Consider the following 225,462-nt stretch of genomic DNA (forward strand, 5'->3'; position numbering starts at 1 on the left):
GGCCGATCGGGCCATGCAGTCGGTGGTGAAATTCCTCAAGGCACAGGGAGCGTGACATGGACAATATTCTGATCAGCGGTGCCGCGTCCGGCATCGGCGCCGCCACCGCGCGGCTGTTTCATCAACGTGGCTGGAAGGTCGGCCTGCTCGATGTCAATGCCGAGGCGCTGGCGCGACTGTCCGCCGAGCTGGGCAACGCCTGGTTCGTGGCACTGGACGTGACCGACCGGGCGGCGGTCAACGAGGCGCTGGCGGATTTCTGTGGCAAGCACCAGGGCCAGCTGCGTCTGCTGTTCAACTGCGCCGGCGTGCTGCGCTTCGGCAAGTTCGAGGAGATCAGCCTGGACGAGCATATGCGTATCCTCAACATCAATGTGCTGGGTCTGCTGCAGCTGACGTACCTGGCCTTCGGTTACCTCAAGGCCACTGCCAATGCCCAGGTGATCAACATGGGCTCGGCTTCCGGGCTGTACGGCACGCCGGACATGGCCAGCTACTCGGCCTCCAAGTTCGCCGTGCGCGGATTGACCGAGGCTCTGGATCTGGAGTGGGAGCGCCACGGCATCCGTGTCGGTGACCTGATGCCACCCTTCGTGCGCACCCCCATGGTCAGCAGTCAGACCTTCGAGCCGCCGGCGCTGCGTCGTCTTGGCGTCAACCTGGCCGCCGAGGACATCGCCGAGGCGGTCTGGCAGCAGTCCCAGGGTGCGGCTGTGCACCGGCCGATCAGCCTGCAGTTCAGCCTGCTTTACTGGCTTGGGCAGATCACTCCGGCACCGCTGACACGCTGGATGATGGCGCTGATCAACCGTCCCTGAGCCGTTTGTCGCAGTCCGTTACGATTCCTGCAGCGCTGCCGGGCTGGCAGCGCTAAGCTCAAAGTGACGCTTTCGCTGGCTGTTCTTGGCTGGCGGCGTCGATCCTCCGTGATGATTTCGGCACAGCTCGTGCCGGTTTGGCGCTGCACGCAATTTTCGCCCGTTCATCTATCGCAAGCGAGGAGGTCGTTCCATGAGCTCAGCCTCACACGAAGATGTCAGCAGCTCTGTATTGCGCCGCATGAAGGAAGGGGGCTTTGACTTCGCCCGGTTTCATCCGATCGAGTTCTACGCCATTTTTTCGGATGAAGAGCTGGCCCGCCAGGCGGCCCGGCAGTTTCGCGGGGAGTCGCTCAATGCCCAGATCATTCGCCGCGGCGAAGGAGACTGGCACCTGCAAGTCAGCAAGGTGATGTATGCCACCCATGCCGGAATCGATGATTTCGAGCATGACCTGGAAGCCGTTGTGGTGCCCCTTGGCGGGGTGCTGGATGGCTGGGGGGTAACCCAGGAGATCAGCGCCCCTCGTTAGCAGGCCGTTGAAAAACGACCTGCGTTGCCATCGTGATGTTAAAAACAGCTGCGGTGCTGTGCCTCTGGCACAGCACCGCAGTGCTCGACCCCTGGGGCACTTTCGCGCAGACTCTGCAGCGGAGGTACCCATGTCCGATATCCTGATTTTCACCCACGTCGATTACTGCCCGCCGGCCCACCTCGGCACCTTTCTGAGTGCCCGTGGCGAAGCCTGGCGCGAGGTTCGCTGCGATCTGGGTCAAATGGCGGAGGTCGATCTTGACCAGCCCAAGGCCGTGGCCGTCATGGGCGGCGGCATGAGCGTCAACGACCCGCTGCCCTGGCTCGACGAAGAAATTGCCGCGCTGCGCTACCTCATCAACCGCGACATTCCGCTGATCGGCCACTGCCTGGGCGGCCAGCTGCTGGCCCGCGCGCTGGGTGCCGAGGTCCGTCGTCTGCCCTATACCGAGGCGGGCTGGCAGCCGATGCGCAAGCTCACCGACAGCCCGTGGCTGGAGCATGTTGGGGACGAGTTCCCCATCTACCAGTGGCACAGCGACAGCTTCGCCATTCCCGAGGGCGCCACACGTCTGCTGTCCAGCCCCTGGTGCGACAACCAGGCTTTCAGCTGGGGGCACAAGGTGCTTGGCCTGCAGGGGCACCCGGAAATGACGGAAGCGTTGATCCATCACTGGCTCGAAACCGCCGGCCACTTGCTCGACGATGGCCAGGACAGCCAGGAGGAGCGGGCGGTGAGCATCAGCGAACTGCCGCGCAAGATCGCCGCGCTCAATCAGGTCGCGGAGGGTTTCTACCGGCACTGGCTGGCGCTGGCCAACGGCTGACACACACCGCAGCAATTTCACGGTTTTCGCCGGCTTCGACGCTGACCTAGGATGCCGGTATGGATCAAGGATCACCGAGGAGTTTCGATGAATACCCAGGCATTGCTCGACCAGTTGTTCAAATCCGGCCAGGACCTGCTCAAGCAGAAGTCATCAGGGCAGGGCGGTAGTCTCACCGACAGTCTGGGCGGCCTGCTCAAGGGCGCGGGCGGCTCGGGCGCCAGCCTCGGCGGTTTTCTCAGTGGTGCCGGCGGCGGAGCCCTGGCCGCGCTGCTGGTGAGCAACAAGAGCGCGCGCAAACTGGGCAGCAAGGCCATCACCTATGGCGGCCTGGCCGCGCTCGGGGTGATCGCCTACAAGGCCTACAGCAACTGGCAGAGCAACCAGGCCTCGGGCACCGCTCCGGCTGCCGAACCGCAGACCCTCGATCGCCTACCGGCGCCCCAGGTGGAACTGCACAGCCAGGCGATCCTGCGCGCCATGGTGGCCGCGGCCAAGGCCGATGGTCATGTCGATGAGCGCGAGCGCCAGTTGCTCGGCGAGCAGTTGAACAAGCTTCCGGCCGATCAGGCTGAGCTGCAGCAGTGGCTGCACAACGAGATCAACCAGCCGCTGGACCCGGCCGCCGTGGCGCGAGCCGCCAGCACGCCGGAAATGGCGGCGGAGATGTATATCGCCAGTGTCCTGATGGTCGACGAGGAGCACTTCCTGGAACGTGCCTACCTGGATGAGCTGTCGCGTCAGCTCAAGCTCGATCCGGGCCTCAAGGTCGAGCTGGAAACCCAGGTTCGCCGAGAACTGGGCCTGGCCTGATAGTGGCCACAATGAAAAAGACCGGCCTAGGCCGGTCTTTTTGTTTTCCGCCGGGCTTACCAGCCCAGCTGCTTGTTGAAGCCCAGGGCATCGTAGTAGTCGCCCTGGTAGGCGATCTTGCCGTCCTTGATGCGCACGAAGGACACGCCCTCGAACTTCACCGGCTTGCCAGTGGCCGGGGTTTCGGCGCTCCAGGCGCCGGTGTTGGTGCCGCTGAACACCCACTGGAAGGCGATGCCGTCGGCGCTGACGATGGGCGCGCCGGTCATTTCCCACTTGAGGTCGGGAATGGCGGTGACGAATACCTTGATCACGTTGTCGCGGGCGGCGGCGCGGCCTTTCTGCGCGGTGCCGACGGTGACGTCGTAATACTCGGCATCCTCGGCCAGAAACTCACCGGCCTTGGTGGCGTCGTGGGCATTCCACGCGGCCATGTAGCCGTCGATGATCGCCTTGGCGTCGTCGGCGGCCTGAACCAGGCTGGCGGCGGCACAGAGCACGACAAAGCTGAAACTGCGAAGCATGGTTTTCATTGTTGTGAAGCTCCTGCGGTGGGGGATGAAGTAACGAGTCAGCCTGGGCGTGACGAGCGACGGTTGGGCTGGGCGGCCAGGGCCGAGAAAGCGGAATGTACTGAAGTACATCAGCATTTCGAGGTCCCGGCCAACAACGCCCGGCCGAGCGCAGTAGCCCAGATCAGTGCTTGATCATGACGTGGCGAATGGTGGTGTAGTCCTCCAGCCCATACATGGACATGTCCTTGCCATAGCCCGACAGCTTCATGCCGCCGTGGGGCATTTCGCTGACCAGCATGAAGTGGGTGTTGACCCAGGTGCAGCCGTACTGCAGGCGGGCGGACATCCGATGCGCGCGACCGACGTCGGCGGTCCACACAGAGCTGGCCAGGCCGTAGTCCGAGTCATTGGCGTACGCCAGAGCCTGGGCTTCGTCGTCAAAAGCGGTGACCGACACCACCGGGCCGAATACCTCACGCTGGACGATCTCGTCGTCCTGGTGGGCGCCGGCCAGCACGGTGGGTTCGATGAAGAAGCCCGGCCCTTCGACGGCTTTGCCACCGGTGATGACCTGAATGTGTGGTACGGCCTTGGCGCGCTCGATGAAGCCCAGCACGCGGTCGCGGTGGGCGGCGGTGATCAGCGGGCCGAGTTCGGTGCTTTCGTCGTCCTGCAGGCCGGTCTTGATGGTGCTGACCGCCTCGCCCAGTTTGCGCACGAACTCGTCGTAGATGCCTTTTTGCGCATAGATGCGGCAGGCGGCGGTGCAGTCCTGGCCCGCGTTGTAGAAGCCGAAGGCGCGGATGCCTTCGACAGCGGCGTCGATGTCTGCGTCGTCGAACAGAATGACCGGTGCCTTGCCGCCCAGCTCCATGTGGGTGCGCTTCATGGTGGCCGCGCCGCTGGAAACGATGTTGACGCCGGTGGGGATCGAGCCGGTCAGCGACACCATGCGCACTTTCGGGTGGCTGATCAGCGGCTGGCCAACGCTCGGGCCGCGGCCAAATACGACGTTGATCACACCGGCCGGGAAAATCGGGGCGATCAGTTCGGCCAGCTTCAGTGCGGTCAGCGGGGTCTGCTCAGACGGCTTGAGGACCACGGTGTTGCCGGCCGCCAGCGCCGGGCCAAGCTTCCAGGCGGCCATCATCAGCGGGTAGTTCCACGGCGCGATGGAGGCAACCACGCCCACGGGGTCGCGGCGGATCATCGAGGTGTGCCCCGGCAGGTACTCGCCGGCGGCGGAACCCGGCATGCAGCGCACGGCGCCGGCGAAGAAGCGGAACACGTCGGCCACGGCCGGAAGCTCGTCGCCAAGGGCGGCGGCATAGGGCTTGCCGCAGTTCTGCGATTCCAGGCGCGCGAGGGGTTCGGCGTTGGCGTCGATGATGTCGGCCACCTGCAGCAGCAGCGCCGAACGCTGCGCGGGCGAGGTCTGCGACCAGTCGGCGAAGGCGGCATCGGCGGCGCGCACGGCGGCATCGACCTGCTCGGTGGTGGCTTCGGCAATCTCCACCAGCGTGCTGCCCAGCGAGGGGTTGAGCACTGCTTGCTTGGCGCCTTGGCCCGCTACCAGCTGGCCGTTGATCAACAGTTGGGTTTGCATCGCATAAGCCTCGCTTTGTATTGGGTTCGCCCCTCTCCACTGGGAGAGGGCCGGGGGTGAGGATTTACTTGCCGCTGCCGGCCACGCCTTCGCTGTCCTTGGTCAGGTAGTAGGCGCCGAGGATTGGCAGCATGGTCACCAGCATCACCAGCATGGCCACCACGTTGGTGACCGGTACGTCGCGCGGACGAGCCAGTTGATTGAGCAGCCAGATCGGCAGGGTCTTCTCGTGGCCGGCGGTGAAGGTGGTGACGATGATCTCGTCGAACGACAGGGCAAATGCCAGCATGCCGCCGGCCAGCAAGGCCGAGGACAGGTTGGGCAGGATGATGTAGCGGAAGGTCTGCCAGCCGTCGGCGCCCAGGTCCATCGAGGCCTCGATCAGGCTGTGACTGGTGCGGCGGAAGCGGGCGATGACGTTGTTGTAGACGATCACCACGCAGAAGGTGGCATGACCGATGATGATGGTCAGCAGGCCTGGTTCGATACCCAGCGTCTTGAACGCCGAGAGTAGGGCGATACCGGTGATGATGCCGGGCAGGGCAATCGGCAGGATCAGCATCATCGAGATGCTCTCTTTGCCGAAGAAATGGCGGCGGTACAGCGCCGCAGCCGCCAGGGTACCCAGCAGCATGGCGATCAGGGTGGCGATGGCGGCCACTTCCAGCGACAGCTTGATCGCTTCCAGGACGTCGGCACGGGCGAAGGTGACGCCGAACCACTTCAGGGTGAAGCCCTGTGGCGGAAAGCTGAAGCCCGAGCTTTCGGTGTTGAAGGCGTAGAGGAAAATGATGGCAATCGGGAAGTGCAGGAACACCAACCCGCCCCAGGCGGCGAGTTTGAGGCCCCAGGACGCTTTTTCAGAGTGCATCGAAGGCCCCCAGACGTTTGACAATGGACAGGTAGACGGCGATCAGCACGATCGGCACCAGAGTGAAGGCGGCGGCCATAGGCATGTTGCCGATCGCACCCTGCTGGGCGTAGACCATGCTGCCGATGAAGTAACCGGGCGGACCGATCAGTTGCGGCACGATGAAGTCGCCCAGGGTCAGGCTAAAGGTGAAGATCGAACCGGCGGCAATGCCCGGGATCGACAGCGGCAGAATCACCTGCCAGAAGGTCTGCGCCGGGTGGGCGCCGAGGTCGGCCGAGGCCTGCAGCAGTGACGGCGGCAGGCGCTCCAGCGAGGCCTGGATCGGCAGGATCATGAACGGCAGCCAGATGTAGATGAACAACAGGAAGCGGCCCAGGTGCGAGGTGGACAGGGTGTTGCCACCTACGCCGGGAACACCCAGGAGGAACTCCAGCAGCGGCTGCAGGTGCAGTACCTGGACGAACCACATGGCCACGCCACCCTTGGCCAGCAGCAGGGTCCAGGCATAGGCCTTGACGATGTAGCTGGCCCACATCGGCATCATCACCGCGATGTAGAAGAATGCCTTGGTCTTGCCCGTGGTATAGCGCGCCATGTAGTAGGCGATGGGAAAGGCCAGGATGCCACTGGCGATGGACACGGCCACCGCCATGCCCACGGTGCGCAGGATGATGTCGAAGTTGGCCGGTTGGAACAGTGCGGCAAAGTTGGCCAGGGTCAGCTCCGGCGACACCGTCATGGTGAAGTCGTCGAAGGTGTAGAAACCCTGCCACAACAGGGTCAGCAGAGACCCCAGGTAGATGGCGCCGAACCACAGCAGCGGCGGCACCAGCAGCAGCGACAGGTACAGGTTGGGCTTGCGGTAGAGCAGGGTGGCGGCGCGGCGCAGCCAGCCCTCGGCGGGCAGGCGGCTGGCAGCGGTGAGGCTATGGCTCATTTCAGACCTCCCGACGCAGGCTGACCATGGCCGCACGGGCCCAGCGCGCCGTGACCTGCTGGCCGGGCTGCACGGGCGCATCACCCAGCTGCCACTGATTGTTGGCCTGGCTCACGCAGAAGTTCTGGCCGTTGGCCAGGCGGATCTCGTAACGGGTCGAGGCGCCCTGGTACTGGATGTCGTGCAGCAGGCCGCTGATTTCCACTTCATCGCTGCCCAGCGGTTCGCTGCCCGCCAGACGGGTGTGCTCAGGACGGATTGAGAACGGGTTGTCGCTGCCACTCAGCTGCAAGGCCAGACCGTCGCGCAGCACGTTGCTGGTGCCGACGAACTCGGCGACGAAGGGCGTGGCCGGCTGCATGTACAGGTTGCGCGGGGTATCGACCTGCTCGATGCGGCCCTTGTTGAACACGGCGACGCGGTCGGACATCGACAGCGCTTCGCTCTGGTCGTGGGTCACGAAAATGAAGGTGATGCCCAGCTGGCGCTGCAGCTTTTTCAGCTCGCTCTGCATCTGCTCGCGCAGTTTGAGGTCCAGCGCGCCGAGCGGCTCATCGAGCAGCAGCACACGCGGACGGTTGACCAGTGCCCGGGCCAGGGCCACGCGCTGACGCTGGCCGCCGGACATGGCCGCCGGCTTGCGCCCACCGAAGCCGGCCAGGGCAACCATGGCCAGGGCTTCCTCGGCACGGGCCAGGCGCTCGCTCTTGCCGACGCCCTTGACCTTGAGGCCATAGGCGACGTTGTCCAGCACGTTCATGTGCGGGAACAGCGCGTAGTCCTGGAACACCGTGTTGACGTCGCGCTGGTAGGGCGCCAGGCCCACGGCCTCGACGCCATGAATGCGGATGGAGCCGGCATTGGGCTGTTCGAAGCCGGCGATCAGGCGCAGGCAGGTGGTTTTGCCCGAACCGGAGGGGCCGAGCATGGAGAAGAATTCGCCATCCTGGATATCGATCGAAACCCGGTCGACGGCTTTGACCTCGCCAAATACGCGGGAAACATCAGTGAATTGCACGGCAACAGTCATAAAAACTCCAGGAGGATAAAAGCCATCCGCTGCGCCCGGGGCGACAAGGTTTGCCGACACGAGCCGCGCCGGGCGCAGGGGATGTATTCAGGTAAAACGATCAATCGGAATCGCTATCGACAAACACTCAGAACTTGAGCTTCGATTGGCCAGCGAAGCGAGGCGGCCTCAGCCGTGGGCAGCCAGCGCACAGGAACCGCAGCGTACTGAAGTACGTGAGGATTCCGAGCACTGCCTGCCTGCGGATCAGGCCGGCGCAGCCGCTCGCCGACGAAGATCAGCGGCCGCCCATGATGGCGATGTAATCTTGAGTCCAGCGGCTATAGGGCACGTACTTGCCACCCTCGGCCTGCGGGGTCTTCCAGAAGGCCACCTGCTCGAAGTTGTCGAAACCGTTGGTCTTGCAGCCTTCGTCGGTGAGCAGGGCATTGCCCTTGCACGCCGCCGGCACGGCCGGGTTGGAGCCGAACCAGGCCGCCAGGTCACCCTGCAGCTTGGGCTCAAGCGACCAGTTCATCCAGGCATAGGCGCAGTTGGGGTGCTTGGCCTCGGCGTGCAGCATGGTGGTGTCGGCCCAGCCTGTAGCGCCTTCGCTCGGCACGGTGGAGCCAATCGGCTGCTTTTCGGCCTGCAGGGCATTGACCTGATATTTCCAGGCGCTGGAAGCGACCACGCCTTCGTTTTTGAAGTCGTTCATCTGCACGGTCACGTCGTGCCAGTAGCGGTGGGCCAGCTTGTTCTGCGCGCGCAGCAGCTCAAGGGCGGCGGCGTACTGTTCTTCATTGAGCAGGTAGGGATCGGTGATGCCCAGGGCCGGCTGGGTGGCCTTGAGGTACAGCGCGGCGTCGGCGATGTAGATCGGGCCGTCATAGGCCTGCACGCGGCCCTTGTTGCTCTTGCCGTCGGCCAGGGTCTGCTCCTCGAACACCACTTTCCAGCTGGTCGGGGCTTCCTTGAACACGTTGGTGTTGTACATCAGGACGTTCGGGCCCCACTGGTAGGGAGTGCCGAAGTGCTGCTTGTTGACCACATGCCAGGGGGCGTTCTGCAGACGCGGATCGACATTCTTCCAGTTCGGAATCAGGTCGATATTGATCGGCTGGACGCGCTTGCCGTAGATCAGGCGCAGGGAGGCGTCGCCGGAAGCGGTGACCAGGTCGTAACCACCCTTGGCCATCAGGCTGACCATCTCGTCGGAGGTGGCGGCGGTCTTGACGTTGACCTTGCAGCTGGTCTGCTTCTCGAACTCGGTGACCCAGTCGTAGTTCTTGTCGGTCTCGCCGCGCTCGATGTAGCCCGGCCAGGCGATGATATCCAACTGGCCTTCGTTCTGGCCGAGGGCCTTGAGTGGTTCGGCGGCCTGCGCAGCGGTACTGGCGAGGATGGCGGTGGTCAGTGCGCTAAGCAGCGCGGTGGTGCGCTTGGACATCGGTATTCCCTCTTCTTGGCATCGTTGTGGTCAGGGCAGTACATGTCTTGCTGGCAGTTCAGACTAGTTGAGCCTGGCGCCACCAGCGGTGGCTCGGGTGTTGTTGTTATGGGTTTAGCTCAGCTCCGTGCCATGGCGGGCCATGATGTGGCGCACCACGCTGTAGTCCTGCAGGGAGTCGCTGGACAGGTCCTTGCCGTAACCGGAGCGCTTGAGGCCGCCGTGGGGCATTTCGCTGACCAGGGTGAAATGGGTATTGATCCAGGTGCAGCCGTACTGCAGGCGATTGGCGATCTGCATGGCCTTGTCCAGGTTCTGCGTCCACACGGAGCTGGCCAGTCCGTATTCGCTGTCGTTGGCCCAGTCCACCGCCTGACTCAGGTCGTCGAAACGGGTCACCGAGACCACCGGGCCGAACACTTCGCGCTGGACGATCTCGTCGTTCTGCCGGCAGCCGGCCAGCAGGGTCGGCTGGTAATAAAAGCCAGGGCCGGAATGCACGGCGGCGCCGGTCACCCGTTCGATATGCGGCTGGCCCAGGGCGCGCTCGACAAAGCTGGCCACGCGGTCGCGCTGGCGGGCGCTGATCAGCGGGCCGATCTCGTTGTCGCTGTCCTTCTTGCGGGCAAAACGCAGGCTGGCAACGGCGTCACCCAGCTCGGCCACCAGGCGGTCGTGGATACCGGCCTGGGCGTAGATACGGCAGGCGGCGGTGCAGTCCTGGCCAGCGTTGTAGTAGCCGTAGCTGCGCACGCCCTGGATCACGGCGGCAAGGTCGGCGTCGTTGCAGACGATCAGCGGCGCCTTGCCTCCCAGCTCCAGGTGGGTGCGTTTGAGGGTGCGCGCCGCCGCCTGCAGGATCTTCTGCCCGGTGACGATGTCGCCGGTCAGCGACACCATGCGTACCTGCGGATGGCTGACCAGCGGGCTGCCAACCGTCTCGCCGGCGCCACAGATGATGTTCAGCACGCCGCGCGGCAGCAGCTCGGCGAGCGCCGGGGCCAGGGCCAGGATGCTCAGCGGGGTGTGTTCGGAAGGCTTGAATACCAGGGTGTTGCCGGCGGCGATGGCCGGAGCGATCTTCCACGCCGCCATCATCAGCGGGTAGTTCCACGGCGCGATGGAGGCCACCACGCCCAGCGGGTCGCGACGCACCAGACTGGTATGGCCCGGCAGGTACTCGCCGGACAGCTGGCCCTGCTGGCAGCGCACGGCGCCGGCGAAGAAGCGGAACACGTCGACGGCAGCGGGAATATCGTCATTGCGCGCCAGGTGTTGCGGCTTGCCGCAGTTCAGCGCTTCCAGCATGGCCAGCTCGGCGCTGCGTTGCTCGATGGCATCGGCAATCTGCAGCAGGATCAGCGAGCGTTGTGCCGGGGTGGTACGCGACCAGCCGGCAAAAGCGCTGCGTGCCGCGGCGATGGCCTGCTCCAGCTGCTCCAGCGACGCCTCGGCGATTTCACACAGGGTTTCCCCGGTGGCCGGGTTGAGGATGGTTTCACGCGCGCCCTGGCCGGCGACCAGTTGGCCGTCGATCAGCAATGCCGAATGGAGCATGGGGGCGGTGGCGTTCGTCATCTTCTTGGTTCTTTTATTGACGTTGGTGTCCTGGGACATGCTCTGGCTCCTGGCCAGCGCGCCGTTTCAGATGGCTCTGAGATCAGACGATCCTGAGACTAGAGTCCGAGATGGCGCGCGACAATTTCTAATTTATGAAAGCAGCGTTCGGTTAAATCGATACCTTGCGCGAATGCGGCTGTTCGCGGGCGATCGACAGGAACGGATCGACCAGCGCCGGCCGAGCGGCGCCACGGCGCCAGGCCAGACCGACATCCAGGGTGGCGCTGAGGTCGGCCAGTGGGCGGGCCTCGATGATGTCGCCTTCCAGCGACCAGGGCCGGTAGGTCATGTCCGGCTGGATCGACAGGCCAAGGCCGGCCGCCACCAGGCTACGCACGGCTTCCACTGAAGCCGTGCGCAGGCTTACCTGTGGGATGAGGCCGGCGCGCGACCAGATGCGCTGGGTGTGCAGGCCCATTTCGTCGGCGTTCAGCTGAATCAGCGGCTGGCTGGCCACATCGGCCAGGCTGATGCTGTCGCGCTCCAGCAGCGGATGCTGCGGCGGCAGCCAGAGCCGGTGCGGCGAGTGGGTCAGCACCTCGGTCTGCAGGGCGTGGCGGTCTTCCAGGTTGGACAGGATCAGTACGCCGACGTCGATCTCGCCGGAAACCAGCAAGTGCTCGATATAGCTGCGCTCATCCTCGACCACGCGGGTCTGCACGTTGGGATAGGCGCGCTGGAAGCGGGTGATCAGGTCGGCCAGGTAGTAACCAGCTACCAGGCTGGTCACGCCGATGGTGAGGTGCCCGGCCACCTGATCGGTGCTCTGCTGCAGGCTGCGCTTGGCGTTGTCGACGGTGGCGAGGATCAGGTGGGCCTGGCGCAGGAACTGATGGCCCTGGTGGGTCAGGCTCATGCCTTTGGCGTGGCGGTTGAACAGGGCGACGCCGATCTCTTCTTCCAGTTGCTGGATCGCCTGGGTCAGCGTGGACTGGGAGATGTACACCGCCTGGGCGGCGGCCGAGATCGAGCCGGTTTCCGCCACCGCAATGAAGTGACGGATCTGACGCAGGGTCATCATGACTGATGTCCTTAGCTAAGGCGTCCATGCCATTCCAATGAAGAAGGCTGAGCATAGCCTTCAATTTTTCAGAATGACATGCAGATGGCGCGCCAAAACCTGTGGTCAGTGTGTGGCAGTTCTCGCTTCTTCAGCCGGCAGCTCTTTTTCCAACAGCCTGCTATCGCGACCAGTCGACCTGATAGTCCGCCAGGTAGGCATCCACGGCCGCGCCCACCGTGGGCTGGATGCGCCGTTCCTCCTCGGGGGTGATCAGGCCGAAGCGGCGCAGCTTGTCCTTCACCGGGCCCTTGACCTCGGCGAAGTGGAAGTCGATACCGGCGTTGCTCAGGATCTGACCCAGCTCTGCCAGCATGTCGGCAGAGGTAATGTCGATGCTGGTGACAGGCTCCGCAGCGACCACCAGCCGGCGCACTGGCGTGGGTGACTCGGCCAGGGCGCGCAGTACGCGCTGCTGAAACCATTCGGCATTGGCGAAGAACAGCGGCGCGTCCCAGCGCAGCAGCACCAGGCCGGGAATGCGGCGGGCATTGGGGTGGCGCTCGATATCGTGGAAACCGCGAATGCCGTCGACCCGGCCGAGTACGGCGGAGTAGGGGCGCCAGCCATCCCAGAGAAATTCGATGACCGCCAGCACCACGGCGATGCAGATGCCAGGAATGGCGCCGAACACCGTCACGCCGGCAAAACAGGTCATCGACAGCCAGAACTCCCATTGCTGCACCTTGTAGATGCGCTTGAGGTCGGCAAATTCGAACAGGCCGATGGCGGCGGCGATCACCACGGCGGCCAGGGCGCTGTTGGGCAAAAACTCCATCAGGTTGGGCGCGACCAGCAGCAGGATGGCCACGGCCAAGGCGCCGACCACGCCGGTGATCTGGGTTTGCGAGCCGGCCGCTTCGGCCACCGGAGTGCGCGACGAGCTGCTGCTGATCGGGAAGCCCTGGAACAGGCCGCCAATCAGGTTGGCCGCGCCCAGGCCGATCATCTCCTGGTTGGGGTCGACATAGCTGCGCGTGCGCGCGGCATAGGTACGCGACAGTACGCTGGTATCGGCAAACGCCACCAGCGCTGCCGCCACGCCACCGAGCGCCACGGCGGCCAGGTCGACGCCGCTGAGCCAGGGCAGGGCAAAGCTGGGCAGGCCCTGGGGCAATTGGCCGAGGACCTTGACGCCCTGGCTGTCGAGGTCAAACAGGCCAACGGCGACGGTAGCCAGCACCACCGCGATCAGAATGCTCGGCAACTGCTGGAAGCGCTTGAGCGCGAGGATCAGTGCCAGGGTGCCGCCACCCACGGCAAAGCTGTAGCCATTGCCTTCACCGGCCCAGAGCGCCTGCGCCAGCAGCCAGACTTCGCGACCGGGTCCATCGCCATCCACCGAGACGCCGAACAGCTTGGGCGTCTGACTGATCAGCACGGTCAGGGCGATGCCGTTCATATAGCCATAGCGTATCGGCTTGGACAGCAGTTCGGTGATGAAGCCCAGGCGCAGCAACCCGGCGACGATGCAGGTCAGGCCGGCCACCACCGCCATCATGCTGGCCAGAATCACCGCGCGCATGGCGTCACCGCCGGACAGCGGCAGCACCACGGCGAGAATCAGCGCCGCCAGCGCCGAATCGGGGCCCAGCACGAGGATGCGGCTGGGTCCGAACAGGGCATAGGCCAGCAGCGGCACGATGGTCGCGTACAGGCCATAGATCCCCGGTACGCCGGAGGCCTCGGCATAGGCAATGCCCACCGGTACCAGCATGGTGGTCAGCACCAGCCCGGCGGCGATGTCCTTGGGCAGCCAGGCCAGTTGGTAGTTCTTCAGCATCAGCAGACCCGGCAGCCAGCGCAGCCAGCCACTGGGCGCACTGACGATGGGCAGCGCGGCATTTTGCGGCTTGGGGGATTCGCTGGTCATGGCTGTGTGCTCTGCAATCAGGGAGCCGGGATGGCGGGAATGAAGAAGAAGGCCATGCCGAATACCAGGTACACGGCCAGCAGTTGCACGCCCTTGAGCCAGTCCGAGCGGCCATCGCCAGCGATCTGGCCGGTGATCAGCACCGCCAGCAGCATGGTCAGGGTCAGGCCGGAGGTGAAGGCCAGGTTCATCGCTTCGGGGCCGATGATCAGGCTGCTCAACACCAGCACCGGCGCCACGAACAGCGCCACCTGCAGGCTTGAACCGATAGAAATCGACAGCGCCAGGTCCATGCGGTTCTTCAGCGCCGCGGTAATGGCTGAGGCGTGCTCGGCGGCATTGCCGAGAATGGCCACCACGAACACGCCGATGAACAGGTTGGAGAGGCCGAAGGCCTTGGCGCTGGGCTCGATGGCGCCGACCAGGATTTCACTGACCCAGGCGATCAGGGCGGTGGCCACGGCCAGAATCGCGATGGCCTTACCCATCGGCCAGAGGTCAACGGCTTCGCTATCCTCCTGACGGTTGCCAGCGAATAGGGCCTTGTGGGTCACCAGCGAGTAATACAGGAACAGGCCATAGACCAGCAGCAGCACCACGGAAATCGCATTGCTCAGGTACTGCACCTTCCCCAGCAGTACGGGCGCCTCTTCGGCGCGCATCATGTACACCGCCGGCAGCACCAGGGCGATGGCGGCCAGGGTCAACAGGCTTGCTTCGGCCCGCGCGCCTTCGGAATTGAAGTGCTGTTCCTTGAAACGCAGGCCGCCGCAGAGCATGGAGGCGCCCAGTACCAGCAGGATGTTGCCGATGATCGAGCCGGCCAGCGACGCCTTGACCACGTCATGCAGGCCGGCGCGCAGAGCGGCGATGGCGATGATCAGTTCGGTGGCGTTGCCGAAGGTGGCATTGAGCAGGCCGCCGACGCCTTCTCCGCTGCGTTCGGCCAGTTGCTCGGTGGCTTTGCCCAGCCAGCCCGCCAGCGGAATGATGGCGATGGCGGCAGCGATGAAGATCGCCAGATGCTGCTGGGGCGCCAGGTACTCCAGAGCCAGGGTGACGGGTACGCAGAGCAGCAACCAGTTGAGCATGCCGTGGGACTCCCTTCGGGCAGTGAGATCGGGACGAGCGGACACAATTGGTTAAACACTCGCGCAGCGACAGTTTAATCAAGCCGGACAGGCGCGAGCCAGACAATCCGCGGTGGCGCTGCCTCGCTTTGGTGCCGCGGCCGGAAAAATCCCCTCATGGCATGCCTTGTTTTGGTGCCTGTTTTTTGTGGGTATTTTCAAGCTGCTGATTTAAAACAGAAATTTAACTGGCACGGGCCTTGCGATGTCTTCTTTGCCTGCAGCGAGAAGGAGTACGGCATGGCCCGGATTCTCTATGACGAGATGTACGACGCGAGTGGCGCTGTCCGCCCGCACTACCGCGAATTCGCCCGCTGGTTGGCGAATACCCCGCCCGAGCAACTGGCCCAGCGCCGCCGTGAGGCCGACCTGCTGTTCCACCGGGCCGGCATCACCTTCACCGTGTACGGGGATGACCAGGGCACCGAGCGTCTGATTCCCTTCGACACCATCCCGCGCAGCATTCCGGCCAGTGAGTGGCGCGTGGTCGAGCGCGGCTGCATTCAGCGGGTCAAGGCGCTGAACATGTTTCTCGCCGACCTCTACCACGGTCAGCGCATCATCAAGGCCGGCATCATTCCGGCCGAGCAGGTGCTGGCCAACGAGGGCTACCAGATGGCGATGCAGGGCCTGGACCTGCACCGCAACCTCTACGCGCACATTGCCGGGGTCGATCTGGTGCGCGACGGTGATGGCAGCTACTACGTGCTGGAAGACAACCTGCGCACGCCCAGCGGCGTCAGCTACATGCTCGAAGACCGCAAGATGATGATGCGCCTGTTCCCCGAGCTGTTCGCCGCCCAGCGCATCGCGCCGATCGACCACTACCCGAGTCTGCTGCTGTCGACCCTGAAAAGCTCCAGCCCGGTGGATGACCCTAGCGTCGTGGTGCTGACGCCAGGGCACTTCAACAGCGCCTACTTCGAACATGCCTTCCTCGCCCGCGAGATGGGCGTGGAGCTGGTGGAGGGCGCCGACCTGTTCGTCCGCGACGAGAAGGTGTTCATGCGCACCACCGCCGGCCCGCAGCAGGTGGATGTGATCTACCGCCGCCTGGACGACGCCTTCCTCGATCCGCTGGCCTTCAACCCCGACTCCATGCTCGGCGTGCCCGGCCTGCTGTCGGCCTACCGCGCCGGCAACGTGGTGCTGGCCAATGCCATCGGCACCGGCGTCGCGGACGACAAGTCGGTGTACCCCTTCGTGCCGGACATGATCCGCTTCTACCTCGACGAAGAGCCGATCCTGAAGAACGTGCCGACCTGGCAATGCCGCAAGGCCGATGAGCTGTCCCACGTGCTGGCTCACCTGCCGGAGCTGGTGGTCAAGGAAACCCAGGGCTCCGGTGGCTACGGCATGCTGGTCGGCCCGGCGGCGAGCAAGGCCGAGATCGAGACCTTCCGAGATCGCCTCAAGGCCAATCCTGCCGCCTACATCGCCCAGCCGACCTTGAGCCTGTCCACCTGTCCGACCTTCGTCGAGCAGGGCATCGCCCCGCGCCATATCGACCTGCGCCCGTTCGTCCTCTCCGGCAAGGAAACCCGCCTGGTCCCCGGCGGACTGACCCGCGTGGCGCTGCGCGAGGGCTCCCTGGTGGTCAACTCGTCGCAGGGCGGCGGGACCAAGGACACCTGGGTGGTTGAAGATTGAGAAGGATTGCCTGCCATGCTGAGTAGAACTGCCGCCGAACTGTACTGGATGTCGCGCTACCTGGAGCGCGCGGAAAACCTCGCGCGCATGCTGGATGTCAGCTATTCGCTGTCGCTCATGCCGCAGGACGGCCAGGGCACCGGCCTTGATGAACTGACCATGCCGCTGCTGATCACCGGCAACATGGACGATTACCTGGCGCGCCATGGCGAACTGGATGCCGAGCGCCTGCTGCACTTCTTCGCCTTCGACGGCGACAACCCCGGCAGCATCTTCAGCTGCCTGCGCGCCGCGCGCAGCAACGCCCACGTGGTGCGCGGGCGGATCACCGCCGACATGTGGGAAAACATCAACGCCACCTGGCTGGAAATGCGCGACATCGCCCAACAGGGCCTGCAGAGCTACGGCATCAGCGCCTTCTGCGAATGGGTCAAGCAGCGCTCGCACCTGTTCCGCGGTGCCGCCTTCGGCACCAGTCTGCGCAACGATGCCTTCCGCTTCATCCGCCTGGGCACCTACATCGAGCGGGCCGACAACACCCTGCGCCTGCTCGACTCGCGCTACGAGCTCCTGGGCGATGCCGCCGAGAGCATTGGCGATGGTTCGGCGCGCGGCTACTACCAGTGGAACGCCTTGCTCCGTGCTCTCTCGGTGTTTGAGGCCTTTACCGAGATCTACCGTGGCTCGCCGGACAAGCGTCAGGTGGCCGAACTGCTGATCCTGCGCGAGGACGTGCCGCGCTCGCTGCGCGCCTGCCTCGGCGAAATCAACCAGATCCTCGCCAGCCTGCCGGGCGTCAACGGCCGTCCAGCCCAGCGCATGGTCGCCAGCCTGGAGGCTCGGCTGCGCTACACCGGCATCGAGGAAATCCTCGACGAGGGCCTGCATGTCTGGTTGTCCGACTTCATCCTGCTGGTTCGCCGGCTGGCCAATGCCATTCAAAGTTCCTATCTGGAGGCCGCATGAAACTCACCATCAGCCACGACACCACCTACCGCTACGACGATCAGGTGCGCGCGAGCATCCAGTACCTGCGCCTGACCCCGCAGGAAAGCGAGCGCCAGCACGTGCTCGACTGGCACCTGGATCTGCCGTGCCCGGCCCGCGCCCAGCGCGACCCCTACGGCAACATCCTGCATGTGCTGAATGTGGACGAACCGCACGACTCGCTGCTGATCAGCGCCCACGGCAGTGTGGAAATCGACGAAAGCCGCGAGGCCGAGCACGATCAGCAGTCGCCGCTGCCGTTCCTGCGCTTCACCCGCCTGACCCAGGCCGACGAGGCCCTGCGCCAGTTTGCCCTGCATCACTGTGGCGCCCGTCGTGACCGCAACGCCCTGATCGAACTGATGTTCGGCCTGGGCGAGGCCATGCCGTTCACCCCCGGCATCACCACCGTCGATACCACCGCCGCGGAAGCCTTCGCCAAGCGCGGTGGCGTCTGCCAGGACCACAGCCACGCATTCCTGGCCTGCGCCCGCAGCCTGCAGGTGCCGGCGCGTTATGTGTCCGGCTATCTGTTCAGCGAAGACGCCGGCCATCTGGCCAGCCACGCCTGGGTGGAAGCCTGGCTGGACGGCGCCTGGTACAGCTTCGATGTCACCAACGGCCTATCGCGGCCGGAGCGTCACCTCAAGCTCGCCGTGGGCCTGGATTATCTGGATGCCTGTCCGGTGCGCGGCATGCGTCGCGGTGGCGGCGGGGAGCAGATGCACGCCCGCGTGCTGGTCAATCAGCCGGTAATGACCCTGCAGGCCCAGCAGCAATAAGCAGCAGTAACGGGCGGTCCGGCGGGCCGCTCTGCGAGGTGTTATGACCTATTGCGTTGCCATGAACCTGGCCGATGGCCTGGTGTTCGTCTCCGACTCGCGCACCAACGCCGGGGTCGATCACATTGCCACCTTCCGCAAGCTGCACGTCTTTGGCGTGCCGGGTGAGCGTCTGATCGTGCTGCAGAGTGCCGGTAACCTGGCCACCTCGCAGTCCGTGATCAGCCTGCTGCGCCACCGGCTGGGCGGCGAGGGCGCGCATCTGCACAACGTCCCCACGCTGTTCGACGCGGCCAGTCTGGTGGGCGCGACCCTGCGCGAAGTGCTGGAGCGCGACAGCGGCCCGAGCCTGGGGCAGGGCGTCGACCTGGGCTGTTCCTTCCTGCTCGGCGGGCAGATTCGCGGTGCGGCGCCCGGCCTGTTCAACCTCTACCCGCAGGGCAACTTCATCGAGGCCACCCGCGACACGCCGTACTTCCAGATCGGCGAGAGCAAGTACGGCAAGCCGATCCTCGACCGCGCGCTGCAACACGCCACGCCGCTGGAGCAGGCGCTGCGCTGTGCGCTGATTTCCTTCGACTCGACCATCCGCAGCAACCTCTCGGTGGGCATGCCGCTGGATGTGCTGGTGTACCGCGCCGACTCGCTGCTGATCCCAGAGGGTTACCGGGTCAGCGAGGGCGATGCCTATTTCGAGAGCATTCGCGCCTTCTGGGGCGCCGGGCTGCGCCAGTTGCTGGGCGAGTTGCCGGAACTGCCGGACCAATACTGGCTATAGCGGTGTTCAGCGGCAGGCGGCCTGCAATCGGGTAAGATGCGCGCCGCAGCGCAGGGCTGCACCAGCAGAGGGCCAGTGGGTGAGCAAGCAGCAAGCAGACGTGATCATCATCGGCGCGGGTGCCGCGGGGCTGATGTGTGCCTTCACCGCCGCCCAGCGTGGCCGCCGCGTACTGGTGCTTGATCACGCCAACAAGCCCGGCAAGAAAATCCTCATGTCCGGCGGCGGCCGTTGCAACTTCACCAACATGTACTGCGAGCCGGCCAACTTCCTCTCGGCCAACCCGCATTTCTGCAAGTCGGCGCTGGCCCGCTACACCCAGTGGGATTTCATCGAGCTGGTCGCCAAGCACAGCGTGCCCTATCACGAGAAGAAGCTCGGCCAGCTGTTCTGCGACAACAAGTCCAGTGACATCCTCGGCCTGCTGCTGGATGAGTGCGACCAGGCCGGCGCCCGTTTGCAGTTGGATACCTCGGTCAGCGAGATCGCCGCGCTTGAGGGCGGCGGCTACCGCCTGGAGAGCAGTGCCGGCACCTATACCTGCCAATCGCTGGTGATCGCCACCGGCGGCCTGTCGATTCCCACCCTGGGCGCCAGTGGCTTTGGCTATCAGGTCGCCCGCCAGTTCGGCCATCAGGTGCTGCCGACCCGTGCCGCGCTGGTGCCGTTCACCATTACCGAACCGCAGCTCAAGGCGCTGTGCACCGAACTCTCCGGCACCTCGGTGGAGGATTGCCTGGTCAGCTGCAACGGCCAGAGCTTCAAGGAAAACATCCTGTTTACCCACCGCGGGCTGAGCGGGCCGGCCATTCTGCAGATTTCCTCCTACTGGCAGCCGGGCGACGAAGTCAGCATCAACCTGCTACCGCATCTGGACCTGGCTGAATGGCTGCCGGCGCAGCAGGCCGAACGCCCCAACAGCGAGCTGAAAACCGTGCTGGGCGAGCTGTTTACCAAGAAGATGGCTGGCCTTCTGGCCGAGCAGTGGTTCGTCTCCAAGCCGCTCAAGCAATACACCCCGGCGGAGCTGCAGGCCGTGGCCGAGCGCCTTTCCGACTGGCGTTTCGTGCCGGCCGGTACCGAGGGCTATCGCACCGCCGAAGTTACCCTGGGCGGGGTGGACACCCGCGAGGTGTCGTCCAAGACCATGGAGTCGCAGAAGGCGCCGGGGCTGTATTTCATTGGCGAGGTGCTGGATGTGAGCGGGCAGCTCGGCGGCTTCAACTTCCAGTGGGCCTGGGCTTCGGCATTCGCCGCCGCCCAGTACGTCTGAGAACCTGTTTACGATCTCCTGGCTGTCGGCCATACAGCGTTAAAAACGATCTCGGCAGGCCGCTTGCGGCCAACGCACTTTAGTGCGGCCCCGGAGGGGCGAGCGAAGCGAGTCATGCTCATTTACCACTCGTAAACTGCGCTTCCTCGACCGTTTTTGCCTTGTCTGGCTCTAATCCAGAAAATCGTAAGCAGGCTCTAAGAATCTGACTGCTGGGGCTAGCGGCTCGGGCTGGGCAGAATGCCCTTTGCCATCAGCGCGGCATGCACGATGGACTGGCGCCGCGGCAGGTCGTCTGCGCTGCGGGTGTCGATGTTCAGGGCAAACAGCCAGGTGTCGCGCTCGCTCTTCACATAACCCATGTACCAGCCCGTGCCCGGCGTGGCCCGCGCGCTCCAACCGGTTTTCGCAAACAGCCGGTACTGCGGCGTCTGCTCGGCCAGCATGATGCTCTCCAGCGCCGCATAGCTTTGCGTGCGGTAGGGCAGTTCGCGCAGTGCCACCCGCTTGAGAAAGGCCACCTGCTGTTCGGCACTGACGGTGAGCGAGCCGTCCAGCCAGAACTGATCGACCACAAAAGGCTCGCGCAACTGGCCGAAACGCGCCTCGCGGATATATGCGGGATACACCGCTGCGCCAACGCGCCGGGCCAGTTGCTGATAGCACCACACGCAGCTCAGGCGAAAGGCGCTGGCCAGCGTCTGGTCGCGGTTCCAGTCGGGCATCTCATAGTGCGTGCCATCCCAGCGAAACACCGCCTCGGGGCCGCTGACTACACCCTGTTGCAGGCCGATCAGGCTGTTCAGCACCTTGAAGGTGGAGGCGGCGGTAAACGGCTGGGCCGCCCGCGTGGCGTTGTGCACATAACGCTGACCACTTTCGGCCGCTTCGATCAGCAGGGTTCCGCTGGCGCCTGCCTCGCGGAACAGGCGGGCCAGCTCGGCGTCTTCGGCGTGGCACAGGGTGATCTGGCTCAGCAGAAGCAGGCCGCAGAACCAGCGGAACAGGGGACGGGGCATGGGCGATCAGCTCGTGAGAAGGGCGAAGGCCCAGTAGAGCGCAATCAGCATCTGCACGGCAAAGGCCGTGAAGCGCAGATTCACCGCCATAACGGACAAGGAAGTCAGATGAATCAGCGACTGCACTACGCGCGTGGCCAGCAGCACGAGCGCCAGCGGATCGGTCATTGCGGTTTGCCCGCTGAGCGCGGCAATCACCAGCAGACCACCGAACACCGGCAGGCCTTCCAGGCAATTGGCGTGGGCCCGCGCCAGGCGCTGCATGAAGGGTGAGAGGTTGCCGTTATCCGGCTGAAAGCCATTGGAGGGCACCGCCTTGAGCAGCACCAGCCGGCTGCGCAGGCTTTCCATCAGCACCAGTAACAGCAGCGTCCAGGTCACAAAACCAGTCAGGGCAAGAAGAGAGTTGTTCATGGCCGACTCCAGCAACGGGTGGGTGATGCAGTCGGTATAGCAGTTGGCGGCCGAGGCCTGCCGCAGTCGCTATTCAGGCTGTGGTGGCTCGACCTGTTGCTTGTCCGGCGACTCGGACGGGCTGATGGCCGCATGCAGCCCGGTAAAGGGTAACAGCAGCGTATCCAGCGCCAGGCTGGGCACAAAGTCGATCAGGCAAAGGGGCGTCAGCAGTTGCTGATAGGCACAGCTATAACCCGCGTTGTACCCGCTCTGCTCGCAGGAATCCTGGCCGATCACCTTGGCATTGAAGCGGGTGCCGGCGTACATCAGGTTGTCACCGGGAGAGGCGCCGTCGGAGGTCATTAGCACCGACGAGCAACCGCCGAGCACAGAGGCCATCAGCAGCAATAAGGTCCGCAGCGTCATGCCAACACTCCCTGCTATTTAGAGACTGAGCAGCAAGGCCAGCGAAGGCCCGGCCACCAGCAGCACCAGCACATCCAGCACCGTCACGGTGATGCCGACCCACAGTTGCTGTTCCGGGTCGCGCAACCACCAAATCAGCACCATGGAGCCCAGCGCCGTCAGCACAGCCAGCCCGAGGAAGAAGCTACCGGTATAGGCAAAGGACATCACACTGTCCGAGCAGGCTTTGCCACAGCCGCTGCCGCTCACCCCGGCGCCAACCATCGCCAGTCCCAGCAGCCCGACAAAGAAGCCAACCGCACAGGTGACCATGGCGACAAGCATCCATAAGCGGCCATCGCGTCTCAGTTTTTGGGTTTGGGTCATCGTTATCACGTCCATGTTGATGTAGCCGCGTTCACTTGTTGTTGCCGCCCTGTTTGCCGAAGGCCGGCTTCAGGGAATGGGAAAGATCATCTTCGATGATTTGCAGCACCTGATCGGAGACGTCGTACTGCCTCACCGTCACCTTGTACTTCCCGCTGAACCAGTGACTCAGATGAAGCGCATAAGTGCCCTTGTTGCCCCGGCCCAGATGCTGCTCGATCCGCTTGCGCACGCCGGTGGTGGACGACCCCACATACAACACCGTCGAAGGTGCATTCAGCCTGGCGCAGGCCCGTTCTTTTCTCGCCTTGTAGCGAGAAAAGGCCTGGAAGGTTTCCTCGGGGTTACCTCCCACTTCTTCGATGATGTAGATGGCCTTCTGTATGCCATCAAGCGCGGAGAGATCATCCACTTCGATAACTTTTGAGGGGATGGCTGCCTTGGCGATATGGCAGTTCTGGATCAGGGTGTCGATATAGAGCATTTATGTTGCTTCTAATGTTTGGTTAAGGGGCGAACAAAAGCGTAGCTTTTGGGCGTCCCGAGTGAGCGAAGCGAACGACTTGAACCAGTTGTTAGCGGAACGCACCTTTTAGATTTGAAATTTCCCGTAAGAGCTTGCTGGAAAAAGCAGCGGGAACCCAGAAAAAGCCAAGAATAAAAGTTCTTTTGTATATGCAGACGTCAGTAAATGGCTGAGAAGGGTAAGACTTGTCTTTTATTTTCAGAAGATTGGCTCCCCATATAGAGCGATTGCCATGCTTTGATTTTTTTCCGCTAACTAAGCACTCAACCATGTTTTCAAATTCGTCCGTTGAAAGCTTAAAATCTATCCAGTGCATTTGATATGCAACTACAAAATTGTAAGAGACAGTAATGCGGACGTGTATTTTATTTAGCGGAGTTGATGAGAGCGTAATTTCTACTCCCGCATCCTGCAAGGTGGTGCGCATAGGGTTCTCTGCTAACGATTAAGCTAACGGGCGGACAAAAGCGTAGCTTTTGGCTGTCCAGTGAACGAAGTGAGCGGCAGTTGAGCGCATTGTTAGCTCTCACCTGCAAGGGCATCGCCAACAGAAGTGCCGCACTCAGGGCAATATTTTGCCGACAAGTTGACCAAATGTCCGTTCTGGCAGCGTCGTGCAGGGTCTTGCTTCTGAACTTGAATGTATGAATATAGGATGGCAAAAGCTGCGTAATAGAAAATTAGCCAGTGCCCTGAAAAGCCTCTAACAGTAGAGGCTGAGGTAGGGGTGTGGTTTGAGTTGGTGATAGCAAAAATAGCAAAGTTCAGGAAGACATACCCGAACAGGGCATACGCCATGTACTGCATTGGTTTGGGGCAGCCTCTGAGGGCGGCCTTCCACATCTGTTTCTGAGGAAAAACTTTAGCCAGAGACTGGGCGCACAAGACGGCTGGGATCCATACAACAAAAATGCCAAAGTGAAGAAACCACGGCTCTTTAGGAAATACTGAAAACCCGAATATTGATGATGCGTGCGCGACGAAACTAATAAGAAAGCCAAGGCCTGCGAGCAGCATGAATACGGCAGCAATCTTTGATTTCACTACGATTCCTTCTAGTGAGAGCTAACGTTTGGTTAAGGGGCCGGCTTTAGCCGGTCCCGAGTGAGCGAAGCGAGCGGCTTGAACCAGTTGTTAGCTTTCTCACTGGAAGTCACCGCGAGCTTTTAAAACACCACTTTGCTTTAGACGAAACAGTTCATCAACATAATTCCCGTATACAGCAATAGCTTTTTTGCCTTCAACTCTGTAGTAAGGTGCAGGAAATGCCTTTGCTATACGGTCTTTTGCGATATCAGATATGTCGTGAAAAATCGGTTCGTTAAACTCAATTTTTACAGGCTTAATCGGCATATTTTTATTGTAGCTGTGCTCATAGTCATATGATGCGTAGGTGCCAGCCCACTTGCCACTCTTGTCTTTGTATAGAGGTGAGAACTGATATTTTGAGTGGAAATATTGGCCGTTGTGCATTTCTACGTACAAGAGGACATGTTCATATAAAGAAAATTGTGGGGTGCCGTAGTGATCGTAAGCAGTAAATTCGATGCGATTTCCTTTGTAAGTCCCCCTGTACGGTTCCAATATTTCGTATGTTGCCAAGAATTGGCTGTCTAGGGATATTTCGCCATCCTTTGGAGGCACAGTCTCTAGGTTGATCTTTTTACCAATAAAGACGAAGTGCTTACTATTTTCTTGCTCAGAAAAGGCTGGAAATGAAAGTAATAAAATTATTAGTGTTAATGCTGCTCTCACGGTATTTCCTTGGAAGCTAACGATTAAGCTAACGGGCAGGCAAAAGCGCAGCTTTTGACTGTCCAGCGAACGAAGTGAGCGACAGTTGAGCGCATTGTTAGCTGCCCTTGCAGGATATGCTTTTTATTCTGTGTGCAAAGAAACCACTTGAGACGTCAAGTATGCACTTTTTCGTTTTATCAGGACAGATATATTGCCCCTGAACTTCCCAGGACTGCCCGTTTTCAAGGGTGAATATTGAAATTATTCTTCGGTGGCCTTTATATGATTTTATACACTTTGCAGATATGCTGTAGGGCTTATGAATGGCGCCTGCCAGCAGGCCGGCATTGATGAAATACACTTTGCTTACTGCCCAGCCTATTACAAGTAAGCCTGGCATGAATAGGATTAGGCTTGCCGTGATGGTTTTAGTGTGCTGCTTGCTCTCTGCGCTTGTTGGCTTTTCTTTAAAATGAATTAGCCACATATAAATTGCTGTAACCGTGAGGCAGCATACCAAGAGAATTGGGGTTTCAGCTGAGCTTTCCGGGATAATAGCCAATTGGTTTGATAGGAGAAGTATTAGGCAGGCATATAGGATTGCGATGTAAATAATCGTTTTTTCATCGTAAATCCTTTGGGCTGCTAACGTTTGGTTAAGGGGCCGGCTTTAGCCGGTCCCGAGTGAGCGAAGCGAGCGGCTTGAACCATTTGTTAGGCACTTTGCTCGCAGTATTTTTTGAGGCCGGCCAGCCTTGCTATAACTGCTTTCTTGAAATAAAGGGTAGCTACGTATTCGGAGATTACGGGGATTGCCCACTTCTTTGTTTTGATGGAGTAGCGAAATTTTGCTTTTGTAGAGGTTGCGTTAATAGGTTTGAAAACCCAGCTACCGCCAAAACTTTTAATAAAAGCTGGACCTTTGGTCATGATTATTGCAGCTGTTGTAGGTGGGGCTAACTGAACAAACTCAACTTCCATACTTAGGCCTGACTTAGCTACTACAAGCGTTTTAACTCCAATGCCGACCTCGGTTGCTCCACCCAAAAGCTCTATTTTTTCAGGGAAAGGGTCCCATTGATACCTAACAGAATAATCTTGCGATGCTTCGTAGACAGCTGCTTGTGGAGCATTGATGGTCAGTTCGTACTCGATTATGGCCATGGCAGTGCCTAACGATTAAGCTAACGGGCGTCCAAAAGCGCAGCTTTTGGACGTCCAGCGAACGAAGTGAGCGATAGTTGAGCGCATTGTTAGAAGTCAAATCTCAAATCCAAGGGCTTCTTCAATGCCTTCTTTGTTTGAGTTAAGACGGATGCTGTATAGGTAAAGATCACCTTGAAAATTTACATATGTGCAGTCTACGGCCATAAATGTTTGCGCAGAGTCCTCAATTATACTAACTCGCTTAAAGAATAAATCTCCGCCATCAATGGATTTTATTTTGTGGAGTTTGTAAAGCGTTCCGTCGCCCATCCGCTCGTCAAGGATTCTGCTGATTGAAGCAGCCTGAGGTTTTGATTCTTTTATATCGACCGGCAGATGTTTTATTATTAGATTTTCTACGCAGGTCGAACGTTTTTTGGCGGCAGCAGTCAGGCATTCGGTAAATTTTTTCTCAAACTCATCGATGCTGTAAAGTGGTTCGGCCGAGTATGTATTCATGGCTGCGATGCTAAAAAACGCTGCGATAATTGCTTTGTGGAGTCTCATGAGTTCTCTCATTGTCTTCTAACGTTTGGTTAAGGGGCGGGCTTTAGCCCGTCCCAGCGAACGAAGTGAGCGATTTGAACTAGTTGTTAGCAGTTACCAATATAAATCTCGCCTGGGCTAAAACAACCGACAATGCACCCTAGGAAAGGATCATTTCCATTTTCATTTATTGCCCAGTGCCAATCTACTATTTCGGTATTTGTAGGAAATACTAAATCAACCCCGTTCTCAAATTTAAGGATTAGCGCCGAGTCTTTGGATAGCGTTACATCAACTATGTTTTTCCTGAGTGTACTGCAAAGAATAATGGTCTTAGCTATATCTTCTTTGTCTATAGCCTCTGTGGTCGGCTGATAAGTGCCTGCAAACTGTTGGTTTAATGAACCTTCGTCGGGTGACTCGATGTTATTGGTAATCAACCAGAAACCATCAAAATATAAGTCAAACGCATCTCCCACGCTAAAGCGCGAATAGAAATTACCGACCAGCTTCTCCTTTAGTATTTGAATTGCACTCATTTTCTTCTGTGACTGCTAACGTTTGGTTAAGGGGCCGGCTTTAGCCGGTCCCGAGTGAGCGAAGCGAGCGGCTTGAACCATTTGTTAGGCGATGCCAGTTGCTTACGCTCTAGATCATTCTATTTCTCTGCATCTCTGTAATTATTGCGTCTACGATCTTCTTAGCGCGTGGCTGCGGATCTTCGTCTGGCACCCAAGCATTCATGTGGAGGCCCTCAGACATCGTTGACCAAATAATTTTACCTGTTTTGGCATCAACAAGCTCCCAGCGAATTTCATAGCTAATTACCGCTTGGTTTATTGTCATTTTGCTTGGGAATATGATCAACCTGTTTTCGGTGTCGTATAATTTTTCTATACTTTCATTTTTGGCTATTGCTTGCTGCGCTGGAATGACTGTGTCGGCATTTGTGTTTATGTAATATTTTCCAACTTCTGTTTCTTTGAAGCTTGATATTTTTGTGGAAACCCCTAGGTTATTAAGATTGCTAGAGAGTTGCTTGGAAAACTCCAGTAATAGGTTGGGGCCAAAAAAGCTCTCCCGGACATCTAAAAAAGAATACACGTAAAGCTCTGTGCCTTTAAGGCTAACGCCTTCAGCATCGCTAGGCTTCACGGCAAAGTGGCTTGTTGAACAGGCTGAAATAACTAAAGACATGATTAAAATTACAAGTGTTTTAGCTGGATGCATCGCGTTACGACCTTGGGGATTTTCTAGTTGATCGCGCCTAACTACTATTATGCGACATTGCTGTCGCATAACATTCCTGAAAATGTCGCATAACACGCTAAGGCCTTCGCTAACCCATTGTTTTCCCAAGCTTGCGGAATAACAAAAGGGACAGCGACTCGAGCAAACGCGACAGCTTTTTTTTGGCTTTTACCGGAAGGGAGGCAGAGGGCGAAACACAACATTCCCTGTCGGCGGATGATTCCCTTCGTTGGCGTATGGCCATGGCGCGACCATAGCGCGACGGTCCGGCTTGGGTAAAGCCGGGCGGGGTTCAGAGTTGTGCTTTGCGTGTGGCCATATGGCGCAGGTAGGCGAGCAGTTGCTGCAGCTCGGCGTCGGCCAGGGCCTGCAGGCTGAAGCCGGGCATGCGCGCCTGTGGCCAGCGGCGCAGGGATTGCGGGTCGCGGATATAGCGCGGCAGGTAGTCGGTGTTGAAGTATTCGGTGGGGTTGTGGGGGATATTCAGGTCCGGGCCGAAGGCCGAGTCGCCGGCGCCGTTTAGGCGGTGACAGGCTAGGCAGTGCTTCTGGAACTGGGCAAAGCCAACCTGAACCTCGGTACCGGCATTCGCTGCCGGCAGCAGCGCCGGAAAACGTTCAGCCAGGCTCTGCACCTGACGCAGGCTGACCATCTGAAACGGCCATTGCTCTGGGCCGATCTGGCCCGCCTGCGGGTCGGTCCACACCAGGTAGAACGGCCCGGCGCTGGGTTTGTTGCTGCTGAGCTTAGGCCAGGGCTTGGCCGGGTCTTCGATGGCGACCCAGGCGCGGGCGCCTTCACGGTTGAGCAGCGGGGCGGCCGGCAGTTCGGCGGCAAAGCCGTCGCTCGCCACGGCCTGCAGCTGGTCGCCGGCGTTGACGCCGGTCAGCAGGCTGGCCACCGGCACGGCCTGGTAGGTCATGTCGCGCTTGTAGGCGATATCGGCCGTTATCTGAATGGCTTGTGCCTGCTTCAGCAGTTGCTCGGTGCTGTAGCGGGTCTGCTGGCCGTTGATCTCCAGCAGCAGTTCGGCCGCAGACAAGGGCAGGGCGGTGAGCAGCAACAGGCTGCTCAGCAGTTTTGCGTGCATGCGGCCTCCGGGCTTTTGGCCTGTTGGGCAGCCTTGAGGCTGTCGATGCTACCGGCGTTGATCACCTGCTGGTAGCCCAGTGCCTGCAGGGCATCCTGCGCCAGCCCGGAGCGACGGCCGCTGCGGCAATACAGGACGATGGGCGCGGATTTTTCCGGCGCCACGCGGCTGATCTGCTCGGCGATCTGCTCGTGGCTGATGTTGTGGGCGCCGGGCAGGGCGCCGCTGGCGAACTCGTCGGCGCTGCGCACATCGATCAGCAGGGTGCCGGGCTTGGCCAGTTGGGTGAGGGCGGCGGCCTGGTCGATCTCGCCAGCCTGTACCGTGCTGGCAAGCAGTGGCAGGAGCAGAGCGGCGAAGCGGGATTTCAGCGGCATGACGGCCTCCGGACGGCGGGTTTTGTGCGGGACAGGGCTGTATCATGCCGTTTTTTTTGCGGGAGCTCAGCGCAATGTTGGCGCAATTGTTTGCCGTGATGGCGCCCGTGTTGCTGGCCGCCGGCATTGGCTTTGCCTGGGCCCGCTCCGGGCATGATTACCCGACCGAGTTTGTCACCCGGCTGGTGCTGAACATCGGTACGCCCTGTCTGGTGCTGACCACGCTGAGTCGCGCCGAGCACGACCCGGCGGCGTTCAGCCAGATGGCGCTGGCGGTGCTGCTGGTAACCCTCGGCATGGGCTTGCTCGGTCTGCTGTTCAGTCGGCTGTCCGGGCTGGACTGGCGCGCGCTGGTGCCGGCGTTTCTTTTTCCCAATGTCGGCAACATGGGCCTGCCGGTGTCGCTGTATGCCTTTGGCGAGCAGGGCCTGGCCTTTGCTGTGGCGATCTTTCTGGTGCTGTCGGTGGGGCATTTCAGCGTGGGGCTGTTTCTCTCCGGTGCCGAACGTTCGGCGCGCCGGTTGTGGGCCAACCCGATCATGCTCAGCCTGTTGCTGGCGGTGCCGATGCTGATGTTTCAGTGGCAGCTGCCGTTGTGGCTGGCCAACAGCCTCAATCTGCTCGCCGGCCTGACCATTCCGCTGATGCTGCTGACCCTGGGCGTGGCGCTGGCGAGCATCCGTCCGCAGCATCTCGGCCGGGGCTTTGTGCTGGGCGGGTTGCGTCTGCTGGCGGGCACGACACTGGGTTGGCTGATCGGCAGCTGGCTGGAACTGCCGCCGCTGGCCCATGGCGTGCTGGTAGTGCAGTCGGCGATGCCGGTGGCGGTGTTCAACTACCTGTTTGCGCTCAAGGCCAACCGGGCGCCGCAGGAGGTGGCCAGTCTGGTGTTCTGTTCCACGCTGCTGGCCTTTGTCTGGCTGCCGGTATTGCTGTGGTGGTGGCTGCCCGCGCTGCAGTGATCGGCCACGCCGTCCTGCGGCTGCGGGCGGGTTCGGGTTAACTGACCAGACCGGCCAGGTTGGGAAGGATCAGGATCAGCGTCGTGGCAAACACGATGTAGCTGGCCTGCCGGGCTTTGTGTGGTTTAACCATGGCTCAATGCCTTTTGTTCTTGTTCGCGTGCTATGGCCTTGCGACTGCCAGCAACCTTGTGGCGTCACAGCAGCGGGGAAGAAAAAGCCGCCGGGGGTGGGAAGGCCCGCAGCGGCTGACTAGGCTGCTTACTACAGTTTCGAGTCTAAGCACGCTCCGGACGGGCTTTAGAACCCTTCGCAGCAAAGGCCAGCGGCCTTCTGCCATCTCCTCCTAACACCCTGCATGCGCCGCTCTAGATCGCGGATTGACCATTCGTCTGAGCCGAGCGGTCAATTGCCCTGAGCATTTCGGTCATTGAGTGGGCTTGCCGTGCGCGTAAGGTATGCCCACGTCTCCGCGGAGCTATGCGCTCTTGGAACCGTGCTCCTAGAACAACGTCAAGACGAGAGAACGCCATGACCGAAGCTTATATTTTCGATGCCGTGCGCACGCCACGCGGCAAGGGCAAGAAGGACGGCGCGCTGCACAGCGTCAAGCCGGTCGATCTGGTGGCCGGCCTGCTCAAGGCCCTGGAGAAGCGCAACGCGCTGGATACCAGCCAGGTCGACGATATCGTCCTGGGCTGCGTGACCCCGGTGGGCGACCAGGGCGCCGACATCGCCAAGACCGCCGCGCTGGTGGCCGACTGGGACGAGACCGTGTCCGGCGTGCAGCTCAACCGTTTCTGCGCCTCGGGCCTGGAGGCGGTGAACCTCGGCGCCATGAAGGTGCGTTCGGGCTTTGAAGACCTGGTGGTGGTCGGCGGCGTGGAATCCATGTCGCGCATTCCCATGGGCTCCGATGGCGGCGCCTGGGCCATGGACCCGGCGACCAACATGCACACCAACTTCGTGCCCCAGGGCGTGGGCGCGGACCTGATCGCCACCCTCGAAGGCTTCTCCCGCACCGACGTCGACAGCTTTGCCTTGCGCTCGCAGCAGAAAGCCGCCCGCGCCAGCGCCGATGGTTCCTTCCAGAAATCCCTGGTGCCGGTGACCGATCAGAACGGCATCGTCATCCTCGATCACGATGAATTCATTCGTGGCGACTCCACCCTCGAAGGCCTGGGCAAGCTCAAGGCTAGCTTCGAGATGATGGGCCAGATGGGCTTCGATGCCTCCGCGCTGCGTAAATACAGCCACGTCGAGCGCATCAACCATGTGCACACGCCGGGCAACAGCTCCGGCATCGTCGATGGCGCGGCGCTGATGCTGATCGGCTCCGAAGCCAAGGGCAAGGAGCTGGGCCTGAAAGCCCGGGCGCGCATCGTCGCCACCGCTGTGACCAGCACCGACCCGACCATCATGCTCACCGGCCCCGCGCCGGCCACCCGCAAGGCCCTGGCCAAGGCCGGGCTGTCGGCGGAAGACATCGACCTGTTCGAGGTCAACGAGGCGTTTGCCTCCGTCGTCATGAAGTTCATGAAGGACATGGGCGTGAGTGAGGACAAGGTCAACGTCAACGGCGGCTCCATCGCCATGGGCCACCCGCTGGGCGCCACCGGTTGCGCCATCCTCGGCACCCTGCTCGACGAGCTGGAGAAGCGCAATCTGCGCTATGGCCTGGCCACGCTGTGTGTCGGCGGCGGTATGGGCATTGCCACCATTATTGAGCGCGTGTGAGCCGGGAGAAGATCAATGACTGACGCCATCCGTTACGAAAAGGGCCAGGACAATATCGTCGTCCTGACCATGGACATGCCCGGCCAGAGCGCCAACACCATGAACGCGGTGTACCGCGAGGCCATGGGCAAGATCGTCGAGCGCCTGGAAGCCGAGAAGGATTCCATCGCCGGGGTCATCCTCACCTCCGCCAAGAAGACCTTCTTCGCCGGCGGCGACCTGAACGAGCTGATCAAGGTCACCAAGGCCGATGCCAAGCCGTTCTACGAGATGATCCTCAACATCAAGGGCCAGCTGCGCCGCCTGGAGACCCAGGGCAAGCCGGTGGTGGCCGCAATCAATGGCGCGGCCCTCGGCGGCGGCTGGGAAATCGCCCTGGCCTGCCATCACCGTATCGCCCTGAACGACGCCAGCATCCAGATCGGCCTGCCGGAAGTAACCCTCGGCCTGCTGCCGGGCGGTGGCGGCGTGGTGCGCATGGTGCGCATCCTCGGCCTGGAGAAGGCCCTGCCGTACCTGGCCGAAGGCAAGAAGGTACGCCCGGACGCCGCGCTCAAGGCTGGCCTGATTCACGATCTGGCCGAGAACACCGACGAGATGCTGGCCAAGGCCCGTGCCTGGATCGCGGCCAACCCGGCCGCCGTGCAGCCGTGGGACGTGAAGGGCTACAAGATCCCCGGTGGCACTCCGAGCACCCCGGCCGTGGCGCAGATGCTGGCCATCGCCCCGAGCGTGCTGCGTGACAAGACCAAGGGCTGCTTCCCGGCGCCGGAGAAGATCATGTGCGCCGCCGTGGAAGGCGCGCAGGTGGACTTCGACACCGCGCAGCTGATCGAAGCGCGCTACTTCACCGAGCTGACCACCGGCCAGGTCGCCAAGAACATGATTGGCACCTTCTGGTTCCAGTTGAACGACATCAACGCCGGCAGTTCGCGCCCGCAGGGTTATCCCAAGTACCAGACCAAGAAGGTCGGCGTGCTCGGCGCCGGCATGATGGGTGCCGGTATCGCCTATGTGTCGGCCGCGGCCGGCATCGAGGTGGTGCTCAAGGACGTGTCCGTGGAAGCGGCGGAGAAGGGCAAGAGCTACTCGGCCAAGCTGCTGGACAAGAAGGTGTCCCGTGGCCACATGACGGCTGAGAAGCGCGACGCCTTCCTGGCCCGCATCAAGGCCACCGACAGTGAAGCCGACTTCGAGGGTTGCGACCTGATCATCGAGGCGGTGTTCGAGGACCGCAACCTCAAGGCCAAGGTCACCGCCGCCGCCGAGAGCGCTGCGCGGGCAGATGCCGTGATCGCCTCCAACACCTCGACCCTGCCGATCACCGGTCTGGCGACCGCGGTGGCCAAGCCGGAGAAGTTTATCGGTCTGCACTTCTTCAGCCCGGTCGACAAGATGCCGCTGGTGGAAATCATCAAGGGCGAGAAGACCAGCGACGAGACCCTGGCGCGCGGCTTTGACTACGTGCTGCAGATCAAGAAAACCCCGATCGTGGTCAACGACAGCCGTGGCTTCTTCACCTCCCGCGTGTTCGGCACCTTCACCAACGAAGGCATCGCCATGCTGGGCGAGGGCGTCAGTGCCGCGATGATCGAGAACGAAGCGCGCAAGGCCGGCATGCCGGTGGGCCCGCTGGCGATCAGCGACGAAGTGTCGATGAGCCTGATGGATCACATCCGCAAGCAGACCGTGGCTGACCTCGCCGCCGAAGGCAAGGCCATTCCCGAGCACCCGGCCTTCGCCGTGATCGACCTGATGCTGCAGGAGTACAAGCGTCCGGGCAAAGCGGCCGGCGGCGGTTTCTACGACTACCCGGCGGGTGGCAAGAAGCACCTGTGGCCGGAACTCAAGGCGCGCTTCGAGAAGGCCGATGCGCAGATCTCTCAGGAAGATGTGCGCGACCGCATCCTGTTCATTCAGGCCATCGAGACCGTGCGCTGCGTGGAAGAGAACGTGCTGCTGTCGACCGCCGATGCCAACATCGGCTCGATCTTCGGCATTGGCTTCGCCGCCTGGACCGGCGGTGCGCTGCAGTACATCAACCAGTACGGGGTGAAGGACTTCGTCGCCCGCGCTCAGTACCTGGCCGAGCAGTACGGTGAGCGCTTCCTACCGCCGGCCCTGTTGCTGGAGAAGGCGGCCAAGGGCGAGCAGTTCTAAGCCCTGAGCCAAGAAAAAACCGGCCCTGGTGGCCGGTTTTTTTATGCCTGCTCTGGATCAGAACAAATCGATGCTGCCGCTGCTGCTGGGCACGCTCTGCAGCTGACCCTCATCGAGCAACTGAGCATAATCGGCGAGGCGGTTGCGACCGTTCTGCTTGGCCCAGTACAGCGCCTGATCGGCCTGACCGAGCACGGCCGAGGCGCTGCCCTGATGACCTATGCGGGTGTAGCCGATGCTGATGGTCAGGCTCTTGAGCTGCGGGAAGTCGTGCTCACTGAGCTGATGGCGGAAACGCTCCAGCACCAGATGCACCTCATGGGCATCGAGATCATTGAGGAGGATGACGAACTCCTCGCCGCCATAACGGAACAACTGATCCTCACGGCGGAAGCAGTCGATCATCAGACGGCTGACCAGCAGCAAAACCTCGTCGCCGAACAGGTGGCCGTAGTTGTCGTTGATCTGTTTGAAGTGATCGATATCGAGGATCGCCAGCCAGCTCGGGTGACGCTGACGGCTGCGACGTTCCTGATTCAGTGCCGTGTCCTCTGCGAGGGCGAGGGCATGCAGGATGCGTTCTTCCAACTGATGGCGGTTGAGCAGGCCAGTGAGACGGTCGCGGTTTTTCTCACTGAGCAGTCTGGAGAAGTTCTCGACGATGGTGATCAGGCTGCGCAGCGCGCGCTGGCCATCTTCGTGCAGCTGTTCGCCGCTGAGCAACAACAGCTGAGTCGGAGTGTCCTGGGTGGCCAGACGCCAGGCCTGGTTGTCGCCCTCGCGGGCATGTCCCTCCAGCAGGGCTTCGCGGGCCACCAGCAGGCGCTGCGGGTCGATAAGCAGTTCCAGGCGCTCACTACTGCACAGGCGGCCGGCATACCAATGGCTGCTGATCCACAGGCGGCCATCGTGTTCGACCAGCAGCAGGGCTTCCTCCACCTCGCTGAAGTTTTGCCCGAGAGTTTGCAACAGGGCCAGTTCAACGGTTTCTACCGAACGCTGACGACTGATGGATTCAATGGCTTCCAGCAACTGCATGGGAGGCTCCGCTACCCGGTAAACTTGACCGGATCGTTAAATTCATGCGGCCATTGTGCCAGCATTGGCCAGACTGAGTACGGTGCAGAAACTGACGCGAATCAAGCAGTTCGCAGTTGCTCGTGTACCTCCGTACCAGTTAGCGTTCACAGTTAACGACTGTTCACTCCAGGGAGGTCCGGTGAAAGCCATTTTCAGCACGCTCTGCGGCCTGTTGCTGTGTACCGCCGGCCTGGTCTCGGCGGAGGAGCCGCTGCATGTGTATGTCGGCGCCGGGCAAATGCCCTTCGCCAATGATCAGCCCGGCGAACGCGGAGTATTCGGCGATCTGATGAACGAGCTGTGCCGGCGCATGCAGCGCGAGTGCCAGTACAAAAGCGTGCCCTGGCGGCGGGTGCAGTATGTGGTGGCCGCCGATCCGCAGGGCATAGTGCTCAACCTGGGGCGCAACGCCGAGCGTGAAGACCAGTTTTTCTGGCTGCTGGAAGTGCTGCCCACGCCCAATGTGCTGGCCAGCCCGCAGCGGCCGTTCGCCAGTCTGCAGGACGCCCTGCAGTACGGGCCGGTGGCGGTGATGGCGGCGACGCCGCGTGCCGCCGAACTCAATGAGCTGCGTCAGCCAGACCAGCAGGTGATCGAGGTCAACCAGCCGCAGCAGGCGGTGGACCTGCTCAAGGCCGGCCGCGTGGTGGCCTGGTACGAGATCGAGCAGCGCATCCGATACCTGTGGCCGGCGGACTTGCCGGCGCTGCGCTTTGGCGAGCCGATCAGTGCCAGCCGCAGCTACATCGCCGCCAGCCCTCTGCTGCTCGATGCGGGCGCGCTGGCGCGCGACATGAACCGGCACTTTCAGGCCATGCAGGCCGATGGCAGCTGGCCGGCAATTCTCAACCATTACCGCCTGGCGCACCTTGCGCCAGCGCCGACGAGCCTGTCGCACCAACTATGAATGCCTGTCAGGAACCGGCCGACGATGCCGCGCAGAGTGCCGTGACGCAGGCGGTGGTATTGCGCTACCACCTGGCGTGGAAACAGCGCGATCTGGACGCCATCCTGGCCTGCTACCACCCGCAGATCGAATACTGTGATTTCTCCCTGGGCCGGGTACTGCGCCTGGCCGAGCTGCGCGAGTATGTGCAGAGCTGCATGCCGCGTGAGGCCGACGAGGCCCTCGAACACAGCGATCGCATTCGCGTCGACGGCCACACCGCGTTCATCCAGTACCGTATCTGCCTGCGCGGCAGCGAGGGTCTGGTCTCCTTCCGCGCCAGCGAAGCGATCACTGTGCGTGACGGCCTGGTCTGGCGTATCAATGAGTACACCAATCTGCAGCAGGAGGATCGGGACGCGGGGGGGACTGGTGAGCGGCGCCCCGCGCTCAGCCGCCTGGGCCTGTCGCCGCGTCAGTTGAGCCTGATGGCCGCGGACCTGCACAGTTACTTTCGCCAGCAGAAAGCCTATCTCGATCCGCAGCTCGACCTGACGCAGGTGGCCGCTGCCACCGGCTACAGCCGCAACCAGATTTCCCACCTGCTCAACCAGGTGCTGGGCCAGAGCTTCTACCGCTACGTCAACCAGGCGCGCCTGCAGCATCTGCTTGATCAACTGGATGCCGGTGCTGAGGCTGGGCGCATCGACGAGCTGGCCTTCGCCGCCGGTTTCAACTCGCTTTCGGCCTTCTACAAATGCTTCCGTGAGCGCACAGGCATGACGCCCAGGGCTTACCTGCGGAATTTTTCCACGCGGGCCCGCACGTAAGACAGCGCTGTCTGCCCGCGATTAGGCTGCCTCCATTGTTGAGTTCAAGACGATGGAGTTACCCGCATGAGCGACTGGCGCAGCATCAGCCTGTGGCTGGACCAGCTGGAAGAACCGCTGACGCCGCGTGCGCCGCTGACCGCCGAGGTTGACGCGGATGTGGCGATCATCGGCGCCGGCTACACCGGCCTTTGGACCGCCTACTACCTGAAGACCCAGGCCCCGCAACTGCGCATCGTCGTGGTCGAGGCCGAGATTGCCGGCTTTGGCGCCTCGGGGCGCAATGGCGGCTGGCTGATGGGCAACCTGCTCAACGACGAGCGCATGCTTCACCGACTGCCGGCTGGGCAACGGGCCGCCAGCAGTGCGCTGCTGCACGACATTCCCGATGAAGTCGGGCGTGTGCTCGAGCGTCAAGGCATTGCCTGCGATTACCGCAAGGGCGGCGTGTTGTACTGCGCGGCGCGCTATCCCGAACAACGCCTGCGCCTGCAGGCACAACTCGTGGCGCTGCGCGAGCTGGGCCAGAGCGAGGCTGACTACCGCTGGCTGGAGGCCGACGAGCTGGCCCGGCAGTTGCGCGTGCAGGATGCCGAGGGTGCGCTCTTTAGCCCGCACTGCGCCACCATCCAGCCGGCCAGGCTGGTGCGCGGCCTGGCCGCCTGTGTCGAGCGTCTGGGCGTCACCCTCTACGAACAGAGTCGGGTGCTGGACTGGCAGCCCGGCCAGCTGCGCACCGCAGGCGGTAGCGTGCGCTGCGACTGGCTGGTGCCGGCGGTGGAGGGCTATGCCGCGCGGATGCCGGCGCTCAGCCCGCACCAGTTGCCGGTGCAGAGCCTGTTGATCGCCACCGAGCCCCTGACCCCCGGCATCTGGAACGAGATCGGCCTGGCCCGAGGCCAGGCCTTCAGCGAAGCCAGTCGCCAGGTGACCTATGGCCAGCGCACCTCCGACGACCGTCTGGTGTTCGGTGCCCGTGGTGGCTATCGCTTTGGCGGCCGGCTGCGCGAGAACTTCCAGCTGAACAGCGATGAAGTGGCGCTGCGCCGGCGCCTGATGCTCGATCTGTTTCCGATCCTCAAGGCGGCCGAGATCACCCACACCTGGGGCGGCAACCTCGGCATGGCGCGGCGCTTTCAGCCACACATGCTGTGCGACCGCCAGCAGCGCATTGCCCTGTCCGGCGGTTACGGCGGCGAGGGCGTCGGCGCCAGCAACCTAGGCGGGCGCACCCTGGCCGATCTGATCCTCGGCCGCGACACCCTGCTGACCCGCCAGCCCTGGGTGCTGCCGCAAGCGGCTATCGACCAGTTGCCGCGCTGGGAACCAGAGCCCCTGCGCTGGCTGGGCTACAACGCGATCATCAACAGCTTCGTCCACGAAGACCGGGTCCTGGCTCAACGCCACAGTGCGACCTGGCGACGACGCCTGGCCATGGGCATGGCCGGTTTCATGGAAGGATTGATGCGCTGATGGCGCGTCGCTGTGTGGATTCGGCTCTTATCAGCCAGACAAAAAAACATCAGGAGAAAACCGTGAACATCAGCCATTTCAAAGACACCGCTGGGTGCGTGCTGGGTGAGGCGACAGCGGTGGCCGTGCCGCTGGGCGAGCCGGTTGCGGCGACCCGCTGCAGCAGCGAAGCGCGAACCGACGGTGTGGAAACCGGCATCTGGGAATGCAGCCCGGGCCGCTGGCGGCGGCAGATCGTCCAGCAGGAGTTTTGTCACTTCATCAGCGGGCACTGCACCTTCACCCCGGATGGCGGCGAGCCGATCGAGATCCGTGCCGGCGACGCGATCCTTTTTCCGCAAGGCACCACCGGTGTCTGGGATATTCACGAGACGGTTCGCAAGAGCTTTGTGCTGATCGGGTAGGTGAGGTTTCGCTGACTGCGACAGTGCGTCGGGACGGCGCCGTGGATCGGCACCCGCGTACCAATAGGTGCCCCTTCGCCGGGAGGGGGGATTAACGCAGCGCGGTTGCTAGTTTTGCGCCAGCCAAGGTTGTTTGCTGCAAAGGTATTACCGCCGGGACGGAGTCCCGCCCGCGCTCCTTGTGGAGCAGGGCACAGGTGCGGATCAGGTGATGGACAGCGTTGGCCAATTCACGGGTTCGCAAACCGCGCGAGCCTGCCCGCGCCAACACCCTCACCGGAGCACAACAACAATGAGCGCACTACTGAAAACCCTGAAGCACTCCATGGTCGCGCTGGCCATCGGCTGTGGCACCACGCTGGGCCTGACGGCCTCAGGCGCGGCGCTGGCCGATGCCCGGCCGGTCGTTTTCGTCGGCAACAACTGGGACGGCACGGTCAACGTCTTCGACTCCAGCACCTACGAGAAGGTCGGGCTGATCAATGCCGTGCCGGACAAGCGCGCACGCATGACGGAAATCCTCCTCAACCCGATCAAGCTGACCGCCTTCCAGGCGGTGCGCAACCTGATCGGCGAGGGCAACGACCAGCTGGTCGACGACATGTACAGCAGCAACGACGGGCGCCTGCTGATCGCCTCGCGGCCGAGCTTCGCCGATGTGGTGGCCATCGATATCGCCACTGGCAAGGTGGTCTGGCGCTTTGTGGTCGATGGCTACCGCTCCGACCATATGGCCCTGTCGCCGGATGGCACCAAGGTGGCGGTGTCCGCCTCCACCGGCAACGTGGTGCACGTGCTGGACGTCAACACTGGCAAGCAGGTCGGCAAGTTCAAGTCCGGCAACTCGCCGCATGAGAACGTCTATTCCAAGGACGGCTCGAAGATCTATCACGCCAGCATCGGCTATGTGTTCACCCCGCTGGACCCGCAGTTCTTCGACTGGACCAAGGGCGAGCGCGTCGTCCAGGTGGTCGACACCAGCAACTATCAGGTCATCAAGAAATTCAACATGGCCGACAAGCTCAAGGCCGCCGGTCTCAAGGGCTTGAGCCCAGCGGTGCGGCCGATGGCGCATACCCCGGACGAGCAGTTCTTCTACTTTCAGCTGTCGTTCCTGCACGGCTTCGTCGAGTACGACATGGTCAACGACAAGGTGACCCGTCTGGCCAAGCTGCCCAACCTGGTGCCCGACCTGCCGCTGGAGCAGTACGTCAACGACTCGGCCCACCACGGTATCGCCATGAACAGCGCCGGCACCAAACTCTGCGTCGCCGGCACCATGGATGACTATGTGGCGGTGGTGGATCGCGCGACCTTTGGTTACCAGCTGCTGCAAGGCCTGGGGCAGAAGCCCTACTGGGTGACCTCGAACAAGGCGGGCGACCGCTGCTTCGTCTCCTGGAGCGGCAGCGACCAGATGTCGGTGATCGACTACGCCAGCGGCAGCGAAGTGGCCCGCGTGGATGTCGGCCGCCATCCCCAGCGCATCCGCGAGGGGTATGCCCCCGGTAACTGGATGAACTGATGCCAAGTCAGGCCTTCCCTTCATGTCGGGAAGGCCTATTGGCCCGCTGGGAGTGTGAGCATGGATAACCGATTACTACACAACTCAACTATGGCGCTGCTGTGCCTTATGGGGCTGGCGAGTTGGGTGCAAGCCGCTGAGGCGCAACACACAGGCTTGGCCTACAGCGCCGTGCAGCACATCGAGACAGTGCCAGGACCGTTCCTTAACCGGATCTACATTGCCGGTGACAGGGAGCGCCAGGATGCGAGCCTGGGCGGCGAGACGGTGACCACCATCATCCGTCGCGACAAAGGGGTGGCCTGGCTGCTGATTCCCAAGCACAAACAGTATGAGGAAATGGAGGCAGGTACCGCGTCGGTGGCGTCGCTTCCTGGGATGCTGGACCCGCGCCAGGGGCGCGAACAGGGCCAAGAGCGCCTGGACGGCCAGATGGTGAGCAAAATCGCCATTCCCATGGATGCAGGTCAGCAGGTGGCTTATGCCTGGGTGTCGCCCCAGGGGCTGGTGCTCAAGGCCGAGATTCCGTCGGACGAGCAGAGTGGTCGACCAGCAGCAATCATTCGTCTGCAGGACATTCAGTTCGGCAAGCAGGACGCCAGGCTGTTCGAGCTGCCCGAGGGATATCGCAAGAAAGGCGAGTGATGGGTGATGAAGTCTGCTCGGCAACAATGGAAAACGCCGCGATCCTTAGAAGATTCGCGGCGTTTTTTATGTGCTGAGTGTCAGCGGCGGTCGATGCGGTACAGGGTGGTGGAGCCACTGACCTCGTTGCCGACCACCAGCAACGGCACGCCACGAATCGGGCTGTGCGCGGCGCTGATGACCATCACGCCCTCCGGGCCCAGATCGCCGGCTTCGGCGGCCGGAGGCTGGGCACTGGCATTGCGGTTGCTGACCAGGTCGACGAAGCGTGGTGCCTTGGGGTTGCTCAGGTCGTAGACCATCACGCCGCTGATGCGCTCCAGGCCGATAAAGGCATAGGGCTTGCCCCACAGTTCGCTGACGGTGACGCCCTCTGGCTCCGGGCCCTTGTCATCGCTGCGGCCGTCCGGGCTGTTGTCCTTGTGGTTGCTGTTGAACAGCGTCGGCAGGCGTTCGGCCGTGATGCGCTCGAAGTCCGCACCGCTGTCGTACTGCTGCTGCCCCTTGCTGTTCCACACCGAGAACGAGCGGGCGCCGAAGGCATAAATGGCGTCATAGGTGCCGGTCTGCGGGTTCAGGCCGCTGGCGCGGCTGACGGTCAGGCGGCCGAGGTTGGCGTTCTGTTTGAGCGTGGCTGCGTCGGGGAAGACCGCCGGATCGAGCAGGTAGCTTGAGCTGCCAACACGGACTTCCTCGCTGTAGCCGCCATAGGCCCGAGCATCGCCCTCGTTGGCGGTGACCAGGTAGGTCTGCTCTCGATGGCTGAAGCTGCTGATTGCATCGGGTTGGTACAGACCGCGTACCGGCCAGTTGCGGATCTTTACGGCACCGTCCTTGTCGCTGGCATCGAGCTCGTTACCGGCCAGGTTGTGATCCTTGTAGCCCAGGCCGCGCACGGCCTTGACCTTGGCGCGGCGTAGGTCGATCTCGGCGATGGCGTTGTTTTCCTGCAGGGTCACCCAGGCCCGTTGCCCATCCTTGCTGACGGTGATGTATTCCGGCTCGAAGTCCTGGGCGACGCTGGCATTGGGACCGAACACGCGGATCGACGGATCGAGTTGCTCACGAGTCAGCTGACGGAAGTCGGCCGTGCGGACATTGGCCTGGCTCAGACGGCTGAGGCGAGCTGGCAGGTCGATGATGCTCACCGAACCCTCCGGGTCGGTCAGGTAGTCATCGCTCGGCTCGCCTTCGTTGGCGACCAGCAGACGGCGGCCATCAGGGGTGAATGTCAGCATGTCGGGCAGGGCGCCGACATCCACCGCGCCTTGTACCTGACCGTCGGCGTTGAGTAGCACGACCTTGCCGGGTTCGGTCTTCACCGTATTCTGCACGGCGGCCGCCACCAGCCCGCGGTGTACCGCCACGCTGTTGACCGAGCTGCCGTAGGCCGACAGGTCGATATTGAACAGCAGGGCGGGCTGGGCGGGGTGGCGGATATCCAGAACATCGATCTTGCCGCTGGCGGCATTGACCACGAACAGGCGCTGGCTGCGTGCATCGTGGGCGACGATTTCAGCCGCGCCCTGCTCGAACAGGCCGCTCTGGTAGGTGCCGAGGGCGGTGATCTTGAGGTTGGTGACCCTGGAGTCGTGCGACGAGTTGCTGGCAAGCACCGGGGTGGTCAGCGCGGTGGTGATGGCCAGTGCCGCGGCGAGACGGGAAAGACGCATGGGACAGTCCTGCTGAGGGTAGGGACTGGCAGATTGTGCGAGTGGCATGGCGGTGGCATGACCGATAGAAGAAGCTTTGCTGACACTTCTGTGGCTCAGACCGGCTCAGGCGTCTTGCAGTGCGCGGCTGATCTCGGCGAACAGCGGCCTCTGTTCTGGCTCGCTGTCCAGACAACGCTGCCGCAGCGGCTCAAGGGCCTCGGCCAAGCTGGCATCGCTGCGTTGCAGCAGCTCTTCCAGCAGGCAGCCAAAGGCGCGTACTTCCAGGCGTTGCAGGGCCAAGCCCTCGTCGCTTTCTGGGGCGAAGAACGAGGCGGCACCGAAGTCGCTGAGCAGGCAGTCGCCGCTCGCATCGGCCAGCAGGTTATGGGCGTACAGGTCACCGTGCAGGATGCCGCTGCGGTGCAGCTGGGCAACGGCGGCCGCCACGCCGCGGGCGATACGCAGCGCTTCGTCGGGGCTGAAACGGCGCTCCGGCGCATACACGTCGCGGGTGCAGCTGGCCAGTGACGGCGGGCCGGCCAGTACCTGATAACGCGGATCGATCAGCTCCAGCAGCAGGCCGTCGGGCTGACCGGCTTCCTGCTGCAGCGGGCCGACCACCCGTGCCAGATTGGCATGGGGCTCGGCCGCCAGGCAGGCAGCCATCTCGCTGTGCGGCAGGCCGTCACTGGTGACTGCGCCCTTGAACAACTTGACCGCCATCGCGCGTGGAGCTTGCCCCGGCACCTGCCATGTGGCCCGGTGAATCAGGCCGCTGGCGCCCTGGCCGAGCAGTTCGCCTAGGGCCAGTTGCGAGCGTGGCACCGGAGGATGCGGGTGGCGCGCCAGGCTCAGCTTTTCCTCATGGTCACTGCAGAGGTTGCCGGCAAAGGCCAGCCAGGTGAGGCGCGGCAGGTGCAGCAGCCAGGCCGGCAGGTGTTCCAGACGGTTGGCGGCGATACGCAGCAGTTCGAGGTTGTGCAGCTGCGCCAGGCTGTCCGGCAGTTCACGCAGCTGGTTGCCGGCCAGCATCAGCTTCTGCAGGCGCTGGCAGTGGCCCAGCTCCTCCGGCAGGTGGGTCAGGCGATTGTCGGTAAGGATCAGCCAGCGCAGTTGCGGCGGCAGCGCGGCGGCCGGCAGATGCTCGATGGCGTTGCTCTTGAACCCCACCATCTCCAACTGCGGGCACTGGCCAAGCACAGCAGGCACCTGGGTAAAGGCATTCTCCGAGCAGAACAGGATTTGCAGCCTGTGCAGGCGCGGCAGGTCATCGGGCAGGCAGCTCAGGCGGTTGCCGGAGAGGTTGAGCACCTCCAGCGAATCGGCCAGGTCGAAGATTTCTCGCGGGAACTCCAGCAGATCGGCGGACAGGTCCAGGCGGGTAATGCCGGCCAGTTCGCCGCGGCGAAGTTGCTCAAGACTGTGCATGTCAGTGCTTTTCCAGCAGTTGCAGGCGCATAAGCCGCGGCAGGTGGTCGGACCCGAGGTTCGGCCCCAGGCTTTGCTCGACAACGCGCCAGGGGCCATTGACCACAACCTGATCAATGGCAATACCCAGCCAGCCACGGCCGAGAGCAGGCCAGCTGGGACTCAGATCGCTGGCCCGTTGCCATCCCAGAGCCTGAACACCGCGCAGCGCCTGGGACCAGGGGCTGGCATTGAAGTCGCCGGCGACCAGCCCCGGCAAACCATGCGCGGCATTTTTCTGCAGCAGCACCTGCAGCCCCAGATTGCGCTTGTGGTGCCAGTAGGGGGAGAGCGGAGGCATGGGATGCACCACGGTCAGGGCGATCGATTGCTCCCCCGCCTTGACCCGCGACTCCAGGGCAGGAATGCCGTCGCCATCGACCTTGACGCTTGCACCTTCCAGTGGAAGGCGTGACAGCAGCGCCAGGCCGAAGGGCGAGTTCTCCGGTGCCTGCAGCCGGTAGGGATAGTCCTGCCAGCGCCCCAGCTGCTTGGCCAGCTCCGGAGTTACCTCCTGCAGCAATACGAGGTCGACGGGCTGCCGGTCGAGCAGGGCTCTGAGTGCACTGGCGTCCCGGCTCTGAGCCAGATTGGCGGTCAGCAGGTTCAGCTCCAGACGCGGTGTACCCGTTTCATTTTGCAGCGCCGGTGTGACTGTCAGCCAGGGCAGGGCGGTTAGCGGCGTGAGCAGCAGCCAGCGCGCGTTGCGCCGTGCCAGCAAGGCTACTCCTGCCAGTAGCAGAGTCAGGTGCAGCCACTGCCAATGGCTGGCCAGATCCAGCAGCCAGGCCGCATGGGCCGAGTAAGTCGCTGCCAGTTCGGTCAGCCAGGGCGATAGCAGACCGAGTGAGGCGCACAGTACGAACAGACGGATCATGGCTGCAGCTGACGGATTTTGATGCGTTCGGCCCTGGTCAGAGGGGCTGCCCCGACGGCGCGCGCACGCAGTTGCCCGCAGCCGCCGTCTATGTCCTGGCCGGCGCTGTTGCGTACCTTGGTCAGCACGCCGCGGCTGTGCAGGTAACGCACCATCTGCACGATGCGCTCGCCATCGGGGCGCTCATAGTTATCGCCTTCGAGGCTGTTGTAGGGGATCAGGTTGAGCACCGCGTACTTGCCCTTGAACAGACGCAGGATGGCGTCCATTTCTTCCTGGCTGTCGTTGATGCCCTTGAGCAGGGTCCACTGGTACTGGATCGGGTAGCCGATGTGGCGGGCATAGGCTTCGCCCAGCTCCATCAGCTCCTCGGGGCTGATCTTCGGTGCGCGTGGCAGCAGCTGCTCGCGCAGGTCGGCGCGGCTGGTGTGCAGCGACAGGGCCAGCGCCGGCTTGACCCGCTGCTGCGGCAGGCGCTCGAACACACGCGGATCGCCGACGGTGGAGAACACCAGATTGCGATGACCAATGCCGCCGTCGGTGCCGAGCAGATCGATGGCCGCCAGCACGTTGTCGAGGTTGTGCGCCGGCTCGCCCATGCCCATGAACACCACTTTCTTTACCGGCCGAAAACGCCGGGCCAGGGCCACCTGGGCGACGATCTCGGCGCTTGAGACCTGGCGCAGCAGGCCACTCTTGCCGGTCATGCAGAACAGGCAGCCGACGGCGCAGCCCACTTGACTCGACACGCACAGGCCGCCACGCGGCAGCAGAACGCTCTCGACCATCTGACCATCGTTCAGGCCAACCAGCAGGCGCGCGGAACCATCGGCCGCCGGGTGTTCCGAGCGCAGGCTGGCCAGTTGTTCCAGCTCGGCGCTGAGCGCCGGCAGGCCGTTACGCACGCTGAGCGGCAGAAAGTTCTCGCTGCTTTGCCGGCGTGTACCGCAGTCGAGCGGCTTGCCCTGCAGCCAGGCACGCACCACCCGGCCGCTGTGGGCAGGCAGGGCGCCGAGGTCGGCGAGGCGTTGATGAATATCGGAGATCTGCATGGGGCGCGCATGCTACCACTGTGCGCCAGAGCGGCGAAGCGCCGCGGGCCGGACGGAGCAGGAGACCCCGCCCGGCAGGAGGGCGTTATTCGGTTTCCACGCTCACAGCAAAGGCCGAGGTCAGGCGGATCACCAACTGGCGGTTGAGGTATTCGGTCTTCAGCACCACATCCGGGCGGACCTTGACCAGCTTGCGACTGCCATCGGCGAATACCAGGGTGGCGGTGTGCTGGGTGGTGTCGATGGCCACGACCCGCGCCGTGACCTCCACGGTATCGGCCATCAGCATGCCCGGCTTGCTGCCCGCCTGTGCAGTGGCCAGCAGAGCGGCGCCACCATCGGGCGAGGCCATGGCTTCCGGTTCTTGCAGGTAGACCACGCGCTCGACGGTGACGGTAGCCTTGACCTTGTCGCCGACCTTGAGCTGCGGGAAGTTGATCATTTCCGGTACGGCCTGGAGGGTACGGCGGTGGCCCTGGGCATCCTGCAGGGTGAAGGTACGTTTGGCATGGTCGATGGCACTGACCACGGCGCTGATCTGTTCGACCTCGGTGGTCACGCCACCGGGGACACCTTCCTGGATCACCTGGCTGCTGCTGACATCGCTGCTCAGCGGCTGGTCGGCCTCCGGGCTGGCGCAGGCACTGAGCAGGGCAGAGCTGAGCATGAGCAGGGCAAAGGGCTTGAGCATGGACATTGGCTTACTCCTTGTTGTGTTGTGCCTGGGTCTGGCGAATCTCGTAGACCGCCTCTTCACCGCGCTGCGGAATGACCCTGATCAGGTAGCGTGGCGCCGGCTGACCGAGCACCATCTCATCCAGTTTGTACTGCACATCGACCTTCAGGTACTTGATCTCACCCGGGTTGACGGTGAATGGGTAGGTAATGTCGCGTGGCTCCCACTTGGCAATCTGGCTGAGCCCGGTGATACGCAGGCTGTGCCGGCCGGGCGCCAGCTCGACCCAGCGGTGCTTGTTGTACTTGAGGGTGCCGATGCTCTGGCCGTCGATCTGCAGGTCCGGATAATCAAAGCGCAGTGGCTTCATCAGGCCGGGCGTAGTGGCCTCGGGGCGGTACAGGTAAACCACCGCGCGTTGACTGGTGGAGGGCTGCACCGCCTCGAAATAACCGGGCGAGCTACAGCCGGTGGCGGAGAGCAACAGGGGCAGGGCGAGCAGGCACAAACGACGGCGCATGACGATGATCCTTGTCTGGCGTAGAAACGTTGTCGGGTTATCGCACAGCCGGGCATGGCTGGCCAGTGTGCTAAGGTCGCGCCGGCACAACGGCACAGGAGCTTCCCATGAAATTCATCCATCAACGCGAACAACTCAATGAAGGCGATCTGGTCGTCATCGAAAGCTCACAGCCGTGCAACATCCGCCTGATGTCCGACAGCAGCTTTCGCAGCTTCAAGAATGGCGGTCGTCACACCTATCACGGTGGGGCGTTCGACCGTTTCCCGGCCAAGATCAAGGTGCCCAGCAGCGGTTACTGGAGCATCACCCTGGATACCGTAACCCGCCGCGCCATCAGCGTGACGCGCAAGCCAAGCATGCAATACAGCATCAGGATAGTGCGCCGCAGCGGCGCTCAGTAAGGCAGGCTGTGCGCGGTATTGACCGCGCACAGTGAGCGGCCCCGCAGTGGGGCCGCGACGGGTCAGAAGCGCCAGGTCGCCTGGGCGGCGAGAGCGTGACCGTTGTTGTTGTAGTCGGCGTTGTAGGTGCCTTTGCCGAACTCCTGCTTGTGGATGCTGACCTGCTCTTCCTGCAGGTAGACATAGGCCAGGTCGAGGGTCAGGTTCGGCTGGCTGGCCGGGGTGTAGCCGGCGCCCAGCGCCCATACGTAGCGATCGCCGCTGGGGATGCGCGGTGAGCGGTTGGTGTTGTTGCTGGGCGTCGGGTCGAACGCCACGCCGCTGCGCAGTACCCACTCCTTGTCCAGCTGGTAGGACAGGCCGGCGGCGAAGCTGCGGGTGTTGTGCCAGTTCTGCTCTTCGGTTACTTCGTGGAACAGGCCCGAGGCATTTTCCGGCGACTCGATCACCACTTCCTTGAAGCGGCTCCAGCGGGTCCAGATGTAGCCGGCATAACCGGTCCAGCGTGAGTCGAACTGGTGCGTGACCGACAGCTCGAAGTTTTCCGGGGTGGTCAGGTCCAACGAGGCATCGTACTTGCCAGCGGCAACGCTACCGAACGGGCCGAGGCCGATGCGGCTGTTGGTGGCATCGCCTTCCAGGGTGTATTCCACCTTGGAGCGGTAGGTCAGGCCGATGCGCGTGGCGTCGGTAGCCTGGAACATCAGGCCGACGGTGTAGGCCCAGCCCCAGTCATCACCCTCAACCTTGAACTCGCCTTCGCTGCCGGGAAGCGCGAACGGATCAACCGCGCTGCTCAGCTTGCCTTCGATATGGTTGGCACTGACACCGGCACCCAGCGACCACTGCTCATTGATGCGGTAGCTCAGTGTCGGCTGGATGGCCACTGCAGCCACTTCGCTGTCCTTGGCAAAGCGCCGGCCCTGGTAGTTGTTCTCGTAGTTGGTGGCCAGGCCGTAGGGCACGAACACGCCCAGGCCGAAGCTCCAGTGCTCATCCAGTGGCTTGACGTAGTAACCGAACGGGATCGCGGTCAGCGGCACCATGTCGCCGTCATTGGAGCCACGGTAGTTGCTGTTGACGTCGTCGATGTCGGTGCCGGCACTGATCAGCGCCATACCACCGGACACCTGCTCATCCAGGTAGCTCATGCCGGCCGGGTTGCCATACACAGTGGAGGCATCCAGCGCGCTGGACGAGCGACCGGCAAAGGCGGTGCCCATGGCACTGGCGCTTTGCTCGTTGATGGCAAAGCCGGCGGCCAGCAGCTGGTTGCTGGCAAGCAGGGCCGAGAGGGAAAGAGCGAGGCGGGATGGGGACAGATACTGCATGAATTGAACATCCGTTCACTGACGAAGGGCGCGAATGCTAAGGATTCATAGCTGTCTGTCCAGTCAAATAGGGCCTGGGTTACAAAATGACTACAATCGAGCAAAGGCTCTAGAACGGACGTCCCAGCGATTATTGTCGGACAATGTGCGAGATTTTCAGTCAGTGCTGGTGAGAGTGACTTTGAAAAAAACGCCACCTAGCCAGAGGGCGCGTGCGAGGTTACGAGGGGGGGGCCGAATTTTTTGTGTATGGTGGAAAGCAGCACTGTCGGAACGGGCGAGTCCTGTAGCGGAACAAGGCCGATAACAATCATGATCTTCGTGATCGATTGAGCGCTTGGCCCCCGCTGCGCGAACTACAGAATGGCCAGGGCCTTGCGCCCATCAAAGGCCGGATATACGCATGCAACCGCACCGACGGCAGGGCAGATCAAAAGCTTTGCCCACTACTTGTGGGGAGAGTCCATATACGCATTGTTAGCCGCCAACACGAATTAGTGAAACTGGCCATACCAAGGAGAGACCAACTCGGGGAGATATGGCCAATCTTGGCGGTTATTTAGAGCATTTCTTGATTGCTCAGCTGCTGACTGTGAGAGAAATAGGCCGCCAAGGTCATTTGCACTATTTATGGCGTAAAGACGGACATCACCTTTTGTGATCTGCTTGTTTATGATGTGAAAAAGTGCATATGTGGCTCTGCCCCACGACTCTCCCTCACTACCTTCAAGTGCTGGTCCGTAGATTTTGTATATTTCACCTCCGGCTTTAACTGCGTAGCTCCCAGTTTCAGAAGAAAATTGTTCTTCAATTTTTATGGGGGCTTCGACGTATTGCTTCAGCTGAGGGAGGAGCTGCTCATATGCTTCGTTGATTCCTTGCTCAGCTAATGCTTCAGCATCCAAGAGAATCAACGAGTCATAATTCAATGATGTTGCTGCTTGAGCTTGCTGGTTGCTAAGCAAGCCAAGAGTCAGCAGCAGCTTGTAGATGAGTGAGCGCATGACTTTCCTTGGTGGCTAACGATTAAGCTAACGGGCGGCCAAAAGCGCAGCTTTTGGACGTCCAGCGAACGAAGTGAGCGATAGTTGAGCGCATTGTTAGCTGCGCAAGCTCAACGTTTGCCCTCGTACTTGTAATACTCATGGCCTTTGCAGAGTGCACGCTCTAAGGTGCTGTCTGTTTTTAAGATTGAAACTCCGTAGCTTGTATTTATATAGATTTCCCCTGAGCTTGTCATCCAAGACTCTTTTGGAGCGCCGTCAAGACCAAATAGAATTCTATAGTCAACTGATGCTCCGTTTCTTGTGACTAGGTAGATGCGCCCGTCGTTGGAAAGCATATGCGACAGGCCAGCAATTACAATGGCGCCGTTATCTGTTTTATATATGTCGTGGATATTGTCGTTAAGCAGAATTTCAGGATTTCCGCTTGCGTCGACGAAAACCAACTCCCCACCCCATTCCCCCCTGTCGCTACCAGTAAGCCAGCCATTCCAGACCTTCACTGCCACCTGCGGCGATTGCTCAATTGAGGTGGTTTCCTGACCATTTTTGCCGTAACTATAAATGGTGGCGGTGTGGCTTAAACTTTGAAGCTCATCTTTGTTGCTTTTGTATTTTAATTTTTCTTGGGAGATAGGCTCTTCTACATGGCTGCAGTCTATCGAGGCAAATGGTGCTGCCTGGATGTGGGCTGAAAGAAGAAGACCCAGGACGAGAGTTATTGGCTTTATGGCAGGGCGCATATTTTCTCTTGGCGGCTAACGGACAGGTTAAGGGGGCGGACGCAAGCGTAGCTTGCGGACGTCCGGAGTGAGCGAAGCGAACGACCTTGAACCGTTTGTTAGACAGCGTACTACTCATAATAAGGGCCTACATAAAAGGCGAGCCAACCAAGCATGAAAGGCGTCATCGATATTGTTGCCATGAAGATGTAGATTGATATGCCTTTCAAGCCACGGGTGCGGTAAAGATATGCAGGTAAAACAATGGGCCACGCAAAGAACATAAAAGCGCCAAATTCGAACGGACGGTGAAAGTTCTTTTGCTTTGCGTCCTCAAGACACCATAGTGCCAGGAGGAAAGTGAAGGCCCAAGACATGAGTACTTCGTACTGAGGTTCTGGGTCGTACCCGTTGTAACCCATGACTGCGTAGTGCAGGGCTGAAATAGCTAAGGCTAGAGCCATCCATGTTTGTATACGCATAACGTCCTAAAGCTGTCTAACGGTTAAGCTAACAGGCGAGCAAAAGCGCAGCTTTTGCGAGTCCAGTGAGCGAAGCGAACGGTGTTGAGCGTATTGTTAGAAGCCATATACGCAATTGCCTAGTAAGTCGCCAAAGGCGTTTGTTAGTGTGCCAATGGCAGTGATAATGATGCCTAAAGCAACGTTGTTACCAATTTTCCGCTCTTCTGCTGTTGTGATTATTGGCGTTCCGTCGGTGTGGAGGTCAGCGAAGCGCCCAGCGCTGGATTGTGATTTATAAATTCCGTTTGAAAATAGCGGCGACATAGTAAAGAGCAGGCCGACCACTATAACCACCGCGCCAAAACGATTGATCCATGACCAGTTTTCATGAACTACTGAAAAAGTAATTCCTGCACCAATGGCGGCTAAAGAAATAAGGATTAAAAACGCCTTGGATGCAAGGGGTTTTACTATTGGATCGAGTACATGATTGTCTGGATGTCGGTTTCGGGTGAACACGGAGCATTCCTTTGGCTTCTAACGTTTGGTTAAGGGGCGGGCTTTAGCCCGTCCCAGCGAACGAAGTGAGCGATTTGAACCAGTTGTTAGCAGTTACCAATATAAATCTCGCCTGGGCTAAAACAACCGACAATGCACCCTAGGAAAGGATCATTTCCATTTTCATTTATTGCCCAGTGCCAATCTACTATTTCGGTATTTGTAGGAAATACTAAATCAACCCCGTTCTCAAATTTAAGGATTAGCGCCGAGTCTTTGGATAGCGTTACATCAACTATGTTTTTCCTGAGTGTACTGCAAAGAATAATGGTCTTAGCTATATCTTCTTTGTCTATAGCCTCTGTGGCCGGCTGATAAGTGCCTGCAAACTGTTGGTTTAATGAACCTTCGTCGGGTGACTCGATGTTATTGGTAATCAACCAGAAACCATCAAAATATAAGTCAAACGCATCTCCCACGCTAAAGCGCGAATAGAAATTACCGACCAGCTTCTCCTTTAGTATTTGAATTGCACTCATTTTCTTCTGTGACTGCTAACGTTTGGTTAAGGGGCCGGCTTTAGCCGGTCCCAGTGAGCGAAGCGAACGGTTTGAACCACTTGTTAGGCTTTTGAAATCTTATAAGAACATACACTTATAAGCAAAGATGGAATTTAAAGAATTTGCATAAGAATAGTAATTTCCGGGGTGTTAGTTAGGCTTGAGGTGTACGTCTGAACCAGTGGTGACTACTCGGCAGGACAAGCAATATAGCGGCGACCACAAGCAGTACGGTTTGAAGTGTCTCGACTGTTTCAGTGAGTCCACTCGGGGTATTTGCAAGACCCCACGGTAAGTCGAATAGACAGATGAGGCCAAATACAATGATTATCCAGCGTACCCAATTTCGAGCCTTGCGGACCGAGGATATTACACCCCAGCCAATGCCGAGATAGAGCAGAGAGGCGATGAAGGGAAATAACGGGTTACTCCAGTCGGGAATCAAATACAAACGGATGACACTGAGAGCAAGGCTTGTAGCAACAAGTATCCCGGCGACTCGGGGGGCAAGCGTTAACTGGGTGGCGGCATTGAGTTGTGTATTTTGGGGAGCAATGTCAGTAAGCCCTGCAACGGGCGGCTCGTACGGATTTCTTTGTTGCATAGTGAGCATTTCCCAAAAGAGCCTAACGATTAAGCTAACGGGCGAGCAAAAGCGTAGCTTTTGCGAGTCCAGCGAACGGAGTGAGCGACAGTTGAGCGCATTGTTAGGCGCTAGCTGCCAAGAAGAACGTCAGCAACAAACGCTGCGCCGCTTACACGTGATTTGTAGAACTCGGTGTATCCGCATTTATTGCAGCTAACGTAATTGAAACTCTCAGTGGCTAAGTCAAATGCTGCTGACAAGCTACCACCTGCCGCCCGGAATGCACCTGTATTTGATAGGTGATAGTCACATTTGGAACACCTGAATTTTGATTTGTTGCGCACGGCGTCAGAGTTCATGTACTTCTCTTTGTAGCTGTCAATTTCTCGCCCAGAGCATGAGGCTGGGCAGCCGCAGGTTGTGCAAGATTCATTTCCTGCTGCCACGGTGTTTTCACATGCCTGACATTCCCAGTTGTAATTCATTGTTCCCTCAAAGATTGGAGCAGTAGTGCCTAACGGACAGGTTAAGGGGCGGACGCAAGCGTAGCTTGCGGACGTCCGGAGTGAGCGAAGCGAACGACCTTGAACCGTTTGTTAGGCGTTTTGCACTGGCTCAATGTAGCTCCTCAGCTTTTGCTCGGATTCTTGTGAGGTAAAAATACTTTTTGGCAAAATTTGGAACAAGCAGTCTGAATGATAAAGGAGTACGACATCTTTGTTTTCGCGCCACCGTACAAAGTGTGACCACGGAGTGAGGCAAGATGAGGTATCAGATGTAACTAGCAGACCGTCGGGACTCCAGTCGTAGGAAAATGGTTCATGTAAAAATTTCTGTTGCTTGTAAATTTTCTTTGCTTTGAATTTGAGTATGTACAGTCGTTGTATCCAGTGGCCGATAAAGCAACCTACCGCGCCACCGAAAAGCCCGCCAGCTACCGTGATGTTCCCTAGCTTCCAGGATGTAATGCTTGCTATGGCGGTAACTATAAAAAGAGCTGCAAATTTTAGGCGTTGCTTGTTGGTTAGGTTCTGCCCTAGCTTGACTGCAGAGAGATATTCTTCTGGCGTTATTTTGGTTGGATTCATGGTGTGCCTAACGATTAAGCTAACGGGCGGCCAAAAGCGCAGCTTTTGGACGTCCAGCGAACGAAGTGAGCGACAGTTGAGCGCATTGTTATACGCGGCGATTGGCGTAAGTTATTTTTACTGTATATGTGTATTCTTTTGTTAGGCGCTCTGGAAGGATTTTTTCACAGGTAATGCTAAAGCTCTCTGTGGTGCCAGGCGATATAAGCCATATCTCGTCGCGGCACTTATCTGCCAGGATTCCAGATTTGAATACGGATACCTCTATACTGACTTTTTCCCATGTGTCTTTAGTGTTGTTCTTTACTTTTCCGCCAACAATGTAGTCCCGCATTTCACGAATGTCGGCGTGCTCTGTGATTTCTAGATCTGGCCCGCCGTCATACTGGAAATATTTTTCAGAAAATACGGTGCGTTTGAAATATTTTGTTGCCCACTCTGTTCCCGCAACTGCGCTATAGAGACCGAGGCCAAAAACAACCCCATAGGCGAATTTCTCAAGAATCCATTTTGATGCCTGCTTTGTGTTCATGGCTTTCCTACGTATAACGTTTGGTTAAGGGGCGGCCAAAAGCGTAGCTTTTGGACGTCCGAAGTGAGCGAAGCGAACGGCTTGAACCAGTTGTTAGGCGCTTATATTGGAATTCTAATTGTTTCATTGGCGCCATATTATTTTAGTAGCTGAGAAAATTCAGCGCATTTATGTTGCGTCACCGAATAGTCATAGGCTCTTAAGTTGTTCGTAGTAACTCGATTGGGGTTCGCTCCATATTTTAAAAGCATTTCTGTGATTTCAAGAATCAGTGTGCCGCGCGTGGATTTTTCTACCTGATACTCGTGTAGTAAGTAAAGAATGTAGTCATCTAGATCGTTCTCTGGATTTGGGTTGGCGCCAGCAGCTAGTAACTTTTGGATTGACGGCAAATCTTTTGTGAGAATGTAGTGACTTAGATAGAAGTCTAGATCTGCTTTTACTTCGTCGTAGAACTCAATGTTCTCAAGCTTTTCGAGTAGGTCTTCTCTGGTGAGTGTGGCCATCTACGAGTGCCTAACGATTAAGCTAACGGGCGAGCAAAAGCGCAGCTTTTGCGAGTCCAGCGAACGAAGTGAGCGACAGTTGAGCGCATTGTTATGTGAGCTCTTTACACTGACGCTCTATTTCGTGAACCAAGACTGATGCCATTTCTTCTTGGTTTTTGTCCTGAGTTGATTTTAGGATTTTCTTGGCAATAGTAAGCGCTTGCCTTAACGATATTTCACTCTCTATGGTGGCAGATTTTTTGTATTTGGCGAGCCTGGGTGTGCCATAGCCAATAGGTGCTAATGAGCCGTCCTGATCTTTGCCCCACTTTACGGGCAGAGTTAGTAAGTGCTCATTACCCCAGATGGTTCTGTAAAGAGCAGTAACGCTACCGCCGTCTCTGCAGATGTCCAGCTCTGGAGTGCCTTTTATGAGTATTAGCATCTAAGAGTCACATAACGTTGTGCTAACAGGCGAGCAAAAGCATAGCTTTTGCGAGTCCAGTGAGCGAAGCGAACGGTGTTGAGCACGTTGTTAGAGTGCGCGTTTTTCACCGATCGTTGCGCCCAGTAAAAATACACCAATTGGCAGAGTGAGCAAGAGCAGCCAACCGATAACTCCAAACTTTGGATTCGTTGTTCCTTTTGTGATCATGCCAGATAACATTGCCAAATCAAGAATTATACCCAAGGCTAAGCCAAGAGCGGTGATTCTACGTAACCATGCCGATTGCTGAAACTTTTGTGGGGCTAGTATTAATCGTACCCAAGCTGCAGCAATTGCTAGTAATGACCCAAAGCCAAATATGCCAAGGCCCATTGTTTCAATGTTGAATTCGGCTAAGTACGTAAAATACATTGCTGCCGTTATAGATAATGATGCGAATGGTATTGTGGTGAATACACCCAGTGTGATGAGTGTCCAGCGTATTTTTTTGCTGTTAAGAGCGAATGCCCATGATTCGAACATGAAAGTGCACTCTAACGATTAAGCTAACGGGCAGGCAAAAGCGTAGCTTTTGACTGTTCAGCGAACGAAGTGAGCGATAGTTGAGCGCATAGTTAGATGCCGTAATCACGTTCAACTTTGGAGATTCTTACCTTGAAAGTTGAGTACCATTTTTCGTGGCCTGCTTTTTGGGCCTTTTGGTGCTCAACATTAAGTTTCCAGTTTTTTATTGAGTCTAGGTCTGCCCAGTACGAAACAGTGATGCCTAGATCTTCTCTTGCAGACTCTACTCCTAAGTAGCCTGGTTGCTGGCTTGCTAGCAGAAGCATATTAGATGCTGTTTCAGAATATCCATTGTCGCCATCAGTGCGAAGCGAGGTGAAAATTACTGCGTAATACGGTGGTTTTGGGGTTTTTGCTATGGTCGACACGATTCTTCCTTGAAGGTATCTAACGTTTGGTTAAGGGGCCGGCTTTAGCCGGTCCCGAGTGAGCGAAGCGAACGGCTTGAACCACTAGTTAGGCAGCTTCGGTTTGTTGTAGAACTCATTTACAACCAAATCTACTTTTTCTTTTGTCCATTCGCTATTGTCAAGTAAATACTTTTCTTGATTGCTGTTCAGCGTTGCTGCTATGCCTTCGCTAGAGGAGCCGTGATCATAAATTTTAATAATCCATGCTATTTGTCGGTCGGCTTCTGGGTCTTTAACATATTTGCATTTTGGGGTTTCTTCACTTTTTACAGTGATTTTTCCTGTGCTTTTGAATATGTACGCAGTAACAAAATAGATTGGTGTGCAAAGAATTGGAAGTAAAGCAAAATTCCAAATATTCTCATCGCTTGTGCCAAGGCATACGTTCAGTGCCTTCTCGCAGGTCTCATGTATGAATGCTGCAGTCAGCATGACAGCTATACAGACTCCAATTGATGCAAAGCAGTTTAGAAAAGCAAACAATAAGCCTTTTGTGCTCTTTGAGCTCGCACCAAAGATAGCGGCTGTTGCGACTCCTAAAATAATTGCAAGAAGGATGATTTCGTTTGTTAATTGGTACATGCAATGCCTAACGATTAAGCTAACGGGCAGACAAAAGCGTAGCTTTTGGCTGTCCAGCGAACGAAGTGAGCGACAGTTGAGCGCATTGTTATGCGCTTGCCACGCCATATTGCTTTTCTATTCTGGCTATTTCTCTCTTGAGATAGCTTATTTGTGCTTTAGCCCAAGCAGTCGGGTCTTTCTGTTGCACCTTGTTCATTTCTGCGCCTAGGTAATCGCAGATGTCATCTTTTTTCGAGAAACGAGCAAGCGTGAATGGAGGGTTTCCCTCAGTGAGTGCATGCAGATCTGCGCCAGATTCAACAAGCAGTTTTACCATTGAGAGATCGCACATCGAGGCAGCTTCGTGCAAAGGTGTATGACCGAGGTCACCGCGGGCATTGATTTCAATACCAAGGTCAATTAGCTCTTTAGCCAGAGATAGTTCGTTTCTTATAACGGCGATATGTAGGGCATTCTCGCCCTCATGATTGCACCAGTTTATATCCGTAAAATCTGCTTCCTCGAATGACGGCAAGTCAGATTTCAGGCCGTTGAGGAACTTTTGCAAATTTTGGCTGCGTTCCATGCGATTTTCCTGCAGTGCATAACGTTTGGTTAAGGGGCGGGCTTTAGCCCGTCCCGAGTGAGCGAAGCGAACGGCTTGAACCAATTGTTAGGTCACAGGGTTGAGTCGTAAGTCTGCCTGTGGCTAATCCAAAATTAGTTTTCTAAGTTTTGGCCAAGATTGAATTCTAAGTACAGCATCAGAGGTATCATCCAAGGCGCAACACCGACCCAGCCAATATAGGGAAATGCGGAAAGGAGAAATGCGGCAATTCGCAAGACGTTCCGTTGCCTGCCTGTTTTCGAGTTATACCAAGCGGCCAATTTTTTCAAGTACTTCATATTTACTCCTGCTTTCGAATTGAGCCTAACGTTTGGTTAAGGGGCGGCCAAAAGCGTAGCTTTTGGACGTCCGAAGTGAGCGAAGCGAACGGCTTGAACCAGTTGTTAGGCGCTTATATTGGAATTCTAATTGTTTCATTGGCGCCATATTATTTTAGTAGCTGAGAAAATTCAGCGCATTTATGTTGCGTCACCGAATAGTCATAGGCTCTTAAGTTGTTCGTAGTAACTCGATTGGGGTTCGCTCCATATTTTAAAAGCATTTCTGTGATTTCAAGAATCAGTGTGCCGCGCGTGGATTTTTCTACCTGATACTCGTGTAGTAAGTAAAGAATGTAGTCATCTAGATCGTTCTCTGGATTTGGGTTGGCGCCAGCAGCTAGTAACTTTTGGATTGACGGCAAATCTTTTGTGAGAATGTAGTGACTTAGATAGAAGTCTAGATCTGCTTTTACTTCGTCGTAGAACTCAATGTTCTCAAGCTTTTCGAGTAGGTCTTCTCTGGTGAGTGTGGCCATCTACGAGTGCCTAACGATTAAGCTAACGGGCGAGCAAAAGCGTAGCTTTTGCGAGTCCAGCGAACGAAGTGAGCGGCAGTTGAGCGCATTGTTATGTTTCAGTCTTGCAGGCATTTTCAACCTCAGTGTTGAAGTTTACTGCGCTTGCGATGTGCTGCCGAACATCTGCACCCATTATTGGGTCAGGATCAAGCCACGATAGCTTTGCTAGCTTGATGAGCTGTTCAGCGTTAGGTGTTCGGCGTAACCACCAATGGAACGCCCCACATCTTTCATGCTCTGAGCCGGCTTCGTTGCCTGGTTTATAGCCGCTGAGCTGGATTTTAAATAGCTCATCAGGATACATGCCAAAGGTTTCCCATTCGGTAGGGAAGTTGAGTATGTGTAGTAACTCGCTTTTGGTCATCGGCTGATACATAACTATAATTATGCGACACGTCTGTATCTGCCCACTATTGCCATAGATAGGCATAAGTGGGCAGATGTAGGCATCGCGTTTACGTATGTGGCCATCATGTATGGATGATCCGTTCTTGCAATCCGAGTTTGACTGCATTTTCGTATCGGATCAGCCAGAGCTGGCGTTCGTGATTCCATTTGCCACCGGCTTTCTTCACCAGACGTTGCAGTTCGGTTTCATGGCGCAAGATGCGCAGCAGAACTGGGCGCTGATTTTGATGAAGGCGATAAGCGACGTCGTTGAACCCTTTGAGTGGGGCGGCGCGTCGTTCGATGATGAGTTCGACGGTGGTGTAGCTGAGCTGCTTTTCAGCATCCAGTCGGTAGCGTACGGCGACGAGATTGTCGCCATAGAGTTCGACGTAGCGCTTGGTGCCGTTCTTGCCGGGGCGCAGGGTCTTCACAACGTCCATATTGTGCTCCGCAGGGGAGAGGGGTGTTGCAGTCTGCCTCAGCCCTGGCCTCGGCTCAATACGCCGTGAAACGATCAGGCCCGCACGTGGCGGGCCTGATGGGTGACGCAGGATGGGGCAGGCAGAGCCATTACCCAGTGCCGGGAAGATAGGTAGCGCGACGCGTGCCCATCGTGCGGTTTCCCGGCAGGTCTGTCAGTTGTCGTAGCCGAGGTTGGGCGCCAGCCAGCGTTCAGTGACGCTGAGGTCCTGACCCTTGCGCTTGCTGTAGCTCTCGACCTGATCCTTGTCGACCTTGCCCACGGCAAAGTACTGGGCCTCGGGGTGGGCGAAGTACCAGCCGGACACGGCCGCAGCCGGGAACATGGCGTAGTGCTCGGTGAGGAACACGCCGCTCTGGCCGGCCTTGTTGTAGTCGGCTTCGGGGTCGAGCAGTTTGAACAGGGTGGCTTTCTCGGTGTGGTCCGGGCAGGCCGGGTAGCCGGGAGCCGGGCGGATGCCGTTGTACTGCTCCTTGATCAGCTCCTCGTTGGAGAGCTGTTCATCCTTGGCATAACCCCAGTGTTGCTTGCGTACCTGCTCGTGGAGCCACTCGGCGCAGGCTTCGGCGAGGCGGTCTGCCAGGGCCTTGACCATGATGCTGTTGTAGTCGTCACCCTTGGCCTCGTAGGCCTTGGCCACTTCCTCGGCACCGATACCGGCGGTGGTGATAAAGCCACCCACGTAATCGGTAATCCCGCTTTCCTTGGGCGCGACGAAGTCGGCCAGGGCCAGGTTGGGTTTGCCGTCCGGCTTGATGGTCTGCTGGCGCAGGTGATGCAGCTGGGCGATGACCTTGCCGTGGTCGTCGCGCACTTCGATGTCGTCGTGGTTGATCTGGTTGGCCGGCCAGAAGCCGAACACGGCACGGGCCTTGATCAGCTTCTCGTCGATCAGCTTGTTCAGCATCGCCTGGGCATCATGGAACAGTGCGGTAGCCGCTTCGCCCACCACCTCGTCGGTGAGGATGCGCGGGTACTTGCCGGCCAGGTCCCAGGAGATGAAGAAAGGCGTCCAGTCGATGTATTCGGCCAGCACCTTGAGGTCGATGTCGTCCAGCACCTGCACGCCGGTGAAGCTCGGCTTGGGCGCGATGTAGCCGGTCCAGTCGAACGCCGGCTTGTTGGCCAGTGCGTCGGCATAGGGCAGGCGCTCGGTGCGTGAAGCGCGCGCCGCGGTGCGTTCACGAACTTCTACATATTCGGCCCGGGTCTTCTCGACGAAGCCGGCTTTCAGCTCCTTGGACAGCAGCTGAGTGGCCACACCGACCGCGCGGGAAGCGTCGGTGACGTAGACCACCGCGTCGTTCTGGTACTTGGGCTCGATCTTCACCGCCGTGTGGGCTTTGGAGGTGGTGGCGCCGCCGATCATCAGTGGCAGATTGAAGCCCTGACGCTGCATTTCGCGGGCGACATGGACCATCTCGTCCAGCGACGGGGTGATCAGGCCGGACAGGCCGATGATGTCGCACTTCTCGGCGATGGCAGTCTGCAGGATCTTCTCCGCCGGCACCATCACGCCCAGGTCGACGATGTCGTAGCCGTTACAGCCGAGCACCACGCCGACGATGTTCTTGCCGATGTCGTGCACGTCGCCCTTCACGGTGGCCATGAGGATCTTGCCCTTGGCTTCCGGCTTGTCGCCTTTCTCGGCTTCGATGAAGGGGATCAGGTGAGCCACGGCCTGCTTCATCACCCGGGCGGATTTCACCACCTGGGGCAGGAACATCTTGCCGGCGCCGAACAGGTCGCCGACCACGTTCATCCCGCTCATCAGCGGGCCTTCGATCACCTCAATCGGACGCGCGCACTGCTGACGGCATTCTTCGGTGTCTTCCACGATAAAGGCGGTGATGCCTTTGACCAGTGCGTGTTCCAGACGCTTGTCGACGGGCAGGGCGCGCCAGGCTTCGTCTTCAACTTCCTTGACACTGCCGTCGCCACGGTAGTTGTCGGCAATGGCCAGCAGAGCTTCGGTGCCGTTGGGGGTGCGGTTGAGCACCACGTCCTCGACCTTCTCACGCAGCTCGGCCGGGATCTCGTCGTAGATCTCCAACTGGCCGGCGTTGACGATGCCCATGGTCAGGCCGTTCTGGATCGCGTGGTAGAGGAATACCGAGTGGATCGCTTCGCGCACCGGGTTGTTGCCACGGAAGGAGAACGACACGTTGGATACGCCGCCGCTCGACAGAGCGTAGGGCAGGTGGTCGCGGATATAGGCGCAGGCTTCGATGAAGTCCACGGCGTAGTTGTTGTGCTCTTCGATGCCGGTGGCCACGGCAAAGATGTTCGGGTCGAAGATGATGTCTTCCGGCGGGAAGCCGACTTCATTGACCAGGATGTCGTAGCTGCGCTGGCAGATTTCACGCTTGCGTGCGGCGGTGTCGGCCTGGCCGACTTCGTCGAAAGCCATCACCACCACGGCGGCGCCGTAGCGCTTGCACAGCTTGGCGTGGTGCTTGAACGCTTCGACGCCTTCCTTCATGGAGATGGAGTTGACGATGCCCTTGCCCTGGATGCATTTGAGGCCGGCTTCGATCACTTCCCACTTGGAGGAGTCGATCATGATCGGCACGCGCGAGATATCTGGCTCGCCAGCGATCAGGTTGAGGAACTTGACCATGGCTGCCTGGGAATCGAGCATCCCTTCGTCCATGTTGATGTCGATCACCTGGGCACCGGCCTCAACCTGCTGCAGGGCGACTTCCAGGGCCTCGGTATAGTTCTCCTCACGAATCAGCCGGGCGAACTTGGCCGAACCGGTGATGTTGGTGCGCTCGCCGACGTTCACGAACAGCGAGTTGCGGTCGATGGTGAAGGGCTCAAGGCCCGACAGGCGGCAGGCCTTGGGAATGTCCGGAATCACACGCGGCTTGTACTTGGCCACGGCCTCGGCAATCGCCTTGATATGCGGCGGGGTGGTGCCACAGCAGCCACCGATGATGTTCAAAAAACCCGAGGCGGCGAATTCTTCGACCACCACGGCCATCTCGGCCGGCGTCTCGTCGTATTCGCCGAAGGCGTTGGGCAGGCCGGCGTTGGGGTGGGCCGACACATGGGTCTCGGCCTTGGCGGCGAGTTCGGCCAGGTACGGACGCAGGTCCTTGGCGCCGAGGGCGCAGTTCAGACCCACGGAGATCGGCTTGGCATGGCGCACCGAGTTCCAGAAGGCTTCGGTAGTCTGCCCGGACAGGGTACGGCCGGAGGCGTCGGTAATGGTGCCGGAGATCATGATCGGCAGTTCGACGCCATCGTCCTCGAACACCTGCTGCACGGCGAAGATCGCGGCCTTGGCGTTGAGGGTGTCGAAGATGGTCTCGATCAGGATCAGATCGGCGCCGCCTTCGATCAGGCCGCGGGTGGCCTCGACGTAGTTTTCCACCAGCTCGTCGAAGGTGACGTTGCGGTAGCCGGGGTCGTTGACGTCCGGGGAGATCGAGCAGGTACGGCTGGTCGGGCCTAAGACGCCTGCGACGAAACGCGGCTTGTCCGGTGTCTCCAGGGTCTTGGCATCGGCCACTTCGCGGGCCAGGCGCGCGCCTTCAACGTTCAACTCATAGACAAGGCTTTCCATGCCGTAGTCGGCCTGGGACACCTGGGTGGCGTTGAAGGTGTTGGTTTCCAGGATGTCGGCGCCGGCATCCAGGTAGGCCTTCTCGATGGCCTGGATCACGTCCGGGCGGCTGAGCAGCAGCAGGTCGTTGTTGCCCTTCACATCGCTCGGCCAGTCGGCGAAGCGCGCGCCGCGGTAGTCGGCTTCCTCCAGCTTGTAGCTCTGGATCATGGTGCCCATGCCGCCGTCGAGGATCAGGATGCGTTCCTTGAGGGCTTGTTGAAGCAGTTGTTGGCGTGCGGCACGATCGGACATGGTGACTACCCGGCTGGTGGAACGAAAAAGGTGCGTGATGATAGCAAAGATGCCTGAATTTCTGGCATGTGCCGGATCACCATGAATTTCATTCATGTTGCTGGGGCGGCAGGATGACGCGTTAGAATCGCCGCTGGTCTTGGCCCGGATGCCGTTATGAATCGCCTGCTGCTTGCGTTTTTCTCGCTGTTTTCACTGCCAGTCCTGGCCACTGAGGTGCCGTCCTTCAGCCGCGATGTGCAGCCGATCTTCAATGCCAAGTGCGTGGCCTGCCATGCCTGCTACGACGCGCCCTGTCAGCTCAATCTGGGGAGTGGAGAGGGTGTCCAGCGCGGTGCCAGCCAGTCACCAGTGTACAGCGGCACACGCACCGAGGCGCAGGCCACCACACGCCTGTATCTGGATGCTCATGGCGAAGCGGCCTGGCGGCGCAAGGGCTTTGCCTCGGTGCTGCAACCGCAACAGCAATCGGCGGCGCTGATGGCGCGCATGCTCGAACTCGGCCACAACAATCCCTGGCCGGCCAACAGCAAGCTGCCAGCCACCATGGACATCGACATCAGCCGCGAGAACCAGTGCCCGCTGCCGGAGCAGTTCGCAGGCTTTGCCCGAAAGAATCCCCAGGCCGGCATGCCGTTTGCCGTCACCGGCCTGGATGCCATGGAGTACGACACCCTGCAGCGCTGGCTGGCCGCTGGCGCTCCAGTGGATGAGCAGCCCCGCACGGCCAATGCCAGTGAAGCGTCGCAGATCAGCCAGTGGGAGGCCTTGCTCAATGGTGACAGCCCGCGCGAGGTGCTGGTGGCGCGCTGGCTGTATGAGCATCTGTTCCTCGCCCATCTGTATTTCGATCAGGCGCAGAGTGGCCAATTCTTCCAGCTGGTGCGTTCTCGCACGCCCACTGGCCAGCCGGTCGACCCGATTGCCACGCGCCGGCCCAATGATGATCCGGGCACGCGGTTCTTCTACCGGCTGTGGCCGATTCAGGGTGCCATCGTGCACAAGACCCACATTACCTATCCGCTCAGTGCAAAGAAGCTGGCGCGGGTGCAGGAACTGTTCTTCGCCGGTGACTGGGCGGTGCAGGCGCTGCCGGGTTATAGCCCACAGCGGCGGGCCAACCCGTTTGAAACGTTCGCCGCCATCCCGGCGCAGGCTCGTTACCAGTTCATGCTGGATAACGCCGAGTACTTCGTGCGCACCTTCATTCGCGGCCCGGTCTGCCGCGGGCAGATCGCCACGGACGTGATCCGTGACCAGTTCTGGGCCCTGTTCCAGTCCCCCGAACATGATCTTTACCTGATCGATCCGCAGTTCCGCGCCGCCGCCACGTCTTTGCTGGCGTTGCCCGGTCAGGTGGACGAGCTGCGCAGCCTGCCCAGACAGTGGAGTGAGTACAAGGAGAGTCGCAACGACTACGAGGCCCTGCGCCGGGATACCTACGCCGAAGCGCCTGCGCCAAGCTGGTCGCATATCTGGGCGGGTAACGATAATGCGCTGCTGTCGATCTTCCGCCAGTTTGACAGTGCCTCGGTGCGCAAGGGCCTGATCGGCGCCGTGCCGCAGACGCTGTGGCTGCTTGATTATCCTCTGCTGGAGCGCACCTACTACGGGCTGGTGGTCAACTTCGACGTGTTTGGCAATGTCTCCCATCAGGCGCAGACACGCCTGTATTTCGACCTGATTCGCAATGGCGCCGAGGTCAACTTCCTGCGTCTGATGCCGGCCTCCAGCCGCGAGCCGCTGCTGGAGGGCTGGTACGCCAAGAGCGGCCGACTGAAACTGTGGCTGGATTACCAGAGCATCGACAGCAGCACGCCGACAGCACTGCAGCTGGACGAGCTGAAACCCAAAGAGGATTTCGCCGAGCGCCTGATCCAGCGCTACGCCACGCTCAATGCCCGGCCGGACCCGATCAACCGTTGTCAGGGGGCGCATTGCTACCGGGAAAACGTTGCCGTGGAGCTGCAGCGTGCTGAGCAGAGCCTCAGTCGTCTGACCAATCGCCCGGCCGCTGGGCTCAAGGTGATCGAACAACTGCCTGAAGCCAGCATACTGAGCATCGACTACGGCCAGGGGCAGACCGAGGTCTACAGCCTGCTGCGCAACCGTGCGCACAGCAACGTGGCCTTCATGGTTGGTGAGGAGCTGCGCTATGAGGAAGGCTTGGATACTCTGACTGTCTATCCGGGTGTGCTCAGCAGCTATCCGAACTTCATGTTCAGCCTGGAAGCCGATGAAGTAGCCGAGTTTGTCGCCGCTCTGGAGCAGGCCCGCAGCCCGCAAGCCTTCGAGGCCATCGTGCAGCGCTGGGGCATCCGTCGAACCCATCCGCAGTTCTGGGCGCATCTCGACAAGCTCAATACCTATATCGAGCGGACTGAGCCGGTGGAAAGCGGCATTCTGGATATCAATCGCTACAAGAATCTTTAAGGAACTCACGTAACTGCTGATTTTTTCAGCGTCTTGCCTTTACAGGGCGGCGCCACCTGCATTTACTGAAAGGGTATCTCCATCTCGGGTGGTCTTTCTGTGTCTGCAATAGCTCTACTGGTCTGCGATGACTCAGGCATGGCGCGCAAGCAGCTGATCCGTTCGCTGCCTGCCGATTGGCCAGTCAACATCAGCCAGGCCACCAATGGTCGCGAAGGCCTCGAAGCGATCCGCCAGGGCCTCGGCCAGGTGGTACTGCTCGACCTGACCATGCCGGAAATGGATGGCTATCAGGTGTTGCAGGCGCTCAGGGATGAAGGCCTGCAGGCCAAAGTCATTGTGGTTTCTGGTGATGTTCAGGAAGCCGCCATACAGCGCGTGATGGAGCTGGGGGCGCTGGACTTCATCAAGAAGCCGGCCAATCCCGAAGAACTGCTGGCCAAGCTGAAGGCTCATGACCTATTGAGCCTTGGTGGAGCAGGGCAGGACGAGGCCTCACTGCAAACGCAGGCCCAACAGGCCGCTCTGGCTGAAATGAAGGTTGGCTTTCGCGATGCCTTCCGTGAAATCACCAACGTTGCCATGGGCCGTGCTGCCGCCTTGCTGGCCAAGGTGCTGGGTGTGTTCGTGCAGCTGCCGGTGCCCAACGTCAACATCTTCGAGGTCGGCGAGCTGCACATGGCGCTGGCTGATGCGCAGAGTGGCGAACGCCTGACGGCGGTGTGCCAGGGCTATATCGGCGATGGTATCGCCGGCGAGGCCTTGCTGATCTTTCATGATTCGGAAGTGGCCGACATGGCCCGCCTGATGAAGTGGAAGCTGGAAGGCGAGAAGGCCGAGATGGAGCTGATGCTCGATCTGTCGAGCATCCTCATCGGCGCCTGCCTCACGGCTATCGCCGAACAGCTGGACAGCCACTTGTCCCTGGGTCATCCCTTGCTGCTGGGGCAGCATTCGCCGATCGAGGAGCTGATTCGGGTCAACCAGGCCCGCTGGCGCAAGACCCTCGCGGTTGAGATCAGCTACACCCTGGAAGGCCAGGCGATTCACTTCGATCTGCTGCTGCTGTTTACCGAAGATTCCGTGGCGCGTCTGAGCCACAAGATCAATTACCTGCTGAGCTGACGGCCCATGGAACTCAACGAACTGCACTGGATGCTGGATATCCTGCAAAGCATCGACGTCGGTGTGGTGGTGCTCGACCGCGAGTACCGCATCGAGATGTGGAACAGCTTCATGGAAAGCCATTCCGGTCTGGAGCCTGAGGAAGTCCAGGGGCAGAGCGTGTTTCGCATTTTCCCGGAAATAGAGGAAGCGTGGTTCCGCAACAAGGCGGAAACGGTGGCGACACTCGGCACGCGGACGTTCACCATTTGGGAGCAGCGGCCCTATCTGGTGCGCTTCAAGAACTACCAGCCGATCACCGGGCAGGAAGACTTCATGTACCAGAACACCACCATCATCCCGATCAAGGATGCCACGGGGAAGGTGGGGCATATCTGCGTGGTGATCTACGACGTGACCCACGTCGCCAGCAACAAGAAGCAACTGCAGAACGTCACGGCCAGGCTGCACCAGCTGACCCGGACCGATGCGCTCAGCGGCCTGCTCAACCGCGCGCACTGGGACAAATCGCTGGAACAGGAGTTCGCCCGCCATCAGCGTTACCAGCGCCAGCTGTCGCTGCTGTTGCTGGATATCGACGAGTTCAAGGTATTCAACAGCCAGTATGAGCATGCGGCTGGCGACCTGTTGCTGCGCAGCCTGGCTGATCTGCTTGGCCAGCATGTGCGCAATCTCGATCCCAGCGGGCGCTATGCCGCCGACCAGTTCGCCGTGCTGTTGCCGGACACCGCCGTCGAGGGCGCGCGGCAGCTGGCCGAGCGCTTGCGTGACGCCGTGAGCCAGCAGGTTCTGCTGCATGACGGGCAGGCCGTGCGCTACAGCGTCAGCATCGGAGTTGCCGAGCTGGACGCCAATTGTCTCAATCCACGGCAGTTCTGCGAGCGTGCCGAGCAGGCGCTGGCCAGGGCCAAGCAGGCCGGGCGCAACTGCGTGGTGGCGTACGCCTGACTATTCCGACTGTTTTGCTATGGCTTTATCCGCAGCAGGTGATGGCGTACACTGCGCCCATATCTGTAAGGAGTTGCCATGAGCGCCATTACCATCACCGAATCCGCCGAACATTACCTGGCCGACCTGCTTTCCAAGCAGAACACCAGCGGTATCGGCATTCGCATCTTCATCACCCAGCCCGGCACCCAGTACGCGGAAACCTGCATTGCCTACTGCAAGCCCGGTGAGCAGAAGGCCGAAGATACGCCGCTGGCGCTGGCCTCCTTTACCGCCTGGATCGATGCCGTCAGCGAGCCGTTCCTCGAGGACGCCCTTGTCGACTATGCCACCGACCGCATGGGTGGCCAGCTGACGATCAAGGCCCCGAACGCCAAGGTGCCGATGGTCAACGAAGACAGCCCGATCACCGAGCGCATCAACTACTACCTGCAGACCGAGATCAATCCCGGCCTGGCCAACCACGGCGGTCAGGTGAGCCTGGTGGATATCGACGAGGGCATCGCCATCCTGCGCTTCGGTGGTGGTTGTCAGGGCTGTGGCCAGGCCGACTACACACTCAAGGAAGGCATCGAGAAAACCTTGCTGGAGCGTATTCCAGAACTCAAGGGTGTGCGCGACGTGACCGACCACAGCAACAAGGAGAACGCCTATTACTAAGGCGCTCTCCAATGAAAAAAGGCGACCTTTGGGTCGCCTTTTTTGTGTTCGGCTAACAGCGCTGTCAGGCCGGCATGCTCCAGGGTTCCAGATGGTAGCCCTGTTCGGCCAGGTCCTGGCGGGACTTCTGCAACGCCTTGGCCAGGCTCTGCGGGTTTCGGTAGTTCTGACTGGCCAGTCGGGTGCGGCCGAGTACTCGCCCGAAGGTGCGGTCAATGACGCTCAGGCTCAGTTCGCCATAGCCGTCCTGAGCCGCCCAGGCCACGCACTGGAAAGGCTGGAAGGCATTACCGGCAATCAGCAGCGCTTCGTTGATGCGCAATTCGTTGTTCATGATCAAGCTCCATGGCAAATCCGTGGAATCGCTACAGCCGTTCGCAAGCGATTCGTTAAGCAATGGATGTCATGAACAGGGGCTGAGGTCACAGCCGGTCGTCATTTTGAAAGTGATTGGCGACTGAATATAAAAAAGCCCTGCAGAGCAGGGCTTTTTCGTTACCGCAGGATCACACCGCGAGAACGGCCAGTTTGACCAGTTGCAGCAGCGGCTGCGGGTAGACGCCGAAGAAGAACGCCAGCACGGCAATCGCCAGCAGCATGATGCCACCGGCGCGTACGTTCCAGTTCATCGGCGCATCGTAGCGGCGCAGGTTAGGCTCCACCAGGAACAGGGTAACCATGACCCGCAGGTAGTAGAACACCGCGATGCCACTGCCGATCACCATCACCCCGAGCAGCCACCACAGTTGCGATTGCACGCCGGTCGCGATGATGAAGAACTTACCGATGAAGCCAGCCGTCAGCGGAATACCCGCCAGCGACAGCATCATCAGGGTCAGTACGGCAGTCAGGTACGGGCGGCGCCAGAACAGGCCGCGATACTCGTACAGGGCGTCGCAGTCGCGGCCCTTGAACGGCGTGGACATCAGGGCAATCACGCCAAAGGCACCCAGGCTGGTAATCACGTAGGTCACCAGATACAGGGCGATGGCTTCCTGGGCCAGGCCCTTGCCGGCGATCAGGGCGATGGTGATGTAGCCGAAATGGGCGATCGACGAGTAACCCAGCAGGCGCTTGAGGTTGCTCTGGGTCAGGGCCAGCAGGTTGCCGATCAGGATCGAGCCGATGGCGAACAGGGCCAGCAGGTTTTCCAGCCAACCACCGGCCATCGCCGGGGACTGCAGGTACAGGCGCAGCAGTACGGCAAACACCGCGACCTTGCTGGCACTGGCGAGAAACGCCGCCACCGGCACCGGGGCCCCTTCATAGACGTCCGGTGTCCACAGGTGGAAAGGCACCATGGACAGTTTGAAGGCCAGACCGACCAGCATCATGCCGATGCCCAGCTGCGCCAGTGGCGTGGCCAGACCGGTTGCCGCCACATGCGCACCGATACCGGCGAAGCTCAGGCTGCCGGCATCGGCATACAGCAGGGCCATGCCGAACAGCAGGAACGCGGAGCCAGCCGCCGAGAGCACCATGTACTTGATGCCGGCTTCCAGGGAGCGCTTGTTGAAGAAGGCATAGGCGACCATCCCGTAGACAGGCACCGAGAGCATTTCCAGGCCGATGAAGAGTCCCGCCAGGTGCTGCGAGCAGACCAGCACCATGCCGCCCAGTGCCGCCAGCAGCATCAGCAGGTACATCTCTTCGCGGTTGCCCGGATAGCCCTCGCCACTGAAACGGCCGAGGTAGGCGTGGGTCAGGGTCAGGCAGCCAAGAGTCGCCAGCAGAATCAGGCCCATGTAGAAGCCGGCGAAATTATCCACCAGCAGCAGCGGAGTGACCGCCAGAGGAGCAACCTGCATCGACGGCACGAGCGCCGCCAGCGACAGCACCAGACCAATCCCGGAAAGGATGTAGCTCTGGCTGTGATTACGCCGCCAGGCGATGGCCAGCATCACCACAATGACGGTGGCCGACAGGACCAGCAGTGGCAGGATGGCTGTGAAGTGTTGAATCGTCAGATCCATAGCGTGACTTTCCATTAACAGCTACCGGGCCGAGACCAGTTGAGAAAGAGCAGTGCCCAGCCATTGCTGAACACCATGCATGCTGGCTGCCGTGGTATCGAGCACCGGCTGCGGGTAAACGCCCAGAATCACCAGCAGTGCGGCCAGGCCGAGCACCATCAGCAACTCGCGGCTGTCCAGCGCCAGCAGCGGCTTGTCGGACTTGGCCGCACCGAAGTGTGCGCGATGAATCATGATCAGCGAGTAGACCGAGGCCAGCACAAGGCCGAAGGTGGCAATCACCACGATCACCGGCACGGCCTTGAACGAGCCCATCAGGATCAGGAACTCGCCGACAAAGTTGCCGGTACCCGGCAGGCCGAGTGAGGCTGATGCAAAGAACAGACTGACGGCCGGCAGGTAGGGCATGCGCGCCCAGATGCCGCCCATCTGGCGCATGTCGCGGGTATGCAGACGCTCATACAGCTGGCCACAGAGGATGAACAGGCCGGCGGCGGAAAGGCCGTGGGCCAGCATCTGCACCACCACGCCCTGCAAGGCCATCTGGCTGCCGGAGTAGATACCGATCAGCACGAAGCCCATGTGCGACACGCTGGAGTAGGCCACCAGGCGCTTGATATCGGTCTGCGCAAAGGAGAGCAGGGCACCGTAGAAGATGCCGATCACGGCCAGGGTCATGGCCACCGGCGCAAACTGCGCGGAAGCGTCCGGGAATAGCGGTATGGCAAAGCGCAGCAGGCCGTAGGCGGCGGTTTTCAACAGGATACCGGCGAGGTCCACGGAACCGGCGGTCGGCGCCTGGGCGTGGGCATCGGGCAGCCAGGAATGCACCGGCACTACCGGCAGCTTGACCGCGAAGGCGACGAAGAAACCGAGCATCAGCAGCCACTCGACGCCCGGAGCCAGTTCGGCCTTGAGCAGGTCGCTGTAGTTGAAGGTGATCACGCCGGTGTTGTCATAGTTGACGAACACCAGGGCGAGGATCGCGACCAGCATGATCAGGCCGCTGGCCTGGGTAAAGATGAAGAACTTGGTCGCTGCGTAGATGCGCGTGCGCTTGCCATCATCCGAACTGTGTCCCCACAGCGCGATGAGGAAGTACATCGGCACCAGCATCATTTCCCAGAAGAAGAAGAACAGGAAAAGGTCCATGGCGAGGAACACACCGACCACACCGCCGAGAATCCACATCAGGTTGAGGTGGAAAAAGCCGACGTGGTTTTGGATTTCTTTCCACGAACACAGCACGGAGAGCACACCGAGCAGGCCGGTGAGCAGGATCATCAGCAGCGACAGGCCATCCAGGGCAAGGTGCAGGCTGATGCCGAACGCAGGAATCCAGCTGGCCTGGTACTCCAGGGCCCATACCGGGTCAGCGCCTGGGGCCGGAGCCAGTTGGTAGTTGCCGGTGGTCCACAGCCACAGACCCAGCCCCAGTTCGAGGAGCATGGTCAACATGGCTACCCAGCGAGGCAGGGTGGCGCCGAAGCGCTCGCCTTGCCAGCAGAGCAGGCCGCCGATGAAGGGAATCAGGATTAGCCAGGGCAGAATCATGTCGGGCTCAATCTCTCAGTAAATTCATTAGGCCAGTACGATGATGCCGAGCACCACCACGGCACCCAGTGCCAGGGAGGCGGCATACCAGCGCAGGTATCCGGTTTCGGTGCTCGTCATGGCCTCGTGGCTGCTGCGCACGGTGGCCGGGATCAGGCCAATGGCATGATCCAGCGGATCGCGGCCCAGCAGGCGGCAGATCAGCAGGTAAGGTTTGACGAACAGCAGGGCATACAGCCAGTCGAAGCCCCAGGCCGCATACCACCAGGCGCCGAGGAAACGCCCGGGAGCGCTGGCGGCGATGGCCGTGACCAGGCGACGCTTGCCGAGGAACAGCATGGCCGCCAGCAGGATACCGGCAATGGCGATGGCGCCCGAGGCAATCTCAAGGCTGTGCTGGGCTTCGCCACCCGCATGGCCGACGCTCTGCGGCAGCACACCGGCCAGCGGCGGGCTGATCAGGGCGCCGACGAAGGTCGAGAGCACGATCAGGGTCGACAGCGGCAGCCAGTAGGCCACGCCATGACCACCATGGGCCTCGGTCTTCTGCTCGCCATGGAAAGCAATGAAGATCAGACGGAAGGTGTAGATCGAGGTCAGGAAGGCACCGGCCAGGCCTGCGTAGAGCAGTTCGCTGTTACCACTGGCAAAGGCTTCCCAGAGGATCTCGTCCTTGGAGTAGAAGCCGGCGGTGATCAGCGGCAGTGCGGCCAGCGCGGCGCCGCCGACGATGAAGCTGGCGTAGGCCAGCGGCAGTTTCTTCCACAGGCCGCCCATCTTGAAGATGTTCTGCTCATGGTGGCAGGCGTTGATCACCGCACCGGAGGCAAGGAACAGCAGAGCCTTGAAGAAGGCGTGGGTCATCAGGTGAAAGATCGCGGCTTCCCAGGCGCCCACGCCGAGTGCCAGGAACATGTAGCCGATCTGGCTCATGGTCGAGTAGGCAAGGATGCGCTTGATGTCGGTCTGTACCAGCGCGGCGAAACCGGCCAGTACCAGGGTCACGCCACCGACGATGCCCACCAGCTCCAGCACATCCGGCGTCAGCAGGAACAGGCCGTTGGTACGTGCGATCAGGTAGACGCCGGCGGTAACCATGGTCGCCGCGTGGATCAGCGCCGATACCGGTGTCGGGCCGGCCATGGCGTCGGCCAGCCAGGTCTGCAACGGCAGCTGGGCGGACTTGCCCACCGCGCCACCCAGCAGGGCCAGGGTCGCCAGGGTCAGCCAGGGATCGCCGGCAGCAAACTTCTGCGGTGCCAGGGTCAGCAGTTCCTGGATATTCAGGGTGCCCAGCTGCATGTACAGAATGAACAGGCCGAAAGCCATGAACACGTCGCCAACGCGGGTGACGATGAAGGCCTTGAGTGCGGCATTACCGTTGTTCGGATTGCTGTAGTAGAAGCCGATCAACAGGTAGGAGCACAGCCCCACGCCTTCCCAGCCGAAGTACAGCAGCAGCAGGTTGTCGCCCAGTACCAGCAGCAGCATGCTGAAGATGAACAGGTTGGTGTAGGCGAAGAAGCGCGAGTAGCCCTCTTCACCGCGCATGTACCAGCTGGCAAACAGGTGGATCAGGAAGCCAACGCCGGTCACCACGCCGAGCATGGTCAGCGACAGGCCGTCCAGGTGCAGGGTGAAGCTCGGGGCGAAGCCCTCGACGCTCATCCATACCCACAGCTGCTGGGTGAAGACGCCAGCCTCCGGTGGTGCCACATTGAACTGGTAGATGATCCAGGCGCTGGTCGCCGCCGACAGACCAACCGAGCCGACACCGATCAGTGCCGACAGGTTTTCACCCAGACGGCCACGGGAGAACGACAGCAGCAGGAAGCCGATCAGCGGGAAAAGAAAGGTCAGAAATAGTGCGTTCATCCGCGCATCTCGCTGGCTGCGTCGATATCGAGGGTGTGGAAGCGGCGATACAGCTGCAGCAGGATCGCCAGGCCAATGCTGGCCTCGGCGGCTGCCAGGCTGAGCACCAGGATGAACATGATCTGTCCATCCGCCTGCACCCAGCGGCTACCGGCCACGACAAAGGCCAGTGCGGTCGCGTTCATCATCACTTCCAGGCTCATCAGCACGAACAGGATGTTGCGCCGCACCATCAGACCGGCCAGGCCGAGGCAGAACAGCATGCCGGCAATGGCCAGGCCGTGCTCCATGGGAATACCGTTCATCCTGTTACTCCTTCGCTTCTTGGCGGCCGAGGTGATAGGCCGCCACCAGTGCTGCCAGCAGCAGCATGGAGGCCAGTTCGACCGCCAGCAGGTACGGGCCGAACAGGCTGACGCCCACGGCCTTGGCATCGACCTGAGTACCCTGAATCAGGGCGCCGGTGCTGTTGCCAAACAGTACGTAGAGCAGTTCGGCCAGCAGCAGCAGGGACAGCAGGCCAGGCCCGATCCAGACTCCAGGCGTCAGCCATTTGGCTTCCTGCTCGGCAACCGCCGGCCCCAGGTTGAGCATCATCACCACGAAGACGAACAGCACCATGATGGCGCCGGCGTAGACGATGATTTCCAGGGCACCGGCAAAGGGCGCGCCGAGGGCGAAGAAGCACATCGACACGGCCAGCAGCGAGACGATCAGGTAAAGCAGGGCATGTACCGGGTTGGTATGGGTGATGACCCGGAAGGTCGAGGCAACCGCAATAGCGGAGGCCAGGTAGAAAGCGAGTTCCATGTCCTCTCCTTAGGGCAGCAGGCCTTTGACGTTGATCGGTTCGGCTTCGTTCTGCGCAGCGCCCTTGGGCTTGCCGGCAATGGCCATGCCCGAGACGCGGTAGAAGTTGTAGTCCGGGTATTTGCCGGGGCCGGAAATCAGCAGGTCCTGCTTCTCATAGACCAGATCCTGGCGCTTGTACTCGGCCATTTCAAAGTCCGGGGTCAGCTGGATGGCTGTGGTCGGGCAGGCTTCCTCGCACAGGCCGCAGAAGATGCAGCGCGAGAAGTTGATGCGGAAGAATTCCGGATACCAGCGACCGTCTTCTTTTTCGGCTTTCTGCAGCGAAATACAGCCGACCGGGCAGGCCACAGCGCAGAGGTTGCAGGCCACACAACGTTCTTCACCGTCCGGGTCGCGGGTCAGGACGATGCGGCCACGGAAGCGCGGCGGCAGGTACACGGGTTCTTCCGGGTACTGCAAGGTATCGCGCTTGCGGAAGCTGTGGCCAAACACCATCACCAGGCTGCGCAGCTGGGTGTAGGTACCGTGCAGGATGTGCAGGATTTCCTTGATCATGTTCATGTTCCTTACTGCCCCGCAGCCGGGCTGGTGGCCAGCACCAGTGCGGCAGTTACCAGCAGATTGATCAGGGTCAGCGGCAGGCAGAACTTCCAGCTGAAGCTCATCACCTGGTCATAGCGCGGGCGCGGAATGGAGGCGCGCAGCAGGATGAACAGCATGATGAAGAACGCCACCTTGGCCGCAAAGTAGAAGAACGACAGCCACGGCAGCTGCTCCAGGAACGGGCCGTGCCAGCCGCCGAAGAACAGCGTCACCAGCAGCGAGGACACCAGCACGATGCCGATGTATTCGCCGACGAAGAACATGCCCCATTTCATCCCCGCGTATTCGATGTGGTAGCCGTCGGCGAGCTCCTGTTCGGCTTCCGGCTGGTCGAACGGGTGGCGGTGGGTGACGGCCACGCCGGCGATGAAGAAGGTACAGAAGCCGAGGAACTGCGGAATGATGAACCACAGGTTCTGCTGCTGGTATTCGACGATGTCGCGCATGTTGAAGCTGCCGGCCTGAGCCACCACGCCCATCAGCGCCAGGCCCATGAAGACTTCATAGGACAGGGTTTGCGCCGATGCCCGCAGGCTACCCAGCAGGGCAAACTTGTTGTTGCTCGACCAGCCGGCGAACAGCACCGCGTACACCGCGATACCGGCCATGCCGAAGAAGAACAGCAGACCGATGTTCAGATCCGCCACGCCCCAGGTGGGGGTAATCGGCACGACGGCGTAGGCGATCAGCAACGCACTCATGGCTACGATCGGCGCCAGAGTGAAGATCAGCTTGTCGGCGAACGGCGGCGTCCAGTCTTCCTTGAAGAACATCTTGACCATGTCGGCGCCGAGCTGGAAGGCACCGAACGGGCCCACGCGGTTCGGACCATAGCGGTCCTGCCAGAGGCCGAGCAGGCGGCGCTCGACCCAGGACAGCAAGGCGCCGGTGACAACCACGGCGAGGAGAATCACCACGGCCTTGACTACCGCGATGATCACCTCGATCAGTTCAGGCGTCAGCCAACTCATCATGCCACCTCCTGAACATCACTCACGCTGACATTGGCTGTCAGCGCCGGTATGCCGGGCAGGCCTGCCGGCAGGCCGATCAGGCCACTGGACAGCGCGGCGCTCGTCTGCAGCGGCAGACGCAGGGATACGCCACCGACGGTCAGACCCAGCATGGCGCCTGGGTTGACGCCCAGCTTGGCGGCATCTTCCTCGGACAGCACCACATAAGCTTCGGGGATGCGCTGCTGGATCGGCTTGGCGCGGGCACTGTTTTCATCACTGCCAAACAGGTGGAAGTACGGCACGACCTGCCAGTTGCCCGGCTGGGCAGAACAGGCGGCCGGAACGCTGAACCAGTTCAGGTCCGCACGCTCACCATCGAGCAGGCGCACACCGGGATCACCGGCGCGCAGGTGACCGCCGACTTCGTCCTGGAACTTGTTCCAGGCCTGCGGCGAGTTCCAGCCCGGCGACCAGGCGAACGGAATCTGCTGACGATCTTCCGCGCTGCCGGCATAGCCTTCCATGGAGAAGGCAAAGGCCGAGTCCTTGTCCTGCGGTTGACGCGGCTCGTGCACGCTGATGTTGGCGCGCATGGAGGTGCGGCCACTGTAGCGGTGCGGTTCGCGGGCGAGTTTCAGACCCTTGATGCGGAAGCTGGCACTTGGCGCGGCGTCGCGGATCCCAGCGAGCAGTTCGCTGCTGGCGGCACAGGCATTGGTCACCTGGTCCAGCTGTGTCCAGTCGACGGACTGACCCAGCAGGGTGCTGTGCAGGGCGTGTAGCCAGCGCCAGCCTTCACGAACCAGATTGTCGGCGTTGTAGTAGACCGGGTCGAACACCTGGAAGAAGCGCTGGGCGCGGCCTTCCTGGCTGACCAGGGTGCCATCGCCTTCGGCAAAGGTGGCTACCGGCAGCACCAGATCAGCGCGCGAGACGGTAGTTGTCGGCTGGTGATCGGCGACGATCAGCACACTGGCCTTGGCCAGCGCGGCATCGACCACGACCTTGTCGGCGCGGCGATACAGATCGTTTTCCAGCACGATCAGAGCATCGGCTTCGCCGTTCTGCAGGCGGGCAAGGGCGCTTTCCAGCGAGTCACCGCCAAGCAGGGTGGCGCCGAGACTGTTGGCTTCACCCAGCGCCAGGCTGATGGAGGCGTTTTTCTCGCGGTTTTTCAGGGCTTGGGCAATGTTGCCGGCGGCTTCCAGCAGCGCCTGGCTGCCCAGCGAGGTACCGGCAACGATCAATGGGCGCTTGCCGGTCAGCAGTGCGGTGGCGATACGCTGAGCCAGTTGCTCGGCTTCGCTGTCCAGACCGCTTACTGCGGGCGCGCTCGGGTCGATGGCATGGGCTACGGCAAAGCCGAGGCGGGCCAGGTCTGCCGGAGCGGCGTGTACGGTTTCCGTGGCGGCGTCGTCCAGGCGTGTGAGATCGACCGTGGCGATGAACAGCGGATTGCTGGCGTGCTGGGCGACGTTCTGCACGGCGGCCATGTGCCAGTCCTGAATTTTCATCGAGGCGGCGATGTCGGTGGCCTTGCCTTTGACCGCCTGACGCAGGGCCAGGGCGACACGGGCAGAAGTCTGGGTCAGGTCTTCACCGAGAACAAACACCGCGTCATGGTCTTCGATCTCGCGCAGCGTCGGTGTCGGCAGCGGGCCGTTCTGCAGCAGTTCACGGGCCAGTTGCAGGCAGGCCAGTTCGTTGGCGGCGATACCCACGGAGAAGTTGCCCGCACCGACCAGTTCGCGCAGGGCGAAGTTGCCTTCCAGGCTGGCGCGCGGCGAACCGATACCGATGACACGGCGCCCCTTGAGCAGGGCCGCGGCCTTGTCCAGAGCCGCATCCAGCGACAGCGGGGTACCGTCGGCCAATTGCGGCTGGCGCGGACGATCGCTGTTGTTGACATAGCCATAGCCGAAACGGCCACGGTCACAGAGGAAGTAGTGGTTCACCGAGCCGTTGAAGCGGTTCTCGATGCGGCGAATCTCGCCATAGCGTTCACCGGGGCTGATGTTGCAACCGGCCGCGCAACCCTGGCAGATGCTCGGGGCAAACTGCATGTCCCACTTGCGGTTGTAACGCTCGGAGTGGGTCTTGTCGGTGAACACGCCGGTCGGGCAGACCTCGACCAGGTTGCCGGAGAACTCGCTTTCCAGCACGCCGTCTTCGACACGACCGAAGTACACGTTGTCATGGGCGCCGTAGACACCCAGGTCGGTACCACCGGCGTAATCCTTGTAGTAGCGCACGCAGCGATAGCAGGCGATGCAGCGGTTCATCTCGTGGGCGATGAACGGGCCGAGCTCCTGATTGGTATGGGTGCGCTTGGTGAAGCGATAACGGCGCTTGTTGTGACCGGTCATCACGGTCATATCCTGGAGGTGGCAATGACCACCTTCCTCACACACCGGGCAGTCGTGCGGGTGGTTGGTCATCAGCCACTCCACCACGCTTTCGCGGAACTGCTTGGCTTCCTCGTCGTCGATGGAAATCCAGGTATTGTCGGTGGCGGGCGTCATGCAGGACATGACCAGGCGGCCGCGCTTGTCGTTCTCGTCGGTGTACTGCTTGACCGCGCACTGGCGGCAGGCACCAACGCTGCCCAGCGCCGGATGCCAGCAGAAGTACGGAATATCAAGTCCCATGGAGAGGCAGGCCTGCAGCAGGTTGTCCGCCCCATCGACTTCAAAGGTCTTGCCGTCTACGTGAATAGTGGCCATTTTCGGGTGTCTTCTTGTACTCGCCAGGCGAGCTGTCTAATTGAGAAACCGTTGTGTCCGCAGGGCGGACCAACCGCAGGCCAAGCCTGCGGTCACTGTATTCATGCCGGTACGGCGGCTGCCTGTTTGGCGATACCCGCCTCGAACTCGGGGCGGAAATACTTCAGCGCGCTGCCCAGTGGCTCCACGGCACCCGGGGCGTGCGCACAGAAGGTACGGCCTGGGCCGAGCGAGGTCACGAGCTGCTCGAGGGTCTCGAGATCGCCAGCCTGGCCATCGCCACGCTCCAGCGCCCGCAGCACCTTGACGCTCCACGGCAGACCATCACGGCACGGCGTGCACCAGCCGCAGGACTCGCGGGCAAAGAACTCTTCCATGTTGCGCAGCAGCGACACCATGTTGATCGAGTCGTCGACGGCCAGCGCCAGACCGGTGCCCATGCGAGTGCCCACCTTGGCGATGCCGCCGGCGAACATCGGTGCATCTAGGTGTTCCGGCAGGAGGAAACCGGTGCCCGCACCGCCCGGTTGCCAGGCTTTGAGCTTGAAGCCATCGCGCATACCGCCAGCGTAGTCTTCAAACAGCTCACGAGCCGGCACGCCAAAGGGCAGTTCCCACAGACCGGGGTTCTTCACCTTGCCGGAGAAGCCCATCAGCTTGGTGCCGTGGTCTTCGCTACCGGCGCGGGCCAGCGACTTGTACCAGTCGACACCGTTGCCGACGATGGCCGGCACGTTGCACAGGGTTTCGACGTTGTTGACGCAGGTCGGTTTGCCCCAGACGCCGACGGCGGCGGGGAAGGGCGGCTTGGAGCGCGGGTTGGCGCGACGGCCTTCCAGCGAGTTGATCAGCGCCGTTTCTTCACCACAGATGTAGCGGCCGGCGCCGGTATGCACGAACAGCTCGAAGTCGAATCCGCTGCCCAGAATGTTCTTGCCCAGCAGACCGGCGGCTTTGGCTTCATCAATGGCCTTGTTCAGGTTGCGCGCCGCATCCACATACTCGCCGCGCAGGAAGATATAGCCACGGTAGGCCTTAAGCGCGCGTGCAGAAATCAGCATGCCTTCGATCAGCAGGTGCGGCTGCTGCTCCATGAGCATGCGGTCCTTCCAGGTGTTGGGCTCCATTTCGTCCGCGTTGCACAGCAGGTAGCGGATGTTCATGGACTCATCGTTGGGCATCAGGCCCCACTTGACCCCGGTGGGGAAACCCGCGCCGCCACGACCCTTTAGTCCGGAGTCCTTGACGGTCTGGACGATGTCGGCCTGAGCCATGTCGACGAGCGCCTTGCGCGCGGCGGTATAGCCGTTCTTGGCCTGGTATTCAGCCAGCCATACCGGCTCGCCGTCATCACGAAGACGCCAGGTCAGCGGGTGGGTTTCGGCGCTGCGGGCGATGCGGTTGGCGGGCCCCATGGAGGTAAGAATCATGCGTAGGCCTCCAGAAGCTGGGCAACACTGCCGGCATCGACGTTGCCAAAGGTGTCATCATCGATCATCAGCGCCGGTGCCTTGTCACAGTTGCCCAGGCAGCACACGGGCAGCAGTGTGAAGCGGCCATCGGCGGTGGTCTGGCCCGGAGCGATGCCCAGGTGGTTCTTGATACTGCCGAGGATCGATTCGTGACCGCCGATGAAACAGGTCATGCTGTCGCACACGCGAATGATGTGGCGGCCAACCGGCTGGCGGAAGATCTGGCTGTAAAAGGTAGCCACACCCTCAACGTCACTGGCTGGAATACCTAGGATGGCGCCGATGGCGTCGGCTGCACCGTCCGGAACCCAACCGCGCTCTTTCTGCACGATTTTCAGGGCTTCGATGGACGCCGCGCGCGGGTCCTCGTAGTGATGCATCTCGTGCTCGATGGCCGAGCGCTCGGTGTCGCTGAGGACGAAACGGTCAGTCTGGATCAACGTGCTCATGCTTAGCGGTCCACGTCAGCCATAACGAAGTCGATACTGCCCAGATAGGCAATCAGGTCAGCCACCATGCTGCCGCGGATCACCGAAGGAATCTGCTGCAGGTGGGCGAAGCTCGGCGTGCGGATGCGCGTCCGGTAGCTCATGGTGCTGCCATCGCTCGTCAGGTAATAACTGTTGATGCCCTTGGTCGCCTCGATCATCTGGAAGGCTTCGTTGGCCGGCATGACCGGTCCCCAGGAAACCTGCAGGAAGTGGGTGATCAGGGTTTCGATGTGCTGCAGGGTGCGCTCTTTCGGCGGCGGCGTCGTCAGCGGGTGATCCGCCTTGAACGGGCCGGCCGGCATGTTCTTCAGGCACTGATCGATGATACGAATGCTCTGGCGCATCTCCTCGACACGCACCATGCAGCGGTCGTAGGCGTCACCGTTGTGCGCCAGCGGCACTTCGAACTCGAAGTTCTCGTAGCCTGAGTAGGGGCGGGCCTTACGCAGATCGAAGTCGCAGCCGGTAGAACGCAGGCCGGCGCCGGTAACGCCCCATTCCAGCGCTTCCTTGGTGTTGTACTGGGCAACGCCTTTGGTACGGCCGATGAGGATGCTGTTCTGCAGGGCGGCCTTTTCGTATTCGTCCAGGCGCTTGGGCAGCCAGTCCACGAACTCCTTGACCAGCTTGTCCCAGCCGCGCGGAAGGTCGTGTGCCACGCCGCCGATACGGTACCAGGCCGGGTGCAGGCGGAAGCCGGTCACTGCTTCGATCACCTTGTAGGCGCGCTGGCGGTCGGTGAAGGTGAAGAACACCGGAGTCATCGCACCGACGTCCTGGATATAGGTCCCCAGGAACAGCAGATGGCTGGTGATGCGGAAGAACTCGGCCATCATCACACGGATGAAGTCGACGCGGTCCGGCACCTTGATCCCGGCCAGTTTCTCGACGGCAAGGACATAGGGCAGGTTGTTCATCACCCCACCGAGGTAATCGATGCGGTCGGTGTAGGGGATGAAGCTGTGCCAGCTCTGGCGCTCGGCCATCTTCTCGGCGCCACGATGGTGGTAGCCGATCTCCGGCACGCAGTCGACGATCTCTTCGCCATCCAGTTGCAGGATGATGCGGAACGCACCGTGCGCGGAAGGGTGGTTGGGGCCGAGGTTGAGGAACATGTAGTCCTCATGCTCGCTGCCCCGCTTCATGCCCCAGTCTTCCGGCTTGAAACGGGCGGACTCTTCCTCGAGCTGCTGCTTGGCCAGGGTCAGGCTGAACGGATCGAACTCGGTGGCTCGCGCCGGGTAGTCCTTGCGCAGCGGATGGCCTTCCCAGGTCGGCGGCATCATGATGCGGGTCAGGTGCGGATGGCCCTGGAAGGTGATTCCGTACAGGTCCCACACTTCGCGTTCATACCAGTTGGCATTCGGCCAGATCCTGGTCGCGGTCGGCAGGTTGAGGTCACCTTCGTTCAGGGCCACCTTGAGCATGACGTCGCTGTTCCGATCGATCGACAGCAGGTGGTAGAACACGCTGTAGTCGGCGGCTGGCAAACCCTGACGCTGGGTGCGCAGGCGCTCGTCGACGCCATGCAGGTCGTACAGCATGACGTAGGGCTTGGGCGACTGACGCAGGAAGGTCAGTACTTCAATCAGCTTGTCGCGCGGTACCCAGATCACCGGCATACCGGTACGCGTCGGCTGAATGACGAAGGTTTCCGCGCCAAAGCGCGAATTCAGTTCGACGACCACATCTTGGTCGTCGGCCTTGTAAGGCGGGATGTACAGAGCGGAGTCTGCAGTCATGTTCTCGGTCGCTGTCGGGTCAACGGAATGGCAAGCCAGCAGGCTTACACTTCGTCCGGGCTGCGCAGGTTGGTTACCTGAATACGCTGTTCACGGCGCAAGTCCTTCTGGGCTGGCATCTCGGCGCGGTACACGCCTTGCTCACCAACCACCCAGGACAACGGGCGACGCTCCTCACCGATGGAATCCTGCAGCAGCATCAGGGCCTGCAGGAAGGCTTCGGGACGAGGCGGGCAACCCGGCACATAGACATCCACCGGCAGAAACTTGTCCACGCCCTGGACCACCGAGTAAATGTCGTACATGCCGCCGGAGTTGGCACAGGAACCCATTGAAATGACCCACTTGGGCTCCAGCATCTGTTCATACAGACGCTGGATGACCGGGGCCATCTTCACGAAACAGGTACCAGCGACCACCATGAAGTCTGCCTGGCGCGGAGACGCACGAATCACCTCAGCACCGAAGCGGGCAATATCGTGTGGCGCGGTGAAGGCAGTCGTCATTTCCACATAGCAGCAGGAAAGACCGAAGTTGTAGGGCCACAAGGAATTCTTGCGCCCCCAGTTGACGGTCTTGTGCAGTACATCTTCAAGCTTGCCCATGAAGATGTTCTTGTGAACCTGATCTTCTAGCAGCGGGTCCTGGACAGTCTCCCGCTCGCCGATCGGATACTGCTCATTCGGCGCATCCGGATCGATCCGAGTAAGTTTGTATTGCATTGCCAAAGCCTCATTGTTTCAGCTTCGCCTGCCGCTTGCGACGTGCTTCGGGCGCCCAGTCGAGCGCGCCGATACGCCAAAGATAGACAAGACCTGCCAACAGAATTGCGATGAAAATGGTAGCTTCGATAAAGCCGGCCCACCCGCTTTCGCGAACGGATACCGACCAGGCGAAGAGAAATAGGGCTTCAACGTCGAAGATCACGAACAGCATCGCGACCAGATAGAACTTGGCGGACAGGCGCAGGCGTGCGCTGCCGGTCGGCAGCATGCCGGATTCGAACGGCTCGTTCTTGCTGCGCCCCCAGGCACGGCTACCGAGCAGGCTGGAAACCCCGAGCATGAATGCGATGAGGCCGAACACGGCCAGAAGGAAAAGACCGAAGGCCCAGTTGTGGGCGAGTAGGGCGGTAGATTCAGTCACGCCGGCGCTCCTTTATCTCGTTGGGTGACATATTGAAGATTGGGTTCAATATGTGACCAATATTTGATTTTTGGTCGGCTTAAATTCCTCTAATTCTAAGCGCCCAAGTGTAGCCAAGTAAATTTATCTAACAGAAAAAATGGATAGCCAATAACAGCTTAGGACACTCGCCCCTTAGTGCTGCAAGGCTTGCAAGGCTATTCACAGGTATATCAGGCTTAAGTCGAATGGCCAGTCAATAACCATTTATGTCCGCTTTTTATAAGCTGATATTGCGATCAATTCGCATTAGAAGGCTGTTTGAGCTGCGCTGCATTGATCAGGGACAAGGGTGTCCGGCCATCTGGCCGTCTGCCGGCCTTCAGTGCTGACGTGGCAGCCAGGCCCAGATCATCTCGCAGGTAATGGGTTGCCGGCCTGACTCGTCGGTTATCGCTACCTCCACGGTGATTTCTCCGCGTGTTTGCGTAGCCAGTGTCATCAGTTGCTCGGACGTCAGGGTGGCCAGCGCACGCAGACTACCTGTTGCGCGTCGCCTGTAGTCGACTTGCAGGGTCTTGATCAGCAGCAGATGGGTGTCCGGGACGCTCATGCCGACCAGGAAGCCTGTGGCTGACTCGGCCAGTAACGCCATGGCAGCGGCATGTATGCCGCCCACATGATTGCGCACGCGGCGCCTGTTGCGCAGAGTCAGGCAGGCTTGCTGCGGGGTGAGGCTATCCACCCGGATTCTGGCCGTACCGGCAAAGCGGACCTGGGAGGCAAATAGCAGACTGAGCAGGGAGGGGCGCAGGCCTTGCGGCAGGCGATTGATCAGACTGACCGCGCGCTTGAGTCGATTACTGGGCACGACTGCTTCCTGGATGAGAGAAAGCTGGATTGTCGGTGCCGCGCATGTCGGTGTCTCTGGCCGTCAGCGCAGCCTGGAGCCGTCATTCTGGTCAATCCGCAGAAACGACAAACCCCAGCCTAGCTGGGGTTTGTTGGGCAACACTAGCGGAAAGTGCGACGGCAACTTCCCGCTGGAGCCAGTTCCTATTAGTGGAACTGGTTCATGGTGTTGTCTTTACCGGAGGCCTTCAGAGCCGCTTCGCCAGCGAAGTACTCTTTGTGGTTGTCACCGATGTCGGAACCAGCCATGTTCTGATGCTTGACGCAAGCGATGCCTTGACGCAGCTCTTGACGCTGAACACCTTTCACGTAGGCCAGCATGCCCTGATCTGCGAAGTAACCTTTGGCCAGGTTGTCGGTCGACAGCGCGGCAGTGTGGTAGGTCGGCAGAGTGATCAGGTGGTGGAAGATGCCGGCCTGAGCCGAACCATCGCGCTGGAAGGTACGGATCTTCTCGTCAGCAACCTGAGCCAGTTCGGTCTCGTCGTACTCGACGCTCATCAGCTTGGCGCGGTCGTAGGCGGAAACGTCTTTGCCTTCGGCAACGAACGCATCGAACACCTGCTGACGGAAGTTCAGGGTCCAGTTGAAGGACGGGCTGTTGTTGTAGACCAGCTTGGCGTTCGGGATGACCTTGCGGATCTCGTTAACCATGGCAGCGATCTGGCCAACGTGCGGCTTCTCGGTTTCGATCCACAGCAGGTCGGCACCGTTCTGCAGCGAGGTGATGCAGTCCAGCACGCAACGAGCTTCACCGGTGCCAGCGCGGAACTGGAACAGGTTGGACGGCAGACGCTTCGGACGCAGCAGCTTGCCTTCGCGGTTCAGAACGACGTCGCCGTTCTTCAGGTCGGCAGCGGAAACTTCTTCGCAATCCAGGAAGGAGTTGTACTGGTCGCCCAGGTCGCCAGGAGCGTTGGTCACGGCGATCTGCTTGGTCAGGCCAGCACCCAGGGAGTCGGTACGAGCAACGATCACGCCGTTGTCGATGCCCAGCTCCAGGAAGGCGTAGCGAACAGCAGCGATCTTGGCCAGGAAGTCAGCGTGCGGAACGGTTACTTTACCGTCTTGGTGGCCGCACTGCTTCTCGTCGGAAACCTGGTTTTCGATCTGGATGCAGCAAGCGCCTGCTTCGATCATGCGCTTGGCCAGCAGGTAGGTGGCTTCCGGGTTACCGAAGCCAGCGTCGATGTCTGCGATGATCGGTACGATGTGAGTTTCGTAGTTGTCGATCTGAGCTTGCAGTTCGGCTTCCTTGGCCTTGTCGCCAGCAGCGCGGGCAGCGTCAACGGCGGTGAACAGCAGATCCAGTTCACGGCTGTCAGCCTGGCGCAGGAAGGTGTACAGCTCTTCGATCAGATCGGAGACGGCAGTCTTCTCATGCATCGACTGATCCGGCAGCGGGCCGAAGTCGGAACGCAGAGCAGCAACCATCCAGCCGGACAGGTACAGGTAGCGCTTGTTGGTGGTCTTCAGGTGCTTCTTGATGGCGATCAGCTTCTGCTGGCCAATGAAACCGTGCCAGCAACCCAGCGACTGGGTGTACTTGGAGGAGTCAGCATCGTACTCGACCATGTCTTTGCGCATGATGTCGGCGGTGTACTGAGCGATTTCCAGACCGGTCTTGAAGCGGTTCTGCGCGCGCATGCGAGCAACCGATTCCGGGTTGATAGCGCTCCAGCTGCTGCCGGCAGCTTCTTTCAGTGCGGCAACGGCTTTGATGTCGTTTTGATAAGCTGACATGGTCAATCCTTCAAAGTATGTGTTTGGTTAAGCACCTGGTTCCCATCCGGCTACACGCCGCAGAACGCCGAAGATGCTGACTGACACGGATTGACACTAAGGAGGAGGGGCTGGACTGGCAGGATCGCCTATCGAAGAGCTCCGATGGGGCGACACAGCAGTTGATCGTTACGCTTCCCCGTCCCTCAGGACAACCTCGTTCCAGTCGCAACCTCGTCGAACGGCCTTGTGGGCTGGTAAGACACAGATCATGTTGAAGTTCTTCGCGATGATCTGGAGGCTTTCAAAGCCTCTGGCTAGCGGGAGCGCGGCAATGATGCGCCTAGCTGGCGCGGGCGTCAATCAATTTGTAGTGCCGATTATCGGGCACTACATTTTGCGACTGCTCAGTCAAGCGCCTCGACCTTGATGCGCATGCTGGTGTCGCTGTAGCCCTGTGTCGACCGCCTTTGCAGAAAGCCCTGGCTGTCTCCCTGGCTCTGCTCACTGACGCCACCCAACTGAATCCACTCGCCAAGGCGGCCGCTGACCCGAGTATCGGCGCTCTGTACGTCAATCACGCCAGGCTGATGCTGACTGAGGCGGTCGTTATTGCTGCTGATGCTCAAATGCACCATTTGCCCCGTCACCGATGCTGTGACGTAAAAGCCCTGGGTGACATTGCGGTATTCGGTATTGCTGTAGACCTGGCCATAGGGACCGACACTGGTACTGGTCAGTGGTACGCTCTGGCCGACCTGAATCAGCGCTGGATAGCCTTCGCTGGCCTGGATCTGCTGTACACCGCCACGGCGACTGTCGGTACTGCGACGGATAATGCGGACCTGATCATGCCCTTGGACTTCGCCGCGACCCGCTTCAATCTCGACATTACCGGCACTTGCCGAGCCATCGACGCGATAGCCCTCGGTATCGCCTGCGGCAGACTCACTGGTATCGACGCTGATCAGCAGTCGGCGCGGAGCGGTGTCCAGCTGCGCAACCAGCTGACGGACTTCCTCGATCTTGGCGGGTTCGGCATTGATCACCAGTTGGTTGCCGTAACTGCTGACCCGACCTTCACCTGCCAGCATGGACTGCACCACGCCGAGAACCTCGTCAGCGGTACGGTAGTTGAGCTGAATCAATTCGGTGGCCGCCATGACCGGCGCTGTCATAACCAGCAACGAAAGGGCAAGCCAGCGGCGCAGGGTCATAGCAGAAAACTCCTCAGGTCGGGATCACTCAGGCTGTAGCTCCAGGCCTGTTCGAACAGTTGCAACTGCTGTCGCAGTCGCCCCGGATTGCTGTAGTAGGCATAGCCGGCATATTGGCCGGGCTCAGGCCGAATCCACAAAGCACAGTCATCCACCAGCAGAAAACTGCCCTCACTGGCGGGATGTTCCGGATTGACGCGGCGAATGCTGCAGTTGCTCGACAGGCGGCGACTCAGGTTGATCAGGCGGTGACCGTCTTGTACGGCGCGCCGCACATCCTGAACCAGAATGCGCAACTGGTTGCGCGGACTGGCCAGCAGCAACTGGGTACAGGCATCCTGCACGCTGCTGTGGTTATAAAGCCATGGCTCCAGATCGCCGCTGTAAATGCAGATGCGCCGCCGGGCCTGCTGCAACAGTGCCAAGGCGTGAGCGCGAGCAAGATCCGCCGAAGCAAAGCGTTCCAGCGTCTGGTGCTTGCCTAGCTGGAACGGAGCAGGTTCTGGCCTGGCAGAAACAGTCGCCTCAGCAGCAGGATTGTGAATGGCGAAACGCCCGGGAGAGTCGAATTCTATGGCCGGCAGTTCAATGTCTGCAGCGGGAATCTCGTCTTCCGGGCGTTCGCTCATGGTGGCTCAGCTCGATTGTTGGCGCAGCATGTCTACGTGAGGGATGCCGGCATCAAGGTATTCCTCACTGAGGATGCGAAAGCCATGGCGTTCATAGAATGGCGTGGCCTGTACCTGCGCCGACAGACGCTGTTCATGCAGGCCGCGCCGCTCGGCCTCGGCAATCACCGCGGCAAGCAGGGCATCACCCACATTCAGGCCGCGCCAATCCTTCAGCACTGAAACGCGGCCAATCTGGCCATCCGGCAGCAGACGCGCAGTGCCAATCGCATAGTCACCTTCGTACGCCAGGAAGTGCACGGCCTGAGCGTCTTCGGTGTCCCACTCCAGTTCCGGCGGCACAGCCTGTTCGGCAATAAAAACTTTCTCGCGGATGCGGCGCAGATCGGCATTGTCTTTCTGCCAGTCGGCAACGCGTACGCTAATGCTATTCATCGGCGAACCCCAGACTTCCTTGCTTGATCAGTTCGTTGACCAGTTTACGCCCGTCTTCATCTTCCAGCCATTGGCCAAGATTCTCGACATGCAGGGCATCGGCGCTGCAGACCAGCTTCAGCAGCTCGCGCAGGCCTCCCGGCAGCAACCGGCTCTGGCCACTGGCAAACAGCAGCAGATCATCATCGACTTCGCTCCAGGCCAGACGCGCACTGGGGTTGCGAATGATCACGGCTCCCTGCTCGAGGGCTGTGAGCAGATCGTCCTCCTCCAAGTCTTCTCCGGCCACCAGTTCGGGGTAACGCGGCTCGGTCATGAACTGGCCGAACCAGGTCAGCAGCAGGCGCTCGTCGCTCATGTGCTCATTGAGCAGGCCTTTGAGGCGCTCCAGGGCATCGCGCTGAATCTGTGCCGGGTCGCTACCCACGGGCTGGATATCGGCGTCGCTGTAACGCTCCTCGTCACTGAGAAACTGCGCCAGGAAATCCGTGAAGTGGGTCAGTACTTCCGCCGCGCTCGGCGCGCGAAAGCCAATCGAATAGGTCATGCAGTCATCCACGGCAGTGCCGAAATGCGCCAGGCGCGGGGGCAGGTAGAGCATGTCGCCGGGCTCCAGTATCCATTCATCGGTACCGGCGAACTCAGCCAGGATGCGCAGGTCGGCATGCGCCAGCAGTGGGCTATCGCTGTCGCACATCTGACCGATCTGCCAACGACGCTGACCATGCCCCTGGAGAAGGAAAACATCGTAATTGTCAAAGTGTGGGCCAACACCGCCACCGGGCGCGGCGTAGCTGATCATCACGTCGTCGATGCGCCAGCTGGGCAGGAAGCGGAACTGCTCCAGCAGCTCGGCTACCTCCGGCACGAATTGATCGACTGCCTGCACCAGCAGGGTCCAGTCACGCTCCGGCAGCTGGCTGTAGGTGTCGTCGGCAAACGGTCCGCGGCGCAGTTCCCAGGGATGCTCGCCATGCTCAAGCACTAGGCGCGACTCGATTTCTTCTTCCAGCGACAGGCCGGCCAGTTCATCCGGCGTCAGCGGGCTGACAAAATCAGGAATGGCCTGACGGATCAGCAGCGGCTTTTTCTGCCAGTAATCGCGCAGAAATTCACGGGCAGTGAGCCCGCCCAGCAGTTGCAGTGGAGTGTCAGGATTCATAGTTAAACCTTTGAAATAAAAACGCCCGGCACAGCCGGGCGTGCAATGTGGAGGCGTCTGTCAGACGCGCTTGGCTTGCGCAACGGCATTGCCGATGTAGCTGGCCGGGGTCATCTGCCGCAGTTCGGCCTTGGCGGCTTCCGGCATATCGAGGCTGTCGATGAAGGTCTGCAGCGCAGCGGCGGAAATGCCTTTGCCGCGAGTCAGCTCCTTGAGCTTCTCGTAGGGGTTTTCGATGCCATAACGGCGCATCACGGTCTGCACCGGCTCGGCGAGCACTTCCCAGCAGGCGTCGAGGTCTTCGGCGATGCGTGCGGCGTTCAGTTCAAGTTTGCCGATACCCTTGAGGCTGGCTTCGTAGGCGATAACGCTGTGGGCGAAGCCGACACCGAGGTTGCGCAGCACGGTCGAGTCGGTCAGGTCACGCTGCCAGCGGGAGATAGGCAGCTTGCTGGCCAGATGCTGGAAGATCGCATTGGCGATGCCCAGGTTGCCTTCGGAGTTCTCGAAGTCGATCGGGTTGACCTTGTGCGGCATGGTCGAGGAGCCGATCTCGCCGGCTACGGTCTTCTGCTTGAAGTAGCCGAGGGAGATGTAGCCCCAGACATCGCGGTCGAAGTCGATGAGGATGGTGTTGAAGCGGGCGATGGCGTCGAACAGCTCGGCAATGTAGTCGTGCGGCTCGATCTGGGTGGTGTAGGGGTTGAACTGCAGACCCAGGTCGCCCTCGATAAATTCGCGGGCATTGGCTTCCCAGTCGATTTCCGGGTAGGCCGACAGGTGCGCGTTGTAGTTGCCCACGGCACCGTTGATCTTGCCCAGCAGCGGCACGGCAGCCACTTGCGCGATCTGGCGCTCCAGTCGGTAGACGACATTGGCCAGCTCCTTGCCAAGCGTGGTGGGCGACGCCGGCTGGCCGTGGGTACGCGACAGCATCGGTACGTCGGCGAACTGTACGGCCAGGGCTCGGATGGACTCGGCAATCTGGCGCATCAGCGGCAGCAGCACAGTGTCGCGGCCTTCGCGCAGCATCAGGGCGTGGGACAGGTTGTTGATGTCCTCGCTGGTGCAGGCGAAATGGATGAATTCATTGACCGCCGCCAGTTCCGGCAGGCGCTTGGCCTGCTCCTTGAGCAGGTATTCCACGGCTTTGACGTCGTGGTTGGTGGTGCGCTCGAATTCCTTGACCCGCTCGGCATGCTCGATGGCAAAGTTTTCGGCCAACTCGTTGAGCAGGGCATTGGCTTCGGCAGAGAAGGGCGCCACCTCGCTGATGCCCGGATGATTGGCCAGGCGCTGCAGCCAACGCACTTCAACCAGAACGCGGCAGCGAATCAGACCGTATTCACTGAAGATCGGGCGCAGGGCGCTGGTCTTGCCGGCGTAGCGGCCATCTACGGGGGAAACTGCAGTGAGCGAGGAGAGCTGCATGGGGCGTTCTCGGCGAGTCGGGCAAAAATGGGGCGCAGATTATAACGGAAGAATCGGTACTGCGCTTGCTCAGCGCTTACGCCGGATGACCGCACTGAGGCTGGCGCCGAATATCAGCAGGGTTCCCAGGACTGACCACAGGTCAGGGGTTTCGCCCCAGCGCAGCCAGGCCAGCAGGCCGCTGAAGACAATCGCCAGGTAAGCGAACGGTCCGATCAGTCCGGGCGGCGCCAGGGTATAGGCCTTGGACATGGCCAGCTGGCTGATGGTCGCCATAACCCCAACAGCAACCAGCAACAGCAGGGTAGTGTCACTCAGCGGTTGCCAGGTCAGAACAAAGGGCACTGTCGAGCCGAGGGTGCTGAACAGGGCAAAATAGAACACCATGCGAAATGCCGGTTCGGTATCGCTCATCTCGCGGATCGAGACAAAGGCAAAGGCGGCCAGGATGCTGGCAGCCAGGCCGACCAGCGATAGGCTGTCGAATAGTGCGCCACTGGGTTTGGCGACCAGCAGCACACCGGCAAAGCCAACCAGCGATGTGAGCTGCATTCGGCGTGTCAGCGGCTCCTTCAGCCACCACCAGGCTATCAGCGGGGTAAAAACCGGCGCCGAATAGGTAAACACCATGGCGTCAGCCAGAGGCAGGTGCGCAATGGCGTAAAAGAAGCAGTACATGGCCAGCAGGCCGAAACCGCTGCGCCACAGATGAGACTTGAGGCGCCGGGTGTGCAAGGGCGCCACGCCCTTGAGCAGCACCAGTGGCAGAAAGGCCAGCACGCCGATCAGGTTGCGAAAGAACACCACGGCTTCGTTGCCCGCGGTGCTGGAAACCTCGCGGATCAGCACCCCCATCAACGAGAACAGCAAGGCCGACAAGGCCAGTAGCAGGGCGCCCTGCACTGGCTTTAAGCTGCGGGTGGCCATGCTCAGTTACGAATCAGCGGGTACAGGGCGTTGAGCAGCTTGCGACGGCTGAAAAGCAGCTGCCAGCGTCGGCCACCGAGCTGGTGCCAGAGACGTGCCGCACGAATACCGGCAAGCAGCAGAGCTCGAATCTTCGCGGCGTTGGCCGGTTGCTGGAGAAAACGCATGTCGCCATGAACCTGAATGCGCTGACGGAAGGTGCTGATGGTGTCCTGATACAGGCCGCCACAGGCCGCGATGACATTTTCGTGAGCAACACCAAAGTGCTGAACCTGCTGCTCGATCTGATCCAGCCGAGAACCCATGATCTCAAGCAGGTCGTTACGGGCATTCAGTTGGCGCTCCAGTCCCAGCATGGCCAAGGCATAGCGCAATGGTTCACGCTGCAGACTGGCCGGATTACGCTCCAGTGCGCTGGCCAGCGCCTTGAAGCCATCCTTGAGGTTCAGCGTATCGCCGCCGTACACCTCGAGGGTGTTGCCCGGGTTGCGCACCAGCAGGCTGCCAATCAGGCATGCTACGGGCGCTTCGGGAACCTGGCCGGTGCGGGCGATACGATCAGCCAGGCTGGCGGCAGCGAACACTGCGCCGAGCGCAACCAGTTGCTCTTCAAGGGCAGTCATGCGCGGTTCTCCGCCAAATGGTCGGGTTCGGCTCGCTCGATCACGCCGCCGCCCAGGCAGACTTCACCGTCATAGAAGACCACGGACTGTCCCGGTGTGACCGCACGCTGTGGCTCATCGAAGACCACGCGGTAACCGTGCTGCGGGTCATAACTGAGTACGCAGGCCTGGTCGGCCTGGCGGTAACGCACCTTGGCGGTCAGTCGCCGCGGAGTGCTGAGATCAACCGGGTTGACCCAGAAGATTTCAGTCGCCAGCAAGGCTTCGGCAAACAGCCATGGATGATTATTGCCCTGGCCCACGACCAGCACGTTGCGCTTGAGATCTTTGGCCAGCACATACCAGGGCTCGTCACTGGCGTCCTTCATGCCGCCAATGCCCAGCCCCTGACGCTGACCCAGCGTGTGATACATCAGGCCATGATGACGACCGATAACATCGCCATCAGTGGTCTCGATATCACCGGGCTGAGCGGGCAGATACTGCTTGAGGAAGTCGCTGAAACGACGTTCGCCAATGAAGCAGATGCCGGTCGAATCCTTTTTCTTGGCTGTTGCCAGACCATGCTTCTCGGCAATCGCGCGGACCTGGGGCTTTTCCAGTTCACCCACCGGGAACAGTGTCTTGGCGATCTGTTCGCCGCCCACGGCGTGCAGGAAATAGCTCTGGTCCTTGTTCGGGTCGAGGCCCTTTAGCAGTTCGCTACGACCGTCGATATCACGACGACGCACATAGTGACCGGTGGCGATCAGGTCGGCGCCGAGCGACAGGGCGTAGTCAAGGAATGCTTTGAACTTGATTTCGCGGTTGCACAGGATGTCCGGATTCGGCGTACGTCCGGCCTTGTATTCGGCCAGGAAGTGCTCGAACACGTTGTCCCAGTACTCGGCGGCGAAGTTGGCGGTGTGCAGCTTGATGCCGATGCGGTCGCACACGGCCTGGGCGTCGGCCATGTCTTCCTTGGCAGTGCAGTACTCGCTGCCGTCATCTTCCTCCCAGTTCTTCATGAACAGGCCTTCGACCTGATAACCCTGCTCAAGTAGCAGCAAGGCAGAAACCGAGGAGTCGACGCCGCCGGACATGCCGACAATGACGCGGGTATTGGCTGGAGTTTGCATGATGATCAGTACGGCAAAAGCGCGATTCTAGCAGCTGCCTGCCCGCCGCCGTTAGCCTTGGCGAATCAACGCCAGCGGAAAGCATTCCCCGGCCAGGTAGTCGTCCACGCAGCGCAGTACCAGTTCACTGCGCCAGCGCTGGGGATCGGCAGCTAGTTCGTCTCGGCTCATCCAGCGCGGGCCGATAATGCCATCGTCGAGCTCAAGTTCCGGATCATGGCGCAGCGGCTTGGCCGCAAAGCACACCCGCTGGTAGGTAATGCCATTGCTGGGAGCGGTATACAGATAGATGCCGGTGACGCCTGTCAGCTCCACATGCCAACCAGTTTCTTCCAGGGTTTCGCGCAAAGCGGCCTCGATAAGACTTTCGTCGGCTTCCAGATGGCCAGCAGGCTGGTTAAATACGGCACGGCCGCCGGCTATTTCTTCGACCAGGAGAAAACGTCCCTGATCCTCCACTACCGTGGCCACGGTCACATGAGGAATAAAACGCATCACTCAGACTCCTGAAACTTGTGCGCGGATCTTAGCGTCTGATGCACTGCGCAGCGAGTCACAAGCATTCTGCGTGGCAGCTGCTAGATTTATAGCGGCCGCCATTCAGGGAGGTAGCGGATGCCCGTGCACCCGGCACTACATGAGGCCGAATGGGGTCTTCAGCCCTTGGATAGAGCGCAACGAATTGTAAGCAAGCAAATGAAAGTGCGTGACATCTTGTAGAAAAACTACAAGAATGAAGCGCTTCTTATGAGACCCAAAAGAGCCCTCTATCACGCCACCCGCGCGGTAGATGACAGATCACACAAAAACGGAGTCCAGCATGGGATACCAGAAAATCCAGGTACCGGCCGGTGACAAAATCACCGTCAATGCCGATATGTCCCTGAACGTGCCGAACAACCCGATCATCCCCTTTATCGAAGGCGATGGTATTGGCGTCGATATCAGCCCCGTCATGATCAAGGTGGTTGATGCTGCCGTACAGAAAGCCTACGGTGGCGAACGCAAGATCTCCTGGATGGAAGTCTATGCTGGCGAAAAGGCCACCCAGGTCTACGACCAGGATACCTGGCTGCCGCAGGAAACCCTCGACGCAGTACGCGACTATGTTGTATCGATCAAAGGCCCGCTGACTACTCCGGTCGGTGGCGGCATTCGCTCGCTGAACGTGGCTCTGCGCCAGCAGCTCGATCTGTATGTCTGCCTGCGCCCGGTGCGCTGGTTCGAAGGCGTACCAAGCCCGGTGAAGAAGCCCGGCGACGTCGACATGACCATCTTCCGTGAGAACTCGGAAGACATCTATGCCGGTATCGAGTGGAAAGCCGGCTCGCCCGAGGCCAACAAGGTCATCAAGTTCCTCAAAGAGGAAATGGGCGTAACCAAGATTCGCTTCGACCAGGACTGCGGCATCGGCGTCAAGCCGGTTTCCAAAGAAGGCACCAAGCGCCTGGTACGCAAGGCCCTGCAGTACATCGTGGACAATGACCGCGAGTCGCTGACCATCGTGCACAAAGGCAACATCATGAAGTTCACCGAAGGTGCCTTCAAGGATTGGGGCTACGAAGTGGCGCGTGACGAGTTCGGCGCTGAGCTGCTGGATGGCGGCCCGTGGATGCAGTTCACCAATCCGAAGACTGGCCGCAAGGTCGTGGTCAAGGATGCCATCGCCGACGCCATGCTGCAGCAGATCCTGCTGCGTCCGGCCGAGTACGACGTGATCGCTACCCTGAACCTGAACGGTGACTACCTGTCCGACGCTCTGGCGGCCGAAGTAGGTGGTATCGGTATCGCGCCGGGCGCCAACTTGTCCGATACCGTCGCCATGTTCGAGGCGACCCACGGCACCGCACCGAAGTACGCGGGCCAGGACAAGGTCAACCCCGGCTCGGTCATCCTCTCTGCCGAGATGATGCTGCGTCACATGGGTTGGACCGAAGCGGCCGACCTGATCATCAAGGGCACCAATGGCGCTATCGCTGCCAAGACCGTGACCTATGACTTCGAACGTCTGATGGATGGCGCGACCCTGCTGTCCTGCTCGGAGTTCGGCGACGCAATGATCCAGCACATGTAATTCGGCGCTGGAACAAAAAAAGGCCGGTCATTGACCGGCCTTTTTCATATGCGCTTTTTGCCGTGCTTCTACCGTGTATCAGGCTTCTGCAGGAACGTGCGCGGCGGGAGAGAGTGCTTCTTCGCTCGGCTTGGCGGGGATTGCCCCGGCTGCACTGATATTGACCGCGTGTAGCCCCTTGGGGCCCTGAATAATGTCGAACTGGACAGCCTGGCCGGCCTTCAGGGTTTTGTAGCCATCCATCTGAATGGCGGAGAAGTGGGCGAACAGGTCCTCATCTCGGCCGTCAGCGAGGATGAACCCATAGCCCTTGGCGTTGTTGAACCACTTGACCTTACCGCTGATCATGCTGATATCCCTCTGCAAAGCACTCCATCACTGGAGTATCATCAACTTCAACCCGTAGGCACTCATTGCCGACGCGGGTACCTGATACCCGTAGTGGGTATTTATTGGTTTTAACACTCTTTTTTCTTTAGTCAAGGCACGCGACGGCAACCTTGCGAAGCCGGTCAATCTCTCTCCCGTGCCGCTTGTCCACTCGACCTGAGTTACCGAGCCCGCATGCGTGCAAGCAGCCAGATTCAACTAACATCAAATCAGGATCATCCAGACGCCCATGAGGATGACGCCTCCGGTCTGGCCGTGCAGGAAGCGCGCCCCAAACTGCAGGCGCCACCAATGTACAAGGTGATTCTGTTTAATGATGACTACACGCCAATGGACTTTGTGGTGGAGGTGCTGGAGGTCTTCTTTGCGATGAATCGCGAGAAAGCCACCAAGGTGATGCTGACCGTGCACACCGAAGGCAAGGCAGTTTGCGGGGTATACACCCGAGACATTGCCGAGACCAAGGCGATGCAGGTCAATCAGTACGCCCGCGAGTGCCAACACCCGCTACTCTGTGAAATAGAGAAGGACAACTGATGCTGGTTGCGTGGAATGAGGTGAAGTCATGTTGAATCGCGAATTAGAAGTCACCCTCAATCTGGCCTTCAAGGATGCCCGGGCCAAACGCCACGAATTCATGACGGTCGAGCACCTGCTGCTGGCTCTGCTCGACAACGAGGCTGCAGCCAACGTGCTGCGTGCCTGCGCAGCCAATATGGACAAGTTGCGCCGTGACCTGCAGGAGTTCATCGACTCCACGACACCGCTCATTCCTGCGCATGAGGAAGACCGTGAAACCCAGCCGACCCTAGGGTTCCAGCGCGTGCTGCAGCGCGCAGTGTTCCACGTGCAGAGCTCAGGTAAGCGCGAAGTCACCGGTGCCAATGTGCTGGTGGCGATTTTCAGTGAACAGGAAAGCCAGGCAGTATTCCTGCTCAAACAGCAAAGCGTGGCGCGAATCGACGTCGTCAACTTCATTGCCCACGGTATCTCCAAGGTGCCCGGCCACAATGAAGGTCATGACAGCGAGGAAATGCAGGACGAGGAGGGGGGCGAAGCAGCTGCCACCAACCATCCGCTAGATGCCTACGCCAGCAACCTCAACGAACAGGCGCGCCTCGGGCGTATCGATCCCTTGGTCGGTCGCGAGGCTGAGGTTGAGCGCGTTGCTCAGATTCTTGCGCGCCGGCGCAAGAACAATCCCTTGCTGGTTGGCGAAGCCGGTGTTGGCAAGACAGCCATCGCAGAAGGTTTGGCCAAGCGAATCGTAGATGGCGAGGTGCCAGACCTGCTGGCCGACAGCGTGGTCTACTCGCTGGACCTTGGTGCCTTGCTCGCCGGCACCAAATACCGCGGCGATTTCGAAAAACGCTTCAAGGCTCTGCTCAATGAGCTGCGCAAACGCCCTCACGCGATTCTGTTCATCGATGAGATTCATACCATCATCGGAGCAGGCGCTGCATCTGGCGGGGTAATGGATGCCTCCAACCTGCTCAAGCCGATGCTGTCTTCGGGCGAAATCCGCTGCATTGGCTCGACCACCTTCCAGGAGTTTCGTGGCATCTTCGAAAAGGATCGCGCCCTGGCTCGTCGCTTCCAAAAGGTCGACGTGGTTGAGCCTTCGGTGGAAGATACCATCGGCATTCTCAAGGGGCTCAAGGGCCGCTTCGAGCAGCATCATGGCATTCCGTACAGCGATGAAGCCTTGCGCGCCGCGGCTGAACTGGCCTCGCGCTATATCAATGATCGCCACATGCCTGACAAGGCTATCGACGTTATCGACGAAGCCGGTGCCTTCCAGCGCTTGCAGCCCGAATCCAAGCGCGCCAAGTGCATTGATGTGCCCGAGGTGGAGGATATCGTTGCCAAGATCGCGCGAATCCCCCCAAAACACGTCACCACTTCGGACAAGGAGCTGCTGCAGAGCCTTGAGCGCGATCTCAAGCTGACTGTGTTTGGCCAGGACGACGCGATCGAGTCGCTGGCGACGGCCATCAAGCTGTCCCGCGCGGGCCTCAAATCACCCGACAAGCCGGTCGGCTCTTTCCTCTTTGCCGGCCCCACTGGGGTAGGCAAGACCGAAGTGGCTCGCCAGCTGGCTCGTGCACTGGGCGTCGAGCTGGTGCGCTTCGACATGTCCGAGTACATGGAGCGCCACACTGTCTCTCGCCTGATCGGCGCGCCGCCAGGCTATGTTGGCTTTGACCAGGGCGGGCTGCTCACAGAGGCCATCACCAAACAACCGCACTGTGTGCTGCTGCTGGATGAGATCGAGAAGGCGCATCCGGAGGTGTTCAACCTGCTGCTGCAGGTCATGGATCACGGCACCCTGACCGACAACAACGGACGCAAGGCGGACTTCCGCAGCGTGATTCTGATCATGACCACCAACGCCGGCGCGGAAACCGCTTCCCGTGCGTCGATTGGCTTCACGCTGCAGGATCACTCCAGCGACGCCATGGAAGTGATCAAGAAGAGTTTCACGCCCGAGTTCCGCAATCGCCTGGATACCATTATCCAGTTTGGTCGTCTGAGCCACGAAGTCATCAAGAGCGTGGTGGACAAGTTCCTCACCGAGCTTCAGGTGCAACTGGAGGACAAGCATGTGCAACTGCTGGTCAGCGACGCAGCCAAAGGTTGGCTGGCCGAGCGCGGCTACGATGCCATGATGGGCGCACGGCCGATGGCTCGGCTGATTCAGGACAAGATCAAGCGGCCGCTGGCCGAGCAGATCCTGTTCGGCGAGCTGGCGGATCATGGCGGCGTGGTGCATGTGGAGCTGCAGGATGGCGAACTCGCTTTCGCCATCGAGACAGAGGCCGAGCCGGCTTAATCGCCGGCAACGAAAAAGCCCGGCATTGGCCGGGCTTTTTTTGCACTGAGGCTTAGCGGGCGCGGTAGGTGATGCGGCCCTTGCTCAGGTCATACGGCGTCAGTTCAACGCGGACCTTGTCGCCAGTCAGAATGCGGATGTAGTTCTTGCGCATCTTGCCGGAGATATGCGCGGTAACGACGTGCCCGTTTTCCAACTCCACACGGAACATGGTGTTGGGCAGGGTGTCGACGACAGTGCCTTCCATTTCGAAGCTGTCTTCTTTCGACATGCAGTAAAGCCCTCGGTGACCATAGAAAGTGCCGACGCTGATGGCCGGACAAAAACGGCGTGCATTGTGCACGAAAAGCACCCCTGACGCCAAGGGGTGACGCTCAGGTCAGTCGGGCCCAGTGCTGATTGACCAGCAGTTCAAGTGGTCGGTACTGGGTTTTGTAGCTCATCTTGCGGCACTTCTTGATCCAGTAGCCCAGATACACCGACGCCAGTTCGAGCCGCCGGCATTCGGCGATCTGCCAGAGTACGGCGAAACGACCAAGGCTGCGCCGTTCCTCATCCGGGTCATAGAAGGTGTAGACCGCTGACAAGCCCGTCGAGAGCAGGTCAGCCACCGCTACCGCAAGCAGTCGTCCCTCCAGGCGAAATTCGAAGAAATGGCAGAAGGACAGGTCGCGGACCAGAAAGGTGCTGAACTGTTCCCGGCTAGGCGGGTACATGTCGCCGTCGGCGTGGCGCTGCTCGATATAGCGCACATACAGCGCGTAGTACTCCTCGCTGAAAGCCGGGCGAACGCGACAGACCTGCAGATCGGCATTGCGCCGCCAGGCCTTGCGCTGCTGGCGATTGGGCACGAAGTCGGCAACCGGAATCCGCGCGGGAACGCAGGCATTGCAGCTCTGGCAGTGCGGGCGATAAAGGTGATCGCCGCTGCGGCGAAAACCGAGATCGGACAGCTCGGCATACAACTGCACATTCATCGGCTGGCTGGGGTCGAGAAATAGCGTGGTCGCCTGCTCGTCGGGCAGGTAACTGCAGGAATGCGGCTGTGTGGCATAGAACTTCAGGCGGGCCAGCTCGGTCATGATCACGCCTCGATAAACCTGCCTGTAAGTGTAAGCCAGCGCTACCAAGTCGCCTAGGCGATCCAGTCAGCGCTATTGGGGCGCTCAACCAGTTGCGCCAACTGTTCGGCAAAGGCCTGCCGATCAATGGCCCTGGCACCGAAACTGCCGAGATGGCGAGTCTGCATCTGGCAGTCAATCAGGCGGATGCCCCAGCGCTGCAGATCGGGAACCAGATGAGCGAAAGCAATTTTCGAAGCATTGTCGACATGACTAAACATCGACTCGCCAAAGAACACCTGACCGATGCTCAGGCCATACAGGCCACCGACCAGCTCTCCGGCCTGCCAGGTCTCAACCGAATGGGCATGCCCCAAGCGATGAAGCTGCTGATAGGCCCCGCGCATAGCATCGGTGATCCAGGTGCCGTCGGCATAGCTGCGCGGGCCTGCGCAGGCATCGATCACCCGATCAAAAGCCTTGTCGTAGCTGACCTCAAAGGTCTGGCGCCGCAGCACTTTGCCGAGACTTCGGGAAATGTGCAGTTCATTGGGGAACAGCACAAAGCGCGGATCTGGAGACCACCAGAGAATCGGCTGACCTTGCTGATACCAGGGATAACAGCCGTGCCGGTATGCGGCCAGGATGCGTTCCGGTCGCAAGTCGCCGCCCGCCGCGAGCAAGCCATCCGGCTCGCGCATTGCGCGGGCCAGGGGTGGAAAGCTCAGGGAGTCTTTATTCAGCCAGGTCAGCATGGCAGGGGAGAGGGCCGGCAGAACGCCGGCCCGGCAAGATCACAGGTCGTCGAGGTATTTTTCGACATCCAGCGCCGCCATGCAGCCTGCGCCGGCCGAGGTAATGGCCTGACGGTAGATGTGATCGGCCACATCACCGGCTGCAAACACACCGTCAATGCTGGTGGCGGTGGCATTGCCTTCGTTGCCACCCTTGACCAGCAGATAGCCGTCACGCATTTCCAGCTGTCCCTGGAACAGTTCGGTGTTCGGCTTGTGCCCAATGGCGATGAATACACCGGCCAGCTGCAGTTCGGAGGTGCTGCCATCGAGCATGCTCTTCAGGCGCACACCGGTCACGCCGGTATTGTCGCCCAGCACCTCGTCGAGGGTCTGGTTCCAGTGCAGGCGCACGTTGCCGTTGGCTGCTTTTTCGAACAGTTTGTCCTGCAGGATCTTCTCCGAGCGCAGCTTGTCGCGGCGATGGATCAGGTGCACTTCCTTGGCGATATTGGCCAGGTACAGCGCTTCTTCGACGGCGGTGTTGCCGCCACCAACCACACAGACCACCTGATTGCGGTAGAAGAAACCGTCACAGGTGGCACAGGCCGATACGCCCTTGCCGGCAAAGGCTTCTTCCGATGGCAGGCCGAGGTACTGGGCGCTGGCACCGGTAGCAATGATCAGGGCGTCACAGGTGTAGGTGCCACTGTCGCCCTTGAGGGTGAACGGCTTCTGCTGCAGCTCGGCGGTGTGAATATGGTCATAGACGATTTCGGTGTCGAAACGCTCGGCGTGTTCCTGCATGCGTTGCATCAGGCCAGGACCGGTCAGGCCGTGAACATCGCCAGGCCAGTTGTCGACTTCCGTGGTGGTAGTCAATTGGCCGCCAGGCTGGATGCCGGTGATGACCACGGGCTTGAGGTTCGCGCGCGCGGCGTACACGGCAGCGGTATAGCCCGCCGGGCCGGAGCCGAGAATGATCAGGCGCGAATGCTTGACTTCACTCATAAAAACACCTCATAAGCCTTTGTCACATAAAGGAATGCATGCTCCAATGGAGCGTTGCGAAGAGAACTGGCGGCTATGCTACACCCAACCCGGACGGGGCGGCAAAAGCGCGAGGCGCACTTGCCATGGCAAGCGTCAGGTAAAACCGTACAATGGCCGCTTGCCTTGGCCCGCTGAGATGACACGCCCTGCGTGCAGGAAAGACCCGTTTTGAAGGACACCCGATCGCAAGCCCAATTGCCGCTCTGGCGCCAGCAGATCAAATCCCGCCTCAAGGAAGGGCTGCTCCTGGCACTGTGTGCGCTGTGCCTGATCCTGTGGATGGCGCTGTTGACCTACGCGCCCTCCGATCCAGGCTGGACTCACACCAGTAACGTCACCCAGGTGCAGAACGCGGCCGGTCGCGTAGGCGCTTGGGCGGCGGACGTGCTGTTCATGATCCTCGGCTACTTTGCCTATCTCTTCCCCCTGCTGCTGGCTGCCAAGACCTGGCAGGTGTTCCGCCATCGCCATCAGCCGATCGACTGGAGCGGCTGGCTGTTCTCCTGGCGCATGATCGGCCTGATCTTTCTGGTACTGTCGGGCTCGGCACTGGCCTATATCCATTTCCATGCGGGCAGCAGCCTGCCGGCCTCCGCCGGTGGCGCGCTGGGTGAAAGCCTGGGGCAGCTGGCGATCAGCGCTCTCAATGTGCAGGGCAGCACGCTGCTGTTCCTCGCCCTGTTCCTGTTCGGCCTCACGGTGTTCATTGACCTCTCCTGGTTCAAGGTGATGGATATCACCGGCAAGATCACCCTGGACCTAATCGAGCTGATCCAGAACGCCATCGAAAACTGGTGGGCCGCCCGCCAGGAGCGCCAGCAGCTGAAGGTCAAACTGCGCGAGGTCGACCTGCAGGTCGATGAGGTGGTGGCTCCGGTCAAGGTCGACAAGGCCGAGCGCGCCAAGGTCAAGGAGCGCGTGATCGAGCGCGAGGAGTCCCTGGCCAAGTCCATCAGCGAGCGCGAGAAGCGCCCGGCACCGGTGGTCATTCCGCCAGCTGCCGAGCAGAAGCCCGCCGAACCGAGCAAGCGTGTGCTGAAGGAAAAGCAGGCGACGCTGTTTGTCGACAGCGCGGTGGAGGGCACCTTGCCGCCCATCTCCCTGCTTGACCCTGCCGAGAAGAAGCAGAAGAGCTACTCGCCAGAGTCACTGGAGGCGATGTCGCGCCTGCTGGAGATCAAGCTCAAGGAGTTTGGCGTAGAGGTCACGGTCGAGTCGGTGCACCCGGGTCCTGTGATCACGCGTTTCGAGATCCAGCCTGCGGCGGGCGTCAAGGTCAGTCGCATCTCCAACCTGGCCAAGGACCTTGCTCGTTCGCTGGCGGTGATCAGCGTGCGGGTGGTCGAGGTGATTCCCGGCAAGACCACTGTCGGCATCGAAATTCCCAACGAGGACCGCGAGATCGTGCGTTTCTCGGAGGTGCTGTCGTCACGCGAATACGATGAAGCCAAGTCGCCGGTCACCCTGGCGCTCGGCCACGATATCGGCGGCAAGCCGGTGATCACCGATCTGGCGCGCATGCCGCACCTGCTGGTAGCCGGCACCACCGGCTCCGGTAAGTCGGTGGGCGTCAACGCCATGCTGCTCTCGATCCTGTTCAAGTCGACGCCGGAAGAGGCGCGCCTGATCATGATCGACCCGAAAATGCTCGAGCTGTCGATCTACGAAGGCATCCCGCACCTGCTGTGCCCGGTGGTGACCGACATGAAGGAAGCCGCCAATGCGCTGCGCTGGTCGGTGGCCGAGATGGAGCGGCGCTACAGGCTGATGTCCAAGCTCGGCGTGCGCAACCTGGCCGGCTTCAACCGCAAGGTCAAGGAAGCCGCCGAGGCAGGCACACCGATCTTCGACCCGCTGTTCAAGCGCGAGAATCAGGACGATCAGCCGGCCGAGCTGCAGGCGCTACCGACCATTGTGGTCGTGGTCGACGAATTTGCCGACATGATGATGATCGTCGGCAAGAAGGTCGAAGAACTGATCGCACGTATCGCGCAGAAGGCCCGCGCCGCCGGTATCCATCTGATTCTGGCCACCCAGCGGCCTTCGGTGGACGTGATCACCGGCCTGATCAAGGCCAACATTCCGACCCGCATGGCCTTCCAGGTATCCAGCAAGATCGACTCGCGCACCATTCTCGACCAGGGCGGTGCCGAGCAGCTGCTGGGCCATGGTGACATGCTCTACCTGCCGCCGGGCACCGGCCTGCCGATCCGCGTCCACGGCGCCTTCGTCTCAGACGAGGAAGTGCACCGCGTGGTCGAGGCCTGGAAGCTGCGCGGCGCGCCGGACTACATCGAGGACATCCTCAACGGTGCCGACGAGGGTAGCGGTGGCTCCTTCGACAGCACCGGTGGCGAGGGTAGCGAAGGCAGTGAAGAAGATCCGCTGTATGACGAGGCCGTGCGCTTTGTCACCGAAAGCCGTCGCGCCTCCATCTCTGCCGTGCAGCGCAAGCTGAAAATCGGCTACAACCGCGCCGCGCGGATGATCGAATCGATGGAAATGGCCGGCGTGGTCACCTCGATGAACACCAACGGTTCGCGCGAGGTCATAGCCCCTGCGCCCATCCGTGATTAATGTTGCCGTGAGGAATTCGATGCGCCTGTTTCGCTTGCTCTGTATTGCCGCTCTGTCCTGCGCCAGCCTGTTGGCTCAAGCTGACGAAACCGAATCCATCGCCCGCCTGACCAAACTGCTGACCCAGGCGCAGACCATCACCGGCAGTTTTTCCCAGCTGAGCCTCGACGGCTCCGGGGTCAATCTGCAGGAAACCACCGGAAAGATGGCGCTCAAGCGCCCCGGCCTGATGCGCTGGCATACCGATCCGCCTCTGGAGCAGCTGCTGGTCTCCAACGGCCAGAAGGTCTGGCTGTACGACCCGGATCTAGAGCAGGTGACCATCCAGAACCTCGACCAGCGCCTCAGCCAGACCCCGGCGCTGCTGCTCTCCGGCGACATCTCGAAGATCAGCGAGAGCTTTTCCATCACCCACAAGGAAGGCGGCAATATCGTCGATTTCTTCCTCAAACCCAAAGCCAAGGACAGCCTGTTCGATACCCTGCGCCTGTCCTTCCGTGATGGCGTGATCAACGACATGCAACTGCTCGACACCATTGGCCAGCGCACCAACATCCTGTTCCGTGAAGTGAAGATGAACGAGCCGCTGGATGCCGCACAGTTCAACTTCGAAGTTCCGCCAGGCGCGGACGTCATCGAGGAATAGCACCTTTCATGGACCTGTTTGGCAGCGCGCCCATTGCCCAGCCTCTGGCGGCGCGGCTGCGCGCCAGCAGTCTGGACGAGTATGTCGGCCAGGAGCATCTGCTGGCCCCCGGCAAGCCGCTGCGCGAAGCGCTGGAGCAGGGCGCCCTGCACTCGATGATTTTCTGGGGGCCGCCAGGCGTGGGTAAGACCACCCTGGCCAGGCTGCTCGCCCAGGTGTCCGACGCCCATTTCGAGACGATTTCCGCGGTGCTGTCCGGCGTCAAGGAGATCCGTCAGGCGGTTGAGATGGCCAGGCAGCAGATCGCCCAGTACGGCCGCCGGACCATCCTCTTTGTCGATGAAGTGCACCGCTTCAACAAGAGCCAGCAGGATGCCTTCCTGCCCTACGTCGAAGACGGCACGCTGATCTTTATCGGCGCGACGACCGAAAATCCGTCGTTCGAGCTGAACAACGCCTTGCTCTCCCGGGCCCGCGTCTATGTGCTGAAAAGCCTGGATGAAACTGCGATGCGCAAGCTGGTGGCGCGCGCGCTGGGAGAGGATAAAGGGCTGGGCAAACGCCAGTTGCAGCTGCCCGAAGAGAGCTTCCAGATCCTGCTGGCCGCCGCCGATGGCGATGGCAGACGCTTGCTCAACCTGCTGGAGAACGCTGCCGACCTGGCTGAAGATGGCGGCGAGCTCGGCGTTGATCTTCTGCAAAATCTTCTGGGTGACAGTCGCCGGCGTTTCGACAAGGGTGGCGAGGCGTTCTACGACCAGATTTCCGCACTGCACAAATCGGTACGCGGCTCGAACCCAGACGCTGCCCTTTACTGGTACGCGCGCATGCTTGACGGTGGCTGCGACCCGCTGTACCTGGCCCGTCGAGTGGTGCGCATGGCCAGCGAAGATATCGGCAATGCCGACCCGCGAGCGCTGACGCTGTGCCTCAATGCCTGGGATGTGCAGGAACGCCTGGGTAGTCCCGAAGGCGAACTGGCCGTGGCCCAGGCGGTGGTCTACCTGGCGTGCGCCCCCAAGAGCAACGCGGTGTACATGGGCTTCAAGGCCGCCATGCGCGATGCCGCCGAACACGGCTCGCTAGAGGTGCCGCTGCACCTGCGCAATGCACCGACCAAACTGATGAAGGAGCTGGGTTACGGCGAGGAATACCGCTATGCCCACGACGAACCCGATGCCTACGCGGCCGGCGAGGACTACTTTCCCGAGCTGCTGGAACCACGCCAGTATTACCAGCCCGTGCCTCGTGGCCTGGAGTTGAAGATTCGCGACAAGCTCGACCACCTGGGCAAGCTCGATCGGCAGAGCCCGCGCCAACGGAGAAAACCATGATCAAGGTCGCCATCGCCGTCGCCCTGGGCGGAGCCGCCGGATCCTTGCTGCGTTTTCTCACCAGCGCCTGGGTGGTGGCCAACTGGCCGCGGCATTACTACCTGGCAACCCTCACGGTGAACCTGATCGGCTGCCTGGCCATCGGCTTTCTCTCGGCCTGGTTTCTGCTGCGGAGCGATATTCCTATGGTCCTGCGTACCGGCCTTACCGTCGGCGTACTGGGTGGCCTGACCACCTTTTCCAGCTTCAGCCTGGAAGTACTGCGCCTAATGGAAAACGGCCAGCATGGCCTGGCCATCAGCTACCTGCTCGGCAGCGTGATCGGTGGCCTAGGCGCTGCCTGGCTGGGCATGACCCTGGCACGGCTGTAAACGCAAAAAAACTCGGCTTGACCGCGCAGACTCCGTAAACTGCGCAGCATCGTGCTCCTTGCGAGCCCTAACTGACTGTTTTGTTTGAGAAGATCACCATGCTCGATTCCAAACTCGTACGTTCGCAGCTCCATGAAGTAGCGGAGCGCCTGGCTACCCGTGCCTTCCAGCTCGACGTGGCGCGTTTCGAAGCCCTCGAGGCTCAGCGCAAAACCGTGCAAACCCGCACCGAACAGCTGCAGAACGAGCGCAATACCCGCTCCAAGGCCATCGGCCAGGCCAAGGCCCGCGGTGAAGACATCGCCCCTCTGCTGGCCGAGGTTGATCAGTTGGGTTCCGATCTGGAAGCTGGCAAGCGTGAACTTGAAAGCATCCAGGGTGATCTCGATGCGTTGCTGCTGAACATCCCCAACCTGCCGCACGAGTCGGTGCCGGTCGGCGAAGATGAAGACGGCAACGTCGAGGTGTCGCGCTGGGGCACGCCCCGTACCTTCGATTTTGCTGTGCAGGATCATGTTGCCCTCGGTGAGCAGCATGGCTGGCTGGACTTCGAGACGGCCGCCAAGCTCTCTGGCGCGCGCTTCTCCATCATGCGTGGCCCCATCGCACGTCTGCACCGTGCCCTTGCGCAGTTCATGATCAACCTGCACACCGCCGAGCACGGCTACGAAGAGGCATATACGCCTTACCTGGTGCAGGCCTCCGCGCTGCAGGGCACCGGCCAGCTGCCCAAGTTCGAGGAAGACCTGTTCAAGATCCAGCGTGAAGACCAGGCCGACCTGTACCTGATCCCGACTGCCGAAGTGTCACTGACCAATATCGTCGCCGGCGAAATTCTCGACGCCAAGCAGCTGCCCCTCAAGTTCGTCGCCCACACCCCGTGCTTCCGCAGCGAGGCCGGCGCCTCGGGTCGTGATACCCGCGGCATGATTCGTCAGCACCAGTTCGACAAGGTCGAGATGGTACAGATCGTCGAGCCGTCCAAGTCCTTCGAGGCCCTGGAAAGCCTGACCGGCAACGCCGAACGCGTACTGCAGCTGCTTGAACTGCCTTATCGCAAGCTGGCGCTGTGCACTGGCGACATGGGTTTTGGCGCGGTGAAGACCTACGACCTGGAAGTCTGGGTGCCGAGTCAGGACAAGTACCGCGAGATTTCCTCCTGCTCCAACTGCGGCGACTTCCAGGCCCGTCGCATGCAGGCACGCTACCGCAACCCGGAAACCGGCAAGCCGGAACTGGTGCACACCCTCAATGGCTCGGGCCTGGCGGTCGGTCGTACTTTGGTGGCGGTACTGGAGAACTACCAGCAGGCCGACGGCAGCATCCGCGTACCGGAAGTGCTCAAGCCCTATATGGGCGGTATCGAGGTGATCGGTTAATACCGGATCGCTTTAGACAATGCGGGGTGGCAAAGGCCACCCCGTTTTTTTACCTCTGGTGAGATCGAGCCATGGATTTCCTGCCGCTGTTCCACAAACTCAAGGATCGTCTGGTGCTGGTTGTCGGCGGTGGCGAGGTTGCCTTGCGCAAAGCCCGACTGCTGAGCGATGCCGGTGCCCGTCTGCGGGTGGTCACGCCAGAAGTCCGTGACGAGTTGCGCCAGATGGTGGAGCAGGGCGCCGGGGAACTGCATCTGCGTGGCTATGAAACCCGCGATCTGCAAGGCGTCTGCCTGGTGATTGCTGCCACCGATGACGAGCCACTGAATGCGCAGATTTCCGAAGACTGCAAAGGTCTCGGCATCCCGGTCAACGTGGTCGATGCGCCGGCACTGTGCAGCGTGATCTTTCCGGCCATCGTCGACCGCTCGCCGCTGATCGTCGCGGTGACCAGCGGCGGTGATGCGCCGGTCCTGGCCCGACTGATCCGCGCCAAGATCGAGACCTGGATCCCAGCGACCTACGGGCAACTGGCCGGCCTGGCCAAGAAGTTCCGCGCCCAGGTCAAGAGCCTGTTTCCCGATGTGCAGCAGCGCCGGGTGTTCTGGGAGGATGTGTTCCAGGGGCAGATTGCCGAAAGCGTATTCGCCGGCAAACTGGCCGAGGGCGAGCGCCTGCTGCAAGACAAGGTCAATGGCGCGGCGCCTCGGGCCCTCGGTGAGGTGTATCTGGTCGGCGCCGGCCCTGGCGATCCCGATCTGCTGACTTTCCGCGCCCTGCGCCTGATGCAGCAGGCTGATGTGGTGCTGTATGACCGTCTGGTGGCGCCCGCCATCATCGAGCTGTGCCGCCGCGATGCCGAGCGTCTCTATGTCGGCAAGCGCCGTGCCGAGCATGCCGTGCCGCAGGAAGAGATCAACCGCCTGCTGGTCAAACTGGCCAAAGAAGGCAAGCGGGTTCTGCGCCTCAAGGGTGGTGATCCGTTCATCTTCGGGCGCGGCGGTGAGGAGATCGAGGAGCTGGCCGCCGAAGGCATTCCGTTTCAGGTCGTCCCGGGCATTACCGCCGCCTCCGGTTGCGCCGCCTATGCCGGTATTCCACTGACCCACCGCGACCATGCCCAGTCGGTACGTTTTGTCGCCGGGCATCGCAAGGATGGCAGTTTCGATCTTAACTGGGCGGATCTGGTCAGCCCGAGCCAGACCCTGGTGTTCTACATGGGCCTGACCGGCCTGACGGACATCTGCCAGCAACTGATTGCCCATGGTCGAGCCGCCAGCACACCGGCGGCGCTGATTCAGCAGGGCACTACCCAGCAGCAACGGGTCTACAGTGGCAACCTGAGCAATCTGGCCGAGCTTGTCGCGGAACATGAAGTGCACGCGCCAACACTGGTCATCGTCGGCGAGGTGGTCAGCCTGCGGGAGAAACTGGCCTGGTTCGAAGGCGCCCAGGCCAGCGTTTAATCAGGCCAGGCGCTCAGCCCACAGGACTTCGGCCCGTTGCAAGGCGGTTTCGTGTGGCTCGCCCAGCCCGCGCAACGCCAGGGCCATGGTTGCCAGCACCGCCAGACGGCCATAGTCGTCGTCCAGTTCGCCCCGCCAGAAGGCACCCAGCTGCGCCGAGTCGAGCCGCTCCGGCTTGACGTGACGCTGGGCCGACAGCGCCGGCCATTCTTCATCCCAGGCTTCGCCATTAGTGGTGCCATACAGGTGGCAGGCGGTGTCAGGGTTGACCTCGATCTCGCCGCCTTCACCCTTGATGACGATGGTGTGATCGCCCAGCAGGCGACTGGCTTCGCGGTGTGGCTCCTGATAGCCGGGATGGAAGATGCTCTGCAGGCCGCAGCGCGCGCCCAGGGGGTTGAGAATGCGTGCCAGCGAGTGGATGGGGGAGCGCAGCCCGAGGGTGTTGCGCAGGTCGATCATGCGCTGCAGGCCGGGCATCCAGTCACCCAGCGGCATGAAGGCCAGATGCTGGCTGTCCAGCGCCTGCTTAACGCTATTCCAGTCACGGCACCGCGGAATATCCAGCTCGGCCAGCAATTGCTCGGCATACATCCGGCCGGCGGTATGGGCGCCGCCGCCATGCATGAAAATGCGAATACCACCGGCCGCCAGAGCCTTGGCTGCCAGCAGGTACCAGGGCAGGTGACGTTTCTTGCCCGCGTAGCTTGGCCAGTCGATATCTACTGAGATGCCATTTGCTGGTAAGCGAGTGCGCACAGCCTCGGTGAAGCCGGCCAGCTCCTCGGCGCTTTCCTCCTTGTGCCGCAGCAGCATGAGAAAGGCCCCAAGCTGGGTATCCTCGGCCTGACCGTCAAGCAGCATGCCCATGGCCTCAAGGGCTTCCGCACGGGTCAGGTCGCGAGCGCCGCGCTTGCCTTTGCCAAGGATGCGGACAAAGACGGCAAAGGGATGTTCGGGCGGGGTTTCAAGGATCATATGCAATTCGTCGGTTTGGGCAGGCCGGCCAGCTTGGCCGCGAGCTTGGCGGGAGTGCCCTTGAACAGCTGATTGAGACAGGCACTGTTGCCGGTTTCGGGGCCCAGCTTGAGGGCGATGTATTTGACCAGCGGGCGGGTAGCCGGCGACAGCTGGAACTCGGCATAGAATTCGCGCAAGGCGTCGAGTACCGCCCAGTGCGCGGGCGTCAGCGAAAGACCTTCTGCCTGGGCCAGAGCCATCGCCACGGCAGGCGCCCAGTCCGTCAGCTCGCACAGGTAACCATCCTGGTCCAGCGCAATGCGCCGGCCGTCGACAAGCAGCTCAGTCATAGCCAGCTGTTGACCTTGGCATGTTGCAGCGTCAGCGCGACAAATTGCGGATAGTCGATGCACTGCACGCGCTCAGGCACCTGCAGTGCGCGCGCCTGCACGTCTTCCTGCAGGGCATACAGGCCGATGGAGGACGGCATCAGTTCCAGCGCCTCGCAAGTGCGCGTCCCGTTCTGCAGGGCATACACCGCATCGCCACACAGCAACAGACCATCATCGGCACTCAGCAGGCGCAGGCAACTGGCCAGACGACTGTCGGCAAAGGGCGAATGGGTGAGGATATGCAGGGTACTCATCAGATCGTCATCACCTGGTCGAATCGGCCCAGCAGAGCGCGCAAGGCGTCGTCATCCAGCACGCTCACCGGCAAGCCCAATTGGTCTGCCACAAGGCCGCGCTCGACCAGGCTGCGCTGGCAGGCATAGAGCTCTTCGACACCAAACAGCGGCAAGGCCTGCAGGTTGGCAGCGAGATCCTTCTGCTGCAGCAGAACAGCCTGCTGATCCTTGCGCAGCTGGAAGACGCCGTCATCGAGAAACAGCAGGGCCAGCGGCAGATCGAAAGCACCGCCCGCCAGGGCAATATCGAGCGCCTCGCGGGCGCCCGGGCCCGACCACGGCGCCTGACGGCTGATCAGCAAGAGTGACTGGGCCATCAGTGGCCTCCAAAGCAGATCAGGCGATCGCACTGCTGGATCGCTTCATGCAGCTGCCCAAGGCCGGACAGCGCCCAGGGTGCATCGATACTGGCCGCCGAACGCTGATAGCGCTGGGCTTCTTCTGTGTTCAGCTCGCCGCGGCGCAGAGCAGCAGCAATGCAGACCACTGCATCCAGCTGGTGCTGCGCGACAAACTCGCGCCATTGCCGCGCGGTGTCGAGTTCGTCCTGTGGACTGACGACTGTACTGGATGCGCTGTGTACACCGTCCTGATAGAAGAACAGACGCATTATTTCGTGGCCGCCAGCTAGCGCGGCCTCTGCAAAGCGCAAGGCGCGGCGAGCAGCCGGGGAGTGGGCAGGGGCGTGCAGGGCGATGGCAAATTTCATCGGCGTCACTGGCAATCCATGATGCCGCGCATGATAACGCCGTTTACCGGCGAACAGGCATGAAAAAGCCCGCCGAAGCGGGCTTCTCCAGACACTGCTTGATCAGTCATCACTGCCCATGATGCCGAAGATCTGCAGCAGGCTGACAAACAGGTTGTAGATGGACACATACAGGCTGATGGTCGCCATGATGTAGTTGCGCTCGCCACCGTGAATGATCTCGCTGGTCTGGTAGAGGATCGCCGCCGAGGAGAACAGCACGAAACCGGCGCTGATGGCCAGTTGCAGGCCGCTGATCTGGAAGAAGAAGCTCACCAGCGTGGCGCCCAGCAGGACAAAGAAGCCGGCGGTAATGAAGCCGCTGAGGAAGCTCATGTCCTTACGGGTGGTCAGTACGTAGGCCGACAGGCCACAGAATACCAAGGCCGTCATGGCAAAGGCCGCGGTAATCACTTCACCGCCATTGGCCATGCCCAGGTAGCGGTTGAGGATAGGGCCGAGCGTGTAACCCATGAAACCGGTCAGGGCGAAGGTCGACAGCAGCCCCCAGGCCGAGTTGCGCAGTTTCACGGTGAGGAAGAACAGACCGTAGAAACCGATCAGCACAACGAACACGTTGGGATAGGCCGCATTCATCTGCTGCGCCATGTAAGCGACCAGGCCGCTGAAGGCTAGGGTCATGGCCAGCAGGCCGTAGGTGTTGCGCAGTACAGAGCTGACCTGAGTCTGCTCACCCTGCAGTTGTTCGATGGAATAGGGTTGTTGTTGCATGACATCACTCCCAGTGATTGGACAGTCCCTGACCAGGGTTTGAGGCGAGCATAGCAAATCCCCTGCGACAACCAACCACGGGTATTTATCAGGTTGTTGCGAAGCCGTGCGCTTTCTCCGAGATACGGCCGAAATGCCGGCAAATCAACTATTTGAAAGGCGAATCGGTTGCGGTAGTATTGCCGCCCGCATACGCCGGAAGCGTGGCAGAGCGGTTGAATGCAACGGTCTTGAAAACCGTCGAAGGGGAAACTCTTCCGTGAGTTCGAATCTCACCGCTTCCGCCAACTAACATGTTGTTTCCATTGATATTTTCTTGATTCAGTACCGAAAAGGGAGCGTTTTGGGAACACTTTGGGAACACTTTGGGAACAATCGCCAGTTTGCGAGTGCCCCAGCGGTAGGGTTTGCGAGTGCTGGAGCGTCGATTTCTGCAGTGATTTTCAGGTGGGCCGCTAACTATCGCTGTCAGGGCCGCCGGAACAAAAAAAAGGCACCTCATGGGTGCCTTTTTTGTTTCTTCACTTTGTCGCTGATGAGCCTGTTACGGCGTACTGGTGGTCTGGCCCGCGCTGGCATCTTCCATAATTTTAGCGCGCACGTTTTGGAAGTGGGCCTCGAGTAGCTGGTTAGCGACTGGCATCTTCCAGTTCAGTGCGCGGGCATCCGGGCTGTTGCTGATTTCGCTGATCTCGGCCTGCTGTGCCTCAGAAAGACCCGGCGGATCCATTCCGACTACAGCGAGCTCGAACAGGCGGCCGACTTTCTTGCTCTCCTCAGGGGTGAAGAGAACTGCAAATTTTCGGGCCATCTGGTCGGTGAAGTACTCTCTGGTCAGGTAAGGCTCAGCCTTCTGAACCACCATTCGCTTCTGCTCTTCGGGCTCAGGCAGCGACGCCAGCATCGTATTAATTCGATCCCTGGATTTTTGATAGGTCGAGTCGTAATAGGTGTGCGCAAGGTCGATACCAGCCTGCATCCGAATCGGGTCGCCTTCTGGGTTCGACATAACCGACTCAGTGGACTGTGTTGGGGGCGGGGTAGAGCAACCACTGAGTAAACTCAGGAAAAGCAGGGTAAACACTAGGTGGATCGAGCGCATTCTCTGTCCTTTAGGGGGATGTGGATGGCGGGAGAGTACACAAAGCCTTTCGGCGGCTGCTACGTGTGCCCAGCAAAAAGCTGCTCGTAAGCGATATTCGAGCTTCAAGGCCTGATTCAAAAGACCCACGAAGTCCGGGCCATCCTTGCTGATCCACCTCGCGTAGTGTTTGAAAATCATCGTCGTGGATGTGTGCCCCATCTGATCCGCAATCCACTCAGGAGTGGCAATGCCGCTGCTCAGCATCTGGCTGGCGAAGGTGTGCCGGCACTGGTTCGGGCCGCGTGGTCGCACGCCGGCCTTCTTCAAGTGCGATTTCCACCAGCCATTGCGCAGCGTGTCCGAGGTTGAGTACGCCTCTCCGCACAACGTATCGCACCGATCAGGCGCGCACTGCGATCACTGAAAGGCGAAGCTAAAAGCGACCTGATGTTCAGCGAACCCAAGGAGGGCTTTCAAAGCGTGCTCCGGTGGTCGGTGTACTGCGCCAAGAACGAAATGTCGGTTCTTGAAGCACCTGAACTCAAACAGCACTACGACCTGCTTCCCGGCAAGGCAACGTTCATTTCCCGCCCGCTCCTCCAGCAGACTCGGGAGCACTACGAGACGGTAATCCTGCCTTTCGCATAGCCCCTCAAATCGCCCTGTGCGGCTCACAGGGCGCGAGATAGAAATGAAGGCTACCCACGTGGCGCTTTTTGCACTTCTCGCGACCAGCGCGATTTCTGCCCCCATCCTGAGCACTGACAGCACAGGGCCTGCTACTGCCTAAAATGAAGTAAGGTCCGATATGTGCGCCCCGGATCAAAGCTAAGTTTGCAACAAGGCTGATCAGTACGAAGAGTGAAAAGGCATTACGAAAGCAAAGCAGTTCGCGGATTAGCTAAACTCACCTGAAAGGTTCGGAACCAGGCGTCACGATTAGGGGTTATCACGGATGAATAGTTTTTTAAGAATCACCACGCTGCTCTTGGTATTAGCAGGCGTCTCATCATGCGACTCAGAAAAATACAAATATAAGGCCTTTGAAAAGCTATCTGTCCCAGAAAAGCTCCAGAACCGTCAATGCCCTAAGCCTATTGGAGAAAGAAGTCTTGCCGGTTCAAACGAGCAGGCATTTGGGCCGTATAAATTTCAATATACAGACAATCTCCTTGGTATCGGCGCATATATGTCAAGTAAAGTAGGCGATCCTAAAATAAACCAATACGGAGAGCGAAGCAGAGTTGACGATAACCAAGAGACGCTGAATTTCGGATTCTATCTGCCAGATACTATACCCACATTCTTGAATTATACAGAGCAGCGCAAGCGGATTGATCGTGGCGAATTATTTGCAGTAAATGTTGAGCTTTTCTGGAGTCAGCGCGAAACGGTAATTCCCGAAAGCGGGCATACAATCTCAAGAATAACCACTAGATCATCCTCACCCTGGTCGAAAACCACAGATGACTTAATGGTGAAAGAGCAAGAAGAGCGCGGTCTCTTATTTTACATATACGCCCCGACAGGCAATTCCATACCAAGCGCAGTGAAATTCATATCCTGCGAAACCAACTGCACAGTTATAAGCAAAATCAGGAAAGATGTTTGGCTACGCTATTCGTATCCAAGCGCCAACATTAAGTGCTGGCGCTACATTGATGAAGAAGTTCATCGGATGCTAAGCGAAACTACTTCCAACTGGGCCAGTTCAGAGAAATAGCTCCGCAGTTCCACAAACTCAGGATTACCGAACCGCTCACACCTAAGCCGCCTGGCCACAAGAAAAGGGTATCCGAAGCCGCAACAGCTATCGTGCTGACGATCTATCTAGCGATGAACCGGGAACCCTTTAAGTGCACCTGATTGCCGAACTTTTTCTGTGCGCGACGGCAGCCCATAGGACGCCAGCCGGCATCTACAAGGAGTCGCAGCGGTCTTTAGCCGTTGCCCAGCGATTGCCCCGCCTTGTAAGATGCGCCACTAATCAATGACGTTCACAGGCTCCACTTGCTTGCGCGTAGCCCTAGAAAACCCCAGTGCAGAGCAGTGAGATCATCTCTCACCGCTTCCGCCATATTTGCTCTGCCTGCGCACCGCGCAGGCGAGCCAGAGCGACAGGCAACAGCCCGTCTGGCATTCCGAACAAGACCGCTGCATGGATGGCGGCTCGCGTGTAGGCGAGGTGATGTGTGATTCGTGTTCTGGTGGTCGATGACCACGATCTGGTTCGCACAGGCATTACCCGCATGCTGGCTGATATCAGTGGCCTGCACGTGGTCGGTGAAGCCGAAACGGGCGAGGAAGCCCTGAAGAAAGTTCGCGAACTCAAGCCCGACGTCGTCCTCATGGACGTCAAGATGCCCGGCATCGGCGGCCTTGAGGCCACACGCAAGCTGCAGCACAGCCATCCCGATACCAAAGTCGTTGCCGTCACCGTGTGCGAGGACGATCCGTTTCCCACGCGCTTGATGCAGGCTGGCGCCGCTGGTTATCTGACCAAGGGCGCGGCGCTCGAGGAAATGGTTCAGGCCATTCGCCAGGTTTTTGCCGGGCAGCGCTACATCAGCCCGCAGATTGCCCAGCAGATGGCCCTCAAGTCGTTCCAGCCGAAGGCCAGTGAGTCGCCATTCGAGCTGTTGTCCGAACGGGAAATCCAGATTGCCCTGATGATCGTCAGCTGCCAGAAGGTGCAGGACATCTCAGACAAGCTGTGCCTGTCGCCCAAGACGGTCAATACCTACCGTTACCGCATCTTCGACAAGCTGGACATCACCAGCGACGTCGAGCTGGCCCTACTGGCCGTGCGGCATGGCATGGTCGATGCCGGCGCCTGAAGCCAGCGCGGCATTCGACGCCTCGGCCTTCCTCGCTCACTGCAGCAGCCACCCTGGCGTCTACCGCATGCAGGATGGCGAAGGCCGCCTGCTGTATGTGGGCAAAGCCAAGAACCTGAAGAAGCGTCTTGCCAGCTACTTTCGCAAGACCGGCCTGGCGCCCAAGACTGCCGCTCTTGTGGCGCGCATCGCCCAGATCGACACCACCATCACCGCCAACGAAACCGAAGCCCTGCTGCTCGAGCAGACGCTGATCAAGGAATGGCGGCCGCCTTACAACATCCTGCTGCGCGACGACAAATCCTATCCCTACGTCCTGCTCAGTGATGGCGACTTTCCCCGTCTGGGGATTCATCGCGGCGCGAAGAAGGCCAAGGGTCGCTATTTCGGCCCCTATCCCAGTGCCGGAGCCATCCGCGAGAGCCTCAATCTGCTGCAGAAAACCTTTCAGGTGCGCCAGTGCGAGGACAGCTATTACAAGAACCGCACGCGGCCGTGCCTGCAGTACCAGATCAAGCGCTGCAAGGCGCCTTGCGTCGGCCTGGTTGAGCCTGCGGAATACGCCGAGGACGTACGCCTATCCGTGCTCTTTCTGGAGGGGCGCAGCAATCAGCTGAGTGATGAGCTCAACCGAGGTATGGAGCAGGCGGCCATGACGCTGGACTTCGAGCGCGCCGCCGAGCTACGTGACCAGATTGCGCTGCTGCGTCGCGTTCAGGATCAGCAGAGCATGGAAGGCGGCAGTGGCGACGTCGACATCATCGCCGCCGTGGTCAACCCCGGTGGCGCCTGCGTTCATCTTCTTAGCGTACGCGGCGGCCGTGTGCTGGGCAGCAAGAACTTCTATCCGCAGGTGGCCATCGAGGAAGAGGGCGGTGATGTGCTGATGGCCTTCCTTGCCCAGTATTACCTGAGTAGCCAGGAGCGCGATGTGCCGAGCGAGTTGATCGTCAACGTGCAGCATGACGATCTACCGACCCTGGCCAGCGCCATCGCCAGCCTGCGCGGCCGCCAGCCGGAAATCAGCGTGCGGGTGCGCGGCACCCGCGCCAAATGGCAGCAATTAGCCCTGACCAATGCCGAACAGGCACTCGGCGCGCGCCTGGCCAACCGCCAACATCTGGCCGCGCGCTTCGAGGCGCTGGCCGATGCACTGGATTTCGCCGAGCCTTTGCAGCGACTGGAATGCTTCGACATCAGCCACTCCAGCGGCGAAGCCACCGTTGCCTCTTGTGTAGTATTCGGCCCGGAAGGCCCACTTAAATCCGATTACCGCCGCTACAACATCGAAGGCATTACCGGGGGCGACGACTACGCCGCCATGCACCAGGCCCTGACGCGACGCTTCAGTAAGGTCAAGGACAGCGAGGGCAAGCGCCCCGATGTGCTCCTGATTGACGGGGGTAAAGGTCAATTGGCCATGGCCCAGGCCGTCATGCAGGAGCTTGGCCTCACCGATCAGACACTGCTGGGCGTGGCCAAGGGAGTGACGCGCAAACCTGGCCTGGAAACCCTTTACCTCAACGACGCCGAACACGAATTCACCTTGCCAGCTGACTCACCGGCCCTGCACCTGATCCAGCAGGTCCGCGACGAGGCTCACCGCTTTGCCATCACCGGACATCGCGCGCGTCGCGGCAAGGCCAGGCGCACCTCAAGCCTGGAAGACGTGCCCGGCATAGGCCCCAAGCGTCGGCGCGAGCTGCTCAAGCATTTCGGCGGGTTGCAGGAACTGGGTCGAGCCAGTATTGATGAGATAGCCAAGGCGCCGGGTATCAGCAAAAAGCTCGCCGAGTCGATTTATGCGGTGCTGCACAGCGAGTAGAATCGCGCCACTTCCTGTTGCGAACAGACTGATGACCAATATTCCGAACCTGCTGACCCTGTTGCGCGTGCTGCTCATCCCGGTCTTCATCCTGCTGTTCTATCTCCCGTTTGAGTGGAGCTATCTGGCTGCCAGCGCTGTATTTGCCGTCGCCAGCCTGACTGACTGGCTGGATGGCTATCTGGCACGGCGCTGGGAACAGAGCACGCCGTTTGGTGCCTTCCTCGATCCGGTAGCAGACAAGCTGATGGTGGCCGTGGCCCTGGTGATGCTGGTGGAAGAGCACGCCAGCTTCTGGCTGACCCTGCCCGCGGTGATCATCATTGGCCGCGAGATAGTGGTCTCCGCGCTGCGTGAGTGGATGGCAGAACTGGGCGCACGTGCCCAGGTGGCGGTATCCAATCTGGGCAAGTGGAAGACCACCGCACAGATGGTCGCGCTGGTCATTCTGATTGCCAATCCGCCGCAATTGTCTGTTTATGTAGTGCTCGGCTACCTCCTGCTGATCGTGGCCGCCGTACTGACACTGTGGTCGATGGCGCAGTACCTGCTGGCCGCCTGGCCGCACCTCAGCAGTGAAGTCGAAAAAAAATAAACTTTTTGAATCAAGGGGTTGACGAGCGTTTTTAAAACGCTAGAATGGCCCCCGTCAACACGACAACGCGGGAATAGCTCAGTTGGTAGAGCACGACCTTGCCAAGGTCGGGGTCGCGAGTTCGAGTCTCGTTTCCCGCTCCAAATTTTACGGGCCGTCATACGGCCCGTTTGCATAATGGCTGAGTAGCAGAGTGGTTATGCACCGGATTGCAAATCCGTGAACGCCGGTTCGATTCCGACCTCAGCCTCCATATGAAAAGCCCCGTAGATCCCAGATATACGGGGCTTTTTGTTTGTCCAGATGGAACCGCCTGCGTACCTTGCAGGCATCCGGCTGGGCTTATATAGTCCCGGCCAGCCACGGCTACGGCCGGGAAGCGCTACCGCCCCGATGGCGAAATCGGTAGACGCAGGAGACTTAAAATCTCTCGACCTCACGGTCATGCCGGTTCGAGTCCGGCTCGGGGCACCATCTCACGACGTCTGTCTGTCCCTCGCAGCGACGAACTCAGTCAAATAAGTTGCTCAGCCCGTTGCGGCGCCCTCAAACCCCCTTACTGCACAGCTAGGAAGCTTGGCGGATCCCTCGGTAATCCGTCGAGCCAAATAACACAACAGCTCACAGTACGTGAACGACACTGACAGTTATTCCGCTTCTGTATCTAGGCGAGGAGCAAGGATGGTGCTTCGGGCTGCATCGCAGTACTGTACGGACTCTTGGCAGGCTGGCGCAGGCTGCCCCTCGAACACACAGGAACTGAGTGATCATGGACAGGATGCCGCAGAGGGCAGCTCAAGAGATTCTACGTACCCCACCGAGACCGCTGGTGGTAGCGAAAATAGTCCTTATCTTGCTTGTCTGGGCGAGCGGCTCAATGCCAGCGCTGGCCAAGAATTGCAATACCAACGGACATCTGCGCTTTGTCGGAACAACGGCCGATGCTGCACGCTCGGTATGGCTCTCCGCGACCTCTGCCGGAGCATTCAGGCTGGACTCTGCGCAGGGTAATCAGACCGTCGATAGCTGGAGTAAAAATCGCCGCGGCTTGCACCTGTCGCTGTCTCCAAACGTATCCAACGGCAATGGCGGGACGCACAAACTCTATGACAACAGCAACAGTGGTGATTGCCTGCTGGATACGCAAAATCAAATAGGTGGTTTTGTCCTGCCGCCGACCTTCATCCCGCCGACAATAGCCCGCCCGCCGATTGGCACGCTGCCTCCCAGCGGGCTGATGCCCTCGCTGCCCGGTGGCGTGACCCCGCCGATGGGCACGCTGCCTCCCAGCGGGCTGATGCCCTCGCTGCCCGGTGGCGTGACCCCGCCGATGGGCACGCTGCCTCCCAGCGGGCTGATGCCCTCGCTGCCCGGTGGCGTGACCCCGCCGATGGGCACGCTGCCTCCCAGCGGGCTGATGCCCTCGCTGCCCGGTGGCGTGACCCCGCCGATGGGCACGCTGCCTCCCAGCGGGCTGATGCCCTCGCTACCCGGTGGCGTGACCCCGCCGATGGGCACGCTGCCTCCCAGCGGGCTGATGCCCTCGCTACCCGGTGGCGTGACCCCGCCGATTGGTACGCTGCCTCCTGACGGACTAAAGCCAACGCGGCCTGGTGGCGTTACTCCCCCGATTGGCACGCTGCCACCGGATGGGCTCATGCCCGGCACGGAAGATGCCCACGAGTTACAGCTGGCCGCTTCGTCAGTCCAACTAGCAGCTGAGCGTTGCCCACCTGGCGCGCGAGAGGATATCTCTGCTCCGGGATCGGTCGACGCAAGCCGATGTCGCGCGCTCGGAGAACAGTACTCGGCGCAACCGAGTGCTGCTGCAGTGCCGATCACACCGGGGCGCGACCTGCTGGACGATACTCAGTGGAACAGCTGGGTCGATACCAGCTATATGCGTATCCGAGACCGCCGCGAAAATCAGGATATCGACGGTACAGGTGGCGTATTGCTGCTAGGTACGGATCGCCGTGTCGGCGATGCCATGGTAGCCGGCATGATGATCTCTATGGAAAACAGTCGTACGGATGCCTATGGCGGCGAGCAGCAGATTGATGTCAATGGCTTTATGGTAGGCCCTTACATGGCGTATCAGCTCACACCGGTCTGGTCACTGTATGCCAATTTCAATATCGGACATTTCAACCAGGATCAGGAGCTGTCGACACTTAGCGGCAGTGGCGATGTGCAGCGCTATGCCTTGACCTTGAACGCCGAGGGGCAGTATGCAGTTGATGAGGTTTACCTGCGCCCCAAGATTCTGCTCAGTTATTTGCATAGTAATAACGAAGCATACGAGCTAGAAGGAGCAATCGAGGGGCAGGCGATCCACTTGCGGTTGCCTGAAGACAGTTACAACACTGGCAGCCTGCAACCGTCACTGGAGATCAGTCGGCAAATCAGCTTCAGCAATGGTTCAGTGTTCGTACCCTATGCCGAAGTTGGCATCAGCTATGCGTTTGAGCGACCCGATGCTACAGAACTGTATCTCGCGGGTACGGATGAACCGAGCCGCTTTAGCGGCATGATGCGGCTCGGGGCGCGTACCTTGGTCGGCGAGTCCAGCATGCTGGACTTCAACAGCAGTTACCAAAGTATCGGCACACCTGGGCTGGATGTGTGGGAAGCGGAGGTGCTCTTCTCACATGGATTCTGAGTCCACAGGTCTGCTGCGCTTGCAGCAATGTGAGCTTCGCGTGAAGCTGCTGGCACTACATCCCGCGAGAGTTACCATGCGCACACTTTCCGTTGCCTTTGCCCTCAGTACGTCCCTTGCCCCGCTCATGACTGTGCAGGCTGAGCCGAGTACTGTGCAACCGATCGAGCGGGTGTATGTCAGCCCCGGTGCGTCTGGCAGCATCGAGTCCTCACGCAGCCAGCAGCGCTATGACGTCTACAACGGCACGAGGGTGCCCAGCGACGTCAGCGAGACCCAAGTGTATCGCTACAGCAACGAACAGAACCAGACCAGTGGCGGCTTGCGCCAGAGCATTGAGTACCCGGACGGGCGGGTAATCGAGCAGACACCCGGCCAGAGCACGGATGTGAAGCAGGGCTATCGCCGCTAGTGTTCAGCGCACAAAGTTGCTGGTTTACTACGCGCCGTTATCCATCCTTTCAATGACAAGGACTGCCTGAATGGCCGGAACCAGCCTGCTTGCCCTGCTCGATGACATAGCCAGCGTACTCGACGATGTGTCGGTCATGACCAAACTGGCCGCCAAGAAGACTGCAGGCGTGCTGGGCGATGACCTGGCTCTGAATGCCCAGCAGGTCACAGGGGTGAAGGCCGACCGTGAACTGCCGGTGGTCTGGGCGGTAGCCAAGGGCTCGCTGCGCAACAAGCTGATTCTGGTGCCGGCGGCCTTGCTGATCAGCGCCATCGCTCCCTGGCTGATCACGCCGCTGCTGATGCTCGGTGGGGCATTCCTCTGTTTCGAAGGCTTCGAGAAACTGGCCCACAAGTTTCTCCACAGCGCGGCTGAAACCGAGCAGGCGCACGCCGCCGAAATGGCCGCGCTGCAGGACGAAAACGTCGACCTGCTGACCTTCGAACAGGACAAGATCAAGGGCGCCATCCGTACCGACTTCGTCCTCTCGGCAGAGATCATCGCCATCACCCTCGGCGTAGTCGCCACCAGCAGCCTCAGCCAGCAACTCGCGGTACTGTCGGGCATTGCCCTGCTGATGACGGTCGGGGTCTATGGCTTTGTCGCCGCCATCGTCAAGCTGGATGACGCCGGCCTGTATCTGCTGCAACGACCGTCAGCCTTCAGCCAGCGCATCGGCCGCGGCATCCTGGCCTTCGCGCCCTGGCTGATGAAGAGCCTTTCCGTGGTCGGCACGGCCGCCATGTTCCTGGTCGGCGGCGGCATCCTCAGCCATGGCTGGCCCTGGGCCCACCATGTGATCCAGGCAGCGAGTCAGAACCTGGCCAGCCTCGGCAGCGCAGGGCCTGTGCTCGCCGCCGTCACGCCCAGTCTGCTTGATGGTGTTCTGGGGATCATCGCCGGCGCGGTCTGCCTGCTGCTGGTCAGCCTGGCCAGCAGGCTGTGGCAACAAGTACGTCCCAGCGCCTGATCGCTGTCATCGGCTAGTCGCCCGGCTGTCACGCCCTTGCCACGCGGCTGCGTTGCAATCACCTGAACCACGGGATGAGGGTCGAGCAATGCAGCTATGCGTGATTGGCGCCGGCTATGTCGGACTGGTGACGGCGGCCTGTTTCGCCGAAATGGGCAATCGGGTGATCTGCGTGGAACGCGATAGCACACGTCTTGCGCAACTTCGGGACGGCCATTGCCCGATTCATGAGCCCGGTCTGGACAGTCTGTTACACCAGCACCTGGCCAGCGGACAGCTGAGTTTCAGTGCCAGCCTGCGCGGTTCGGCGCTGCACGCCCAAGTGATCTTCATTGCCGTTGGTACGCCACAACAGGAGGATGGCTCGGCGGACCTGCGCCATGTACTGGCGGTAGCCGATGAGCTGGGCAGGGTGCTGCGCAAGCCCTGCATCGTGGTCAACAAATCCACCGTTCCCGTCGGCAGCGCCGAGCGGGTCGAGCAGCGCATTCGCAGCGGTTTGCAGCAGCGAGGTCTGAGCTTCAGCGTGCCGGTGCTGAGCAATCCGGAGTTTCTCAAGGAAGGCAGCGCCCTGGAGGATTTTACCCGCCCTGACCGGGTAATCATCGGCAGCGACTGTGCGCAGGCTGGCGAAGCCTTGCGCCGCCTGTACGCCCCCTTTGTTCGCAACCACGAACGCATCCTGCTGATGCCGCGGCGCGAAGCCGAGTTCAGCAAGTACGCCGCCAATGCCTTTCTCGCCACCAAGATCTCCTTCATCAACGAGATGGCCAGTCTGTGCGCCCGCCTTGGCGTGGATATCGAGCAGGTGCGCCACGGCATTGGCAGTGACCGGCGCATCGGCACGCACTTCATCTATGCGGGTTGCGGCTATGGCGGCTCCTGTTTCCCCAAGGATGTGCGCGCTCTGATCCGCTGCGCCGAACAGCTCGGCATCGAGCCCGGCGTGCTGCGAGCGGTGGAAGCCCGCAATGCGCTGCAGAAAACCCTGCTGTTCCAGGCCCTGCGCGAACACTTCAGTGGCGTCTTGCAGGGGCGGGTCGTGACGCTCTGGGGGCTGTCCTTCAAGCCCGGCACGGACGATTTGCGCGAGGCCCCCAGCCTGGTGTTGCTGGATGCACTGCTGCTCGCCGGCTGTCAGGTACGCGCCTACGATCCGGTTGCCAACGAGGGAGTTGCCAGCCGCTATCCACGCGAGGTCGCCAGCGGCCAGTTGCAGCTGTGCGGCAACGCCCTGGAGGCGGTGGAGGCCAGCGAAGCCTTGATTCTGGTGACCGAGTGGAAGCAGTTCCGCCAACCGGACTTTGCCCGGGTGCGCCATCTGATGCACCGGCCGCTGCTGCTTGATGGCCGCAATCTCTACGACCCTGCAGAGCTGCGCGCCCTGGGTTTTGTCTATCAGGGCGTCGGTCGGGCGACTCAAGGGCATTGTAAGGAAGAGGCCGCCTGATTAGACTGCGCGGCATTTACTCGCCCACCCCTCAAGACAAGGTTTGTCATGATCAAGAAATGCCTGTTCCCGGCTGCTGGTTACGGTACTCGTTTTCTCCCGGCGACCAAGGCCATGCCCAAGGAAATGCTGCCAGTGGTCAACAAACCGCTGATTCAGTATGGGGTAGAGGAGGCTCTGGAGGCCGGTCTGAAAGAGATCGCGATGGTGACCGGCCGCGGCAAGCGCGCCCTGGAAGACCATTTCGACATCAGCTACGAGCTGGAGCACCAGATTCAGGGTACCGACAAGGAGAAATACCTGGTCGGCATCCGTCGTCTTATTGACGAGTGCTCGTTCTCCTACACCCGTCAGGTCGAAATGAAAGGCCTTGGCCATGCCATCCTCTGTGGCCGTCCGCTGATCGGTGACGAACCCTTCGCCGTGGTTCTGGCCGACGACCTGTGCTTCAACCTCGAAGGTGACGGCGTGCTGCAGCAGATGGTTAAGCTGTACAACCAGTTCCGCTGCTCCATCGTGGCCATCCAGGAAGTGCCGCCGGAGGAAACTTCCAAATACGGCGTCATTGCTGGTGAGATGATCCGTGAGGACATCTTCCGGGTGAACAGCATGGTGGAAAAACCCAAGCCGGAAGATGCGCCGTCCAACCTGGCGATCATCGGTCGCTACATTCTCACCCCGGACATCTTCGATCTGATCGAGCAGACCGAACCGGGCAAGGGCGGCGAAATCCAGATCACCGACGCGCTGATGAAGCAGGCCCAGGACGGCTGCGTGATTGCCTACAAGTTCAAGGGCAAGCGCTTCGACTGCGGTGGCGCCGAGGGCTACATCGAGGCGACCAACTTCTGCTACGAAAACCTCTACAAGACCGGCAAGGCCTACTAAGCCAGACGGTTAGGGCAAAGCCACCTGCGGGTGGCTTTGTGCGTTCTAGGGAATGGGCATTTGCTCTGCGCCAGGCCCCAGCGGTTGCCCATAGCTGAACTCGACATAGTTGCCGTTTGGATCACGCAGCCCGCAGTAGTAGCCCACCGGATAGGGTTCGTCACGCGGTGGCCAGATCAGGCATCCCCAGCGGGCGGCCTCGGCGGCAATGGCATCAACGGCCACGCGGCTGTCCACGGCAAAACCGAAATGGCTGTAGTCCGTGGCCGGCAGGTTACGGTCAACGCCGCCTGGCATCATGACCAAGATGAAGCTGTGCTCCTTGCCCGGCTCGCTCATCCAGACGATGCGCGAGCCCTTGCCGGCGCGCTGGTGAATCACCGCCATGCCACAGAAGCGCTCGTAGAAAGCAATGCAGGCGTCCAGATCGGCGACATGCAAGGCGATGTGGGTGAGGGTGGGGCGCATGACGTTCCTCCACAACATTCGGCACAAGCCCGATTATCGGCAGCCAGGCGCAACTTGAGTATGCTGGCGTCCTGACTCAGGAGAATAGCCATGTCCTTTGATTTCGATCTGCTGGTAATAGGTGCCGGCTCCGGTGGCGTCCGCGCCGCACGTTTCGCCGCTGGCTTTGGTGCCCGCGTGGCCATCGTCGAGAGCCGCTACCTGGGCGGCACCTGCGTCAACGTAGGCTGCGTACCGAAAAAGTTGCTGGTGTACGGTGCCCATTACCACGAGGACTTTACCCAGGCAGCCGGGTTTGGCTGGACGCTTAGCGAGCAGCAGTTCGACTGGGCGACCCTGATTGCCAACAAGAACCGCGAAATCGAGCGCCTCAACGGCATATACCGCAATCTACTGGTGGGCAGCGGCGTGACCCTGCTGGAAGGCCATGGCCGCCTGCGCGATGAGCACAGCGTTGAGGTGGCGGGGCAGGTCTACCGGGCCCGGCATATCCTCATCGCAACCGGAGGCTGGCCACAAATCCCGGATATTCCCGGCAAGGAACTGGCCATCACCTCGAATGAGGCCTTCTTCCTGCCGGCACTGCCCAGGCGTGTACTGGTGGTTGGCGGCGGCTATATCGCCGTCGAATTCGCCTCGATCTTCCAGGGGCTGGGCGCCCGGACGTCGCTGCTCTATCGCGGCGAGCTGTTCCTGCGCGGTTTTGATCAGTCCGTGCGCCTGCACCTCAAGGAGGAACTGAGCAAGAAGGGCCTCGACCTGCAGTTCAACAGCGATATCCGCCGGATCGAGCGCCAGGCTGATGGCAGCCTGCTGGCTACCCTGAATGATGGCCGTGAGTTGGCAACCGACTGTGTGTTCTACGCCACCGGGCGCAGGCCGATGCTGGATGATCTGGGGCTGGAAAATGTCGATATCCAACTGGATGCCCGTGGCTTCATTCAGGTCAACGAACGCTATGAAACCAGCACACCATCGATTCTCGCCCTGGGCGATGTGATCGGCGGCATGGCCCTCACGCCGGTTGCCCTTGCCGAAGGCATGGCGGTGGCCAGGCGACTGTTCAAACCCGAGGAATACCGCCCGGTGGACTACCAGAACATTCCCACGGCGGTATTCAGCCTACCCAATGTGGCCACCGTGGGACTCACCGAGGAACAGGCCAGGGCTGCCGGTCATACACTGAACATCTACGAAAGCCGCTTCCGTCCCATGAAGCTGACGCTCACCGACTGCCAGGAGCGCAGCCTGATGAAACTGGTGGTGGATGCCGAAACGGACCGCGTACTGGGCTGCCATATGGTCGGTGGCGAGGCCGGAGAAATCCTCCAGGGCATTGCCATCGCCATCAAGGCCGGTGCCACCAAGCGGATTTTCGACGAAACCATCGGCATCCACCCGACGGCTGCGGAAGAGTTTGTTACCATGCGCGCCCCCATTTAGGGCAAAGCTGACTCATGGAACAACTTTTCTATCTCTCCGACCTGTTTGGCGTCGCGGTATTCGCCATTACCGGCGCGCTGATGGCCGGGCGCAAGTCCATGGACCTGTTCGGCGTGCTGGTGATTGCCATCGTCACCGCCCTGGGCGGCGGCACACTGCGCGACGTCATCCTCGACAACCACCCGGTGAGCTGGATTCGCAACGACACCTACATCCTGGTGGCTTCGCTGGCGGCTATCGGTACCGTGGTCTGGGTGCGTCTGACGCAGCCGATCCATGACAAGGGCCTGCTGCTGGCCGATGCCTTCGGCCTGGCGGTGTTTACCGTGATCGGCACCGAGGTCGCCATGCGCCACGAGGTGCCGCACAGTACTGCCGTGATCATGGGGGTGATGACCGGTGTTGCCGGCGGGGTAATGCGCGATGTGATCTGCAACGAGATCCCGATGATCTTTCGCAAGGAAATCTACGCCACCGCCTGCATCCTCGGCTCGGTAGTTTTCATTACGCTCAGGGAACTGGAGCTGACGCACTGGCTGGCCACCGGCCTGTCGATGCTGGTGGTGCTGCTTGCCCGCCTGGCCGCGCTGCGCTGGCAACTGTCGCTGCCCCGTTTTCATCTGCTCGACCGCGACTGACCTGGCGAGAGGGAGAGGGCGGTGAGGACACCCACCGCCCGGATCATCAGTGGCCCTGATGCTCGTGCTGTGCCGGCGCCGCCTCGACGTTGACGGTCACCTCGACCTTGCCAGCCTTCTCGAACTGCAGGGTCAGCGGGAAGCTGTCGCCAGCCTTGAGCGGTTGCTTCAGGTCAAACAGCATCACGTGATTGCCACCCGGCACAAATTCGGTCATGCCATGGGCCGGGATGCTCGCCGAATCGATCTTCTGCATGCGCATTACTTCGCCCATGTGGATATGGGTATGCAGTTCAGCCTTGCCGGCCACCGGCGTGCTGGCACCCAGCAGTCGATCCTCCTGCGCACCGTGGTTGTGCAGGGTGAAGAAGGCCGCGCTGGTCGCCGACGTCGGCGGCAGCTCGCGGGCCCAGGGATGGTCGATCATCAGATCGCCGGCCCTGAACTCGTGGGCCAGGGTAAGGGTGGACAACGACAGCAGCACGGCGCTGGCAAGCAGATGACGCAACATGGACGGCTCCTTGAAAGTGCGAACCGGCACCTTAGCACGAGCCCGTGCCCACCAGCAGCGCTGAGCTGCCGCGCGACAGGGTGACGCAGATAAATCAGCGCCTCAGAACGGCCGCCCAAGGTAGAAATAGAGGCTGCTGTTGCCGTCGTCGGCGCGACCATAGCCCAGGTAAAGCGGGCCGATCGGGCTGTCGGTGCCGATGAACAGGCTGTTGGACAGTATCCAGTCGTCGCTGTTGCTCTTGACCAGCGGTTCGCCCATGCGCCCGACCTCCATCGAGATGCCACCGTAGGCGCCTTCCAGCACCGTGCCCTGCATGATGCGGTGGTAGTACATGACGCGGCCGAACTGCAGGTCCGCGCCGAGCAACTGGCCCGGAGCATAGCCGGACTGACGCAGAAAGCCGCCCCACTGGAATTGCTCGTAGTTGGGCAGCGGCTCGTCACCCAGCTTGTCGGCAGCGAACAGGGCGAAGTTGAAGGTGTGCGAATCGAAGGAAATGGCCGAGGTCAGCTCGCCCGACCACTTGGTGTATTCCTCTTCCGCACCGAGCGCCTGCTGCGAGTCGAACACATTGATCTGGCTGCGCCAGCCGGAACGGGGGAAGTTGGCGCTGTCGATCTGGTCGAGGCGCAGGCGGGCGGTGAGGGCGCCGGCCTGCAGGCGCTTGTCCAGGGGTTCCAGATAGTCGGGGCCGCTGTCCAGGCTGGGGCTGACCTGGCCGGTGACCAGACCCAACCTTAGCTCGCCGTAGCGGTTGAACTGGCTGCCGACGTCGACCCCGACCAGGGTCGAGAACATGTCGTAGGTGCCGATGCGCCGTTCATCGTCATAGAGGTCGGCACTGCGCTGGGTGATGGCCAGATGTGGGGCAACAAACAACGGATTGCCGGCACTCAGCGGCTGATACCACTCGCTCTGCCAACTGGTGGTCTGGCCGATTTGCACATCGTTGCGCCACTCGGCACCGCGCTCGTTGAGCCAGGTCTGACGGTGGCTGCCGAGCAGGTTGAAGGACGAATCACCGTCGAAATCACTGGACAGGCCCAGGCCGAAGCGCAGGTAGTTCGGTCCCCAGGTCTTTTCGGCGGCATTGATGGCCAGCACGCGCTTGCCATCCTCCTCCAGCACCCGGTAGCTGACATGCTCGAAGTCGCCGGTGCCGTACAGTCGGCGCATGTCCTTGTCGAGCACGGCTTGGTCGACGGGCTTGCCGGGCTGGGTGTCGACAAGGCCAACCAGGGCTTGCGGGTTGACCCGCTGGAGGTTGTCGAAGCGGATTTCATCGACCACCAGTTGCTCCGCCGGCGCGTGGTTCATCTGCTGCTGGCGCAAGGCGGCATACTCGGCTGGCGGCAGGGCCAGCTGGCGCAGGCGTTGCTCCATCTTGCGCGCGGCGGCCTCGCCCAGCGGGGCGATTTGCGGCAGGGCGTCGAAGTCGCCGGTCGAGTAATCGCCCAGTTCCGGCGAGATCAGGATGTCCTGGGGCTGCAGGTTGGCCAAAGAGGCCTGCACGTTCTGCTCGGTGAGGATACTGAGCATTTGCCCGGACACGCCGAGGATGCCGTTGAGCTGCTCACGCTTGAGCAGCGGGGTGCCGACGTTGACCGCGATGATCACGTCGGCGCCCATCTGGCGCGCGGTCTCGACCGGCAGGTTACTGGTCAGCATGCCATCGACCAGCATCATCCCGTTGAACTCGGCCGGTGCCACGGCGCCCGGTACCGACATGCTGGCGCGCATCACGTTGGCCAGCTCACCTTCCTTGAACACCACGGCCTGGCCGGTGACCAGGTCGGTGGCTACCGCGCGGTAAGGAATCGGCAGGCGGTCGAAATGCTGGTAGCCCTTGGTCTTGCTCAACTGGCGCAGGACGGTTTCCAGCTGCACGCCGGTGACGATGCCCTTGCCCATCTTGACCTCGCCCTTGCTCAGGCCAACCTCGGGCGTGAAGAGGATGTCGTAGTCGTCCTGCTTGCGCCGCATGGACAGTTCCTGGCGCGGCGGCTCCTCCTTGAACAGCAGCTCGGTGGATATGCTGCCGAGGATCACGTCCATCTCCGGCAGGGTGGTGCCGGTGGCATAGGCGGCACCTACCAGCGAACCCATGCTGGTGCCGGCGATGCAGTGCACCGGCACGCGGTATTCCTCCAGCACCCTGAGTACACCAACATGGGCGGCGCCGCGGGCACCACCACCGGACAGCACCAGGCAGATGCGCGGACGCTTGCCCGGCTCATCAGTCGCCGAGTTGCTGGCAGCCGCCGGGGTAGCGGGCAGGGCAGCGCTGGCGAGCAGCCACAGGGCAAGAAAACGGGGCATACGGGTCATGATTGGCCTTGGTGCGGTCATCAGGGTTGGCGGATAAGGTGCGAGAACTCCACAGAGTCCTGGGCAGCCTGGGCCTTGTCATTGATCAGGGCTTCACGCTGCAGCTCGGAGAAGGGCCGCTGGCCATCCTGCAGGCGACCCTGTTCGTACAGGTACTGCGGGACATGGCCGCTGGCCAGAAGCTTCCAGCTGAAGGGCAGGTGCTGCTCGTTGACCTGACTGCTCATCCAGATGCTGGTGGTGCAGTTGGTGGTCAGGGTGTTGTAGAACTCAGGGCGCTCATGCAGCTGGTTGATCCGCTCGACATAGGCCATGAACAGCCGCCGGCCGTTTTCCAGCGGAGCCTGCAGACGGTAGAGATAAACCTGCTCCGGCGGATTGTGCCGATGGTTGGTGCGCAGGCCGATGACATCACGCTCGTCAGCCACCACGTAATACAGCTCGTACTGGCGGAAAAACCCATTGATGGTCGAGTAACTTTCACCGACTTCCTTGCGCGTTTCGATGGACACAGCCACGTGCTGACCATCGGCGAAGGCGAAGCTGAGAAATACATGGGCGATCGACGGGCCCATCCAGTAGGTGGCGATCAGATCGACTCCGACCAACTGATCCAGATCGACCTGCTTGTCGTAGTACGCAGGGGTGTAGTCGTACTCGCTGCGATACTGAAAGTTGCGCACGTTGTGCAGGGTGATGCGATTGCCTTCGACAGTAGCCGAGGGCAACACCGCCACATCGCTTTGCCATTGGCGCTCGTTGGACGGTTCCAGGGACTGCCACCACAGCAGCCAGGCTCCAGCTGTCACCAGCAGCAGACCGGCAACAATGAGCCGACCGCGGCTCAACCACAGGCGGGTAATAGCCAGCAGGCCCAGCGCAACCAGGCACGCGGCCAGCGTGGCACTCAGGCGCCCGTGTGGACCGGCGATCAGCAATGCCGCCGCACCCCAGGCAGTCAGCGCGGCCAGAACCAGTGCCAGCAGCAGTTTTCCGATTATCATCATGGTGATCGCAAACCTAAGGAGATCAAAGCATGGCGCTAACGCTATCAGCCAGACAGGGTAACGACGTCATGCTATGGGGGGAAGCAATCAGCGGCAAAGCCAGCGCTGTGGAATCTGTTCACCAGTGCTCTACATAATATTTAACATAATATTGATTATGCGAACTTATCTATGGCGCGACCTACAGTCAGGTACAAGCTTGCGGCTGCAGATCGCTCACGTGGCAAACCTCGGGCAAAATACCACCTTGCCCATTCCATCACCGCCAGAATCCAGGAAACCGCAATGAGAGCCGTACGCGACGATGACGATTTCAACGACTTTGACGAAGTCCGGCCGCGTGTGACACCGCTGCAACGACAAAGACGACTGGCATTCGAGATCGCGCTGGGCATCTGGCTGGGTGGCGTTTCGTTGGCTGCGACGGCAGCCGGCCTGTGGCTGGCGCTGGGTCAACTGGCACTCGGCACCCTCAGTCTTGGCTGATCACGAAACTCAGCAATGGCGTATCGCCTGAGCCGTCGAATAAAGACCAGCCGCGCGCGTTAGCGCCAGGTACTGCTCATAGTTGTAAGTCGGCCCGTCTACGCAGGCGTAGCTGGCGCCGATATGGCAATGACCGCACAAGCCCGCGCCACAATGCATACGTCGCTCCAGCGATAGCCAGATATGCACGGCCGGCACGCCACGTTTGAGGCAATGCTCGGCGCTGGCCAGCATCAGCGGCTCCGGGCCGCAGCACAGCACTGCATCCGGGATGTTTTGGCCCAGTAGCTCGTCCAGGTGCGCCACTGGCGAGCCGCTGCGCTCACCGGGCGAGGCGACATCGCAGGTTTCCAGGTAATCAAGATCCAGACGCCAGCGCGCGCGTTCGCGGGCCAGCACCTGGGCGCCGGGATGACGAGCGCCGTAGATCACCTGCAGGCGAGCTGCGTTGTCGCGCGCCGCGTCGATCAACCCGGCCAGCGGCGCCAGACCGCAGCCACCGGCGATCACCAGCACGTGGCGTCCGGTCAGGTCATGCGGCCAGCCTCGGCCCAGCGGTCCGCGATAGCCCAGTACGCTGCCGATCTGCAGCTCGAACAGCGCCTCGGTCAGTTGTCCGGTACGCCGGACCAGCGCGGAGAAACGGCCCTCTGCATCCGGGGCGCGCACATAGGTGAATGGCGCCTCGCCATGCCCAGGCACGGCCAGCATGAAGAACTGTCCAGGTTGCGCGGCCAGGTCGGTTGCCTGCGGATCGACCAGGCGCAGCTGGAAGTGCCGGGCATCCTCGCCATCGGCATAGGCGTCTTCCAGAATCATCGGGCGCGGGGTCGAATCGATCATGGCCGGCTTATCCTCGTCATCACGCCGTGGGCACCGATGCTCCCCGGACAGACCACGTCGCAGCGGCCGCAGCCGACGCAGCCATAGGCGCCGAAGCGCTCGGCGAAAGCCGTGCCGAACTTGTGGTACCAGAAGCGCTGCACGCGCTGGCCGGCCGTGGCCGCCGGGTTGTGGCTGCTGGCCTCCTTCTGGAAGCCCGTGTACAGACAGGAATCCCACACGCGCTCATGCAGCAGCGCACCGCCCTCCTCGCGCTGTTCCAGTGGCGCGTAGCAGGAGCAGGTCGGGCACACCGAGGTGCAGCCGGAACAGCCCAGGCAGCGCAGGCCTAGCGCTTCCCAGCGCTCAGGCTCGACGCTGGCCGCCTGGATGGCCGCGATACCGGCGGTGATCTCGGCCTGGGCACCCTGCTCCGCCCGCACCTGGGCCAGATCCGCGTCGCGCTCGGCGGTCCAGTCCTCAGGGGCCTGTGGCAAGGCCAGCGCGGCAATGGCCTCGGCGCCGGCCTGGCTGGCTACCAGCAGAGTCCAGCCGCCGTGCCCATTGCGGCGCAGGATCAGATCGGCCTGGGTCTGATTCACCAGCGGGCTGCCGCCCACCGCGGTGCAGAAACCGCCGGCGCAGCTGTGGCCGCAGTCGTAGCCGACCAGCAGGGTCTGCCGGCGACGCCGCTGATAATGCTCGTCCTGGGCGAAGAACTGGTCCTGGTAGGCCAGCGCTCGCAGATCGCAGGCCGAGACGCCGAACAGCACCTTCGGCTCGATCTCCGGCAGGCAGCCGTAGAAGGTGCCGCCGTCGAAGCGAAACAGCGCCTCGCGCTCGGCGAAGAACAGCGGCTTGGCCGAGGTCAGCGGCGGACGCGGTGGCGGCTCGAAGGGCAGCCCATCGCCGGCCGCAAGATTCTGCCAGTGCCAGCCACCCTGCCCGTCGGCCCGCATCTCCTGCACCTCACGGCCTTGCGCCAGGTGGGCGCGCAGGCGCTCGGGGCTGTCCAACTTATGGGCGGCGAGCATGAGCGCCCTCCTCTTTGGCCTGCTCATCGACAGCCTCCAGCGCCACGGCGCAGGCCTTGAGCTCGGGCATGCGGGTGATGGGGTCCTGGGCGTCGTTGGTCAGCAGATTGCACGGCGCTTCGCGAAAGTGATACGGCATGGCCAGGGTGCCGGGCGCCAGGTCGTCGGACAGCTCCAGCCGGGTGATCAGCTCGCCGCGCCGCGAACTCACCCTGACCCGTTGATGCTGCGCCAACCCCAGCCTGACCGCATCCGCAGGATGGATAAACAGCAACCCGGCCGGTGTCTCGCGCTCCAGCAGCGGCGATTTGCGGGTCATCGAGCCGCAGCCGTAGTGAAAATGCAGGCGGTGGGTGGTGAACCAGAACGGATAGTCCGCATCCGGGCATTCGGCTGGTGCCACGCAGCTGACCGGCAGCAGCCGCGCGCGGCCCAGCGGAAAGCTGTGCTGATGGAGGATCGGGCTGCCCTGTGGGTGCTCGGCATCGCAGGGCCACTGCAGGCCGTGGTGCGTATCCAGCGCGGCGTAGCTCATGGCGGAGAAGATCGGCGACAGGCTCGCCATTTCGTCGAACACTGCTTCGGCGCTCTGCCACTCAAAGCCAGTGTGGCCAAGGCGGCGGGCCAGCTCACCGAGTATCTGCCAGTCGCAGCGTGCCTGCCCCGGCGGCGGCAGCGCGCGGCGGATGCGCTGCACGCGGCGTTCGCAGTTGCTGAAGGTGCCGTCCTTCTCGGCGAAGCTCGCTGCCGGCAGGATCACATCGGCTAACTTCGCCGTCTCGGTCAGGTGCATCTCGATCACCACCAGGCAGTCCAACTGGGCCAGGGCATGGGCCACCTGATTGCGGTCCGGGTCAGTCTGCACCGGGTCCTCGCCCAGAATCATCAGGCAGCCGAACTGGCCGGCCGCCGCGGCCTTGGTCATGCCCAGCGAGGTCATCCCCGGCGTCTCGGGCATTGCACAGCCCCAGGCGTCAGCGAACTTGGCGCGCACAGACGCGTCCGCGACCTTTTGATAACCGGGAAACACGTCCGGCAGGCAGCCCATGTCGCAGGCGCCCTGCACGTTGTTCTGCCCGCGCAGCGGATTGATGCCGGTGCCGGGTCGGCCGACCTGGCCGCAGACCAGCGCCAGGTTGGACACGGCGATGACGTTGTTGGTCCCGCTCTGGAACTGAGTGATGCCCATGCCGTAGGCGATGAAGGCCGCCTTCGACTGGCTGTACAGACGCGCCAGCTTGATCAGCTGTTCCACCGGCACGCCGGTTTCGCGGCTGGTCTGCTCAGGCGTGATGCCGGCCAGGTGGCGGCTCAGCGGCTCGATATCCTCGCAGCGTTTGGCGAGGAAGGCCCTGTTCTCCCAGCCATTGTCGAGGATGATCTGCACCAGCCCGTTGAGCAGCGCGATATTGCTGCCCAGGCGCAGTTGCAGGTGCATGTCGGCCAGTCGCGCCAGGCGTGTCTTGCGCGGGTCGATCACCACCAGCCTGGCGCCACGGGCCTGGGCCCTGAGCATGCGCGCGCCGATCATCGCGTGGTTCTCGGTGACGTCGGCGCCTATCACCAGGATCAGCTCGGCCTCGTCGAGGTCGGCGATGCTGTTGGTCATCGCCCCCGAACCCAGGGTGCGCGACAGCCCCGCCACCGAGGGGCTGTGGCAGATGCGCGCGCAGTGATCGATGTTGTGGGTGCCAAGCACGGCGCGGGCGAATTTCTGCGCCGCGTAGTTGTCCTCGTTGCTCGCCCGGGCGCAGCTGATCACCCCGACGCCCAGTGGGCCGTAGGTTTCCAGCGACGTGCGCAACGCCTCGGCCACCCGTGTCAGGGCCTCGTCCCAGCCGGCCGGGCGCAGCTCTCCATGCTCGCGCACCAGCGGCGTGGTGATGCGTCCAACGGGGTCGACCGCATAGGCATTGGACCAGCCCTTGGCGCACAGCTGGCCCTGGCTCACCGGATGCCCGGCCTGCGGCTCGACCCCGATCACCCGCCCGCCCTCGACGCGCAGGCCGACGCCACAGCCAACGCCGCAATAGGCACAGATGCTCGGCACTGTATGCATGAAGGGTCCCCCGAAGCCTGGTATTCAAGCTAGCCCCACCCCGGCAATCCGGGCCTGATGCAGGTCAAGCCGGAGCGCAATCCGTTATGGCAAGAAGCCTAGGCGTAAAGCCATGAACATGCGCCTGACGCAGGCGGACAGCTATTGGCAATAGCCTGTCTGCCGCCCGATCGGAAGCGGCCTGCCGAGTAACTCGTACAGACTGACCTGGCTGGTCGTTGCTCACCAGGGCATGGGCCCGGCAGAATGCCGGCATGGCGTGTTGTCGCCCACTCAAGGATCTCCGCCGCTGATGATCAGCCGCGATGAAGGAAGCTCGATCATGCGCAAATTACTGCACGCGTCTGTTGTCCCTTGGCTGGCTCTGCTGTTCTGCCTCTCAGGCTGGAGCCCGGCGCTGCTGGCGGACGAAGCATTCACGGCTGACGAGGCCGAGCCGCACGCCGTCGCGCTGGAAGTCGCCAACCGCACCATCCTGGTGTTCCGCAGCAACCTGCTGGCTGAAACACCGGCGTTACGCGCAGCGCGGGCGCGCTCAGTGATCAACGAAGTGCTCGATGAGAGCGCCAACCTGTCGGTCAGCCTGCAGCCGATGCAGGACAACTTCATCGTGCTGCTGGGGGGACGAAGGGCCTTTATCGTCTCCGCCGCGGACACCGACCCGCTGGAACACGACTCTACCCAGGCAGCGGCAGAAGCCGCCGCTGAAAACCTGCGCCTGGTCGTGGCGGAAACCCAGGAGAGCCGTGACCTGCGCTTCATGCTCACCGCGGCGGCCTATTCAGGCATTGCCACGCTGATTTTCGCCTTTCTGATCCGCCTGATCTACTTCATCCGTGCCCGCGTGCTGCAGGCCCTGCCGGGACTGATGCAGCGTCACACCCAGGCACTCAAGGTAGGCACCACCCAGGTGGTCGATGCCAACCAGTTGTTTCCGCTGGTCACCCGCAGCCTGCACGCCCTGCGCTGGATGCTGATGTTGCTGCTGGGCTACGAGTGGCTGAGTTTTGTCATGTCGCGTTTTCCCTATACGCGGCCATGGGGCGAGAGCCTCAACAGCTACCTGCTGCAGGTTGCTGCCTATCTGTTCGATGGCGTGGTGAGTGCCTTGCCGGGCCTGGGCATTGCCGTGGCCATTTTCTTCATTGCCCGCGGGGTGAGCGGCTTTGTGCAGCGCCTGCTCAAGCGCATGGCGGCCCCCGGCAACAGCGATGCCTGGCTCAATGGAGAAACCCTGCAACCCACCCGGCGCCTGACCTCCCTGGCAATCTGGCTGTTTGCCCTGGCGATGGCCTACCCGTATCTGCCCGGCGCCGGCACCGAGGCCTTCAAGGGGCTGTCGGTTCTGATCGGCCTGATGATTTCCCTCGGTGCCTCCAGTGTCGTCGGCCAGGCAGCCTCGGGCTTGATCCTGACCTACACACGAACCCTGCGCCCAGGCGAGTATGTAAGGGTCGGCGAGCATGAGGGCACCGTCACCGAAGTCGGCATGTTCACCACCCGTATCCGTACCGGCGTTGGCGAGGTACTCACCATCCCCAACTCGATGATTACCGGCACTGTGACCAAGAACTACTCACGTGCCGTAGCCGGCGCCGGCCACCTGCTCGACACCAGCGTCACCATCGGCTACGACACGCCCTGGCGCCAGGTGGAGGCCATGCTTCTGGAAGCGGCGCGCCGGACCGATGGTCTGCTCGGCACACCCACGCCACGGGTGCTGCAAACCGCCCTGTCGGACTACTACCCGGAATACCGCCTGGTTGTTCACGTCTCAGCCACGCAGAAGCAGCCCCGTCCGGAGCTGCTCTCGGCCCTGCATGCCAATATCCAGGACGTGTTCAACGAGTACGGGGTACAGATCATGTCGCCGCACTACATCGCCGACCCCAAGGACACCAAGTGGGTTCCACCTGAGCAGTGGTACGCCGAACCGGCCCGACGTGACACACCGAACAGCTGATGCCCTAGCCACCGACTCAAGGAGTCCCGATGAATCCCCATCTTGCCCCGGTCGACCTGGCCAAGGCCTACCGTTTGGTCAATCACGGCCCGACCGTGCTGGTGTCCGCCCGGCATGCCGGGGTGGACAACGTGATGGCCGCGGCCTGGTGCTGCGCGCTGGATTTCGATCCGCCCAAGCTGACGGTGGTGCTGGACAAGAGCACCAGCACCCGCGAGCTGATCGAGGGCAGCGGGCGCTTCGCGGTGCAGGTGCCGACCGTGGCGCAGCTGCAGCTGGTCAACGCCGTCGGCAACCACAGCCTGCGCGAGGCGCCGGACAAGCTGGCCCAGGCCGGCGTCGAGCTGTTCGAACTGTCCGATCAGCCCGTGCCACTGGTGGCCGGCTGCTCGGCCTGGCTGGTGTGCGATCTGATCAACGAGCCGCACAACCAGGACAGCTATGACCTGTTTATCGGCGAGGTGGTCGGTGCCTGGGCCGACGACCGGGTGTTTCGCGACGGTCGCTGGCACTTCGAGGACGCAGACCCGGCCTGGCGCAGCCTGCACCATGTGGCCGGCGGGCACTTCTATGCCATCGGCGAGGCCCTCAAGGCCTAGACGCTGCCTCCTCTCCCGCCTGCCAGCCGCCGCCGAGCGCGGTGATCAACTGGGCACTGGCCAGCAGGCGGTTGCCTTTGAGGCTCAGCCAGTTGCGTTCGCTGTCCAGCGCGCTGGCCTGCAGGCTGACCACCGCGTTGTAGTCCACGGTGCCGGCCTTGTACTGGTTTTCCACCAGGCGCAGGGCCTCGCGCGCCGACTCCAGAGCCTGCTCGCGGGCCGCCAGCTCGCGGGTGTAGACATCCAGCTGCACCAGATAATCCTCGACCTCGCGGAAGCCGGTCAGCACCGTCTGCCGGTAATCGGCCACGCTGATGTCATAGGCCGCCTCGGCCTGCTCCACCTGGGAGCGGATCAGCCCGCCGTCGAACAGCACCGTGGCAAAACTCGGTCCGATCGACCAGAAGCGGTTGGGCATACTGAACCAGTCGTCCAGACCGCCATTGCGGTAGCCGCCACTGGCGCTCAGGGTCAGGTCCGGATACCAGGCGGCTTCGGCCACACCGATCTGCGCATTGGCGCTCATCACCCGGCGCTCGGCGGCGGCGATGTCTGGACGACGCTCCAGCAGGCGTGACGGCACGCTGGCCGGCACCACCGGCAAGTCAGGCACCCCGGCGCGCGGCGCCAGGCTCAGCTCGCTGGGCGCCACGCCGATCAGCACCGCGATGGCATGCTCGAACTGGGCACGCTGGTATTCGAGGTCGATCAGCTGCGCGCGGGTGCCGTGCAGCTGGCTTTGCGCCTGGCTGACATCCGACTTGGGGACGATACCGGCGTTGTACTGGTTTTCCGTCAGTTTGAGCGAGCGCTCGTAGGCTGCCAGCGTGGCTTCGAGCAGGCGTTTCTGTTCGTCCAGCACACGCAGCTGCAGGTAGCTCTGCACCAGCTGGCTCTGCTGGCTGAGGCGCACGGCGGCGAGATCGGCCGCGCTGGCCTCCAGGCTGGCCTGATCGGCCTCCAGCTGGCGACGCAGCTTGCCCCACAGGTCCAGTTCCCAGCTCACGCCCAGGCTGGCCTCGTAGGTCTTGGACACCGAGGCGGCGTTGGCGCCACTGACACTCACCCCTTCGGTGGTGCCGATGGTGCTGCTGCCGCCGCCCTGCCCCGCGCGGCTGACGCCGGTGTCCAGGCCGATCTGCGGCAGGAAGCCGGCACGCGCACCACGCACGATGGCCTGGGCCTGGCGGTAGCTGGCGGCGGCGCTGGCCAGGCTCTGGTTGTTGGCGTTGAGGCGTTCGATCAGGGCGCCGAGCTCGGCATCGCCATACAGGCTCCACCAGTTCTGCGGCATCTGCGCGGCCGGCTCGGCCACCTTCCAGCCGGCCACCTGTTTGAACGACTCGGGCGTGTTGAGTGCCGGCGCCTGGTAATCAGGACCAACGGTGCAGGCGCTCAGCAGCAGGCTGAGGGCGATGAAGCTGAGACGATGGCTGTGGCGGTTCATAGCGGCGTTTCCAGGGCGGCATCGCTGCGGACGCCGCGCCATTGATTGAAGCGATGACGCAGACGGTCAAGGCACAGGTAGACCACCGGCGTCGTGTAAAGCGTGAGGATCTGACTGAGGATCAGCCCGCCGACGATGGTCAGGCCCAGCGGCTGGCGCATCTCAGCACCCTCGGCCCCACCGATCAGCAGCGGCACGGCACCGAGAATGGCGGCCAGGGTGGTCATCAGGATCGGCCGGAAGCGCAGCAGGCAGGCCTCGCGGATCGAGGCCAGCGGGCTCATGCCCTGCTGGCGCTCCAGCTGCAGCGCCAGGTCGATCATCAGGATGGCGTTTTTCTTGACGATGCCGATCAACAGGAACAAGCCGAGCAGGGAAATCAGGCTGAACTCGCCGCCGACCAGCAGGATCGCCAGCAGCGCACCGACCCCGGCCGAAGGCAGCGTGGAGAGAATGGTCAGCGGGTGAATGTAGCTCTCGTAGAGGATGCCCAGCACGATATACACCACCAGCAGCGCGCCGAGGATCATCAGCGGCTGTTGCTGCTGCGTCTGCTGGAAGGCATCGCCGCTGCCGCCCATGCGCCCCTGCACCTCGCTGGGCATGCCGATGGCTGCCACGGCGCGGTCGATGGCAAGAGTGGCCTGATCCAGGCTGACACCTTCAGCCAGATCGAAGGAAAGGCTCTCTGCCGCAAACTGGCCATCGTGGTTGACGCGGTCCTCTTCCAGCGAGGTCTCGAAGCGGGTGAAGGCCGCTAGCGGCACGCGCTGCCCGCTGCCAGTGATCACCTGCAGGTCGCGCAGCACGCTGGGGTCCTGATTGAAGCGCTGCTCTACCTCCAGCACCACCTTGTACTGGTTGAGGCTCTGGTAGATGGTCGAGATCTGCCGCTGGCTGAAGGCATTGTTCAGCAGAGTGGTCAGCGTGGCCATGTCCACGCCCAAGCGCTGGGCCGCGGCGCGATCGACCTGAAGACGCACCTGCTGGGCACCCTCGCCTTCGTTGGCGTCGATGGCGGTCAGCTCCGGCAGTTCCTTGAAGGCCTGAGCAAGCTTGGGCAGCCAGATGCGCAGATCGTCCAGATCGGTGGCCAGCAGGCTGTACTCGTAGGCCGAACTGCGTTGCTCGCGGCCACCACCACGGCCGAACATCATGTCCTGGTCGGCCATGAGGAACAGCTGACCGCCCGGCACGCGGGGCATCTCGCGGCGCAGGCGGTCGACCACGGCCTGCGCCGGCGCCCGCTCGCTGCGCGGCTTGAGGCGCACGATCATGAAGGCATTGTTGATGCCGCCGTTGCCGCCGATAAAGCCGGCCACGCTTTCCACATCCGGGTCTTTGAGCACGGCGCGGCGGAAGATTTCCATCTTCGGCTGCATGACCTGGAACGACAGACCATCGTCGCCGCGGATGAAACCGATCAGCTGACCGGTGTCCTGGGTCGGCAGGAAGGTCTTGGGCACCAGCACGAACAGCCCGACATTCAGGGCGATGGTTGCCAAGAGGCTGGCCAGGGTCAGGCGCGGATGACGCAGAGCCCAGCCCAGGCTCCGCCGATACGCCTCCAGCACTCGTGCCTGCAGACGCTGCCCGGCCTGTTGCAGGCGGTTGCCGGGACCGGCCTGGTGCGGCTTGAGCCAGCGCGCGCAGAGCATCGGCGTCAGGGTCAGGGATACCAGCAGCGACACGATGATGGCGGCGGCCAGCGTCAGGGAGAACTCACGGAACATCTGGTTGACGATGCCGCCCATGAACAGGATGGAGATGAACACCACCACCAGCGACAGGTTCATCGACAGCAGGGTGAAGCCGACCTCGCGGGTGCCCTTGAGCGCGGCGGCCAGCGGCGGCTCGCCGTTGTCGATATGCCGGGCGATGTTCTCCAGCACCACGATGGCATCGTCCACCACCAGGCCCGCGGCGAGGATCAGCGCCATCAGCGACAGCACGTTGAGCGAGAAGCCGCCCAGGTACATCACCGCAAAGGTGCCGATCAGCGACACCGGCACCGCCAGCGCCGGAATCAGCGCGCTGCGCCAGTTACCGAGGAAAGCCAGCACCAGCAGGATCACCAGGCCGACGGCAATCAGCAGGGTGCGCTCGGCCTCGTGCAGGGTGGCGCGGATCACCGGCGAGCGGTCCATGGCCACGTTCAGCTCGACGCTGGCCGGCAGCACCGCCTGCAGGGCCGGCAACTGGGCGCGGATCTGCTCGATGGTCTGGATGATGTTGGCGCCAGCCTGACGGTTGATCACCAGCAGTACCGCCGATTCATCGTTGAAGAAACCGCTGTTGTAACGGTCCTCGACGCTGTCCTCGACCTTGGCCACATCGGACAGGCGCAGGCTGCGACCGTCCTGGTAGCGGATCAGCAGCGGCAGGTAGTCGGCGGCCTTGCTCAGTTGATCGTTGGCCTGCACCTGCCACTGCTGCGCGCCGTTCTCGACAAAGCCCTTGGGCCGGCGCTGGTTGGCGGCGCTGATGGTCTGGCGTACCTCATCCAGCGACACGCCGTACTGCTCCAGCTGCTGCGCCTGCAACTGCACGCGCACCGCCGGCAGTGAGCTGCCGCCAATCTGCACTTCGCCCACGCCATTCACCTGGGCCAGGCTCTGCGCCAGGATGGTCGAGGCCAAGTCGTACAGGCGGCTCTTGTCCAGCTCCTTGGACGTCAGCGAGAGCACCATGATCGGCGCCTGCGACGGATTGACCTTCTTGTAGGTGGGCATGCTGCGCATGCCGCTGGGCATCAGGCTGCGCGCGGCATTGATGGCCGCCTGCACTTCCCGTGCGGCACCGTTGATGTCCTTGTCCTGGGCGAACTGCACGATCACCCGGGTCGAGCCCTGGCTGGAGCGGCTGGTGATCTGCTCCACGCCGGCGATGGTGCCCATGGCCCGCTCCAGCGGCGTAGCCACGCTGCTGGCCATGATCGCCGGGCTGGCGCCGGCCAGGTTGGCCTGCACCACGATCACCGGGAAATCCATCTGCGGCAACGGCGCCACCGGCAGCAAGCGGAAGCTGATGATGCCCAGCAGGACGATGGCCAGGCTGCACAGCCAGGTCGCCACCGGGCGATGGATGAAGGGCGCCGAGAGGTTCACGCGCCCTGCTCCGCCAGCGACTTGCCGCTGGCGCGTCGCGCCAGCCGGTCAAACGCCAGGTAGATCACCGGGGTGGTGAACAGGGTCAGCAACTGGCTGAGCAGGAGGCCGCCGACCATCACCAGCCCCAGCGGCTGGCGCAGCTCGGCCCCGGAGCCGGTGGCCAGCATCAGCGGCACCGCGCCGAACAACGCGGCCAGGGTGGTCATCAGAATCGGCCTAAAGCGCAGCAGCGCCGCCTGGTAGATGGCCTCACGCGGGCTCATGCCCTGATGCCGTTCTGCCTCCAGGGCGAAGTCGATCATCATGATGGCGTTCTTCTTGACGATACCGATCAGGAGGATGATGCCGATGATGGCGATCAGGCCCAGGTCCTCGCCGGCCAGCAACAGGGCGAGCAAGGCCCCGACCGCCGCCGAGGGCAGCGTCGACAGGATCGTGATCGGATGGATATAGCTCTCGTAGAGCACGCCCAGCACGATGTACATGGTCACCACCGCCGCCAGAATCAGCAGCAGCGTGCTCGACAGCGACGCCTGAAAGGCCTGGGCAGCGCCCTGGAAGCGGGTCTGGATGCCCAGCGACAGTCCCAGCTCGGCCTCCACCGACTCGATCGCCGCGACGGCGCCGCCCAGGGACTGACCGGGCGCCAGGTTGAACGACAGGGTCACGGCCGGGAACTGCCCTACCCGACTGATCAGCAACTGCGCCGGGCGCTGCTCGATTCGCGCCAGAGTCGACAGTGGTATCGCCTGACCCTCGGCGCTGCGCACATGCAGCTGCTCAAGCGCCTTGGGCCCCAGGGTCGCGGCGCCACTGGACTCCAGCACCACGCGGTACTGGCTGGTCTGGGTGAAGATGGTCGATACCTGGCGCTGGCCGAAGGCGTCGTACAGCGCATCGGTGATGGTCGACACGCTGATGCCCAGGCGTGCGGCCGTGTCGCGGTCGATCTCGACATAGGCCTGTACGCCACGGACCTGCAGGTCGCTGGTTACATCGGTCAGCTCCGGACGCTCACGCAAAGCTTCCAGCAACTTCGGCACCCACTCTTCCAGTAGTGACTGATCCGGCGACTGCAGACTGAACTGGTACTGGGTACGGCTGATGCGGTCCTCGATGGACAGGTCCTGCACCGGCTGCAGGAACAGCTCGATGCCCGGCACCTGTGCCAGCCGGGGTTTGAGCCGCTCGATGACCTCCTGCGCGGTTTCGTCGCGCTCGCCATGGGGCTTGAGGTTGATCAGCAGGCGGCCGCTGTTGAGGGTCAGGTTGCTGCCGTCCACGCCGATCGACGAGGACAGGCTGGCCACCGCCGGGTCTTCCAGGATTACGTCCGCCAGCGCCTGCTGGCGCTCGCTCATGGCGCGGAACGAGATGGCCTGCGGCGCCTCGGACACGCCCTGGATCAGGCCGGTGTCCTGCACCGGGAAGAAACCCTTGGGCACCGCCAGATACAGCAGCACGGTGAGCACGAAGGTGCCCAGCGCCACCCACAGCGTCAGGTTCTGATGCTCCAGCACCCAGGCGAGCTGCCGGCCATAACCGGTATTGAGCCGCTGCAGCCAGCGCGGCGGCTGCTCCTCGCCGCCGCCCTTGAGCAGGCGCGCGCACATCATCGGCGTCAGGGTCAGGGAAATCGCCAGAGAAATCAGGATGGCCACCGCCAGGGTGATGGCGAACTCGCGGAACAGACGGCCCACCACGTCCTGCATGAACAGCAGCGGAATCAGCACGGCGATCAGCGACAGGGTCAGCGAGATCAGGGTGAAGCCGATCTGCCTGGAGCCCTTGAGCGCGGCGGCCAGCGGCGTTTCGCCCTGCTCGCGGTAGCGGGCGATGTTCTCCAGCATGACGATGGCATCGTCGACCACAAAGCCCGTGGCGATGGTCAGCGCCATCAGGGTCAGGTTGTTGATGGAGAACCCGGCCAGGTACATGACCACGAAGGTGCCGATCAGCGACAGCGGCACCACCACCGAGGGAATCAGGGTGGCCGACAGCTTGCGCAGGAACAGCAGGGTCACCAGTACCACCAGGCCGATGGCCATGAACAGCTCATGGCGCACCGCGTCGATAGAGGCGCGGATGGTCTGGGTGCGGTCGGAAAGAATCTGCACCTCAAGGCCTGCTGGCAGCGCGGCCTGTAGCTTGGGCAGCAGCGCGTCGATGCGCTCGACCACGTCGATGACGTTGGCCCCCGGCTGGCGCTGCACATTGACCAACACGGCCTGCTGTTGATTGGCCCAGGCAGCTAGTCGCGAGTTCTCCACGCCGTCGACCAGCTCGGCGACATCGCGCAGGCGCAGGGCCGCACCGTTCTGGTAGCTGAGAATCAGCTGGCCGTATTCCTCGGCGGATTTCAGTTGGTCGTTGGCATCCAGGGTCGAAACCCGGTTGGGTCCGTCGAAACTGCCCTTGGGCTGGTTGACGTTGGCCGCGGTGATCAGGCTGCGCACTTCGGCCAGTGACAAGCCGTGGGCAGCCAGCGCCTCGGGATTGACCCGCACGCGCACGGCCGGGCGCTGCCCGCCGGCCAGGCTGACCATGCCGACGCCAGACACCTGGGCCAGCTTCTGCGCCATGCGCGTGTCCACCAGATCCTGCACCTGCGCCAGCGGCAGGGTCTGGGCAGTGACCGCCAGGGTCAGCACCGGGGTATCGGCCGGGTTGACCTTGTTGTACACCGGCGGCGCCGGCAGATCATTGGGCAGCAGGTTGCTGGCCGCGTTGATCGCCGCCTGCACCTGCTGCTCGGCCACATCCAGCTCCACATCCAGGGCAAAGCGCAGGGTCAGGACCGACGCGCCGCCGGAGCTGTTGGAGGTCATCTCCTGCAGGCCGGGCATCTGTCCGAACTGGCGTTCCAGCGGGCTGGTGACACTGCTGGCCATCACCTCGGGGCTCGCGCCCGGGTACAGCGTCAACACCCGGATGGTCGGGTAATCCACCTGGGGCAGCGCCGCCACCGGCAGCAGCTTGTAGGCGATCAGGCCGGCGAGCAGCACGGCCAGCATGCTCAGGGTGGTGGCAACGGGCCGCAGGATGAACAGACGGGAAAGGTGCATCAGCCGCCCAGCCCCGGACGCTTGAGCGACTGGCCCTTGCGCTCGCCACTGGCCGCGCGGTTGGGATCGGCCGGGGCCGCCAAGCCATCGATAACGTCCACCGCGTCGCCTTCGCGCAGGCGGTCGGTGCCTTCGAGAATCACCCGCTCACCGGTCTTTAGCCCGTCCAGAACCACGGTCTGCCGGCCATCGCTGTCGCCCAGCTGCAGGCGCTGCACCCGCACCTTGTCGCCCTCGCCGACGACAAAGGCGAAGTTGCCCTGGCTGCCGAACTGCACGGCGGCGGTCGGCATCAGCAACGCCTGCGGCAGCACATTCAGACGCAGGCGCACATTGACGAACTGGTTGGGGAACAGGGCTTCGTCGGCGTTGGCAAACTGCGCCTTGAGCTTGAGCGTACCGGTGGCGCTGTCGATCTGGTTGTCCAGGCTGTGCAGCGCGCCGCTGGCCAGCAGGTTCTGTTCATTGCGATCCCAGGCCTCCACCAACAGCTGTGCGCCACTGCGCTGGGCGGCGCGCAGGGCCGGCACCTGGCCCTCGGGCAGCGTGAAGGCCACGGCAATCGGCTGGGTCTGGGTGATTACCGCCAGCACCGTGCTGTCGTTGGCCGCCAGCAGGTTGCCGGCATCCAGCTGGCGCAGCCCCACACGGCCGCTGATCGGCGCCTTGATCTGGCTGAACTGCAGATTCAGACGCGCTTCGGCCAGGGTCGCCTGGTTGCTCTTCAGCGTGCCCTGATACTGCCCCACCAGTGCCTGCTGGGTATCCAGCGTCTGCTTGGCGATGCTCTGCTCGGCATACAGGCCGCGGTAACGCGCCAGGTCGATCTCGGCGTTCTTCAGCTGCGCCTGGTTCTGCAGCAAGGTGCCTTCGGCCTGCTGTACCGCCACCTCGTAGGGACGCGGATCGATCTGCGCCAGCAACTGGCCGGCCTTGACCATCTGCCCTTCCTCGAACAGCACCTTGACCAGCTCGCCGCCGACACGGGCGCGGACATTGACCGTGTTGAGCGCCGTCACCGTGCCCAGCGCTTTTTCATAGACGGCGAAATCGGCCTGCACCACCGGAGCCACGCGCACCGGCACCGGACCGCGCGGGCCACCGGGGCCACCGGGGCCACCCGGACCCGCCGGGCCAGCTTGCGCACCCTTGTCACTGAGCGAATCGACTGGCCAAGCCCACCACAGGGCGGCGGCAACAACGACCACAGGCACAGCCTGCAACGGCCTGGGCAACTTCAGAAAACGGCTGGCGAGGGAACGGAGCATGGGCAGATCCAGTGAAAATGAGCGCGAACGATAAACAATCTCGACAACAAGGCGAAGTCATTTACCCAACTTTTACCTTTGCAAGGTTTGTGTAAACCCTCACCAGACAAAGAAAAACGGCCTGCAAAGGCAGGCCGTCAGTACAACTTGGCTGGTTACGCCAGCGCGCGCAGAGCCGCCTCATAATCGGGCTCATCAGCGATCTCGGCCACCAGCTCGCTGTGCAGGACCTTGCCCTGCTCATCCAGCACCAGCACCGCGCGGGCGGCAATACCCGCCAGCGGGCCGCTGGCCAGGGCGACACCGTAATCCTTGAGGAATTCGGCACCGCGCATGGTCGACAGGTTGACCACATTGTCCAGACCTTCGGCGCCGCAGAACCGCTTCTGGGCAAACGGCAGGTCGGCGGAGATACACAGCACCACGGTATTGGCCAGGGTACTGGCCTTGGCATTGAAGGTGCGCACCGAAGTGGCACAGGTCGGGGTGTCCACACTCGGGAAAATGTTGAGGATTTTGCGCTTGCCGGCCAGGCTCGCCAGGCTGACATCGGCGAGGTCCGCGCCGACCAGAGAAAAGGCCGGTGCCTGCTGGCCCGGTTGCGGCAGCTGACCAGCGACTTCGACCGGGTTACCACCCAGAGTGACGGTTGCCATGGAGAATATCCTTGTATTGGAGTCGGAATTAGAGTGTGCAGTAAAACATGCCTGACAGACAAAAGCCCCGACCTGCGGGGCTTTTCTTTTTCGCCTTGTGACTCAGGCACTGGCCTGCCAGGTGGCCGGCGGATTGGCATGGAACAGCACATGCTGGCGGATCGGCCCAATCGCCACCTCGCCGATTTCCTCATAGCCAAGGCGCTGGTAATAGGCGAGGTAGTGCGGATCGCCAGTATCCAGCACCACCCCCTGGGAGCTGCTGTCTTCGGCGCACCAGCGGTGCAGTTCGCCAATCAGCTGCTCACCCAGACCGCGGCCCTGGAATTCGGGGTGCACGCCCAGCAGTGGCAGCACGTGGAAGGGTCCCGGTGGCAGACAGGCCAGCACGGCTTCGTGATAGTCCAGGTAGCGCCGGGTGCAACGAAAACCGGTGGTCAGCAGCATGCGCAGGCGCCAGCCCCAGCTTTCGGTGATGTCCATGCGCCGCTGCGGCGGCGCGATCAGCGCCATGCCGACCAGACGATCATCGATCAGCAGGCCGATGGCCGGCAGTTCCTCTGCAAAGTGCTGCTCCACCAGCTCGCGCACCGTGGCGCGCACACGCTGGTCGAAACCCGGACGATCAGATTCGAACAGGTAGGCGTAGGTGGGTTCGTGACGGTAGGCGTGGTACAGCAGTGAACGGGCCTCGCGACTGTACCCATGATCGAGCAAATGGACTTCGGCGGTTATCGGCGTCATCGCCAGGACCTCTGTTGTTGTGTTTATGGGTCAGACTTGACACTAGCAGGCACCCTGGCCCCGTGCCATGACACTGGTCGGCTGGCCGGCCACTGGGCTAGCATCGCCCTCTTTTTGACCCGGAACTGCCCCATGAAGATCGTTTCCTTCAACATCAATGGCCTGCGCGCCCGCCCCCATCAGCTGCAGGCGCTGATCGAGACGCACCAGCCGGACGTGATCGGCCTGCAGGAAACCAAGGTGTCTGACGAGCAGTTCCCCGAGGCGGAGATACGCCAGCTCGGCTATCACGTGCACTACCACGGGCAGAAGGGCCATTACGGCGTCGCCCTGCTCTCTCGCGAGAAGCCGCTGGAGCTGCACAAGGGGTTTCCCGGTGACGAGCCGGATGCCCAGCGCCGCTTTATCTGGGGCCGCTTTGCCGATGCCAACGGCCAGCCGATCACGGTGATGAACGGCTACTTCCCTCAGGGCGAAAGCCGTGATCACCCCACCAAGTTTCCGGCCAAGCAGCGTTTCTATGCCGACCTGCAACAGCTGCTGGAGAGCCAGTTCAGCCCGGAACAGGCGCTGGTGGTGATGGGCGATATCAATATCTCGCCGGAGGACTGTGACATCGGTATCGGTGAGGACAACCGCAAGCGCTGGCTGAAAACCGGCAAATGCAGCTTCCTTCCCGAGGAGCGTGAATGGCTGGCGCGCCTCAAGGCCTGGGGCTTGAGTGACAGCTTCCGTCAGCTGCATCCGGCGGTGAATGATCAGTTCAGCTGGTTCGACTACCGCAGCCGTGGCTTCGAGGACGTGCCCAAGCGCGGCCTGCGCATCGACGTGATCCTGGCCAGCCTGGGGTTGCAGGCGCGAGTTGCCGACGCTGGCATCGACTATCAGCTGCGTGGCATGGAAAAACCCTCCGACCACGCGCCGATCTGGCTGAAACTGGACTAAACGAGCCTTTGCAGACCGCGCCCCAGAGCGGGCGCGGCTGTCATAGTTGTGTAACGCCAGCGTCTTAATCTGCGCGCACTTTAACTCTGCCACTGTGCATAAGGTGCCTGTAGTCATGACGACGGAACGCGATGCCTGGAGCCCGACCAGCTGCCTGCTGATTCTCGGCTTTCTCTGTTACGCCCTGCCCTGGTCGGTGTTTGCCGCGCCCAAGGCCGATTCGGCGTTGCTGCGCATCCAGGGCTCCAACACCATTGGTGCCAAACTCGGCCCGGCGCTGGTCAAGGGCCTGCTGCAAAGCCAGGGCGCCGTGGATATTCAGCAAAGTGCCGGCGACCAGGAAAACGAAGTGCGCATTCATGCCACCTCGGCCAAGGGCGAGCCGCTTATCCTCGATGTGGCCGCTCACGGTTCCGGCACCGGCTTTACCGCCCTGCAGGATGGCAGCGCGGACCTCGCTGCCTCTTCGCGACCGATCAAGGAAGCCGAGGCGCAAAGCCTGCGCAGCCTGGGTGACATGACCAGCCGCGCCAGCGAACACATCATCGCCATCGACGGCCTGGCCGTGGTAGTACACCCGCAGAATCCGCTCAGCCAGCTCAACACCGAGCAGGTCGCGCGCATCTTTGCCGGCGAAGTGAGCAACTGGGTCGAGCTGGGTGGGCGCAATGCGCCTATCAGGCTGTATGCCCGTGATGACAAGTCGGGCACCTTCGACACTTTCAAGGAGCTGGTGCTGGTCCGCCAGGGCAAAGCGCTGTCGGCCTCGGCGCAACGCTTCGAGTCGAGTGACCGGCTGTCCGACGCGGTCAGCCAGGATATCGACGGCATCGGTTTCATCGGCCTGCCCTATGTACGCCAGAGCAAGGCGCTGGCGATTGCCGACGGTGAGTCCCTGGCCATGCTGCCGACTCCGGCGCTGATTGCCACCGAGGATTACCCGCTGTCACGCCGGCTGTTCTTCTACCGTCCGGCCACGGTGAGCAATCCGTGGGCCGACGCCCTGATCGAGTTCGCCCACAGCGACGCCGGTCAGGCCATCGTCGCGCAGACAGGTTTCATCGCCCAGCGCGTGGAATCGACCCAGGTCGAGGTCGATCCGGAGATGCCCGCCTACTACCAGCAACTGGCCACCGAGGCCCGGCGCCTGACCGTCAACTTCCGTTTCCAGGAAGGCAGCGCCCAGCTGGACAACAAGGCCCTGCGCGACCTGGAACGGTTGATGGATTACATCAAGCGTGAAGACAAACTGATCAATCAGGTGGCGCTGGTCGGCTTCGGCGATCCGAAGAACGACCCGGCGCGTGCTGCCCTGCTCTCCAAGCTGCGCGCCATGGCCGTGCGGCGCGAGCTGAGCCGCGAAGGTGTGTTGCTGCGCGAGATCATCGGCATGGGCGACCAACTGCCGGTGGCGGCCAACACCGGCGACAGCGGTAGGCAGAAGAATCGCCGCGTCGAGGTCTGGGTCTACTGACCGGCGTACAGACGCATGTTCCCGGCCTGGCGCAGCATCTCCGAAGGCTTCATGCCGATGATGCTGCGAAAGGTGTGGGAAAAATGCGCCGAATCGGTAAAGCCGGCCTCGATCGCGGCATGGGTCAGCGACTGCCCGCGCGCCACCCCGCAGGTGGTGACGAACAGCCGGTGCCACTGCCGGTAGCGGCGCATCGAGATGCCCAGCGTCTCGCGAAACAGCTGGGTCAAACGCGGCACTGACAACCCCGCCTGCTCGGCCAGGTATTCGGCACTGAGGTTGCTGCTGACATCCGCCTTGATCAGCGCCACGGTGCGCACGATGCGCGGATCGATACGATGCTCGGGCGGCAGCGGCGCCTGGCCGATCAACTGTTCGAGAAACTGCGCCACCTGCTCGGGTGTCGCCCGCGCCTGATGCAGCTCGTGCAACTGTGCCAGCAACAGTGCCTCCTCGGCATAGTCAACCAGCAGCGGCGAACCGCTCAGGCGAAAGCGCCCCTGCAAGCGCTGATAATCCTCGCCAAACGGGTCCAGATAGCACACGGCGATCAGCTCCGAGCCGTCCTGCATCTCCAGCTCGACGCCTGCCGGCAGCAGTGCCGAGGTCGCGCTCATGCGCTGCCCCGCGCAGAAAAAATGCAAGGGCCCGGCCAGACTTACTACCAGGGTGGCAGCGGCCTGCGACATGCGCAGCTGGGCATTGAGGCGACCGAGAAAGAACGTGCGCCGATCCCAGAGATAGATCAGCGACGGTGCGGATTCGTCAGGCATGGCGGACTCACTGACCCTGTTGTTGTCGTGATGAGGTCAATCGTAGCGAGTGCTTTTTTACCGCGACCACGGGCAAACACCAAGTGACGCAGTAGCGCTTTTACCTTCATCCGTTCTTACAAGTCAGCAGCCGCGGCGGCGTGCTCAGATGACGACCGCTCCGCTCAGGCAGTACGGAGTCCACAACAAGAACAATACAGGACGCACAACGTGAAAAAACTGCTCAGCCTTTCCCTGGCCACACTCGGCCTGTCCATCGCCTGTGCCAGCCATGCCGGCACCAGTGCCCAGACTAAAAATCCGATCGTGCTGGTGCCCGGCATCTTCGCCTTCGACACCATCGCCGGCGTCGACTACTGGTACAAGATACCGACAGCCCTGCAGAACGAAGGCGCACGAGTCTATGTGCCGAAGATCAATGCCTTCGACAGCTCGGCCAAGCGCGGCGAAGCCCTGATTGCACAGCTCGACAGCATCCGCGCGGCCTCCGGCGGCAGCATCCAGAAGTTCAACCTGATCGGTCACAGCCAGGGTGGCCTGACCTCCCGCTACGTGATGAACGTGCGCCCGGACCTGGTCGCTTCGCTGACCACCCTGCACTCGCCACACAAGGGCTCGGCTCTAGCCGACGTGGCCACAGGCGTGGCACCGGCCGGTACCCTGATCGGCACCACCTTTGACGTGTTCGCCAACGCGGTGGGCAACCTGGTCAATCTGCTGTCAAACAACAAGCGCAGCCAGTCGGATATCCGCGCCATGCTCGCCGAGTTCAACAAGACCGGCTCGGCCGCCTTCAACAGCAAGTTCCCTGCCGGCGTGCCGACCACGGCCTGCGGCGTCGGCCCGGACCGGGTAACCCTCAATGGCCAGTCGATCGCGCTGTTCTCCTGGAGCGGCACCGCACCGCTGACCAACGTCCTGGATATCTCCGATCCGCTGTTCGGCATCACCAGCCTGGCCACCAGTGAAGCCAACGACGGCGTGACCGGTCGCTGCTCCAGCCACTTTGGCAAGGTGCTCAAGGACAATTACCTGATGAACCATATCGACGCCAACAACCACGTCTTCGGCCTTGTCTCGCTGTTCGAGACCAACCCCAAGACACTGTTCGTCAACCAGGCCAGCCGACTGAAGAACCTCGGTCTATAAACCCATCCGGCCTGCCTGCGGGCAGGCCTTTTGTGGAAATGCTGCAATACCGGAGATCGAAGCATGTGGCGACTGTTGAGTGTGGTGCTGCTGGCCGGCGGCCTGTGCCTGGGTATCGTGGTCTGGTGGCCTGCCGAGCAAAGCCCCGTCCCTTCCGCTGCACCTGCCGACACAGTGACCACCCACCAGGTCAAGACGCCAGCAACCGGCCAGAGTCAAACATGGCTGGCCCCGGTTGATCGGCCACTGGCCAAACCCGGCCCCCTGCCGGCCTCCCTGCAGGGCGCCAGCCACGGCGTAACCCTGCGCAGCGACGCTGAAGGCAATCTGCTGGTGCAGGAAGACATCCTGCGCCTGTTTGAGTTTTATCTGGCCGCCATCGAAGAAGAACCCATCGAATCCTTGCTGCAACGCATCCAGTGGGAGCTGGCCAGCCAACTGCACGAGCCTGCCCGGCAGCAGGCCAATGATCTGCTGCGCCGCTATCTCGACTATCGTCTGGCATTGATGACACTGACTCAGCCAGCAGCACTCGACAGCCACACCCTGGCCGCGCACCTGCAGCAAGTGGATGCTTTGCGCCAGCAGCATTTCAGCGCTGCAGAACAGACGACATTGTTCGCCGCCGAGCGCGCCGAGGATGCCCATCTGCTGGCTACCCTGCAGAACAATGAAAGCCCGGGCTCAGCGGCAGAGCCCGGGGAGATGCTCAGTGCCGAGCAACGGCTGCAGCGGCAACAGGCCAGCCGCGACGCCGAAGTGTTCGAGCAGGTCGAGCAACTGCGCGCCAACGGCGCCAGTGTCGGACAGATCTACGCCGTGCGTGAGCAGCAACTGGGCAGCAGCGCCGCCAGCGCCCTGGCGCAGCTGGATGAGCAGCAGTCGCTCTGGCAGCAGCGACTTGAGGTCTTTGCCGCAGAGCGTCGGCGCATCCACGAGTCGGCGCTGTCCGCCGAGGAGCAGCGCCAGGCCATCAGCACCCTGCTCGCCGGTTCGTTCGATGAGCGTGAGCAGTTGCGTGTACGGGCCCTGCATGAGGAGTGGTAACTGCTAGATTCTCTAGCAGGCATTCATCGCGCGAGGACGGCCATGAACGATCCCGACAAGAGCCCGCTGAGCTTCTGGCAGGTGCTGCTGAGCGTGCTCGCCGCTGCGTTTGGCGTGCAGTCCGGCAAGAACCGTCAGCGTGATTTCAGCCGTGGCAGGCCGCTGCACTTCGTGGTCATCGGTCTGCTGGCCACCGCGCTGTTCGTCCTGCTGCTCTACGGTACGGTACAGCTGGTGCTTCACTTCGCGACAGATTGAGCCAGCAGCGGTTTCAGCGAAAACGCATAGTCGCGCATGGCCGGTTGCTGCCGGGCGGTGAAGCGACGGAAGTTCAGGCCGTAGTTTTCCTGGCGCAGCACGCGCTGCAGACGGGCCGCCTGAGTGACATCCAGTTCCATGAACAGCCGGACCGTACGGTCCTTGCCGCCACGCTGGGCAAAATCCAGCCCCACAGCATGATCACTGATCAGCACCAGCGCCCAGCCACCCAGAGTGAAATGGCCGGCAACCAGAGCACTCACCCGGCCATTCTGCCGCGCCTGCAGCACTTCTTCAGAGTTGTTTAGCGCCGAGTACAGCAATTTCGGCTTTTGGCCACTCGGCATCTGCGCCGCCGAAGCCATAACACCGAAGGCCATTTCATCGTTGGCCGACCAGATCAAACGCACGTCGGGATATCGCCGCAGCAGCAGGTCGGCCTGCTCGCCGGCGCGCTGGCGATTCCAGTCGGCATAAACCAGTTGGCGCAACTGCACCCGCGGGTTTTCGTTGAGTGCTCGCTGCAATCCCTGCTCACGCAACTGCGCCGCCGGAGTGTTTTTCACCCCGGAAAAAGCCAGCATCTGCAGCGGCTGCCGGCTATCGGTCTGACGAATCAAGGCGCGGGCCATCAGGTAGCCGGCCTCTTCATCATTGGCCACCATGCTGCCGATCCAGTCCGGGTACTTTTCCCGCGTGCCGCCCATGACCTGCTGCTGATCGGCAGTCAGCGTGCTGTTGACCGAGAACAGCTTGACCCCGCTGCCGGCAGACAGACGGAGGATCTCCGGACCGGTGTAATACTCATTGACGAACAGCAGATAGTCCGGCCGTTGCGCACCCTGCAGGATCTGGCGTGCGGCAGAAATGAGGCGCTGCGGATCGCGCTCGGCGTAGACGATCTGCAGCTCCAGCCCCAGGTCGCGGGCGGCCGCATGCATGAACTGGGCATAGCCGCGCCAGAACGGCTCATCGGCGCGCCCCGGATTGATAAAGACCACTTGGGTAGCCTGTGCCGTGGGCACCGACAGTGCAAGCCACAGCAGCATGCTATGAATAAATGAACGCATCAGAGAATCTCAGCATCACTGCAGCCGCGCATCATACAGGCTGCAGTCTATCCATGCTGGCCCTCTGCTACTGCTGGCTGACCCAGAACACTGCGCTGGCCACAACCAGCACAATCAGACAGAAAATCGCTTTGGCATCGACCAGACTGTCGGCCTGGGACTCATTGGACTGTTCGTTCATGGCGCACCCATATAGTTGTTGTAGGCAGAGGACCACGCTGGCAGTAAAGATCAGGCCGGCCCTGGCAGCAAGTCTGCATGGTTATGTTCAGCCGCCCACTTAGAACTGAATGCTCTGTGCATATGCTCAAACTTCACTTTTGCGCATAAACCATTACTGGTATCGTGCTTCGCCTCCATTTTTGGAGTGCGCTGCCGTGAGCGCAACAAAGCTGTAAGCAGCCTGAGAACAGGACATTTCATGTACGTATACGACGAGTACGATCAACGCATCGTCGAGGACCGCGTCAAGCAGTTCCGCGACCAGACCCGCCGCTATCTGGCCGGCGAACTCTCCGGTGAGGAGTTCCGCCCGCTGCGCCTGCAGAATGGCCTGTATATCCAGCGCTATGCGCCGATGCTGCGCGTGGCAGTGCCCTATGGCCTGATGTCGTCCGCCCAGGTGCGGATGATGGCCAAGATCGCTCGTGACTACGACAAGGGCTATGCCCACATCAGTACCCGGCAGAACGTGCAGTTCAACTGGCCGGAGCTGGAAGACGTGCCGGAAATCCTGGCCGAACTGGCGACTGTGCAGATGCACGCCATTCAGACCAGCGGCAACTGTATCCGCAACACCACCACCGACCAGTTCGCCGGTGTGGCCCGGGACGAGATCATCGACCCGCGCCCCTGGTGCGAGATAATCCGCCAGTGGTCGACCTTCCACCCCGAGTTCTCCCACCTGCCGCGCAAGTTCAAGATCGCGGTCAACGGTGCGGCAAGCGATCGCGCCGCCATCGAAGTGCACGATATCGGTCTGGAAGCGGTGAAGAATGAGGCCGGCGAGCTGGGCTTCCGCGTTGCCGTGGGCGGTGGCCTGGGTCGTACGCCAATCGTGGGCAGTTACATCAACGAATTCCTGCCGTGGCAGCACCTGATTTCCTACCTCGACGCCATCCTGCGTGTGTACAACCGCTATGGCCGTCGTGACAACAAGTACAAGGCGCGCATCAAGATTCTGGTCAAGGCGCTGACGCCTGAAGTCTTTGCCGAGAAGGTCAACGCCGAGTGGGCCCACCTCAAGGATGGCCCGACCACTCTGAGCGCCGAAGAAGTGCACCGCGTCGCCGACCACTTCATCGACCCGGCTTACCGCGAGCTGGCGGACCTGGACGCCGACCTGGCCAAGCTGGATGCCGAACATCCGGGTTTTGCCCGCTGGCGCCAGCGCAACACCGTGGCCCACAAGCGCCCAGGCTATGTGGCCGTGACCCTGTCGCTGAAACCCACCGGTGTAGCGCCGGGCGATGTTACCGACAAGCAGCTCGACGCCATCGCCGACCTGGCCGACCGCTACAGCTTCGGCGAAGTGCGCAACAGCCATAACCAGAACATCATCCTCGCCGACGTCGAGCAGCAACAGCTGTTCACCCTGTGGAGCGAGCTGCGTGAACTGGGCTTTGCCACGCCGAATGTCGGCCTGCTGACCGACATCATCTGCTGCCCCGGCGGTGATTTCTGCTCGCTGGCCAACGCCAAGTCGATCCCGGTGGCGGAAGCCATTCAGCGTCGCTTCGATGACCTGGACTACCTGTTCGACATCGGCGAGCTGGACCTCAACATCTCCGGCTGCATGAACGCCTGCGGTCATCACCACGTTGGCCACATCGGCATCCTCGGCGTGGACAAGAAGGGGCAGGAGTTCTACCAGGTCTCCCTCGGCGGCAGCGCCGGCCGTGACGCCAGCCTCGCACAGATCCTCGGCCCCTCCTTTGCCCAGGACGAGATGCCGGACGTGATCGAAAAGATCATCAAGGTCTATGTCGAGCAGCGTACCGACGAAGAAAGTTTCCTCGACACCTTCCGCCGCGTCGGCGTCGATCCGTTCAAGGAGCGTGTCTATGCAGCGAATCATTAAGAACGGTCAGATCATTGACGAGACCTGGCACCTGCTGCCCAAGGACGCCACCCTCGACAGCCTGAGCAACTGCGACGACTACATCGTGCCGCTGGCACTGTGGGTCGAGCACAGCACGGCGCTCAAGGCCCGCGACGGCGGCCTGGGTGTATGGCTGGAAGCCGGCGAGGAAATCGAGGAAATCGCCGACGACCTGGATAACTTCCAGGTCATCGCCCTGAATTTCCCGGCCTTCACCGATGGCCGCCACTCCTCCACCGCCTACCTGCTGCGCACCCGCTATGGCTACAAGGGTGAAGTGCGCGCCATCGGCGACATCCTGCGTGACCAGCTGTTTGCCCTCAAGCGCTGTGGTTTCGATGCGTTCGCCCTGCGTGCAGACAAGGACCCGGTTGATGCACTGAAGGCCTTCGAGGACTTCTCCGAGGTCTACCAGGCTTCTGCTGACGAACCGCTGCCGCTGTTCCGTCGTCGCGCCTGAGTTTCTCGCAGCCAGCAAAAAGCCCCGAATTTCGGGGCTTTTTTGTGTCGCACTGACGGGCTTAGTCGATGCGCACCAGCACGCGCCCACGCACCTGGCCCGCCAGGATTTGCGCAATGGCAGCCGGCAGTCGCTCCAGCCCGATCTCCTCCACCAACGGCGTCAGATCGAGCTTCCACTGCAGGGACAGCTTGTCCCACATGGAAGCCTTGACCACCAGTGGCAGCTCCACCGAGTCAACACCCAGCAGATTGACCCCGCGCAGAATGAACGGCAGCACGCTCGCCTTGAAGCCGGTTCCGGCAGTCAGCCCGCAACAGGCCACACTGGCGCCATAACGCAGCGACTTGACCACATTGAACAGGATGTCGCCGCCGACGGTATCCACCGCCCCGCCCCACTGCTCCTTGAGCAGGGGCTTCTCGCTGCCTTCCTGCAACTGCTCGCGGCCGACCACCTCACGCGCACCCAGCGACTTGAGCCACTCCACCGCATCGGCCTTGCCACTGCAGGCCACCACGTCATAGCCACGACTGGCCAGCAGAGCCACGGCAATACTGCCCACGCCACCTGTGGCCCCCGTCACCAGCACAGGGCCGGCCGATGGTGTCAGGCCAGCCTGCTCGAGTTTTTCAACACACAGCGCAGCCGTCAGTCCGGCCGTACCCAGCGCCATCGACTCGCGCAGACTGAGCCCCTTGGGACGTTTGAGCAGCCAGGCCGCCGGCACACGCACGTACTGGGCAAAACCACCCGAGGTATTCATGCCCAGGTCGTAGCCGGTCACGATGACTTCATCACCGGCGACAAATTCGCTGACCGCCGATTGCTCGACGACCCCCGCCACATCGATGCCCGGCGTATGCGGATAGCGCCGGGTCACGCCCTTGTTGCCCGTGGCAGACAGCGCATCCTTGTAATTGAGGGAGGAATAGCGCACGCGGATCAACACCTCGCCTGCCGGCAGGCTGTCCAGTTCGCGCTCACAGAGACTCTGCAGGTAACCGCCCTGCCCGTCCTCGCTGATCACCAGCGCCTTGAATCCACTCATGGCCGAGACCTCACTGCCAGAAACGTTGCTGCAGCAAGCGCTCCCACCAGCCGAGCAACACCCGGTCGATGGCCACACTGGCCGCCAGGCCAATGCGCTCCTGCAAGGATTTACGATTAATGAAGCGTAGCTGGAACAGCTCGGCTTCGTTGGCCCGCCGGGCCAGATACTCGTCACTGGTCTGCAGCGCATCGACCAGCTCGTGCTCCAGCGCCGAGAGGCCGAGCCAGACCTCGCCCGTGGCGACCTTGTCGATATCTAGCTGCGGGCGGTAGCGACTGACAAAACCCTTGAACAGCTGGTGAGTCAGCTCCAGGTCTTCCTGGAACTTTTCCCGGCCTTTCTCGGTGTTTTCGCCAAATACCGTCAGGGTGCGCTTGAACTCACCGGCAGTCAGCACTTCGACATCGATATCGTGCTTCTTCAGAAGCCGGTGAACATTGGGCAACTGGGCCACCACGCCGATCGAGCCGAGCACGGCAAAGGGCGCAGCCAATACCCGATTGGCCACGCAGGCCATCATGTAACCGCCACTGGCCGCCACCTTGTCGACACACACGGTCAGCGGCAGACCCGCGTCGCGCAGACGGGCCAGTTGCGACGATGCCAAGCCATACGCATGGACCATGCCGCCACCGCTTTCCAGACGCACCACCACCTCATCGCTCGGCTGCGCCATGCTCAGCACGGCCGTCACTTCATGGCGCAGCTGCTCGGTGGCCGAGGCCTTGATATCGCCGTCGAAATCCAGAACAAACACCCGCGGTTTGTCGACCGGCTTCTTCTGCTCGGCCTTGTGCGCCTTGGCCTCGGCCTTGCGCTGACGCTTGAGCTGATCTTTGTGCAGCACGCTGTCTTCCAGGTGCTCACGCAGCTCGCGGTAAAACTCATTGAGCTTGCGCACACTCAGATGCCCGCTGCTGCGCTGTCCCTTCTGGCGCAACACCGCCACCACCAGCAGGATCAGCACGATGGCCACCACGACGGTCACCGTGCGGGCAAGAAACCCGGCGTATTCAGCAAGAAACTCCACAGTCATCCTCCTAGCCTGTCCGACGATCGGTCAGTAGCAGCGGGCAAGCATACCCATGCCCCGCAGCCCCTGCCAGCCGCACTCCAGACGGGGAAACATTTGTTCGCGCAATTTCAAACAAGCGTATGTTTTTTCGTTGACAGCGCCCAGCCAGTGGCCATAACCTCGCGACACATTACTCACTGCCGGGGTTAGGGTGTGGGCAGTATTTACCTGATTCGACATGGCCAGGCGTCCTTCGGCAGCGACAACTACGATGTGCTTTCGCCCGTCGGTGTGCGCCAGGCCGAAGTGCTGGGCCGTCACCTCAGCGAACTGGGTGTGAGCCTGGATCGCTGCCTGAGCGGCGACCTGCGCCGTCAGCAGCACACGGCCGAAGCGGCCATCGGCCAACTGCGTGAAGCCGGTCTGCATGCTGCCGATGTCGAGATCGATCCCGCCTTCAATGAATTCGATGCCGACGAAGTGATTCGTCACCTGCTGCCCGACCTGTTGCCACAGGAACCTCACGCACTGGACGTGCTGCGCAATGGCGCGCAGAACCGCGCCGAGTTCCAGCGTCTATTCTCCCTGCTGATCCAGCGCTGGGTGTCCGGCGAGCATGACAAACCTGGTCTGCAAAGCTGGGACGACTTCGTCGAAACCGTCACAGGCGGCCTGCAGCGTGTACTGGAGCAGGCCGAGAGTAAACACAACATCGCCATCTTCACCTCGGGCGGTACCATCACCGCCCTGCTGCGCCTGATCACCGGTGTGCCGGCGGACAAGGCCTTCGAGCTGAACTGGCAGATCATCAACACGTCACTGAGCCGCCTCAAGTTCCGCGGCCGCGAAGTGGCACTAGCTTCCTTCAACAGTCAGGTGCATCTTGAGCTGCTGAAGGCGCCGGAGCTGATCACCTTTCGATAAGCCCGGCCCATTGTGGCCTCAAAGGCCACCCATAACCTGAAACAACAAGGGAAAGAACCATGAGCGTTGCTGACATCATTTCCACCATGCAGTCCAAGTTCAACGCCAGCGCTGCCGCCGGCCTGGATCTGGTATTCCAGTTCAACATCGAAGACGGCGAAAACTACGCCCTGATCGTCAAGGACGGCACCTGCGCCGTTGAGCAAGGCAACAACGCCAACGCCAACGTCACCCTGATCATGGACACCGCTACCCTGCAGGGCATCACCAGCGGCGAAACCGACGGCATGCAGGCCTTCATGGCTGGCAAGCTGCGCGCTGAAGGCGACATGATGCTCGCCATGAAGCTCGGCGAACTGTTCCCGGTCTAAGCCCAACGGCTTATCCCGTACGAAAAACCGGAGCCTGGCGCTCCGGTTTTTTTTCGCCATTCAGATGATCAATGAGCGGCAACACGCTGGTCTATAACAGCGGTTTAGGCTTGAGCGCCTCAGCACCCAGCATTAGATTAGCCAATAATCTAAAGCCCCCATCATAAGCAGAAGGGATACGCATGACTCTTACCGATCAGTCCACCCGCATTCGCGACGGTGAGGAACTCGACGCCAGCGTCATCGACCAGTACCTCAAGGCCCACATCCCCGGCCTGAGTGGCACGCCGAACATCAGCCAGTTCCCCGGTGGCGCCTCCAACCTCACCTACCTGATCGAGTATCCCGAGCAGGAATTCGTTCTGCGTCGCCCCCCCTTCGGCCACAAGGCCAAATCGGCCCACGACATGGGCCGCGAGTACCGCATCCTCAACCAGCTCAATGCCGGCTTCCCGTATTGCCCGAAAGCCTATGTGCACTGCACCGACGAGTCGGTACTGGGCTGCGAGTTCTACGTCATGGAGCGGGTCAAGGGCATCATCCTGCGCAGCGACATGCCGGCCGAACTGAACTTCAGCGCCGAGCAGACCCGCGAGCTCTGCAAGAGCTTCATCGACAAGCTGGTCGACCTGCACAACGTCGACTACAACGCCTGCGGCCTGGGCGACCTGGGCAAGCCGGAAGGCTATGTGAAGCGTCAGATCGAAGGCTGGAGCGACCGTTACGAGAAGGCCCTGACCCCCGATGCCCCGACCTGGGAGCCGGTCAAGGCCTGGCTGCGCGAGAAGATGCCGGCCGACCATCACAAGCCGGGCATCGTGCACAACGACTACCGCTTCGACAACGTGATCCTCGACCCGAGCAACCCGATGCAGATCATCGGTGTACTGGACTGGGAACTGACCACCATCGGTGATCCGCTGATGGACCTGGGCAACACCCTGGCCTACTGGATCGAGGCTGCCGACCCGGCACCGGTGCAACTGATGCGCCGCCAGCCGAGCAATGCGCCCGGCATGCTGACTCGCCGCGAGTTCGTCGACTATTACGCCGAGCGTGCCGGCATCCAGATAGACAACTTCGACTACTACTACACCTACGGTCTGTTCCGCCTGGCCGGCATCGTGCAGCAGATTTACTACCGCTACTACCACGGCCAGACCCAGGACAAGCGTTTCGCGCAGTTCGTGCAGATGAACAAGCTGCTGGAAATGATGAGCCTGCAGGTCATCGGCAAATCCACCCTCTGATCCACCGCACCGGCTCGCCCTGCGGGCCGGTTCAGACGAAAACCACCAGGGAACTCCCATGTCCAAGACGCATCTGTTTGATCTCGACGGCAAGATTGCCTTCGTCTCCGGCGCCAGCCGCGGTATCGGTGAAGCCATTGCCAAGCTGCTGGCCCAGCAAGGCGCCCATGTGATCGTCTCCAGCCGCAAGATCGACGATTGCCAGAAGGTAGCCGACGCCATCGTCGCTGACGGCGGCAAAGCCACTGCCATCGCCTGCCACATCGGCGAAATGGAGCAGATCCAGAGCGTCTTTGCCTTTATCCGCGAGCAGTTCGGCCGTCTCGACATTCTGGTCAACAACGCCGCCACCAACCCGCAGTTCTGCAATGTGCTGGACACCGACCTGTCGGCCTTCCAGAAGACCGTCGACGTGAACATCCGCGGCTACTACTTCATGTCCATCGAAGGCGGCAAGCTGATGAAGGCCAATGGTGGTGGCTCGATCATCAACGTTGCTTCCATCAACGGCGTCTCGCCGGGCGAGTTCCAGGGTATCTACTCGGTGACCAAAGCCGCCGTGATCAGCATGACCAAGGTCTTCGCCAAGGAATGCGCGCAGTTCGGCATTCGCTGCAACGCCCTGCTGCCGGGTCTGACCGACACCAAATTCGCCTCGGCGCTGACCAAGAACGACGCCATCCTCAACCTCGCCCTGACCCGCATCCCGCTCAAGCGCGTGGCAGCCCCGAGCGAGATGGCCGGCGCGGTGCTGTACCTGGCCAGCGAAGCCTCCAGCTACACTACCGGCGTTGCCCTGAACGTCGACGGTGGCTTCCTGTCCTGATCGGACCGGCAGCAAAAAGGGGAGCCTCGGCTCCCCTTTTTCATCCCGCAATCGACCCGAACATCACTGCCAATCGCGCAGGGCCTGCTGCGCCGCCTGGTTCATCGGCTGGGCCAGCAGCCCGGTCGGAGTCAGGCTGACGCTGTACACTGCATCGGCCGCCATCGGTAGGTAATTGACCCGCGCCGGCTGCAAATTGAACAGCAGAAAATCCCGCCCACTGTTGCGCACCCAGCGCCAGACATCCACGCCGTAGGGGCTGGCAGCGAGAGCCTGCGGCGTATTCAGCGCCAGCTTCTGCTGCTCGATCGCCAGATAACGTCCCGACAGGGTCTCAAGGCGATAGCCCGGCTGCAAACCGATCAACTGAGCCAGGCCTTTCCAGCCGAACAGGCGAGCATCCAGCTGCCACAGATCCCCCTCCAAAGTGACCTGGCGCTCGCGCCCACCTTCCAGCAAGGTCGCCTCAAAACGCTGCTCGCCAGCCGCGGTGAAACTGATGGTCACCAGTGGCTTATCCTGTGGCAGCGGGCTGTAGCGGGTCAGGTCATAGGCTGCCAGGCCGACCACGCCTGCCAGGGCGGCAAAGGCCAGGCCCAGGGTGCCACGCAACCAGCCGAGCAGCCAGCCGAGGTTGAACAGCACTCGCGCGGCCAGCAGGGCAATGAGCAGTGCCACCAACGCGGTCAGCCAGGCCAATCCGTCATACTGCATGCGGGCAATTCCTTATCGGCGCAAAGGTCGGCATTATGCAAAGCCCGGCGTGCGTCGGCCAGTACCCAGCGCACGCATTGCGCATCCGGCGACTAATTCATGCTTTTCCCATTCGAACTGGCGGTCGACCTGCCCACATTGCTGATGCTGGCCGCCGTGGCTTTCACGGCCGGTTTCATCGACGCGATAGCCGGCGGCGGCGGTCTGCTCACCGTGCCGGCGCTGCTCACGGCCGGTCTGCCGCCACACCTGGTGCTGGGCACCAACAAGCTGTGCGCCACCTTTGGCTCGGCCACCGCCAGCTACACCTTCTACCGCCGTCAGCTGTTCAGCCCAAGGCAGTGGCGCAATGCCCTGTTGAGCACGGCGCTGGGCGCTGCCAGCGGCGCCTATGCGGCTCATCTGCTGCCGGCACAATGGCTCAACCAGATGCTGCCGGTGGTGGTCTTTCTCTGCGGCCTGTACCTGCTGTTTGGACGTACACCGGCGCCACACCAAGTGCAGGACCTGCCACTGCCGACCTGGCGACAGTGGCCTCAGGGATTCACCTTGGGCTTTTACGATGGCGTTGCCGGCCCCGGCACCGGGGCCTTCTGGACGGTCAGCAGCCTGCTGCTGTATCCGCTGGACCTGCTGCGGGCCAGCGGCGTGGCGCGCAGCATGAATTTTGTCAGCAACGCCTTCGCACTCGGCGTATTCGCTGCGGCCGGACAGGTCGACTGGGCTCTGGGACTGTGCATGGGCGCCGCCCTGATGCTCGGCGCCTACTGGGGCGCACGCACCGCTATCGGCGGCGGGGCGAAAATCATTCGCCCGGTCTTCATTGTCGTGGTGCTGTGCCTGACGGCGCGCCTAGCCTGGCAGCACTGGTTCACTATGGCCTGAGCGACGCGCCAGGTACAGCTCGATCAGGTAGCGCGAGATGGCTTGTGCTGGCGGCAAGGATGGCAGGCGATCGCAGTGGAACCACTGGGCATCCTCGATTTCCCCTTCCTGCGGAACGATATCGCCACTGACATATTCGGCATGAAAGCCGAGCATCAGCGAATGCGGGAAAGGCCAGTTCTGGCTGCCCTGATAGACCGGTGCGGCAATCCGCACGCCGACCTCCTCCATCACCTCACGGTGCACGCACTCCTCCAGCGACTCACCCGGTTCGACGAAACCAGCCAAGGTGCTGTAGAAGCCCGGAGCGAAGTGCGGCGAGCGCGCCAGGAGGATTTCCTCGCCGCGGGTGATCAGCACGATGATGCTCGGTGACAGCTTGGGATACAGGCGCAGTCCACAAGGCTCGCAGTGCATGGCACGCTCGCCGGCCAGATGCTGTAACGGCTGGCCACAGGCGCTACAGAAACGATGCTCGCGCGCCCAGGTGATGATCTGGCTGGCATAGCCCAGCAGTTTGAAGGTGGTCGGCTCCGACTGCATCATCAGTTGACGCAAGGTTAGCCACTGGGCACCAGCGATCTCGGCCGGGTACTGCAGCTCCAGCACCACCAGCGGCTGCCCCTGGTAATGGCCCAGGCCATGCTCTGCACGCACCGGCAGCTCCTGCTGGCGCAACCAGTGCAGAGGGAACAGCACGCCATTGGCATCCGCCAGGAAACGCCCGTCCAGGCTGGCCAGCGCCCAGCCGCCCTTGAGTGTGCGGCTATCCAGCAGGCCCGGTTGCCACTCGTGCATCAGGCAGGTAGCGGCATGCCCAAGGCACGCACGCTCTCTTCGGCCAGGTCCAGTACGCTCGGCGTGGTTTCCGGGCGCAGTACTGCCCCCGCTTCGAGGTAGTACTCAAGACTGGTCAGGGCATCGGCCAGTGTTTCCAGCATTTGCTCGGAAGGCATCTGCGTGGTTTCCAGCATCTTGCTCTGGATGTAATCGGCGCAGGCTCCGACCAGCATGGCGGCGCGGCCCTGATTAAGGAACCACAACCCGCCGCGTACCGCCTGCAGGGTCACCGGCACGTTGGCCAAGTGCAGCTTGTCGCCACTGGACTCCAGATAGGCCGTGATTGCCCGCTTGGCCAGCGAAAGACCGGCCTGGGCCTCGTCAACCACCACGATGCGCGCCTCGGCCAACTGATGGGTAGCGAACGACTCGGCTTCCTGACCGGGCAACACCTCTTGCGGGCGCACATCGCGGCGCTCGCCGCGTTCCAGGCTGGCAACCATGCTTTCCACATAAAGCACGGCCTCGGCCAGGCGATTGAGCGCCTCGCCCGTGACTTCACCGCCCTCGCTCCAGCTGGCGACCACAGGCATCTGCGCCTGCAGGGCATTGCCGGCGGAGGTCAGGCCGACCATGCCGAGCGTCTTGCCCAGCTTGCCGAGTACCGCGTGCAGATTGCCGAAGCTCTCGCCCTGAGCGCTGCCCCGCTCGATCAGGTCGAGCAGATCCTTGACCGCCGTCAGCTCGTCACGAATGGCGCTCGACAACGACCGCAGCACCGCATGGCCAGGGCCGGCCAGACGCTGATATTCCTCTTCGAGCATGTAATCGGTAAACGGCAGCGAGGTGAAACTCAGGGCCTCGCGCAGTTGTTCGCAGCGCTCGCCCTTGCTGTCGGCCAGGGCCACCAGATAAAGCAGTTCCTTGAGCATGGCACGCGGCGGCTCATAGCCCGGATTGCCCAACAGGCTCTTCAGCTCACGATCCAGACGGGAGAACAGCTGCTTGCGCGAACGCCTGGGCAGCAACTGGCCGTCGATGATGGCCTCGATCGCCCCGGCAGCCATCCAGCACAAGCGCGCGGCGGCCTGCTCACCGAGCAGCGAATCCAGGCGTTCCATGGCGCGGCCCATCAGGCGCAGGCTGGCCACTGCATTCTGCTCGCGGATATAGCCGAGCAGGCCAACCTGGTACATGTGCCGCAGGCGACGACCGTCGGCATGCACATCATCGCTGGCGGCCTGGGCCCGTGGCGGCCGCGGCTGATCCAGCCGGGCACTGAAAAAGAAACTTTCCGGCAGCAGCGCCTGACCACCGGCCCGGCGCAGCTCATTGATGGTCGGCAACAGCAGCTCGGGGATTTCCTGGCGGTTAGCGTCGACGCTTTCCAAGTAGCGGCGCAGCACATAGAGCGCACTGCTCAGCGCGGAAAGCTGGTCGTCGCGCTCATTGCCGGCCCCCGCCGGAATATCGTTGGCCTGATCGAGCATTTCCTGAGCGAGCATTTCCGCACCAGTCAGCTCTATCAGCTTGAGCGTGCCACGGATCTGTTGCAGGCCTTCAACCGCCTGCTGCAATAAATGCCCATTGCTGCGCTCACCAATGAACTGCTCGAGACTCAGCTCGGCCTGTTCGATGGTGGCAAACAACTCGTCACGCACCAGACTGAGGGATGTAGCTCCAGTGACCATAGAACGAGTTCACCTCTTGTACGGAGTGCGCCCTTCACCAGCCAGCGCTTATTAATTATTGTCATTTCAACGCGTCGCGGCAGTTGCCTGAAACAGACCACCGTACAGGGCAGTACAACGCGGCAGGATTAATGCCTGCATAGAAATATAGTGAACATATAAACCTGTTCACTATAACAAGAGAGATATAAATGTCGATGCTGGCCACTGTGAACCACGGCACGCCCTCCGAGTTCACAGCATGCCTTACATAGTCTGCCTAAGCAGCTGATTTTACTGAGTCCTCATCAGGACTGACGAATACACTCAACGCTGTAGTGCACCTGCCCGTCACGCTCCTCGCGCTTGAGGCCATGGACGTCGGCGTCGAAGCCCGGGAACTGTGCATCGAAGCTGCGGGCAAACGCCAGGTAATCGATGATCGCGCGGCTCTGCGCCGTGAAGCGCTCCCCCGGCATGATCAACGGAATGCCCGGCGGATACGGCACCAGCATCACCGCCGAGAGGCGACCTTCGAGGGCCTCGATCGGCACCGACTCCACCTCGCCGCGCACCAGTTTGTCGTAGGCGTCGGCCGGTTTGATGGCGATCTCCGGCAACACCGTGTACATGCGGCGCATGGAGGTCGGCGTGGCATTGTCCTGATAACAGCCATGCAGTTGATCACACAGATCGCGTAGCCCCATCCCGGCATAACGGTTGCCCGCCACGGCGCTCAGGCTCGGCAGCGCCACGCTGAGCGTTGTGTTGCTGTCGTACAGGCGCTTGAACTCCAGTAGCTCGGTCAGCAGCGTGCTCCACTTGCCCTTGGTGATACCCATGGAGAACAGCACCAGGAACGAATACAGGCCGGTCTTCTCCACCACCAGGCCACGCTCCCAGAGAAACTTGCTGACCACGGCCGCCGGAATGCCAGAGGCCTCCAGCGAACCGTTGGCGGTCAGGCCCGGTGTCACCAGTGTGACCTTGATGGGATCGAGCAGCACATAGTCATCGGCGATATGGCCAAAGCCGTGCCAGTCATCCTCAGCCGCCAGCAACCAGTCCTCGGTGGCCACTCGCTCGCTACCGGCGCTGCCGCTGGGTTGCCAGATGCTGAACCACCAGTCGTCTGCGCCCATGCTCTGGCGCATATTGGCCAGGGCCCGACGGAAGCTCAGGGCCTCGTCAAAGGTTTCCTGGATCAGCGAACGTCCTGCCGGACCTTCCATCATGGCCGAGGCCACGTCCAGCGAGGCGATGATGCCGTACTGCGGCGAAGTCGAGATGTGCATCATGAAGGCTTCATTGAAGCGGTCGCGGTCCAGCTGGCGTCGCCCGCCATCCTGCACATGGATCATCGAAGCCTGGCTGAAAGCCGCCAGCAGCTTGTGCGTGGAATGGGTGGTAAACACCAGCGGCGCGTCTTCGCTCCGGCTGGTACCCATACCGAAACGACCACTGTAGAAATCATGGAAGGCCGCGTAGGCGTACCAGGCTTCGTCGAAGTGCAGCACCTCGACACTGTTGCCCAGCGCCTGCTTGACCAGCTCGGCGTTATAGCACAGGCCGTCGTAGGTGGAGTTGGTCACCACCGCCAGCTTGACCTTAGGCTCACGCCCCCGAGCCAGCGGGTTGGCGTCGATCTTGGCCTGGATCGATTCGCGACTGAACTCGGACAGCGGAATCGGGCCGATGATGCCCAGCTCGTTGCGCGAGGGCACCAGATACAGCGGAATGGCTCCGGTCATGATGATCGAGTGAAGAATCGACTTGTGGCAGTTGCGGTCAACCAGCACCAGATCGTCGCGCCCGACCATAGAGTGCCAGACGATCTTGTTGGCCGTGGACGTACCGTTGATCACGAAGAAGGTGTGATCGGCGCCGAAGTTGCGCGCAGCCCTGGCCTCGGCCTCGGCCAAGGGCCCCGTGTGATCGAGCAGCGAGCCGAGCTCCGGCACCGAGACCGAGAGGTCCGAACGCAGGGTGTTCTCGCCGAAGAACTGGTGGAAGGCCTGCCCAACCGGGCTCTTGCGGTAGGCCACGCCACCGCCGTGCCCCGGCGTATGCCAGGAATAGTTGGAGTCCGCGGTGTGCTGCACCAGCGCCTTGAAGAACGGCGGCAACAGGCAATCCAGATAATTGCGCGCGGCGCGGCCGACCTGTCGCGCGAGGAACGGCACGGTGTCTTCGAACAGATAGAGAATGCCGCGCAGCTGGTGCAGATCGGCCATCGCCTCGGCCGGGGCGTTCTCGATGGTCACCTGTTCGCCGAGGGCGAAAATCGGCAGTTGCGGCGCCCGCACCCGGGCCACCCGAATCAGCTCAATCACATCCTGGAGCAGGCGCTGGTTCTCCCCCGCTCCTTCGGCGGCCACCAGGATACAGGCCAGGCCGTGGTGGGTGGAGGCGACAATGCGCCCTTCGCTGCTACTGGCGGTGGAGAGAATGCTGAAACCATCCTGAGCCAGCTCGTCGGCGATATCGCGAACGCGCTGCCCGGCCACGGTATCGGCCTTGATGTCACGGTGAACGATGAGGATGGGGAATTTGAGGTCTTTGTGCATGGCGCCCCCCTGAGGGCGGTGGTCCCGTTCACCTCAGGGTAGAGACTGCCATCGGCAGGGGGAACCCCCTGTGCAACTCGCTGTAACTAAAGGTCGCCGCAGTGCAAATACGCCAGTTACTCGCTGGCGGGCGCGGCCTCCAGCTGCGCCCAGACCGAAGGACCACCTGCCGACTTTTCCACGGCGGCCATGCGCACGGCATGCGCGGCGAGATCCTCCGCACTGGCGCGGATCACCCGCGTCGGGCTGCGTCCGGCTGGCAGACGGCTGATTGGACTGGCCTGGGGACGGCCACCACTGTCCTCGCCGCTGCCCTGACCGGCCAGCGAAAGACTGGTCTGGCCACCGGTCATTGCCAGGTAGACGTCGGCCAGAATCTCGGCGTCGAGCAGGGCGCCGTGCAGATCGCGCCCGGAGTTATCGACACCATAGCGCTTGCAAAGGGCGTCGAGGTTATTGCGCTGGCCCGGGTGCCGCTCGCGGGCCATCAGCAGGGTGTCGAGCACCGTGCAATAGTCGCTGACGTCGCTGCGCTCGCTCTGACCAAGCCGGGCAAATTCGTTGTTGATGAAGCCAACGTCGAACGCCGCGTTGTGGATGATCAGCTCGGCGCCCTTGATGAACTCGAAGAACTCGTCGGCCACCTCACGAAAACGTGGCTTGTCGGCGACAAACTCGTTGGTGATGCCGTGGACGGCGATAGCGCCTTCGTCGATTTCACGATCAGGGTTGAGGTAGACATGGAAATGCCGACCGGTCAGGCGCCGCCCCTGCAGTTCGACACAACCAATCTCGATGATGCGATGGCCATCGCCCACCGGCATGCCGGTGGTTTCGGTATCCAGTACTACGTATCTCATGCTCGCCCTCTGACTTCTTCAACGCCACGGTTGGCCAGCTGGTCGGCCTTCTCGTTGCCCGGATGGCCGGTATGGCCGCGCACCCATTGCCACTCGACCTGATGGCGATTGACCTGCTCGTCCAGCGCTTGCCACAGGTCGGCATTCTTGACCGGTTCCTTGGCTGCGGTTTTCCAGCCGCGCTTCTTCCAGTTCGGCATCCACTCCTGGATGCCCTTCATCACGTACTGCGAATCGGTAACCAGGCGCACCGAACAGGGCCGGGTCAGGGCGATCAGCGCACAGATCGCCGCCATCAGTTCCATGCGGTTATTGGTGGTGTTGGGCTCGCCGCCCCACAACTCCTTCTCGGCGCCCTTATAGATCATCAGCGCGCCCCAGCCGCCAGGGCCAGGATTGCCCTTGCAGGCGCCGTCGGTGTAGATCTCGACCTTCTCTTCGCTCATTGAATGTTCTAGCTCTCGGAATCGCGCCGGCTGATCTTCGCCACCGGCATTGGCAACAGCTGTCCCCGTGGCTCGCGCCGCGGCGGACGCAGCGGACGCAGGCCGACCATCAGCTTGCGCGCCACCAGCACATAGAACCCCGCGCCGGGTAGTTGCCAGGCCTCGGCCCGGGTCTCCAGCGGTTGCAGGCGAGCCTGCCAGGTACTGTTGCAAAGCGGCGGACGATAACACCCGAACCGGCGTTTCTCCAGCGCGAAGCCCAGCAGATGCAGCCAGTCGCTGACCCGTCCCGGATCGATACAGCGAGCCTGACGCCAGGTATCGCGGGCCAGCCAGTGGCGCAGTCCCCACAGACTCCAGGGATTGAAGCCGACGATCAACAGATGCCCGCCCGGGCGCACACTGAACGCAGCCTCGCGCAGCAAACCATGGGGCGATAGGCAGAAATCCAGGCCATGCTGCAGCACCACCGCATCGGCGGCATGCTCTCCCAGTGGCCAGGACTGCTCTTCACAGGCGATTTCCACGCCGGCCAGCGGCGCACCGATGCGCACGCTGCGCTGAATATGCGCGGCCTTGACCGCCGGCCCAGGTACCGCGCTGTAGTGCACCAGATAGCCGCCAAACAGGCGCTGCAGCTCTTCCTCCAGCAACTGTTGCTGGCGGCTGAGCAACAGCTGCCCCAGCGGACTACGAAACCACTGCTCGGCGCCTTCGAGCAGATCGAGCCAGTGCGGATCGAGATGGGACCAGGCTTGCCGGTCCATGCACTCACGCTTCATTTCAGCCTTTCCTCGCTCACCGGACAGCCCGGTTTGGGCTTACCATCGCCAGCATTGCCACAGGATGCCGCCATCATGCTCGCTATTCATGCCCTGCCCGCGTTTACCGACAACTATATCTGGCTGCTGCACGATGCAGAACGTCAGCGCTGTGCGGTAGTTGATCCGGGCAGCGCCGCCCCGGTGCAGGCCTGGATGGCTGAGCATCCGGGCTGCGTGCTGGAAAGTATTCTGATCACCCACCAGCATGCCGATCATATCGGCGGCATCGGCCAACTGCTGCAGCAACAAGATGCCGCCGTGTATGCCCCGGCGCTGGAAAACATCCCGCATTGCAGCCACCCTCTGCATGGCGAGGAAACCATCAGCGTACTGGGCCTGCCGTTTCAAGTGCTGGCCGTGCCCGGCCATACACCCGGGCATATTGCCTACCTACATCAGGGCCCCGACGCCATGCTGTTCTGTGGCGACACGCTGTTTGCTGGTGGCTGTGGCCGACTGTTTGGCGGCACCGCCAGCCAGCTCTATCACTCGCTGCAGCGCCTGGCCCAGTTGCCTGCCAGCACCCGCGTGTATTGCACTCACGAATATACCCAGAGCAACCTGCGCTTTGCCCAAGCGGTCGAGCCTGACAACAGGCAACTGGCCGCGCGTGTACAGACGGTTGCCGAGCAACGCGCGGCAGGCCAGATAACCCTGCCCAGCAGCATCGGCCTGGAGCTGGCCAGCAACCCCTTCCTGCGCCTTGGCAACCCGACCATCGAGCAGCAACTGGACCGGCAATTCGGTGCCGGCGTGCGCAGCCCGGAGCAAAGTTTTGCCCTGCTGCGGCGCTGGAAGGACACGTTCTAAAACAGTCTTGCCTTGACCCGCCAGGGGGTGATTCCTAGAATCGCCGGCACTTCCTTCCCAAGCCCGGACAGCCGATGCCGTCATTGCTGCGTCACCTCCTGCTGCACCTGACGCCGGCCCAGCTTCCCCGTCTTGCGGCTGTGCTGCTTACCGTGCTGCTTGCTGGCTGCCAGACGACAGGGTCACATCAGAGCGAAGCACCTGGCAGCGATACCGACCGTGCCGTCGGCATCGACAACGAGGCCACCTGGCTCGAGGACGAGAAAGACGAGCCCGACGACATCTGGCAGCGCATGCGCGATGGCTTCAAGCTGCAGAACGAGATCGGTTTCAATCCCCGCATCGAACGCCAGCGTCTGTGGTTCGTCAGCAACCCCTCGTTCCTGCAAAATGCCAGTGACCGCGGCTCCCTGTACATTCATTACGTGGTCGAGCAGCTGCAGCGCCACAACATGCCGCTGGAGCTGGCGCTGCTGCCGGTGATCGAAAGCGCCTACAACCCGATGGCCTATTCCCGCAGCCATGCCGTGGGTATCTGGCAGTTCATTCCCGCCACCGGACGTAACTTCAATCTGCAGCAGACCGCCTGGTATGACGGCCGGCGCGACATCCTTGCCTCGACCAACGCGGCGATCAGCTATCTCAGCCGTCTCAACCAGATGTTCAACGGCGACTGGCTGCTCTCGCTGGCCGCCTACAACGCCGGCGAAGGCACCGTCAGCCGGGCCATCGAGCGCAACCAGCGCCTCGGCCTGCCGACCGACTACTGGAACCTGCAGCTGCCCAAGGAAACCCAGGATTACGTGCCCAAGCTGCTGGCGCTTTCGCAGATTGTCATGGCGCCGGAAGCTTACGGCATCGACCTGCATCCGATCGCCAATGAGCCGTATTTCGAGGTGGTCAACCTCAAGCAGGAACGTCTCGATCTGGGCCGACTGGCCGATCTGGTCGACATGGAGAAGGAGGAAATCCTCCAGCTCAACCCGGCCTTCAAGCGCGGCATCACCTACGGCGGCCCCAAGCGCCTGCTGGTCCCCAGCGACAAGGCCGAAATGCTTGAGGCCAACCTGGCGCTGATGAAGCCGCAAGACCCGGTCGATTGGCAAACCTACAAGGTCAAGGCCGGCGACAGCCTGCACGGCATCGCCAACCGCTACCGGGTGACCGTCAACACGCTCAAGGACATCAACCAGCTGCGTGGCAACAACCTGAGCATCGGTCAGACCCTGAGCATACCGACCGAACCGGGGATGAAGTTCAATGAGCCGCTGTTCCAGCGCAGCTCTGCCCCAGCGGCCAGCCGCAGCTACAGTGTGCGCAAGGGCGACAACCTGTGGAGCATCGCCAAGAGCCAGGGTGTGAAGGTCAACGACCTCAAGCGCTGGAACAACCTGCGCAGCACTGAACTCAAGCTTGGTCAGCAATTGAAGCTGCAGGCCAGTTCCGTCAGCCCCAAATCCGTCAACCAGAACACCGCGAGCGCCCGCAAGAACAGCAACGGCGGGCGACAGCAGGTCACCTACTACAAGGTCAAGGCCGGCGATTCGCTCTACCTGATCGCCAAGCGCTTCAAGGTTGATCTCAAGCAGCTGCAGCGCTGGAACCCCAAGGTCAGCAAGCGCCTCAAGCCAGGCCAGTCGCTGGCGCTGTATCTGTAGCGATGCTCAGCGCTTGGTCAGTGCCTCCAGGCAACGGCTGGCCAACTGGGTAAAGCGCTGGAAGGCCACGAACTGCTCATGCTTGAGAGTACGGCCGGATAGCCGGCTGTCGGCGTACACCACACCAATCTCGCGCTTGCCGGCCAGCAGCGGAGCAATGAAGAACATGCCGCCGCCGATCCACTGGCGCAGCGGCAGGGTCACCAGATCGTTCAGCGCATGGGTCGCCGGCACGCCCATCCACAGGGTTTCGCGACTGCGCAGCACGTAGCTGAAGATGTGCTGCTGTTGCGGCTGATCCACCGGCAACATGAACTCCTGCTGCCAGCGCTCGGCCCCCTCGCCTTCGGCGCGCTTGCAGCGGAAACAGCTCTGCCCGTCAGCCAGCACCGCCACCACCACGCGCTCCAGCCCGGCGCCCTGGTGCAGGCCCTTGAGCAGGCTATCGAGAATCAGCTGCACATCGCCCTTCTGGGTGACCAGTTGCCCAAGCTCCTGCAGGCTCTGCTGCAGCAGCAGCAGATTCGGCTGCAGCAGACGCGCACGGCGCTGCTCCTGTTGCAGGCGCACCTGATCAGGGTCGGTATTGGGAATCAGCCGGCACAGTTTGCCGGCACCGAAGGTGGCGGCCACCTTCACGGCCTCTTCGGCACTGGCCAACACCTGCAGCAGAGCATCGTCAGGCGACAGTGAAGTGAACTCAGCCATCTCGCCAACCAGCTTCTGCATGGCGTCACACCCCCAGCCATCCAGGGCCGCCTCGCTGATCTTCACACCCAGGGTCACCGCCCGAACCGCCGGATCGTTCTGCAGCTTGGGGTTGTGCGCCAGGCTGGCGGTTTCGCCCAGGTTCCAGTTCTTCAGAAGCCCCTGGGTCAACTGGCGAAAACTGACGCCGAGAAACTCGCGGGCGACCTGCTCGACATCAGCCCCCGGCTGCTGCATGGCCTCGGCCAGGTCATCGGCCTCATCTCCGGCGCAGCCCCAGAAGGCCATCTCGCCCATGTGATGAAGCAAGGCGGCGATAAACACCTCCTCCTGGTGCTTGGCCAGCACATAACCGGCGATGTTGCGCGCCTGCACTGCAGCATGAAACGAACGGGCCAGCAGCTCCTGCAACTGCTCACGCGGCACCCGCGTCAGCAGACCATCCACCAGACTGACCGACAGCCCGATCAGTCGCACATTCTCGAAGCCCATCAGTACGATGGCGCGCGAGATGGTCTTGATCACTTCCTGGGACGGGTTGTAGTAGACGCTATTGGCCACCCGCAGCACCTTGGCCGTCAATGCCGCATCGTGCAGCAGGACATCGGCCACACGCTGCACCGAAACGTTGGAGGCACTGCTGGCAGTCTCTTGCAGGTTCTTGACCACAGACGCCAGGGCAGGCAATTCCGCCTCGCCAAGACGCTCAACCCAACCTGCCAAACCGAAGGTGCGCTCGCCCAAGATCGGAATCCTTAACAAAATATGTCATTACTGTAGTCAAAATGATGGCACCTGCACCACTGGCATCGGCCTTTTTCCTGTCGATACAAGCTGTTACTGTACAGACAAAGAAAAAATGCTTTGCCATGGATCGGACGGCCGCCTGATGCGACACCTCCTCACCCTGCTGATCGGTTTGCTGCTGAGCCAGATGGCTCATGCCCAGCTGACCAGCAGCCATGGCTATGCCCAGTTCGGCAATCTCAAATACCCTCCCAGCTTTACCCACTTCGACTGGGTCAATCCCGAGGCCCCGAAAGGCGGCACCGTGCGTCTGATGGCCTACGGCAGCTTCGATACGCTCAATCCCTACACGATCAAGGGCACGCCGCCGATCAGCTCGGGCAACTTCCTGCAGTACGGCATCAACGAACTGAACGAGCCGCTGATGGTCGGCAGCGGCATCTACGACCCCTCGGGCGATGAAAGCAACTCCAGCTACGGCCTGATTGCCAGGAGCGTGCAGTACAGCGAGGAGCGCAGCTGGGTGGTGTTCAACCTGCGTCCCGAAGCCCGCTTTCACGACGGCAAGCCGATCACCGCCTACGATGTCGCGTTCTCCTACCGCACCCTCCTGCACCAGGGCCATCCGCTGTATCGCACCAGCCTGCAGGAGGTGGCCAGGGTCGATATCCTCAACCGCCTGAAGATCCGCTTTGTGTTCAAGCGTAGTGGCAACCCGCTGCTGATCCTGCGCCTGGGCGAGCTACCGGTGCTGCCGCAGCACTACTGGCAGGGCCGCGATTTCACCGCCACCACCTACACGCCGCCGCTGGGCAGTGGGCCTTATCGCATAACGCAGGTGGTGCCGGGCAAGCGCCTGGTGTTCGAGAAGGTCGAGGACTGGTGGGGCAAGAGCCTGCCGGTCAATCGCGGCAAGTACAATTTCCAGCGGGCTGAAGTCGAGTTCTACCGCGACAGCGACATTGCCTTCGAGGCCTTCAAGGCCGGCGAATTCGACTTCTATATCGATAATCAGGCCAAGAACTGGGCCACCAACTACCGTTTTCCGGCCGTGTTGCGCGGCGATGTGATTCGCGCCGAAATCCCCCACCAGATTCCCACCCAGACCCAGGCCCTGTTCTTCAATACCCGCCGCGGCCAGTTTCATGACCGTGATGTGCGGCAGGCACTGGCGATGCTGTTCGATTTTCAGTGGACCAACCAGGCGCTGTTCAACGGAGCCTACAAGCGCGCCGAAAGTTTCTTCCCCAACAGCGTGTTCGCCAGCAACGGCCTGCCGAGCAAGGCCGAGCTCAAGCTGCTCAAGCCCTATCGCAAACAACTGCCGGCGCCGCTGTTCAAGCAGCCTTTCAGCCTGCCGGCCACCGATGGCCACGGACTGCCACGGGATACCCTGCGTCAGGCCATGCAGCTACTCAACCAGGCCGGCTGGCAATTGCAGGGCAACCGTCTGGTCGACGCCAAGGGCAATCCCTTCAGCTTCGAGATCCTGCTGGTCAACCCCGGCCTTGAGCGCATCCTCCAGCCCTACCGGCAGAACCTGCGCAGCATCGGCATCGAAACCCGCATGCGCACCGTGGATCGCGCGCAGTACAAGCAGCGCCTGGATCGCTTCGATTTCGATATGGCCCTGCTGACGCTGCCCCAGACACTCAGCCCGGGCCTTGAACAGTGGTCCTACTTCCACTCCAGCCAGGCCGCCATCAAGGGTGGCAAGAACTACGCAGGCATCCGCCACCCGGTGGTGGATCAGTTATTGGAAAAGCTGCTCGCGGCACAGAGTCGTGAGCAACAGATCGCCGCCACCCGCGCACTGGATCGCGTGCTCCTGTGGCAGCACTACGTGATACCCAACTGGTACTCCAGTAATCATCGCCTGGCCTACCGCAGCAAGTTCGCCTTTGTCACTACCCCGCCCTACACGCTAGGCCTGCGCGCCTGGTGGCTGAAGGCTCCGGAGCTCACCCCATGACCGTTCTGTGCACCCTGCGACACTCCCTGGCCGCCCTGCTGCTCAGCCCTGCGCTGGCCCTCGGCGCCGGTCAGCATGCGATCACCCTTTATGGGGAAGCGCCGAAGTACCCGGCCACCTTCAAGCATTTCGATTACGTCAATCCGGATGCCCCCAAGGGTGGCACGTTGCGCCAGGCAGGCTTCGGTGGTTTTGACAGTTTCAACCCCTTTATCAACAAGGGAGTGCCCGAGGAAAACATCGGCCTGATCTACGACACCCTGACCAAGCGCAGTCTGGATGAACCCTTCAGCGAATATGGCCTGCTCGCCGAACGTATCGAGCGCGATCCGCAAAATCGCTGGGTGCGTTATCACCTGCGCCAGGAAGCCCGCTTCCATGACGGCCAGCCGGTCACTGCCGACGATGTGGTTTTCACCTTCGAGTCGCTGATGGCCCACGGCAGTCCGCTGTACAAGACCTACTATGCCGATGTGGCCAAGGTGGTGGCAGAAAGCCCGCGCAGCGTGCGTTTTGAGTTCAAGCACGCCAACAACCGCGAGCTGCCGATGATCCTCGGCCAGCTGTCGATCCTACCCAAGCACTGGTGGGCCGGGCGCAACTTCGCCGACGGCACCCTGGATATCCCGGTCGGCAGCGGCCCCTACCGTATCGAGCGCTTCCAGGCCGGACGCACTATCCGCTACACCCGGGTCAAGGACTGGTGGGGCGAGAACCTGCCGGTCAACCGCGGGCAGAACAACTTTGATGCCATCGAAGTCGACTACTACCGCGACAACACTGTCGCACTGGAAGCCCTCAAAGCCGGCCAATTCGACTTCTGGCTGGAAACCAGTGCCAAGAACTGGGCCACGGCCTACGACAGCCCGGCCGTGCGCGACGGCCGCCTGAAAAAGGACGAAATTGCCAACCATAATCCGGCCGGCATGCAGGGCTTCATCTTCAACACCCGACGCAACCTGTTCCAGGACGTGCGGGTGCGTGAAGCCCTGGCCTTGCTGTTCGACTTCCAGTGGGCCAACAAGAACCTGTTCAACGGCGCCTATACCCGTACCCACAGCTATTTCGACAACTCGGAACTGGCCGCTACTGAGCTGCCAAGTCCGGAAGAACTGAAGATTCTCGAACCACTACGCGGGCAGTTGCCGGCCCAGCTGTTCAGCCAGCCGTTCAAGGTGCCCGAAACCGATGGCAGTGGAGTGATTCGTGAACAGCAACGGCGCGCCTATCAACTGCTGCAGGAAGCCGGCTGGAAGATCGCCAACGACCAGATGCTCGACGCCAAGGGCAAACCGGTGGTGATCGAGTTCCTTCTGGCGCAGACCGAGTTCGAGCGGGTACTGCTGCCGTATAAGCGTAATTTGCGCGACCTGGGCATCAATCTGGAGATCCGCCGTGTTGATGTCTCGCAGTACATCAACCGCCTGCGTTCGCGCGACTTCGATCTGATCGTCGGTGGTTTTCCGCAATCTAACTCACCCGGCAACGAGCAGCGCGAATACTGGCACTCCAGCTCCGCCGATCGCCCCGGCAGCCGCAACTATATCGGTCTGAAAGACCCGGCCATCGACCAACTGGTCGAGGGGCTAATCAATGCAGAAAGCCGGGCCAGCCTGGTCCAGCATACCCGCGCCCTCGACCGCGTCCTGCTCTGGGGGCACTACGTGGTGCCCAACTGGCACATCAAGACCTGGCGCCTGGCCTACTGGGACCGCCTGCAGCATCCGGAGGTGACGCCACCCTACGACTACGGCCTGATGACCTGGTGGATCAAGCCCGATGCCGGCCAGGCCGCCGTACAGACTCAGGCGGAGGCCAAGCCCTGATGCTGGCCTATATCCTGCGGCGCCTGCTGCTGATCATCCCGACCCTGTTCGGCATCCTGCTGATCAACTTCATCATCATCCAGGCCGCACCAGGCGGCCCGGTGGAGCAGATGATCGCCAAGCTGGAAGGCTTCGACGCGGCCGCCGGCGGCGCCACCGGGCGTATTTCCGGCGGTGGCAGCGAGGTGGCCGCCAGCAGCTCCAGCTACCGCGGCGCCCAGGGCCTGGACCCGGAGCTGATCAAGGACATCGAGAAACTCTACGGCTTCGACAAACCGGCGCCCGAGCGCTTCTGGATCATGATCAGCAACTACCTGAAGTTGGATTTCGGCGAGAGCTTCTTCCGCGACGCCAAGGTCACCGACCTGATCATCGAGAAGATGCCGGTCTCGATCTCCCTGGGGCTGTGGAGCACCCTGATCATGTATCTGGTGTCCATTCCGCTGGGCGTGGCCAAGGCAGTGCGCCACGGCAGTGCCTTCGACGTGTGGACCAGCACCGCCATCGTCGTCGGTTATGCCGTACCAGCCTTCCTCTTTGCCATCCTGCTGATCGTGGTGTTTGCCGGCGGCAGCTATCTCGACTGGTTCCCCCTGCGCGGGCTGACCTCGAACAACTTCGATGAGCTGAGCACCTGGGGCAAGATCGTCGACTACTTCCACCATCTGGCACTGCCGATTACCGCTCTGGTGATCGGCAACTTCGCCACCCTGACCCTGCTGACCAAGAACAGCTTCCTCGACGAGATCAACAAGCAGTATGTGGTCACGGCCCGAGCCAAGGGGCTGTCCGAACGCGGCGTGCTCTATGGCCACGTGTTCCGTAACGCCATGCTGCTGATCATCGCCGGCTTTCCCTCGGCCTTCATCGGCATCTTCTTCACTGGCTCGCTGCTGATCGAGGTGATCTTCTCCCTCGACGGCCTGGGCCTGCTCAGCTTCGAGGCGGCCATGAACCGTGACTATCCGGTGGTATTCGGCACGCTGTTCATCTTCACCCTGCTGGGGCTGGTGGTGAAACTGATCGGTGACCTCACCTACACCCTGGTCGATCCACGTATCGACTTCGCCAGTCGGGAGGCTTGAGCATGCGTCTGTCGCCTCTCAATCAACGACGCTTCGCCCGCTTCAAGGCCAACAAACGCGGCTGGTGGTCGCTGTGGCTGTTCCTCGGGCTATTTATCTTCAGCCTGGGCGCCGAGCTGATCGCCAACGACAAGCCGCTGGTGGTGCAGCACGATGGTCAGTGGTTCTTCCCGGTACTCAAGCGCTATCCCGAGACGGCCTTTGGTGGTGAGTTCCCGCTGGAGGCCAACTACAAAAGCCCCTACATGCGCGAGCTGATCGCCAGCGGCGACGGCTGGATGCTCTGGCCGCCGATTGCCTTCAGCTACGACAGCATCAACTACGACCTGCGTGTCCCGGCCCCCGCTCCGCCTTCCGCCGACAACTGGCTGGGCACCGATGACCAGGGCCGCGACGTGCTGGCCCGGGTGATCTACGGCTTCCGCATCTCGGTGCTGTTCGCCCTGACCCTGACCTTGGCCAGCTCGGTGATCGGCGTGCTGGCCGGTGCCCTGCAGGGCTACTACGGCGGCTGGGTAGACCTGACCGGACAGCGCTTCCTCGAAGTCTGGTCAGGCCTGCCGGTGCTGTTCATGCTGATCATCCTGTCCAGCATCGTGCAGCCGAACTTCTGGTGGCTTTTGGGCATCATGCTGCTGTTCTCCTGGATGACCCTGGTCGATGTGGTGCGTGCCGAGTTTCTCCGTGGCCGCAACCTCGAATATGTCCGAGCCGCCAAGGCACTGGGCATGGGCAACGCCGCCATCATGTACCGGCATATCCTGCCCAACGCCATGGTTTCGACCATGACCTTCATGCCGTTCATTCTCACCGGCGCCATCGGTACGCTGACTGCGCTGGACTTCCTCGGCTTCGGCCTGCCGCCCGGTTCGCCCTCGCTCGGCGAACTGGTGGCTCAGGGCAAGTCCAATTTGCAGGCGCCGTGGCTGGGTATGACGGCCTTTGCCGTGCTGGCGCTGATGCTGACCCTCCTGGTGTTCATCGGCGAGGCTGCCCGTGATGCCTTTGACCCAAGGAAATGATGCGATGAGCACTGATCCGCTCACCCCGAGCAATCTGATCGAAATCGAGGATCTGGCCGTCGAGTTCGTCACCGGCGAGCAGGTGCAGCGCGTGGTCGAAGGCGTCAGCCTGAGCATCCGCAAGGGCGAGACGCTGGCGCTGGTTGGCGAGAGCGGCTCGGGCAAGTCCGTGACGGCTCACTCGATTCTGCGCCTGCTGCCCTACCCGCTGGCGCGCCATCCGGCCGGCAGCATCCGCTACGACGGCCAGGACCTGCTCAAGCTCAATGAGCGCGAGCTGCGCAGTATTCGTGGCAACCGGATTGCCATGGTCTTTCAGGAACCGATGACCTCGCTCAACCCGCTGCACAGCATCGAGAAGCAGATTGCCGAGGTCCTGGCCCTGCATAAAGGACTGACCGGCGCAGCTGCACGCGCGCGCGTCCTTGAACTACTGGAGCTGGTCGGCATCCCCGAGCCGGCCAAACGCCTCAAGGCCTATCCGCACGAACTGTCCGGAGGTCAGCGCCAGAGGGTGATGATTGCCATGGCACTGGCCAACGAGCCGGAGCTACTGATTGCCGACGAGCCGACCACCGCCCTCGACGTCACCGTCCAGCTGAAAATCCTCGAGCTGCTCAAAGAACTGCAGGCCAAGCTGGGCATGGCCATGCTGCTGATTACCCACGATCTCAATCTGGTACGACGAATTGCCCATCGCGTATGTGTCATGCAGCGCGGTCGTGTCGTCGAACAGGCATCGTGTGAGGAACTGTTCCGCGCGCCGCAGCATCCCTATACCCAGGAGCTACTGAGTGCCGAACCCAGCGGTCAGCCGGCGGAGAACCCGCCAGGCCCGACCATGCTCGAAGTCGACCAGCTCAAGGTGTGGTTTCCCATCAAGCAGGGCTTCTTCCAGCGCACGGTGGATTACGTCAAGGCCGTCGACGGCATTCGCTTCAGCCTGCCCCAGGGGCAGACCCTGGGCATTGTCGGCGAAAGCGGCTCGGGCAAGTCCACCCTGGGGCTGGCCATCCTGCGACTGCTGAGCAGCCAGGGCGATATCCGCTTCCAGGGGCAGGCCATCCAGGGCCTGTCGCAGCAAGAGGTTCGCCCGCTGCGCCGGCAGATGCAGGTGGTCTTTCAGGACCCCTACGGCAGTCTCAGCCCACGCATGAGCGTGGGCCAGATTGTCGGCGAGGGACTGCGCATTCATGGCATGGGCGATGAAGAGGCGCAGGAACAGGCGATCATCGATGCGCTCGTGGAGGTAGGGCTGGATCCGGAAACCCGCCACCGCTACCCCCACGAGTTTTCCGGCGGACAACGGCAGCGTATTGCCATTGCCCGGGCCCTGGTGCTCAAGCCGGCGCTGATCCTGCTCGATGAGCCGACTTCGGCGCTCGACCGCACGGTGCAGCGACAAGTGGTTGAACTGCTGCGCAATCTGCAGCGCAAGTACAACCTGACCTACCTGTTCATCAGCCACGATCTGGCGGTGGTCAGGGCATTGAGTCACCAGTTGATGGTGGTCAAGCAGGGACAGGTGGTGGAACAAGGGGACGCGGCCAGCATTTTTGCCGCGCCGCAACATAGCTATACCCGGCAACTGCTCGAAGCCGCGTTCATGACGCCGGGCGGGGCCGCCTAACCAGAAAGAGGATACGGATATGGGATTTCTCGCCGGCAAGCGCGTACTGATCGTCGGTGTCGCCAGCAAGCTGTCGATTGCCTCGGGCATCGCCGCCGCCATGCACCGTGAGGGCGCCGAACTGGCCTTCACCTACCAGAACGACAAGCTCAAGGGGCGCGTCGAGGAATTCGCCGCCGGCTGGGGCTCCAACGCCGAGCTGTGCTTCCCGTGCGACGTGGCCAATGACGAGGAGATCGCCAAGGTCTTCGAAGCGCTGGCGAAGAAGTGGGATGGTCTGGACTGCATCGTCCACTCCGTGGGCTTCGCTCCAGGCGACCAGCTCGACGGCGATTTCACCGAAGTCACCACCCGTGAAGGCTTCCGTATCGCCCACGACATCAGCGCCTACAGCCTGGTCGCCCTGGCCAAGGCCGGTCGCCCGCTGATGCAGGGTCGCAATGGCAGCGTGCTGACGCTCTCCTACCTGGGCGCCGAACGTACCATGCCCAACTACAACGTCATGGGCATGGCCAAGGCCAGCCTGGAAGCCGGCGTACGCTACCTGGCCGGCAGCCTCGGCCCGGAAGGCACCCGCGTCAACGCCATCTCGGCAGGCCCGATCCGCACTCTCGCGGCTTCCGGCATCAAGAGTTTCCGCAAGATGCTGGCCGCCAACGAGAAGCAGACCCCGCTGCGCCGCAACGTGACCATTGAGGAAGTCGGCAACGCCGGCGCCTTCCTCTGCTCCGACCTGGCCTCGGGCATCAGTGGCGAGATCCTCTATGTGGACGGTGGTTTCAACACCACCGCCATGGGCGCCATCGAAGACTGATCGCTTCGCCATGAAAAAAGCCCGCAATCGCGGGCTTTTTTCTGTCCGTTCGATCGAGCCGTTTAGAAGCGCTCGATCTCGGCCTTGGCTTGCAGCTGACGGCGGAAGGCATTGAAGTCCTGCTGGCCACTGCGCGAAGCGAGGAAGCGACGGTACATGGCCTTCTCCTCCTCAGACAGCGCGCTTTCCTGCTCGCTGACACCGTTCAGGCGAACCACGACAAAATCGCCATTGCCCAGCTCGACTCCGGCAAACGCCGGCTTGTCGGCAGCCTGCGGCTTGGCCATGCGGAACACCGTCTGCAATACGGCAGGCTCGACGCCTTCCTGATTGCGGGTGGCGGCTTCCTGGACCTTCCAGGTATCAGCCTTGGCCGCCTTGGTCGGCGTCTTGCCGCTGCGCAGATCGGCGATCAGCGCCTCACCATCGAGTTTGGCCTGTTCGGCCGCACGCTGGCTGAGCAGATGGCCGCGGATGGTCTCACTGACCTGTTCCAGCTTGAGCGGCTCCGGCATTTTGTGTTCCTTCACGCGGACCACCACGACGGTCTCCGGGTCCAGTTCGATCAGACCGCTGTTGGCGCCGTCTTCCAGCACCTCCTTGCTGAAGGCTGCCTGCAGGACCTGACGATTGGCCGCCAGACCATCGCCACCCTCACGGCCAAACGCCGGGCTGAGCTGAACCTTCAGGTCGAGTTCCTGTGCTGGCTGAGCCAGGTCGGACGACTCATAGGCCAGGCTTTCCAGCTGCTTGCTGGCCTCGACAAACAGCTTCTCTACTTCCTGCGATTTGAAGTCACGCGCCAGCTTGTCCTTGAGGCTGGCAAAGCTCGGGACATCCGGAGCCTGTACGCCCAGCAGCTTGATCAGGTGCCAGCCAAACTCGCTGCGCACCGGAGCGGAAACCTGATTGAGCTTCAGCTCATACAGCGACTTCTCGAAAGCCGGGTCATACACGCCTGGGCCGGCATAACCCAGATCACCACCGTTTTCCGCGGAGGACGGATCGTTGGAGAGCTCCTTGGCCAGCGCGGCGAAGTCTTCACCGGCACCGACGCGCTTGGCAATCTCTTCAATCTTGGCCTTGGCCTGCTCATCGCTGAGCTTGTCGCTGACCTCGATCAGGATGTGCGCCGCCTGACGCTGCTCAGCGAGCGCAGCGATTTCCTTCTCATACAGGGCCTTCAGGTCATCGTCCTTCACTTCGACCTGACTGAAGAAGGCATCCTTCTTCAGCTCCAGATATTCAAGGACTACCTGCTCAGCACTCTTGTACTCGGCAGCGTGCTCGTCGAAATAGGCCTTGATGTCAGCCTCGGCAATCTTCACCTTGGCCGGGTCGGCCTTGATGGTCAGGGCTGCAAAGTCGCGCGTCTGCTTTTCAAGCTTGGCGAAAGCCTGGACTTCGGCATCGGTGACAAAGCCGCTGCCGGCGAAGGCCGCGCGCAACTGGCCGATGAGCATTTCCTGCTGCAGCATCTGACGGAATTGCAGACGGGTGTAGCCCATCTGCTGCAGCACCTGATCATAACGCGCGGCGCTGAACTTGCCCTCGACCTGGAACTCGGGTGTCTGCAGGATCAGTTGGTCGAGAGCCGCTTCGGAAAAGGCGAACTTGGCACTCTGCGCGCCCTGCAACAGCAGTTGACGATCGATCAACCCCTTGAGGGCCGCTTCGCGCAGGAGCTTCTCATCCAGCAGGCTGCTGTCGAAATCCTTGCCCAGTTGCTGCATCAGCTGGCGACGCTGGGCGTCGGCGGCTTGCGCCAGTGCGCTCTGACTGATTTCCTCACCATTGACCTCAGCCGCGGTCTGCGCCTTGCTGGTACTGGTCATGATCGCGTCAAAGCCGGTCAGGGCCATGAGCGCAACGATGATGCCAATGATGGTTTTGGCAATCCACCCCTGTGAATTGTCCCGGATGTTCTGCAGCATGACTCCCCCGAAAACAGCCGTGCTCAGCACCGCTGCAGGATGGATTTCTTAGGATAAAAGAAAGGCGCATCCGTGGATGCGCCTTCTCGTGAACTGGCGGAGCGGACGGGACTCGAACCCGCGACCCCCGGCGTGACAGGCCGGTATTCTAACCGACTGAACTACCGCTCCGCGGCCGGAGCCGATTTGCACCGACTCCGGTCAACTCATCAAGACGCTTAGTTAACGGCGTCTTTCAGGGCTTTACCAGCTTTGAAGCCCGGGATCTTGGCAGCAGCGATGTTGATCGGCTTGCCAGTCTGCGGGTTACGGCCGGTACGGGCAGCGCGCTCTTTTACAGCGAAGGTGCCGAAGCCAACCAGAACAACGGAGTCACCAGCTTTCAGGGCACCAGTAACGGATTCGATTACGGCGTCCAGTGCACGGCCAGCAACAGCTTTCGGGATATCAGCAGATGCTGCGATGGCATCAATCAGTTCCGACTTGTTCACTCTTAAGTCCCCTTATTTCGTGAGTTGTTTCTTAGTGTTTGGTGTAAGCAAAACCGGTGCTGGGTGGGCTTCATGCCACTTAGTGTGCCGCTTTATAACAAGGGCTCAAAAAAGGTGTCAAGGAAGCTTGCCTGCTAGTGCGTGCTGATTCGCTCCTTGGATTCAGCCTCGCGCGATTCGTCTTTTGCAACAATCTCGGGAGCCGCATCAGACAAGGGCTCCGGGGCGTATTGCAGCGCAATTTGCAGGACCTCGTCAATCCATTTAACCGGTTTAATCTGCAGGTCTTGCTGGATATTTTCCGGAATTTCCTTGAGATCGCGAACGTTTTCCTCAGGAATGATGACGGTCTTGATCCCGCCACGGTGGGCGGCCAGGAGTTTTTCCTTGAGCCCGCCGATGGCCAACACCTGACCACGCAGGGTGATTTCACCAGTCATGGCAACATCGGCGCGCACCGGAATATTGGTCAGCGCAGAGACCAGCGCGGTACACATGCCAATGCCTGCACTCGGACCATCTTTTGGCGTGGCCCCTTCGGGAACATGGATGTGGATATCCCGCTTCTCATGGAAGTCCACCGCGACACCAAGACTCTTGGCACGACTGCGCACCACGGTCAGCGCAGCTGTGATCGACTCGCCCATGACATCGCCCAGGGAACCGGTCTTGATCAGTTGCCCCTTGCCCGGAACCACCACCGCCTCAATGGTCAGCAGCTCGCCGCCGACCGAGGTCCAGGCCAAGCCCGTGACCTGACCAACCTGATCCTGCACCTCGGCCAGGCCATAGCGATACTTGCGCACGCCAAGGAACTGCTCGAGATTGCCGGCATCCACGCACTCCTTGATGCGCTTGGCGCCAGCATGCTGCTTGACCGCCTTGCGGCAAACCTTGGCGATCTGCCGCTCCAGGCTACGCACACCAGCCTCGCGGGTGTAGTAGCGGATGATGTCGCGAATGGCGTCTTCGGAAAAACTCAGCTCGCCCTTTTTCAGACCATTGGCTTCAGTTTGCTTGGGCACCAGGTACTTGATGGCGATATTGATCTTTTCCGCCTCGGTGTAACCAGGCAGGCGGATCACTTCCATGCGATCAAGCAAAGGTGCCGGAATGTTCATCGAGTTGGCGGTGCAGAGGAACATCACATCGGAGAGGTCATAATCGACCTCCAGATAGTGATCGTTGAAGTTGTGGTTCTGCTCCGGATCCAGCACTTCAAGCAGCGCCGAAGCCGGATCGCCACGCATGTCGCTGCCCAGCTTGTCGATTTCGTCGAGCAGGAACAGCGGATTGCGCACGCCGACCTTGGTCATCTTCTGAATCAGACGACCTGGCATCGAGCCGATATAGGTGCGGCGATGACCACGAATCTCCGCTTCGTCGCGCACCCCACCCAAAGCCATGCGCACGAACTTGCGATTGGTCGAGCGGGCGATCGACTCAGCGAGAGATGTTTTACCCACACCAGGTGGCCCCACCAGACAGAGCACAGGCCCCTTCAGCTTCTTCACCCGCTTCTGCACGGCGAGGTACTCAAGAATGCGCTCCTTGACCTCCTCCAGCCCGTAGTGATCGGCGTCCAGAATCTCTTCTGCCCTGGAGAGATCCAGGCGAACCTTGCTCTCGGCCTGCCACGGCACATTGACCAGCCAATCGATGTAGGAACGCACCACAGTGGCTTCAGCGGACATCGGCGACATCTGCTTGAGCTTGTTCAGCTCGGCAGTTGCCTTGGCATGAGCCTCCTTGGTCAGCCCCGCTTCTTCGATGCGCTTCTTAAGCTCATCGATTTCGTTGTGGCCCTCGTCATCGCCCAGCTCTTTCTGAATGGCCTTCATCTGCTCATTCAGGTAGTACTCACGCTGGCTGCGCTCCATCTGTTTCTTCACGCGGCCACGTATGCGCTTCTCGACCTGCAGCAGTTCCAGCTCGGCATCCAACAGGGCCAGTACGTGCTCGACCCGCAGCGTCAGGTCAGTGATTTCAAGAATGGCCTGTTTCTGCTCGATACGCAGCGCCATGTGCGCCGCCATGGTGTCGACCAGTCGCCCAGGCTCATCGATGCTGTTGAGCGAGGACAAAACCTCAGCCGGCACCTTCTTGCCCAGCTGCACGTACTGCTCGAACTGGCTCATCAGACTGCGCGTAAAGACTTCAGCCTCCCGCTCCGGTACCTCGCCCTCTTCGAGCAATTCAACACTGGCACGAATATGGCCGTCGGCGTCGGTGAAGGCCTGTACCGACCCGCGCTGCTCACCCTCGACCAGTACCTTGACGGTGCCATCCGGTAGCTTGAGCAACTGCAGCACCGTGGCCACGGTACCCATACGGTAAAGAGCATCCGGAGCAGGATCGTCGTCCGCAGGATTCTTCTGGGCCAGCAGGAGGATCTGCTTGTCGCCCGTCATCGCCGCCTCAAGGGCTTCGATGGACTTTTCCCGTCCTACGAACAGCGGGATGACCATATGCGGATACACCACCACATCGCGCAGCGGCAACAGAGGCAATTCGACGGTTGTCTTCATGAGTTCAGCTCTACAACGGACTCGGAGGCCTGCCCTCACAGGCAGGCGGATGAATCTAAGATGGGGGTGGGCCTGGAAAAAAACAAGCGCAATACTCGGAATTGCAATGCCCAGAAATAACAAGGGGCCCGAAGGCCCCTGGTCGAGTTAAGCGTCTGGCGCGGCCTTGGCCGGCTGTTCGCTGTTCTCGTAGATCAGTAAGGGCTTGGAATTGCCGGCAATCACACTCTCGTCGACAACAACCTTGCTGACTTCCTTCTGCGAAGGAATTTCGTACATGGTGTCGAGCAGTACACCTTCGAGAATCGAACGCAGGCCACGGGCACCGGTCTTGCGCTCCAGAGCCTTGTGCGCCACGGCCTTGAGGGCGTCAGCACGAAACTCCAGATCGACGCCTTCCATCTCGAACAGCTTGGCGTACTGCTTGGTCAGGGCATTCTTCGGCTCGGTGAGAATCTGCATCAAGGCAGCCTCATCCAGCTCGTCGAGGGTCGCAATTACAGGCAGGCGGCCCACGAACTCGGGAATCAGGCCAAACTTGACCAGATCGTCCGGCTCGATATCGCGCAGGGTTTCGCCAATCTTCTTGCCGGTATCAGGGCTGCGCACCTCGGCATTGAAGCCGATGCCGCCCTTGGTCGAGCGTCCCTGAATCACCTTCTCCAGGCCGGCAAAAGCGCCACCGCAGATGAACAGTATATTGCGCGTATCAACCTGCAGGAACTCCTGCTGCGGATGCTTGCGCCCGCCCTGTGGCGGAACCGAGGCCACTGTACCTTCGATCAGCTTCAGCAGCGCCTGCTGCACGCCCTCACCCGACACATCGCGAGTGATCGACGGATTGTCCGACTTGCGCGAAATCTTGTCGATTTCGTCAATGTAGACGATACCCATCTGGGCCTTCTCGACATCGTAGTCGCACTTCTGCAGGAGCTTCTGGATGATGTTTTCGACGTCCTCCCCCACATAACCGGCTTCGGTCAGGGTGGTGGCATCGGCAATGGTGAACGGAACGTTGAGCAGACGGGCCAGGGTTTCGGCCAACAAGGTCTTGCCCGAGCCAGTCGGACCGATCAGCAGAATGTTGCTCTTGCCGAGCTCAACGTCGTCTTTCTTCTCGCGCTGATTCAGGCGCTTGTAGTGGTTGTACACCGCTACCGCGAGCACCTTCTTGGCGCGCTCCTGACCGATCACATACTGATCGAGAATGCTGCTGATCTCCTTGGGAGCCGGCAGCTTGTGCGCGTTGCTCTCGGCCTGGGCTTCCTGCACCTCCTCACGGATGATGTCATTGCACAGGTCGACGCACTCGTCGCAGATAAATACCGACGGGCCGGCAATCAGTTTGCGCACTTCATGCTGGCTTTTGCCACAGAAGGAGCAATACAGCAGCTTGCCGTTTTCCTCGCCGTTGCGGGTATCAGTCATTAGATCAATCCAAATCCGGATGGCTTGTAAAACAAGATGAAGGCAAATGCGGGCATTTTCAAGTCCGCGGGCCTCTGCCGCGCATCAGCCGGCAGAGGTCATGCACCGCCCTACGCAGTGGCCAGACGCTTGCTCAGGACCTGATCGATCAGGCCATATTTGACGGCATCCGGGCCGCTCATGAAGTTGTCACGATCGGTGTCACGGGCAATCACGTCCATCGGCTGGCCAGTGTGATGCGCCAGCACATTGTTCAGACGCTCACGGATGGTCAGTATTTCGCGGGCATGGATCTCGATATCCGAGGCCTGACCCTGGAACCCGCCCAGCGGCTGGTGAATCATCATCCGCGAATGCGGCAGGCAGTAGCGCTTGCCCGCTGCACCACCAGCCAGCAGCAGGGCACCCATGCTGCAGGCCTGGCCGATGCAGATGGTCGACACATCGGGCTTGATGAACTGCATGGTGTCGTAGATCGACATACCGGCCGTCACCGAGCCGCCCGGCGAGTTGATGTACAGGTGAATGTCCTTGTCCGGGTTTTCCGCTTCAAGGAACAGCAACTGCGCCACCACCAGGTTGGCCATGTAATCTTCAACCTGGCCGACCAGGAAGATCACCCGTTCCTTGAGCAGGCGGGAATAGATGTCATAGGCACGTTCGCCACGGGCCGACTGCTCGACCACCATCGGCACCAGACCACCAGCGGCCTGGACATCAATCATTTGCGGCATGAAAGGATTTGCGGACATGTGCTGCGACACTCCCTTAAGTCATGTCTCTATAGACGCATAAGCCAGCACGAAGGCTGGCTTATGGTGTGTACTCGAACGAGGCGAGAGGATCAGTCGGCTTGCGGAGCTTCTGCCGGCTTGACTGCTTCTTCGTAGGAGACCGCTTTATCGGTCACTTTGGCCTGCTGCAGAACAGTATCTACAACTTGCTCTTCCAGCACAACCGAGCGCACTTCGTTCAGCTGCTGCTCGTTCTTCAGGTACCAAGCCACCACTTGCTGCGGCTCCTGATAAGCGGAGGCCATCTCTTCGATCAGCTCGCGAACACGGTTCTCGTCCGGCTTCAGCTCGGTCTTCTTGACCACTTCAGCCACGATCAAACCCAGTACGACGCGGCGCTTGGCCTGCTCTTCGAACAGCTCAGCCGGCAGTTGGTCCGGCTGGATGTTGCCGCCGAACTGCTGAACAGCCTGCACACGCAGACGGTTCACTTCATTGGCGATCAGCGCCTTCGGTACTTCAACCGGGTTGGCGGCCAGCAGACCTTCCATCACCTGATTCTTGACCTTGGACTTGATCGCCTGGCGCAGTTCGCGCTCCATGTTCTTGCGCACTTCAGCACGGAAGCCGTCGATACCGCCTTCCTTGATACCAAACAGAGCAAAGAAGTCATCGTTCAGCTCCGGCAGTTGCGGTGCAGAAACGCTGTTGACAGTGATGGTGAACTCGGCGGTTTTGCCGGCCAGATCCAGGTTCTGGTAATCCGCCGGGAAAGTCGGGTTGATCACGCGCTCTTCGCCAGCCTTGACACCCACCAGAGCCTCTTCGAAGCCCGGGATCATGCGGCCGGAGCCCAGCACCAGCGGAGTACCCTTTGCAGAACCGCCAGCGAAAGCCTCGCCGTCGATCTTGCCGACGAAGTCGATGTTCAGCTGATCGCCATTCTCGGCAGCACGCTCAACAGCTTCAAAGCGGGTGTTCTGCTTGCGCAGGATTTCCAGCATGTTGTCGACGTCGGAGTCCTGCACGTCAGCCTGCTGGCGCTCGATGGTCAGGCCATCGAAGCCGGCCAGCTGAATTTCCGGGAACACTTCGAACGTGGCAACGTATTCCAGATCCTTGCCCTTTTCGAACACTTTCGGCTCGACAGCCGGAGCACCGGCCGGGTTCAGTTTCTGGGCAACAATGGCTTCGTAGTAGGTCGCCTGAATCAGATCACCCAGCGCTTCCTGACGCGCGCTGTCTTCATAACGCTGGCGAATCACGCTCATCGGCACCTTGCCCGGACGGAAACCCGGAACCTTGGCGCGGCTGGCAGTCTGCTGCAGACGCTTGTTGACTTCGGTCTCGATACGCTCGGCCGGGACGCCAACGGTCATGCGACGCTCAAGGGCGGAGGTGCTTTCAACAGAAACTTGCATGGATATTCCTCGTTGCACAGACGTAAGCCGGCGTTCCGGCCTGAATAAAGGCCAGCATTCTAGTGGGAAGAAATACAGAAGTCACCCGCCCGAAAGGGCGAAAAGATCATATAAAAGAAGGAAATATGGTGCGGACGGAGAGACTCGAACTCTCACGCCTTGCGGCGCTGGAACCTAAATCCAGTGTGTCTACCAATTCCACCACGTCCGCGGAGGGGGTACTGCAGAAAAGCAAACGCCAGGCTGATGCCTGGCGCTTGGAATATGGGGTGGACGATGGGAATCGAACCCACGACACCAGGAGCCACAATCCTGTGCTCTACCAACTGAGCTACGCCCACCATATTGCATTGCTTGTACCGCACTGCCCGAACCGAAGTACCAGATGGCACGCCCGGCAGGACTCGAACCTGCGACCATCCGCTTAGAAGGCGGATGCTCTATCCAGCTGAGCTACGGGCGCTTATTCATCTGCATTCATTACGGAGCGCAGATCAACAGCTCGGCTTATGCAGACTGGCTGCTTCACCGTCTTACCCAGCTAGAGGCTGTGCTCGACAAGCGGGGCGCATGTTATCGATAGCACCCCACCCCGTCAACCAGAAATTTAAAAAAAGTTCAGCGAGATAAAGGAGTTACAGGAAAAACCGCAGTACGCGCCTTTGCCGACCACGCCGCGCATGCGAGAATGGGACATCTGTTTTTAATCCTCCTACTGGTTATCCAAGCGTTATGACCGCACAACTGATCGACGGCAAGGCGATCGCCGCCAACCTCCGCCAGCACATTGCCCAACGCGTTGCCGAACGACGCCAACAGAACCTCCGTGCGCCCGGCCTGGCCGTGATCCTGGTCGGCAGTGACCCCGCCTCCCAGGTCTACGTGTCGCACAAGCGCAAGGACTGCGAGGAAGTGGGCTTTCACTCCGTGGCACATGACCTGCCAGCTGAAACCAGCCAGCAGGCCCTGCAGGACCTGATCGACCAGCTCAACAATGATCCGGCAATCGACGGCATCTTGGTACAACTGCCACTGCCGGCGCACCTCGACGCCTCGCAGCTGCTTGAGCGCATTCGCCCGGACAAGGACGTCGATGGCTTCCATCCGTTTAACATTGGTCGCCTGGCTCAGCGCATCCCGCTGCTGCGCCCCTGCACACCGAAGGGCATCATGACCCTGCTGGAGTCTACCGGGGTCGACCTGCACGGTCAGCACGCCGTGATCGTCGGCGCCTCCAACATCGTTGGCCGCCCGATGGCCTTGGAACTGCTGCTGGCAGGCTGCACCGTTACCGTCACTCATCGCTTCACCAAGGACCTGCCGGGCCACCTGGCCAGCGCCGACATCGTTGTCGTTGCCGCCGGCAAGCCTGGACTGGTCAAGGGGGAATGGATCAAACCTGGCGCCATCGTCATTGACGTCGGCATCAACCGCCAGGCTGACGGCAAGCTGGTCGGCGACGTGATTTTCGATACAGCCGCCGAACGTGCCGGCTGGATAACGCCCGTCCCGGGCGGCGTTGGTCCAATGACACGCGCCTGCCTGCTGGAAAACACTCTCTACGCCGCCGAACAGCTTCACTCTTAAGCACAAATGCCAGACAAACCCCGACCACATTGTGCTCGGGGTTTTTTTGTACCTATTTCTGGCGATTGCTACATAAGCGTAACAACCACCATCCAAGCCCCCTACATACACGGCCGCCAATCCTATTTTCCACCAAACCCTCTTTACTCGATAAATATCGGTATTATACTCATGGAAAGGCAAGAATCGCCTGCCACCCGCTGCTGGAGTTCGCAGAATGATCGAAGTTACCGAGGTATCCATCGCCGAGCTACGCGCCGCACTCGAGTCCGGACGCACCAGCGCCGTCGAACTGGTCAAGGCCTATCTGGCGCGCATCGATGCTTATGATGGCCCTGACAGCGATACCCACCTGAACGCGGTCGTGGTACGCAACCCTGACGCCCTGAAGGAGGCTGAAGCTTCCGACGCCCGCCGCGCCCAAGGCCAAACCTTGAGCCCACTGGACGGCATTCCCTACACGGCCAAGGACAGCTATCTGGTCAAAGGCCTGACCGCAGCGTCTGGAAGCCCCGCCTTCAAGAATCTGGTCGCCCAGCATGACGCCTTTACCATCGAGCGCCTGCGCGCCGCCGGCGCCATCTGCCTGGGCAAGACCAATATGCCCCCCATGGCCAACGGCGGTATGCAGCGAGGGATCTATGGGCGCGCCGAAAGCCCATACAACGCTAAGTTCCTGACAGCGCCATTTGCTTCCGGCTCCTCAAATGGCGCCGGCACAGCCACAGCCGCCAGCTTCGCCGCCTTCGGCCTCGCCGAGGAAACCTGGTCCAGCGGCCGCGGCCCGGCCTCCAACAACGGCCTGTGCGCCTACACCCCGTCGCGCGGGGTGATCTCGGTGCGCGGTAACTGGCCACTGACGCCGACCATGGACGTGGTGGTGCCCTACGCCCGCACCATGACAGATCTGCTCGAAGTCCTCGACGTGGTGGTTGCTGACGATCCGGCTACCCGCGGCGACCTCTGGCGTCTGCAACCCTGGGTGCCGATTCCGAAAGCCTCGCAGGTACGTCCGGCGTCCTATTTAGAGCTCGCCAGCAAGGCGGAAACCCTCAAGGGCAAGCGTCTGGGCGTACCGCGCATGTTCATCAACAAGGACGAATTGGCCGGCACCAGCGAGAATCCCGGCATCGGCGGCCCGACCGGCCAGCGCATCCACACCCGCCCCAGCGTGATTACCCTCTGGGAAACGGCACGCCAGGCGCTTGAGGCGGCCGGCGCCGAGGTCGTTGAGGTCGACTTCCCCCTGGTTTCCAACTGCGAGGGCGACCGTCCCGGTGCGCCGACCGTGTTCAACCGCGGCATAGTCAGCCCCGAGTTCCTCCATGACGAGCTCTGGGAGCTGTCAGGCTGGGCCTTCGACGAGTTCCTCCAGGCCAACGGCGATCCAGAGCTCAATCGCCTGATCGACGTCGACGGCCCGCAGATATTCCCACACGACCCGGGAACCCTGCCCAACCGCGAGGGTGACCTTGCCGCCGGCATGGATGAGTACGTCAAGATGGCTAAGCGCGGCATCAAGCCATGGAACGAAATCGCAACTCTGCCTGACGGTCTTCGCGGCCTCGAGAAAACCCGCAAGCTCGATCTGGAGGACTGGATGAACGAACTACAACTCGACGCGGTCCTCTTCCCGACAGTCGCCGACGTCGGCCCGGCAGATGCCGATATAAATCCGGCCTCAGCCGATATCGCCTGGAGCAACGGCATCTGGGTTGCCAATGGCAATCTGGCCATCCGTCATCTCGGCGTGCCAACCGTCACAGTTCCGATGGGCGTGATGGCTGATATCGGCATGCCGGTGGGCCTGACCTTTGCCGGGCGCGCGTACACCGACAACGAATTACTGAGCCTGGCCAGCGCCTTCGAATCGATCGGATCGAAGCGTCAGATTCCACCACGCACCCCTCCGCTCTCCGGCAACTAAGCGCCGACAAAAAAGCCGCTCAATTGAGCGGCTTTTTTCGTTACAACAGGAGCTAGTCAGCCAGACGCCAGGTGGTGCCACCCTTACTGTCTTCGAGTACCACGCCCATGGCGTTGAGCTGGTCACGGATGCGGTCGCTTTCGGCCCAGTTCTTGTCGGCACGGGCCTGCAGGCGTGCGGCGATCAGGGCTTCGACCGCGGCGGCATCGACCTTGCCGGCGGCGCCGGCCTGGAGGAAGTCATCCGGCTCCAGCTGCAGCACGCCGAGCACCCCGGCCAGTTGCTTGAGCTGCGCGGCCAGGCCGGCGGCGGCCTGTTCATCCGACTCGCGCAGGCGGTTGACCTCGCGGATCATCTCGAACAGTACCGCGCAGGCTTCCGGCGAGTTGAAGTCGTCGTCCATCGCCGCGCCGAAGCGTTCGACGAAGGCTTCGCCACCGGCAGGCGCCACTTCCGGCAGGCCTTTCAGACCGTTGTAGAAGCGCTCCAGGGCGCCCTTGGCTTCCTTGAGGCTGTCTTCGGAGTAGTTGATCGGGCTGCGGTAGTGGCTGGATACCAGCAGGTAGCGCACCACTTCCGGGTGGTACTTCTCCAGTACCTCGCGAATGGTGAAGAAGTTGCCCAGGCTCTTGGACATCTTCTCGCCGTCCACGCGCACCGCGCCGGCGTGCATCCAGGCGTTGGCGTAGAGCTTGCCGGTGGCCGCCTCGCTCTGCGCGATCTCGTTCTCGTGGTGCGGAAACACCAGGTCCGGGCCGCCGCCGTGAATGTCGAAGGTCTCGCCCAGGCAGCAGGTGGACATCACCGAGCACTCGATGTGCCAGCCCGGCCGGCCCTTGCCCCAGGGCGAGTCCCAGCTCGGCTCGCCCGGCTTGGCGCCTTTCCACAGCACGAAGTCCAGCGGGTCTTCCTTGATCTCGTCGACCTCGATGCGCGCGCCGATCTTCAGCTCGTCGATCTTGCGCCGGGACAGCTTGCCGTAGCCCTCGAACTTGGTGACGCGGTAGTACACGTCGCCATTGCCTGGGGCGTAGGCAAAGCCCTTGTCGATCAGGGTCTGGATCATCTGGTGCATGCCGGCGATATGCCCGGTGGCGCGCGGCTCGATGTCCGGGCGCAGCACGGACAGACGCGCCTCGTCCTCGTGCATGGCGGCGATCATGCGCTCGACCAGCGCCTCGAACGGCTCGCCGTTCTCGTTGGCGCGCTTGATGATCTTGTCGTCGATGTCGGTGATGTTGCGCACATAGGTCACCTCATAACCGCGCTGACGCAGCCAGCGGGTGACCACGTCGAAGGCCACCATCACCCGCGCATGGCCGATGTGGCAGAAGTCGTACACGGTCATGCCGCACACGTACATGCGCACGCTGTTGCCTTGCAGCGGCTTGAAGGCGTCCTTGGTCTTGCTCAGGGTGTTGTAAATGCTCAGTGCCATTTACTGCCCCCAGGAGTCGCGCAGGGTGACGGTACGGTTGAACACCGGCTTGCCCGGCTGCGAGTCCTTCAGGTCGGCAACGAAGTAGCCTTCGCGCTCGAACTGGAAGCGTTCTTCCGGGGCGGCCTGGCCCAGCGAAGGCTCCGCGCGGCAGCCGGTGAGCACCACCAGCGAGTCCGGGTTGATGTTGTCGAGGAAGCTGCCACCCTCCTCGTCCTTCTCCGGGTTGGCGGAGCGGAACAGGCGGTCGTACAGGCGCACCTCGCATTCCACGCTCTCGGCGGCCGGCACCCAGTGGATCACGCCCTTGACCTTGCGCCCTTCCGGGTTCTTGCCCAGGGTGTTCTCGTCGTAGGAGCAACGCAGCTCGACGATATTGCCTTGCGCGTCCTTCACGGCCTCGTCGGCGCGGATCACGTAACTGCCACGCAGGCGCACTTCGCCACCGGGGATCAGGCGCTTGAAGCCATCCGGCGGGGTTTCCTCGAAGTCGCTGGCGTCGATGTAGATCTCGCGGCTGAACGGCAGCACGCGCACGCCCATGTCCTGCTTGGGGTGGCGCGGCAGTTCGAGGTTCTCGACCTGGCCTTCCGGGTAGTTGCTGATGACCACTTTCAGCGGCTTGAGCACGCACATGGCGCGTGCGGCGTTGGCGTCGAGGTCGTCACGGATGGCGAATTCCAGCATGCCCACATCTACCACACCGCCGGCGCGGTTGACGCCGATCATGTCGCAGAAGTTGCGGATCGACGCCGGGGTGTAGCCGCGGCGACGGAAGCCGGACAGGGTCGACATGCGCGGGTCGTCCCAGCCATTTACATGCTTCTCATCGACCAGCTGCTTGAGCTTACGCTTGCTGGTGATGGTGTAGTTCAGGTTGAGGCGGGCGAACTCGTACTGACGTGGCTGCGCAGGCACCGGCAGGTTCTCCAGGAACCACTCGTACAGCGGGCGGTGATCCTCGAACTCCAGGGTGCAGATCGAGTGGGTGATGCCCTCGATGGCGTCCGACTGGCCGTGGGTGAAGTCGTAGCTCGGGTAGATGCACCACTTGTCGCCGGTCTGGTGGTGATGGGCGTGGCGGATGCGGTAGAGGATCGGGTCGCGCAGGTTGATGTTCGGCGAGGCCATGTCGATCTTGGCGCGCAGCGAGCGGGCACCATCGGCGAACTCGCCAGCCTTCATGCGGGCAAACAGATCGAGGTTCTCTTCCACCGAACGCTCGCGGAACGGGCTGTTCTTGCCCGGCTCGGTCAGGCTGCCGCGGTAGGCGCGCATTTCCTCGGCATTCAGGTCGCAGACGAAGGCCTTGCCGGCCTTGATCAGCTCAATGGCCCAGGCATGCAGCTGGTCGAAGTAGTTGGAGGCATAGCGCTCCTCTCCCGCCCACTTGAAGCCCAGCCACTCGACGTCGCTCTTGATCGCGTCGATGTATTCCTGATCTTCCTTGGCCGGGTTGGTATCGTCGAAGCGCAGGTTGCACTCGCCACCGAGCGCCTGAGCCAGACCGAAGTTCAGGCAGATCGACTTGGCGTGACCGATGTGCAGGTAGCCATTGGGCTCCGGCGGGAAGCGCGTGATGATCTTGGCGTGCTTGCCGCTGTCCAGGTCGGCCTGAACGATGGGGAGCAGGAAGTTGGCAGCTTTTTCGACGATGGGCTTGCTCATGGGGTCCTTGATTCTTGCAGTGCGCGGCGAGGGTAGGCCGCCTGGGACAAAGCCCGTATGATAGCGAACCCGTCAAGCCCCCGACAGAGCACTTTTGCCTCTGCGGGTCGAATCCTGGCCCATGCCGCCGGCCTAGCCGCGCCAGGCACTGGCATCAGCCCGCAACCAAACGGATACCACCATGATCAAGCTGCACACCAATCACGGCGTCATCACCCTGGAACTGTTTGCCGACAAGGCCCCGGAAACCGTGGCCAACTTCGAGCAGTACGTGAAGGATGGTCACTATGACGGCACCATTTTCCACCGTGTAATCAGCAACTTCATGATCCAGGGCGGCGGCTTCGAGCCCAGCATGAAGCAGAAAGCCACCCGCGCCACCATCAAGAACGAAGCCAACAACGGCCTGTCGAACAAAATCGGCACCATTGCCATGGCCCGCACCATGGAGCCGCATTCGGCTTCGGCGCAGTTCTTCATCAACGTGGCCGACAACAGCTTCCTCAACCACAGCGCACCGACCATCCAGGGCTGGGGCTACGCCGTGTTCGGCCAGGTGGTCGACGGTCTGGACGTGGTCATGAAGATCAAGGACGTCGCTACCACCATGAAGGGCGGCCATCAGGACGTGCCGGTCGATGACGTGATCATCGAAAAAGCCGAAGTGGTCGCCGAGTAAGCTCCTTGGCCACACTGCTGATCTCCGATCTGCATCTGCAAGAGGAACGCCCGGACATCACCCGGGCGTTTCTGCATTTTCTTGCAACACGGGCCCGTCAGGCCGACGCTCTATACATCCTCGGCGACTTTTTCGAGGCTTGGGTCGGTGATGACGGCATGTCCGCCTACCAGCAGAGCATTGCCCGCGCCCTGCGCAAACTCACGGACAGCGGCACCCGCCTTTACCTGATGCACGGCAACCGCGACTTCCTGATCGGCAGGCAATTTTGCCGGGAGACAGGCGCCCAGTTGCTGAACGACCCCAGCTTGGTCACCCTCGAAGGGCAGCCTGTCCTGTTGATGCACGGCGACAGCCTGTGCACCCAGGACCTGGCCTACATGAAGCTGCGCCGCTGGCTGCGCAACCCGCTGACCCTGTTCATCCTCCGCCATCTGCCGCTGAGCACACGCTTCAAACTGGCGCGCAAGCTGCGTAGCGAGAGCAAAGCACAAACCCGCATGAAGGCCGCCGAGATCATCGACGTAACGCCCGAGCTGATTCCGCAGGTGCTCGCCCAGCATGGCGTCACCACCCTGATCCATGGCCATACACATCGCCCGGCCACGCATGATTTGCAGGTCAACGGCCAGCCCGCACGACGCATCGTGCTGGGTGACTGGGACACATGCGGCTGGGCCCTGCAAATTGACCAGAACGGTTTTCAACAGGCGTCTTTCGCGCTCGACTGAGTGCTCTTCGCAGGTCACAACACACATATCGCCCTTCTCTGACTTGACGGCAGAGCGCCCGCTGCGCAGCATTCGCGCACCTTTCCCGCAGTCAAGGACAGATAATGGAAATCTCCAGCGGCGCTCCCTCGAAACTCTCCCTGTTCAAATATGTCGGCGCTCCTCTGCTGGTGGCTGCCGCAGGCTTCGCCACCTTCAACGGCGTGTTCTTCTATAACGAAGCCGGCTTTGCCACCCACGTCCGCACCATCTTCGGCGAAGAAAAGATCGTCGATGACGTTGGCTATGCCACCAAGTGGTTCGGTCGCGCCACGCCCTGGAAGAAGGCCCTCAGCGTGCAGTCGGTACTCACCGAGGCGCTGGAAATCGACGACACCAGCGACAACGACTCGCTCGGCGCCACCATCGAGGCCTTCCCCATCGTTTTTTTGGGCAACGTCGACGCCAAGGTGGAGTCCTCGGCGCGCTTTCGCCTGCCCTCCGGCGACCAGTTCCTGAAGATTGCCCAGGAATACCGCAACCCGGAAAACTTCATCAAGACCGCGCTGGTGCCGGCCATCAAGGAAACCCTGCAGGCTACGGCATCGCTGATGAGTGCCGATGACTACTACGCCGGCGCGCGCAGCGAGTTCGCCGCCGAGTTCGAGAACCAGCTCAACGATGGTCTGTACCTGATCAAGCGCCGCGAAGTACGTGGACCACGCGGCCATCAGCCAAGCCAGACCGCCATCCTCCAGGCCGGCACAGAGCAAGGCGCGTTTGGCGACAACAATGCCAGCCAGTTCATCACCGAGAAGGTGGTCGACGACAAGGGCCTGCCGGTGCGCAAGCAGCAGCAGTTCCGCAAGTACGGCGTGGAAGTGGTCGAGGCCCGCATTACCAACGTCGACCCCAATCCGCAGTACAAACAGCGCATGGTCAAGGTTCAGCAGGCCCTGGCCGAGCTGGCCGTGGCCCGGCAGAACCGCCTGAAGGAAGAGGAAGAGAAACTCCTGGTCACCGCCCGTGGTGAGAAGGAAGTCGAAGCTCGCCGTCAGGAAACCCTGCGCGACCAGATTGAACGCACCACCCAGGCCGAGACCGAGAAACAGCTGGCCGTGATCAACGCCCAACGCGAGAAGCAGCGCGCCGAGATCGAGAAACAGACCGCCGAGCTGCTGCGCGACAAGGCCAGCATCACCGCCCAGGCTACCAAGATCACTGCCGACGCCGAAGCCTATGCGCGCAAGGCCGTGATCGAGGCGGACGGTGCCCTGCAACCCAAGCTCGACGCCCTGGTACAGATCAACAAGGTCTGGGCCGATGCAGCATCCCAGGCACCAGTGCCAAGCGTGATGATGGGTGCGGGTAACGGCAACGCCAGCAGCCGCCAGGACGAAATCGGCCAGCTGATGGGTGTGCTGGCCACCAAGGCCGCACGCGATCTGGCGCTGGACCTGAAAGTGAAGGAGTAAAATTCTTCAGCCAATAAAAAAGCGCCTAACGGCGCTTTTTTATTGGGTTTCTCAGGCTGCCAGCATCGGCACACCGGAGTGGAAGCGAAACTCCGGATCAGGGCTTTCGATCAATGCCTGCTCCGCCTCCCTGACCCTGGCAATACTGCGCTCCACATCAGCAGACTCGCCGTACTGATAGGCAAAGCGCAGGTAGTTCTGGAAGTGCCTGGCCTCTGACTTCAGCAGGCCGAAGTAGAACCTGCCGAGCTCCTCGTCCAGATGCGGCACGACCGCCTCAAACCGCTCACAGGAACGTGCCTCGATAAAGGCGCCCACCACCAGCGTATCCACCAGTTTGTGCGGCTCATGCGTACGCACGATCGCCCTCAAGCCCGAGGCATATCGACTGGCCGAAACCGGGCGCAAACCAATCTTGCGCTTCTTCAGAATGCGCAGCACCTGCTCGTGATGCACCAGCTCCTCACGCGCCAGGCGGGACATGTAGTTGATCAGGTCCAGATGCTGGCCGTACTTGGCAATCAGGCTCAACGCGGTTGATGCAGCCTTGAACTCACAGTTCTTGTGATCGAGCAGCATCACCTCCTGTTGCTGGACGGCCGCCTGAACCCAGGCGTCGGGCGTGCGACAGCCGAGGAAGTCGTGAATTTCTGGCAGCATGCGCATTCTCCCAGGCCCTTGGCCGTTCATTCAGCAAGCAAATCCGCAGTAATCAGCCGCTCTAACAGAAGGGAGCCGATGACTGGCTAGAGTCATAAAGGCGGCGCATTATACGAGGCTGCACGCACAGGGCCAGTGCGGTTTGATATACGTCAACGACAGTTCTGACACGCACAACTACAGTGGCTACATCTAGAAAGTCACACCTCTCAGGGAGAAACACATGCAAGCCATCCGCAGCATTCTGGTAGTTCTTGACCTCAGCCAGCCCGAAGGCCTGGCCCTCAAGCGCGCCAAGCTGATCGCTGGCGTTACCCAGTCGCACCTGCACCTGCTGATCTGCGACAAGAAGCATGACCACACTGCTTATCTCGCCGACCTGCAGAAGAGCCTGCAGGCCGAGGGCTACACCGTTACCACCCAGCAGCTGTGCCTCAACACGCTGCACGAGACCATCATCGCCGCCCAGCAGGAAGAAGCCTGCGGCCTGGTGATCAAGCAGCACGTCCCGGAAAATCCGCTGAAAAAAGCCATCCTCACCCCGGATGACTGGAAAATCCTGCGTTACACCCCCTGCCCGGTGCTGATCGTTAAAACCGATACACCGTGGACCGAAGGCACCATCCTGGCTGCCATCGACGTGGGCAACAGCGATGCCAAGCACCGCACCCTGAACACCAGCATCATCGCCAATGCCGCCGAGATCGCCCGGGTCGCCAAAGCCAACCTGCACATCATGAGCGCCCACCCGTCGCCCATGCTGTCGGCCGCCGATCCGACCTTCCAGCTGTCGGGCACCATCCATGCCCGCTACCTGGAGCAGTGCCAGAGCTTCGCCGAGCAGTTTGATCTGAAGGACTCGCAGATCCATGTCGAGGAAGGCCCGGCCGATGTACTGATCCCGCATACTGCCAGCCAGCTGAAAGCGGCCGTGGTTGTCATGGGCACAGTGGCTCGTACCGGTTTGTCGGGCGTTCTGATCGGCAATACCGCCGAAGTGGTGCTGGACCTGCTGGAATGCGACATTGCCGTCCTGAAACCCGATGACGTACTGGATCATCTGGAATCGCTGATCGAACAGCACTGAGTCAGCCCCAGCCAACAAAAAAGGCCACCCGATCGGTGGCCTTTTTTATTGCCGCGCCCCTGAGAGGCTCAGACGCGGATTTCCATGCCCTCAAGAAGAAACTTCGGCGCGATGTAGCGCTCGTAATGGGCTTCCGACAGCAGGAAGAACTCGCGATCAATGGCATCGCGCAAATCGCTCAGGCTTCGCTCGCGAAACTCCGGAAGGATCACGATGCCGTAGGCATCGACCTGCTGGATTAGTCGGGCGGCACGGGCAATCAGCTGATAAGCCCAGCAGTAAGGCGACTGCTCGGGATTGAAGCGCACCTGTCGCTGTACAAGCTGGGTGCGCAGCCGCTGTTCGTCGAACACCTCGAGTTTGGCCGCCACCACCTGCACCAGCAAAGCCTCCAGACGCCGCCAGACCGCGCCCTTTTCGCTCTCCGAATACAGGTTCCAGTTCACCACCTCATGGTGAAAACGCTTGCAGCCGCGACACACCAGATCCCCATAGACCGTGGAGCAGAGACCGACACAGGGGGTTTTGATCAGATGGTTGGACATAAGCAGGCAGCGCAGGTGAATCCGGCCGCCCATCTTAGCCCTTTGTCTAGGTAACTTCACCCCGCCTTGCACGGGCCTTGCGGCTTAACTTTACTGATGCATTCCAGTAGAATCGGCCCGCCTTTTAAGGCGCCAAGATCCATAAGAAGCTGTTTTCAAAGCGTCACGAGCACAGTTTTCCGGCAGCAGGCCAGGTTGGCGACGGGGTTGCTCTCTACCCTCCCCCGCGCCACCCCCACATGGTTTTGCCAACGGCGTAAAACTTTGAAAACAGCTTCAACTGGAGCCATCGGATCCCTGGCTGTGAGGCCCACAAAGCCTCGAAGCGCAGAGGAGCGTTGGAAAGCTGGATGAGCGTCCCGGACAGCCCGTTGGGACCACTGATGAGGGTAAAACTGTGCTTGAAGCCTATCGCAAACACGTAGAAGAGCGCGCCGCTCTGGGGATCGTTCCCCAGCCGCTGAACGCCGAGCAAACCGCAGGCCTGGTCGAGCTGCTGAAGAACCCGCCGGCTGGCGAAGAAGCCTTCCTGGTCGATCTGATCACCAACCGTGTTCCGCCGGGCGTGGACGAAGCGGCCTACGTCAAGGCCGGCTTCCTGTCCGCCATCGCCAAGGGCGAAGCGACCTCCCCGCTGATCAGCAAGACCCTCGCCGTCGAGCTGCTGGGCACCATGCAGGGCGGCTACAACATCGCCACCCTGGTCGAGCTGCTGGACAGCGCCGAGCTGGCCGAAGTTGCCGCCGCGCAACTCAAGCACACCCTGCTGATGTTCGACGCCTTCCACGACGTATCCGAGAAAGCCAAGGCCGGCAATGCCAACGCCAAGGCCGTGATGCAGTCCTGGGCTGATGGCGAGTGGTTCACCAACCGCCCGGCCGTACCGGAAAAAGTCACCCTGACCGTGTTCAAGGTTACCGGCGAAACCAACACCGACGACCTGTCGCCGGCTCCGGACGCCTGGTCCCGCCCGGACATTCCGCTGCACGCCCTGGCCATGCTGAAGATGGCCCGCGACGGTATCAACCCGGATCAGCCGGGTTCCGTCGGCCCGATCAAGCAGATGGAAGCCCTGAAAGCCAAAGGCTTCCCGGTTGCCTATGTCGGTGACGTGGTCGGTACCGGTTCTTCCCGTAAGTCCGCCACCAACTCGGTGCTGTGGTTCTTCGGCGACGACATCCCGAACGTGCCGAACAAGCGCGCTGGTGGTTTCTGCTTCGGCACCAAGATCGCCCCGATCTTCTACAACACCATGGAAGACGCCGGCGCCCTGCCGATCGAATTCGACTGCACCAACCTGGCCATGGGCGACGTCATCGACGTGTACCCGATCAAGGGCGAAGTGCGCCGTAATGGCAGCGACGAGCTGGTCACCAGCTTCCAGCTGAAAACCGACGTCCTGCTGGACGAAGTTCGCGCCGGCGGCCGTATTCCGCTGATCGTTGGCCGTGGCCTGACCGAGAAGGCCCGCGCCGAGCTGGGCCTGGCTCCGTCCACCCTGTTCAAGAAGCCGGAAGCTCCGGTTGACAGCGGCAAGGGCTTCACCCTGGCCCAGAAGATGGTCGGTCGCGCCTGTGGCCTGCAGGAAGGCCAGGGCGTGCGTCCGGGCACCTACTGCGAACCGAAGATGACCACCGTCGGCTCCCAGGACACCACTGGCCCGATGACCCGCGACGAGCTGAAGGACCTGGCTTGCCTGGGCTTCTCCGCTGACCTGGTGATGCAGTCCTTCTGCCACACCGCGGCCTATCCGAAGCCGATCGACGTCACCACCCACCACACCCTGCCGGACTTCATCATGAACCGCAGTGGCGTGTCCCTGCGTCCGGGCGACGGCATCATCCACAGCTGGCTGAACCGCATGCTGCTGCCGGACACCGTCGGTACCGGTGGCGACTCGCACACCCGGTTCCCGATGGGCATCTCCTTCCCGGCCGGTTCCGGCCTGGTAGCCTTCGCCGCGGCCACCGGCGTGATGCCGCTGGACATGCCGGAGTCGGTACTGGTGCGTTTCAAGGGCAAACTGCAACCGGGCATCACCCTGCGTGATCTGGTGCATGCCATCCCTTACTACGCGATCCAGGCTGGCCTGCTGACCGTCGAGAAGAAAGGCAAGAAGAACATCTTCTCCGGCCGCATTCTCGAGATCGAAGGTCTGAACGAGCTGACCGTTGAACAGGCCTTCGAGCTGTCCGACGCCTCCGCCGAGCGTTCCGCTGCCGGTTGCACCATCAAGCTGCCGGAAAGCGCCATCGCCGAGTACCTGAAGTCCAACATCACCATGCTGCGCTGGATGATCGGCGAAGGCTACGGCGATGCCCGTACTCTGGAGCGTCGTGCCAAGGCGATGGAAGCCTGGCTGGCCAACCCGCAACTGCTGGAAGCCGACAAGGACGCCGAATACGCCGCCGTGATCGAAATCGATCTGGCCGACGTGAAAGAGCCGGTCCTGTGCGCCCCGAACGATCCGGATGACGCCCGCCTGCTGTCCACCGTTGCCGGTGAGAAGATCGACGAAGTGTTCATCGGTTCGTGCATGACCAACATCGGTCACTTCCGCGCTGCCGGTAAGCTGCTGGACAAGGTCAAGGGTGGCATTCCGACCCGTCTGTGGCTGGCTCCGCCGACCAAGATGGACGCCCACCAGCTGACCGAGGAAGGCTACTACGGCATCTACGGCAAGGCTGGCGCACGCATGGAAATGCCGGGCTGCTCGCTGTGCATGGGTAACCAGGCTCGCGTACAGACCGGTTCGACCGTGGTTTCCACCTCGACCCGTAACTTCCCGAACCGTCTGGGCGACGCGACCAACGTGTACCTGGCTTCTGCCGAACTGGCAGCGGTCGCTTCGATTATCGGCAAGCTGCCGACCGTCGAGGAGTACATGGAGTACGCGAAGAACATCGACAGCATGGCTGCCGACGTTTACCGCTACCTGAGCTTCGACCAGATCGCCGAGTACAAGGAAGCCGCTGCGAACGCCAAGATCCCGGTCGTTCAAGCCTAATCCTTAGCAAGGCCTGAAAGCCCCGCCCAGTGCGGGGCTTTTCTTTTTCCGAGGCTTGAAGAGCACGGCCGGCCCGCTTATCGTCGGCCGCAGCTTTTCAGACCTCGCAATGGAGTATCCCCATGAAACACCTGATTCTCGCGACTTGCTGTCTGCTGGCCCTGACCGGCTGCGCCAGCGAATACATCATCACCACCACCGACGGCCAGATGCTCACCAGCCATGGCAAGCCGGAACTGGACCGCGACACCGGCATGCTCGAATTCGAAGATGCCGAGGGCCGCGTGCAGCAAATCCCGCAAAGCAACGTCAAGCAGATGCTGGAACGCTGATCAGCATGCCAAGGATGGCATGCCGCTTGCTTTATTCCCGTCATCCGGTCGACACCAATGGCGGTGCCCGACCCTGACAATGGCGTCATGACCTCACCGCTCACGCGGCGCAGGCATGACGCCTTTTTGTTCACTGACGGAACAAGGCGATGACGGAAACGACCCCCCTGCTGAGCGATGACCTGGTCTGGGTCGCCGGCTCAGATGCCCCGGAAAAGACCGCCCTGAATATCGGCTTCATGCCGCTGACCGACAGCGCCTCGCTGATCGTCGCCGCCACCCAGGGCTTCGCCCAGCCCTATGGCCTGACCCTGAACCTCAAGCGCCAGGCTTCCTGGGCGACCCTGCGCGACAAGCTGGTGACCGGCGAACTGGACGCCGCCCAGGGCCTCTATGGCCTGATCTACGGCATCCACCTGGGCCTCGGCGGCAATCCCGCCACCGACATGGCGGTGCTCATGGGCCTGGCGCAGAACGGCCAGAGCATCAACCTCTCTGCCCGTTTGCAGCGCAGCGGCGTGACCAGTGCCGAGGCACTATTGCAATACGTGCACCACAGCAGGGCAAAACTCACCTTCGCCCAGACCTTTCCCACCGGCACCCATGCCATGTGGCTGTACTACTGGCTGGCCAGTCTGGGCATTCACCCGCTCAAGGACGTCAACACCGTGGTCGTGCCGCCCTCGCAGATGGTCGCCCACCTGCAGGCCGGTCGTATCGACGGCTTCTGTGCCGGCGAACCCTGGGGCGCCCACGCCATCGACCAGGGCATGGGCTTTACCCTGGCGACCAGCCAGGCGCTGTGGCCGGATCACCCGGAAAAGGTCTTGGGCTGTACCCGCGAGTTCGTCGAGCAGTACCCCAACACCGCCCGCGCCCTGGTCATGGCCGTACTCGAAGCCAGCCGCTTCATCGACGCCAGCGACGAGAACAAATGCAGCGCCGCGCAACTGATCAGCGGCAGCGATTATGTCGACGCGCCGCTGCAAACCATTCAGTCGCGTTTCCTCGGCCGCTACGAGGACGGCAATGGTCACGCCTGGCTGGACGCCCATCCGCTGCGCTTCTGCGCCGAAGGTGCGGTGAACATGCCCTACCTCTCCGATGGCCTGTGGTTCATGACCCAGTTCCGCCGCTGGGGCCTGCTGCGCGAAGACCCGGATTACCAGGCAATCGCCCGTGCCGTGCAGCAGACCAGCCTGTATGCCGATGCCGCCGGCGCTCTCGGCCTGGCCGTGCCGGACGCCATGCGCAGCAGCACCCTGCTCGACGGCAAGCCCTGGGATGGCCATGACCCGGCCGCCTACGCGCGCAGCTTTGCCCTACATTCCCTGAGCAACGAGCCGCACTCGGCCGCGCTCTGACGACAGACAAGGTTGACCCCATGTTGCGTATCCTCCTGATCAACGACACCCCGAAGAAGGTCGGCCGCCTCAAGAGCGCCCTGACCGAAGCCGGTTTCGAGGTGATTGACGAGTCGGGGCTGGTCATCGACCTGCCTGAGCGGGTCGAGGCCATCCGCCCCGACGTGATCCTGATCGACACCGAGTCCCCCGGCCGCGACGTGATGGAGCAGGTCTGCCTGGTCAGCCGTGACCAGCCACGGCCGATCGTCATGTTCACCGACGACCACGATCCGGGCGTAATGCGCCAGGCGATCCAGTCCGGGGTCAGCGCCTACATCGTCGAAGGCATCCACGCACAGCGCCTGCAGCCGATTCTCGACGTGGCCATGGCCCGCTTTGAAAGCGACCAGGCACTACGCGCCCAGCTCAATGCCCGCGAAGCTCAACTGGCCGAACGCAAGCGCGTCGAACTGGCCAAGGGCCTGCTGATGAAGATGAAGAGCTGCAACGAGGAAGAGGCCTACACCCTGATGCGTCGCCAGGCCATGAGCCGTCAGCAGAAGCTGATCCAGGTGGCCGAGCAGATCATCGCCATGCACGACATGCTGGGTAACTGAGCCCGGCCCTGGCAACTGTTGCCCCTGTCCAGTCCACGACTGTGCTGGACAGGCCGGCAAGCCATCTCGTATCTTCCTCGCCAGGCCGCCTCATGCGGTCAACGTCGCTCGGACGGTTCCGGGCGCTTACGTACTTCGAGGACAGCATGGCTGACAACGCCAAGCGCCGCTTTGCGCGCATCGATCGTCTCCCCCCCTACGTTTTCAACATCACCGCCGAATTGAAGATGGCCGCCCGCCGCCGTGGCGAGGACATCATCGACTTTTCGATGGGCAACCCCGATGGCGCCACACCGCCGCACATCGTCGAAAAGCTGGTGCAGGTTGCCCAGCGCGAAGATACCCATGGCTATTCCACCTCCCGCGGCATCCCGCGCCTGCGCCGCGCCATCTCGCGCTGGTACAAGGACCGCTATGACGTGGAGATCGACCCGGACAGCGAAGCCATCGTCACCATCGGCTCCAAGGAAGGTCTGGCGCACCTGATGCTGGCCACCCTGGACCACGGCGACACCGTACTGGTGCCCAACCCGAGCTACCCGATTCATATCTACGGTGCAGTGATCGCCGGCGCCCAGGTGCGCTCGGTGCCGCTGATCCCCGGCGTGGACTTCTTCGCCGAGCTGGAGCGGGCCATCCGCGAGTCCATCCCCAAGCCGAAGATGATCATCATCGGTTTTCCCTCCAACCCCACCGCCCAGTGCGTGGAGCTGGATTTCTTCGAGCGCGTGGTGGCCCTGGCCAAGCAGTACGACATTCTCGTGGTGCACGATCTGGCCTATGCCGACATCGTTTATGAAGGCTGGACCGCGCCCTCGATCATGCAGGTACCCGGCGCCAAGGACGTCGCGGTGGAGTTCTTCACCCTGTCCAAGAGCTACAACATGGCCGGCTGGCGCATCGGCTTCATGGTCGGCAATCCGGAGCTGGTCGCCGCCCTGGCGCGGATCAAGAGCTACCACGACTACGGCACCTTTACCCCGCTACAGGTGGCGGCCATCGCCGCACTGGAAGGCGACCAGCAGTGCGTGCGCGATATCGCCGAGCAGTACCGCCAGCGCCGCGACGTACTGGTCAAGGGGCTGCACGAACTGGGCTGGATGGTCGAAAAACCCAAAGCCTCCATGTATGTCTGGGCGAAGATTCCCGAAGCCTACGCCCACCTCGGCTCGCTGGAGTTCGCCAAGAAACTGCTTGGCGAGGCCAAGGTCTGCGTCTCGCCCGGCATCGGCTTTGGCGACTACGGTGACGATCACGTGCGTTTTGCCCTGATCGAGAATCAGGACCGTACCCGTCAGGCCATCCGTGGCATCAAGGCAATGTTCCGCGCCGACGGCTTGCTTGAGCGCTAATGCCATATTGGCGTGCACCGTCCGCGCCCGGACAGTGCACGCCCGCTTCGCCCGTCTTCGCACTCAACCCCACCCTATCTACCTCAGCGCCATCAGGCGACTGCCCAAGCAGTGTCACAAGCCACTGTTTTAAAACAACTTTATAAAATTCCTCACACCTCTTCCGAGAAACTGGCACGGCTGCTGCAAAGTCCTTCACAGCAACCGTCTCAGGATCGCCAACGGAGGTGATCGGGACGAATCGACAAAGACGTCGTGCCCCCTGCCAACACCGGCAGCCGGGTATCGACGTCTTTTTTTCGTTTCTGACACTGAGGAAAGCATCATGCAAAACCGCCTGAACCTGCTCAAACGCGCCCTGTGCGCCAGCCTGCTGGTCATCTCCCCACTGGCCGCACAAATCAGCCTGGCCGCCGATCCAGAGAAGGAAGAGCTCAAGCTCGGCTTCATCAAGCTGACCGACATGGCTCCCCTGGCCATCGCCTTCGAAAAAGGCTTCTTCGAGGAAGAAGGCCTGTACGTAACCCTCGAGGCACAAGCCAACTGGAAGGTGCTGCTGGACCGCGTGATCATGGGCGAACTGGACGGTGCGCACATGCTGGCCGGCCAGCCGTTGGGCGCCACCGTCGGCATCGGCACCAAGTCCGAGGTGGTCACCGCCTTCTCCATGGACCTCAACGGCAACGCCATCACCGTCTCCAATGACGTGTGGAAGATGATGAAGCCGCACATTCCGATGGCTGACGGCAAGCCGGTACACCCGATCAAGGCCGACGCCCTCAAGCCGGTGATCGAGCAGTTCAAATCCCAGGGCAAACCGTTCAACCTGGCCATGGTGTTCCCGGTTTCCACCCACAACTACGAGCTGCGCTACTGGCTGGCTGCCGGTGGCATCAACCCGGGCCTCTACGCCCCGGAAAAAGGCGACATCAGCGGCCAGATCGGTGCCGATGCACTGCTCTCGGTTACCCCGCCACCGCAAATGCCTTCCACCCTGGAGTCCGGCACCATCAACGGCTACTCGGTGGGCGAACCGTGGAACCAGGCTGCCGTGTTCAAAGGCATCGGCGTGCCGGTGATCACCGACTCCGAGATCTGGAAGAACAACCCGGAGAAGGTCTTCGGCGTGTCCAAGGCCTGGGCCGAGCAGAACCCGGAAACCCACAAGCGCCTGGTCAAGGCGCTGATCCGAGCCGCCAAGTGGCTGGACGAGGATAACAACAAGAACCGCATGGAGGCCGTGGAGATTCTCTCCCGTCCGGAATACGTCGGCGCCGACGCCAAGGTGATCGCCAACTCCATGACCGGCACCTTCGAGTACGAGAAGGGTGACAAGCGCGAAGTCCCGGACTTCAACGTGTTCTTCCGCTACAACGCCACCTACCCCTACTACTCCGACGCCATCTGGTACCTGACCCAGATGCGCCGCTGGGGCCAGATCGCCGAGCCCAAGTCCGATGCCTGGTACGCCGACGTCGCCAAGCAGGTCTATCGCCCGGACATCTATCGCACCGCCGCCGACGAACTGATCGCCGAGGGCAAGGCCAGTGCCAGCGAGTTCCCGGCGCCCAGCGAAACCGGCTACCGCGCACCGACCGCCGAGTTCATCGACGGCGTGACCTATGACGGCAGCAAGCCGAACGCCTACCTGTCTTCGTTCAAGATCGGCAACGCCAAGTGAAACAGGCCCGGCCGGCTGGCGCCGGCCGGGCACCGAGGTATTTCGCTGCCCTGCGCAGCCCGCATTCGAGGATCGGACGATGAGCAACCCGAGCGTCGCCACCCCTATCGCCAACACCATCAAGAGCGCCCGCAGCCGCGAGCTGCTCAAGCAGGGCGTACGCACCCTGTTCCTGCCGCTGGCCGGCATCGCCTTTTTCCTGTTGCTGTGGCAACTGGTGGCGGCCAGCATCCACACCAGCCTGGGTCAGTTCCCTGGCCCAGGACAGGTCTATGTGCAGGCCTCGCAACTGCTCGATACCCACCTGCGCGAGCGCGAGAAGGCCGAGCAGTTCATCACCCGCCAGGAAATCCGCAACGCCGAACTCCTGGCCAAGAACCCCGACGCCCAGGTGAAGATCCGCGCCTATACCGGCAAGCCGACCTTCCTCGACCAGATCTTCACCAGCCTGTACACGGTGCTGAGCGGTTTTCTCATCGCCACCCTGATCGCTGTGCCGCTGGGCATCCTCTGCGGCCTGTCGCAGAGCATCTACGCAGCCATCAACCCGCTAATCCAGATCTTCAAGCCCGTCTCGCCGCTGGCCTGGCTGCCACTGGTGACCATGGTGGTCAGTGCCGTCTACACCAGCAGCGACCCACTGTTGTCCAAGTCCTACCTGACCTCGGCCTTCACCGTGGCGCTGTGCTGCCTGTGGCCGACAGTGATCAACACCACGGTGGGTGTGGCCAGCCTGGACAAGGACCTGCTCAACGTCAGCCGGGTGCTACGCCTGTCGCCGCTAGCCCATGTGCAGAAGATCGTCCTGCCGGCTGCGGTGCCGATGATCTTCACCGGCCTGCGCCTGTCGCTGGGGACCGGCTGGATGGTGCTGATCGCCGCCGAGATGCTGGCGCAGAACCCAGGACTGGGCAAATTCATCTGGGACGAATTCCAGAACGGCAGCTCCAACTCCCTCGGCCGGATCATGGTGGCGGTGATCGCCATCGGCCTGATCGGCTTCGCCCTCGACCGTCTGATGCTGCTGGCGCAAAAGCTGGTCAGCTGGGACAAGAACGCCGTACTGCGCTAACAGGCAAGGAGAATTCCCATGAGCAACGCACACCTCGAACTGTCCGGCGTCGGCATCAGCTTCCCCACCGACAAGGGCCTGTTCTGCGCCCTGCAGAACGTCAACCTGAAGATCGACCAGGGCGAGTTCGTCTCGCTGATCGGCCATTCCGGCTGCGGCAAATCCACCGTACTGAACATAGTCGCCGGCCTCTACCAGGCCAGCACCGGCGGTGTCATCCTCGACGGCCGCGAGGTCAACGAGCCCGGCCCCGAGCGCGCCGTGGTCTTCCAGAACCACAGCCTGCTGCCCTGGCTGACCTGCTATGAAAACGTCGAACTCGCCGTGCGCCAGGTGTTCAAGGGCGGCAAATCGCGCAAGGAAATGCGCGAGTGGGTCGAGCACAACCTCAACCTGGTGCACATGATGCACGCCAAGGACAAGCGCCCCGGCGAGATCTCCGGCGGCATGAAGCAGCGCATCGGCATCGCCCGTGCGCTGGCCATGCAGCCCAAGGTACTGCTGATGGACGAGCCCTTCGGCGCCCTGGACGCGCTGACCCGCGCCCACCTGCAGGACTCGCTGATGGAGATCCACCGCGACCTGGGCAACACCGTGATCATGATCACCCACGACGTGGACGAGGCCGTGCTGCTCTCCGACCGTATCGTGATGATGAGCAACGGCCCGTCGGCCACCGTGGGAGACATTCTCAAGGTCGAACTGGAACGTCCGCGCGACCGTCTTGAGCTCGCCAACGATGCGCGCTACCACGCCTGCCGTTCAGCGGTGCTGGAGTTCCTCTACGCCAAGCAGCAGCGTCCGGCAGCCTGAACCGAGTAGGTTGACGGCTAGCCTGGGAGGCTGCCGTCAACCGGCCTCAGCCACGCCCGTTGTCGTCGCCGGCCTCAGCGCCGTCATCGCCACGGTCATCTCCGACATCATGATCGACCCCATCCTGCCCATGATCATCACCAGCCTCACCGTGGTCATCGCCAGCCTCGCCATGGTCATCACCGGCCTCGCCGCGTCCGTCCGGAGCCCGGCCATGATCCATCCCCGCCTTGCCGTGATCCTGACCGGCCTCGCCATGATCATCACCTGCCCGGCCATGATCACCCGAACCGCTATCACCGCCGTGGTCTCCTCCGCCGTGGTCTCCTCCACCCTGACCTCCGCCACCGGAGCCACTGCCACCATGACCGCCACCCGAACCGCCGCCCCCAGATCCGCCGCCATGACCTCCGCCACCTGAGCCGCCACCAGAGCCACCTCCGCCACCGCCTGAGCCGCCACCGCCACCTCCATCACGGGCAAATGCCTGATCCAGAGGGAGTAAGGTGGCCGGCAACAGGCAGGCTGCCAGGTAACTGCCAAGCACCAGCGCCCTAAGCGCAGTTTGCACTTTGGTATTCATGAGGTTTCTCCTGTTCACCCGACTTTCTCAGAATAGGCCGGCAGGCGCGGCCTACGAGGAGGATGGACAGACGGGCAATCACCATTGATCGCTGTGGTTTGCCCTGACAGGTGAACGCCCGTACACTGCCCGCCCTTTTTGCCAACGAGTGCGATTCATGCTGTTCGCTCTGCGCATGGGACTGATGGGCCTGCACTTCGTGGTTGCCGGCATCCTCGGTCTGATTATCGGTATCTGCCGCCCGTTCAACCCCGACAACAGCCGCCTCTGTGCGCGTCTCTACTCGATGCCGGCCCTGCGCATCCTGCGCCTGAAGCTTTCGCGCGACGCCAAAGGCCTGCTGGAACACCAGCGCAGCTGCGTGATCATCGCCAACCACCAATCCAACTATGACCTCTATGTGCTCGGTCGCGTGGTGCCCAAGCGCACCGTCAGCATTGGCAAGAAAAGCCTCAAGTGGGTGCCCTTCTTCGGCCAACTGTACTGGCTGGCCGGCAACGTGCTGATCGAGCGCGGCAATGCCCAGCAAGCCAAGCAGGCCATGCTCACCACCACAGAAACCCTCCAGCATCAGGACACCTCCATCTGGGTATTCCCGGAAGGTACGCGCAACAAGGGTGAGGGTCTGCTGCCGTTCAAGAAGGGCGCGTTCCAGATGGCCATTGCCGCCGGTGTGCCGATCATCCCGGTGTGTGTCAGCAGCTACGTCAAAAATATGCATCTCAATCGCTGGAATGCCGGCTCGATCAAGATCCGTTCGCTTCCGGCGATTTCCACCGCCGGCATGACCCTGGACGATATCCCCGAGCTGATGCAACGCTGCTGGGACCTGATGCAGCAGACCATCGCCCAGCTGGACGCGGAGCTGGTCCGCGCCTGATAGGCCGAGTTGAAAAATCCCAGGCAGCGGGCGAAGCTGCCTGGTATGAAAATCTTCTGTCTGTTTCTGCTGGTCACGGCCCTGCCCTCCTGGGCCGACCCGCTGCTGCACTACCCTCGCCACTCGCGTGACAGCGAGCCGGAAGCCTACGTGGCCGAACTGCTGCAACTGGCGGTGGAGCACGGTCCCGTTCGCTATCGGCTGCAACCCTCGGCCGAACCCATGGCCCAGTCCCGCGCCCAGCAGATGCTCGAACAGCACAGCCCACATCTGCAGGTGATGTGGGCCATGACCACCCGCGAGCGCGAACAGCGCCTGCTGCCGATCCGCATCCCGATCTACAAGGGCCTGATCGGCTGGCGCATTAACCTGCTGCGCCAGCAAGATGCCCAGCGGCTCAGCCAGGTACACAACCTCGCCGACCTCAAGCCACTGCGTTTCGGCCAACGCCACGACTGGCCCGACACCCCCTTGCTACGCGCCAACGGCTTAGAGGTCGTCACCAGCCCCAGTTACAAAGGGCTGTTTGCCATGCTGCAGGCGCAACGTTTCGACGCCTTTCCGCGCGAGGTGGTGACCGTCTGGCAGGAGCAGGCAGATGCCATGCGCAACGGCCTGCAGCTGGCGGTCGATGAACACGTGGTGCTGCACTACCCCAGCGCCTTCTATTTCTTCACCTCGCGCCAGGACCCGCAACTGGCCGAACACCTGCGCCAGGGTCTGGAAGCGGCCATCGCCGACGGCAGCTTCGAGCGCCTGTTCCAGCAGCGCCATGGTGAGACCCTGCGCCACGCTCGCCTGGAGCAACGGCGGGTCATCGAACTGGATAACCCCGATCTGCCCGCTGAAACGCCCTTTCACCGGCAGGAACTCTGGTACCGTCCCCAGGCACCCAGCACCGACAAGGAGTAAGCCGTGCAGCATGTGGTAGCCGCCGCCGTCTACAGCGCGGGACACAAGGTCCGCGACATTGCCCTCGACGAGGGCCGACAATGGGCCAGGCAGCCAGGCCATTTCGCCTGGATCGGCCTGCATGATCCGGGCGCCGAGGAACTGCGCCTGCTGCAGCAGCAGTTCGACCTGCACGAGCTGGCCCTGGAAGACGCCCTGGCCCAGCACACCCGGCCCAAGCTGGAAATCTTCGGCGATGCGCTGTTCATGGTGCTGTATTCGCCGCTTCGGGTGGACGGCCAGCTGCGCTTCGTCGAAACCCAGCTGTTTGCCGGCAAGGGCTATGTGATCAGCGCGCGCTACGGCAACTCGGCGCCGTACTCGACGGTGCGCCAGCGCTGTGAAGCGCGGCCGCTGCTGCTCGAGCATGGCGAGGATTTCGTGCTCTACGCCCTGCTCAGCTTCGTCATCGAAAACTACCGCCCACTGCTGGAACAAACCCATGGCGAACTGGAGGCACTGGAACAGGCGGTGCTGGAACGGCCGCTGGAACAAACCCAGATTGAACAGATTCATGGCCTGCGCCGCGATCTGCTGCGTCTCAAGCGCTACGTCGGGCCTCTGGTGGAAATCTGCCAGGAACTGCAGCAGCTGGACTTCCCCTTCATCGACAAGCACATGCGCCCGTACTTTCGCGATGTGGCGATCCACGTCAACCGCCTGCTGGAAGACCTGACCAACCAGCGCGAAATGGCCGATCACGCCATTGAATTGGGCCTGCTGCTGGAAGCCTCCCGGCAGAGCGTGGTGCAGCGCAAATTCGCCGCCTGGGCGGCGATACTCGCTTTCCCCACGGCCGTTGCCGGGATTTACGGCATGAATTTCGACTTCATGCCCGAGCTGCGCTGGCACTACGGTTACTTCACCGTCCTCGGAGTGATCGGCAGCGGCTGCCTGGCCCTGTTCGCCAACTTCAAGAGGCTGAAATGGCTGTAGGGGTCAGAACAGCTCGATATCCGGGCCAGCCTCGTCGCGATTGCGCTCATTCATTTCCGTCACCACCAGCTCCTTGAGTTGCTCAAGGCAGCCGTCACTCAAGGCCGCAATATCCAGGCCGCGAAAACGCCGGTTCTGGAACTGGGCGGTAATGAAGCAGTTGTAATGGGCAAGACCCTGCCCGGGGATGCTGGTGACCTCGGAATGGCCAACCAGATTCAGCTCGCAGTACATACAGCGCATGACGACCTACAAAAAATCATATCAATAGGAGTCATGGGCCAATGCCCAGTGAGATGCCATTCCCAGCGGAGGGGAATGGCCTGCAACCCCGCTATCCTGAGCTTTCGCTGGTAGACCGGAGGCTTTGCGTCACTGCCTTTCGACAGTTTTGCCCATGACAAACAAAACGGGCGCGGATTTTTAAGGTCCGCGCCCGCGATGTCAAACTGACATGACGACTGGCTGGTCAGGCGGCCTTGCCCTGAGCCACGAAACGCATCATCCACTCGGCCACCGCACGCCCCTGCTGTTCCTGAGCCAGGCTCTGCACGGCCTGCTCATAGACCGCCGGCTCGTAGCTTTCGCGGCGCAGGTTGAGCAGATCGCGGGTGTAGTCGTGAATGAACTCCGGATGCCCCTGGAAGCACAGCACCTGATCGCCGATGTGGTAGGCGGCGTTCGGGCAGAACTCGCTGGTGGCGATCAGGGTCGCATTCTCCGGCAGGCGGGTGACCTGATCCTGGTGGTAGATCAGCATGTCGAGCGTCTCGCCGGCAGGCTCCATCCAGCTGGGTTTGCTGGTGATCTGGTAACGGTGCACGCCGATACCCCAGCCCTGTTCAGCCCGCTCGGTGTAACCACCCAGGATCAGCGCCAACAATTGGTGACCAAAACACACGCCCAGCAGCTTCTCGCCACGCTCATAGAGCGCCCTGACGTAGTCACGCAGATTAAGAATCCAGGGGTCGGAACCAAAGGAGTCGGCCTTACTACCCGTAATCAGATATGCATCATAGCGTCGGTCCTCGGGAGGGTACTCACCGTTGACGACATTGTAGACCTCGAAGTCCGCCTCGATCGGCTGTTTGCTGAACAGCTGCTGGAACATGTGACCATAGCCTTTGTACTGGTCAGCCAGCTGGGGGCGGAGGTGATCGGTCTCTAGGATGCAAATGCGCTGTGGCATACGGGGTTGGCCCTCCTCTCAGGCAGCCAAGGGTGTTTTAGATATTTAACGCACCATCATGTTTTGTTGAACACTAACGGCGCGCATTATTCACCCATTTGACTTCTGAGAAAAGATGCTTTTTGCACATTTTTGCATGCCGTTTATCGCTCAAAAAAATGCACACTAATTTCACGGCAAACCCGCATGGCGCAAGGCCCCGCCGCTGGGCGCTCAGGGCTGTGAAGTGGGTGCGAAACACCCTTCTTGAATCTCCATGCCCAAGTGTTTTTCTCGGCAGGAAAAATCGACTCTGCACCCTCCGCGCATCTCAGAAACAGCAAGCCCAGACACATAGCCGAGCAAAAGATTTAACAGTCCCATAAAAAAGGCCCGCTCTCAGGCGGGCCTTATCCGGTGACTTCGCCGCTCAGCGCGAAGCTTTCATCATGTCACGCGGCACATACTTGCCCACTTCGTACTTGCCGATGGCCATGCGGTGCACTTCGTCCGGGCCGTCGGCCAGACGCAGGGTACGCTGCATGGCGTACCAATAGGCCAGCGGGAAGTCGTTGGAGACGCCAGCGCCGCCGTGAATCTGGATGGCGCGGTCGATCACCTTGAGCGCGACGTTCGGCGCCACCACCTTGATCTGAGCGATTTCGCTGGCAGCCACCTTGTTGCCCACGGTGTCCATCATGTAGGCCGCGTTCAGGGTCAGCAGGCGCGCCATATTGATCTCCATGCGCGAGTCGGCGATGTGATCGAGGTTGCCCCCCAGACGCGCCAGCGGCTTGCCGAAGGCGGTGCGGGTCACGGCACGCTGGCACATCAGTTTGAGGGCGCGCTCGGCCATGCCGATGGAACGCATGCAGTGGTGGATGCGGCCTGGGCCGAGGCGGCCCTGGGCGATCTCGAAGCCACGGCCTTCACCCAGCAGCACGTTCTCGTAAGGCACGCGGACGTTCTCGAACACCACTTCGGCGTGGCCGTGCGGGGCATCGTCGTAGCCGAACACCGGCAGCGGACGAACGATCTTCACGCCCGGCGTCTCGGTCGGCACCAGAATCATCGAGTGCTGCTGGTGACGCGGCGCGTCCGGGTTGGTCAGGCCCATGAAGATCATGATCTTGCAGCGCGGATCACAGGCACCGGAGGTCCACCACTTGCGGCCGTTGATCACCCACTCGTCACCCTCGCGCACGGCGCGGGCTTCCATGTTGGTGGCGTCGCTGGAGGCCACGCCCGGCTCGGTCATGGCAAAGGCGGAGCGGATCTCGCCGTTGAGCAGCGGCACCAGCCACTGCTGCTTCTGCGCCTCGTTGGCGTAGCGCACCAGCACTTCCATGTTGCCGGTGTCCGGCGCGGAACAGTTGAACGGCTCGGCACCGATCAGCGAGCTGCCCATGATCTCGGCCAGCGGCGCGTATTCGGTGTTGGTCAGGCCGGCACCCAACTCGGATTCCGGCAGGAACAGGTTCCACAGACCCTGAGCCTTGGCCTTGGCCTTGAGCTCCTCCATGATCGCGGTCGGCTGCCAGCGATCACCTTCGTTGACCTGCTGCTCGAAGATCGCTTCGGCGGGATAAACATGCTCTTCCATGAACGCCATAACGCGTTCACGCAGAGCCTGGACTTTGGGGGAGTAGGCGAAATCCATGGGAGCTACCTTCTGACGGGCTTGGTTGTATCGGATGAGAAGATGCTAGATCAGCCCCGGAGATTTATCTAAGCTATTTTCCTCGTGTATGAACATTCATAAGCCATATATGATCCCGTGATGGGTATGATCAGCCCCATCACCTGTCAGGAGCGGTATAGATGAATCTCACCAAGGTCGACCTCAACCTGTTCATCGTCTTCGACGCCATCTATACCGAAGCCAACCTGACCCGCGCCGGGCAGATTGTCGGCATCACCCAGCCGGCGGTGTCCAACGCCCTGGCGCGCCTGCGCGAGACCTTCAATGATCCGCTGTTCGTGCGCACCGCACAGGGCATGGTACCCACGCCCATGGCACAGAACATCATCGGACCGGTGCGCAGCGCCCTGCAGTTGTTACGCGTATCGGTACAGGAAAGCCGCAGCTTCAATCCGCAGCAGGCCAACAAGACCTACCGCATCAGCATGACCGACCTTTCCGAGCAGATTCTTCTGCCGCCGCTGTTCCAGCGCCTGCGCCGGCTAGCCCCCAACATCTTCATCGAGAGTTTCCTGGCCAAGCGCCGCGAAACCACCAAGGAGCTGGCGGCCGGACGCCTGGACTTCGCCGTCGACGCGCCGCTGAACACCGACCCGCAGGTGCGTCACGTCAAGCTCATGGAAGATCGCTATGTCTGCGCCGTGCGCCAGGGGCATCCGCTGGCCAAGGACAAGCTGAGCCTGGACGAGTACATGTCGCTGACCCACATTCACATCTCCAGTCGCCGCAGCGGCCTCGGCCATGTCGACCTGGCGCTGGGCAAGATGGGCATCCAGCGCAAGATCGCCCTGCGCTCGCAGCACTACCTGATGGCCTCCAGCGTAATGCGCGATACCGACATGGCCATCACGGTGCCGGAGCGCTTTGCCCGCCGCCACAACCTGCACTTCATGACCCTGCCGGTGAAGGATGTACCGCCGCTGGAAACCCACCTGTACTGGCACGAAAGCACAGACCAGGACCCAGCCAACCGCTGGATGCGTGAGCAGATGATCGAACTGGCCCAGCAGATCACGGCCCAGGAAAGGGCTGAACAGGGCGCCTGAGGCGCCCTTCGCAGGTAGTTTTCACCGGACTGCTAGATACCCGGCCGCCCCGGATCCTCCGGCGCCGGTTCCTCTTCTTCGATAGCCTCCAGCTTCAACTCCAGCCCCCAACTACTGGGCTCCGCCTTGGCGGGGGCCGGCGCGGCTGGGGCTGCACCAACAGCAGCGCTGGCAGCGGCCGGTTGCAGTGCCGCATTGGCCGGATCATCACGATACAGCTTGAGCTTGAGGCGCACGTTGTTGGCCGAGTCGGCGTTCTTGATCGCCTCGTCATCGCTGATCACGCCCTCCTTGGCCAGCTCGATCAGCGCCTGATCGAAGGTCTGCATGCCGAGGTTGCGCGACTTGTCCATGACCTCCTTGATCAGGTCGAATTCGCCACGCTTGATGATGTCGCTGATGGTCGCCGTGCCCAGCAGCACCTCCACCGCCGCGCGGCGCTTGCCATCCTGGGTCTTGACCAGGCGCTGGGAGACAAACGCCTTGAGGTTGTTGCCCAGGTCGTTGAGCAGCTGCGGCCGACGCTCCTCGGGAAAGAAGTTGATGATGCGGTCCAGCGCCTGGTTGGCGTTGTTGGCGTGCAGGGTGGAAATCGCCAGGTGCCCGGTATCGGCGAAGGCCAGCGCATGCTCCATGGTCTCGCGGTCGCGGATTTCGCCGATCAGGATCACGTCCGGCGCCTGGCGCAGGGTGTTTTTCAGCGCCGCCTGGAAGCTGCGGGTATCCACGCCCACCTCGCGCTGGTTGATGATCGATTTCTTGTGTCGGTGCACATATTCCACCGGGTCCTCGATGGTGATTATGTGGCCACTGCTGTTGCGGTTGCGGTGATCGATCAGCGCCGCCAGGGAGGTCGACTTGCCCGAGCCTGTACCGCCGACGAACAGCACCAGACCACGTTTTTCCATCACCACCTTGAGCAGGATTTCCGGCAGTTTGAGGTCTTCGAACAGCGGGATGTCCAGCTTGATGTTGCGGCAGACCATGGACACTTCGTTGCGCTGGCGGAAGATGTTGATGCGAAAGCGCCCGACACCCGGCACCGACATGGCCAGGTTCATCTCCAGCTCGCGCTCGAACTGCTGGCGCTGCTCCTCATCCATCACGCCACGGGCAATCTGCTCGACCTCGCCAGGCTTCAGCGCGTCACTGGACAGCGGCTTGAGCACACCGTTGAACTTGGCGCAGGGCGGCGCGCCAGTGGACAGATAAAGATCCGAGCCATCCTGATTGGCGAGGATTTTCAGCATTGCGGTGAGGTCCATGATTCGACTTCCGGCAGACAGGAGTAGAAAAGGTAGGCGATTTTTCCGGGCGCACTTGGCAGCCTATCGACTGGTTATTGGCGTCATTCTGCTGGCGCAACCAGTGCATGCACAATAGCGCCACACCATGACCTCGCAAAAAGGCTCCGGCGTACTCGGCCCGCTAATCCACCTGCTGGAATACCTGCCACACCAGCAGGCCCGCCACTCGCCCCAGCCCTGCCTGCACGCCAATATCCGCACGAGCCAGCGCACCGGTCAGGCTACCGCCACGCTGCACGTGCCGCAGCAGCAGACAGCCCAGCTCATCCAGCGGCTCGGTGCGCAGTTGCAAGCCCTGGCGCCAGATCAGAACATTCTCACCGTGCCAGTCCTGCGCGCCGGGCGTCGGGGCCTGGTTCAGCTGGCTGGCCCAGAGGCGATACACAGGATGCGCCGAGCACAGCAGGGTGACCGAGGGATGCCAGCGCAGCGGGGCCTCCAGCAGCTGCGCCAATCCACCCAGGGCCAGGGCATCGACCTCGGGGACCGGCGCATCGGCGGCATGGAATGCCCGCAGGCGTGCCCATTCGAGCCGGGCAATGTCGGCGAGATAGCCCATTTGCGCCAGCGGCACGAAGGCCTCGATGAACCCGGCCAGCTCGGCGCCGTACTCGTGGAAGGCGGCCGAGCGCGGTGGGTGCTGCTGGACGAAGACATCCGCCAGGGCACTGAAATACTCGGCGCCCAGCAACCGTTCCAGCACCGGAAAGCCCTGCCGCAGCGCTTCCGTGCGCGCCGCCCGCACGTTGTTGCGGTGGATGGCAAAGCGCGCGGCAAACTCCGCGTCGGCGATTTGTGACAGGTGCAGCGGCACAGCCCCGGGCCGTAGCAAGCCCCGGGTGAATTCCTCAGCAGCGAGCGGACTCATGCCGATGCCCCGCCGCCGCATGCCGGCATGTAGGGGTTGCACTGCAGCGCGCGGGCGCAATCCACCTCCGCCGCGAGTACCGACCAGGCGGGCAGTTGGCGATCCCACTCGATCAGGCTGGGACGGGCGCCGGCGAGCACCAGCCACTCGACGTAGAGGCTCCAGGTCGCATCCGCGACAGCACTGCCATGCTCATCCAGCAGCAGCTCCCCGCGCGGCAGCGCCACTCGCGCATGTCCGGCCAGGTGCACCTCACCCACCTGCTCGGCGGGCAACTCGGCCAGGTAGCGTGAGGGATCGCCGCCACAGTTGTGGCAGCTGACCAGCAGATTATTGAGGTCCAGCAGCAGCCCACAGCCGGTGCGATGGCAGAGCTGGCGAATGAACTCAACC

Annotated in this window: 213 protein-coding genes, 8 tRNA genes, 1 pseudogene and 1 riboswitch (2 of these 223 cut by a window edge); of the genes and pseudogenes, 90 read left to right on the forward strand and 132 right to left on the reverse strand. The window is 61.4% G+C overall.

Features of this window, described 5'->3' with window-relative positions:
* The 5 genes from HNP49_RS15715 to HNP49_RS15735 form a co-directional block, all read left to right on the forward strand.
* On the forward strand, positions 1-55 hold the 3' end of the coding sequence (locus HNP49_RS15715) for an alpha/beta hydrolase (protein WP_184684830.1). The gene continues 884 nt to the left of window position 1, outside the view; only the last 55 of its 939 coding nucleotides appear in the window; its start codon lies beyond the left edge, outside the window; it ends in the stop codon at positions 53-55.
* 1 nt (position 56) lies between these two features.
* Complete coding sequence (locus HNP49_RS15720) at positions 57-818, forward strand: SDR family oxidoreductase (RefSeq protein WP_184684832.1); 762 nt, start codon at positions 57-59, stop codon at positions 816-818.
* A gap of 193 nt (positions 819-1,011) precedes the next feature.
* Positions 1,012-1,350: a ribonuclease E inhibitor RraB gene (locus HNP49_RS15725; RefSeq protein WP_184684833.1), complete on the forward strand. Its 339-nt coding sequence runs from the start codon at positions 1,012-1,014 to the stop codon at positions 1,348-1,350.
* 130 nt (positions 1,351-1,480) lie between these two features.
* Entirely contained in the window at positions 1,481-2,179 is a 699-nt protein-coding gene (locus HNP49_RS15730) for a type 1 glutamine amidotransferase (RefSeq protein ID WP_184684834.1), read from the forward strand.
* Between the two features lie 87 nt (positions 2,180-2,266).
* Positions 2,267-2,992, forward strand: coding sequence for a tellurite resistance TerB family protein (locus HNP49_RS15735; RefSeq protein ID WP_184684835.1), 726 nt, complete (start codon positions 2,267-2,269; stop codon positions 2,990-2,992).
* Positions 2,993-3,048: 56 nt separating this feature from the next.
* Here the strand turns inward: HNP49_RS15735 and HNP49_RS15740 are convergent, their stop codons facing one another.
* From HNP49_RS15740 to cax, 10 genes are all read right to left on the reverse strand, one after another.
* A complete protein-coding gene (locus tag HNP49_RS15740; RefSeq protein WP_184684836.1) occupies positions 3,049-3,525 on the reverse strand; it encodes an ester cyclase in 477 nt (158 codons plus the stop codon).
* Positions 3,526-3,688: 163 nt separating this feature from the next.
* Positions 3,689-5,113 carry a gamma-aminobutyraldehyde dehydrogenase gene (locus HNP49_RS15745; protein WP_184684837.1) on the reverse strand — a complete coding sequence of 475 codons (1,425 nt, stop codon included), beginning with the start codon at positions 5,111-5,113 and terminating at the stop codon, positions 3,689-3,691.
* Between the two features lie 64 nt (positions 5,114-5,177).
* Positions 5,178-5,984 carry an ABC transporter permease gene (locus HNP49_RS15750; protein WP_184684838.1) on the reverse strand — a complete coding sequence of 269 codons (807 nt, stop codon included), beginning with the start codon at positions 5,982-5,984 and terminating at the stop codon, positions 5,178-5,180.
* The gene (locus HNP49_RS15755; protein WP_184684840.1) at positions 5,974-6,924 is read right to left on the reverse strand and encodes an ABC transporter permease; all 951 of its coding nucleotides are present in this window, start codon (positions 6,922-6,924) and stop codon (positions 5,974-5,976) included. The genes HNP49_RS15750 and HNP49_RS15755 overlap by 11 nt, the downstream gene beginning before the upstream one ends.
* Position 6,925: 1 nt before the next feature.
* A complete protein-coding gene (locus HNP49_RS15760) occupies positions 6,926-7,954 on the reverse strand; it encodes an ABC transporter ATP-binding protein (protein WP_184684841.1) in 1,029 nt (342 codons plus the stop codon).
* A 277-nt stretch (positions 7,955-8,231) separates the two neighbouring features.
* Positions 8,232-9,383 (reverse strand): putative ABC transporter substrate-binding protein YdcS, encoded by a 1,152-nt coding sequence (gene ydcS / locus HNP49_RS15765; RefSeq protein WP_184684842.1) that lies wholly within the window; start codon positions 9,381-9,383, stop codon positions 8,232-8,234.
* A gap of 114 nt (positions 9,384-9,497) precedes the next feature.
* A complete protein-coding gene (locus tag HNP49_RS15770; protein ID WP_260407218.1) occupies positions 9,498-11,000 on the reverse strand; it encodes a gamma-aminobutyraldehyde dehydrogenase in 1,503 nt (500 codons plus the stop codon).
* 112 nt (positions 11,001-11,112) lie between these two features.
* The gene (locus HNP49_RS15775) at positions 11,113-12,024 is read right to left on the reverse strand and encodes a LysR family transcriptional regulator (protein ID WP_184684843.1); all 912 of its coding nucleotides are present in this window, start codon (positions 12,022-12,024) and stop codon (positions 11,113-11,115) included.
* 160 nt (positions 12,025-12,184) lie between these two features.
* Positions 12,185-13,846, reverse strand: a complete 1,662-nt coding sequence (locus tag HNP49_RS15780; RefSeq protein ID WP_260407230.1) for a SulP family inorganic anion transporter — start codon at positions 13,844-13,846, stop codon at positions 12,185-12,187.
* A gap of 107 nt (positions 13,847-13,953) precedes the next feature.
* Positions 13,954-15,027, reverse strand: a complete 1,074-nt coding sequence (gene cax, locus HNP49_RS15785; RefSeq protein ID WP_184684845.1) for a calcium/proton exchanger — start codon at positions 15,025-15,027, stop codon at positions 13,954-13,956.
* Between the two features lie 279 nt (positions 15,028-15,306).
* On the opposite strand from cax, the gene HNP49_RS15790 reads away from it, so the two are divergent.
* The 5 genes from HNP49_RS15790 to HNP49_RS15810 all read left to right on the forward strand — a co-directional run bounded on the left by HNP49_RS15790 (position 15,307) and on the right by HNP49_RS15810 (position 20,536).
* Complete coding sequence (locus HNP49_RS15790) at positions 15,307-16,716, forward strand: circularly permuted type 2 ATP-grasp protein (RefSeq protein ID WP_184684846.1); 1,410 nt, start codon at positions 15,307-15,309, stop codon at positions 16,714-16,716.
* Between the two features lie 15 nt (positions 16,717-16,731).
* The gene (locus tag HNP49_RS15795; RefSeq protein WP_184684847.1) at positions 16,732-17,682 is read left to right on the forward strand and encodes an alpha-E domain-containing protein; all 951 of its coding nucleotides are present in this window, start codon (positions 16,732-16,734) and stop codon (positions 17,680-17,682) included.
* Positions 17,679-18,485, forward strand: coding sequence for a transglutaminase family protein (locus tag HNP49_RS15800; protein WP_184684849.1), 807 nt, complete (start codon positions 17,679-17,681; stop codon positions 18,483-18,485). The genes HNP49_RS15795 and HNP49_RS15800 overlap by 4 nt, the downstream gene beginning before the upstream one ends.
* Positions 18,486-18,528: 43 nt before the next feature.
* A complete protein-coding gene (locus HNP49_RS15805; RefSeq protein WP_184684850.1) occupies positions 18,529-19,263 on the forward strand; it encodes a proteasome-type protease in 735 nt (244 codons plus the stop codon).
* A 79-nt stretch (positions 19,264-19,342) separates the two neighbouring features.
* A complete protein-coding gene (locus HNP49_RS15810) occupies positions 19,343-20,536 on the forward strand; it encodes an NAD(P)/FAD-dependent oxidoreductase (protein WP_311772129.1) in 1,194 nt (397 codons plus the stop codon).
* Between the two features lie 218 nt (positions 20,537-20,754).
* Here HNP49_RS15810 and blaOXA read toward each other — a convergent pair whose 3' ends face one another.
* The 14 genes from blaOXA to HNP49_RS15880 form a co-directional block, all read right to left on the reverse strand.
* Entirely contained in the window at positions 20,755-21,555 is an 801-nt protein-coding gene (gene blaOXA / locus HNP49_RS15815) for a class D beta-lactamase (protein ID WP_184684851.1), read from the reverse strand.
* Positions 21,556-21,561: 6 nt separating this feature from the next.
* A complete protein-coding gene (locus HNP49_RS15820) occupies positions 21,562-21,969 on the reverse strand; it encodes an MAPEG family protein (RefSeq protein ID WP_184684853.1) in 408 nt (135 codons plus the stop codon).
* Positions 21,970-22,038: 69 nt separating this feature from the next.
* Positions 22,039-22,377: a YceK/YidQ family lipoprotein gene (locus HNP49_RS15825; RefSeq protein ID WP_184684854.1), complete on the reverse strand. Its 339-nt coding sequence runs from the start codon at positions 22,375-22,377 to the stop codon at positions 22,039-22,041.
* A gap of 18 nt (positions 22,378-22,395) precedes the next feature.
* Positions 22,396-22,689, reverse strand: a complete 294-nt coding sequence (locus HNP49_RS15830) for a hypothetical protein (RefSeq protein ID WP_184684855.1) — start codon at positions 22,687-22,689, stop codon at positions 22,396-22,398.
* A gap of 85 nt (positions 22,690-22,774) precedes the next feature.
* Entirely contained in the window at positions 22,775-23,227 is a 453-nt protein-coding gene (locus HNP49_RS15835) for a GIY-YIG nuclease family protein (RefSeq protein ID WP_184684857.1), read from the reverse strand.
* A 91-nt stretch (positions 23,228-23,318) separates the two neighbouring features.
* Positions 23,319-23,696, reverse strand: coding sequence for a hypothetical protein (locus HNP49_RS15840; protein WP_184684858.1), 378 nt, complete (start codon positions 23,694-23,696; stop codon positions 23,319-23,321).
* Positions 23,697-23,788: 92 nt separating this feature from the next.
* Positions 23,789-24,313, reverse strand: a complete 525-nt coding sequence (locus HNP49_RS15845) for a hypothetical protein (RefSeq protein ID WP_184684860.1) — start codon at positions 24,311-24,313, stop codon at positions 23,789-23,791.
* 99 nt (positions 24,314-24,412) lie between these two features.
* On the reverse strand, positions 24,413-25,024 hold the full coding sequence (locus tag HNP49_RS15850) for a hypothetical protein (protein WP_184684861.1): 612 nt from the start codon (positions 25,022-25,024) through the stop codon (positions 24,413-24,415).
* A 696-nt stretch (positions 25,025-25,720) separates the two neighbouring features.
* Positions 25,721-26,170, reverse strand: a complete 450-nt coding sequence (locus HNP49_RS15855; RefSeq protein ID WP_184684863.1) for an SRPBCC family protein — start codon at positions 26,168-26,170, stop codon at positions 25,721-25,723.
* 96 nt (positions 26,171-26,266) lie between these two features.
* Positions 26,267-26,719, reverse strand: coding sequence for a hypothetical protein (locus HNP49_RS15860; protein ID WP_184684865.1), 453 nt, complete (start codon positions 26,717-26,719; stop codon positions 26,267-26,269).
* 86 nt (positions 26,720-26,805) lie between these two features.
* Positions 26,806-27,237 carry a hypothetical protein gene (locus HNP49_RS15865; protein WP_184684867.1) on the reverse strand — a complete coding sequence of 144 codons (432 nt, stop codon included), beginning with the start codon at positions 27,235-27,237 and terminating at the stop codon, positions 26,806-26,808.
* A 109-nt stretch (positions 27,238-27,346) separates the two neighbouring features.
* Positions 27,347-27,928, reverse strand: a complete 582-nt coding sequence (locus HNP49_RS15870) for a hypothetical protein (protein ID WP_184684869.1) — start codon at positions 27,926-27,928, stop codon at positions 27,347-27,349.
* Between the two features lie 313 nt (positions 27,929-28,241).
* Positions 28,242-29,039 (reverse strand): cytochrome c, encoded by a 798-nt coding sequence (locus HNP49_RS15875; protein WP_184684872.1) that lies wholly within the window; start codon positions 29,037-29,039, stop codon positions 28,242-28,244.
* Positions 29,021-29,416 (reverse strand): rhodanese-like domain-containing protein, encoded by a 396-nt coding sequence (locus tag HNP49_RS15880; RefSeq protein WP_184684874.1) that lies wholly within the window; start codon positions 29,414-29,416, stop codon positions 29,021-29,023. Before HNP49_RS15880 ends, HNP49_RS15875 begins: the two co-directional genes overlap by 19 nt.
* Before the next feature lie 74 nt (positions 29,417-29,490).
* On the opposite strand from HNP49_RS15880, the gene HNP49_RS15885 reads away from it, so the two are divergent.
* The 3 genes from HNP49_RS15885 (at position 29,491) to HNP49_RS15895 (ending at position 34,275) form a co-directional block, all read left to right on the forward strand.
* Positions 29,491-30,378, forward strand: a complete 888-nt coding sequence (locus HNP49_RS15885; RefSeq protein WP_184684876.1) for an AEC family transporter — start codon at positions 29,491-29,493, stop codon at positions 30,376-30,378.
* A gap of 531 nt (positions 30,379-30,909) precedes the next feature.
* On the forward strand, positions 30,910-32,115 hold the full coding sequence (locus tag HNP49_RS15890) for an acetyl-CoA C-acetyltransferase (protein WP_184684878.1): 1,206 nt from the start codon (positions 30,910-30,912) through the stop codon (positions 32,113-32,115).
* Positions 32,116-32,130: 15 nt separating this feature from the next.
* Entirely contained in the window at positions 32,131-34,275 is a 2,145-nt protein-coding gene (locus tag HNP49_RS15895) for a 3-hydroxyacyl-CoA dehydrogenase NAD-binding domain-containing protein (protein WP_184684880.1), read from the forward strand.
* A gap of 57 nt (positions 34,276-34,332) precedes the next feature.
* Here HNP49_RS15895 and HNP49_RS15900 read toward each other — a convergent pair whose 3' ends face one another.
* Entirely contained in the window at positions 34,333-35,313 is a 981-nt protein-coding gene (locus HNP49_RS15900; RefSeq protein ID WP_184684882.1) for a GGDEF domain-containing protein, read from the reverse strand.
* A gap of 181 nt (positions 35,314-35,494) precedes the next feature.
* On the opposite strand from HNP49_RS15900, the gene HNP49_RS15905 reads away from it, so the two are divergent.
* From HNP49_RS15905 to HNP49_RS15930, 6 genes are all read left to right on the forward strand, one after another.
* Positions 35,495-36,262, forward strand: a complete 768-nt coding sequence (locus tag HNP49_RS15905) for an ABC transporter substrate-binding protein (RefSeq protein ID WP_184684885.1) — start codon at positions 35,495-35,497, stop codon at positions 36,260-36,262.
* Positions 36,259-37,071 (forward strand): AraC family transcriptional regulator, encoded by an 813-nt coding sequence (locus HNP49_RS15910; protein ID WP_184684887.1) that lies wholly within the window; start codon positions 36,259-36,261, stop codon positions 37,069-37,071. The genes HNP49_RS15905 and HNP49_RS15910 overlap by 4 nt, the downstream gene beginning before the upstream one ends.
* 66 nt (positions 37,072-37,137) lie before the next feature.
* Positions 37,138-38,544, forward strand: coding sequence for an FAD-binding oxidoreductase (locus tag HNP49_RS15915; protein WP_184684889.1), 1,407 nt, complete (start codon positions 37,138-37,140; stop codon positions 38,542-38,544).
* Positions 38,545-38,606: 62 nt separating this feature from the next.
* The gene (locus HNP49_RS15920; protein ID WP_184685187.1) at positions 38,607-38,948 is read left to right on the forward strand and encodes a cupin domain-containing protein; all 342 of its coding nucleotides are present in this window, start codon (positions 38,607-38,609) and stop codon (positions 38,946-38,948) included.
* Between the two features lie 292 nt (positions 38,949-39,240).
* A complete protein-coding gene (locus HNP49_RS15925; RefSeq protein ID WP_184684891.1) occupies positions 39,241-40,473 on the forward strand; it encodes a YncE family protein in 1,233 nt (410 codons plus the stop codon).
* Positions 40,474-40,533: 60 nt separating this feature from the next.
* The gene (locus HNP49_RS15930; protein ID WP_184684893.1) at positions 40,534-41,118 is read left to right on the forward strand and encodes a hypothetical protein; all 585 of its coding nucleotides are present in this window, start codon (positions 40,534-40,536) and stop codon (positions 41,116-41,118) included.
* 80 nt (positions 41,119-41,198) lie between these two features.
* On the opposite strand, the gene HNP49_RS15935 is transcribed toward HNP49_RS15930, so the two are convergent.
* From HNP49_RS15935 to HNP49_RS15960, 6 genes are all read right to left on the reverse strand, one after another.
* Positions 41,199-42,791: a choice-of-anchor I family protein gene (locus tag HNP49_RS15935; protein WP_184684895.1), complete on the reverse strand. Its 1,593-nt coding sequence runs from the start codon at positions 42,789-42,791 to the stop codon at positions 41,199-41,201.
* Between the two features lie 105 nt (positions 42,792-42,896).
* A complete protein-coding gene (locus HNP49_RS15940) occupies positions 42,897-44,201 on the reverse strand; it encodes a leucine-rich repeat-containing protein kinase family protein (RefSeq protein ID WP_184684897.1) in 1,305 nt (434 codons plus the stop codon).
* A gap of 1 nt (position 44,202) precedes the next feature.
* A complete protein-coding gene (locus tag HNP49_RS15945; RefSeq protein ID WP_184684899.1) occupies positions 44,203-45,117 on the reverse strand; it encodes an endonuclease/exonuclease/phosphatase family protein in 915 nt (304 codons plus the stop codon).
* Positions 45,114-46,169, reverse strand: coding sequence for an RNA methyltransferase (locus tag HNP49_RS15950; protein ID WP_184684901.1), 1,056 nt, complete (start codon positions 46,167-46,169; stop codon positions 45,114-45,116). The genes HNP49_RS15945 and HNP49_RS15950 overlap by 4 nt, the downstream gene beginning before the upstream one ends.
* 85 nt (positions 46,170-46,254) lie before the next feature.
* Positions 46,255-46,866 (reverse strand): hypothetical protein, encoded by a 612-nt coding sequence (locus HNP49_RS15955; protein ID WP_184684903.1) that lies wholly within the window; start codon positions 46,864-46,866, stop codon positions 46,255-46,257.
* 4 nt (positions 46,867-46,870) lie between these two features.
* Positions 46,871-47,365: a DUF2846 domain-containing protein gene (locus tag HNP49_RS15960; protein WP_184684905.1), complete on the reverse strand. Its 495-nt coding sequence runs from the start codon at positions 47,363-47,365 to the stop codon at positions 46,871-46,873.
* Positions 47,366-47,472: 107 nt separating this feature from the next.
* On the opposite strand from HNP49_RS15960, the gene HNP49_RS15965 reads away from it, so the two are divergent.
* A complete protein-coding gene (locus tag HNP49_RS15965; RefSeq protein ID WP_184684907.1) occupies positions 47,473-47,769 on the forward strand; it encodes a DUF1883 domain-containing protein in 297 nt (98 codons plus the stop codon).
* A gap of 62 nt (positions 47,770-47,831) precedes the next feature.
* On the opposite strand, the gene HNP49_RS15970 is transcribed toward HNP49_RS15965, so the two are convergent.
* The 18 genes from HNP49_RS15970 to metH all read right to left on the reverse strand — a co-directional run bounded on the left by HNP49_RS15970 (position 47,832) and on the right by metH (position 63,230).
* Positions 47,832-49,100 carry an OmpP1/FadL family transporter gene (locus tag HNP49_RS15970; protein WP_184684910.1) on the reverse strand — a complete coding sequence of 423 codons (1,269 nt, stop codon included), beginning with the start codon at positions 49,098-49,100 and terminating at the stop codon, positions 47,832-47,834.
* 494 nt (positions 49,101-49,594) lie between these two features.
* Positions 49,595-50,104: a hypothetical protein gene (locus HNP49_RS15975; RefSeq protein WP_184684912.1), complete on the reverse strand. Its 510-nt coding sequence runs from the start codon at positions 50,102-50,104 to the stop codon at positions 49,595-49,597.
* A 110-nt stretch (positions 50,105-50,214) separates the two neighbouring features.
* Positions 50,215-50,847 (reverse strand): hypothetical protein, encoded by a 633-nt coding sequence (locus HNP49_RS15980; protein WP_184684913.1) that lies wholly within the window; start codon positions 50,845-50,847, stop codon positions 50,215-50,217.
* A 557-nt stretch (positions 50,848-51,404) separates the two neighbouring features.
* The gene (locus tag HNP49_RS15985; protein WP_184684915.1) at positions 51,405-51,809 is read right to left on the reverse strand and encodes a hypothetical protein; all 405 of its coding nucleotides are present in this window, start codon (positions 51,807-51,809) and stop codon (positions 51,405-51,407) included.
* A gap of 86 nt (positions 51,810-51,895) precedes the next feature.
* The gene (locus tag HNP49_RS15990; protein ID WP_184684917.1) at positions 51,896-52,327 is read right to left on the reverse strand and encodes a hypothetical protein; all 432 of its coding nucleotides are present in this window, start codon (positions 52,325-52,327) and stop codon (positions 51,896-51,898) included.
* A 735-nt stretch (positions 52,328-53,062) separates the two neighbouring features.
* Positions 53,063-53,419: a zinc ribbon domain-containing protein gene (locus HNP49_RS19080; protein ID WP_409372557.1), complete on the reverse strand. Its 357-nt coding sequence runs from the start codon at positions 53,417-53,419 to the stop codon at positions 53,063-53,065.
* A 111-nt stretch (positions 53,420-53,530) separates the two neighbouring features.
* Positions 53,531-54,022, reverse strand: a complete 492-nt coding sequence (locus tag HNP49_RS16000) for a YcxB family protein (protein ID WP_076426723.1) — start codon at positions 54,020-54,022, stop codon at positions 53,531-53,533.
* An 88-nt stretch (positions 54,023-54,110) separates the two neighbouring features.
* Positions 54,111-54,554 carry a hypothetical protein gene (locus HNP49_RS16005; protein ID WP_184684920.1) on the reverse strand — a complete coding sequence of 148 codons (444 nt, stop codon included), beginning with the start codon at positions 54,552-54,554 and terminating at the stop codon, positions 54,111-54,113.
* 137 nt (positions 54,555-54,691) lie between these two features.
* A complete protein-coding gene (locus HNP49_RS16010; protein ID WP_184684922.1) occupies positions 54,692-55,060 on the reverse strand; it encodes a hypothetical protein in 369 nt (122 codons plus the stop codon).
* A 517-nt stretch (positions 55,061-55,577) separates the two neighbouring features.
* Positions 55,578-56,012: a hypothetical protein gene (locus tag HNP49_RS16015; RefSeq protein ID WP_184684923.1), complete on the reverse strand. Its 435-nt coding sequence runs from the start codon at positions 56,010-56,012 to the stop codon at positions 55,578-55,580.
* 92 nt (positions 56,013-56,104) lie between these two features.
* Complete coding sequence (locus HNP49_RS16020) at positions 56,105-56,422, reverse strand: antibiotic biosynthesis monooxygenase (RefSeq protein WP_184684925.1); 318 nt, start codon at positions 56,420-56,422, stop codon at positions 56,105-56,107.
* Between the two features lie 84 nt (positions 56,423-56,506).
* Positions 56,507-57,154: a hypothetical protein gene (locus HNP49_RS16025; protein ID WP_184684928.1), complete on the reverse strand. Its 648-nt coding sequence runs from the start codon at positions 57,152-57,154 to the stop codon at positions 56,507-56,509.
* Entirely contained in the window at positions 57,135-57,614 is a 480-nt protein-coding gene (locus tag HNP49_RS16030; RefSeq protein ID WP_184684931.1) for an ankyrin repeat domain-containing protein, read from the reverse strand. The genes HNP49_RS16025 and HNP49_RS16030 overlap by 20 nt, the downstream gene beginning before the upstream one ends.
* Positions 57,615-57,748: 134 nt before the next feature.
* Complete coding sequence (locus HNP49_RS16035; RefSeq protein WP_184684932.1) at positions 57,749-57,934, reverse strand: hypothetical protein; 186 nt, start codon at positions 57,932-57,934, stop codon at positions 57,749-57,751.
* A gap of 149 nt (positions 57,935-58,083) precedes the next feature.
* Entirely contained in the window at positions 58,084-58,452 is a 369-nt protein-coding gene (locus HNP49_RS16040) for a hypothetical protein (RefSeq protein ID WP_184684922.1), read from the reverse strand.
* Positions 58,453-58,543: 91 nt separating this feature from the next.
* A complete protein-coding gene (locus tag HNP49_RS16045) occupies positions 58,544-58,858 on the reverse strand; it encodes a hypothetical protein (RefSeq protein ID WP_184684934.1) in 315 nt (104 codons plus the stop codon).
* 106 nt (positions 58,859-58,964) lie between these two features.
* Complete coding sequence (locus HNP49_RS16050; protein WP_184684936.1) at positions 58,965-59,324, reverse strand: hypothetical protein; 360 nt, start codon at positions 59,322-59,324, stop codon at positions 58,965-58,967.
* Positions 59,325-59,519: 195 nt separating this feature from the next.
* Positions 59,520-63,230, reverse strand: a complete 3,711-nt coding sequence (gene metH, locus HNP49_RS16055) for a methionine synthase (RefSeq protein ID WP_184684938.1) — start codon at positions 63,228-63,230, stop codon at positions 59,520-59,522.
* 156 nt (positions 63,231-63,386) lie between these two features.
* Between metH and HNP49_RS16060 the strand changes: the two genes are divergently transcribed.
* The 4 genes from HNP49_RS16060 (at position 63,387) to nfuA (ending at position 68,396) form a co-directional block, all read left to right on the forward strand.
* Entirely contained in the window at positions 63,387-65,663 is a 2,277-nt protein-coding gene (locus HNP49_RS16060; protein WP_184684940.1) for a fatty acid cis/trans isomerase, read from the forward strand.
* Positions 65,664-65,801: 138 nt separating this feature from the next.
* Positions 65,802-66,788 (forward strand): response regulator, encoded by a 987-nt coding sequence (locus tag HNP49_RS16065; protein WP_221445272.1) that lies wholly within the window; start codon positions 65,802-65,804, stop codon positions 66,786-66,788.
* A 6-nt stretch (positions 66,789-66,794) separates the two neighbouring features.
* Positions 66,795-67,736, forward strand: coding sequence for a diguanylate cyclase (locus HNP49_RS16070; RefSeq protein ID WP_184684943.1), 942 nt, complete (start codon positions 66,795-66,797; stop codon positions 67,734-67,736).
* Between the two features lie 78 nt (positions 67,737-67,814).
* Positions 67,815-68,396 carry a Fe-S biogenesis protein NfuA gene (nfuA, locus tag HNP49_RS16075; protein WP_184684945.1) on the forward strand — a complete coding sequence of 194 codons (582 nt, stop codon included), beginning with the start codon at positions 67,815-67,817 and terminating at the stop codon, positions 68,394-68,396.
* Between the two features lie 64 nt (positions 68,397-68,460).
* Here nfuA and HNP49_RS16080 read toward each other — a convergent pair whose 3' ends face one another.
* From HNP49_RS16080 to HNP49_RS16200, 25 genes and pseudogenes are all read right to left on the reverse strand, one after another.
* Complete coding sequence (locus HNP49_RS16080) at positions 68,461-68,730, reverse strand: hypothetical protein (RefSeq protein WP_184684947.1); 270 nt, start codon at positions 68,728-68,730, stop codon at positions 68,461-68,463.
* A 172-nt stretch (positions 68,731-68,902) separates the two neighbouring features.
* Positions 68,903-70,369 (reverse strand): NADH-quinone oxidoreductase subunit NuoN, encoded by a 1,467-nt coding sequence (nuoN, locus tag HNP49_RS16085; protein WP_184684949.1) that lies wholly within the window; start codon positions 70,367-70,369, stop codon positions 68,903-68,905.
* 21 nt (positions 70,370-70,390) lie between these two features.
* Entirely contained in the window at positions 70,391-71,923 is a 1,533-nt protein-coding gene (nuoM, locus tag HNP49_RS16090; RefSeq protein WP_184684951.1) for an NADH-quinone oxidoreductase subunit M, read from the reverse strand.
* 27 nt (positions 71,924-71,950) lie between these two features.
* Positions 71,951-73,798, reverse strand: coding sequence for an NADH-quinone oxidoreductase subunit L (gene nuoL / locus HNP49_RS16095; RefSeq protein WP_184684953.1), 1,848 nt, complete (start codon positions 73,796-73,798; stop codon positions 71,951-71,953).
* A complete protein-coding gene (gene nuoK, locus HNP49_RS16100; RefSeq protein WP_184684955.1) occupies positions 73,795-74,103 on the reverse strand; it encodes an NADH-quinone oxidoreductase subunit NuoK in 309 nt (102 codons plus the stop codon). Before nuoK ends, nuoL begins: the two co-directional genes overlap by 4 nt.
* Positions 74,104-74,107: 4 nt before the next feature.
* Positions 74,108-74,608 carry an NADH-quinone oxidoreductase subunit J gene (gene nuoJ, locus HNP49_RS16105; protein WP_184684957.1) on the reverse strand — a complete coding sequence of 167 codons (501 nt, stop codon included), beginning with the start codon at positions 74,606-74,608 and terminating at the stop codon, positions 74,108-74,110.
* Positions 74,609-74,617: 9 nt separating this feature from the next.
* The gene (gene nuoI / locus HNP49_RS16110) at positions 74,618-75,166 is read right to left on the reverse strand and encodes an NADH-quinone oxidoreductase subunit NuoI (RefSeq protein ID WP_095940724.1); all 549 of its coding nucleotides are present in this window, start codon (positions 75,164-75,166) and stop codon (positions 74,618-74,620) included.
* A gap of 11 nt (positions 75,167-75,177) precedes the next feature.
* Positions 75,178-76,185: an NADH-quinone oxidoreductase subunit NuoH gene (gene nuoH / locus HNP49_RS16115; protein WP_184685188.1), complete on the reverse strand. Its 1,008-nt coding sequence runs from the start codon at positions 76,183-76,185 to the stop codon at positions 75,178-75,180.
* The gene (nuoG, locus tag HNP49_RS16120) at positions 76,185-78,893 is read right to left on the reverse strand and encodes an NADH-quinone oxidoreductase subunit NuoG (RefSeq protein WP_184684959.1); all 2,709 of its coding nucleotides are present in this window, start codon (positions 78,891-78,893) and stop codon (positions 76,185-76,187) included. The genes nuoH and nuoG overlap by 1 nt, the downstream gene beginning before the upstream one ends.
* Positions 78,894-78,994: 101 nt before the next feature.
* The gene (nuoF, locus tag HNP49_RS16125; RefSeq protein ID WP_184684961.1) at positions 78,995-80,323 is read right to left on the reverse strand and encodes an NADH-quinone oxidoreductase subunit NuoF; all 1,329 of its coding nucleotides are present in this window, start codon (positions 80,321-80,323) and stop codon (positions 78,995-78,997) included.
* A complete protein-coding gene (gene nuoE, locus HNP49_RS16130; protein ID WP_184684963.1) occupies positions 80,320-80,814 on the reverse strand; it encodes an NADH-quinone oxidoreductase subunit NuoE in 495 nt (164 codons plus the stop codon). Before nuoE ends, nuoF begins: the two co-directional genes overlap by 4 nt.
* A 2-nt stretch (positions 80,815-80,816) precedes the next feature.
* Entirely contained in the window at positions 80,817-82,598 is a 1,782-nt protein-coding gene (gene nuoC / locus HNP49_RS16135; RefSeq protein WP_184684965.1) for an NADH-quinone oxidoreductase subunit C/D, read from the reverse strand.
* Positions 82,599-82,642: 44 nt separating this feature from the next.
* The gene (locus HNP49_RS16140) at positions 82,643-83,320 is read right to left on the reverse strand and encodes an NADH-quinone oxidoreductase subunit B family protein (RefSeq protein WP_095940730.1); all 678 of its coding nucleotides are present in this window, start codon (positions 83,318-83,320) and stop codon (positions 82,643-82,645) included.
* A gap of 10 nt (positions 83,321-83,330) precedes the next feature.
* On the reverse strand, positions 83,331-83,744 hold the full coding sequence (locus HNP49_RS16145; RefSeq protein WP_095940731.1) for an NADH-quinone oxidoreductase subunit A: 414 nt from the start codon (positions 83,742-83,744) through the stop codon (positions 83,331-83,333).
* A gap of 361 nt (positions 83,745-84,105) precedes the next feature.
* Positions 84,106-84,594 (reverse strand): DUF4442 domain-containing protein, encoded by a 489-nt coding sequence (locus HNP49_RS16150; protein ID WP_184684967.1) that lies wholly within the window; start codon positions 84,592-84,594, stop codon positions 84,106-84,108.
* Positions 84,595-84,782: 188 nt separating this feature from the next.
* Positions 84,783-86,378 carry an isocitrate lyase gene (locus tag HNP49_RS16155; protein WP_184684969.1) on the reverse strand — a complete coding sequence of 532 codons (1,596 nt, stop codon included), beginning with the start codon at positions 86,376-86,378 and terminating at the stop codon, positions 84,783-84,785.
* Positions 86,379-86,764: 386 nt separating this feature from the next.
* Complete coding sequence (locus HNP49_RS16160) at positions 86,765-87,574, reverse strand: secretin N-terminal domain-containing protein (protein ID WP_184684971.1); 810 nt, start codon at positions 87,572-87,574, stop codon at positions 86,765-86,767.
* Positions 87,571-88,203 (reverse strand): histone acetyltransferase HPA2, encoded by a 633-nt coding sequence (locus tag HNP49_RS16165; RefSeq protein ID WP_184684973.1) that lies wholly within the window; start codon positions 88,201-88,203, stop codon positions 87,571-87,573. The genes HNP49_RS16160 and HNP49_RS16165 overlap by 4 nt, the downstream gene beginning before the upstream one ends.
* Before the next feature lie 6 nt (positions 88,204-88,209).
* Positions 88,210-88,638, reverse strand: a complete 429-nt coding sequence (locus HNP49_RS16170) for a GNAT family N-acetyltransferase (protein WP_184684975.1) — start codon at positions 88,636-88,638, stop codon at positions 88,210-88,212.
* Positions 88,631-89,800, reverse strand: coding sequence for a cupin domain-containing protein (locus HNP49_RS16175; RefSeq protein ID WP_184684977.1), 1,170 nt, complete (start codon positions 89,798-89,800; stop codon positions 88,631-88,633). Before HNP49_RS16175 ends, HNP49_RS16170 begins: the two co-directional genes overlap by 8 nt.
* Before the next feature lie 60 nt (positions 89,801-89,860).
* On the reverse strand, positions 89,861-91,231 hold the full coding sequence (gene purB, locus HNP49_RS16180; RefSeq protein WP_184684979.1) for an adenylosuccinate lyase: 1,371 nt from the start codon (positions 91,229-91,231) through the stop codon (positions 89,861-89,863).
* 69 nt (positions 91,232-91,300) lie between these two features.
* Positions 91,301-92,158: a DMT family transporter gene (locus tag HNP49_RS16185; RefSeq protein ID WP_184684981.1), complete on the reverse strand. Its 858-nt coding sequence runs from the start codon at positions 92,156-92,158 to the stop codon at positions 91,301-91,303.
* A 2-nt stretch (positions 92,159-92,160) separates the two neighbouring features.
* On the reverse strand, positions 92,161-92,781 hold the full coding sequence (gene hflD, locus HNP49_RS16190) for a high frequency lysogenization protein HflD (protein ID WP_184684983.1): 621 nt from the start codon (positions 92,779-92,781) through the stop codon (positions 92,161-92,163).
* Positions 92,782-92,784: 3 nt separating this feature from the next.
* Positions 92,785-93,899: pseudogene (mnmA, locus tag HNP49_RS16195) on the reverse strand (tRNA 2-thiouridine(34) synthase MnmA); the annotation flags it as partial.
* A 51-nt stretch (positions 93,900-93,950) separates the two neighbouring features.
* Entirely contained in the window at positions 93,951-94,394 is a 444-nt protein-coding gene (locus HNP49_RS16200) for an NUDIX hydrolase (RefSeq protein ID WP_184684987.1), read from the reverse strand.
* Between the two features lie 325 nt (positions 94,395-94,719).
* On the opposite strand from HNP49_RS16200, the gene icd reads away from it, so the two are divergent.
* Entirely contained in the window at positions 94,720-95,973 is a 1,254-nt protein-coding gene (gene icd, locus HNP49_RS16205) for an NADP-dependent isocitrate dehydrogenase (RefSeq protein WP_184684989.1), read from the forward strand.
* Between the two features lie 78 nt (positions 95,974-96,051).
* On the opposite strand, the gene cspD is transcribed toward icd, so the two are convergent.
* Entirely contained in the window at positions 96,052-96,321 is a 270-nt protein-coding gene (gene cspD, locus HNP49_RS16210) for a cold shock domain-containing protein CspD (protein WP_184684991.1), read from the reverse strand.
* Positions 96,322-96,537: 216 nt separating this feature from the next.
* Between cspD and clpS the strand changes: the two genes are divergently transcribed.
* Both clpS and clpA read left to right on the forward strand, forming a co-directional pair.
* Entirely contained in the window at positions 96,538-96,900 is a 363-nt protein-coding gene (gene clpS, locus HNP49_RS16215; protein WP_184684993.1) for an ATP-dependent Clp protease adapter ClpS, read from the forward strand.
* Between the two features lie 28 nt (positions 96,901-96,928).
* Entirely contained in the window at positions 96,929-99,196 is a 2,268-nt protein-coding gene (gene clpA / locus HNP49_RS16220; protein ID WP_184684995.1) for an ATP-dependent Clp protease ATP-binding subunit ClpA, read from the forward strand.
* A gap of 52 nt (positions 99,197-99,248) precedes the next feature.
* Here clpA and infA read toward each other — a convergent pair whose 3' ends face one another.
* From infA to trxB, 4 genes are all read right to left on the reverse strand, one after another.
* Positions 99,249-99,467: a translation initiation factor IF-1 gene (gene infA / locus HNP49_RS16225; RefSeq protein ID WP_002553999.1), complete on the reverse strand. Its 219-nt coding sequence runs from the start codon at positions 99,465-99,467 to the stop codon at positions 99,249-99,251.
* A 103-nt stretch (positions 99,468-99,570) separates the two neighbouring features.
* A complete protein-coding gene (locus HNP49_RS16230; protein ID WP_184684997.1) occupies positions 99,571-100,278 on the reverse strand; it encodes an arginyltransferase in 708 nt (235 codons plus the stop codon).
* A 53-nt stretch (positions 100,279-100,331) separates the two neighbouring features.
* A complete protein-coding gene (gene aat / locus HNP49_RS16235; RefSeq protein ID WP_184684999.1) occupies positions 100,332-101,012 on the reverse strand; it encodes a leucyl/phenylalanyl-tRNA--protein transferase in 681 nt (226 codons plus the stop codon).
* A gap of 39 nt (positions 101,013-101,051) precedes the next feature.
* Positions 101,052-102,002: a thioredoxin-disulfide reductase gene (gene trxB / locus HNP49_RS16240; RefSeq protein ID WP_095940748.1), complete on the reverse strand. Its 951-nt coding sequence runs from the start codon at positions 102,000-102,002 to the stop codon at positions 101,052-101,054.
* Between the two features lie 192 nt (positions 102,003-102,194).
* Here trxB and ftsK point away from each other — a divergent pair, with 192 nt between their 5' ends.
* The 6 genes from ftsK to cysG all read left to right on the forward strand — a co-directional run bounded on the left by ftsK (position 102,195) and on the right by cysG (position 109,817).
* Positions 102,195-104,621 carry a DNA translocase FtsK gene (ftsK, locus tag HNP49_RS16245; protein WP_311772131.1) on the forward strand — a complete coding sequence of 809 codons (2,427 nt, stop codon included), beginning with the start codon at positions 102,195-102,197 and terminating at the stop codon, positions 104,619-104,621.
* Positions 104,622-104,640: 19 nt separating this feature from the next.
* Positions 104,641-105,267 carry an outer membrane lipoprotein chaperone LolA gene (gene lolA, locus HNP49_RS16250; protein WP_184685003.1) on the forward strand — a complete coding sequence of 209 codons (627 nt, stop codon included), beginning with the start codon at positions 104,641-104,643 and terminating at the stop codon, positions 105,265-105,267.
* An 8-nt stretch (positions 105,268-105,275) separates the two neighbouring features.
* Complete coding sequence (locus HNP49_RS16255) at positions 105,276-106,601, forward strand: replication-associated recombination protein A (protein WP_184685005.1); 1,326 nt, start codon at positions 105,276-105,278, stop codon at positions 106,599-106,601.
* The gene (gene crcB / locus HNP49_RS16260) at positions 106,598-106,972 is read left to right on the forward strand and encodes a fluoride efflux transporter CrcB (RefSeq protein ID WP_184685007.1); all 375 of its coding nucleotides are present in this window, start codon (positions 106,598-106,600) and stop codon (positions 106,970-106,972) included. Before HNP49_RS16255 ends, crcB begins: the two co-directional genes overlap by 4 nt.
* A gap of 98 nt (positions 106,973-107,070) precedes the next feature.
* The gene (gene serS, locus HNP49_RS16265) at positions 107,071-108,351 is read left to right on the forward strand and encodes a serine--tRNA ligase (RefSeq protein WP_184685009.1); all 1,281 of its coding nucleotides are present in this window, start codon (positions 107,071-107,073) and stop codon (positions 108,349-108,351) included.
* 71 nt (positions 108,352-108,422) lie between these two features.
* Positions 108,423-109,817: a siroheme synthase CysG gene (gene cysG / locus HNP49_RS16270; RefSeq protein WP_184685011.1), complete on the forward strand. Its 1,395-nt coding sequence runs from the start codon at positions 108,423-108,425 to the stop codon at positions 109,815-109,817.
* On the opposite strand, the gene HNP49_RS16275 is transcribed toward cysG, so the two are convergent.
* The 6 genes from HNP49_RS16275 to HNP49_RS16300 form a co-directional block, all read right to left on the reverse strand.
* Complete coding sequence (locus HNP49_RS16275) at positions 109,818-110,795, reverse strand: glycosyl transferase family protein (RefSeq protein WP_184685013.1); 978 nt, start codon at positions 110,793-110,795, stop codon at positions 109,818-109,820.
* Positions 110,792-111,127 (reverse strand): TusE/DsrC/DsvC family sulfur relay protein, encoded by a 336-nt coding sequence (locus HNP49_RS16280; RefSeq protein WP_184685015.1) that lies wholly within the window; start codon positions 111,125-111,127, stop codon positions 110,792-110,794. Before HNP49_RS16280 ends, HNP49_RS16275 begins: the two co-directional genes overlap by 4 nt.
* A complete protein-coding gene (gene tusB / locus HNP49_RS16285) occupies positions 111,124-111,423 on the reverse strand; it encodes a sulfurtransferase complex subunit TusB (RefSeq protein WP_184685016.1) in 300 nt (99 codons plus the stop codon). The genes HNP49_RS16280 and tusB overlap by 4 nt, the downstream gene beginning before the upstream one ends.
* Positions 111,423-111,782, reverse strand: a complete 360-nt coding sequence (tusC, locus tag HNP49_RS16290; protein WP_184685017.1) for a sulfurtransferase complex subunit TusC — start codon at positions 111,780-111,782, stop codon at positions 111,423-111,425. Before tusC ends, tusB begins: the two co-directional genes overlap by 1 nt.
* Complete coding sequence (gene tusD, locus HNP49_RS16295) at positions 111,782-112,174, reverse strand: sulfurtransferase complex subunit TusD (RefSeq protein ID WP_184685019.1); 393 nt, start codon at positions 112,172-112,174, stop codon at positions 111,782-111,784. Before tusD ends, tusC begins: the two co-directional genes overlap by 1 nt.
* A 102-nt stretch (positions 112,175-112,276) precedes the next feature.
* Complete coding sequence (locus tag HNP49_RS16300) at positions 112,277-112,945, reverse strand: Bax inhibitor-1/YccA family protein (protein ID WP_184685020.1); 669 nt, start codon at positions 112,943-112,945, stop codon at positions 112,277-112,279.
* Between the two features lie 197 nt (positions 112,946-113,142).
* Between HNP49_RS16300 and HNP49_RS16305 the strand changes: the two genes are divergently transcribed.
* Positions 113,143-113,232, forward strand: a tRNA-Ser gene (locus HNP49_RS16305).
* A 257-nt stretch (positions 113,233-113,489) separates the two neighbouring features.
* Here the strand turns inward: HNP49_RS16305 and HNP49_RS19085 are convergent.
* Positions 113,490-114,356: a hypothetical protein gene (locus HNP49_RS19085; RefSeq protein WP_409372559.1), complete on the reverse strand. Its 867-nt coding sequence runs from the start codon at positions 114,354-114,356 to the stop codon at positions 113,490-113,492.
* Between the two features lie 120 nt (positions 114,357-114,476).
* Between HNP49_RS19085 and HNP49_RS16315 the strand changes: the two genes are divergently transcribed.
* From HNP49_RS16315 to galU, 13 genes are all read left to right on the forward strand, one after another.
* Positions 114,477-114,677 carry a hypothetical protein gene (locus tag HNP49_RS16315; RefSeq protein ID WP_184685022.1) on the forward strand — a complete coding sequence of 67 codons (201 nt, stop codon included), beginning with the start codon at positions 114,477-114,479 and terminating at the stop codon, positions 114,675-114,677.
* A 307-nt stretch (positions 114,678-114,984) separates the two neighbouring features.
* Positions 114,985-115,752, forward strand: coding sequence for a hypothetical protein (locus HNP49_RS16320; protein ID WP_184685023.1), 768 nt, complete (start codon positions 114,985-114,987; stop codon positions 115,750-115,752).
* A 469-nt stretch (positions 115,753-116,221) separates the two neighbouring features.
* Entirely contained in the window at positions 116,222-116,866 is a 645-nt protein-coding gene (uvrY, locus tag HNP49_RS16325) for a UvrY/SirA/GacA family response regulator transcription factor (RefSeq protein ID WP_184685025.1), read from the forward strand.
* Complete coding sequence (uvrC, locus tag HNP49_RS16330) at positions 116,853-118,691, forward strand: excinuclease ABC subunit UvrC (protein ID WP_184685190.1); 1,839 nt, start codon at positions 116,853-116,855, stop codon at positions 118,689-118,691. The genes uvrY and uvrC overlap by 14 nt, the downstream gene beginning before the upstream one ends.
* A gap of 31 nt (positions 118,692-118,722) precedes the next feature.
* Positions 118,723-119,286 carry a CDP-diacylglycerol--glycerol-3-phosphate 3-phosphatidyltransferase gene (gene pgsA / locus HNP49_RS16335; RefSeq protein WP_184685027.1) on the forward strand — a complete coding sequence of 188 codons (564 nt, stop codon included), beginning with the start codon at positions 118,723-118,725 and terminating at the stop codon, positions 119,284-119,286.
* A 67-nt stretch (positions 119,287-119,353) separates the two neighbouring features.
* Positions 119,354-119,429, forward strand: a tRNA-Gly gene (locus tag HNP49_RS16340).
* 36 nt (positions 119,430-119,465) lie between these two features.
* Positions 119,466-119,539: transfer RNA gene (locus HNP49_RS16345), tRNA-Cys, on the forward strand.
* 134 nt (positions 119,540-119,673) lie between these two features.
* Positions 119,674-119,760: transfer RNA gene (locus HNP49_RS16350), tRNA-Leu, on the forward strand.
* A gap of 403 nt (positions 119,761-120,163) precedes the next feature.
* Positions 120,164-121,948 carry an autotransporter outer membrane beta-barrel domain-containing protein gene (locus tag HNP49_RS16355; protein ID WP_184685028.1) on the forward strand — a complete coding sequence of 595 codons (1,785 nt, stop codon included), beginning with the start codon at positions 120,164-120,166 and terminating at the stop codon, positions 121,946-121,948.
* A gap of 76 nt (positions 121,949-122,024) precedes the next feature.
* Positions 122,025-122,360, forward strand: coding sequence for a hypothetical protein (locus HNP49_RS16360; RefSeq protein ID WP_184685030.1), 336 nt, complete (start codon positions 122,025-122,027; stop codon positions 122,358-122,360).
* A 70-nt stretch (positions 122,361-122,430) separates the two neighbouring features.
* Entirely contained in the window at positions 122,431-123,372 is a 942-nt protein-coding gene (locus tag HNP49_RS16365; protein ID WP_184685032.1) for a DUF808 domain-containing protein, read from the forward strand.
* An 88-nt stretch (positions 123,373-123,460) separates the two neighbouring features.
* The gene (locus tag HNP49_RS16370; RefSeq protein ID WP_184685034.1) at positions 123,461-124,822 is read left to right on the forward strand and encodes a UDP-glucose/GDP-mannose dehydrogenase family protein; all 1,362 of its coding nucleotides are present in this window, start codon (positions 123,461-123,463) and stop codon (positions 124,820-124,822) included.
* Positions 124,823-124,870: 48 nt separating this feature from the next.
* Positions 124,871-125,710 (forward strand): UTP--glucose-1-phosphate uridylyltransferase GalU, encoded by an 840-nt coding sequence (gene galU, locus HNP49_RS16375; RefSeq protein WP_184685036.1) that lies wholly within the window; start codon positions 124,871-124,873, stop codon positions 125,708-125,710.
* A 45-nt stretch (positions 125,711-125,755) separates the two neighbouring features.
* Here galU and HNP49_RS16380 read toward each other — a convergent pair whose 3' ends face one another.
* Positions 125,756-126,178, reverse strand: coding sequence for a VOC family protein (locus HNP49_RS16380; protein WP_184685038.1), 423 nt, complete (start codon positions 126,176-126,178; stop codon positions 125,756-125,758).
* A 90-nt stretch (positions 126,179-126,268) separates the two neighbouring features.
* On the opposite strand from HNP49_RS16380, the gene gorA reads away from it, so the two are divergent.
* Positions 126,269-127,621 carry a glutathione-disulfide reductase gene (gene gorA, locus HNP49_RS16385; protein ID WP_184685039.1) on the forward strand — a complete coding sequence of 451 codons (1,353 nt, stop codon included), beginning with the start codon at positions 126,269-126,271 and terminating at the stop codon, positions 127,619-127,621.
* A gap of 14 nt (positions 127,622-127,635) precedes the next feature.
* The gene (locus tag HNP49_RS16390; protein ID WP_184685041.1) at positions 127,636-128,259 is read left to right on the forward strand and encodes a trimeric intracellular cation channel family protein; all 624 of its coding nucleotides are present in this window, start codon (positions 127,636-127,638) and stop codon (positions 128,257-128,259) included.
* A gap of 46 nt (positions 128,260-128,305) precedes the next feature.
* Here the strand turns inward: HNP49_RS16390 and HNP49_RS16395 are convergent, their stop codons facing one another.
* The 3 genes from HNP49_RS16395 to HNP49_RS16405 form a co-directional block, all read right to left on the reverse strand.
* Positions 128,306-128,770 (reverse strand): copper chaperone PCu(A)C, encoded by a 465-nt coding sequence (locus HNP49_RS16395; protein WP_184685043.1) that lies wholly within the window; start codon positions 128,768-128,770, stop codon positions 128,306-128,308.
* A 102-nt stretch (positions 128,771-128,872) separates the two neighbouring features.
* Positions 128,873-131,101, reverse strand: a complete 2,229-nt coding sequence (locus HNP49_RS16400; protein ID WP_184685045.1) for a patatin-like phospholipase family protein — start codon at positions 131,099-131,101, stop codon at positions 128,873-128,875.
* Positions 131,102-131,121: 20 nt separating this feature from the next.
* The gene (locus tag HNP49_RS16405) at positions 131,122-132,108 is read right to left on the reverse strand and encodes a DUF4105 domain-containing protein (RefSeq protein WP_184685047.1); all 987 of its coding nucleotides are present in this window, start codon (positions 132,106-132,108) and stop codon (positions 131,122-131,124) included.
* A 285-nt stretch (positions 132,109-132,393) separates the two neighbouring features.
* Here HNP49_RS16405 and HNP49_RS16410 point away from each other — a divergent pair, with 285 nt between their 5' ends.
* Positions 132,394-132,594 carry a hypothetical protein gene (locus HNP49_RS16410; protein WP_184685049.1) on the forward strand — a complete coding sequence of 67 codons (201 nt, stop codon included), beginning with the start codon at positions 132,394-132,396 and terminating at the stop codon, positions 132,592-132,594.
* Between the two features lie 9 nt (positions 132,595-132,603).
* On the opposite strand, the gene HNP49_RS16415 is transcribed toward HNP49_RS16410, so the two are convergent.
* Genes HNP49_RS16415 through fdhF form a run of 3 tightly spaced genes read right to left on the reverse strand, consistent with a single transcriptional unit; the run spans position 132,604 to position 136,509 of the window.
* Positions 132,604-133,437, reverse strand: a complete 834-nt coding sequence (locus HNP49_RS16415; RefSeq protein ID WP_184685051.1) for an FAD/NAD(P)-binding protein — start codon at positions 133,435-133,437, stop codon at positions 132,604-132,606.
* Positions 133,434-134,450, reverse strand: a complete 1,017-nt coding sequence (locus HNP49_RS16420) for a 4Fe-4S dicluster domain-containing protein (RefSeq protein WP_184685053.1) — start codon at positions 134,448-134,450, stop codon at positions 133,434-133,436. Before HNP49_RS16420 ends, HNP49_RS16415 begins: the two co-directional genes overlap by 4 nt.
* Positions 134,434-136,509 carry a formate dehydrogenase subunit alpha gene (gene fdhF, locus HNP49_RS16425; protein WP_184685055.1) on the reverse strand — a complete coding sequence of 692 codons (2,076 nt, stop codon included), beginning with the start codon at positions 136,507-136,509 and terminating at the stop codon, positions 134,434-134,436. Before fdhF ends, HNP49_RS16420 begins: the two co-directional genes overlap by 17 nt.
* Positions 136,510-136,831: 322 nt before the next feature.
* Between fdhF and HNP49_RS16430 the strand changes: the two genes are divergently transcribed.
* Together HNP49_RS16430 and HNP49_RS16435 are read left to right on the forward strand one after the other, a co-directional pair.
* Positions 136,832-138,472, forward strand: coding sequence for a mechanosensitive ion channel family protein (locus HNP49_RS16430; protein WP_184685057.1), 1,641 nt, complete (start codon positions 136,832-136,834; stop codon positions 138,470-138,472).
* A 29-nt stretch (positions 138,473-138,501) separates the two neighbouring features.
* Positions 138,502-139,071, forward strand: coding sequence for a flavin reductase family protein (locus tag HNP49_RS16435; protein WP_184685059.1), 570 nt, complete (start codon positions 138,502-138,504; stop codon positions 139,069-139,071).
* Here HNP49_RS16435 and HNP49_RS16440 read toward each other — a convergent pair.
* The 6 genes from HNP49_RS16440 to HNP49_RS16465 form a co-directional block, all read right to left on the reverse strand.
* Complete coding sequence (locus HNP49_RS16440) at positions 139,061-140,518, reverse strand: efflux transporter outer membrane subunit (RefSeq protein WP_184685061.1); 1,458 nt, start codon at positions 140,516-140,518, stop codon at positions 139,061-139,063. The two genes, HNP49_RS16435 and HNP49_RS16440, sit on opposite strands and share 11 nt — an antisense overlap.
* Complete coding sequence (locus HNP49_RS16445) at positions 140,515-143,625, reverse strand: efflux RND transporter permease subunit (RefSeq protein ID WP_184685063.1); 3,111 nt, start codon at positions 143,623-143,625, stop codon at positions 140,515-140,517. The genes HNP49_RS16440 and HNP49_RS16445 overlap by 4 nt, the downstream gene beginning before the upstream one ends.
* Positions 143,622-146,693, reverse strand: a complete 3,072-nt coding sequence (locus HNP49_RS16450) for an MdtB/MuxB family multidrug efflux RND transporter permease subunit (RefSeq protein WP_184685065.1) — start codon at positions 146,691-146,693, stop codon at positions 143,622-143,624. Before HNP49_RS16450 ends, HNP49_RS16445 begins: the two co-directional genes overlap by 4 nt.
* Positions 146,693-147,961 carry an MdtA/MuxA family multidrug efflux RND transporter periplasmic adaptor subunit gene (locus HNP49_RS16455; RefSeq protein ID WP_184685067.1) on the reverse strand — a complete coding sequence of 423 codons (1,269 nt, stop codon included), beginning with the start codon at positions 147,959-147,961 and terminating at the stop codon, positions 146,693-146,695. The genes HNP49_RS16450 and HNP49_RS16455 overlap by 1 nt, the downstream gene beginning before the upstream one ends.
* Positions 147,962-148,116: 155 nt before the next feature.
* A complete protein-coding gene (tpx, locus tag HNP49_RS16460; RefSeq protein WP_184685069.1) occupies positions 148,117-148,617 on the reverse strand; it encodes a thiol peroxidase in 501 nt (166 codons plus the stop codon).
* Between the two features lie 102 nt (positions 148,618-148,719).
* On the reverse strand, positions 148,720-149,361 hold the full coding sequence (locus tag HNP49_RS16465) for a GNAT family N-acetyltransferase (protein WP_184685071.1): 642 nt from the start codon (positions 149,359-149,361) through the stop codon (positions 148,720-148,722).
* A 132-nt stretch (positions 149,362-149,493) separates the two neighbouring features.
* On the opposite strand from HNP49_RS16465, the gene xthA reads away from it, so the two are divergent.
* Both xthA and HNP49_RS16475 read left to right on the forward strand, forming a co-directional pair.
* A complete protein-coding gene (gene xthA / locus HNP49_RS16470; protein ID WP_184685073.1) occupies positions 149,494-150,306 on the forward strand; it encodes an exodeoxyribonuclease III in 813 nt (270 codons plus the stop codon).
* Positions 150,307-150,421: 115 nt separating this feature from the next.
* A complete protein-coding gene (locus HNP49_RS16475) occupies positions 150,422-151,780 on the forward strand; it encodes a substrate-binding domain-containing protein (RefSeq protein WP_184685075.1) in 1,359 nt (452 codons plus the stop codon).
* On the opposite strand, the gene HNP49_RS16480 is transcribed toward HNP49_RS16475, so the two are convergent.
* Entirely contained in the window at positions 151,774-152,553 is a 780-nt protein-coding gene (locus HNP49_RS16480) for a helix-turn-helix domain-containing protein (RefSeq protein WP_184685077.1), read from the reverse strand. The genes HNP49_RS16475 and HNP49_RS16480 overlap by 7 nt on opposite strands.
* A gap of 210 nt (positions 152,554-152,763) precedes the next feature.
* Between HNP49_RS16480 and HNP49_RS16485 the strand changes: the two genes are divergently transcribed.
* The 3 genes from HNP49_RS16485 to HNP49_RS16495 all read left to right on the forward strand — a co-directional run bounded on the left by HNP49_RS16485 (position 152,764) and on the right by HNP49_RS16495 (position 155,007).
* Positions 152,764-153,702 (forward strand): triacylglycerol lipase, encoded by a 939-nt coding sequence (locus tag HNP49_RS16485; protein ID WP_184685079.1) that lies wholly within the window; start codon positions 152,764-152,766, stop codon positions 153,700-153,702.
* 63 nt (positions 153,703-153,765) lie between these two features.
* Positions 153,766-154,749, forward strand: coding sequence for a lipase secretion chaperone (locus HNP49_RS16490; RefSeq protein WP_184685081.1), 984 nt, complete (start codon positions 153,766-153,768; stop codon positions 154,747-154,749).
* Between the two features lie 42 nt (positions 154,750-154,791).
* On the forward strand, positions 154,792-155,007 hold the full coding sequence (locus HNP49_RS16495) for a DUF2970 domain-containing protein (protein WP_184685083.1): 216 nt from the start codon (positions 154,792-154,794) through the stop codon (positions 155,005-155,007).
* Here HNP49_RS16495 and HNP49_RS16500 read toward each other — a convergent pair.
* Positions 154,989-156,077, reverse strand: a complete 1,089-nt coding sequence (locus HNP49_RS16500) for an ABC transporter substrate-binding protein (protein WP_184685085.1) — start codon at positions 156,075-156,077, stop codon at positions 154,989-154,991. The two genes, HNP49_RS16495 and HNP49_RS16500, sit on opposite strands and share 19 nt — an antisense overlap.
* Positions 156,078-156,498: 421 nt before the next feature.
* Here HNP49_RS16500 and HNP49_RS16505 point away from each other — a divergent pair, with 421 nt between their 5' ends.
* The gene (locus HNP49_RS16505) at positions 156,499-158,157 is read left to right on the forward strand and encodes a nitrite/sulfite reductase (RefSeq protein WP_184685087.1); all 1,659 of its coding nucleotides are present in this window, start codon (positions 156,499-156,501) and stop codon (positions 158,155-158,157) included.
* Positions 158,141-158,638: a DUF934 domain-containing protein gene (locus tag HNP49_RS16510; RefSeq protein WP_184685089.1), complete on the forward strand. Its 498-nt coding sequence runs from the start codon at positions 158,141-158,143 to the stop codon at positions 158,636-158,638. The genes HNP49_RS16505 and HNP49_RS16510 overlap by 17 nt, the downstream gene beginning before the upstream one ends.
* A gap of 61 nt (positions 158,639-158,699) precedes the next feature.
* Here the strand turns inward: HNP49_RS16510 and HNP49_RS16515 are convergent, their stop codons facing one another.
* Together HNP49_RS16515 and sohB are read right to left on the reverse strand one after the other, a co-directional pair.
* A complete protein-coding gene (locus HNP49_RS16515; protein ID WP_184685091.1) occupies positions 158,700-159,689 on the reverse strand; it encodes a YhdH/YhfP family quinone oxidoreductase in 990 nt (329 codons plus the stop codon).
* A gap of 10 nt (positions 159,690-159,699) precedes the next feature.
* Complete coding sequence (sohB, locus tag HNP49_RS16520; RefSeq protein ID WP_184685093.1) at positions 159,700-160,722, reverse strand: protease SohB; 1,023 nt, start codon at positions 160,720-160,722, stop codon at positions 159,700-159,702.
* A gap of 198 nt (positions 160,723-160,920) precedes the next feature.
* Here sohB and HNP49_RS16525 point away from each other — a divergent pair, with 198 nt between their 5' ends.
* The 4 genes from HNP49_RS16525 (at position 160,921) to HNP49_RS16540 (ending at position 164,078) form a co-directional block, all read left to right on the forward strand.
* Positions 160,921-161,631, forward strand: coding sequence for a histidine phosphatase family protein (locus tag HNP49_RS16525; protein WP_184685095.1), 711 nt, complete (start codon positions 160,921-160,923; stop codon positions 161,629-161,631).
* A gap of 59 nt (positions 161,632-161,690) precedes the next feature.
* A complete protein-coding gene (locus HNP49_RS16530; RefSeq protein ID WP_184685097.1) occupies positions 161,691-162,002 on the forward strand; it encodes an SCP2 sterol-binding domain-containing protein in 312 nt (103 codons plus the stop codon).
* A gap of 182 nt (positions 162,003-162,184) precedes the next feature.
* Positions 162,185-163,252 (forward strand): phosphotransferase family protein, encoded by a 1,068-nt coding sequence (locus HNP49_RS16535; RefSeq protein WP_184685099.1) that lies wholly within the window; start codon positions 162,185-162,187, stop codon positions 163,250-163,252.
* A 58-nt stretch (positions 163,253-163,310) separates the two neighbouring features.
* Positions 163,311-164,078, forward strand: coding sequence for an SDR family oxidoreductase (locus HNP49_RS16540; protein WP_184685101.1), 768 nt, complete (start codon positions 163,311-163,313; stop codon positions 164,076-164,078).
* A 63-nt stretch (positions 164,079-164,141) separates the two neighbouring features.
* Here the strand turns inward: HNP49_RS16540 and HNP49_RS16545 are convergent, their stop codons facing one another.
* On the reverse strand, positions 164,142-164,792 hold the full coding sequence (locus tag HNP49_RS16545; protein WP_184685103.1) for a hypothetical protein: 651 nt from the start codon (positions 164,790-164,792) through the stop codon (positions 164,142-164,144).
* Positions 164,793-164,891: 99 nt separating this feature from the next.
* Between HNP49_RS16545 and HNP49_RS16550 the strand changes: the two genes are divergently transcribed.
* A complete protein-coding gene (locus HNP49_RS16550; protein WP_184685105.1) occupies positions 164,892-165,677 on the forward strand; it encodes a TSUP family transporter in 786 nt (261 codons plus the stop codon).
* Here HNP49_RS16550 and nudC read toward each other — a convergent pair.
* The 6 genes from nudC to HNP49_RS16580 form a co-directional block, all read right to left on the reverse strand.
* Positions 165,645-166,478 (reverse strand): NAD(+) diphosphatase, encoded by an 834-nt coding sequence (gene nudC / locus HNP49_RS16555; protein ID WP_184685192.1) that lies wholly within the window; start codon positions 166,476-166,478, stop codon positions 165,645-165,647. The two genes, HNP49_RS16550 and nudC, sit on opposite strands and share 33 nt — an antisense overlap.
* Positions 166,475-168,148, reverse strand: a complete 1,674-nt coding sequence (locus HNP49_RS16560) for a ferrous iron transporter B (RefSeq protein ID WP_184685107.1) — start codon at positions 168,146-168,148, stop codon at positions 166,475-166,477. The genes nudC and HNP49_RS16560 overlap by 4 nt, the downstream gene beginning before the upstream one ends.
* Before the next feature lie 287 nt (positions 168,149-168,435).
* On the reverse strand, positions 168,436-170,694 hold the full coding sequence (locus tag HNP49_RS16565; protein WP_184685108.1) for an Orn/Lys/Arg decarboxylase N-terminal domain-containing protein: 2,259 nt from the start codon (positions 170,692-170,694) through the stop codon (positions 168,436-168,438).
* 116 nt (positions 170,695-170,810) lie between these two features.
* Complete coding sequence (dnaQ, locus tag HNP49_RS16570) at positions 170,811-171,554, reverse strand: DNA polymerase III subunit epsilon (protein ID WP_184685109.1); 744 nt, start codon at positions 171,552-171,554, stop codon at positions 170,811-170,813.
* A complete protein-coding gene (gene rnhA, locus HNP49_RS16575) occupies positions 171,551-172,000 on the reverse strand; it encodes a ribonuclease HI (RefSeq protein ID WP_184685110.1) in 450 nt (149 codons plus the stop codon). The genes dnaQ and rnhA overlap by 4 nt, the downstream gene beginning before the upstream one ends.
* Positions 172,001-172,008: 8 nt before the next feature.
* Positions 172,009-172,767 carry a class I SAM-dependent methyltransferase gene (locus tag HNP49_RS16580; RefSeq protein WP_184685194.1) on the reverse strand — a complete coding sequence of 253 codons (759 nt, stop codon included), beginning with the start codon at positions 172,765-172,767 and terminating at the stop codon, positions 172,009-172,011.
* A gap of 90 nt (positions 172,768-172,857) precedes the next feature.
* On the opposite strand from HNP49_RS16580, the gene gloB reads away from it, so the two are divergent.
* Entirely contained in the window at positions 172,858-173,634 is a 777-nt protein-coding gene (gloB, locus tag HNP49_RS16585; RefSeq protein ID WP_184685111.1) for a hydroxyacylglutathione hydrolase, read from the forward strand.
* Between the two features lie 74 nt (positions 173,635-173,708).
* Complete coding sequence (locus tag HNP49_RS16590; RefSeq protein ID WP_184685112.1) at positions 173,709-175,292, forward strand: LysM peptidoglycan-binding domain-containing protein; 1,584 nt, start codon at positions 173,709-173,711, stop codon at positions 175,290-175,292.
* A gap of 6 nt (positions 175,293-175,298) precedes the next feature.
* Here the strand turns inward: HNP49_RS16590 and HNP49_RS16595 are convergent, their stop codons facing one another.
* Positions 175,299-176,744: an HDOD domain-containing protein gene (locus HNP49_RS16595; protein WP_260407226.1), complete on the reverse strand. Its 1,446-nt coding sequence runs from the start codon at positions 176,742-176,744 to the stop codon at positions 175,299-175,301.
* Between the two features lie 145 nt (positions 176,745-176,889).
* On the opposite strand from HNP49_RS16595, the gene HNP49_RS16600 reads away from it, so the two are divergent.
* From HNP49_RS16600 to fabI, 6 genes are read left to right on the forward strand one after another with little or no spacing between them, the layout of a single operon-like run.
* Entirely contained in the window at positions 176,890-178,719 is a 1,830-nt protein-coding gene (locus tag HNP49_RS16600) for an extracellular solute-binding protein (RefSeq protein ID WP_184685113.1), read from the forward strand.
* Positions 178,716-180,545, forward strand: a complete 1,830-nt coding sequence (locus tag HNP49_RS16605; protein WP_184685114.1) for an extracellular solute-binding protein — start codon at positions 178,716-178,718, stop codon at positions 180,543-180,545. Before HNP49_RS16600 ends, HNP49_RS16605 begins: the two co-directional genes overlap by 4 nt.
* The gene (locus HNP49_RS16610; RefSeq protein ID WP_184685116.1) at positions 180,545-181,630 is read left to right on the forward strand and encodes a microcin C ABC transporter permease YejB; all 1,086 of its coding nucleotides are present in this window, start codon (positions 180,545-180,547) and stop codon (positions 181,628-181,630) included. The genes HNP49_RS16605 and HNP49_RS16610 overlap by 1 nt, the downstream gene beginning before the upstream one ends.
* A gap of 2 nt (positions 181,631-181,632) precedes the next feature.
* On the forward strand, positions 181,633-182,652 hold the full coding sequence (locus HNP49_RS16615; protein ID WP_184685117.1) for an ABC transporter permease: 1,020 nt from the start codon (positions 181,633-181,635) through the stop codon (positions 182,650-182,652).
* Between the two features lie 4 nt (positions 182,653-182,656).
* Complete coding sequence (locus HNP49_RS16620; RefSeq protein ID WP_184685118.1) at positions 182,657-184,282, forward strand: ABC transporter ATP-binding protein; 1,626 nt, start codon at positions 182,657-182,659, stop codon at positions 184,280-184,282.
* 19 nt (positions 184,283-184,301) lie between these two features.
* On the forward strand, positions 184,302-185,096 hold the full coding sequence (fabI, locus tag HNP49_RS16625) for an enoyl-ACP reductase FabI (protein WP_184685120.1): 795 nt from the start codon (positions 184,302-184,304) through the stop codon (positions 185,094-185,096).
* Between the two features lie 62 nt (positions 185,097-185,158).
* Here the strand turns inward: fabI and HNP49_RS16630 are convergent, their stop codons facing one another.
* The 10 genes from HNP49_RS16630 to HNP49_RS16675 form a co-directional block, all read right to left on the reverse strand.
* Positions 185,159-187,030 (reverse strand): SurA N-terminal domain-containing protein, encoded by a 1,872-nt coding sequence (locus tag HNP49_RS16630; RefSeq protein WP_184685121.1) that lies wholly within the window; start codon positions 187,028-187,030, stop codon positions 185,159-185,161.
* Positions 187,031-187,124: 94 nt separating this feature from the next.
* Positions 187,125-187,201 (reverse strand) — tRNA-Asp (locus HNP49_RS16635).
* Between the two features lie 47 nt (positions 187,202-187,248).
* Positions 187,249-187,521 carry a nucleoid-associated protein HU-beta gene (gene hupB / locus HNP49_RS16640; RefSeq protein ID WP_003282502.1) on the reverse strand — a complete coding sequence of 91 codons (273 nt, stop codon included), beginning with the start codon at positions 187,519-187,521 and terminating at the stop codon, positions 187,249-187,251.
* A gap of 134 nt (positions 187,522-187,655) precedes the next feature.
* Complete coding sequence (gene lon / locus HNP49_RS16645) at positions 187,656-190,049, reverse strand: endopeptidase La (RefSeq protein ID WP_184685123.1); 2,394 nt, start codon at positions 190,047-190,049, stop codon at positions 187,656-187,658.
* 147 nt (positions 190,050-190,196) lie between these two features.
* Positions 190,197-191,477 (reverse strand): ATP-dependent Clp protease ATP-binding subunit ClpX, encoded by a 1,281-nt coding sequence (clpX, locus tag HNP49_RS16650; RefSeq protein WP_184685124.1) that lies wholly within the window; start codon positions 191,475-191,477, stop codon positions 190,197-190,199.
* Positions 191,478-191,587: 110 nt separating this feature from the next.
* Positions 191,588-192,229 carry an ATP-dependent Clp endopeptidase proteolytic subunit ClpP gene (clpP, locus tag HNP49_RS16655; protein ID WP_184685126.1) on the reverse strand — a complete coding sequence of 214 codons (642 nt, stop codon included), beginning with the start codon at positions 192,227-192,229 and terminating at the stop codon, positions 191,588-191,590.
* A 92-nt stretch (positions 192,230-192,321) separates the two neighbouring features.
* Positions 192,322-193,632 carry a trigger factor gene (gene tig / locus HNP49_RS16660; protein ID WP_184685127.1) on the reverse strand — a complete coding sequence of 437 codons (1,311 nt, stop codon included), beginning with the start codon at positions 193,630-193,632 and terminating at the stop codon, positions 192,322-192,324.
* 126 nt (positions 193,633-193,758) lie between these two features.
* Positions 193,759-193,843 (reverse strand) — tRNA-Leu (locus HNP49_RS16665).
* Positions 193,844-193,897: 54 nt separating this feature from the next.
* Positions 193,898-193,973 (reverse strand) — tRNA-His (locus tag HNP49_RS16670).
* Between the two features lie 45 nt (positions 193,974-194,018).
* A tRNA-Arg gene (locus HNP49_RS16675) sits at positions 194,019-194,095 on the reverse strand.
* A gap of 269 nt (positions 194,096-194,364) precedes the next feature.
* Between HNP49_RS16675 and folD the strand changes: the two genes are divergently transcribed.
* Both folD and HNP49_RS16685 read left to right on the forward strand, forming a co-directional pair.
* Positions 194,365-195,219, forward strand: a complete 855-nt coding sequence (gene folD, locus HNP49_RS16680) for a bifunctional methylenetetrahydrofolate dehydrogenase/methenyltetrahydrofolate cyclohydrolase FolD (RefSeq protein ID WP_184685129.1) — start codon at positions 194,365-194,367, stop codon at positions 195,217-195,219.
* A 217-nt stretch (positions 195,220-195,436) separates the two neighbouring features.
* Positions 195,437-197,146 carry an amidase gene (locus HNP49_RS16685; protein WP_184685130.1) on the forward strand — a complete coding sequence of 570 codons (1,710 nt, stop codon included), beginning with the start codon at positions 195,437-195,439 and terminating at the stop codon, positions 197,144-197,146.
* Between the two features lie 52 nt (positions 197,147-197,198).
* Here the strand turns inward: HNP49_RS16685 and cysS are convergent, their stop codons facing one another.
* Positions 197,199-198,584 (reverse strand): cysteine--tRNA ligase, encoded by a 1,386-nt coding sequence (cysS, locus tag HNP49_RS16690; protein WP_184685131.1) that lies wholly within the window; start codon positions 198,582-198,584, stop codon positions 197,199-197,201.
* Positions 198,585-200,252, reverse strand: coding sequence for a glutamine--tRNA ligase/YqeY domain fusion protein (locus HNP49_RS16695; RefSeq protein WP_184685132.1), 1,668 nt, complete (start codon positions 200,250-200,252; stop codon positions 198,585-198,587).
* A gap of 181 nt (positions 200,253-200,433) precedes the next feature.
* Between HNP49_RS16695 and HNP49_RS16700 the strand changes: the two genes are divergently transcribed.
* The 3 genes from HNP49_RS16700 to HNP49_RS16710 all read left to right on the forward strand — a co-directional run bounded on the left by HNP49_RS16700 (position 200,434) and on the right by HNP49_RS16710 (position 203,116).
* Positions 200,434-200,931 carry a peptidylprolyl isomerase gene (locus tag HNP49_RS16700; RefSeq protein ID WP_184685133.1) on the forward strand — a complete coding sequence of 166 codons (498 nt, stop codon included), beginning with the start codon at positions 200,434-200,436 and terminating at the stop codon, positions 200,929-200,931.
* A gap of 5 nt (positions 200,932-200,936) precedes the next feature.
* A complete protein-coding gene (gene lpxH, locus HNP49_RS16705; RefSeq protein WP_184685134.1) occupies positions 200,937-201,662 on the forward strand; it encodes a UDP-2,3-diacylglucosamine diphosphatase in 726 nt (241 codons plus the stop codon).
* A 104-nt stretch (positions 201,663-201,766) separates the two neighbouring features.
* Positions 201,767-203,116 (forward strand): SPFH domain-containing protein, encoded by a 1,350-nt coding sequence (locus HNP49_RS16710; RefSeq protein WP_184685135.1) that lies wholly within the window; start codon positions 201,767-201,769, stop codon positions 203,114-203,116.
* 51 nt (positions 203,117-203,167) lie between these two features.
* Here HNP49_RS16710 and HNP49_RS16715 read toward each other — a convergent pair whose 3' ends face one another.
* Positions 203,168-203,776 carry a tRNA-(ms[2]io[6]A)-hydroxylase gene (locus tag HNP49_RS16715; RefSeq protein WP_184685136.1) on the reverse strand — a complete coding sequence of 203 codons (609 nt, stop codon included), beginning with the start codon at positions 203,774-203,776 and terminating at the stop codon, positions 203,168-203,170.
* A gap of 223 nt (positions 203,777-203,999) precedes the next feature.
* On the opposite strand from HNP49_RS16715, the gene HNP49_RS16720 reads away from it, so the two are divergent.
* Complete coding sequence (locus HNP49_RS16720) at positions 204,000-204,863, forward strand: universal stress protein (protein WP_184685138.1); 864 nt, start codon at positions 204,000-204,002, stop codon at positions 204,861-204,863.
* Between the two features lie 68 nt (positions 204,864-204,931).
* Here the strand turns inward: HNP49_RS16720 and HNP49_RS16725 are convergent, their stop codons facing one another.
* On the reverse strand, positions 204,932-205,408 hold the full coding sequence (locus HNP49_RS16725) for a DUF1289 domain-containing protein (RefSeq protein ID WP_184685140.1): 477 nt from the start codon (positions 205,406-205,408) through the stop codon (positions 204,932-204,934).
* 397 nt (positions 205,409-205,805) lie between these two features.
* On the opposite strand from HNP49_RS16725, the gene acnB reads away from it, so the two are divergent.
* The 8 genes from acnB (at position 205,806) to HNP49_RS16765 (ending at position 215,628) form a co-directional block, all read left to right on the forward strand.
* Positions 205,806-208,415: a bifunctional aconitate hydratase 2/2-methylisocitrate dehydratase gene (acnB, locus tag HNP49_RS16730; RefSeq protein ID WP_184685142.1), complete on the forward strand. Its 2,610-nt coding sequence runs from the start codon at positions 205,806-205,808 to the stop codon at positions 208,413-208,415.
* Between the two features lie 122 nt (positions 208,416-208,537).
* On the forward strand, positions 208,538-208,747 hold the full coding sequence (locus tag HNP49_RS16735) for a YgdI/YgdR family lipoprotein (protein WP_184685144.1): 210 nt from the start codon (positions 208,538-208,540) through the stop codon (positions 208,745-208,747).
* A 149-nt stretch (positions 208,748-208,896) separates the two neighbouring features.
* Entirely contained in the window at positions 208,897-210,111 is a 1,215-nt protein-coding gene (locus tag HNP49_RS16740; protein ID WP_184685145.1) for a CmpA/NrtA family ABC transporter substrate-binding protein, read from the forward strand.
* Positions 210,112-210,131: 20 nt separating this feature from the next.
* Positions 210,132-210,710, forward strand: coding sequence for an ANTAR domain-containing response regulator (locus tag HNP49_RS16745; protein ID WP_184685146.1), 579 nt, complete (start codon positions 210,132-210,134; stop codon positions 210,708-210,710).
* 146 nt (positions 210,711-210,856) lie between these two features.
* On the forward strand, positions 210,857-212,062 hold the full coding sequence (gene alaC, locus HNP49_RS16750; RefSeq protein ID WP_184685148.1) for an alanine transaminase: 1,206 nt from the start codon (positions 210,857-210,859) through the stop codon (positions 212,060-212,062).
* 325 nt (positions 212,063-212,387) lie between these two features.
* Positions 212,388-213,743, forward strand: coding sequence for a CmpA/NrtA family ABC transporter substrate-binding protein (locus HNP49_RS16755; protein WP_184685149.1), 1,356 nt, complete (start codon positions 212,388-212,390; stop codon positions 213,741-213,743).
* A gap of 79 nt (positions 213,744-213,822) precedes the next feature.
* Positions 213,823-214,815, forward strand: coding sequence for an ABC transporter permease (locus HNP49_RS16760; RefSeq protein ID WP_184685151.1), 993 nt, complete (start codon positions 213,823-213,825; stop codon positions 214,813-214,815).
* Between the two features lie 18 nt (positions 214,816-214,833).
* Positions 214,834-215,628, forward strand: coding sequence for an ABC transporter ATP-binding protein (locus HNP49_RS16765; protein ID WP_184685152.1), 795 nt, complete (start codon positions 214,834-214,836; stop codon positions 215,626-215,628).
* Positions 215,629-215,664: 36 nt separating this feature from the next.
* Here HNP49_RS16765 and HNP49_RS16770 read toward each other — a convergent pair whose 3' ends face one another.
* The gene (locus HNP49_RS16770; RefSeq protein ID WP_184685198.1) at positions 215,665-216,111 is read right to left on the reverse strand and encodes a hypothetical protein; all 447 of its coding nucleotides are present in this window, start codon (positions 216,109-216,111) and stop codon (positions 215,665-215,667) included.
* A gap of 257 nt (positions 216,112-216,368) precedes the next feature.
* On the opposite strand from HNP49_RS16770, the gene HNP49_RS16775 reads away from it, so the two are divergent.
* From HNP49_RS16775 to HNP49_RS16785, 3 genes are read left to right on the forward strand one after another with little or no spacing between them, the layout of a single operon-like run.
* Positions 216,369-217,091, forward strand: a complete 723-nt coding sequence (locus HNP49_RS16775; RefSeq protein WP_184685154.1) for a 1-acylglycerol-3-phosphate O-acyltransferase — start codon at positions 216,369-216,371, stop codon at positions 217,089-217,091.
* Between the two features lie 45 nt (positions 217,092-217,136).
* Positions 217,137-218,003 (forward strand): ABC transporter substrate-binding protein, encoded by an 867-nt coding sequence (locus HNP49_RS16780; protein ID WP_184685155.1) that lies wholly within the window; start codon positions 217,137-217,139, stop codon positions 218,001-218,003.
* A gap of 3 nt (positions 218,004-218,006) precedes the next feature.
* The gene (locus HNP49_RS16785) at positions 218,007-218,978 is read left to right on the forward strand and encodes a magnesium and cobalt transport protein CorA (protein WP_184685156.1); all 972 of its coding nucleotides are present in this window, start codon (positions 218,007-218,009) and stop codon (positions 218,976-218,978) included.
* 3 nt (positions 218,979-218,981) lie between these two features.
* Here HNP49_RS16785 and HNP49_RS16790 read toward each other — a convergent pair whose 3' ends face one another.
* The 3 genes from HNP49_RS16790 to HNP49_RS16800 form a co-directional block, all read right to left on the reverse strand.
* On the reverse strand, positions 218,982-219,221 hold the full coding sequence (locus HNP49_RS16790) for a DUF2175 domain-containing protein (protein WP_184685157.1): 240 nt from the start codon (positions 219,219-219,221) through the stop codon (positions 218,982-218,984).
* Between the two features lie 78 nt (positions 219,222-219,299).
* A riboswitch (cyclic di-GMP riboswitch) is annotated at positions 219,300-219,384 on the reverse strand.
* A gap of 63 nt (positions 219,385-219,447) precedes the next feature.
* Positions 219,448-220,167, reverse strand: coding sequence for an amidotransferase (locus HNP49_RS16795; RefSeq protein WP_184685158.1), 720 nt, complete (start codon positions 220,165-220,167; stop codon positions 219,448-219,450).
* A gap of 409 nt (positions 220,168-220,576) precedes the next feature.
* Positions 220,577-221,806 carry an acyl-CoA dehydrogenase gene (locus HNP49_RS16800; protein WP_184685159.1) on the reverse strand — a complete coding sequence of 410 codons (1,230 nt, stop codon included), beginning with the start codon at positions 221,804-221,806 and terminating at the stop codon, positions 220,577-220,579.
* A gap of 161 nt (positions 221,807-221,967) precedes the next feature.
* On the opposite strand from HNP49_RS16800, the gene HNP49_RS16805 reads away from it, so the two are divergent.
* A complete protein-coding gene (locus HNP49_RS16805; protein ID WP_184685160.1) occupies positions 221,968-222,894 on the forward strand; it encodes a LysR family transcriptional regulator in 927 nt (308 codons plus the stop codon).
* A 32-nt stretch (positions 222,895-222,926) separates the two neighbouring features.
* Here the strand turns inward: HNP49_RS16805 and HNP49_RS16810 are convergent, their stop codons facing one another.
* The 3 genes from HNP49_RS16810 to HNP49_RS16820 form a co-directional block, all read right to left on the reverse strand.
* Positions 222,927-224,159 carry a PilT/PilU family type 4a pilus ATPase gene (locus tag HNP49_RS16810; protein WP_184685161.1) on the reverse strand — a complete coding sequence of 411 codons (1,233 nt, stop codon included), beginning with the start codon at positions 224,157-224,159 and terminating at the stop codon, positions 222,927-222,929.
* A 163-nt stretch (positions 224,160-224,322) separates the two neighbouring features.
* Positions 224,323-225,069 carry a putative DNA-binding domain-containing protein gene (locus tag HNP49_RS16815; RefSeq protein WP_184685162.1) on the reverse strand — a complete coding sequence of 249 codons (747 nt, stop codon included), beginning with the start codon at positions 225,067-225,069 and terminating at the stop codon, positions 224,323-224,325.
* Positions 225,066-225,462 carry the end of a DUF692 family multinuclear iron-containing protein gene (locus HNP49_RS16820; protein WP_184685164.1) on the reverse strand. It continues 470 nt past the right edge of the window, so 397 of the gene's 867 nt are visible here — the last part of the coding sequence; the start codon falls outside the window, past its right edge; its stop codon occupies positions 225,066-225,068. The genes HNP49_RS16815 and HNP49_RS16820 overlap by 4 nt, the downstream gene beginning before the upstream one ends.

Source organism: Pseudomonas fluvialis (assembly GCF_014207935.1).
In the GTDB taxonomy this organism is placed as follows: domain Bacteria; phylum Pseudomonadota; class Gammaproteobacteria; order Pseudomonadales; family Pseudomonadaceae; genus Aquipseudomonas; species Aquipseudomonas fluvialis_A.

Excerpts from the sequence above, each read along its gene's own strand:
- HNP49_RS15720 (WP_184684832.1), top strand. The coding sequence starts at position 57 with ATGGACAATATTCTGATCAGCGGTGCCGCGTCCGGCATCGGCGCCGCC.
- HNP49_RS15725 (WP_184684833.1), top strand. The coding sequence starts at position 1,012 with ATGAGCTCAGCCTCACACGAAGATGTCAGCAGCTCTGTATTGCGCCGC.
- HNP49_RS15730 (WP_184684834.1), top strand. The coding sequence starts at position 1,481 with ATGTCCGATATCCTGATTTTCACCCACGTCGATTACTGCCCGCCGGCC.
- HNP49_RS15735 (WP_184684835.1), top strand. The coding sequence starts at position 2,267 with ATGAATACCCAGGCATTGCTCGACCAGTTGTTCAAATCCGGCCAGGAC.
- HNP49_RS15740 (WP_184684836.1), bottom strand. The coding sequence starts at position 3,525 with ATGAAAACCATGCTTCGCAGTTTCAGCTTTGTCGTGCTCTGTGCCGCC.
- HNP49_RS15745 (WP_184684837.1), bottom strand. The coding sequence starts at position 5,113 with ATGCAAACCCAACTGTTGATCAACGGCCAGCTGGTAGCGGGCCAAGGC.
- HNP49_RS15750 (WP_184684838.1), bottom strand. The coding sequence starts at position 5,984 with ATGCACTCTGAAAAAGCGTCCTGGGGCCTCAAACTCGCCGCCTGGGGC.
- HNP49_RS15755 (WP_184684840.1), bottom strand. The coding sequence starts at position 6,924 with ATGAGCCATAGCCTCACCGCTGCCAGCCGCCTGCCCGCCGAGGGCTGG.
- HNP49_RS15760 (WP_184684841.1), bottom strand. The coding sequence starts at position 7,954 with ATGACTGTTGCCGTGCAATTCACTGATGTTTCCCGCGTATTTGGCGAG.
- ydcS (WP_184684842.1), bottom strand. The coding sequence starts at position 9,383 with ATGTCCAAGCGCACCACCGCGCTGCTTAGCGCACTGACCACCGCCATC.
- HNP49_RS15770 (WP_260407218.1), bottom strand. The coding sequence starts at position 11,000 with ATGTCCCAGGACACCAACGTCAATAAAAGAACCAAGAAGATGACGAAC.
- HNP49_RS15775 (WP_184684843.1), bottom strand. The coding sequence starts at position 12,024 with ATGATGACCCTGCGTCAGATCCGTCACTTCATTGCGGTGGCGGAAACC.
- HNP49_RS15780 (WP_260407230.1), bottom strand. The coding sequence starts at position 13,846 with ATGCTGAAGAACTACCAACTGGCCTGGCTGCCCAAGGACATCGCCGCC.
- cax (WP_184684845.1), bottom strand. The coding sequence starts at position 15,027 with ATGCTCAACTGGTTGCTGCTCTGCGTACCCGTCACCCTGGCTCTGGAG.
- HNP49_RS15790 (WP_184684846.1), top strand. The coding sequence starts at position 15,307 with ATGGCCCGGATTCTCTATGACGAGATGTACGACGCGAGTGGCGCTGTC.
- HNP49_RS15795 (WP_184684847.1), top strand. The coding sequence starts at position 16,732 with ATGCTGAGTAGAACTGCCGCCGAACTGTACTGGATGTCGCGCTACCTG.
- HNP49_RS15800 (WP_184684849.1), top strand. The coding sequence starts at position 17,679 with ATGAAACTCACCATCAGCCACGACACCACCTACCGCTACGACGATCAG.
- HNP49_RS15805 (WP_184684850.1), top strand. The coding sequence starts at position 18,529 with ATGACCTATTGCGTTGCCATGAACCTGGCCGATGGCCTGGTGTTCGTC.
- blaOXA (WP_184684851.1), bottom strand. The coding sequence starts at position 21,555 with ATGCCCCGTCCCCTGTTCCGCTGGTTCTGCGGCCTGCTTCTGCTGAGC.
- HNP49_RS15820 (WP_184684853.1), bottom strand. The coding sequence starts at position 21,969 with ATGAACAACTCTCTTCTTGCCCTGACTGGTTTTGTGACCTGGACGCTG.
- HNP49_RS15825 (WP_184684854.1), bottom strand. The coding sequence starts at position 22,377 with ATGACGCTGCGGACCTTATTGCTGCTGATGGCCTCTGTGCTCGGCGGT.
- HNP49_RS15830 (WP_184684855.1), bottom strand. The coding sequence starts at position 22,689 with ATGGTCACCTGTGCGGTTGGCTTCTTTGTCGGGCTGCTGGGACTGGCG.
- HNP49_RS15835 (WP_184684857.1), bottom strand. The coding sequence starts at position 23,227 with ATGCTCTATATCGACACCCTGATCCAGAACTGCCATATCGCCAAGGCA.
- HNP49_RS15840 (WP_184684858.1), bottom strand. The coding sequence starts at position 23,696 with ATGCGCACCACCTTGCAGGATGCGGGAGTAGAAATTACGCTCTCATCA.
- HNP49_RS15855 (WP_184684863.1), bottom strand. The coding sequence starts at position 26,170 with ATGGCCATAATCGAGTACGAACTGACCATCAATGCTCCACAAGCAGCT.
- HNP49_RS15860 (WP_184684865.1), bottom strand. The coding sequence starts at position 26,719 with ATGAGACTCCACAAAGCAATTATCGCAGCGTTTTTTAGCATCGCAGCC.
- HNP49_RS15865 (WP_184684867.1), bottom strand. The coding sequence starts at position 27,237 with ATGAGTGCAATTCAAATACTAAAGGAGAAGCTGGTCGGTAATTTCTAT.
- HNP49_RS15870 (WP_184684869.1), bottom strand. The coding sequence starts at position 27,928 with ATGCATCCAGCTAAAACACTTGTAATTTTAATCATGTCTTTAGTTATT.
- HNP49_RS15875 (WP_184684872.1), bottom strand. The coding sequence starts at position 29,039 with ATGCACGCAAAACTGCTGAGCAGCCTGTTGCTGCTCACCGCCCTGCCC.
- HNP49_RS15880 (WP_184684874.1), bottom strand. The coding sequence starts at position 29,416 with ATGCCGCTGAAATCCCGCTTCGCCGCTCTGCTCCTGCCACTGCTTGCC.
- HNP49_RS15885 (WP_184684876.1), top strand. The coding sequence starts at position 29,491 with ATGTTGGCGCAATTGTTTGCCGTGATGGCGCCCGTGTTGCTGGCCGCC.
- HNP49_RS15890 (WP_184684878.1), top strand. The coding sequence starts at position 30,910 with ATGACCGAAGCTTATATTTTCGATGCCGTGCGCACGCCACGCGGCAAG.
- HNP49_RS15895 (WP_184684880.1), top strand. The coding sequence starts at position 32,131 with ATGACTGACGCCATCCGTTACGAAAAGGGCCAGGACAATATCGTCGTC.
- HNP49_RS15900 (WP_184684882.1), bottom strand. The coding sequence starts at position 35,313 with ATGCAGTTGCTGGAAGCCATTGAATCCATCAGTCGTCAGCGTTCGGTA.
- HNP49_RS15910 (WP_184684887.1), top strand. The coding sequence starts at position 36,259 with ATGAATGCCTGTCAGGAACCGGCCGACGATGCCGCGCAGAGTGCCGTG.
- HNP49_RS15915 (WP_184684889.1), top strand. The coding sequence starts at position 37,138 with ATGAGCGACTGGCGCAGCATCAGCCTGTGGCTGGACCAGCTGGAAGAA.
- HNP49_RS15925 (WP_184684891.1), top strand. The coding sequence starts at position 39,241 with ATGAGCGCACTACTGAAAACCCTGAAGCACTCCATGGTCGCGCTGGCC.
- HNP49_RS15930 (WP_184684893.1), top strand. The coding sequence starts at position 40,534 with ATGGATAACCGATTACTACACAACTCAACTATGGCGCTGCTGTGCCTT.
- HNP49_RS15935 (WP_184684895.1), bottom strand. The coding sequence starts at position 42,791 with ATGCGTCTTTCCCGTCTCGCCGCGGCACTGGCCATCACCACCGCGCTG.
- HNP49_RS15940 (WP_184684897.1), bottom strand. The coding sequence starts at position 44,201 with ATGCACAGTCTTGAGCAACTTCGCCGCGGCGAACTGGCCGGCATTACC.
- HNP49_RS15945 (WP_184684899.1), bottom strand. The coding sequence starts at position 45,117 with ATGATCCGTCTGTTCGTACTGTGCGCCTCACTCGGTCTGCTATCGCCC.
- HNP49_RS15950 (WP_184684901.1), bottom strand. The coding sequence starts at position 46,169 with ATGCAGATCTCCGATATTCATCAACGCCTCGCCGACCTCGGCGCCCTG.
- HNP49_RS15955 (WP_184684903.1), bottom strand. The coding sequence starts at position 46,866 with ATGTCCATGCTCAAGCCCTTTGCCCTGCTCATGCTCAGCTCTGCCCTG.
- HNP49_RS15960 (WP_184684905.1), bottom strand. The coding sequence starts at position 47,365 with ATGCGCCGTCGTTTGTGCCTGCTCGCCCTGCCCCTGTTGCTCTCCGCC.
- HNP49_RS15965 (WP_184684907.1), top strand. The coding sequence starts at position 47,473 with ATGAAATTCATCCATCAACGCGAACAACTCAATGAAGGCGATCTGGTC.
- HNP49_RS15970 (WP_184684910.1), bottom strand. The coding sequence starts at position 49,100 with ATGCAGTATCTGTCCCCATCCCGCCTCGCTCTTTCCCTCTCGGCCCTG.
- HNP49_RS15975 (WP_184684912.1), bottom strand. The coding sequence starts at position 50,104 with ATGCGCTCACTCATCTACAAGCTGCTGCTGACTCTTGGCTTGCTTAGC.
- HNP49_RS15980 (WP_184684913.1), bottom strand. The coding sequence starts at position 50,847 with ATGCGCCCTGCCATAAAGCCAATAACTCTCGTCCTGGGTCTTCTTCTT.
- HNP49_RS15990 (WP_184684917.1), bottom strand. The coding sequence starts at position 52,327 with ATGAGTGCAATTCAAATACTAAAGGAGAAGCTGGTCGGTAATTTCTAT.
- HNP49_RS19080 (WP_409372557.1), bottom strand. The coding sequence starts at position 53,419 with ATGAATTACAACTGGGAATGTCAGGCATGTGAAAACACCGTGGCAGCA.
- HNP49_RS16000 (WP_076426723.1), bottom strand. The coding sequence starts at position 54,022 with ATGAATCCAACCAAAATAACGCCAGAAGAATATCTCTCTGCAGTCAAG.
- HNP49_RS16005 (WP_184684920.1), bottom strand. The coding sequence starts at position 54,554 with ATGAACACAAAGCAGGCATCAAAATGGATTCTTGAGAAATTCGCCTAT.
- HNP49_RS16010 (WP_184684922.1), bottom strand. The coding sequence starts at position 55,060 with ATGGCCACACTCACCAGAGAAGACCTACTCGAAAAGCTTGAGAACATT.
- HNP49_RS16015 (WP_184684923.1), bottom strand. The coding sequence starts at position 56,012 with ATGTTCGAATCATGGGCATTCGCTCTTAACAGCAAAAAAATACGCTGG.
- HNP49_RS16025 (WP_184684928.1), bottom strand. The coding sequence starts at position 57,154 with ATGGCGTGGCAAGCGCATAACAATGCGCTCAACTGTCGCTCACTTCGT.
- HNP49_RS16030 (WP_184684931.1), bottom strand. The coding sequence starts at position 57,614 with ATGGAACGCAGCCAAAATTTGCAAAAGTTCCTCAACGGCCTGAAATCT.
- HNP49_RS16035 (WP_184684932.1), bottom strand. The coding sequence starts at position 57,934 with ATGAAGTACTTGAAAAAATTGGCCGCTTGGTATAACTCGAAAACAGGC.
- HNP49_RS16040 (WP_184684922.1), bottom strand. The coding sequence starts at position 58,452 with ATGGCCACACTCACCAGAGAAGACCTACTCGAAAAGCTTGAGAACATT.
- HNP49_RS16045 (WP_184684934.1), bottom strand. The coding sequence starts at position 58,858 with ATGACCAAAAGCGAGTTACTACACATACTCAACTTCCCTACCGAATGG.
- HNP49_RS16050 (WP_184684936.1), bottom strand. The coding sequence starts at position 59,324 with ATGGACGTTGTGAAGACCCTGCGCCCCGGCAAGAACGGCACCAAGCGC.
- metH (WP_184684938.1), bottom strand. The coding sequence starts at position 63,230 with ATGTCCGATCGTGCCGCACGCCAACAACTGCTTCAACAAGCCCTCAAG.
- HNP49_RS16060 (WP_184684940.1), top strand. The coding sequence starts at position 63,387 with ATGAATCGCCTGCTGCTTGCGTTTTTCTCGCTGTTTTCACTGCCAGTC.
- HNP49_RS16065 (WP_221445272.1), top strand. The coding sequence starts at position 65,802 with ATGGCGCGCAAGCAGCTGATCCGTTCGCTGCCTGCCGATTGGCCAGTC.
- HNP49_RS16070 (WP_184684943.1), top strand. The coding sequence starts at position 66,795 with ATGGAACTCAACGAACTGCACTGGATGCTGGATATCCTGCAAAGCATC.
- nfuA (WP_184684945.1), top strand. The coding sequence starts at position 67,815 with ATGAGCGCCATTACCATCACCGAATCCGCCGAACATTACCTGGCCGAC.
- HNP49_RS16080 (WP_184684947.1), bottom strand. The coding sequence starts at position 68,730 with ATGAACAACGAATTGCGCATCAACGAAGCGCTGCTGATTGCCGGTAAT.
- nuoN (WP_184684949.1), bottom strand. The coding sequence starts at position 70,369 with ATGGATCTGACGATTCAACACTTCACAGCCATCCTGCCACTGCTGGTC.
- nuoM (WP_184684951.1), bottom strand. The coding sequence starts at position 71,923 with ATGATTCTGCCCTGGCTAATCCTGATTCCCTTCATCGGCGGCCTGCTC.
- nuoL (WP_184684953.1), bottom strand. The coding sequence starts at position 73,798 with ATGAACGCACTATTTCTGACCTTTCTTTTCCCGCTGATCGGCTTCCTG.
- nuoK (WP_184684955.1), bottom strand. The coding sequence starts at position 74,103 with ATGAACGGTATTCCCATGGAGCACGGCCTGGCCATTGCCGGCATGCTG.
- nuoJ (WP_184684957.1), bottom strand. The coding sequence starts at position 74,608 with ATGGAACTCGCTTTCTACCTGGCCTCCGCTATTGCGGTTGCCTCGACC.
- nuoI (WP_095940724.1), bottom strand. The coding sequence starts at position 75,166 with ATGATCAAGGAAATCCTGCACATCCTGCACGGTACCTACACCCAGCTG.
- nuoH (WP_184685188.1), bottom strand. The coding sequence starts at position 76,185 with ATGAGTTGGCTGACGCCTGAACTGATCGAGGTGATCATCGCGGTAGTC.
- nuoG (WP_184684959.1), bottom strand. The coding sequence starts at position 78,893 with ATGGCCACTATTCACGTAGACGGCAAGACCTTTGAAGTCGATGGGGCG.
- nuoF (WP_184684961.1), bottom strand. The coding sequence starts at position 80,323 with ATGATTCTTACCTCCATGGGGCCCGCCAACCGCATCGCCCGCAGCGCC.
- nuoE (WP_184684963.1), bottom strand. The coding sequence starts at position 80,814 with ATGAGCACGTTGATCCAGACTGACCGTTTCGTCCTCAGCGACACCGAG.
- nuoC (WP_184684965.1), bottom strand. The coding sequence starts at position 82,598 with ATGACTGCAGACTCCGCTCTGTACATCCCGCCTTACAAGGCCGACGAC.
- HNP49_RS16140 (WP_095940730.1), bottom strand. The coding sequence starts at position 83,320 with ATGCAATACAAACTTACTCGGATCGATCCGGATGCGCCGAATGAGCAG.
- HNP49_RS16155 (WP_184684969.1), bottom strand. The coding sequence starts at position 86,378 with ATGTCAGCTTATCAAAACGACATCAAAGCCGTTGCCGCACTGAAAGAA.
- HNP49_RS16160 (WP_184684971.1), bottom strand. The coding sequence starts at position 87,574 with ATGACCCTGCGCCGCTGGCTTGCCCTTTCGTTGCTGGTTATGACAGCG.
- HNP49_RS16165 (WP_184684973.1), bottom strand. The coding sequence starts at position 88,203 with ATGAGCGAACGCCCGGAAGACGAGATTCCCGCTGCAGACATTGAACTG.
- HNP49_RS16170 (WP_184684975.1), bottom strand. The coding sequence starts at position 88,638 with ATGAATAGCATTAGCGTACGCGTTGCCGACTGGCAGAAAGACAATGCC.
- HNP49_RS16175 (WP_184684977.1), bottom strand. The coding sequence starts at position 89,800 with ATGAATCCTGACACTCCACTGCAACTGCTGGGCGGGCTCACTGCCCGT.
- purB (WP_184684979.1), bottom strand. The coding sequence starts at position 91,231 with ATGCAGCTCTCCTCGCTCACTGCAGTTTCCCCCGTAGATGGCCGCTAC.
- HNP49_RS16185 (WP_184684981.1), bottom strand. The coding sequence starts at position 92,158 with ATGGCCACCCGCAGCTTAAAGCCAGTGCAGGGCGCCCTGCTACTGGCC.
- hflD (WP_184684983.1), bottom strand. The coding sequence starts at position 92,781 with ATGACTGCCCTTGAAGAGCAACTGGTTGCGCTCGGCGCAGTGTTCGCT.
- HNP49_RS16200 (WP_184684987.1), bottom strand. The coding sequence starts at position 94,394 with ATGCGTTTTATTCCTCATGTGACCGTGGCCACGGTAGTGGAGGATCAG.
- icd (WP_184684989.1), top strand. The coding sequence starts at position 94,720 with ATGGGATACCAGAAAATCCAGGTACCGGCCGGTGACAAAATCACCGTC.
- cspD (WP_184684991.1), bottom strand. The coding sequence starts at position 96,321 with ATGATCAGCGGTAAGGTCAAGTGGTTCAACAACGCCAAGGGCTATGGG.
- clpS (WP_184684993.1), top strand. The coding sequence starts at position 96,538 with ATGCGTGCAAGCAGCCAGATTCAACTAACATCAAATCAGGATCATCCA.
- clpA (WP_184684995.1), top strand. The coding sequence starts at position 96,929 with ATGTTGAATCGCGAATTAGAAGTCACCCTCAATCTGGCCTTCAAGGAT.
- infA (WP_002553999.1), bottom strand. The coding sequence starts at position 99,467 with ATGTCGAAAGAAGACAGCTTCGAAATGGAAGGCACTGTCGTCGACACC.
- HNP49_RS16230 (WP_184684997.1), bottom strand. The coding sequence starts at position 100,278 with ATGACCGAGCTGGCCCGCCTGAAGTTCTATGCCACACAGCCGCATTCC.
- aat (WP_184684999.1), bottom strand. The coding sequence starts at position 101,012 with ATGCTGACCTGGCTGAATAAAGACTCCCTGAGCTTTCCACCCCTGGCC.
- trxB (WP_095940748.1), bottom strand. The coding sequence starts at position 102,002 with ATGAGTGAAGTCAAGCATTCGCGCCTGATCATTCTCGGCTCCGGCCCG.
- lolA (WP_184685003.1), top strand. The coding sequence starts at position 104,641 with ATGCGCCTGTTTCGCTTGCTCTGTATTGCCGCTCTGTCCTGCGCCAGC.
- HNP49_RS16255 (WP_184685005.1), top strand. The coding sequence starts at position 105,276 with ATGGACCTGTTTGGCAGCGCGCCCATTGCCCAGCCTCTGGCGGCGCGG.
- crcB (WP_184685007.1), top strand. The coding sequence starts at position 106,598 with ATGATCAAGGTCGCCATCGCCGTCGCCCTGGGCGGAGCCGCCGGATCC.
- serS (WP_184685009.1), top strand. The coding sequence starts at position 107,071 with ATGCTCGATTCCAAACTCGTACGTTCGCAGCTCCATGAAGTAGCGGAG.
- cysG (WP_184685011.1), top strand. The coding sequence starts at position 108,423 with ATGGATTTCCTGCCGCTGTTCCACAAACTCAAGGATCGTCTGGTGCTG.
- HNP49_RS16275 (WP_184685013.1), bottom strand. The coding sequence starts at position 110,795 with ATGATCCTTGAAACCCCGCCCGAACATCCCTTTGCCGTCTTTGTCCGC.
- HNP49_RS16280 (WP_184685015.1), bottom strand. The coding sequence starts at position 111,127 with ATGACTGAGCTGCTTGTCGACGGCCGGCGCATTGCGCTGGACCAGGAT.
- tusB (WP_184685016.1), bottom strand. The coding sequence starts at position 111,423 with ATGAGTACCCTGCATATCCTCACCCATTCGCCCTTTGCCGACAGTCGT.
- tusC (WP_184685017.1), bottom strand. The coding sequence starts at position 111,782 with ATGGCCCAGTCACTCTTGCTGATCAGCCGTCAGGCGCCGTGGTCGGGC.
- tusD (WP_184685019.1), bottom strand. The coding sequence starts at position 112,174 with ATGAAATTTGCCATCGCCCTGCACGCCCCTGCCCACTCCCCGGCTGCT.
- HNP49_RS16300 (WP_184685020.1), bottom strand. The coding sequence starts at position 112,945 with ATGCAACAACAACCCTATTCCATCGAACAACTGCAGGGTGAGCAGACT.
- HNP49_RS16315 (WP_184685022.1), top strand. The coding sequence starts at position 114,477 with ATGTTCAGCGAACCCAAGGAGGGCTTTCAAAGCGTGCTCCGGTGGTCG.
- HNP49_RS16320 (WP_184685023.1), top strand. The coding sequence starts at position 114,985 with ATGAATAGTTTTTTAAGAATCACCACGCTGCTCTTGGTATTAGCAGGC.
- uvrC (WP_184685190.1), top strand. The coding sequence starts at position 116,853 with ATGCCGGCGCCTGAAGCCAGCGCGGCATTCGACGCCTCGGCCTTCCTC.
- pgsA (WP_184685027.1), top strand. The coding sequence starts at position 118,723 with ATGACCAATATTCCGAACCTGCTGACCCTGTTGCGCGTGCTGCTCATC.
- HNP49_RS16355 (WP_184685028.1), top strand. The coding sequence starts at position 120,164 with ATGCCAGCGCTGGCCAAGAATTGCAATACCAACGGACATCTGCGCTTT.
- HNP49_RS16360 (WP_184685030.1), top strand. The coding sequence starts at position 122,025 with ATGCGCACACTTTCCGTTGCCTTTGCCCTCAGTACGTCCCTTGCCCCG.
- HNP49_RS16365 (WP_184685032.1), top strand. The coding sequence starts at position 122,431 with ATGGCCGGAACCAGCCTGCTTGCCCTGCTCGATGACATAGCCAGCGTA.
- HNP49_RS16370 (WP_184685034.1), top strand. The coding sequence starts at position 123,461 with ATGCAGCTATGCGTGATTGGCGCCGGCTATGTCGGACTGGTGACGGCG.
- galU (WP_184685036.1), top strand. The coding sequence starts at position 124,871 with ATGATCAAGAAATGCCTGTTCCCGGCTGCTGGTTACGGTACTCGTTTT.
- HNP49_RS16380 (WP_184685038.1), bottom strand. The coding sequence starts at position 126,178 with ATGCGCCCCACCCTCACCCACATCGCCTTGCATGTCGCCGATCTGGAC.
- gorA (WP_184685039.1), top strand. The coding sequence starts at position 126,269 with ATGTCCTTTGATTTCGATCTGCTGGTAATAGGTGCCGGCTCCGGTGGC.
- HNP49_RS16390 (WP_184685041.1), top strand. The coding sequence starts at position 127,636 with ATGGAACAACTTTTCTATCTCTCCGACCTGTTTGGCGTCGCGGTATTC.
- HNP49_RS16395 (WP_184685043.1), bottom strand. The coding sequence starts at position 128,770 with ATGTTGCGTCATCTGCTTGCCAGCGCCGTGCTGCTGTCGTTGTCCACC.
- HNP49_RS16400 (WP_184685045.1), bottom strand. The coding sequence starts at position 131,101 with ATGACCCGTATGCCCCGTTTTCTTGCCCTGTGGCTGCTCGCCAGCGCT.
- HNP49_RS16405 (WP_184685047.1), bottom strand. The coding sequence starts at position 132,108 with ATGATGATAATCGGAAAACTGCTGCTGGCACTGGTTCTGGCCGCGCTG.
- HNP49_RS16410 (WP_184685049.1), top strand. The coding sequence starts at position 132,394 with ATGAGAGCCGTACGCGACGATGACGATTTCAACGACTTTGACGAAGTC.
- HNP49_RS16415 (WP_184685051.1), bottom strand. The coding sequence starts at position 133,437 with ATGATCGATTCGACCCCGCGCCCGATGATTCTGGAAGACGCCTATGCC.
- HNP49_RS16420 (WP_184685053.1), bottom strand. The coding sequence starts at position 134,450 with ATGCTCGCCGCCCATAAGTTGGACAGCCCCGAGCGCCTGCGCGCCCAC.
- fdhF (WP_184685055.1), bottom strand. The coding sequence starts at position 136,509 with ATGCATACAGTGCCGAGCATCTGTGCCTATTGCGGCGTTGGCTGTGGC.
- HNP49_RS16430 (WP_184685057.1), top strand. The coding sequence starts at position 136,832 with ATGCGCAAATTACTGCACGCGTCTGTTGTCCCTTGGCTGGCTCTGCTG.
- HNP49_RS16435 (WP_184685059.1), top strand. The coding sequence starts at position 138,502 with ATGAATCCCCATCTTGCCCCGGTCGACCTGGCCAAGGCCTACCGTTTG.
- HNP49_RS16440 (WP_184685061.1), bottom strand. The coding sequence starts at position 140,518 with ATGAACCGCCACAGCCATCGTCTCAGCTTCATCGCCCTCAGCCTGCTG.
- HNP49_RS16450 (WP_184685065.1), bottom strand. The coding sequence starts at position 146,693 with ATGCACCTTTCCCGTCTGTTCATCCTGCGGCCCGTTGCCACCACCCTG.
- HNP49_RS16455 (WP_184685067.1), bottom strand. The coding sequence starts at position 147,961 with ATGCTCCGTTCCCTCGCCAGCCGTTTTCTGAAGTTGCCCAGGCCGTTG.
- tpx (WP_184685069.1), bottom strand. The coding sequence starts at position 148,617 with ATGGCAACCGTCACTCTGGGTGGTAACCCGGTCGAAGTCGCTGGTCAG.
- HNP49_RS16465 (WP_184685071.1), bottom strand. The coding sequence starts at position 149,361 with ATGACGCCGATAACCGCCGAAGTCCATTTGCTCGATCATGGGTACAGT.
- xthA (WP_184685073.1), top strand. The coding sequence starts at position 149,494 with ATGAAGATCGTTTCCTTCAACATCAATGGCCTGCGCGCCCGCCCCCAT.
- HNP49_RS16475 (WP_184685075.1), top strand. The coding sequence starts at position 150,422 with ATGACGACGGAACGCGATGCCTGGAGCCCGACCAGCTGCCTGCTGATT.
- HNP49_RS16480 (WP_184685077.1), bottom strand. The coding sequence starts at position 152,553 with ATGCCTGACGAATCCGCACCGTCGCTGATCTATCTCTGGGATCGGCGC.
- HNP49_RS16490 (WP_184685081.1), top strand. The coding sequence starts at position 153,766 with ATGTGGCGACTGTTGAGTGTGGTGCTGCTGGCCGGCGGCCTGTGCCTG.
- HNP49_RS16495 (WP_184685083.1), top strand. The coding sequence starts at position 154,792 with ATGAACGATCCCGACAAGAGCCCGCTGAGCTTCTGGCAGGTGCTGCTG.
- HNP49_RS16500 (WP_184685085.1), bottom strand. The coding sequence starts at position 156,077 with ATGCGTTCATTTATTCATAGCATGCTGCTGTGGCTTGCACTGTCGGTG.
- HNP49_RS16505 (WP_184685087.1), top strand. The coding sequence starts at position 156,499 with ATGTACGTATACGACGAGTACGATCAACGCATCGTCGAGGACCGCGTC.
- HNP49_RS16510 (WP_184685089.1), top strand. The coding sequence starts at position 158,141 with ATGCAGCGAATCATTAAGAACGGTCAGATCATTGACGAGACCTGGCAC.
- HNP49_RS16515 (WP_184685091.1), bottom strand. The coding sequence starts at position 159,689 with ATGAGTGGATTCAAGGCGCTGGTGATCAGCGAGGACGGGCAGGGCGGT.
- HNP49_RS16530 (WP_184685097.1), top strand. The coding sequence starts at position 161,691 with ATGAGCGTTGCTGACATCATTTCCACCATGCAGTCCAAGTTCAACGCC.
- HNP49_RS16535 (WP_184685099.1), top strand. The coding sequence starts at position 162,185 with ATGACTCTTACCGATCAGTCCACCCGCATTCGCGACGGTGAGGAACTC.
- HNP49_RS16540 (WP_184685101.1), top strand. The coding sequence starts at position 163,311 with ATGTCCAAGACGCATCTGTTTGATCTCGACGGCAAGATTGCCTTCGTC.
- HNP49_RS16545 (WP_184685103.1), bottom strand. The coding sequence starts at position 164,792 with ATGCAGTATGACGGATTGGCCTGGCTGACCGCGTTGGTGGCACTGCTC.
- HNP49_RS16550 (WP_184685105.1), top strand. The coding sequence starts at position 164,892 with ATGCTTTTCCCATTCGAACTGGCGGTCGACCTGCCCACATTGCTGATG.
- HNP49_RS16560 (WP_184685107.1), bottom strand. The coding sequence starts at position 168,148 with ATGGTCACTGGAGCTACATCCCTCAGTCTGGTGCGTGACGAGTTGTTT.
- HNP49_RS16565 (WP_184685108.1), bottom strand. The coding sequence starts at position 170,694 with ATGCACAAAGACCTCAAATTCCCCATCCTCATCGTTCACCGTGACATC.
- dnaQ (WP_184685109.1), bottom strand. The coding sequence starts at position 171,554 with ATGAGATACGTAGTACTGGATACCGAAACCACCGGCATGCCGGTGGGC.
- rnhA (WP_184685110.1), bottom strand. The coding sequence starts at position 172,000 with ATGAGCGAAGAGAAGGTCGAGATCTACACCGACGGCGCCTGCAAGGGC.
- HNP49_RS16580 (WP_184685194.1), bottom strand. The coding sequence starts at position 172,767 with ATGGACCGGCAAGCCTGGTCCCATCTCGATCCGCACTGGCTCGATCTG.
- gloB (WP_184685111.1), top strand. The coding sequence starts at position 172,858 with ATGCTCGCTATTCATGCCCTGCCCGCGTTTACCGACAACTATATCTGG.
- HNP49_RS16590 (WP_184685112.1), top strand. The coding sequence starts at position 173,709 with ATGCCGTCATTGCTGCGTCACCTCCTGCTGCACCTGACGCCGGCCCAG.
- HNP49_RS16600 (WP_184685113.1), top strand. The coding sequence starts at position 176,890 with ATGCGACACCTCCTCACCCTGCTGATCGGTTTGCTGCTGAGCCAGATG.
- HNP49_RS16605 (WP_184685114.1), top strand. The coding sequence starts at position 178,716 with ATGACCGTTCTGTGCACCCTGCGACACTCCCTGGCCGCCCTGCTGCTC.
- HNP49_RS16610 (WP_184685116.1), top strand. The coding sequence starts at position 180,545 with ATGCTGGCCTATATCCTGCGGCGCCTGCTGCTGATCATCCCGACCCTG.
- HNP49_RS16615 (WP_184685117.1), top strand. The coding sequence starts at position 181,633 with ATGCGTCTGTCGCCTCTCAATCAACGACGCTTCGCCCGCTTCAAGGCC.
- HNP49_RS16620 (WP_184685118.1), top strand. The coding sequence starts at position 182,657 with ATGAGCACTGATCCGCTCACCCCGAGCAATCTGATCGAAATCGAGGAT.
- fabI (WP_184685120.1), top strand. The coding sequence starts at position 184,302 with ATGGGATTTCTCGCCGGCAAGCGCGTACTGATCGTCGGTGTCGCCAGC.
- HNP49_RS16630 (WP_184685121.1), bottom strand. The coding sequence starts at position 187,030 with ATGCTGCAGAACATCCGGGACAATTCACAGGGGTGGATTGCCAAAACC.
- lon (WP_184685123.1), bottom strand. The coding sequence starts at position 190,049 with ATGAAGACAACCGTCGAATTGCCTCTGTTGCCGCTGCGCGATGTGGTG.
- clpX (WP_184685124.1), bottom strand. The coding sequence starts at position 191,477 with ATGACTGATACCCGCAACGGCGAGGAAAACGGCAAGCTGCTGTATTGC.
- clpP (WP_184685126.1), bottom strand. The coding sequence starts at position 192,229 with ATGTCCGCAAATCCTTTCATGCCGCAAATGATTGATGTCCAGGCCGCT.
- tig (WP_184685127.1), bottom strand. The coding sequence starts at position 193,632 with ATGCAAGTTTCTGTTGAAAGCACCTCCGCCCTTGAGCGTCGCATGACC.
- folD (WP_184685129.1), top strand. The coding sequence starts at position 194,365 with ATGACCGCACAACTGATCGACGGCAAGGCGATCGCCGCCAACCTCCGC.
- HNP49_RS16685 (WP_184685130.1), top strand. The coding sequence starts at position 195,437 with ATGATCGAAGTTACCGAGGTATCCATCGCCGAGCTACGCGCCGCACTC.
- cysS (WP_184685131.1), bottom strand. The coding sequence starts at position 198,584 with ATGGCACTGAGCATTTACAACACCCTGAGCAAGACCAAGGACGCCTTC.
- HNP49_RS16695 (WP_184685132.1), bottom strand. The coding sequence starts at position 200,252 with ATGAGCAAGCCCATCGTCGAAAAAGCTGCCAACTTCCTGCTCCCCATC.
- HNP49_RS16700 (WP_184685133.1), top strand. The coding sequence starts at position 200,434 with ATGATCAAGCTGCACACCAATCACGGCGTCATCACCCTGGAACTGTTT.
- HNP49_RS16710 (WP_184685135.1), top strand. The coding sequence starts at position 201,767 with ATGGAAATCTCCAGCGGCGCTCCCTCGAAACTCTCCCTGTTCAAATAT.
- HNP49_RS16715 (WP_184685136.1), bottom strand. The coding sequence starts at position 203,776 with ATGCTGCCAGAAATTCACGACTTCCTCGGCTGTCGCACGCCCGACGCC.
- HNP49_RS16720 (WP_184685138.1), top strand. The coding sequence starts at position 204,000 with ATGCAAGCCATCCGCAGCATTCTGGTAGTTCTTGACCTCAGCCAGCCC.
- HNP49_RS16725 (WP_184685140.1), bottom strand. The coding sequence starts at position 205,408 with ATGTCCAACCATCTGATCAAAACCCCCTGTGTCGGTCTCTGCTCCACG.
- HNP49_RS16735 (WP_184685144.1), top strand. The coding sequence starts at position 208,538 with ATGAAACACCTGATTCTCGCGACTTGCTGTCTGCTGGCCCTGACCGGC.
- HNP49_RS16740 (WP_184685145.1), top strand. The coding sequence starts at position 208,897 with ATGACGGAAACGACCCCCCTGCTGAGCGATGACCTGGTCTGGGTCGCC.
- HNP49_RS16745 (WP_184685146.1), top strand. The coding sequence starts at position 210,132 with ATGTTGCGTATCCTCCTGATCAACGACACCCCGAAGAAGGTCGGCCGC.
- alaC (WP_184685148.1), top strand. The coding sequence starts at position 210,857 with ATGGCTGACAACGCCAAGCGCCGCTTTGCGCGCATCGATCGTCTCCCC.
- HNP49_RS16755 (WP_184685149.1), top strand. The coding sequence starts at position 212,388 with ATGCAAAACCGCCTGAACCTGCTCAAACGCGCCCTGTGCGCCAGCCTG.
- HNP49_RS16760 (WP_184685151.1), top strand. The coding sequence starts at position 213,823 with ATGAGCAACCCGAGCGTCGCCACCCCTATCGCCAACACCATCAAGAGC.
- HNP49_RS16765 (WP_184685152.1), top strand. The coding sequence starts at position 214,834 with ATGAGCAACGCACACCTCGAACTGTCCGGCGTCGGCATCAGCTTCCCC.
- HNP49_RS16775 (WP_184685154.1), top strand. The coding sequence starts at position 216,369 with ATGCTGTTCGCTCTGCGCATGGGACTGATGGGCCTGCACTTCGTGGTT.
- HNP49_RS16780 (WP_184685155.1), top strand. The coding sequence starts at position 217,137 with ATGAAAATCTTCTGTCTGTTTCTGCTGGTCACGGCCCTGCCCTCCTGG.
- HNP49_RS16790 (WP_184685157.1), bottom strand. The coding sequence starts at position 219,221 with ATGCGCTGTATGTACTGCGAGCTGAATCTGGTTGGCCATTCCGAGGTC.
- HNP49_RS16795 (WP_184685158.1), bottom strand. The coding sequence starts at position 220,167 with ATGCCACAGCGCATTTGCATCCTAGAGACCGATCACCTCCGCCCCCAG.
- HNP49_RS16800 (WP_184685159.1), bottom strand. The coding sequence starts at position 221,806 with ATGGATTTCGCCTACTCCCCCAAAGTCCAGGCTCTGCGTGAACGCGTT.
- HNP49_RS16805 (WP_184685160.1), top strand. The coding sequence starts at position 221,968 with ATGAATCTCACCAAGGTCGACCTCAACCTGTTCATCGTCTTCGACGCC.
- HNP49_RS16810 (WP_184685161.1), bottom strand. The coding sequence starts at position 224,159 with ATGGACCTCACCGCAATGCTGAAAATCCTCGCCAATCAGGATGGCTCG.
- HNP49_RS16815 (WP_184685162.1), bottom strand. The coding sequence starts at position 225,069 with ATGAGTCCGCTCGCTGCTGAGGAATTCACCCGGGGCTTGCTACGGCCC.